Source organism: Rhizobium acidisoli (genome assembly GCF_002531755.2).
Lineage (GTDB): Bacteria > Pseudomonadota > Alphaproteobacteria > Rhizobiales > Rhizobiaceae > Rhizobium > Rhizobium acidisoli.
The window spans coordinates 1,920,953-2,147,654 of the sequence record NZ_CP034998.1 but is presented as its reverse complement, the minus strand read 5'-3'; the positions used below and the strand labels follow the sequence as shown (position 1 = coordinate 2,147,654).

General features: G+C 61.5%; 212 protein-coding genes, 4 pseudogenes and 1 riboswitch (2 of these 217 cut by a window edge). Of the genes and pseudogenes, 115 read left to right on the top strand and 101 right to left on the bottom strand.

Annotated features, from left to right (window positions below):
* The 6 genes from CO657_RS10655 to CO657_RS10625 form a co-directional block, all read left to right on the top strand.
* On the top strand, positions 1-84 hold the final stretch of the coding sequence (locus CO657_RS10655) for a Gfo/Idh/MocA family protein (protein WP_054184794.1). Its footprint begins 1,050 nt before the window's first position; 84 of the gene's 1,134 nt are visible here — the last part of the coding sequence; its start codon lies off the left edge, out of view; its stop codon occupies positions 82-84.
* Between the two features lie 229 nt (positions 85-313).
* A complete protein-coding gene (gene mgrA / locus CO657_RS10650; RefSeq protein ID WP_054184795.1) occupies positions 314-1,345 on the top strand; it encodes an L-glyceraldehyde 3-phosphate reductase in 1,032 nt (343 codons plus the stop codon).
* A 229-nt stretch (positions 1,346-1,574) separates the two neighbouring features.
* Positions 1,575-3,188, top strand: coding sequence for a glycoside hydrolase family 43 protein (locus CO657_RS10640; RefSeq protein ID WP_054184796.1), 1,614 nt, complete (start codon positions 1,575-1,577; stop codon positions 3,186-3,188).
* 459 nt (positions 3,189-3,647) lie between these two features.
* Positions 3,648-4,574 carry an ABC transporter ATP-binding protein gene (locus CO657_RS10635; protein ID WP_054184797.1) on the top strand — a complete coding sequence of 309 codons (927 nt, stop codon included), beginning with the start codon at positions 3,648-3,650 and terminating at the stop codon, positions 4,572-4,574.
* Positions 4,571-5,332, top strand: coding sequence for an ABC transporter permease (locus tag CO657_RS10630; protein ID WP_054184798.1), 762 nt, complete (start codon positions 4,571-4,573; stop codon positions 5,330-5,332). The genes CO657_RS10635 and CO657_RS10630 overlap by 4 nt, the downstream gene beginning before the upstream one ends.
* A gap of 110 nt (positions 5,333-5,442) precedes the next feature.
* A complete protein-coding gene (locus tag CO657_RS10625) occupies positions 5,443-6,180 on the top strand; it encodes an SDR family oxidoreductase (protein WP_054184799.1) in 738 nt (245 codons plus the stop codon).
* On the opposite strand, the gene CO657_RS10620 is transcribed toward CO657_RS10625, so the two are convergent.
* The 5 genes from CO657_RS10620 to CO657_RS10600 all read right to left on the bottom strand — a co-directional run bounded on the left by CO657_RS10620 (position 6,143) and on the right by CO657_RS10600 (position 9,626).
* Entirely contained in the window at positions 6,143-7,066 is a 924-nt protein-coding gene (locus tag CO657_RS10620) for a LysR family transcriptional regulator (protein ID WP_054184800.1), read from the bottom strand. The genes CO657_RS10625 and CO657_RS10620 overlap by 38 nt on opposite strands.
* 115 nt (positions 7,067-7,181) lie before the next feature.
* The gene (locus tag CO657_RS10615) at positions 7,182-7,619 is read right to left on the bottom strand and encodes an EamA family transporter (protein ID WP_054184801.1); all 438 of its coding nucleotides are present in this window, start codon (positions 7,617-7,619) and stop codon (positions 7,182-7,184) included.
* A 289-nt stretch (positions 7,620-7,908) separates the two neighbouring features.
* Positions 7,909-8,610, bottom strand: a complete 702-nt coding sequence (locus tag CO657_RS10610) for a TIGR02281 family clan AA aspartic protease (protein WP_054184802.1) — start codon at positions 8,608-8,610, stop codon at positions 7,909-7,911.
* Entirely contained in the window at positions 8,607-8,825 is a 219-nt protein-coding gene (locus tag CO657_RS10605; RefSeq protein ID WP_054184841.1) for a DUF1289 domain-containing protein, read from the bottom strand. The genes CO657_RS10610 and CO657_RS10605 overlap by 4 nt, the downstream gene beginning before the upstream one ends.
* A gap of 18 nt (positions 8,826-8,843) precedes the next feature.
* Entirely contained in the window at positions 8,844-9,626 is a 783-nt protein-coding gene (locus CO657_RS10600) for an adenosylcobinamide-GDP ribazoletransferase (protein WP_054184803.1), read from the bottom strand.
* A 188-nt stretch (positions 9,627-9,814) separates the two neighbouring features.
* Here CO657_RS10600 and cobT point away from each other — a divergent pair, with 188 nt between their 5' ends.
* Together cobT and CO657_RS10590 are read left to right on the top strand one after the other, a co-directional pair.
* A complete protein-coding gene (cobT, locus tag CO657_RS10595; RefSeq protein WP_054184804.1) occupies positions 9,815-10,831 on the top strand; it encodes a nicotinate-nucleotide--dimethylbenzimidazole phosphoribosyltransferase in 1,017 nt (338 codons plus the stop codon).
* 106 nt (positions 10,832-10,937) lie between these two features.
* Positions 10,938-11,321 (top strand): diacylglycerol kinase, encoded by a 384-nt coding sequence (locus CO657_RS10590; RefSeq protein WP_054184805.1) that lies wholly within the window; start codon positions 10,938-10,940, stop codon positions 11,319-11,321.
* Position 11,322: 1 nt separating this feature from the next.
* Here the strand turns inward: CO657_RS10590 and CO657_RS10585 are convergent, their stop codons facing one another.
* The gene (locus tag CO657_RS10585; RefSeq protein WP_003594078.1) at positions 11,323-12,858 is read right to left on the bottom strand and encodes a sensor histidine kinase; all 1,536 of its coding nucleotides are present in this window, start codon (positions 12,856-12,858) and stop codon (positions 11,323-11,325) included.
* Positions 12,859-12,964: 106 nt separating this feature from the next.
* Between CO657_RS10585 and CO657_RS10580 the strand changes: the two genes are divergently transcribed.
* The 5 genes and pseudogenes from CO657_RS10580 (at position 12,965) to CO657_RS10555 (ending at position 17,748) form a co-directional block, all read left to right on the top strand.
* The gene (locus CO657_RS10580) at positions 12,965-13,522 is read left to right on the top strand and encodes a thermonuclease family protein (RefSeq protein WP_054184806.1); all 558 of its coding nucleotides are present in this window, start codon (positions 12,965-12,967) and stop codon (positions 13,520-13,522) included.
* A complete protein-coding gene (locus CO657_RS10575) occupies positions 13,519-14,157 on the top strand; it encodes a uracil-DNA glycosylase family protein (RefSeq protein ID WP_054184807.1) in 639 nt (212 codons plus the stop codon). The genes CO657_RS10580 and CO657_RS10575 overlap by 4 nt, the downstream gene beginning before the upstream one ends.
* 69 nt (positions 14,158-14,226) lie before the next feature.
* A complete protein-coding gene (locus CO657_RS10570) occupies positions 14,227-14,715 on the top strand; it encodes an Lrp/AsnC family transcriptional regulator (protein WP_003540387.1) in 489 nt (162 codons plus the stop codon).
* A 671-nt stretch (positions 14,716-15,386) separates the two neighbouring features.
* Entirely contained in the window at positions 15,387-16,409 is a 1,023-nt protein-coding gene (locus CO657_RS10560; protein ID WP_054184808.1) for a porin, read from the top strand.
* Positions 16,410-16,853: 444 nt separating this feature from the next.
* Positions 16,854-17,748: pseudogene (locus CO657_RS10555) on the top strand (LysR substrate-binding domain-containing protein).
* Positions 17,749-17,796: 48 nt separating this feature from the next.
* Here CO657_RS10555 and CO657_RS10550 read toward each other — a convergent pair.
* Together CO657_RS10550 and CO657_RS10545 are read right to left on the bottom strand one after the other, a co-directional pair.
* On the bottom strand, positions 17,797-18,480 hold the full coding sequence (locus CO657_RS10550; protein ID WP_054184809.1) for a DNA alkylation repair protein: 684 nt from the start codon (positions 18,478-18,480) through the stop codon (positions 17,797-17,799).
* Positions 18,481-18,558: 78 nt separating this feature from the next.
* Complete coding sequence (locus tag CO657_RS10545; RefSeq protein ID WP_054184810.1) at positions 18,559-19,458, bottom strand: NAD(P)-dependent oxidoreductase; 900 nt, start codon at positions 19,456-19,458, stop codon at positions 18,559-18,561.
* A gap of 265 nt (positions 19,459-19,723) precedes the next feature.
* Between CO657_RS10545 and CO657_RS10540 the strand changes: the two genes are divergently transcribed.
* The 6 genes from CO657_RS10540 (at position 19,724) to CO657_RS10515 (ending at position 23,915) form a co-directional block, all read left to right on the top strand.
* Entirely contained in the window at positions 19,724-20,086 is a 363-nt protein-coding gene (locus tag CO657_RS10540) for a hypothetical protein (RefSeq protein ID WP_054184811.1), read from the top strand.
* Between the two features lie 352 nt (positions 20,087-20,438).
* Entirely contained in the window at positions 20,439-21,614 is a 1,176-nt protein-coding gene (gene ssuD / locus CO657_RS10535) for an FMNH2-dependent alkanesulfonate monooxygenase (RefSeq protein ID WP_054184812.1), read from the top strand.
* 353 nt (positions 21,615-21,967) lie between these two features.
* Positions 21,968-22,291, top strand: a complete 324-nt coding sequence (locus CO657_RS10530; protein ID WP_003594094.1) for an ArsR/SmtB family transcription factor — start codon at positions 21,968-21,970, stop codon at positions 22,289-22,291.
* Entirely contained in the window at positions 22,288-22,698 is a 411-nt protein-coding gene (locus CO657_RS10525; protein ID WP_054184813.1) for an SRPBCC family protein, read from the top strand. The genes CO657_RS10530 and CO657_RS10525 overlap by 4 nt, the downstream gene beginning before the upstream one ends.
* 258 nt (positions 22,699-22,956) lie before the next feature.
* Positions 22,957-23,427, top strand: coding sequence for a DUF1801 domain-containing protein (locus CO657_RS10520; protein ID WP_012557915.1), 471 nt, complete (start codon positions 22,957-22,959; stop codon positions 23,425-23,427).
* A gap of 35 nt (positions 23,428-23,462) precedes the next feature.
* Positions 23,463-23,915, top strand: coding sequence for a DUF1801 domain-containing protein (locus CO657_RS10515; RefSeq protein ID WP_054184814.1), 453 nt, complete (start codon positions 23,463-23,465; stop codon positions 23,913-23,915).
* Here CO657_RS10515 and CO657_RS10510 read toward each other — a convergent pair.
* From CO657_RS10510 to CO657_RS10495, 4 genes are all read right to left on the bottom strand, one after another.
* Entirely contained in the window at positions 23,912-24,388 is a 477-nt protein-coding gene (locus tag CO657_RS10510; RefSeq protein WP_012557913.1) for an SRPBCC family protein, read from the bottom strand. The two genes, CO657_RS10515 and CO657_RS10510, sit on opposite strands and share 4 nt — an antisense overlap.
* On the bottom strand, positions 24,385-24,726 hold the full coding sequence (locus CO657_RS10505) for an ArsR/SmtB family transcription factor (RefSeq protein WP_054184815.1): 342 nt from the start codon (positions 24,724-24,726) through the stop codon (positions 24,385-24,387). Before CO657_RS10505 ends, CO657_RS10510 begins: the two co-directional genes overlap by 4 nt.
* Positions 24,723-25,409 (bottom strand): glutathione S-transferase family protein, encoded by a 687-nt coding sequence (locus CO657_RS10500; protein WP_054184816.1) that lies wholly within the window; start codon positions 25,407-25,409, stop codon positions 24,723-24,725. Before CO657_RS10500 ends, CO657_RS10505 begins: the two co-directional genes overlap by 4 nt.
* 102 nt (positions 25,410-25,511) lie before the next feature.
* Entirely contained in the window at positions 25,512-26,330 is an 819-nt protein-coding gene (locus CO657_RS10495; protein ID WP_054184817.1) for a class I SAM-dependent DNA methyltransferase, read from the bottom strand.
* A gap of 114 nt (positions 26,331-26,444) precedes the next feature.
* Between CO657_RS10495 and CO657_RS10490 the strand changes: the two genes are divergently transcribed.
* The gene (locus tag CO657_RS10490) at positions 26,445-27,170 is read left to right on the top strand and encodes a DUF2270 domain-containing protein (protein WP_003594109.1); all 726 of its coding nucleotides are present in this window, start codon (positions 26,445-26,447) and stop codon (positions 27,168-27,170) included.
* Positions 27,171-27,186: 16 nt separating this feature from the next.
* On the opposite strand, the gene CO657_RS10485 is transcribed toward CO657_RS10490, so the two are convergent.
* The 4 genes from CO657_RS10485 to CO657_RS10470 form a co-directional block, all read right to left on the bottom strand.
* A complete protein-coding gene (locus CO657_RS10485) occupies positions 27,187-27,453 on the bottom strand; it encodes an usg protein (RefSeq protein WP_003594110.1) in 267 nt (88 codons plus the stop codon).
* A 173-nt stretch (positions 27,454-27,626) separates the two neighbouring features.
* Positions 27,627-28,457 (bottom strand): ABC transporter permease, encoded by an 831-nt coding sequence (locus CO657_RS10480; RefSeq protein WP_003594111.1) that lies wholly within the window; start codon positions 28,455-28,457, stop codon positions 27,627-27,629.
* Positions 28,454-29,260 carry an ABC transporter permease gene (locus CO657_RS10475; RefSeq protein WP_012557911.1) on the bottom strand — a complete coding sequence of 269 codons (807 nt, stop codon included), beginning with the start codon at positions 29,258-29,260 and terminating at the stop codon, positions 28,454-28,456. The genes CO657_RS10480 and CO657_RS10475 overlap by 4 nt, the downstream gene beginning before the upstream one ends.
* A 113-nt stretch (positions 29,261-29,373) precedes the next feature.
* Positions 29,374-30,147: a transporter substrate-binding domain-containing protein gene (locus CO657_RS10470; protein WP_054184818.1), complete on the bottom strand. Its 774-nt coding sequence runs from the start codon at positions 30,145-30,147 to the stop codon at positions 29,374-29,376.
* Between the two features lie 329 nt (positions 30,148-30,476).
* On the opposite strand from CO657_RS10470, the gene CO657_RS10465 reads away from it, so the two are divergent.
* Complete coding sequence (locus CO657_RS10465; protein ID WP_054184819.1) at positions 30,477-32,690, top strand: OmpA family protein; 2,214 nt, start codon at positions 30,477-30,479, stop codon at positions 32,688-32,690.
* A gap of 132 nt (positions 32,691-32,822) precedes the next feature.
* On the opposite strand, the gene CO657_RS10460 is transcribed toward CO657_RS10465, so the two are convergent.
* Positions 32,823-33,581 (bottom strand): alpha/beta fold hydrolase, encoded by a 759-nt coding sequence (locus CO657_RS10460; protein ID WP_054184820.1) that lies wholly within the window; start codon positions 33,579-33,581, stop codon positions 32,823-32,825.
* Positions 33,582-33,633: 52 nt separating this feature from the next.
* Entirely contained in the window at positions 33,634-35,403 is a 1,770-nt protein-coding gene (locus CO657_RS10455; protein ID WP_054184821.1) for a cytochrome c biogenesis protein DipZ, read from the bottom strand.
* Positions 35,404-35,730: 327 nt separating this feature from the next.
* Here CO657_RS10455 and CO657_RS10450 point away from each other — a divergent pair, with 327 nt between their 5' ends.
* The 7 genes from CO657_RS10450 to CO657_RS10425 all read left to right on the top strand — a co-directional run bounded on the left by CO657_RS10450 (position 35,731) and on the right by CO657_RS10425 (position 41,140).
* On the top strand, positions 35,731-36,765 hold the full coding sequence (locus CO657_RS10450) for an alpha/beta fold hydrolase (RefSeq protein WP_012557907.1): 1,035 nt from the start codon (positions 35,731-35,733) through the stop codon (positions 36,763-36,765).
* 122 nt (positions 36,766-36,887) lie between these two features.
* Positions 36,888-37,628: a response regulator gene (locus CO657_RS10445; protein ID WP_012557906.1), complete on the top strand. Its 741-nt coding sequence runs from the start codon at positions 36,888-36,890 to the stop codon at positions 37,626-37,628.
* Positions 37,625-38,944 (top strand): ATP-binding protein, encoded by a 1,320-nt coding sequence (locus tag CO657_RS10440; RefSeq protein ID WP_054184822.1) that lies wholly within the window; start codon positions 37,625-37,627, stop codon positions 38,942-38,944. The genes CO657_RS10445 and CO657_RS10440 overlap by 4 nt, the downstream gene beginning before the upstream one ends.
* Before the next feature lie 193 nt (positions 38,945-39,137).
* The gene (locus CO657_RS10435) at positions 39,138-39,554 is read left to right on the top strand and encodes an organic hydroperoxide resistance protein (protein WP_012557904.1); all 417 of its coding nucleotides are present in this window, start codon (positions 39,138-39,140) and stop codon (positions 39,552-39,554) included.
* A gap of 38 nt (positions 39,555-39,592) precedes the next feature.
* Complete coding sequence (locus CO657_RS36715) at positions 39,593-39,745, top strand: hypothetical protein (protein ID WP_003594126.1); 153 nt, start codon at positions 39,593-39,595, stop codon at positions 39,743-39,745.
* On the top strand, positions 39,742-40,377 hold the full coding sequence (gene maiA / locus CO657_RS10430; RefSeq protein ID WP_054184823.1) for a maleylacetoacetate isomerase: 636 nt from the start codon (positions 39,742-39,744) through the stop codon (positions 40,375-40,377). The genes CO657_RS36715 and maiA overlap by 4 nt, the downstream gene beginning before the upstream one ends.
* 289 nt (positions 40,378-40,666) lie before the next feature.
* Positions 40,667-41,140, top strand: a complete 474-nt coding sequence (locus tag CO657_RS10425) for a YciE/YciF ferroxidase family protein (RefSeq protein ID WP_245293007.1) — start codon at positions 40,667-40,669, stop codon at positions 41,138-41,140.
* A 305-nt stretch (positions 41,141-41,445) separates the two neighbouring features.
* On the opposite strand, the gene CO657_RS10420 is transcribed toward CO657_RS10425, so the two are convergent.
* Positions 41,446-42,867: a LuxR C-terminal-related transcriptional regulator gene (locus CO657_RS10420; RefSeq protein ID WP_054184825.1), complete on the bottom strand. Its 1,422-nt coding sequence runs from the start codon at positions 42,865-42,867 to the stop codon at positions 41,446-41,448.
* Between the two features lie 666 nt (positions 42,868-43,533).
* Here CO657_RS10420 and CO657_RS10415 point away from each other — a divergent pair.
* The 3 genes from CO657_RS10415 to trxC all read left to right on the top strand — a co-directional run bounded on the left by CO657_RS10415 (position 43,534) and on the right by trxC (position 45,898).
* A complete protein-coding gene (locus CO657_RS10415; RefSeq protein ID WP_054184826.1) occupies positions 43,534-44,250 on the top strand; it encodes a Crp/Fnr family transcriptional regulator in 717 nt (238 codons plus the stop codon).
* A 420-nt stretch (positions 44,251-44,670) separates the two neighbouring features.
* On the top strand, positions 44,671-45,294 hold the full coding sequence (locus CO657_RS10410; RefSeq protein WP_054184827.1) for a hypothetical protein: 624 nt from the start codon (positions 44,671-44,673) through the stop codon (positions 45,292-45,294).
* 163 nt (positions 45,295-45,457) lie between these two features.
* A complete protein-coding gene (gene trxC, locus CO657_RS10405) occupies positions 45,458-45,898 on the top strand; it encodes a thioredoxin TrxC (protein ID WP_054184842.1) in 441 nt (146 codons plus the stop codon).
* Between the two features lie 260 nt (positions 45,899-46,158).
* Here the strand turns inward: trxC and CO657_RS10400 are convergent, their stop codons facing one another.
* A complete protein-coding gene (locus CO657_RS10400; RefSeq protein ID WP_063856450.1) occupies positions 46,159-46,713 on the bottom strand; it encodes a BON domain-containing protein in 555 nt (184 codons plus the stop codon).
* A 340-nt stretch (positions 46,714-47,053) separates the two neighbouring features.
* Between CO657_RS10400 and dnaK the strand changes: the two genes are divergently transcribed.
* Both dnaK and CO657_RS10390 read left to right on the top strand, forming a co-directional pair.
* The gene (dnaK, locus tag CO657_RS10395; RefSeq protein WP_054184843.1) at positions 47,054-48,976 is read left to right on the top strand and encodes a molecular chaperone DnaK; all 1,923 of its coding nucleotides are present in this window, start codon (positions 47,054-47,056) and stop codon (positions 48,974-48,976) included.
* 29 nt (positions 48,977-49,005) lie between these two features.
* A complete protein-coding gene (locus CO657_RS10390) occupies positions 49,006-49,605 on the top strand; it encodes a nucleotide exchange factor GrpE (RefSeq protein ID WP_054184828.1) in 600 nt (199 codons plus the stop codon).
* 6 nt (positions 49,606-49,611) lie between these two features.
* Here CO657_RS10390 and CO657_RS38050 read toward each other — a convergent pair whose 3' ends face one another.
* Genes CO657_RS38050 through CO657_RS10375 form a run of 4 tightly spaced genes read right to left on the bottom strand, consistent with a single transcriptional unit; the run spans position 49,612 to position 51,353 of the window.
* Positions 49,612-49,791 (bottom strand): phosphate-starvation-inducible PsiE family protein, encoded by a 180-nt coding sequence (locus CO657_RS38050; protein WP_342585724.1) that lies wholly within the window; start codon positions 49,789-49,791, stop codon positions 49,612-49,614.
* The gene (locus CO657_RS38045) at positions 49,767-50,219 is read right to left on the bottom strand and encodes a phosphate-starvation-inducible PsiE family protein (protein WP_342585725.1); all 453 of its coding nucleotides are present in this window, start codon (positions 50,217-50,219) and stop codon (positions 49,767-49,769) included. Before CO657_RS38045 ends, CO657_RS38050 begins: the two co-directional genes overlap by 25 nt.
* Entirely contained in the window at positions 50,113-50,412 is a 300-nt protein-coding gene (locus CO657_RS10380; RefSeq protein WP_245293008.1) for a chaperone modulator CbpM, read from the bottom strand. The genes CO657_RS38045 and CO657_RS10380 overlap by 107 nt, the downstream gene beginning before the upstream one ends.
* A gap of 26 nt (positions 50,413-50,438) precedes the next feature.
* Positions 50,439-51,353, bottom strand: a complete 915-nt coding sequence (locus tag CO657_RS10375) for a DnaJ C-terminal domain-containing protein (protein ID WP_054184829.1) — start codon at positions 51,351-51,353, stop codon at positions 50,439-50,441.
* Positions 51,354-51,507: 154 nt separating this feature from the next.
* Here CO657_RS10375 and CO657_RS10370 point away from each other — a divergent pair, with 154 nt between their 5' ends.
* From CO657_RS10370 to CO657_RS10315, 11 genes are all read left to right on the top strand, one after another.
* Complete coding sequence (locus CO657_RS10370; RefSeq protein ID WP_245293009.1) at positions 51,508-51,963, top strand: Hsp20/alpha crystallin family protein; 456 nt, start codon at positions 51,508-51,510, stop codon at positions 51,961-51,963.
* A 27-nt stretch (positions 51,964-51,990) separates the two neighbouring features.
* The gene (locus tag CO657_RS10365; protein ID WP_054184830.1) at positions 51,991-52,374 is read left to right on the top strand and encodes an Hsp20/alpha crystallin family protein; all 384 of its coding nucleotides are present in this window, start codon (positions 51,991-51,993) and stop codon (positions 52,372-52,374) included.
* Positions 52,375-52,384: 10 nt separating this feature from the next.
* Positions 52,385-52,894: an Hsp20/alpha crystallin family protein gene (locus CO657_RS10360; RefSeq protein ID WP_054184831.1), complete on the top strand. Its 510-nt coding sequence runs from the start codon at positions 52,385-52,387 to the stop codon at positions 52,892-52,894.
* 213 nt (positions 52,895-53,107) lie between these two features.
* A complete protein-coding gene (locus CO657_RS10355) occupies positions 53,108-53,521 on the top strand; it encodes a hypothetical protein (protein ID WP_245293010.1) in 414 nt (137 codons plus the stop codon).
* A 142-nt stretch (positions 53,522-53,663) separates the two neighbouring features.
* Positions 53,664-54,317 (top strand): BON domain-containing protein, encoded by a 654-nt coding sequence (locus tag CO657_RS10350; protein WP_054184833.1) that lies wholly within the window; start codon positions 53,664-53,666, stop codon positions 54,315-54,317.
* A 487-nt stretch (positions 54,318-54,804) separates the two neighbouring features.
* Positions 54,805-56,511 (top strand): cation:proton antiporter domain-containing protein, encoded by a 1,707-nt coding sequence (locus CO657_RS10345; protein ID WP_054184835.1) that lies wholly within the window; start codon positions 54,805-54,807, stop codon positions 56,509-56,511.
* 115 nt (positions 56,512-56,626) lie between these two features.
* Complete coding sequence (locus CO657_RS10340) at positions 56,627-57,271, top strand: HdeD family acid-resistance protein (RefSeq protein WP_054184836.1); 645 nt, start codon at positions 56,627-56,629, stop codon at positions 57,269-57,271.
* On the top strand, positions 57,252-57,764 hold the full coding sequence (locus tag CO657_RS10335) for a redoxin domain-containing protein (protein ID WP_054184837.1): 513 nt from the start codon (positions 57,252-57,254) through the stop codon (positions 57,762-57,764). Before CO657_RS10340 ends, CO657_RS10335 begins: the two co-directional genes overlap by 20 nt.
* Positions 57,730-58,293, top strand: coding sequence for a DsbA family protein (locus CO657_RS10330; protein ID WP_054184845.1), 564 nt, complete (start codon positions 57,730-57,732; stop codon positions 58,291-58,293). The genes CO657_RS10335 and CO657_RS10330 overlap by 35 nt, the downstream gene beginning before the upstream one ends.
* 62 nt (positions 58,294-58,355) lie before the next feature.
* Positions 58,356-58,805: a PRC-barrel domain-containing protein gene (locus tag CO657_RS10325; RefSeq protein ID WP_097609964.1), complete on the top strand. Its 450-nt coding sequence runs from the start codon at positions 58,356-58,358 to the stop codon at positions 58,803-58,805.
* A gap of 135 nt (positions 58,806-58,940) precedes the next feature.
* Entirely contained in the window at positions 58,941-60,140 is a 1,200-nt protein-coding gene (locus tag CO657_RS10315) for an IS256 family transposase (protein WP_128715534.1), read from the top strand.
* A gap of 556 nt (positions 60,141-60,696) precedes the next feature.
* Here CO657_RS10315 and CO657_RS10310 read toward each other — a convergent pair.
* A complete protein-coding gene (locus CO657_RS10310; RefSeq protein ID WP_082366272.1) occupies positions 60,697-63,534 on the bottom strand; it encodes a hybrid sensor histidine kinase/response regulator in 2,838 nt (945 codons plus the stop codon).
* Positions 63,535-63,652: 118 nt separating this feature from the next.
* On the bottom strand, positions 63,653-64,009 hold the full coding sequence (locus tag CO657_RS10305) for a hypothetical protein (protein ID WP_054182976.1): 357 nt from the start codon (positions 64,007-64,009) through the stop codon (positions 63,653-63,655).
* 212 nt (positions 64,010-64,221) lie between these two features.
* Between CO657_RS10305 and CO657_RS10300 the strand changes: the two genes are divergently transcribed.
* Together CO657_RS10300 and CO657_RS10295 are read left to right on the top strand one after the other, a co-directional pair.
* Positions 64,222-64,917: a response regulator transcription factor gene (locus CO657_RS10300; RefSeq protein ID WP_164918670.1), complete on the top strand. Its 696-nt coding sequence runs from the start codon at positions 64,222-64,224 to the stop codon at positions 64,915-64,917.
* A gap of 15 nt (positions 64,918-64,932) precedes the next feature.
* Positions 64,933-66,288 (top strand): sensor domain-containing phosphodiesterase, encoded by a 1,356-nt coding sequence (locus CO657_RS10295; protein WP_082366273.1) that lies wholly within the window; start codon positions 64,933-64,935, stop codon positions 66,286-66,288.
* 228 nt (positions 66,289-66,516) lie between these two features.
* On the opposite strand, the gene CO657_RS10290 is transcribed toward CO657_RS10295, so the two are convergent.
* Together CO657_RS10290 and CO657_RS10285 are read right to left on the bottom strand one after the other, a co-directional pair.
* On the bottom strand, positions 66,517-67,506 hold the full coding sequence (locus CO657_RS10290; protein WP_054182979.1) for an aldo/keto reductase: 990 nt from the start codon (positions 67,504-67,506) through the stop codon (positions 66,517-66,519).
* Between the two features lie 13 nt (positions 67,507-67,519).
* On the bottom strand, positions 67,520-67,915 hold the full coding sequence (locus tag CO657_RS10285) for a (R)-mandelonitrile lyase (RefSeq protein ID WP_054182980.1): 396 nt from the start codon (positions 67,913-67,915) through the stop codon (positions 67,520-67,522).
* A 144-nt stretch (positions 67,916-68,059) separates the two neighbouring features.
* Here CO657_RS10285 and CO657_RS10280 point away from each other — a divergent pair.
* From CO657_RS10280 to CO657_RS10270, 3 genes and pseudogenes are all read left to right on the top strand, one after another.
* A pseudogene (locus tag CO657_RS10280) lies at positions 68,060-68,949 on the top strand (LysR family transcriptional regulator).
* Between the two features lie 160 nt (positions 68,950-69,109).
* The gene (locus CO657_RS10275) at positions 69,110-70,621 is read left to right on the top strand and encodes an ATPase domain-containing protein (protein ID WP_054182981.1); all 1,512 of its coding nucleotides are present in this window, start codon (positions 69,110-69,112) and stop codon (positions 70,619-70,621) included.
* A complete protein-coding gene (locus CO657_RS10270) occupies positions 70,614-72,761 on the top strand; it encodes an ATP-binding protein (protein ID WP_197283888.1) in 2,148 nt (715 codons plus the stop codon). Before CO657_RS10275 ends, CO657_RS10270 begins: the two co-directional genes overlap by 8 nt.
* On the opposite strand, the gene mobB is transcribed toward CO657_RS10270, so the two are convergent.
* Genes mobB through CO657_RS10255 form a run of 3 tightly spaced genes read right to left on the bottom strand, consistent with a single transcriptional unit; the run spans position 72,693 to position 74,758 of the window.
* The gene (gene mobB / locus CO657_RS10265; protein ID WP_012557897.1) at positions 72,693-73,214 is read right to left on the bottom strand and encodes a molybdopterin-guanine dinucleotide biosynthesis protein B; all 522 of its coding nucleotides are present in this window, start codon (positions 73,212-73,214) and stop codon (positions 72,693-72,695) included. The two genes, CO657_RS10270 and mobB, sit on opposite strands and share 69 nt — an antisense overlap.
* Positions 73,211-73,840, bottom strand: coding sequence for a molybdenum cofactor guanylyltransferase MobA (gene mobA / locus CO657_RS10260; RefSeq protein ID WP_012557896.1), 630 nt, complete (start codon positions 73,838-73,840; stop codon positions 73,211-73,213). Before mobA ends, mobB begins: the two co-directional genes overlap by 4 nt.
* A gap of 9 nt (positions 73,841-73,849) precedes the next feature.
* Positions 73,850-74,758 (bottom strand): DMT family transporter, encoded by a 909-nt coding sequence (locus CO657_RS10255; protein ID WP_012557895.1) that lies wholly within the window; start codon positions 74,756-74,758, stop codon positions 73,850-73,852.
* A gap of 339 nt (positions 74,759-75,097) precedes the next feature.
* Here CO657_RS10255 and CO657_RS10250 point away from each other — a divergent pair, with 339 nt between their 5' ends.
* A complete protein-coding gene (locus CO657_RS10250) occupies positions 75,098-75,865 on the top strand; it encodes an SDR family oxidoreductase (protein ID WP_012557894.1) in 768 nt (255 codons plus the stop codon).
* Positions 75,866-76,192: 327 nt separating this feature from the next.
* On the opposite strand, the gene CO657_RS10245 is transcribed toward CO657_RS10250, so the two are convergent.
* The 5 genes from CO657_RS10245 to CO657_RS10225 form a co-directional block, all read right to left on the bottom strand.
* A complete protein-coding gene (locus CO657_RS10245) occupies positions 76,193-76,975 on the bottom strand; it encodes a glucose 1-dehydrogenase (protein ID WP_054182982.1) in 783 nt (260 codons plus the stop codon).
* A 222-nt stretch (positions 76,976-77,197) separates the two neighbouring features.
* Complete coding sequence (locus tag CO657_RS10240; protein ID WP_003594163.1) at positions 77,198-77,986, bottom strand: SDR family oxidoreductase; 789 nt, start codon at positions 77,984-77,986, stop codon at positions 77,198-77,200.
* Between the two features lie 77 nt (positions 77,987-78,063).
* The gene (locus tag CO657_RS10235; protein ID WP_054182983.1) at positions 78,064-79,542 is read right to left on the bottom strand and encodes a sugar ABC transporter ATP-binding protein; all 1,479 of its coding nucleotides are present in this window, start codon (positions 79,540-79,542) and stop codon (positions 78,064-78,066) included.
* A gap of 132 nt (positions 79,543-79,674) precedes the next feature.
* The gene (locus tag CO657_RS10230; RefSeq protein WP_054182984.1) at positions 79,675-80,604 is read right to left on the bottom strand and encodes a sugar ABC transporter substrate-binding protein; all 930 of its coding nucleotides are present in this window, start codon (positions 80,602-80,604) and stop codon (positions 79,675-79,677) included.
* Between the two features lie 117 nt (positions 80,605-80,721).
* Positions 80,722-81,702: an ABC transporter permease gene (locus tag CO657_RS10225; protein WP_012557890.1), complete on the bottom strand. Its 981-nt coding sequence runs from the start codon at positions 81,700-81,702 to the stop codon at positions 80,722-80,724.
* A gap of 214 nt (positions 81,703-81,916) precedes the next feature.
* Between CO657_RS10225 and CO657_RS10220 the strand changes: the two genes are divergently transcribed.
* The 4 genes from CO657_RS10220 to CO657_RS10205 all read left to right on the top strand — a co-directional run bounded on the left by CO657_RS10220 (position 81,917) and on the right by CO657_RS10205 (position 86,190).
* Positions 81,917-82,726, top strand: coding sequence for a transketolase (locus tag CO657_RS10220; RefSeq protein WP_054182985.1), 810 nt, complete (start codon positions 81,917-81,919; stop codon positions 82,724-82,726).
* Entirely contained in the window at positions 82,727-83,683 is a 957-nt protein-coding gene (locus CO657_RS10215; protein ID WP_054182986.1) for a transketolase family protein, read from the top strand. It begins immediately after the preceding gene.
* 68 nt (positions 83,684-83,751) lie between these two features.
* Complete coding sequence (locus tag CO657_RS10210; RefSeq protein WP_054182987.1) at positions 83,752-85,218, top strand: FGGY family carbohydrate kinase; 1,467 nt, start codon at positions 83,752-83,754, stop codon at positions 85,216-85,218.
* Positions 85,219-85,239: 21 nt separating this feature from the next.
* On the top strand, positions 85,240-86,190 hold the full coding sequence (locus CO657_RS10205) for a sugar-binding transcriptional regulator (protein WP_054182988.1): 951 nt from the start codon (positions 85,240-85,242) through the stop codon (positions 86,188-86,190).
* Between the two features lie 274 nt (positions 86,191-86,464).
* Here the strand turns inward: CO657_RS10205 and CO657_RS10200 are convergent, their stop codons facing one another.
* The 3 genes from CO657_RS10200 to CO657_RS10190 are packed head-to-tail and all read right to left on the bottom strand — an operon-like array spanning position 86,465 to position 89,425.
* A complete protein-coding gene (locus CO657_RS10200; RefSeq protein ID WP_054182989.1) occupies positions 86,465-87,217 on the bottom strand; it encodes an ABC transporter ATP-binding protein in 753 nt (250 codons plus the stop codon).
* Entirely contained in the window at positions 87,211-88,281 is a 1,071-nt protein-coding gene (locus CO657_RS10195) for a FecCD family ABC transporter permease (RefSeq protein WP_054182990.1), read from the bottom strand. The genes CO657_RS10200 and CO657_RS10195 overlap by 7 nt, the downstream gene beginning before the upstream one ends.
* Positions 88,282-88,288: 7 nt before the next feature.
* Complete coding sequence (locus tag CO657_RS10190; RefSeq protein WP_054182991.1) at positions 88,289-89,425, bottom strand: ABC transporter substrate-binding protein; 1,137 nt, start codon at positions 89,423-89,425, stop codon at positions 88,289-88,291.
* Positions 89,426-89,540: 115 nt separating this feature from the next.
* Here CO657_RS10190 and CO657_RS10185 point away from each other — a divergent pair, with 115 nt between their 5' ends.
* The gene (locus tag CO657_RS10185; protein WP_054182992.1) at positions 89,541-90,326 is read left to right on the top strand and encodes a class I SAM-dependent methyltransferase; all 786 of its coding nucleotides are present in this window, start codon (positions 89,541-89,543) and stop codon (positions 90,324-90,326) included.
* A 283-nt stretch (positions 90,327-90,609) separates the two neighbouring features.
* On the opposite strand, the gene moaA is transcribed toward CO657_RS10185, so the two are convergent.
* A complete protein-coding gene (moaA, locus tag CO657_RS10180; protein WP_054182993.1) occupies positions 90,610-91,656 on the bottom strand; it encodes a GTP 3',8-cyclase MoaA in 1,047 nt (348 codons plus the stop codon).
* A gap of 182 nt (positions 91,657-91,838) precedes the next feature.
* Between moaA and CO657_RS10175 the strand changes: the two genes are divergently transcribed.
* From CO657_RS10175 to CO657_RS10165, 3 genes are read left to right on the top strand one after another with little or no spacing between them, the layout of a single operon-like run.
* Complete coding sequence (locus CO657_RS10175) at positions 91,839-92,213, top strand: gamma-butyrobetaine hydroxylase family protein (RefSeq protein ID WP_054182994.1); 375 nt, start codon at positions 91,839-91,841, stop codon at positions 92,211-92,213.
* A gap of 30 nt (positions 92,214-92,243) precedes the next feature.
* On the top strand, positions 92,244-93,434 hold the full coding sequence (locus tag CO657_RS10170) for a low temperature requirement protein A (protein WP_054182995.1): 1,191 nt from the start codon (positions 92,244-92,246) through the stop codon (positions 93,432-93,434).
* A 12-nt stretch (positions 93,435-93,446) separates the two neighbouring features.
* Positions 93,447-93,809, top strand: coding sequence for a pentapeptide repeat-containing protein (locus CO657_RS10165; protein WP_054182996.1), 363 nt, complete (start codon positions 93,447-93,449; stop codon positions 93,807-93,809).
* Positions 93,810-93,855: 46 nt separating this feature from the next.
* On the opposite strand, the gene CO657_RS10160 is transcribed toward CO657_RS10165, so the two are convergent.
* Positions 93,856-94,323, bottom strand: a complete 468-nt coding sequence (locus tag CO657_RS10160; RefSeq protein ID WP_054182997.1) for a MarR family winged helix-turn-helix transcriptional regulator — start codon at positions 94,321-94,323, stop codon at positions 93,856-93,858.
* Between the two features lie 47 nt (positions 94,324-94,370).
* Between CO657_RS10160 and CO657_RS10155 the strand changes: the two genes are divergently transcribed.
* Complete coding sequence (locus tag CO657_RS10155) at positions 94,371-95,351, top strand: alpha/beta hydrolase (RefSeq protein ID WP_054182998.1); 981 nt, start codon at positions 94,371-94,373, stop codon at positions 95,349-95,351.
* A 37-nt stretch (positions 95,352-95,388) separates the two neighbouring features.
* Complete coding sequence (locus CO657_RS10150; RefSeq protein ID WP_054183124.1) at positions 95,389-96,000, top strand: pyridoxamine 5'-phosphate oxidase family protein; 612 nt, start codon at positions 95,389-95,391, stop codon at positions 95,998-96,000.
* A gap of 24 nt (positions 96,001-96,024) precedes the next feature.
* On the opposite strand, the gene CO657_RS10145 is transcribed toward CO657_RS10150, so the two are convergent.
* Positions 96,025-97,092, bottom strand: coding sequence for a GGDEF domain-containing protein (locus tag CO657_RS10145; protein ID WP_054182999.1), 1,068 nt, complete (start codon positions 97,090-97,092; stop codon positions 96,025-96,027).
* A 250-nt stretch (positions 97,093-97,342) separates the two neighbouring features.
* Entirely contained in the window at positions 97,343-98,950 is a 1,608-nt protein-coding gene (locus tag CO657_RS10140) for a fumarate hydratase (protein WP_054183000.1), read from the bottom strand.
* Positions 98,951-99,192: 242 nt separating this feature from the next.
* On the opposite strand from CO657_RS10140, the gene CO657_RS10135 reads away from it, so the two are divergent.
* The gene (locus tag CO657_RS10135) at positions 99,193-100,020 is read left to right on the top strand and encodes a VCBS domain-containing protein (protein WP_054183001.1); all 828 of its coding nucleotides are present in this window, start codon (positions 99,193-99,195) and stop codon (positions 100,018-100,020) included.
* A gap of 191 nt (positions 100,021-100,211) precedes the next feature.
* Here CO657_RS10135 and fumC read toward each other — a convergent pair whose 3' ends face one another.
* Complete coding sequence (fumC, locus tag CO657_RS10130; protein WP_054183002.1) at positions 100,212-101,603, bottom strand: class II fumarate hydratase; 1,392 nt, start codon at positions 101,601-101,603, stop codon at positions 100,212-100,214.
* A gap of 396 nt (positions 101,604-101,999) precedes the next feature.
* Here fumC and CO657_RS10125 point away from each other — a divergent pair, with 396 nt between their 5' ends.
* On the top strand, positions 102,000-103,910 hold the full coding sequence (locus tag CO657_RS10125) for a L,D-transpeptidase family protein (protein WP_054183003.1): 1,911 nt from the start codon (positions 102,000-102,002) through the stop codon (positions 103,908-103,910).
* 309 nt (positions 103,911-104,219) lie between these two features.
* Here CO657_RS10125 and CO657_RS10115 read toward each other — a convergent pair whose 3' ends face one another.
* Positions 104,220-104,930, bottom strand: a complete 711-nt coding sequence (locus tag CO657_RS10115) for an HAD family hydrolase (protein WP_054183004.1) — start codon at positions 104,928-104,930, stop codon at positions 104,220-104,222.
* A gap of 273 nt (positions 104,931-105,203) precedes the next feature.
* Between CO657_RS10115 and rpiA the strand changes: the two genes are divergently transcribed.
* The 3 genes from rpiA to CO657_RS10100 all read left to right on the top strand — a co-directional run bounded on the left by rpiA (position 105,204) and on the right by CO657_RS10100 (position 106,866).
* The gene (rpiA, locus tag CO657_RS10110) at positions 105,204-105,902 is read left to right on the top strand and encodes a ribose-5-phosphate isomerase RpiA (protein ID WP_054183005.1); all 699 of its coding nucleotides are present in this window, start codon (positions 105,204-105,206) and stop codon (positions 105,900-105,902) included.
* 15 nt (positions 105,903-105,917) lie between these two features.
* Positions 105,918-106,487: a DUF2059 domain-containing protein gene (locus CO657_RS10105; protein WP_003579679.1), complete on the top strand. Its 570-nt coding sequence runs from the start codon at positions 105,918-105,920 to the stop codon at positions 106,485-106,487.
* Between the two features lie 94 nt (positions 106,488-106,581).
* Positions 106,582-106,866, top strand: a complete 285-nt coding sequence (locus CO657_RS10100) for an acylphosphatase (protein ID WP_054183125.1) — start codon at positions 106,582-106,584, stop codon at positions 106,864-106,866.
* A 45-nt stretch (positions 106,867-106,911) separates the two neighbouring features.
* On the opposite strand, the gene CO657_RS10095 is transcribed toward CO657_RS10100, so the two are convergent.
* Positions 106,912-107,130 (bottom strand): hypothetical protein, encoded by a 219-nt coding sequence (locus tag CO657_RS10095; protein ID WP_012557868.1) that lies wholly within the window; start codon positions 107,128-107,130, stop codon positions 106,912-106,914.
* Between the two features lie 181 nt (positions 107,131-107,311).
* Between CO657_RS10095 and gor the strand changes: the two genes are divergently transcribed.
* Positions 107,312-108,697 (top strand): glutathione-disulfide reductase, encoded by a 1,386-nt coding sequence (gor, locus tag CO657_RS10090; protein WP_054183006.1) that lies wholly within the window; start codon positions 107,312-107,314, stop codon positions 108,695-108,697.
* 117 nt (positions 108,698-108,814) lie between these two features.
* Here gor and CO657_RS10085 read toward each other — a convergent pair whose 3' ends face one another.
* Complete coding sequence (locus CO657_RS10085; protein WP_054183007.1) at positions 108,815-110,104, bottom strand: vWA domain-containing protein; 1,290 nt, start codon at positions 110,102-110,104, stop codon at positions 108,815-108,817.
* A 254-nt stretch (positions 110,105-110,358) separates the two neighbouring features.
* Here CO657_RS10085 and CO657_RS10080 point away from each other — a divergent pair, with 254 nt between their 5' ends.
* Positions 110,359-111,732 (top strand): class II 3-deoxy-7-phosphoheptulonate synthase, encoded by a 1,374-nt coding sequence (locus tag CO657_RS10080; protein ID WP_054183008.1) that lies wholly within the window; start codon positions 110,359-110,361, stop codon positions 111,730-111,732.
* A 57-nt stretch (positions 111,733-111,789) separates the two neighbouring features.
* Here the strand turns inward: CO657_RS10080 and CO657_RS10075 are convergent, their stop codons facing one another.
* Positions 111,790-113,625, bottom strand: a complete 1,836-nt coding sequence (locus CO657_RS10075; protein WP_054183009.1) for an ABC transporter ATP-binding protein — start codon at positions 113,623-113,625, stop codon at positions 111,790-111,792.
* A gap of 78 nt (positions 113,626-113,703) precedes the next feature.
* On the opposite strand from CO657_RS10075, the gene CO657_RS36710 reads away from it, so the two are divergent.
* Complete coding sequence (locus CO657_RS36710) at positions 113,704-113,907, top strand: hypothetical protein (RefSeq protein ID WP_164918661.1); 204 nt, start codon at positions 113,704-113,706, stop codon at positions 113,905-113,907.
* Positions 113,908-113,922: 15 nt separating this feature from the next.
* Positions 113,923-114,321, top strand: coding sequence for a GFA family protein (locus CO657_RS10070; RefSeq protein ID WP_012557863.1), 399 nt, complete (start codon positions 113,923-113,925; stop codon positions 114,319-114,321).
* 100 nt (positions 114,322-114,421) lie between these two features.
* On the opposite strand, the gene CO657_RS10065 is transcribed toward CO657_RS10070, so the two are convergent.
* Positions 114,422-114,952, bottom strand: coding sequence for a DUF1003 domain-containing protein (locus tag CO657_RS10065; RefSeq protein ID WP_012557862.1), 531 nt, complete (start codon positions 114,950-114,952; stop codon positions 114,422-114,424).
* A 190-nt stretch (positions 114,953-115,142) separates the two neighbouring features.
* Between CO657_RS10065 and CO657_RS10060 the strand changes: the two genes are divergently transcribed.
* The 4 genes from CO657_RS10060 (at position 115,143) to CO657_RS36705 (ending at position 118,728) form a co-directional block, all read left to right on the top strand.
* Positions 115,143-116,822 (top strand): NAD+ synthase, encoded by a 1,680-nt coding sequence (locus tag CO657_RS10060; protein WP_054183011.1) that lies wholly within the window; start codon positions 115,143-115,145, stop codon positions 116,820-116,822.
* 26 nt (positions 116,823-116,848) lie between these two features.
* On the top strand, positions 116,849-117,679 hold the full coding sequence (locus tag CO657_RS10055) for a TolB family protein (protein ID WP_054183012.1): 831 nt from the start codon (positions 116,849-116,851) through the stop codon (positions 117,677-117,679).
* Positions 117,680-118,272: 593 nt separating this feature from the next.
* The gene (locus CO657_RS37245) at positions 118,273-118,461 is read left to right on the top strand and encodes a hypothetical protein (RefSeq protein WP_245292965.1); all 189 of its coding nucleotides are present in this window, start codon (positions 118,273-118,275) and stop codon (positions 118,459-118,461) included.
* A 108-nt stretch (positions 118,462-118,569) separates the two neighbouring features.
* Positions 118,570-118,728: a hypothetical protein gene (locus CO657_RS36705; RefSeq protein WP_164918669.1), complete on the top strand. Its 159-nt coding sequence runs from the start codon at positions 118,570-118,572 to the stop codon at positions 118,726-118,728.
* A 97-nt stretch (positions 118,729-118,825) separates the two neighbouring features.
* Here the strand turns inward: CO657_RS36705 and CO657_RS10045 are convergent, their stop codons facing one another.
* From CO657_RS10045 to CO657_RS10030, 4 genes are all read right to left on the bottom strand, one after another.
* Complete coding sequence (locus CO657_RS10045) at positions 118,826-119,893, bottom strand: 3-deoxy-7-phosphoheptulonate synthase (protein WP_054183013.1); 1,068 nt, start codon at positions 119,891-119,893, stop codon at positions 118,826-118,828.
* Positions 119,894-120,205: 312 nt separating this feature from the next.
* Entirely contained in the window at positions 120,206-120,787 is a 582-nt protein-coding gene (locus CO657_RS10040) for a hypothetical protein (protein ID WP_012557857.1), read from the bottom strand.
* Positions 120,788-120,848: 61 nt separating this feature from the next.
* On the bottom strand, positions 120,849-122,723 hold the full coding sequence (locus tag CO657_RS10035; protein WP_054183014.1) for a methyl-accepting chemotaxis protein: 1,875 nt from the start codon (positions 122,721-122,723) through the stop codon (positions 120,849-120,851).
* Between the two features lie 231 nt (positions 122,724-122,954).
* Entirely contained in the window at positions 122,955-124,376 is a 1,422-nt protein-coding gene (locus CO657_RS10030; RefSeq protein WP_425349926.1) for a DHA2 family efflux MFS transporter permease subunit, read from the bottom strand.
* Between the two features lie 153 nt (positions 124,377-124,529).
* Positions 124,530-124,715, top strand: a riboswitch (cobalamin riboswitch).
* A gap of 42 nt (positions 124,716-124,757) precedes the next feature.
* On the opposite strand from CO657_RS10030, the gene bluB reads away from it, so the two are divergent.
* Entirely contained in the window at positions 124,758-125,447 is a 690-nt protein-coding gene (gene bluB / locus CO657_RS10025; RefSeq protein ID WP_041671443.1) for a 5,6-dimethylbenzimidazole synthase, read from the top strand.
* Positions 125,448-125,468: 21 nt separating this feature from the next.
* On the opposite strand, the gene CO657_RS10020 is transcribed toward bluB, so the two are convergent.
* Positions 125,469-126,560, bottom strand: coding sequence for a DUF2865 domain-containing protein (locus CO657_RS10020; protein WP_012557853.1), 1,092 nt, complete (start codon positions 126,558-126,560; stop codon positions 125,469-125,471).
* A 154-nt stretch (positions 126,561-126,714) separates the two neighbouring features.
* On the opposite strand from CO657_RS10020, the gene CO657_RS10015 reads away from it, so the two are divergent.
* A complete protein-coding gene (locus tag CO657_RS10015) occupies positions 126,715-127,248 on the top strand; it encodes a ribonuclease H family protein (protein ID WP_012557852.1) in 534 nt (177 codons plus the stop codon).
* Positions 127,249-127,299: 51 nt separating this feature from the next.
* On the opposite strand, the gene CO657_RS10010 is transcribed toward CO657_RS10015, so the two are convergent.
* On the bottom strand, positions 127,300-129,612 hold the full coding sequence (locus CO657_RS10010; protein WP_012557851.1) for an NADP-dependent malic enzyme: 2,313 nt from the start codon (positions 129,610-129,612) through the stop codon (positions 127,300-127,302).
* Positions 129,613-129,828: 216 nt separating this feature from the next.
* Between CO657_RS10010 and CO657_RS10005 the strand changes: the two genes are divergently transcribed.
* Positions 129,829-131,268 (top strand): FAD-binding oxidoreductase, encoded by a 1,440-nt coding sequence (locus tag CO657_RS10005; protein WP_012557850.1) that lies wholly within the window; start codon positions 129,829-129,831, stop codon positions 131,266-131,268.
* Between the two features lie 100 nt (positions 131,269-131,368).
* Here the strand turns inward: CO657_RS10005 and CO657_RS10000 are convergent, their stop codons facing one another.
* Positions 131,369-131,935 (bottom strand): TetR/AcrR family transcriptional regulator, encoded by a 567-nt coding sequence (locus CO657_RS10000; RefSeq protein WP_012557849.1) that lies wholly within the window; start codon positions 131,933-131,935, stop codon positions 131,369-131,371.
* Positions 131,936-132,168: 233 nt separating this feature from the next.
* On the opposite strand from CO657_RS10000, the gene CO657_RS09995 reads away from it, so the two are divergent.
* Together CO657_RS09995 and CO657_RS09990 are read left to right on the top strand one after the other, a co-directional pair.
* Positions 132,169-133,347 (top strand): efflux RND transporter periplasmic adaptor subunit, encoded by a 1,179-nt coding sequence (locus tag CO657_RS09995; protein WP_012557848.1) that lies wholly within the window; start codon positions 132,169-132,171, stop codon positions 133,345-133,347.
* A gap of 5 nt (positions 133,348-133,352) precedes the next feature.
* Positions 133,353-136,506: pseudogene (locus tag CO657_RS09990) on the top strand (multidrug efflux RND transporter permease subunit).
* Positions 136,507-136,548: 42 nt separating this feature from the next.
* On the opposite strand, the gene CO657_RS09985 reads toward CO657_RS09990, so the two are convergent.
* Entirely contained in the window at positions 136,549-137,298 is a 750-nt protein-coding gene (locus CO657_RS09985) for a histidine phosphatase family protein (protein WP_012557847.1), read from the bottom strand.
* Positions 137,299-137,485: 187 nt separating this feature from the next.
* On the opposite strand from CO657_RS09985, the gene CO657_RS09980 reads away from it, so the two are divergent.
* A complete protein-coding gene (locus CO657_RS09980; protein WP_003586159.1) occupies positions 137,486-138,328 on the top strand; it encodes a UDP-2,3-diacylglucosamine diphosphatase in 843 nt (280 codons plus the stop codon).
* A 212-nt stretch (positions 138,329-138,540) separates the two neighbouring features.
* On the top strand, positions 138,541-139,758 hold the full coding sequence (locus CO657_RS09975) for an MFS transporter (RefSeq protein WP_012557846.1): 1,218 nt from the start codon (positions 138,541-138,543) through the stop codon (positions 139,756-139,758).
* Here CO657_RS09975 and dgcA read toward each other — a convergent pair.
* Positions 139,710-140,693 (bottom strand): N-acetyl-D-Glu racemase DgcA, encoded by a 984-nt coding sequence (dgcA, locus tag CO657_RS09970; RefSeq protein WP_012557845.1) that lies wholly within the window; start codon positions 140,691-140,693, stop codon positions 139,710-139,712. The genes CO657_RS09975 and dgcA overlap by 49 nt on opposite strands.
* Before the next feature lie 99 nt (positions 140,694-140,792).
* Between dgcA and CO657_RS09965 the strand changes: the two genes are divergently transcribed.
* The 5 genes from CO657_RS09965 (at position 140,793) to CO657_RS09945 (ending at position 146,229) form a co-directional block, all read left to right on the top strand.
* Positions 140,793-141,962 (top strand): ABC transporter permease, encoded by a 1,170-nt coding sequence (locus tag CO657_RS09965; protein ID WP_174293571.1) that lies wholly within the window; start codon positions 140,793-140,795, stop codon positions 141,960-141,962.
* 1 nt (position 141,963) lies between these two features.
* Positions 141,964-142,812 (top strand): ABC transporter ATP-binding protein, encoded by an 849-nt coding sequence (locus CO657_RS09960; RefSeq protein WP_012557843.1) that lies wholly within the window; start codon positions 141,964-141,966, stop codon positions 142,810-142,812.
* An 8-nt stretch (positions 142,813-142,820) separates the two neighbouring features.
* On the top strand, positions 142,821-144,191 hold the full coding sequence (locus tag CO657_RS09955) for an MlaD family protein (RefSeq protein ID WP_012557842.1): 1,371 nt from the start codon (positions 142,821-142,823) through the stop codon (positions 144,189-144,191).
* Between the two features lie 24 nt (positions 144,192-144,215).
* Positions 144,216-144,827, top strand: a complete 612-nt coding sequence (locus CO657_RS09950; RefSeq protein WP_003586171.1) for an ABC-type transport auxiliary lipoprotein family protein — start codon at positions 144,216-144,218, stop codon at positions 144,825-144,827.
* A gap of 148 nt (positions 144,828-144,975) precedes the next feature.
* Entirely contained in the window at positions 144,976-146,229 is a 1,254-nt protein-coding gene (locus CO657_RS09945) for a sensor domain-containing diguanylate cyclase (protein ID WP_012557841.1), read from the top strand.
* A 114-nt stretch (positions 146,230-146,343) separates the two neighbouring features.
* On the opposite strand, the gene CO657_RS09940 is transcribed toward CO657_RS09945, so the two are convergent.
* Positions 146,344-147,219 (bottom strand): D-alanyl-D-alanine carboxypeptidase family protein, encoded by an 876-nt coding sequence (locus tag CO657_RS09940; protein WP_054183015.1) that lies wholly within the window; start codon positions 147,217-147,219, stop codon positions 146,344-146,346.
* A gap of 310 nt (positions 147,220-147,529) precedes the next feature.
* On the opposite strand from CO657_RS09940, the gene CO657_RS09935 reads away from it, so the two are divergent.
* Positions 147,530-148,192, top strand: coding sequence for a hypothetical protein (locus CO657_RS09935; RefSeq protein ID WP_003594395.1), 663 nt, complete (start codon positions 147,530-147,532; stop codon positions 148,190-148,192).
* Positions 148,193-148,299: 107 nt separating this feature from the next.
* A complete protein-coding gene (locus CO657_RS09930) occupies positions 148,300-148,821 on the top strand; it encodes a P-loop nucleotide/nucleoside kinase family protein (protein WP_054183016.1) in 522 nt (173 codons plus the stop codon).
* Positions 148,822-148,844: 23 nt separating this feature from the next.
* Here CO657_RS09930 and CO657_RS09925 read toward each other — a convergent pair whose 3' ends face one another.
* Both CO657_RS09925 and CO657_RS09920 read right to left on the bottom strand, forming a co-directional pair.
* A complete protein-coding gene (locus CO657_RS09925; RefSeq protein ID WP_054183017.1) occupies positions 148,845-149,405 on the bottom strand; it encodes a cysteine hydrolase family protein in 561 nt (186 codons plus the stop codon).
* A gap of 121 nt (positions 149,406-149,526) precedes the next feature.
* Positions 149,527-156,549, bottom strand: coding sequence for an apolipoprotein A-IV repeat region-like domain-containing protein (locus CO657_RS09920; RefSeq protein WP_054183018.1), 7,023 nt, complete (start codon positions 156,547-156,549; stop codon positions 149,527-149,529).
* 464 nt (positions 156,550-157,013) lie between these two features.
* Between CO657_RS09920 and CO657_RS09915 the strand changes: the two genes are divergently transcribed.
* The gene (locus CO657_RS09915) at positions 157,014-157,397 is read left to right on the top strand and encodes an Hpt domain-containing protein (RefSeq protein WP_003569019.1); all 384 of its coding nucleotides are present in this window, start codon (positions 157,014-157,016) and stop codon (positions 157,395-157,397) included.
* Positions 157,398-157,598: 201 nt separating this feature from the next.
* Positions 157,599-157,919, top strand: a complete 321-nt coding sequence (locus tag CO657_RS09910; protein ID WP_003569017.1) for a 2Fe-2S iron-sulfur cluster-binding protein — start codon at positions 157,599-157,601, stop codon at positions 157,917-157,919.
* A gap of 541 nt (positions 157,920-158,460) precedes the next feature.
* Here CO657_RS09910 and CO657_RS09905 read toward each other — a convergent pair.
* Complete coding sequence (locus CO657_RS09905; RefSeq protein WP_054183019.1) at positions 158,461-159,087, bottom strand: DUF922 domain-containing Zn-dependent protease; 627 nt, start codon at positions 159,085-159,087, stop codon at positions 158,461-158,463.
* A 101-nt stretch (positions 159,088-159,188) separates the two neighbouring features.
* Here CO657_RS09905 and folP point away from each other — a divergent pair, with 101 nt between their 5' ends.
* Genes folP through folK form a run of 3 tightly spaced genes read left to right on the top strand, consistent with a single transcriptional unit; the run spans position 159,189 to position 160,931 of the window.
* Positions 159,189-160,058: a dihydropteroate synthase gene (gene folP / locus CO657_RS09900; protein ID WP_054183020.1), complete on the top strand. Its 870-nt coding sequence runs from the start codon at positions 159,189-159,191 to the stop codon at positions 160,056-160,058.
* Complete coding sequence (folB, locus tag CO657_RS09895; RefSeq protein WP_054183021.1) at positions 160,055-160,420, top strand: dihydroneopterin aldolase; 366 nt, start codon at positions 160,055-160,057, stop codon at positions 160,418-160,420. Before folP ends, folB begins: the two co-directional genes overlap by 4 nt.
* 7 nt (positions 160,421-160,427) lie before the next feature.
* Positions 160,428-160,931 (top strand): 2-amino-4-hydroxy-6-hydroxymethyldihydropteridine diphosphokinase, encoded by a 504-nt coding sequence (folK, locus tag CO657_RS09890; RefSeq protein WP_054183022.1) that lies wholly within the window; start codon positions 160,428-160,430, stop codon positions 160,929-160,931.
* Positions 160,932-160,999: 68 nt separating this feature from the next.
* Here folK and CO657_RS09885 read toward each other — a convergent pair whose 3' ends face one another.
* The 4 genes from CO657_RS09885 to CO657_RS09870 form a co-directional block, all read right to left on the bottom strand.
* Positions 161,000-161,551 carry a hypothetical protein gene (locus tag CO657_RS09885; RefSeq protein ID WP_003579600.1) on the bottom strand — a complete coding sequence of 184 codons (552 nt, stop codon included), beginning with the start codon at positions 161,549-161,551 and terminating at the stop codon, positions 161,000-161,002.
* Between the two features lie 210 nt (positions 161,552-161,761).
* Positions 161,762-162,841 carry a YcjF family protein gene (locus tag CO657_RS09880; RefSeq protein ID WP_054183023.1) on the bottom strand — a complete coding sequence of 360 codons (1,080 nt, stop codon included), beginning with the start codon at positions 162,839-162,841 and terminating at the stop codon, positions 161,762-161,764.
* Positions 162,838-164,313, bottom strand: a complete 1,476-nt coding sequence (locus CO657_RS09875; RefSeq protein ID WP_054183024.1) for a YcjX family GTP-binding protein — start codon at positions 164,311-164,313, stop codon at positions 162,838-162,840. Before CO657_RS09875 ends, CO657_RS09880 begins: the two co-directional genes overlap by 4 nt.
* A 75-nt stretch (positions 164,314-164,388) precedes the next feature.
* On the bottom strand, positions 164,389-164,883 hold the full coding sequence (locus CO657_RS09870; RefSeq protein WP_003586189.1) for a SixA phosphatase family protein: 495 nt from the start codon (positions 164,881-164,883) through the stop codon (positions 164,389-164,391).
* Between the two features lie 276 nt (positions 164,884-165,159).
* On the opposite strand from CO657_RS09870, the gene dksA reads away from it, so the two are divergent.
* Positions 165,160-165,579 carry an RNA polymerase-binding protein DksA gene (gene dksA / locus CO657_RS09865; protein WP_003569003.1) on the top strand — a complete coding sequence of 140 codons (420 nt, stop codon included), beginning with the start codon at positions 165,160-165,162 and terminating at the stop codon, positions 165,577-165,579.
* A 65-nt stretch (positions 165,580-165,644) separates the two neighbouring features.
* On the opposite strand, the gene CO657_RS09860 is transcribed toward dksA, so the two are convergent.
* A complete protein-coding gene (locus CO657_RS09860; RefSeq protein ID WP_082366274.1) occupies positions 165,645-166,409 on the bottom strand; it encodes a DUF1062 domain-containing protein in 765 nt (254 codons plus the stop codon).
* A gap of 294 nt (positions 166,410-166,703) precedes the next feature.
* A complete protein-coding gene (locus CO657_RS09855; protein WP_054183026.1) occupies positions 166,704-167,771 on the bottom strand; it encodes a flagellar biosynthetic protein FliO in 1,068 nt (355 codons plus the stop codon).
* A 305-nt stretch (positions 167,772-168,076) separates the two neighbouring features.
* Between CO657_RS09855 and cckA the strand changes: the two genes are divergently transcribed.
* A complete protein-coding gene (cckA, locus tag CO657_RS09850) occupies positions 168,077-170,680 on the top strand; it encodes a cell cycle histidine kinase CckA (RefSeq protein WP_054183027.1) in 2,604 nt (867 codons plus the stop codon).
* A gap of 257 nt (positions 170,681-170,937) precedes the next feature.
* Here the strand turns inward: cckA and CO657_RS09840 are convergent, their stop codons facing one another.
* Positions 170,938-171,864, bottom strand: coding sequence for a pseudouridine-5'-phosphate glycosidase (locus CO657_RS09840; RefSeq protein WP_054183126.1), 927 nt, complete (start codon positions 171,862-171,864; stop codon positions 170,938-170,940).
* Between the two features lie 86 nt (positions 171,865-171,950).
* Entirely contained in the window at positions 171,951-172,895 is a 945-nt protein-coding gene (locus tag CO657_RS09835) for a carbohydrate kinase family protein (protein ID WP_054183028.1), read from the bottom strand.
* Between the two features lie 229 nt (positions 172,896-173,124).
* Here CO657_RS09835 and recA point away from each other — a divergent pair, with 229 nt between their 5' ends.
* The gene (recA, locus tag CO657_RS09830; RefSeq protein WP_003586201.1) at positions 173,125-174,213 is read left to right on the top strand and encodes a recombinase RecA; all 1,089 of its coding nucleotides are present in this window, start codon (positions 173,125-173,127) and stop codon (positions 174,211-174,213) included.
* A gap of 164 nt (positions 174,214-174,377) precedes the next feature.
* The gene (alaS, locus tag CO657_RS09825) at positions 174,378-177,032 is read left to right on the top strand and encodes an alanine--tRNA ligase (RefSeq protein WP_012557824.1); all 2,655 of its coding nucleotides are present in this window, start codon (positions 174,378-174,380) and stop codon (positions 177,030-177,032) included.
* Between the two features lie 87 nt (positions 177,033-177,119).
* Here alaS and CO657_RS09820 read toward each other — a convergent pair whose 3' ends face one another.
* Positions 177,120-177,752: a LysE family translocator gene (locus CO657_RS09820; RefSeq protein WP_054183029.1), complete on the bottom strand. Its 633-nt coding sequence runs from the start codon at positions 177,750-177,752 to the stop codon at positions 177,120-177,122.
* 127 nt (positions 177,753-177,879) lie between these two features.
* Between CO657_RS09820 and CO657_RS09815 the strand changes: the two genes are divergently transcribed.
* The gene (locus CO657_RS09815) at positions 177,880-178,731 is read left to right on the top strand and encodes an AraC family transcriptional regulator (RefSeq protein WP_054183030.1); all 852 of its coding nucleotides are present in this window, start codon (positions 177,880-177,882) and stop codon (positions 178,729-178,731) included.
* A 46-nt stretch (positions 178,732-178,777) separates the two neighbouring features.
* Here CO657_RS09815 and CO657_RS09810 read toward each other — a convergent pair whose 3' ends face one another.
* From CO657_RS09810 to CO657_RS09800, 3 genes and pseudogenes are all read right to left on the bottom strand, one after another.
* Complete coding sequence (locus CO657_RS09810; protein WP_054183031.1) at positions 178,778-179,404, bottom strand: glutathione S-transferase family protein; 627 nt, start codon at positions 179,402-179,404, stop codon at positions 178,778-178,780.
* Positions 179,405-179,472: 68 nt separating this feature from the next.
* Positions 179,473-179,917: pseudogene (locus CO657_RS09805) on the bottom strand (N-acetyltransferase family protein).
* Positions 179,918-179,985: 68 nt separating this feature from the next.
* Complete coding sequence (locus CO657_RS09800) at positions 179,986-181,197, bottom strand: NADP-dependent isocitrate dehydrogenase (protein WP_003586206.1); 1,212 nt, start codon at positions 181,195-181,197, stop codon at positions 179,986-179,988.
* A gap of 188 nt (positions 181,198-181,385) precedes the next feature.
* On the opposite strand from CO657_RS09800, the gene CO657_RS09795 reads away from it, so the two are divergent.
* The 10 genes from CO657_RS09795 to CO657_RS09750 all read left to right on the top strand — a co-directional run bounded on the left by CO657_RS09795 (position 181,386) and on the right by CO657_RS09750 (position 191,820).
* Positions 181,386-181,916, top strand: coding sequence for a hypothetical protein (locus CO657_RS09795; protein WP_054183032.1), 531 nt, complete (start codon positions 181,386-181,388; stop codon positions 181,914-181,916).
* Positions 181,917-182,011: 95 nt separating this feature from the next.
* Entirely contained in the window at positions 182,012-184,051 is a 2,040-nt protein-coding gene (locus CO657_RS09790; RefSeq protein ID WP_097609945.1) for an FUSC family protein, read from the top strand.
* Positions 184,052-184,055: 4 nt separating this feature from the next.
* Entirely contained in the window at positions 184,056-184,886 is an 831-nt protein-coding gene (locus CO657_RS09785; protein WP_054183034.1) for an RNA methyltransferase, read from the top strand.
* Positions 184,867-185,667 (top strand): glutamate racemase, encoded by an 801-nt coding sequence (gene murI, locus CO657_RS09780; protein WP_054183035.1) that lies wholly within the window; start codon positions 184,867-184,869, stop codon positions 185,665-185,667. The genes CO657_RS09785 and murI overlap by 20 nt, the downstream gene beginning before the upstream one ends.
* A 128-nt stretch (positions 185,668-185,795) precedes the next feature.
* On the top strand, positions 185,796-187,307 hold the full coding sequence (locus CO657_RS09775; RefSeq protein WP_054183036.1) for a helicase HerA domain-containing protein: 1,512 nt from the start codon (positions 185,796-185,798) through the stop codon (positions 187,305-187,307).
* Between the two features lie 224 nt (positions 187,308-187,531).
* A complete protein-coding gene (rpsD, locus tag CO657_RS09770; RefSeq protein ID WP_003586216.1) occupies positions 187,532-188,149 on the top strand; it encodes a 30S ribosomal protein S4 in 618 nt (205 codons plus the stop codon).
* A gap of 72 nt (positions 188,150-188,221) precedes the next feature.
* The gene (locus CO657_RS09765; RefSeq protein WP_054183037.1) at positions 188,222-189,151 is read left to right on the top strand and encodes a glutaminase; all 930 of its coding nucleotides are present in this window, start codon (positions 188,222-188,224) and stop codon (positions 189,149-189,151) included.
* 57 nt (positions 189,152-189,208) lie between these two features.
* Positions 189,209-190,081: a tRNA 2-thiocytidine(32) synthetase TtcA gene (gene ttcA, locus CO657_RS09760; RefSeq protein ID WP_054183038.1), complete on the top strand. Its 873-nt coding sequence runs from the start codon at positions 189,209-189,211 to the stop codon at positions 190,079-190,081.
* A gap of 46 nt (positions 190,082-190,127) precedes the next feature.
* Positions 190,128-190,955, top strand: coding sequence for an inositol monophosphatase family protein (locus CO657_RS09755; RefSeq protein ID WP_054183039.1), 828 nt, complete (start codon positions 190,128-190,130; stop codon positions 190,953-190,955).
* A gap of 40 nt (positions 190,956-190,995) precedes the next feature.
* The gene (locus CO657_RS09750; RefSeq protein ID WP_054183040.1) at positions 190,996-191,820 is read left to right on the top strand and encodes an inositol monophosphatase family protein; all 825 of its coding nucleotides are present in this window, start codon (positions 190,996-190,998) and stop codon (positions 191,818-191,820) included.
* Between the two features lie 124 nt (positions 191,821-191,944).
* Here the strand turns inward: CO657_RS09750 and CO657_RS09745 are convergent, their stop codons facing one another.
* The 5 genes from CO657_RS09745 to CO657_RS09725 all read right to left on the bottom strand — a co-directional run bounded on the left by CO657_RS09745 (position 191,945) and on the right by CO657_RS09725 (position 196,337).
* A complete protein-coding gene (locus CO657_RS09745; protein WP_054183041.1) occupies positions 191,945-193,225 on the bottom strand; it encodes a multidrug effflux MFS transporter in 1,281 nt (426 codons plus the stop codon).
* A 53-nt stretch (positions 193,226-193,278) separates the two neighbouring features.
* Positions 193,279-194,484: a multidrug effflux MFS transporter gene (locus tag CO657_RS09740; protein WP_054183042.1), complete on the bottom strand. Its 1,206-nt coding sequence runs from the start codon at positions 194,482-194,484 to the stop codon at positions 193,279-193,281.
* Positions 194,485-194,622: 138 nt separating this feature from the next.
* Complete coding sequence (gene grxD, locus CO657_RS09735; protein ID WP_054183043.1) at positions 194,623-194,958, bottom strand: Grx4 family monothiol glutaredoxin; 336 nt, start codon at positions 194,956-194,958, stop codon at positions 194,623-194,625.
* Positions 194,959-195,101: 143 nt separating this feature from the next.
* The gene (locus CO657_RS09730; protein ID WP_054183044.1) at positions 195,102-195,923 is read right to left on the bottom strand and encodes a c-type cytochrome; all 822 of its coding nucleotides are present in this window, start codon (positions 195,921-195,923) and stop codon (positions 195,102-195,104) included.
* 168 nt (positions 195,924-196,091) lie between these two features.
* Positions 196,092-196,337, bottom strand: coding sequence for a hypothetical protein (locus tag CO657_RS09725; RefSeq protein WP_003586234.1), 246 nt, complete (start codon positions 196,335-196,337; stop codon positions 196,092-196,094).
* A gap of 164 nt (positions 196,338-196,501) precedes the next feature.
* Here CO657_RS09725 and CO657_RS09720 point away from each other — a divergent pair, with 164 nt between their 5' ends.
* Entirely contained in the window at positions 196,502-197,677 is a 1,176-nt protein-coding gene (locus tag CO657_RS09720) for an alpha/beta fold hydrolase (RefSeq protein ID WP_054183045.1), read from the top strand.
* 337 nt (positions 197,678-198,014) lie between these two features.
* Here the strand turns inward: CO657_RS09720 and CO657_RS09715 are convergent, their stop codons facing one another.
* From CO657_RS09715 to CO657_RS09700, 4 genes are all read right to left on the bottom strand, one after another.
* A complete protein-coding gene (locus CO657_RS09715) occupies positions 198,015-198,248 on the bottom strand; it encodes a BolA/IbaG family iron-sulfur metabolism protein (RefSeq protein WP_003586236.1) in 234 nt (77 codons plus the stop codon).
* A gap of 19 nt (positions 198,249-198,267) precedes the next feature.
* On the bottom strand, positions 198,268-200,499 hold the full coding sequence (gene purL / locus CO657_RS09710) for a phosphoribosylformylglycinamidine synthase subunit PurL (RefSeq protein ID WP_054183046.1): 2,232 nt from the start codon (positions 200,497-200,499) through the stop codon (positions 198,268-198,270).
* Positions 200,500-200,669: 170 nt separating this feature from the next.
* A complete protein-coding gene (locus tag CO657_RS09705) occupies positions 200,670-201,248 on the bottom strand; it encodes an acyloxyacyl hydrolase (RefSeq protein ID WP_054183047.1) in 579 nt (192 codons plus the stop codon).
* A 123-nt stretch (positions 201,249-201,371) separates the two neighbouring features.
* Positions 201,372-202,790: an aminotransferase-like domain-containing protein gene (locus CO657_RS09700; RefSeq protein WP_012557804.1), complete on the bottom strand. Its 1,419-nt coding sequence runs from the start codon at positions 202,788-202,790 to the stop codon at positions 201,372-201,374.
* Positions 202,791-202,871: 81 nt separating this feature from the next.
* Here CO657_RS09700 and CO657_RS09695 point away from each other — a divergent pair, with 81 nt between their 5' ends.
* Complete coding sequence (locus CO657_RS09695; RefSeq protein WP_054183048.1) at positions 202,872-203,129, top strand: DUF1127 domain-containing protein; 258 nt, start codon at positions 202,872-202,874, stop codon at positions 203,127-203,129.
* A 24-nt stretch (positions 203,130-203,153) separates the two neighbouring features.
* On the opposite strand, the gene CO657_RS09690 is transcribed toward CO657_RS09695, so the two are convergent.
* The 7 genes from CO657_RS09690 to CO657_RS09660 form a co-directional block, all read right to left on the bottom strand.
* Entirely contained in the window at positions 203,154-203,552 is a 399-nt protein-coding gene (locus CO657_RS09690) for a hypothetical protein (RefSeq protein ID WP_003586241.1), read from the bottom strand.
* Positions 203,553-203,583: 31 nt separating this feature from the next.
* On the bottom strand, positions 203,584-204,255 hold the full coding sequence (purQ, locus tag CO657_RS09685; RefSeq protein WP_003586242.1) for a phosphoribosylformylglycinamidine synthase subunit PurQ: 672 nt from the start codon (positions 204,253-204,255) through the stop codon (positions 203,584-203,586).
* Positions 204,252-204,806, bottom strand: a complete 555-nt coding sequence (locus CO657_RS09680; RefSeq protein WP_054183049.1) for an RNA 2'-phosphotransferase — start codon at positions 204,804-204,806, stop codon at positions 204,252-204,254. Before CO657_RS09680 ends, purQ begins: the two co-directional genes overlap by 4 nt.
* 44 nt (positions 204,807-204,850) lie before the next feature.
* Positions 204,851-205,093 carry a phosphoribosylformylglycinamidine synthase subunit PurS gene (purS, locus tag CO657_RS09675; RefSeq protein WP_012557800.1) on the bottom strand — a complete coding sequence of 81 codons (243 nt, stop codon included), beginning with the start codon at positions 205,091-205,093 and terminating at the stop codon, positions 204,851-204,853.
* Positions 205,094-205,108: 15 nt separating this feature from the next.
* A complete protein-coding gene (gene purC, locus CO657_RS09670; protein ID WP_003568927.1) occupies positions 205,109-205,873 on the bottom strand; it encodes a phosphoribosylaminoimidazolesuccinocarboxamide synthase in 765 nt (254 codons plus the stop codon).
* Positions 205,874-206,102: 229 nt separating this feature from the next.
* Positions 206,103-208,388 (bottom strand): putative bifunctional diguanylate cyclase/phosphodiesterase, encoded by a 2,286-nt coding sequence (locus CO657_RS09665; RefSeq protein WP_054183050.1) that lies wholly within the window; start codon positions 208,386-208,388, stop codon positions 206,103-206,105.
* Positions 208,389-208,484: 96 nt separating this feature from the next.
* Positions 208,485-209,039, bottom strand: coding sequence for an RBBP9/YdeN family alpha/beta hydrolase (locus tag CO657_RS09660; RefSeq protein WP_054183051.1), 555 nt, complete (start codon positions 209,037-209,039; stop codon positions 208,485-208,487).
* 177 nt (positions 209,040-209,216) lie between these two features.
* Here CO657_RS09660 and CO657_RS09655 point away from each other — a divergent pair, with 177 nt between their 5' ends.
* Together CO657_RS09655 and CO657_RS09650 are read left to right on the top strand one after the other, a co-directional pair.
* A complete protein-coding gene (locus CO657_RS09655; RefSeq protein ID WP_054183052.1) occupies positions 209,217-210,020 on the top strand; it encodes a DUF2189 domain-containing protein in 804 nt (267 codons plus the stop codon).
* 118 nt (positions 210,021-210,138) lie between these two features.
* Complete coding sequence (locus CO657_RS09650; protein WP_054183053.1) at positions 210,139-210,618, top strand: low affinity iron permease family protein; 480 nt, start codon at positions 210,139-210,141, stop codon at positions 210,616-210,618.
* A gap of 102 nt (positions 210,619-210,720) precedes the next feature.
* Here the strand turns inward: CO657_RS09650 and purB are convergent, their stop codons facing one another.
* The 5 genes from purB to CO657_RS09625 form a co-directional block, all read right to left on the bottom strand.
* Positions 210,721-212,028: an adenylosuccinate lyase gene (purB, locus tag CO657_RS09645; protein ID WP_054183054.1), complete on the bottom strand. Its 1,308-nt coding sequence runs from the start codon at positions 212,026-212,028 to the stop codon at positions 210,721-210,723.
* 72 nt (positions 212,029-212,100) lie between these two features.
* Complete coding sequence (locus tag CO657_RS09640) at positions 212,101-212,631, bottom strand: hypothetical protein (protein WP_054183055.1); 531 nt, start codon at positions 212,629-212,631, stop codon at positions 212,101-212,103.
* Positions 212,632-212,648: 17 nt separating this feature from the next.
* Positions 212,649-213,365, bottom strand: a complete 717-nt coding sequence (locus CO657_RS09635; RefSeq protein ID WP_054183056.1) for a DUF2259 domain-containing protein — start codon at positions 213,363-213,365, stop codon at positions 212,649-212,651.
* The gene (rpe, locus tag CO657_RS09630; RefSeq protein ID WP_012557795.1) at positions 213,362-214,039 is read right to left on the bottom strand and encodes a ribulose-phosphate 3-epimerase; all 678 of its coding nucleotides are present in this window, start codon (positions 214,037-214,039) and stop codon (positions 213,362-213,364) included. The genes CO657_RS09635 and rpe overlap by 4 nt, the downstream gene beginning before the upstream one ends.
* Before the next feature lie 66 nt (positions 214,040-214,105).
* Positions 214,106-215,188 (bottom strand): ABC transporter substrate-binding protein, encoded by a 1,083-nt coding sequence (locus CO657_RS09625; protein ID WP_041671440.1) that lies wholly within the window; start codon positions 215,186-215,188, stop codon positions 214,106-214,108.
* 183 nt (positions 215,189-215,371) lie between these two features.
* Between CO657_RS09625 and CO657_RS09620 the strand changes: the two genes are divergently transcribed.
* Together CO657_RS09620 and CO657_RS09615 are read left to right on the top strand one after the other, a co-directional pair.
* The gene (locus tag CO657_RS09620; protein WP_003586256.1) at positions 215,372-215,866 is read left to right on the top strand and encodes a flavin reductase; all 495 of its coding nucleotides are present in this window, start codon (positions 215,372-215,374) and stop codon (positions 215,864-215,866) included.
* 35 nt (positions 215,867-215,901) lie between these two features.
* Complete coding sequence (locus CO657_RS09615) at positions 215,902-216,222, top strand: TfoX/Sxy family protein (protein ID WP_003586257.1); 321 nt, start codon at positions 215,902-215,904, stop codon at positions 216,220-216,222.
* Here CO657_RS09615 and CO657_RS09610 read toward each other — a convergent pair.
* From CO657_RS09610 to CO657_RS09590, 5 genes are all read right to left on the bottom strand, one after another.
* Positions 216,192-216,641, bottom strand: coding sequence for an NUDIX domain-containing protein (locus tag CO657_RS09610; RefSeq protein ID WP_054183057.1), 450 nt, complete (start codon positions 216,639-216,641; stop codon positions 216,192-216,194). The two genes, CO657_RS09615 and CO657_RS09610, sit on opposite strands and share 31 nt — an antisense overlap.
* A gap of 7 nt (positions 216,642-216,648) precedes the next feature.
* Positions 216,649-218,166, bottom strand: coding sequence for a DEAD/DEAH box helicase (locus tag CO657_RS09605; protein ID WP_003586261.1), 1,518 nt, complete (start codon positions 218,164-218,166; stop codon positions 216,649-216,651).
* 157 nt (positions 218,167-218,323) lie between these two features.
* The gene (locus CO657_RS09600) at positions 218,324-219,643 is read right to left on the bottom strand and encodes a peptidoglycan DD-metalloendopeptidase family protein (protein ID WP_054183058.1); all 1,320 of its coding nucleotides are present in this window, start codon (positions 219,641-219,643) and stop codon (positions 218,324-218,326) included.
* 106 nt (positions 219,644-219,749) lie between these two features.
* Positions 219,750-220,577 (bottom strand): ferritin-like domain-containing protein, encoded by an 828-nt coding sequence (locus CO657_RS09595; RefSeq protein WP_054183059.1) that lies wholly within the window; start codon positions 220,575-220,577, stop codon positions 219,750-219,752.
* On the bottom strand, positions 220,574-221,047 hold the full coding sequence (locus tag CO657_RS09590) for a peroxiredoxin (RefSeq protein ID WP_012557791.1): 474 nt from the start codon (positions 221,045-221,047) through the stop codon (positions 220,574-220,576). The genes CO657_RS09595 and CO657_RS09590 overlap by 4 nt, the downstream gene beginning before the upstream one ends.
* Before the next feature lie 124 nt (positions 221,048-221,171).
* On the opposite strand from CO657_RS09590, the gene CO657_RS09585 reads away from it, so the two are divergent.
* Positions 221,172-224,573, top strand: a complete 3,402-nt coding sequence (locus tag CO657_RS09585) for a YhdP family protein (RefSeq protein ID WP_054183060.1) — start codon at positions 221,172-221,174, stop codon at positions 224,571-224,573.
* Positions 224,574-224,689: 116 nt separating this feature from the next.
* On the opposite strand, the gene CO657_RS09580 is transcribed toward CO657_RS09585, so the two are convergent.
* The gene (locus CO657_RS09580) at positions 224,690-226,351 is read right to left on the bottom strand and encodes an alpha-amylase family protein (protein WP_054183061.1); all 1,662 of its coding nucleotides are present in this window, start codon (positions 226,349-226,351) and stop codon (positions 224,690-224,692) included.
* Positions 226,352-226,552: 201 nt separating this feature from the next.
* Between CO657_RS09580 and CO657_RS09575 the strand changes: the two genes are divergently transcribed.
* Positions 226,553-226,702, top strand: partial view of a hypothetical protein gene (locus tag CO657_RS09575; RefSeq protein WP_054183127.1) — the 5' portion only. 132 nt of this gene lie beyond the right edge of the window; only the first 150 of its 282 coding nucleotides appear in the window; the start codon lies at positions 226,553-226,555; the stop codon falls past the right edge of the window.

The following is a 226,702-nucleotide window of genomic DNA, read 5'->3' as shown; positions in this document are numbered from 1 at the left end:
GAGGGGCGTTTCATCGACCTGACTACGACCTGCACTCAGCCGGCGGCGCTCGGCATCGAGGAGGCGCAGGCGCTGTTGAAGTGATAGGATAGCGTTGGAATCGTTGTGCTGAGGATTGCCCCTCACCCTAACCCTCTCCCCGCAAAAACGGGGAGAGGGGACGTGCCAAACGCAGCGTCGAGATTTAAGGGAGCGGGTGCGGCATACCGCTTCTCCCCGTTTGCAAGGAGAAGGTGACGGCAGCCGGATGAGGGGCAGCTCCTGCCAGGCACTGGCGGGACATCAATAGAGATATTTTAGCAAGGAGAGTCTCATGAGCTGGCAACCAGCCGCAGACCGCTATTCGAAAATGAAATATAACCGCACGGGCCGGTCCGGCCTGAAGCTGCCGGCCGTTTCCCTTGGCCTCTGGCATAATTTCGGCGGCGACACACCGCATGACCGCAAGATCGACATGTGCCGCACGGCCTTCGATCTCGGCATCACCCATTTCGACCTCGCCAACAATTACGGCCCGCCTCCCGGCAGCGCCGAGACGGACTTCGGCGAGATCCTGCGCACCGAATTTTCCGGGCTTCGCGACGAGCTGATCATCTCCTCCAAGGCCGGCTACGACATGTGGCCGGGGCCCTATGGCGAGTGGGGCAGCCGAAAATACGTGATCGCCTCCTGCGACCAGAGCCTGAAGCGTATGGGCCTCGACTATGTCGACATCTTCTATTCGCACCGCTTCGACCCGGAAACGCCGCTTGAAGAGACCTGCGGCGCGCTCGACCATATCGTCCGCTCCGGCCGGGCGCTCTATGTCGGCATCTCCTCCTACAATTCGCAGCGTACGCGTGAGGCGGCTGCCATCCTCAAGGAGCTCGGCACGCCCTGTCTGATCCACCAGCCGAGTTATTCGATGCTCAACCGCTGGGTCGAGGATGACAAGCTGCTCGATGCGCTCGACGAGGTCGGCATGGGCTCGATCGTGTTCTCGCCGCTCGCCCAGGGCATGCTGACGACGAAGTATCTCGGCGGTATCCCGGACGACAGCCGCGCGGCGCAAAACCATTTTCTGAAGCGCGACTTCATCCGTCCCTCTATCATCGACAATATCAAGAAGCTCAACGACATCGCCGAGAAGCGCGGCCAGACGCTGGCGCAGATGGCAATCGCCTGGGTGCTGCGCGGCGGACGCGTGACCTCGGCGCTGATCGGCGCCAGCCGCTCATCGCAGATCGTCGATTGCGTCAAGGCGCTGGATAATCTGGAGTTCACGGCCGAGGAGCTTGCGGAGATCGACGTCTACGCCCGCGAGGCGGATATCAATCTCTGGGCGAAGTCGGCGGAGCGGGAATAGGTAGGTCGAGCCGGAGTTTGGGGCGGCACGCTGCAACACCGCCCTCATCTCTGTGCTCGTCACAGAGATCCAGCCAGCCCAAGTCCTTGGGCTGAATCGATTCTTTTCGCCGCGCGGACGCGCGGCGGCTGGGTTCCTGTGACGAGCACAGGAATGAGGGTGGGGAGGTGAAGTAACCGCCCACATTTGACGTACGTACCACAACAACAATCTCGGAGGAGGCCGCATCATGATCCGCAATCCCATCCTGCCCGGGTTCAACCCCGATCCGTCGATCTGCCGCGTGGGCGCGGACTATTATATCGCGACCTCGACCTTCGAATGGTATCCCGGCGTGCAGATCCACCATTCGCGCGACCTGGTGAACTGGACGCTGGTGCGCCGGCCGCTGGAACGCCGGTCGCAGCTCGACATGCGCGGCAATCCCGACAGCTGCGGCATCTGGGCGCCGTGTCTTTCCTATGCCGACGGGCAGTTCTGGCTTGTTTATACCGACGTCAAGCGCTTCGATGGCAGTTTCAAGGACGCGCCGAACTATATCGTCACCGCGCCTGCCATCGAGGCCGAATGGTCCGAGCCGGTGTACGTCAATTCCTCCGGCTTCGATCCCTCGCTGTTCCACGACGATGACGGCCGCAAGTGGTTCCTCAACATGCAGTGGAACCACCGCACCGAAAGCTATGGCGGCTCGCCGAAATCGCCGGCCTTCGACGGTATCCTGCTGCAGGAATGGGACCCGGTGACGAAGGCCCTGAAAGGCCCGCTCCGCAATATTTTCGCCGGCAGTCCGCTCGGCCTGGTCGAGGGCCCGCACCTCTTCAAGCGCAATGGCTGGTACTATCTGACGACCGCGGAAGGCGGTACCGGCTATGACCACGCCGTCACCATGGCGCGCTCGCGCCGCATCGAAGGCCCTTACGAGATGCATCCGAACATGCATCTCATCACCTCCAAGGATCATCCGGGCGCGGTGCTGCAGCGGGCAGGGCACGGCCAATATGTCGAGACGCCGGACGGTGAGGCCTATCACACCCATCTCTGCGGCCGGCCTCTACCGCCGAAGCGGCGCTGCACGCTGGGGCGAGAGACGAGCCTGCAGAAATGCGTCTGGCGCGACGATGACTGGCTCTATCTCGAAAATGGCACCTCGGTGCCCGATGTCGATGTGCCCGGCCTCTTCGGCGCCGTGCCTGCGGAAAAGCCGATGCGCAGCGAATACAGCTTCGATGGCGACACCCTGCCGGCCGATTTCCAATGGCTGCGCACGCCCGAGCCCGAGCGCATCTTCAACCTGACGGACCGCCCCGGCCATCTCAGGCTGATTGCGCGCGAAAGCATCGGCTCCTGGTTCGAGCAGGCTTTGGTTGCCCGCCGGCAGGAGCATCACAGCTTCCGCGCCGAGACCGTGGTCGAGTTCTCGCCCGACACTTATCAGCAGGTCGCGGGGCTGACGCATTATTACAACCGGCATAAATTCCATGCCGTTGCCGTGACGCTGCACGAAACACTCGGCCGGTGCGTGACGATCCTCTCCTGCAATGGCGATTATCCGAACGGACGCCTGAGCTTCCCCGCCGAAAGCGGTGTGGCGATCGCTGCTGAGGGCCGTGTCCAGCTCGCCATGGAAATTCGCGAGAACGATCTGCAATTCTTCTGGCAGACCGAAGGCAAGGGCGCCTGGCAGCCGATCGGCCCGATCCTCGACGCCGGCATGATTTCCGACGAGGGCGGGCGCGGCGAACACGGTTCCTTCACCGGCGCCTTCGCTGGCGTGTTTGCCTTCGATACGTCGGGACGCGGGAAGATTGCGGATTTCGACTGGTTCAACTATGACGAATTGTGAGGGAGCACTGCTCCCCGCCCGCTCACGCCTTTGAGGTTTCGACCTAGCAAAAAAGAAAGCCGGCGCAGTGGCCGGCTAAGACGAACGCGGCTGAACAGGGGATGCTGGCCGGTTCCAAGCACTTCGTGACTGAACAATAACTTTCACTACATGCCGAGGCAGCGGAAAAGGGGTGCAACGAGAACACCCGAAGACGGCTCCGCAAAGGGATGGGCGGCGGGGCGGATGCCGGTGCTGGCCTCGGCTCTTTTATCGGGCACGAAGATCACCGGATGATGACATCAAAAACCGGCGGCTATCTTTCTTTTCACCAAGACGAGCGGCTTTCGCAAATATCCGACGCCTGCGGGCCGTGTTAGCAAGGCGCGAATGCAGTGTTCACGTTCCCGAGGATGTCAAAGCGTCATGAAGGCATTATATAGCGGGCCGAAATACTTCGATAATCCTCAAGAGTAACGCATGACCCCCATCATTTCCGTTCAGAATCTTACCAAGACCTACGCCAGTGGGTTCGAGGCCCTGAAAGGCATCAACCTCGACGTCGAAAAGGGTGAGATCCTGGCGCTGCTCGGGCCGAACGGCGCGGGCAAGACGACGTTGATTTCGATCATCTGCGGCATTGCCAATCCGAGCGGCGGCAAGGTGCTGGTCGCCGGCCACGATGTCGTCAAGGATTTCCGCGCCACCCGTGGGATGATCGGCTTGGTGCCGCAGGAACTGACCACCGACCAGTTCGAGACTGTGTTTAATACGGTGAGCTTTTCGCGTGGGCTGCACGGCAAGAAAGCCAATCCCGCCCATATCGAGAAAGTGCTGCGCGCGCTTTCGCTCTGGGACAAGAAGGACAACATGCTGCGCCAGCTCTCCGGCGGCATGAAGCGACGTGTGCTGATCGCCAAGGCGCTTTCCCATGAGCCGGATATCCTTTTCCTCGATGAACCCACAGCCGGTGTCGACGTGACGCTGCGCAAGGACATGTGGAATGTCGTTCAGGAGCTTCGAGCCTCGGGTGTTACCATCATCCTGACCACCCATTATATCGAGGAGGCCGAGGAAATTGCCGACCGCGTCGGCGTGATCAATGGCGGGCAATTGCTGCTTGTCGAAGACAAGGCAGCTTTGATGGCCAAGCTCGGCCGCAAGCAGCTCATCCTCGATCTCACCGAGCCGCTCGAACGGCTTCCGGATTGTTTTACCGGCAACGGGTTGACGCTGGAAGCCGGTGGCAGCCGGCTGACTTATGATTTCGACGCCGACAATGAGCAGGAAAGCATTGCGGCGCTGCTGACCCGGCTGGGTGAAAACAATATCCATTTCAAAGATCTCTCGACGCGGCAGAGTTCGCTCGAAGACATCTTCGTGGCGCTGGTAGGAGCAGACAAATGAACGTCGAGGCGATCAAATCGATCTATTTCTTCGAGATGGCGCGCACGCGCCGCACGCTGCTGCAGAGCGTCATTTCGCCCGTCATCTCGACCTCGCTCTATTTCATCGTCTTCGGTGCGGCCGTGGGATCGCGTATCCAGGAGGTAGAGGGCGTGTCCTACGGCGCCTTCATCACGCCGGGCCTGATCATGCTGACGCTGCTTGGCCAGTGCATCAGCAACGGCTCCTTCGGCATCTATTTTCCGAAATTCACCGGCACGATCTACGAGGTCCTCTCCGCGCCGGTGGCGATGACCGAGATCCTGCTCGGTTACGTCGGGGCCGCCGCCACCAAGGGCATGATCATCGGCTTCATCATCCTGCTCACAGCCAATCTCTTCGTCGACGTCAGGATCGAGCATCCCTTCATGATGATCCTGTTCTTCCTGCTGACGGGCGTCACCTTCAGCCTGTTCGGCTTCATGATCGGCATCTGGGCAGGCAATTTCGAGCAGTTGAACCTCATTCCCATGCTGGTCGTACCGCCGCTGACCTTCCTCGGCGGCAGCTTCTATTCGGTCAATATGCTGCCGCCCTTCTGGCAGGCGGTCAGCCATCTCAATCCGGTGCTCTATCTCGTCAGTGGCTTCCGCTGGAGTTTTTACGGGATCGCCGACGTCAACCCGGCGATCAGCCTGGCGATGATCACCGTGTTCCTGGCGATATGCCTCGGCACACTCGGCTGGATCTTCAAGACCGGCTACCGGCTGCGCAATTGATCGGTTCGTAAACAGCACCATCGGGAAAGCCGATGATGCTATCGGTTTCTTCCGTTTTTCTTCCGCGCTGATCCGAGGCATCTGCTCTCCCATGCAAATGGAGATGTGAGATGACTGCAATCAAGATCGAAGGTGCGAAAGTGTTGATCGTCGGCGGCAGCTCGGGCATGGGTTTGGCGCTTGCCAGGCGCCTGCTCGATGAGGGGGCGTTTGTGACGATCGCGGGGCGCAGTCAAGAGAGGCTTGCGGCAGCGTGCCGCCAGCTCGACGACGATCCGAAACTTGGAATCTACGCTGTCGATATATCGCGGGAGGAGGAGGTCGCGGCACTCTTTCGCATCGTCGGATCGGTCGACCACATCGTCAGCACCGCCGCCGATATTGAAGGCGCCTATCAGTTGCTGCCGTCGATCGAGCTTGCCGCGGCGCAACGGGTGGTCGAGAGCAAGTTCTACGGCCCGCTGCTGCTGGCGAAATACGGCGCCGCCCATCTGCCGTCGTCAGGATCAATCACCTACACCTCGGGCGTCGCGGCCTATCGGCCGGCAGCGCGCGGATCGGTGGTCGCCGCCGTCAATGCGGCGCTTGAAGGCCTGGTCAGGGCGCTCGCCGTCGAATTGGCACCGATCCGTATCAATGCCGTGTCGCCGGGATGGGTGGATACGCCGATCTGGAGCTTCGTTGCCGGGGACGCCAAGCAGGCAACGCTTGACGCGATGGCGCAGCGCCTGCCGGCCGGACGTGTCGGCCAGCCGGAGGATATCGCCGATGCGATCCGCTTCCTGATCGGCAACGGTTTCACCACAGGCACTATCCTGCATGTCGAAGGCGGGCATCGGCTGGTCTGACCGGCGAGAGTTCGTCGCTTGCCGATTGCAACAGCAGGGCGAGCGCCGGCGGCTGCACGCGCCGGCGCCGCCACATCATCACCAGCGAAGCGGTGGGCGGTTCGCCCGGCCAAGACAATTCGACGACATCGCTGCGCGCAGCGGCCGGGTCGGCTGCAAGACGCGGGACGAGGCCGTAACCGGCGCCCGATGCAACGAGCCGGATGATCGTCGCGATGCTATCGACTTCCGTTACGATGGGCGGCGCAGTCACACCCGCCTCTGCAAAGGCTGTATCGAACAGGTGGCGATAGACGCAACCGGTTTCGGTCGCGACAAAGGGCGCCATGCTCAGCGCCGCAAGGCTTTCAAATGACGGGGCCTGCGAATCTCGGCCCGTGATCAACACCAGCGGTTCGATGGAGATGCGGCGCGTCGCGAAGCGCTCGTCCTGCTCGCCGCGATCGAAGGTGAAGGCGACGTCGATCGAACCATGCTGCAATTGTGCACGCAGCTCGCCGCTACCACCGACCTTGAGTTTGAGACCGAGGCCGGGATTCTGCCTGCGGAAGAGAGAGAGCCAGGGCGCCAACCTTTCGGCGGCGATGGTTTCGAGCGTACCCAGGATGATGGACTGCTCGCTTCTGCCGGCTGCAGCATAGACGGCGGCCTTTGCCTCGTCATTCAGCGCCAGGATTTCCTCCGCATAGGCCTTTAGCGCCGTACCCGCCGGCGTTAGGGCGACACCCTGGCGGGAGCGGAGAAAGAGTTCCACGCCAAGCTCTTCCTCCATGGCCTGTATCTGGTCGCTGAGGCTCGATTGGGCAAGGTTGACCTCAGCGGCGGCGCGGGTGAGATTTTTATGCCGGATCACCGCAAGGAATGTCTTCAACTGTCGTGGATTCATCTCAAGCTCCGCTGGGCGCGCAGGCGCCTTGACGCAGGATATCAACAAAGCGGAACCTGCTGCAACGCAGGAGCATTTTGGCGACGAAGGGGCCGTTTGTGTAGCGCCCTTTCCCTCAGGCGCCGCTGACGAGAAGTGCGCCTGAGATGATGAGGAGGGTGCCGGCGACGAGCTTCAAGATGTTGAGCTCGGCAGCTTCGCCGAGAAACACGGCACCGATTGCCAGCGTCACCAGCACGTTGCAGCTCCAGATCGGCGCGAGTTTCGAGACAGGGACGCTATAGGCGAAGAGCGCGAAGCTGATGAGGCCGGTACCGACGGCGAAGCAGGCGCCGGCGGTGGCGGCAAAACCAAGGCCTTCGGCGGTCCAGGGGGCAGGGCGCCAGATCAGCGCGGCAATCAGGCCGGCCAGCGCGCAGGCGGCGCCGAAGGCGATCAGGTAGACGGCGGAGCCGGTGGCGGCCGTGGCGCTCTGCTTCTGGAAGATGGCGGTGATGCCCCAGAAAATGGCGGGCAAAATGCCGCCGATGACGATCGGCCAGAGTGAATTCATCGCGAAACTCCTGTCGCACCGATGGGGCAGGGACTTAGCCGCAGGCGAAGGCCGGTCGAGCATGCGGGGTGCCACCAGACTACAGCGCCGCGCGTCTATTCAGACGCGCAAAGGACGCTGTAGCACTTTGAATTACTGCATAATTTCATCCTTAAATCGATTCCGATTTAAGGATGAAATTATGCAGTAGGAGTTTCTTTTTGCTCTTTGTGGTCTTGTTGTTGCGCCTGAAGGTGACAGATGCGAACGCTGCCGTAAAGCCGCGGCGACAGCGGATCGCCGCGGCGGCTCAGTCGCGCATGCGCAATTCGTCGGTCTGCATCTGCAGCGAGCCGAGCGTTTCCAGGAAGCTCATGCCGAGCAGGCTCTGGTCGAGCCGGCCGTCCTCGGCGACGCTGGCTGCGACATTATTGCGGACGATCGAGCCGATCGCCACCTGGTCGAGCGTGACGGGTGCTGCGCGCCCGCGGCCGTTGGCGGTCATGACGGTCATAGAATAGCTGAGGCGGGAGAGGTCGATGCCGATCCGCTCGGCATCTTCGTGGGACAGCGCCACCATGCTGGCGCCGGTGTCTACGAGCATCTCGATCGTCTTGCCGTTGACGGCGACATCGGCTTCGAAATGGCCGTTCAGCAGCTTGTGCAGGATGATCTCCTGTCCGCCTTCGCTTGTGGTGACGACGACGGCGCGGCCAGGAACGAGGCCGGCGAGCAGCCGGTTGCCGACGCCGAGCGCTTCCTGACGATAGAGATAGACGGTCACGAGCGCCAGGATGATCACCAGCCAGATCATCATCTGGCGCATCGTTTCACCGATGCTGCTCCGGCGCGCCCAGATGCCGGCCGACAGCATCAGTGCGATCGGCAGCAGATAGACGACGCGGACGAAGTCATCGCTCTGCAGGCCAAGGATCCGGCTGCTGTCATTGTTGACGATCAGCACCGCAAGGCCGATGCCAATCACGACGAGGAAGACGGTCAAACGGATCATAAAGGCCGCTCCGGCCCGCTGGCGTGGCCTGTTTTCATGTCGTTCGATAGCGCGGCGGCACCTACAAGCCTTGCAGGCAGCACGGCCATGACCCGTCTCCGCTCGATGTCGGAGTAGCTCACCCAGTTGCCGATTTCCTGAAGAGTCCGGCCGCATCCGGCGCAAAATCCGGTGGCGGGCTCGATCGAGCAGACATGAATGCAGGGTGTTTGCATGAGGGACATATCGGAGTTTCAAAGAGCTGTGGCAAGGGCGCAAAGCGCGGCGATCTCGCAAATTTGCTGCGTCGCGCCCAGCGTGTCGCCGGTATGGCCGGCAAGCTTGCGGCGGATGAAGGCGGTGAAGGCAAGCGCTGCGATGCCTGAGGCAAGCAGGCTTGCGACCAGCGGGCGCAGGCCGAAGGCAGGCCAGATCAGAAGCGCTGCGACGAGGCCGGCCGAGGCGAGGGCAAACTGCATCGCCCCCTCATCCGGCTGGCCGTTCGAGGCGGCGACGCCATCGGCCTTGGCCGGCGGCAGCCGCTGCCAGTGCCAGGCGATGGCGCCGCGGCTCAACGCTGCGACGGCGGGAATGGCAAGGACTGATGTAAGCGGCAGGGAATGGCGGGCGATGGCGGCAAGTGCTGCCGCGCGGATCGCGAAGGAGAGGATCAACGCGATCGCGCCATAGGTGCCGATCCGGCTGTCCTTCATGATCTCGAGGCTCTGCTCGCGGCTCTTGCCGCCGCCGATGCCGTCGGCAGTATCGGCCAGGCCGTCCTCGTGCAGTGCGCCGGTGACGACAACCTGGATGGAAAGCGCGATCAGGGCCGCCATCAGCGGATCGGCGCGCAGTCCCAGAGGCAGGAACAGGGCGAGCGCGGGAACAAAGCCGATGACGATGCCGGCGAAGGGAAAGGCGCGCACCAGCCGGCCGAGCCTGCCGTCATAGGTTTTGAACAGCGATTGCGGCATGGGAATGCGGCTGAGGAAGGCGACGGCGCGGGCGGTATCGACCGCATGGTCCTTGATCTTCATTCTGCTTCGTTCTGCCCAAGGTTTCGGCTTATCGCGCTGGCTTATAGTCGCGGCGGCGCTTTTGCTGTTGTTCGCCCCGTCAGCCCGCTTTAAGAGAGTTGCGACCCGCAAAGAAGCTGATTTGCTCGACGCAAACAAGTGGTTTGCGTGAAAACAAGAATACCCGGATTCATAGGAAAACCGCACAGATGAGCGTTTCAGGCCTGCCGTTCGACGATTTCCGTACCCTGCTCCGCGACCTGCCGGGCCCGGATGCCCGTGCGCTGGTGACCGCACGCGAACGTGATGCGCAACTGACCAAGCCGCCGGGCGCGCTCGGACGGCTTGAAGAAATCGCATTCTGGCTTGCCGCCTGGACGGGCCGCACCCCTGCCGTCAACCGGCCGCTGGTGGCGATCTTCGCCGGCAATCACGGCGTCACCAGGCAGGGAATCACGCCCTTTCCGCCGGCCGTGACACAGCAGATGGTCGAGAATTTTGCCGCCGGCGGCGCTGCGATCAATCAGATCTGCGTCGCTTATGATCTCGGGCTGAAGGTCTTCGATCTGGCGCTCGATTATCCCACCGGCGACATTACCGAGGAGGCAGCGCTTTCCGAGCGCGATTGTGCCGCGACCATGGCCTTCGGCATGGAGGCGATCGCCGGCGGCACCGACCTGCTCTGCATCGGGGAAATGGGCATCGGCAATACGACGATTGCCGCGGCGATCAACTATGCGCTCTATGGCGGTTCGGCGCGGGACTGGGTCGGACCAGGCACCGGTTCGGAAGGCGAGATGCTGGAGCGCAAGGTCGCGGCGGTGGAAAAGGCCGTGGAGCTCCACGGCGATCATCTCGACGATCCGCTGGAAATCATGCGCCGGCTCGGCGGCCGCGAGATTGCGGCGATGGCCGGCGCCATCCTTGCCGCCCGCATGGAGCGTATCCCGGTGCTGATCGACGGTTACGTCGCGACCGCTGCGGCGGCGATCCTCAAAGCCGCCAATCCATCCGCGCTTGACCATTGCCTGATTGGCCACGTTTCCGCCGAGCCCGGGCATCTGCGCGCGATCGAAATGCTCGGCAAGACGCCGCTTCTGGCACTTGGCATGCGGCTCGGCGAAGGCACCGGGGCAGCGCTCGCCGCCGGCATCGTCAAAGCCGCCGCCGCCTGCCATTCCGGCATGGCGACCTTTGCCCAGGCCGGCGTGAGCGGCAAAGACTGAGCCCGCGCGGCTTCGCTTGCGCCGCCCAGATGGATTCGGTATCTGCGTATTCGGTCATCAAGCGGGGCGGCAAAGCCTTTCCCGGTCTGCAAGAGGAGAGGGCGCCTTGACGAAGCCTGCGGTGACGAAAGAGACCGGATTTCGGCATTTCACCGCCGCCGCCAGCTATTCCTGGGCAGGCTTCCTGCGCGTTCTGAGAGAGGCAGCCTTCCGCCAGGAACTCGGTTTCTTCGTCGTTTCGATCGCAACGCTGGCGCTGGTCGGGGCGACCGCCGGCGAGATCGTCGTTGCGGTGGTTCTGTTTCTCGGGCTGTTTTCGATGGAGGCGATGAATACCGCCGTCGAGGAGGTCATCGACCGGATTTCGCCGGAGATTTCGATCGTCGGCAAACATGCCAAGGATCTCGGCTCCTTCGCGGTCAGCTGCATGATCGCCGCCTGCTGCCTCTATCTCGGCTTCGTCCTCGGCAAACACTTGTTTTTTGGCTGAATCAGGCAAAACTCTTACGCTTGCGCGCGACCGCCTGGGCCTCTTCCACGGCCGGCAGGCTCTGCAGCACGCGTTTGGCGGGCAGGATTGCGATGACCTCGGTGCCCTCGCGCAGCTTCGATTTCAGCAGGAATTGTCCGTCATGCTTGGCCAGGATCGCCTGGACGATCGGCAGGCCGAGGCCGGTGCCCTGTTCGGCGCTCTTGATGGCGATCGAACCCTGGCCGAAGGCCGACAGGACCACGGGAATTTCCTCTTCCGGAATGCCGGGGCCGTTGTCCTTGATGGAGATGTACTGTCCGCCGCCGGCCGTCCAGCCGACCTTGACATGGATTTCACCGCCCTGCGGCGTGAACTTGACCGCATTGGAGAGAAGGTTGAGCACCACCTGGCGCATCGACTTCTCATCCGCCCAGATGGCCGGCAACTGACGTTCGAATTGATCCGAAATGGCGATGTTCTTGGCGCGGGCGCGCAGCTGGACCATGCCGATGCAATCTTCGGTGATATCGAGAAGCGAGATCGCCTCCTCGCTCAGCTCGTATTTGCCGGCCTCGATGCGGGAGAGGTCGAGGATCTCGTTGATGAGATCGAGCAGATGCTGGCCGGAGCGGTGGATATCGCCGGCATATTCCTTGTAGGTCGGATTGGCGAGCGGCCCCATCACTTCTGCCGACATCACCTCGGAGAAGCCGAGGATGGCGTTGAGCGGGGTCCTGAGCTCGTGCGACATGGAGGCAAGGAAGCGGGACTTGGCGAGGTTTGCCTCTTCGGCGCGGCGGCGGGCCTCGTCCGACATGGATTTTGCCACTTCCAGCTCGGCGATCAGGTCGTCCTTCTCCGACTGGTAGGAAAGGATCCTGAGGTTCGACTTGAACAGCCGGTCGCTGATATAGTTGAAGAAGACGAGGGTGCTGGTGAAGAGCCCCGTCAGGCTGATTTCGAGGAGATCGCGGGACAGGCCGCTCTTGGCGGCAAGCGCCAGGATCGCCGGCGTGAAGGCGACGAGCACGGCAGGCGTCAGCATGAAATTCGACATTGCCGTGACGGAGAGCGCGATCAGCAGCGTCGCACCCTTATAAAGGATGAAGCTCGACGGTTCGCAGGTGTCGCAGCCCTGCAGCGCGAAGACCGCCCAGCAGCAGCCGAGCAGGAACTGGCCGAGCAGCAGCAGGCGGCGCCATTTGCGGGCGCTCTCCGGGGTGATTTCCTGCCGGCGGGCGCGTCGCGCAAGCAGGATATTGCCGGTTTGACAGGTGAGCGTCAGCAGCGCCCAGAAGAGCAACTGCGTATCTTCAGTGATATAGACGCCAAGCGCGGTGATGAGGACGATGAAGAGAGGCATGATCGTCGCGCCCTGCAGCATCGACGCCACATACATCTTGAGCACGTCACGATCGAAGGAGGAATTGGACGCATGGCCGGACTGAAGACGTTCGCGCGTTTGCCGCACGGCCTTGGAAACGGCCTTGTTGCGGTGGCTGCGCGACCTGTCGACGATGATCTTGTCGGTCGATGTGCTGACGCCGGTACTCATGTGCACGTTGAAACTTCATCCCAGGGTGGATAAGAGCTTAACCGGCAATTCTTAAGAAGATGTTTGCCATCTTTGCCAAGGATTTGTTTTTTAAGGAGGCGAAAGCGTGACACGGAGCCTGCGCCTGATTCGCGACGGCGTGACCGCTTTTGCCCTGCTGGCGCTCCTGGCGCTGATCGCCGCCAAGTTCAACGATGCAGCAAAAATTGAGCATGCGGGCGCTTTCCATGCTGCCGATGGCGACAGTCTGACTTTGGGAGACGCACGTTTGCGCCTTGAAGGCATCGATGCACCGGAGCTCCACCAGAGCTGCGAGCGGGCTGGACATGCCTGGGCCTGCGGGCGGGCGGCGCGCGAGGCGCTGCAGGGCATGGTCCTGGCATCGGGAACGCTTTGCCAGGGCAGCCGGCGCGACCGCTACGACAGGCTGCTCGTCATCTGCCGGAGCGGGACGGGCGGCGACATCAACGCCGCCATGGTGCGCCGGGGCATGGCCATCGCCTATGGCGGTTATGGCAGGGAGGAGGCCGAGGCGAGGGCTGCCAAAGCGGGCCTCTGGGCCGGAACTTTCGAGCGGCCGCGCGATGTGCGCGACCATGCGCGCCAGAGTTCCGATTTCCACGGCCCGCTGGGCTTCATCAGGCGGATCGTCGGATGGGAATGAAGCGAAGCGACGAAGCCACGCTGGAGATCCTGCGGCGGGAGATCGCCTCCTGCCGCATCTGTCGTGACGCGCCGGCGAAAGGCCTTGCATATCGGCTGCCGCACGAGCCGCGGCCTGTGGCCGTGATTTCGTCGAGCGCACGCATCCTGATCGCCGGGCAGGCGCCCGGGCTTCGGGTGCATGAGAGCGGCCTGCCGTTCGACGATGCTTCGGGCGACCGGCTGCGGTCATGGCTCGGCGTTGACAGGGCAAGCTTTTACGACCGCGACCGATTCGCCATCGTGCCGATGGGTTTCTGCTTTCCCGGCTATGACGACAAGGGTGCAGATCTGCCGCCGCGCCGCGAATGCGCGCCGTTCTGGCGGCAAAAGGTGATTGCGGCCATGCCGCAGATCGAACTGGTGCTGGTCATCGGCCAATATGCGCAGGCCTGGCACATGGAGGGTGAAAGGCGGGGCAATATGACCGAAACGGTGCGGGCATGGCGGGACGCTCTTTTGTCCAACCGGTCACCGGCGGTGCTGCCGCTGCCGCATCCGAGCTGGCGCAACAGCGGCTGGCTGAAGCGCAATCCGTGGTTCGAGCAGGAATTGCTCCCGGTCTTGCAGGATCGAACGAAAATGCTGATTTCCTGAAACAAAATTCTTTTCGTCGTGCGGAATCGCGCTATACAAAGAAAATAATTCGAAAGGACTGTTGCGCGCATGGACCGCCTCGACCGAAAAATACTGCGTCTGCTGCAAGAAGATTCGACCCTTGCCGTGGCCGATCTCGCCAAAAAAGTCGGTCTTTCGACGACGCCCTGCTGGCGGCGCATCCAGAAGATGGAAGAAGACGGCGTCATCAAGCGCCGGGTCGCCATCCTCGATCCGGAGAAGGTCAACACCAAGGTTACCGTCTTCGTGTCGATTCGCACGGCCACCCATTCGATCGAATGGCTGCGGCGCTTTTCCGAAGTGGTCGCCGAATTCCCCGAAGTGGTGGAATTTTACCGGATGAGCGGCGATGTCGACTATCTCTTGCGAGTCGTCGTGCCCGATATCGCCGCCTATGACGCATTTTATAAGCGGATGATCGCCAAGATCGAGATTCGCGACGTTTCCTCCGCCTTTGCGATGGAGCAGATCAAGTATTCGACGCAGCTGCCGCTCGATTACATGATTCTCGACAATGCCAAATCCAATGAGGATTGAAATCGCTGTGCGGCCTTGCAGCCGCACGGTTCAAAGACGCGAAGATTGTGCTGTCTCGGTCGATTCGGCCACATTCTGATTATACCGGTCCGGCAAGTGCGGAGCGGCGGAATGTTATCGCGACTGCAAAAAAGCCCAGGAAATAGCGAAAAAACGCTCGAATCCCACCAAGATTCGGAAAAATACATAGCCTGGTAAGGAATACGGCGCTATGTTAAGCGCAGCCAGCGAGCGCTATGTCATCATTTCGTCTCATTGGTATCGAATTCAGGACACCATGTTCTAAACCGCTGCCTTGTATGTGTTCATTAGCCGGCGGTAGAGTTTATGCACTTCACCAATAATGTTCGACGGGGGTCGAACGGTGAAGAATTTGACAAATGGGGTATAGCGTTTGCGGCTTGCGATGGAGGATATCCGTCGCGGAGCCGCTTGGTGTGTCTTCTGCCTAAATAATTGAAATTGTTGTATAAAAATCACGCCGTCGGGGAAAGTTGCTTTGCGGGACCCATCCGGTGTGTATCGAGAATTGCTTGATAAGGCCTGGTATGTGATGACGGTTTGGCGGTTCGATCGATCCGCACGCCGAGATGGCTGTTCAAACTGGGCCGGCTTCAAATCGACTACCCGATTGGAAGCCAGCCCCGATCGACAAAGGAATGGATTGGTAAATGAACATCAGAATGGTTTTGCTTGCATCAGCAGCAGCATTTGCTGCATCGACGCCGGTTCTTGCAGCTGACGCTATCGTTGCTGCTGAGCCGGAACCGGTTGAATATGTTCGCGTCTGCGACGCTTACGGCACCGGCTATTTCTACATCCCGGGCACCGAAACCTGCCTCAAGATCGAAGGCTACATCCGTTTCCAGGTCGACGTTGGTGATCAGCCGCTCAATGGCTCGGCCAGCAACGATTCGGATTGGGATGCCAAGACCCGCGGTCAGGTTCAGTTCACGGCCAAGAGCGACACCGAGTATGGTCCGCTGACCGGCGTCATCGTCATGCAGTTCAATGCTGACAACGCTTCGGATCAGGATGCCATCCTCGACTCCGCTTACCTTGACGTCGCGGGCTTCCGCGCCGGTCTCTTCTACAGCTGGTGGGACGATGGCCTCTCCGGCGAAACCGACGATATCGGTTCGATCGTAACGCTGCACAACTCCCTCCGCTATCAGTACGAAAGCGGCACCTTCTACGCCGGCATCAGCGTCGACGAACTGGAAGATGGCTTCTACAAGTCTGGCGAAGAGCCGAACAACGTTGGCGTTGCCTTCGGCGTTGGCGGCACTGCCGGCGCGTTCAGCTACCAGGTCACCGGCGGCTGGGACTTCGACAACGAAGACGGCGCAATCCGCGCTATGGGTACGGTTGAAATCGGTCCCGGTACGCTCGGCCTCGCTGCTGTGTACTCTTCCGGCCCGAACTCCTACTACTCCGCAGCTGAATGGGCTGTCGCTGCCGAATACGCAATCAAGGCAACCGACAAGCTCAAGATCACTCCTGGCGTCCAGTACTACGGCGACTACTATGCTGCCGGCGACGACTTCAGCGACAACGATGCCTGGAAGGTCGGTCTGACAGTCGATTACCAGATCGTCGACAACTTCTACGCCAAGGCTTCGGTTCAGTACCTCGATCCGGATGAAGGCGACGACTCCACTTCGGGCTACTTCCGCCTGCAGCGTTCGTTCTAATCTGCCTATTGGTGCTCCCGGTCTTCGCCGGGAGCATTTCAAATCAGTTTCTGATCCGAGTGACCTCCGATCAGCTACGGGGACGGGTCCGGTCTTCCCTGCCGGGCCGTCCTTGCAGCGTTTTTGACGCGCAGTCCTCTGGGCAACTTTCAAAAGCCTTTTTGAGGAGCCGAACCGCTTCGTTGCGTATCGCACACCGGCTTCTTTCCAGCTTTGTTCTAGAGAGACCCCATTTCAATTTTCAAGCGAGTTGGATCGGTCGATAGCGTCTACGCGCGAACGGAGCTGTGGGTCTCTTCTGCGTTGGCGCGTCGGCTGGTGTTGCCGCAACAGGCGCGCAAAGAAAATCCAATGCCGACAACGTGATTACAGCTTTTATGGAGAGGGGATACAACCTCTGCAGGGGGCCGGCATTCGTTTCCTTCTCGCGGGCAGCTTGTTCTGATGGACGATCTCAACGACTACTATTATTTCGCCGCTGTCGTCTCCAGCGGCGGCTTCGCTTCTGCAAGCCGCGATCTGAAGATACCGCGATCGAAGCTGAGCAGACGGGTCAGCCGCCTTGAAGACGGGCTTGGTGCAAGGCTGATAGAACGCTCGACTCGTCACTTCCGAGTGACGGAGATCGGTCAGGCTTTCTACGAAAGATGCCAGACCATATTGCAGGAGGCCGACCGCGCCAAGTCAATCGTCAGCGAGGCTCAATCCGATCCGCAAGGCGTGGTACGAATGGGCTGCCCGCTTGGCCTCGTCGATATCTCGGTCGGCGGAATCCTGCCTGAGTTCCTCGAGCGCTATCCGAAGATCAAGCTGCAGATCATCGGCTCCGACCGGCGCGCCGACCTCATCAACGAACGGATCGATCTTGAGGTGAGGGCGACCAACGAGCCCGAGACGCAGACGAGCCTGACGATGCGCAAGCTCGACCGGGCGCGGCATCCTGGTCGCAAGTCCCTCGCTGGTCGAGCGTACCGGCGGCTTGAATTGCGTGGACGAGCTCGCCGACCTTCCGACGCTGGCAATGACGTCATGGGTGTCTTTTCACAGTTGGGAATTGATCGGTCCCAATGACGCCAAACGAGTGATTCGGCATCAGCCGCGGCTCACCTGCCGCAGCATGACCGCCATCCTTGACGCGGCCCGGGCCGGTCTCGGCTTCGGGCTTTTGCTCGAGAGCGCCTGCGAAGCCGATCTCCAGGCCGGCAAGCTGGTGCGCGTGCTGCCGGAATGGCAGTCGGAGGAGAGCCAGTTCTATATCGTCTTCACGACCGCCAAGGGCATGCCGCCGGCAGTGCGGGTGCTGATCGATTTCCTGGTCGAAAAATCCCGGCAGCATTGATGAAGCGGCATTGACGAACAAGGGCTTCGCCTAGAAACCGGCATGCGCTTATTTCAGCCGTGCCAGCAGCTTTTCGCCCGCCAGTTCCTTGGCGGCATCCTTGCCGATCCAGCGGGCGGTTTTGTCAGGGCTTTCCGCCAGCGCCTTGGCAATGGCGAGCGCCGGTGCATGGCAGGTGAGATTGCGCTTGCCGATGCTGCGGAGTGCCCAATTGACGGCCTTGCGCACGAAGTTTCGAGGGTCGCCGGCATGAGCCTTGATCAGCGGCAGCCAGGCAAGGATGGTGGCGTCGGGCTCGTTCTTGCGATGGACGGCGGCGCCTGCGATCATGGCGAAGGCCGTGCGCCTGACGAATTCGCGATCGTCGTCGGCGAATTCTGAGATGAGTGCGTCCAGCCCGGCCTCGACGAAGAGATCGGCGGCGCAATCGACGATCTCCCAGGAATTGAAATCATTGGCCCAATTCCGGGCTTCTTCCGCCGTCAGCCGTTTCGACTCGGCGGTACAGAGGGCGAGCAGGCGGGCTTCACGGATATCGCTTCGCCAGAGCTCGATCGCTCTGGCGTGATTCTTCTTTGCCAGTCTGGCGACCGCTCTGATATCGGGATTGGAGATGCCGAGGGCGTGTGTGGTGAGGATGCCGAAACGCGCCATGCCGTCGACGTTCTCCTCCGAACGCAGCGTTTCGAGATGCGCGATCAAGTCGGCTGCGCTGGAGGAGGGGTCGATCATTTTTCCAGAGCATGATGCCGAAAAGTGTGAGCAGTTTTCGGACGACATCATGCTCTTCCTCTTAGTTTGGAACAGGATTCAGATTTTAGGCCGATCCGGCCTAAAATCTTCCTGTTCCAGACGCGCAAGCAATGAGGATGTATCCCAGCGATTGCCGCCCATCGCCTGGACGTCGCCGTAGAACTGGTCGACGACCGCGGTGACCGGCAGCTTGGCGCCATTGCGGCGGGCTTCGGTGAGCACGATGCCGAGATCCTTGCGCATCCAGTCGACCGCGAAGCCGAAATCATATTTGCCGGCGTTCATGGTCTTGTGGCGGTTTTCCATCTGCCAGGAGCCGGCCGCCCCCTTGGAGATCACCTCGACGACCTTTTCGATATCAAGGCCGGCGCGCTTGCCGAAATGCAGCCCTTCGGCAAGCCCCTGGACGAGGCCGGCGATGCAGATCTGGTTGACCATCTTGGTCAATTGGCCAGAGCCTGCCGGTCCCATCAGACCGACCATGCGGGCATAGGCGTCGATGACGGGCCTTGTACGATCGAAGACGGCCTCGTCGCCGCCGCACATCACGGTCAGGACGCCGTTTTCAGCGCCGGCCTGGCCGCCGGAAACGGGAGCGTCGATGAAATTCACGCCTTTTTCCTTTGCCGCGGCATAAAGTTCGCGGGCGACCTCGGCGCTGGCGGTGGTGTTGTCGATCAGCACCGACCCCGGCTTCATGCCGTGCAGGACGCCGTTTTCGCCAGATGTCACCGAGCGGAGATCTTCGTCATTGCCGACGCAGACGAAGACGAAATCGGCGCCCGCGGCAGCCTCGGCCGGGGTGGATGCGGATTTGCCGGAGAATTTTTCAGCCCAGGCGACGGCTTTTTCGACTGTGCGATTGTAGACGGTGACATCGTGGCCGCCCTTCGTCTTCAGATGACCGGCCATGGGAAAACCCATGACGCCGAGACCGATGAATGCGACTTTAGCCATATGTCCTGTCCTTATCCCGAGTGCGAGGCTCTGAGGATTAACCGAAACGGCCGGAGCAGAAAAGCCGTGAAGACGGAGTTCGTTGCGATAGACGGATATGAGGCTGGTTGCCGTTCGCCTCAGCCCTAAATGGAGACTAAAGCGCGTCGCGATCTTTCAAATTCGCTCTTTGCGCTTTAGCTCTTTGTTTTTACGCATGCCGTTATCGCAAAACTGCTGCACAGTTTTGCGCGACATGCTTTAGGCAAATGTTTCCGGGGGTGACATTCGCGAAACTCCGACGATCGAGCCGCGGCGCAAAGGCCGCAGTGGAATGCAGTCGATGCTTATTCCATCGCAGCAGATGGTTGCAGAACAGATTCGATCCGCACAGCAAGGTGTTTTCACCGAGCTTGGCGTCCTTCGCCGCCGCCTCGCTGCCGAATACGGGGCGGACGCCTGTTGTCCCGTCACCGTGCAGCGGCATCTGCGCGCGATTGCCGATCTGTCTTTCCTCGCGTTGCAAAAGGGCGAACCGGTTTCGCTGGTCACGCCCTATTGGCGCATGGTCGATCCCACGAGCCTCTTGGCGACGCGTCTTGCGGGTGGGGCCGGCTTTATCCGGGAGCGGCTGGCCGCCGAACGTTGAGGGAGATAGCGGCGGAACGCCGCCATCAGCAGGCTTGCCGGCAAGCGACGGAACGAGGAAAATTATTCCCCGAAGCGGACGACAATGGAAAATTGATATTGTCGATATAATTTATAGTCTATGGCAGTATTCCGGCGAACGATGGATCGAGGCATCCGGCCGCCGCCATCGATCGACAGGTATTCAGATGTTCACGCGCAGACAAGCCCCGGCATCCTCTTCCGCCGCACCGCCATCCTCGCAGGCTTCTGCGTGGCGGCACGCGCAGGCACGTTCTGCACCTCGTCGCCTGCCAAGGGCCAGTTAAATCGCGCGGGCCGATTTTCGAATTTCGCAGCAAAGGACCGTTTCCATGACCGCCACATCCGATCCCATCAATTTCCTCTGGTTCATCCCGACGTCGGGCGACGGCACCTATCTCGGTTCCGCCGATCTCAACCGCGCGCCCGAAATCGGCTATCTCACGCAGATCGCCCAGGCCGTCGATCGTCTCGGCTATTCCGGCGTGCTGCTGCCGACCGGGGTTGCCTGCGAGGAGTCCTTCGTGACGGCGGCGGCGCTCGCCGCCAAGACCGAGAAACTGCAGTTCCTGGTGGCGATCCGTCCCGGCACGGCGTCACCGGCCTATTACGCGCGTCTGGCAACGACGCTCGACCGTATTTCCAACGGCCGCCTGCTGCTTAACATCGTCGTCGGCGGCAGCCCGGCCGAGCTTGCCGGTGACGGCATCCATCTCGAGCATGACGAGCGTTATGCCCATGCCGAGGAGTTTTTCACCGTTTTCGAGGAACTGCTGGATAAGGGAACGGCGAGTTTCGACGGCAAATATATCAAGGCGACCAATGCGCGCCTCGGCTTTCCCTCGGTGCAGAACCCGCGGCCGCCGCTCTATTTCGGCGGCTCGTCGGATGCCGGCATCGACTTCTCGGTCGGTCGCGTCGACAAGTATCTGACCTGGGGCGAGCCGCCGGCGCAGGTGGCCGAAAAGGTCACTAAGGTGCGCAAGGCCGCCGCCGACCGCGGCCGCGAGGTGAGCTTCGGCATCCGCCTGCACTTCATCGTGCGCGAAACCGACGAGGAGGCATGGGAGGCGGCGGAACGGCTGATCCGTCATCTCGACGACGATACGATCCGCGAGGCGCAGGAGCGCTTCGTTCATGAGTCGGACTCGATCGGCCAGAAGCGAATGGCCGCCCTTCACGGCGGCCGCCGCGACAAACTCGAGGTCTCGCCGAATCTTTGGGCCGGTGTCGGCCTGGTGCGCGCCGGTGCCGGCACGGCGCTTGTGGGCTCGCCGAAGACGGTTGCCGCGCGCCTTGCTGAATATCAGGAGATCGGCATCGATACGGTCATCGGTTCCGGCTATCCGCACCTGGAAGAAGCCTATCGTGTCGCCGAGTTGCTCTTCCCCGAACTCGGTATCACCCGTGAGCAGCAGCGCCTGGCCTTCAACAACGAATTTGGCCGCAAGCAGGTTTTCGCAGGCGGCAGCCATGGCGGCAATCTGAAGGTCGTTTCCGGTTCCTGAGGTCGAACGAAGCGGGTAAGTCTGACATCGCCGGAAGCCGCCCGCGGCTTTCGGCGTTCTGTTGCCAGGTTGACGTGCAGGTGCGTACGGCCATGCCCATTTCGAAACGACTGCTCGCCTAATCCTCGCGGCAACCTAGCCAGAATCGTCCTGGGGCGCGTGACCCAGCCAAACGTATCGATGCATAGCCAATTAGCTATGTTGAAGTCGCTGGCCGTTTTCTTCAAGAGCGTGTTCGCTGCCTGATTCCCATCAACAGGCCTATTCATTCCTTCCTCTTCTCTTTACCTCTTGACGAACGAATACCTGCGTAGCTATACGTTAATCCATAGCTGAATAGGTATGGATTCCAAATGTCCGATGCTCAAGACGCGCTGTTCAAAACACTCGCTGATCCGACCCGGCGGGCTCTGTTCGAGCGGTTGTGCCGGGAAGGGGAGAAGACGGTCGGGGCTCTGACGGCTCGGGCCGGGGTCTCGCAGCCGGTCGTCTCAAAACATCTGGGCATATTGAAGCAGGCCGGATTGGTACGCGACCGCCATGAGGGCCGCCAGACGCATTATAGCGCGCAGCTCGGTGCGCTTGCTCCGCTGGTCGACTGGACGAGCGAGATGGCCGGGTTCTGGCAAAACCGCTTCAACGATCTCGAGGATTTGCTGAAAAGGATGGATCAATGACCGACATATCGACAGAAACGCGCTCCGTCGTCATAGAACGGGAAATCCCTTTTCCTTCGGAAAAGATCTGGCGGGCGCTCACGCAGCCGCACCTGATCCAGGAGTGGCTGATGAAGAGCGACTTCAAGCCGGCCGTTGATCATCGCTTCAGCTTCAACGCCGATTGGGGCTCGGTCGATTGCAAGGTTCTGGAGGTCGAGTCGAACAAGACCCTGTCCTATAGCTGGGATGCCTACGGTCTTGAAAGCATCGTCACCTGGACTCTCACTCCGACCGCCACGGGCACGCATCTGCGTATGGAGCAATCGGGTTTCCGGCCGGATCAGCGGCAGGCTTACGGCGGCGCCAGGAGCGGGTGGACGCAGTTCCTTGGAAATCTGGAGCAGGTGCTGGCGCGGACGGAGTGAGGCGGCCCGTCGCCTCGGCTGACGTAAACGGGGGAGGCCCTATTGAGCTGGAACTACTGGTTGCTGCAGATCCCCCGCTGGCTGTCCGTTGCCTTTACCGTAGCGGTCATTCTCAATATTATCGCTGTGGTACAGGAGAAATCGACCGTCTGGTGCGACGTCTTGGCAGTGCTGCCGCTTGGCCTGCTGTTGCTGGCCGGTCTTTGCCTCTTCCTGCTGCCCTATGCTGCCAGATGCGTGGGAGATAGGAGTGACACAATGGCCGGCAAGACGTCCAAGACCCAAGTGACGCTCACCGAGAAGACCGCCGCCAAGCGGGCCGCTGCAGAGCCGACCCTTCTCTCGGGCGGCAATCCGCAGATCGCCAAGGGTTACGGCGAAGCTCCGGTGCAGGCCTATATCGCCGCGATGCCGGGCTGGAAAAGTGACGTCGGGCGCCGCCTCGATGCACTGATCACGCGTATCGTGCCGAATGTGTATAAGGCAGTCAAATGGAACTCGCCCTTCTACGGCATCGAAGGGCAGGGCTGGTTCCTCGGCATTCATTGCTTCACGAAATACATCAAGGTGGCATTCTTCCGGGGTGCGTCGCTTCAGCCTCTGCCGCCCGGCCATTCCAAGCAGAAGGAAGTCCGCTATCTCGATATTCGCGAGGACGACGAAATCGATGAAGCCCAGCTTGCCGCCTGGGTGGAGCAGGCCAGCCAACTGCCCGGCGAACGGATGTAATCACCAATACCCCTCGCATGAGGGCGGGAGGAACTATGAAGAAAGCGACAGCAGCAATGAAGACGAGCGCTTCCGGGGACGCAAACGGGGGAGCCTCGCCGTCTCAACTGATCGACGCCAGGATCAAGGAACTCGGCGATTGGCGCGGCGAAATGCTCGCCCGGATCCGTGCGCTCATCAGGCAGGCCGAGCCCGAGGTGGTCGAGGAATGGAAGTGGCGAGGGGTTCCGGTGTGGGAGCGTTCCGGCATCATCTGCACCGGCGAGACCTACAAGAGCGCGGTGAAGCTGACCTTCGCCAAGGGCGCATCATTGCAGGACCCTTCAGGTCTCTTCAATTCCAGCCTCGACGGCAACACGCGGCGAGCCATCGATTTCCATGAGGGCGACGAGATCGACGAGGAGGCGTTGAAGGCGCTCTTTCGCGCCGCTGCGGCGTTGAATATGTCAGCAAAGGCTGCCGCCTCCCGGAAGAAATCAAGCGGCTAATGGATCGGGCTCGCCTCGCGCTCCAGAAAAAGTTCGAGATTGTCGAGACCGATTTGTGTGCCCTGGAGGCGTGCGCCGTTGTCGGCGTAGCCGTCGAGAAAGACCACCTGTTCAGTAAAGATCATCCTGGTGCCCTCGGGGTCGGCTTCGAAGGCGACGGTGGCGAGCGAGGCGGAAATGCGCCTTTCGCCGAGCTTCATCTCATAGGCATAGATAATGCGGGAATCAGGCACGATATCGATGTAATGGGCGTCAAAAGCATGTAAAAGCCCGTCGGTATCGGCGACATGGTTCCGCTCGGTACCGCCGGGACGGAAGTCGAGTCTGTATTCCAGCGGCGCCCATTCGCCATGGCAGGCGAACCATTGGCGCTTGGCCTCCGGTGTCGACCAGGCGCGGAAGACGCGGGCGACCGGCGCCTTCAGGCGCCGCTCGATGACGAGGGTGGTGTGTTCGGCGGATCGTGTCGTCATTCGGAAAAGGTCTCCGATTCTTCGGCGAGATATTGATCCAGCCTGTCGAAGGTAGCGTTCCAGCGGCTCTTTCGCTGTTCCACCCAGCGCTCGACGGCGGCAAGCGCGTCCTGCTGCAGGCGGTAGGTTCGCACCCGGCCGGATTTTTCGGAGAGTACGAGGCCGCTTTCCTCCAGCACCTGCAGATGTTTCATCACCGTCGGCAGGGCAACCGCAAGCGGCGCGGCCAGCTCGGTGACAGAAGCCGGGCCGCGGCCGAGGCGGTCGATCATGCCGCGACGGCTGCGATCGGAAAGCGCGTGGAACATGCGATCGAGTCCCGCCTGGCCGTCGATCATCCCGCCGCATCCCGGAAGCGGCTGGGCAGCCTGTCATGGTAGGGATAGAACTTGAAATAGGGGCGGGCCTCTTCCAGCGCCCTTGCAAAGGATGGGCGGGCGAGTAGCCGGTCGTAATAGGCGCGAAGCTTCTGCTGCTCCTCTGAAAACGGGACCAGCGTCTCGGCGTAGAAGAGGGCGGGGGCGGCGGCGCAATCGGCCATGGTAAAGGCCTCGCCCGAGATCCATGAGCTCTCGGAGAGCTGTTTTTCGATCATCGCATAGGCGGTGGCAAGTGTCGCCTTGCAGGCGGCCACCTCCGTCTCGTCCTCCTTGCCCTCGGGGCGCCGGCGATTGCTGACGATGGTCTGCATCGGCGCCTGGACATAGTGGTCGAAGAAGCGATCCCAGAGGCGGACCTGCAGCGCCCGGTCGATTTCCAGCGGCAGCAGGGAAACGGGGCCGGGATAATAATGATCGAGATATTCGATGATGATCGACGTCTCGGGAACCGTGCTGTCGCGCGCTTCGTCCCGCAGCAGCGGCATCTTGCCGATCGGCCAGAAGCGGAAAAGATCGGCACGCGAGGCCTCGTCGGAGAGATCGACGAGGCGGTTTTCGAAGGGCGTGCCGTTTTCGTAAAGCGCGACCAACACTTTGTGGCAGAAGGAGGCGAGCGGATGCCCATAGAACACGAGCGACATGCGGCGACCTTTCCTGTTAGGTGGAAAACTTTACCGACCGACTAAGTATCAGGTCGGAAAGGAATGCGCAACAGATAGTTCGTCGATCGTGTAACTATTGCCTCAGCCGATATATCTGGCGATCACCAGATGGCCGGGCGTCGGCTGGCCGTCTTCCATGCGCACATTGATATCCGATATCTCGACGAGCTCGAAGCCGGTGGCCGCCAGGCGTTCTTTCACATAGGCGTCAGCATGGGCGAAGCGCTGGTGCGGGCCGACCATGTAGGCGCGGCCGGCAAGGGTCTCCTCCGGCAGGGTTTCCGAGGAGAAGATGAACAGGCCGCCGGGCGTCAGGTTCTCGGCGGCGCCGAAGAACAGCGGTTCGAGCGCGCCGAGATAGGGCAGCACGTCGGTGGCGGTGATGATATCGAAGGCTTCCTCATCATTGTCGTCGAGGAAGTCCTCGACCTCGGCGACGAAGAGCGTCTCGTAGAGGTCCTTCTCATGGGCGACCTCGACCATCTTCTCCGAAAGGTCGAGGCCGGTCATATCGGCGCAGAGGTCGCGGAGCGCGCCGCCGGTGAGGCCCGTGCCGCAGCCGAGATCGAGCAGTCGCTTGAACGGCCCGAGCTTCAGCGCCTGCAGCCGCTGGCGCACCAGCATCGGCACGTGATAGCCGAGCTGCTCGACGAGCACGTCTTCGAAAACCTCGGCATGCTGGTCGAACAGGGTCTCGACATAGGCGTCCGGCGCCCTGACCGGCGTCTCGCCCCGGCCCATCGCGGCGATGCGCACGGCTGCACCGCCATGATCGTCGGGATCAATCGCCAGGACTTCCTCATAGGCTGCAACGGCCGCGTCGACATCGCCGGCCTTTTCCAGCGCCAGAGCGCGGTTATAGGCCTCGCCAAGGGCTTCTTCGTCGATCTTCTTTGCCATAGCAGTCCGCCGTCCTTTTGTTTCACGCATGCGTCTAAGGCGGCTTTCGATGTTTTGCAATGGCGTGGCTGTGGGCGCAGAATGGCCAAAAACAAGACGAAGGGAGGAAAAGTCATGAAATCGGAGCAAGAAAGGGTGTCATCGGTATTGGAAGGAGAGGCTGCGCGGGCGTTGCTGCTGCCTGGTACGCCGGGCGAGATTACCAATACGCTCAGCCATTATTACCGCGGCGAACTCGGACGGATGACGAGCTGGCGCGACCGCATCGACCGGACGTCGAACTGGGCAATCACTGTGGTGGCGGCGCTGCTTTCGGTGTCGCTGTCGACGCCGACCTCGCATCACGGCGTTCTGCTGTTCGGGATGATGCTGGTGACGCTGCTTCTGATCATCGAGGCGCGGCGCTACCGCTTCTTCGACATCTACCGCGCCCGCATCCGCCAGATCGAGCGCAGCTATTTTGCGCAGATCCTGGCGCCGGAGGCAGGGGCCGGGAGAGAATGGGCCGCGGTGGTTGCCAGCAGCTTGCGCAAACCGCGTTTCCTGCTCAGCTATCGGGACGCGATGCACCGCCGGCTCAGACGCAATTACGTCTGGATGTATTCCATCCTGTTTCTTGCCTGGTGCCTGAAAATCTCGACGCCGAAGTTGCAGACGGAGGGCATGCCGGCGCTGCAGGCGCAATCCTGGACCTATGTCATCGACAATGCCGTGCTGGGGCCTATTCCCGGCCTTGCGGTCATCGTCATCGTCGCCGTCTTCTACCTCGGCATCCTCTGTTTTGCGCTCAGCCCGGTCCGCGACCAAGGCGAATTCGGCCATGGCGAGGCACATGTCTGATTCTGCGCAAGCCGGATCAGTGCAGGATGAACTCTCCCTTCAGCGCCCGCCACTCGGTCGCGGAGATCAGCTTGCGGTGGATGTAGCGCACCGAATGCAGCGGTCCGTCGAGCTTTTCTTCCCAGAATTTCAGGAAGCCGCGCATTTCGGGGAAATCGGGGGCGAGATCATATTCCTGCCAGACATAAGTCTGCAGAATCGCCGGATGATCCGGCAGGTGGTAGAGGATCTGGGCGGTCGTCAGGCCATAGCCCTGCAGTTGTTTTTCCATGTCCTTGTGCATCGTGTTCACTTCTTCTCGTTCCCACTCGTGCGCTTATTAGCGCTACGTGATATGGAAACATGCGAGTGGTTAACGGAAGCTTTACAGATACTTCATAAAAGGACAATTTATTTTTGATATCAACGACTTGGCAGCATCGCGCCGAGAGTGCTGCCAGGCCGGAACCGCAGGCGTCAACGCTTGAGATGCCGGGTCAGGCGGCGCTCGATCCAGGCCCAGAGATGGCGCAGTGCCTCGACGATGACGAGGTAGAAGATCGCTGCCCAGAGATAGGTCTGGTAGTCGAAGGTGCGGGAGAAGGCATAGCGGGTCTCGCCCATCAGGTCGAGCACGGTGATGATGGCGACGACCGCCGAGCCCTTGATTAGCAGGATGATCTCGTTGCCGTAAGGGCGAAGCGCGACGATGAGGGCCTGCGGCAGAACGATCTTGCGGAAGGCGATGAACTTGTGGATGCCGAGGGCTGCAGCCGCTTCGTGCTGGCCGTGCGGTACGCTTTCGATAGCGCCGCGCAGGATTTCCGCCTGGTAGGCCGCGGTATTGATGGTCATGGCAAAAAGGCCGCAATACCAGGCTTCGCGGAAGAACCACCAGATGCCGACGGCCTCAAGCTGCGGCCGGAATACGCCAAGGCCGTAATAGACCAGGAACAGTTGGGCCAGCAGCGGTGTGCCGCGGAAGAAATAGATATAGCCGTAGGCGAGCGCATTCAGCACCCGGTTCTTCGACATGCGCGCCGCGGCAAGCGGCAGCGACAGAACTGCGCCGCAGATGACGGAAATGAAAACGAGGCTGAGCGTGACCCCGAGACCGTGGAGATAGCGCGGTCCGTAGCGGGTGAATTTTTCCGGATCCCAGCCGTTGACGACGGAGATCACCAGCAGCGCGCCGAATACAGCCCAGGCGGCGACGAAAATATAGCCGGCCATACGCGCCGGCGTCATCGGCTTCATCACTTCGCGAGGTGCGGGTTGCGGCGGGATCAGCGTTTCGGCGTAGCTCATCGGCGGATCTCCGAACGCTTGGCCCAGCGCTCGACATAGACGAGCAGAAAGGAGGAGAGAATGGCCAGCACCAGATAAAGGCAGCAGGCCAGGCCATAAAAGAAGAAGGGTTCCTTGGTGACCCGCACGGCGACGCTCGTCTGGCGCAGGATATCGGCAAGGCTGATGATCGAGACGTAAGAGGTGTCCTTCAGGAGCACCATCCAGAGGTTCGTCAGGCCCGGCAAGGCGATGCGCACCAGCTGCGGCAAGATGATCAGACGCAGCGTGCGGCCGTGATGCAGGCCAAGCGAGTCGCCGGCCTCATATTGCCCCTTGGGAATGGCGCGAAAGGCCGAGAGCAGCACTTCCGAACAATAGGCTGAAAAAACCACCGAAAGCGCGATGACGCCGGCGAGGAAGGCATTGATCTCGACCGGAGGTCCGTCATAACCGACGAAGGTCAGCAGAGACTGGATCAGCATCTGCATGCCGTAATAGATGATGAAGAGCGTCAGGAGCTCCGGCAGGCCGCGGAAGATGGTCGTGTAGATGCCGGCCGCCAGCCGCAGCGATTTTTCTTCCGACTGCTGGCCGAGCGCCACCAGGAAGCCGATGGCGAGGCCGATCGGCAGGGTGACGATTGCCACCGAAACGGTGACCTGCAGGCCAAGTGCGATCTCGTCGCCCCAGCCGGTGTCGCCACAGGCAAGGATCGTCGACTGACCCAGCCAGGTGAAGATGCCGACGGGTCCGCACAGCGGATCCAGAATGTGCACAAGTGCGCTCCAGAAGGAGCCGAGCGCGGAAAATAATCCGCCCATGCGTGAATTCCCCTCACGGCTTTTGCCGTTTTGATCTTGCCATCTTTGTCAAACAAAAATGGCGGAAGAGCAAGCCTTCCGCCATTACCTTGACTGGCCAGATAGCGAATTTCTTATTCGCCGTAAACGTCGAAGTCGAAGTACTTGTCCTGGATCTTCTTGTATTCACCGCTGGCGCGGATCGCAGCGATTGCCGTGTTCAGCTTTTCCTTGAGCGGATCGCCTTTACGGATGGCAATGCCTGCGCCGTTGCCGTTGATTTCCTTGTCGACCGGCAGGGTGGTCAGGATCTTGCAGCAGGCGCCGGCGTCGGATTTGACCCATTCGGAGAGAACGACGACGTCGTCGATGACGGCGTCGACACGGCCGCTGGAGACGTCGAGCTTGTATTCGTCAGCCGTCGGATAGAGCTTCAGTTCGGTGTCGGCCAGGTGCTTCTCGGCGTAGTTGGCGTGCGTTGTCGAGGTCTGTGCGCCGATCACCTTGCCTTTGAGGCCGGCAACGTCGGTGATCTTCGAATCCTTCGGCACGGCGATGGCCGGCGGGGTGTTGTAGTACTTGTTGGAGAAGTCGACGAGCTTCAGGCGCTCCGGCGTGATCGACATGGAGGAAACGATCATGTCGAACTTCTTGGCGTTGAGCGCCGGGATGATGCCGTCCCAGTCGGTGCTGACGAAGGAGCATTCAGCCTTCATCTCGGCACAAAGCGCCTTCGTGATGTCGATGTCGAAGCCCTGGATCGTGCCGCTGGCATCGACGAACTCGAAGGGCGGATAGGTCGAATCGGTGCCGATCACATACTTCTCGCCATCGGCCATGGCCGAGCCGGCGAAAAGGGACATCGCCGCGATCGAGACTGCCGCGAAAATACGGGTGGAGATATGCATGAGGATCCTCTCTGTTGGTAGCCGCCGCTCTTTTTCTCGCGGGCTGACGGCTGCAGTTCAACGGTCCGAGACCGCCTTGCGGCGATAATCAGACTTTTTTTCATGGAATTGCAACACAAATCCCATCGCAATTGGGCGGTGCAAATAGCAGTCGAGATGAACGTCGGCAGACTGCAACATTCACGCGAGGTTAATCTGCGGCTTCCTAGAACCGGAACAAATCGGCGGCTCGGCAATTGCCATTTCGCTGTTTCGCCTCATTGCGACGCTAGGGGCGGAAGCAGGGCCTATCGGCCTTCAGGAAGCTCAAACAGGATCGAGGAAACCCGATGGGCATGAAATCAAGATTGTTCGCAAGCGCGGCTTTTCCGCTGCTTTCCCTCTCGCTGGCATTCCAGCCGGCATCGGCAATGGCTGCCGTGCGCGACGTCGCGACGCAGGCACAGGCCGTGCGGCAAGTCGAACAAGGCAGTTTCGAAGTGGCGCAGGACGCGCCTCAGGATGCGCCTTCCGATGAGGAATTGCTGAAGAAGAAGCGCAAGCAGAAGGAAGAGGCTCCGGCCGAAAAGGCACCGGCCGCCGAGCAGCCGAAGGAGGCGCCCGCCGAAAAGCCGAAGGCCGAGCGCAAGGAGGCGCCGGCGCCCGAACCCAAGGCAGAGCCGGAACCGCCGAAGGCCGAAGCGCCGAAGGAAAAACCCGCCCCGCAGGCCGAAAGCAAGCCCGAGCGGAAGGCTAAGCAGGAGGCTCAGCCCGAGGCCAAGCCGGAGGCCGCGCCGCAGCAGGAGCAGCCGATAACGCAGGAGAAGCCGAGGAAGCCGAAGAAGCAGGCCGAGCCCGAGGCTCAGCCGCAGCCCGAACAGCAGCCGGCGGCAAAGGAGGCGCAGCCGGAGACGGAGCAGGCGCAGCCGGAAGCCAAGCCGGAGGGCGGCAAGCGCGCCAAAGGGCAGGACAAGGCCCAGGGCAAGGATAAAGGCAAGGAAAAGACCGAGACTGCCGCTCCCGAGGCCGTGACGCCGGCCGAGGAACAGGCCAAGCCCGAAGTCAAGCCGGAGGCAAAACCCGCCGCCGAAGCACCGGCAGAGAAGAAGCCCGTAAAGGGCGAAGCCGCAGCACCCGCGGAGAAGCCGGCCGAAGGCAAGGCAACTGAAGATAAGGCAACTGAAGGCAAGACGACCGAAGATAAAGCCGCGGCACCAGAAGCCGTACCCGCCGAAGAGCCGAAGGACGGCACCGCCGCAAAGCCTGCCGGCGAACAGCCCGCCGGCGCGCAGCCGACCGCGCCGGCGACCGACACAGCTCAGCCATTGCCGGATGCCAGCGGCGGCAAGCAGGTCGAGCAGGCCATTCCGGCGCCGGAAAAGGCTTCGCCCGAAGAGCTCGAGCGCCGCAAGAAGATTGCCGCGGATCCGGCCAAGAGCAACGAGACCGTCGTGTTGCCAGTCGAGAACGGTGCGGCTGTGCTCGACAGCGACAAGGATGCCGACCGCAGCAAGGGCCGCGAAGGCCGCCGCGACCGCGACAAGATGCGCGCCGAGACCCAGGAGGTGAAGGTGCCGACCTCGGATGCCGATGCGCAGGCCTCCAGCGGCGCCAAGGCGGCGCCGACGATCAAGCTTGAAGCGGTGACCAGCGAGAAGGGCAGAAAGCTCGATGCGCGGCCGCAATTCGTTCGTCCCGACGGCGCGCGCGTCGACGACAGCACCGACGATAATCGTGTGATCATCCAATACGACAATCGGGTGATCGTGCGTGGCGACGACGACAGGCGGTTCCTGCGCGACGGCGAACGGCCGAGTTACGAGGAGCTGTCGGGTGATCGCTACCGCGAGACAATCACGCGGCCGGAGGGTTACCGAATCGTGACAATCCGGAACCGCTATGGCGATATCATTCAGCGGTCGCGCGTCGACGCCCGCGGGCGCGAGCATGTGCTCTATTATTCGCAGGACCTCTACGACGATCCGGACCGTGACTATTTCGAGGATCCGGGTGCCGACTTGCCGCCGATGCGGCTGCGCGTACCGCTCAACGATTACATCATCGATACTCGCAGTGACCCGGACCGGGATTATTACGAGTTCCTGAGCGAGCCGCCCGTCGAGCCGGTAGAGCGTGTCTACTCGCTTGACGAGGTGAAGTATTCGGCCCGTATCCGCGATAAGGTGCGCCGCATCGACCTCGACACGATCACCTTCGCGACCGGCAGCGCCGATATCCCGATGACGCAGGCGCGCACCCTGCGCAAGGTTGCCGACGCGATCAGCCAGGTGCTGAAGAAGGATCCGAGCGAAACCTTCCTGATTGAGGGTCATACGGATGCCGTCGGAACCGATCAGAGCAACCTGGTCCTCTCCGACCAGCGGGCGGAATCGGTCGCGAACGTGCTCTCCGACGTCTACGGCATCCCGCCGGAGAACTTGGCGACACAGGGCTATGGCGAGCAATATCTGAAGGTCAACACGTCAGGCCCCGAACAGGAAAACCGCCGCGTCACCGTCCGCCGCGTGACGGCGCTGGTTCGGCCGGTGGCTGCCAACCAGTAAATATCGTTGCCCCTCTCCATTGTGGGGAGGGGCATTTTATGGCCTTTTCCTTCTTCTCAGCAGGTCGAAGGACGGGATCCGCGAGTTGGATGAGGGCGGCCGTCGATGATCTGCTGCCCCATCCCGCCGGTTCTACTGGTCGGCTTTCCTGGCCGCCTTTTCGATGATGTCGGCGACCTTCTCTGCTTGGGATGCGAAGACGGCGTGGCTTGCCTTGATCTCGGTCACGTCGCTGCCGGCCCGTTTTGCCATGTCGCGTTCCAGGTCGGGGTTGATGGCGCGATCCTCCGTAGCGACGATCGACCAGCTCGGTTTTGTCCGCCATGCCGGCTCGGCAATTTTGGCGGAGAACGCCTGCTTCGAGGCGAAGACCTGTGATCTTGCCAGGAAGTCAGCTTCGGCTTTCGGCAGGTCGGCCGCGAAATCCGCGGCGAAGGCTGCGGGGTCAAGATAGAGATACTTCCCGTCCTTGGTTTCCTTGATATCCATGCTGCCGGCGGGCTTGGAGCTCGCAAGGCTCAGCAGGCTTTCGCCCTTGTCGGGCTGGAAGGCCGCGACATAGACGAGGCCTGCGACATTAGGGGCGTTGCCGGCTTCGGTAATGACCATGCCGCCATAGCTGTGGCCGACGAGCAGGCTCGGTCCGTCCTGGAGGTCGAGAACCCGCTTCGTCGCCGCCACATCGTCGTCGAGCGAGGTGATGGGTTCCTGGACGATGGTGACGTTGAAGCCGCGTTTCTGGAGAATCTCCGTCGCCTTGCGCCATCCTGAGCCGTCGGCGAGCGCGCCGTGGACGATTACGATGTTCTTCACCGCCGCAGCCTCTGCTGCGAAGGCGATGGCGGTGGTGGCGAAGGCAAGGGCTGCGGTGAAGAGAAGACGTCGGTTCATGGGTATCACTCCTTTGGTCGTTGTCGAGGATCGGAATTAATCAGTCTGCGGGTCAGCCGAAGGTGAAGGCGTAGGCCTCCACCCCGGGATCGAGGAAGCGGATCTGGAAGTTGCGGGCGCCGACCGTGCCGGACTGGCGCACCAGCTGGTAAAGCCTAGTCGCCGTCACCGTGCCGTTGCCGTCGGCATCGATGTCTGAGCCGTGATCCGGTCCCGGCGCCTTGCCGTCGACCGTCACCTGGAAGCGGATCGGTTTGCCGTCCGTGCCCGGGCCGAGAACAAGATGCAGGTCGCGGGCGCTGAAGCGATAGGTGATACCGCCACCGGCCTGATCAAGCCTCGCCTGATCCTTGCCGACAGTCCAGGTTCCGGACAGACCCCAGCCGTTGAGGCCGGGTTCTGCGATCGAATACTCATGCGGCGCGTCGGCCTGCAGTCCTTCGGGCGAGGCAAAATTCGCCGCCTGTTCGTAGCCGAGATAGGTTTCGCCGGAGCGGATATTGCCAAGGTCCGGAGAGGCTTCCACGCCCTTGGCATCCGGTGCGACCGGCGCACTTGACGTCATCTGGCTGCCGGCTTCGCGCAGCAGGTCCTGAATGGCTTTTTCGGTCCTGCCATAGTTGCCTTCGCCGAAATGGTGGTAGCGGATCTGGCCCTCGGCATCGATGAGATAGCCGGCCGGCCAGTAGCTGTTTTCGAAGGCGCGCCAGATTTTGTAGTCATTGTCGATCGCGACGGGATAGCCGATCTCGAAATCGCCGACCGCCTTCTTGACGTTGTCGAGCTTCTTCTCGAAGGCGAATTCCGGGGCGTGGACGCCGATCACCACGAGGCCCTGATCAGCGTATTTTTCCGCCCAGGCTTTGACATAGGGGATCGTGCGAATGCAGTTGATGCAGGAATAGGTCCAGAAGTCGACGAGCACCACTTTGCCCCGCAGCTGCTCGGTGGCCAGAGGCTTGGAGTTCAGCCATTCGACGGCGCCGTCGAGCGAAGGCGCATACCCTTCGACCGGCAGATCGCTGCGAAAGGGCTTCTTGGCGTCTGCGATCATCACGCCGTTGCTGGCGACCTCGGCGGGGGCGCCGGCTGCGGGCTTGGCATGCAACCTGTCGAGCACTGCCTGTTCCAGTGATGCGGTGCTCGCATAGGAAAGCCGCGACAGCAGGCTGGTGTCGAGGCCGAGGGCGATGACGGCGACACCCGCGAGTACCGCAGCACCGAGACCCTGGCGAATCCGGTCGCCGAGGCCGAGCGAGCGTTTCATCGCGGCGAATATCCTGCCGCCGACAAGCAGGGCGACCGCGAGCGAGGTTGCAGCACCGGCGGCATAGGCGGCGAGCAGGAAGGTGGTCTGCAGGTTAGCGCCCTGCAGGGCGGCACCTGTGAGAACAAGGCCGAGGATCGGCCCGGCACAGGGCGCCCAGAGCAGGCCGGTAGCGACGCCGAGGATGAGGGCGCTCTTCACCGTCGGCGCAGTGCGTCCACCGCCGTTGGCGTTCAGGAGATTGTTGCCGAGATCGACGATCGGCCGGGCGAGGGTGCTGGCGAAGCGCGGCGAAAGCAGGCTGGCGCCGAAGAGCGCCAGCAGGACGATCGCGGCAAGACGGCCATATTCATTGGCGCGGATGGCCCAGCTGCCGCCGACCGCGGCCAGTGTCGCGACGAGAGCGAAGGTGGCGGCCATGCCCGCCAGCATCGGCAGCGTGCTGCGGACGAAGGGCTGCCCGGCACGGGCGAAGACGAAGGGGAGGATCGGCAGGATGCACGGGCTGAGGATCGTCAGCGCACCTCCGAGATAGGCAATGATCAGCAGTGTCATCATCGTTTCCTTTGAAACCGATTGATCGGGCTCTGGACGGCGATGGGCCTGAACCAGCAACGGCGAGGATATGGCCGGGCGGACGTATCCCGGATGTGTCGGGTTTCGCCGGAAAATGTACCGAAGTGTTGCTGATGGGCGATCGCGATACAGAGCGACACAAACCGGCGTCGCAGATACCGCGAGCGATGAAAACGGCGCGATTGTATCGGAATGTATCCTGGCGGCCGGAAGCTACATCAGCATTCAATAATGATTGCTCATGACATATCGCTGATACAAGTGGAACGTCTTTTGAGGACGTGATTCATTCGACAGGAGAGACCGATGTCAGAGCAAATCAACCATCACCGCCGCCGCTTCTTCGGCATGACGGCAATCGCCCTTGCGGCCGTCGAATTCGGCGTGGCCGGGACAGCCGTCGCCCAGTCGGCGCTGCCCGCCGTAAAGGCCGGAACCAATACGTCTTTCGAAGCGCTGAAGCAGGTGAAGGCGGGCGTGCTCGATATTGGTTATGCCGAGGCCGGCAGCGCGGATGGTCCCGTTGTTCTGCTGCTGCATGGCTGGCCCTACGATATTTATAGTTTCGTCGATGTTGCGCCGCTGCTGGCCTCGGCGGGTTACAGGGTGATCGTCCCCTATCTGCGTGGTTACGGCACGACCCGCTTCCTGGACGACCAGACACCGCGCAACGGTCAGCCGTCGGCGCTGGCTGCCGATATGATCGCGCTGCTCGATGCGCTCGATATCGAGAAGGCAGTGATTGCCGGCTATGACTGGGGCGGGAGGACGGCCAACATTATGGCGGCGCTATGGCCGGAGCGCTGCAAGGCGATGGTCTCGGTGAGCGGCTACCTGATCGGCAGCCAGGAGGCTAATTTGAAGCCGCTGCCGCCGAAGGCGGAACTGGCCTGGTGGTATCAGTTCTATTTTGCAACCGAACGTGGGCGGCTGGGTTATGAGAGCAATACGCATGATTTCGCAAAGCTCATCTGGCAGACGGCTTCGCCGAAGTGGAATTTCGACGATGCGACTTTCGACAGGTCGGCGGCTGCCTTCGACAATCCCGACCATGTCGCGATCGTCATTCACAATTATCGCTGGCGCCTGGGGCTTGTCGAAGGCGAGGCCAAGTACGATGCCTATGAGAAGACGCTTGCCGCATTGCCGATGATCTCCGTGCCGACGATCACCATGGAGGGGGATGCAAACGGTGCGCCGCATCCGGAGCCATCCGCCTATGCCGGAAAATTCTCCGGCAAATACGAGCATCGCACGATTAATGGCGGCATAGGCCACAACCTGCCGCAGGAAGCGCCGCAGGCCTTTGCGCAGGCGGTCATCGACGTCGACCGCTTCTGATCGATGAGACCGGCCGCAGAGCCTCGTTGCCTGGGCCGGCGGAATATGCGTAGGTCGCATCAGCCGCCTCGATATCGAGGAGGAGGGCGCGGCCGCTTCTATCGGTAAGGGAACAGGAACATATGGATCATGTCGATCACATCCTGGTCGTCGACGACGATCGCGAAATCCGCGAGCTGGTTTCGGGCTATCTGCAGAAGAATGGTTTGAGGACCAGCACTGCCGCGGACGGGCGCCAGATGCGCAGCTTTCTCGAAGCCAACGCCGTCGATCTGATCGTGCTCGATGTGATGATGCCCGGCGACGACGGGCTGGTGCTGTGCCGCGAACTGCGCGCCGGCCGGCACAAGGCGATCCCGATCCTGATGCTGACGGCCCGCACCGATGAGATGGACCGGATCCTCGGGCTGGAGATGGGCGCCGACGACTATCTCGCCAAGCCCTTTGCCGCACGCGAGCTGCTTGCCCGGATCAAGGCAGTGCTGAGGCGCACGCGCATGCTGCCGCCGAACCTGCAGATCAGCGAGGCCGGGCAGTTGCTGAGCTTCGGCGACTGGCGGCTCGATACGGTCGCCCGGCATCTTCTCGACAAGGAGGGGACCGCGATCGCACTCAGCGGCGCCGAGTACCGGCTGCTTCGCGTCTTCATCGATCACCCGCAGCGGGTGCTCACTCGCGACCAGCTTCTGAGCCTGACGCAGGGCCGTGATGCCGATCTTTTCGATCGTTCGATCGATCTCCTGGTCAGCCGCCTGCGGCAGCGGCTGGGAGACGATGCGCGCGAACCGACCTACATCAAGACGGTGCGCAGTGAAGGCTATGTATTTTCCGTTCCGGTCGAAATCATGGAGCTGCGCCAATGAGGGCGATCCCCTGGTTCTCGGGTTTGATGTGGCCGAGGACGTTGCGGTCGCGGATCTTCCTCATCCTGCTCATCGGTCTCGCCCTTGCCTACGGGCTGTCCTTCAGTGTGCTCTATATGGAGCGCACCATGTCGGCCAAGGCGGTGATGCTCGGCACGCTGGAGAATGACGTCGCAACGTCGATCGCCGTTCTCGACCGGCTTCCACCAGGCGAGCGCGGCGTTCTCCTCGACCGGCTGAGCCGCGGCAATTACCGCTTCGTGCTCGGGACCGGCCTTCCAGGCGTGCCCGACACGTCAAGCAAGGGGGCGGAGATATCAGGCAAGATCGAGGAGGCGATCGGACATCGCTTTCCGATCAGCATCGAACGGATTCCAGGTGAGGTGAACCGATTGCAGGCGCATCTGACGCTGAGCGATGGAAGCCCGCTGACGATCGACGTCACGCCGAAGGGCGTCATGCCGATCGCCGCATGGCTGCCCTATGTCTTCGTCATCCAGATGCTGCTGCTCATCTCCTGCACCTGGTTTGCGGTTCGCCAGGCAATCCGGCCGCTCGGTGCGCTTGCTGCCGCAGCCGATGCCCTCGACCCCAACAAGGACGGTCCCGCTTTGAGCGAGGCCGGTCCGAGCGAGGTTGCGCATGCGGTGAGGGCATTCAATGCGATGCGGGAGCGGATCGCCCATTACCTCGAAGAGCGTGTGCAGATACTGGCGGCCATCTCGCACGATCTGCAGACGCCGATCACCCGCATGCGGCTGCGCGCCGATATGGCGGAGGATTCGCCTGAAAAGGACAAGCTGGTGCATGATCTCGGGGAGATCCAGCGCCTCGTCCAGGACGGTATAGCCTATGCGCGCAGCGCCCACGGCAGCGGCGAGAAGAATGCCCGTATCGATCTCGCCTCATTCATCGACAGCATATCCTACGACTATCAGGACACCGGAAAGGCGGTGACGGTCGTCGGGCTGGTTCAGGGCGCTGCCTTGACCAAGCCACACGCTCTTCGCCGCATCCTGTCGAACTTCATCGACAATGCGTTGAAGTTTGCGGATGCCGCCGAAATCAGCGTCGAGCACAATGCGGAAAACAATGTCGTCATCACCGTGATGGATCGGGGGCCTGGTATCCCTCACGATATGCTCGAAGCCGCCATGCAGCCCTTCTTCCGGCTGGAGCAATCCCGCAACCGGGAGACCGGCGGCACCGGTCTTGGTCTTGCGATCGCCCAGCAGCTGACGGCCAAGATCGGCGGTTCGCTCCGGCTCTACAATCGCGCCGGCGGCGGACTGGCGGCGGAAGTCACCCTTCGGTGATGATGGGGATCGCCGGAAAATTTCCGGCGATTTGTATGGGACCGTGTCCTGGATGCCGGATGCTACGTTTTGTGACATTTCGGCCGATTTCGGAAACATGCCGGATATATCACCCGATCAAACCACACTCCGTTCAACCCGATCGCCTGAGGCGATCCGATCGCGAATAGCGACCCAGACAAGGAGTGTTTCCATGACCAAGATCGACAAGGTTCTTTACACCGGCAAGACCCGCACCACCGGCGGGCGCGACGGCGCTTCGCAGAGCGACGACGGAGAGCTCAATATCAAGCTCTCGCCTCCCGGCAGCGCGCGGCCGGGCACCAATCCCGAACAGCTTTTCGCCGCCGGCTGGTCGGCCTGCTTCATCGGCGCGATCGGCATTGCCGCAGGCAAGCTGAAGGTCAGGCTTCCCACGGAGACCGCGGTGAATGCCGAGGTCGACCTCGGAACGACCGACGGCGGCTATTTCCTGCAGGCACGCCTTAAGGTCAGCCTGCCCGGCATCGAAGTGGATGTCGCGAAGGCGCTGGTGGATGAGGCGCACCGGACCTGCCCCTATTCAAAGGCCACGCGCGGCAATATCGATGTCGAATTGATCGTTGTCTGACGGATAACGACCGATCGGCCTCGCCGATGGAGGATTTGATGCGATTGGTGATCATCTGCATTCTGGGCGCGACGGTCTTCGCCGCGCCCTGCATTTACGACGTAAGCTCGCGGGAGCCTTCGCCGCTCGCCGGCCTTGTGACGGCGGCGTCCACGGTTTCCTCTTCAGGCCATCAGGGAGAAAGACAGTGAAACTTTATCAGAACGAAATTTCCTCGGCGACCTCAAGAGTCCGGATCGCGCTTGCGCTGAAGGGGCTGACGGCCGAGGCGCTGCCGGTCACCATTCTCGGCGAAGAGGCCGAGAGCCGGCAGGCCGGATATCGCAGCGTCAATCCGCAAGGGCTGGTGCCGGCCTTGCTGACGGATGACGGCGTTCTCATCACCCAGTCGCTGGCGATCGTCGAATATCTCGACGAGATCCAGCCGCAACCGTCGCTGCTGCCGGAGACGGCAGAGGGCAGGGCGCTGGCGCGGTCGATCGCGCTGGCGATCGCAGCCGAGATCCATGCGCTGCTGCCGCCGCGGATCGGCCTGCATCTCAAAGCGGCCTTCCAGGCCGATGCCGATGCCGTTGCGGCCTGGAGCCGCCATTGGGTCGGTGAGGGAATGGCCGCTGTGGAGACGATGATTGCCGACCGCCGGCAGGGCGCCTTCGCCGTCGGCGGCCGGCCTGGTGTTGCCGATATCTTTCTCTTCCCGCAGGCGATCAGCGCCCGGCGCATGGGCTTTGATCTCGCGCCATGGCCGAATATCGCGGAGATCGTCGGCAGGCTCGAGGCGATCCCGGCTTTCCAGGTAAACGCGCCGGCGCCGAGACGGTGATCAATGGAGAAGCGGCCGCACATGATGGCGGCCGCTTCTGTTCTCAGCGTTTAACCCTTGCCTGCAGATGCGCGGGCTACTGACGGCGCTAAGAAGAAGGATTGCGGGGCGCCAATTCAATCTTATGGCGGCTATCATTAAACTTGCGTCCCATCCGTCAAAACCTTGATGCAGCCTGTTTTTCGTGGACAATTCGTCGAATTTATCAAACGGAACTATTCGTGCTTGTTCACGTTTCCGCGTCACTTTGAACGAAGATCGGAGTGATAAAAGACGAGGGGAGGAGACATTGGAGAAATTGTTTCATGAAACGTTGAAAGGTGTCTACTATGCCGAACACAATATTCTCAAAGCCTTGCCCAAGATGGCAAAGGGCGCAGCCTCTTCTGAACTGAAAGAGGCACTTGAAAAGCATCGTGACGAGACAGAAACGCATATCAAGCGTTTGCAGCAGGTTTTCGAAATTTTTGGCGCGCCTCCCCAGGGCAGTACTCGTGAGGCGATTGGAGCGATAATTGCTGAAGGTGAAAAAGTATTGCGTGAGTTAAAGGGCCAACTGTCACTCGACGCAGCTCTGATATCGTGGGCGCGGACGGTCGAGCATTATGAGATTGCCCAGTATGGATCATTGGCCCGTTGGGCCGTAGAGCTTCGCCTCAAAGAGGCCCTACCGTTGCTTCTCGAAACGTTGGAGGAAGAAGTTGCAACTGACTACGCCCTCACCAAACTCACCGAACGAGGCATCAACAGCAGAGCCAAATAAGCACGATCTCGAAGTACGCGGGCTCGCCCGACGGACAAACCATTAACGCTGAAGGGTCGACCCCAGGGTTTGCGCATTGACGAGGCTCGGGACTGTTACTTCGATCAGACCCGTGGTCAGGAAAGGCGCGAACTGGGAGATCACGTTTCGTCGTGTCCCCGTAAAGGCGGGCCACGCCGATAAACGCAACGACGCCCGTCAGGCACATATAGTTGTGGCCGCAGCATGTGCTTGCGCAGGCCTTTACTCAAACATCTTACTGGATCGACCCCGGGCTGAAAGAATGGAAGCAAATGATGAACCTTCTAGATGTCAGGCTTGCCGGGGCGCTCGTCTGGCTGAGGTTTAAGGCCTGCTGAGGCAGCCAGGAATACAGCCTCTGACAGGGTCCGAGCGCCTAGCCGTTCCATAACACGGGCGCGGTGAAGCTCTACAGTGCGCGGGCTAATGCCGAGGCGTCGCGCGATCAGCTTGCCAGTTTCACCAGCGACCAGGCCGAGCAACACTTCGCGCTCACGCGGCGTCATCTCGGCAATATGGATCCTGGCAAGTTCCGATGCTTGGTCGGCAATAATCGCGTCTTGGACACCCGCCAATGCTGACGCGATAGCGGCAAGAAGCTCGGTCAATTTGTGTGGAGCCTCAAGCCAGTCGGTTACGCCTGCCTTCATCGCCTTGACTACTAAGCTAACTTCCCCCAGGCCATTACCAAGCACAATGACAGGTAGGTCGATGCGCCTCGCCCTTAGCTCACTTACGATGCGCAAAACCTTGGCTTCAGCACTTTCCCCCACAAGAATAACGCAGCCGGGCACGAGAACAGGAGCGACCCCAAGAAAGTTGGCTGTGGACGTAAACAATGTCACGCCATAGCCATTCCTCTGTAACATGTGTGACAGGCGCCTCCTTGAAGAAGTGTCAGTGTTAAGGACATAAACCTGCATGTTGGCCGGCTTCGTAACATCCTCTGCCGCACCGCCCACGTGCTGAATGCGTCCTTGGGCGTCACGGATCGGAAAAAGCGTTTGTCGGATCCTCCTTATCACCAGGTCCGGACGAACAATGCGATAGTGCTGAACGACGACCTCTCCGCTCAGCACGGAATCGAGCGCGGCTAGTGCACCAACGCGATCGTCTGGATGAATTGTATCAATCCAACGGCCCATCTCCCCGAGCACTGCTGCGGGTGCCTGTCCCCAGATCCGTGCGAAAGCGGGACTGAGATATTCCATCTGCATCACGTTCGCATCGAGGATCCATAGAACATCGGCCGAATGTTCTGCGAACTGCCATAAACGCTTATCTTTTTCGCGTCCACGCCAGTCCTGCAGAGCGATGGCAATTTGACTGGCGCAGTTGGAGAGGATGACGAACTCAGAATCTTTTGGAAACTGCGCGTCCGTTGAGCATGCAAAGAGCCATCCGTCATTGTTCAGGCCAATGGGAATTCGAGCAATTCGCGTCGTTGAGCCGCCTGCCGAACTCTGCCAGTCCGCCACCCCGCTTATTGGCCAGGGATAGTTCATTTGAGGGAGGGATTCGAGAAATATCGCGCTCGACTTGCCTTTTAGCAAGCTGTGCCTGAACGTAACTTGCCCGGATGAGCGACTGAGCTTAACTGCTGCAAACTCTAGGTTCAATATGCCCGCCAGCGCAGTGACGGCATCAGTGGCAATGCGCTCCCAGTCCTTGTCCATCCATGAAGACGAGAGCGCCGACAGCGTCATCAAGTCCTGAACGGACGCTAATGCGTTCTCCCCCCAACGGGTCAGAAGAGGGACTACTCGCTTTTGAGTATCCGAAGTGATCATGATGGGATAGGGCCGCTCGTAGAGAAATTGGTCCAGGGCGACGCGGTAACAAATGCTACCGCCGAAAGCCTACAGATAATCTGAAAGCCCTTGACGAAATATGAGCGCCGAATCGGACTTGGATTCACCGGCGGCGTCATGCCCACCGACATATCTCTGAGGCGCGCTCCATGTTCGATAGGTCCTTGATATTCTGAAAAGCTCGGGGCCCACTCCTTCCTGATTTTACCATAGCATCGCTATACGTCAAACGTACGGCAAGGAGATCCGGCGGGGGCAAAATTTTGCCGTGTCTACGATCCATGTTCCACACTTCGAGAAAGTCCCTGTCGCGATATAAATGTGATCCTATTGCTATCTTGCAGGTGCGTTGGGCCACTCCCAACCATACCCTCAATCTGACCTCGGTCGATGTCGGCCGTACCCGGGCTGAAGAATTCTCGCCCGTGAAACCCGTGATGTGTGTGCAGATCGCCGGAATACCAGCCTAGGGATTATACGTAGGCTATCCACGGATACCCGCAATTGCTCCTTTGGCAATGTTTTACATCCAATGGATTAATCGCTGCTGGAGGAACGGGTATGAATAGAATCAACCTTGGTAAAATTTCCTTCCCTCCAGACGATGCCACTGGACAAGCTCCTCATTTGCCACGCGATGACAATGTGATGGCCTTCACGCATGAGCTTGGCGGTGTTGTGACCTTGGCGCGTTGGGAGCGTGCGGATTGCTGTGACTCTATCGTCGCCAATGGTGGGATCTGTTGGGTTTTGTCTGGGATCATTCGGAAGTGCCTCATCCTTGAAAGTGGACAGCGGCGCATCATCGACGTGATGATGCCCGGTGATTTCTTCTGTCTTCAGAAAGATGACGCCCGGCCATTTTCCTTCGAGGTATCGACAAATGAAACGGTGACAGCAAGAATTGCGCGTCGGGAGTTCGATTCGCTAGCGACGCTGCAGCCCTCGCTTTATCGGTTCTTCCATGAGCGAATCTGTCAGACTATTTTCCGACTTGAGGATCATATATTGGTTCAGGGCCGCACTACCTCGACGCAGAAGGTCGGGAGCTACCTTTCGTTATTGTGCAGCCGCCTAACGGAGCAACCAGGTACCGCAGTCGTCTTGCCGATGTCGCGCTATGACATTGCAGATCATGTCGGGATTGCGGTCGAGACGGTTAGCCGCGCCATCACCGAGCTGCGGCGTCAGGGGGTTATACAACTCGAAACTCCACGGTGTTTGGTGGTACGCGACGCCGGGAAGCTGGCCGACGGAATTCTGTCGGATATCGCCTGAACCGCGATATCGTTCGTTCAGGGAACGAAAAGCAGTGGTAGCCAGTAGATCAAAGGTGATCGGATAGTCGCCGATGTGGGTGGGTAGTGGCCACCCAAGTTATGATGACTCCTCTCTTAGCTCATTGGCGTCGCCAGCCCTGGGAGCTGGACTGCAGCTTTCGATGTTCCGATCGAATCTCAATTGCAAAAATCGAATACTAATAGGTTCTGCAGCAATGCTGCCAGACTGGGTCGCCGGTTAGGCCATGGGACCCTATGAGCGCGGAGGCGACCGGATGGTGACCGCGTTTTCGGCCACATTCGTACCGTCGACGCCAAACAGATGTTATTCGCCAGTTCGGCGCCCCCTGACGATCGTCAATGCGCGGCACGAATTCCCGAGGCATAAAGGGCGTCATCCTTTTACGAGCGGACGACAATGAAGCCCGAAGTCGATGAAATCCTCGAACAGAGTGTTGTCCGCGAAGTTGCCGGCATCGTCCGGATTCCAAAGATTCTGGATAATGTGGTGGAGGCTCTCGAACACGTTGGCTTCGATCGCTCGGACATCGACGTCATGGCGGATTGCGAAACCATTCGAGACCGCTTCGGAACCATTTTCATTCCAGTGGAAGAACTCGCCGATGTCCCGAATGCTCCCCGCCGCGCCTTCATCCAACGGGACGACGTCTCGGCGGTACGCGTTGGCGCGACTGGCGTGCTGTTTTATGTCGGTGCCACCGTCGCGGCTCTAAGCATCGTCGCATCCGGCGGCAGCCTGGCCGCCGCTCTCGCCGCAGCCACTGCAGCTGGCGCGGCAAGCGGCGGCCTCGGGGCCTTTGCCACACGGTTCCTCACCCGTGAGCGCGCCAACATGATTGAAACCATGATGATGGAAGGTGGTCTTGTTCTCTGGGTGCGAGTGCGATCGGAGGAAGCTGAAAGACAGGCGGAGGAGACCATGCGCGAGCAAGGTGTCGAGCAGGTCCGTGTCCACGAAATCGTGATCGACAAGCGTTTGGAGGATCTTCCGCTTGCGGATGTCATCGCGCGCCGAAAATAGCGCCGCCAGCAAGGCAATGAAAAATGGAGGCAGGATCTATGATACGCAGACGTTCACGTCGCAGATCGGCGCTGGCCTATGCAGTCTCGCTCGTCCTGTTGGTGCCGGGTGGCACATCGGCCCAGGGTGGTTGGCCTCGTCGCACGCAGATGGAACAGTCCTGATGCCTTCAACAATGAAAATTGTCTGCCCTCACTGCTTGAGCGTCAACAGACTCGGCGCCGACCGTGACGCCAGACGAGCGAAATGTGGCAAGTGCAGCGAGCACCTCTTTGACGGCCGCCCACACGCCGTCAACGAGGCAGCGTTCGATAGGCACATCACGCGCAATGACATTCCGGTGGTAGCGGATTTTTGGGCCGAATGGTGTGGCCCATGCAAGATGATGACGCCAATTTTCGAGGCCGTCACTACGGAAATGGAGCCTGCGCTGCGCTTTTTGAAGGTTGACACGGAAGCGGTGCCCGCATTGGCGGCGCGCTTTCAGCTCAGGAGCATTCCCATGTTGATGGTATTCCGCAATGGAAATCTCCTCGCACATCGTGCTGGTGCGCTTGAACGAGACAAGCTGCGCGCATGGCTCGCCTCCCTTCCCGCGGGATAGGTGTGTCTGTGGCTGGGCGAGGCGAGGGGCGTGGCCCGGCCTTGAATTGCTGCCTGACGACAATCATCGATGAGGCAAAAGGCGGCATCAGATCTTCGCAACCTCCAGCCGCACTTGGGCCTGCATAGGGTGTGCAGCCGGGTTTCCATGAGTTCGTAAGGCTGAGTGATCAGATTTTCAACGCGGGGGACGCCCGTCACTTGGCAGGCACCCGTTCAGCCTCCCGCGCTCAGCCCAAGATCGATGAGACCCGCTCGATGTCACGGTTCCGCCGTGGTCTCAACGGTTGTTCGATTGGAATCGACCTCGGCGCTGCGACCGAACGACTCTTCGATCCTGCGCTTGACCTCCGCAGGCGGTACTCGCGGCCTGATCTGGATGAGGTTGAAGATTCCTTTGACACCACGAACGCGCCGAACGGCTCGTTCTGCCCGCTCCTTCGAATAATACCAATCGACCTGACCCTCGAGCGTCAGCCAGCCGTTGCGGACGTCCACGCGGATATGCTCGAATGAATATGGCAGTTCGGCCTGAATGGCGGAGACGGCGTCGCAGGGGATCTCCGGATCTGGTCGCTGGTTGAAAACGGGCAAGCGCACTTCGATGTCGTTGGCTACAGCGGTAAAGCCACTGACACGCTTGACGGCGCCTTCCGCTTCCCAACTCTGGTTGTAACTGCGCACGAAGCCGCTCAAAGTGACGACACCGCCTTCAACGGCAATGGCGATATAGGCAGCATCGATGTCGAGATTCGATCGTAGTTGGTTCTCAACGTCGTCCTTGATATCGATGTCGGATCGGGTATCGGATTTCATGGCTGCGCTCCTCGTTTCAATTCCTCACGGGTTTGGTGCCAACTCCTATGGAGGGTTCTCTTGGCAGATTGCCTGCAGTATGAGGGATTGCCTCCCCGTTTGCGCTGACCACCGTCAATTTTAGCGTCGTGTCGATCGGGCACCTACAAAGCCGTCGATGCTTCAGTTTCCTCCCGCTTGCCGGACCACTTGCGACCGGTCCCGGTCCTCCTCGCGAGGGTTGGCTGTGTTGACGGTTGTCAAGGCGGCCAGCTGGCGAACGGTGTTAAGTGCCTCTCTTGAGCGTTGCGGTGGGCCAACATCCTGTCGCTGCAGTGAAGAGCCCGCGATGGAGGCGGATATGGCCACCAAGGTAATCGGTATTGATCTGGGAACGACCAATTCCTGCGTTGCTGTGATGGAAGGCAAACAGGGAAAGGTGATCGAAAATTCTGAAGGAGCGCGGACGACACCGTCCATGGTCGCGTTCGGCAAGGAAGGCGAGGTGCTCGTGGGTCAGCCGGCGAAGCGCCAGTCCGTAACCAATCCAGAGAATACCATCTTCGCTATCAAGCGACTTATTGGCCGCCGTTTTGATGATCCCATCGTTGAGAAAGATAAGGGGCTTGTATCCTACAAGATTGTTCGCGGCGATAATGGCGATGCATGGGTCGAGGCCAATGGAAAAAAATACTCCCCCTCGCAGATCTCCGCTTTTATCCTGCAAAAAATGAAAGAGACGGCGGAACGTTATCTCGGCGAAACGGTCGAAAAGGCCATCATCACTGTCCCCGCGTATTTCAACGACGCCCAGCGCCAGGCAACCAAAGATGCCGGCAAGATCGCCGGCCTGGAAGTGCTGCGCATCATCAACGAGCCAACGGCGGCGGCCCTCGCATACGGTCTTGAGAAAGAGGGACATGGGACGATCGCTGTCTACGATCTCGGCGGCGGTACATTCGATATCTCGATCCTTGATATCGGAGAAGGCGTCTTTGAGGTGAAGGCGACCAATGGCGACACCTTCCTCGGGGGTGAAGATTTCGACAAACGCATCATGGATTTCCTCGCCGACGAGTTCAAGAAGCAGCAAGGCATCGATCTACGCAACGATCGTCTGGCCTTGCAGCGTCTGCGCGAGGCCGCGGAGAAGGCGAAGATCGAACTTTCCTCGACGACGGAAACGACCATCAACCTGCCGTTCATCACCGCCGATCAGAACGGGCCCAAGCATCTCGATATCAAGCTCTCTCGCGCAAAATTCGAAGCCCTCGTCGACGATCTCGTGCAGCGTACGATGGGACCGTGCATGGCCGCTCTCAAGGATGCAGGCGTAGACGCCAAGAATATCGACGAAGTCGTCCTTGTCGGTGGCATGACCCGCATGCCTAAAATTCAGGAGATTGTGAAGCACTACTTCGGCAAGGATCCGCACCAGGGCGTGAACCCGGACGAGGTCGTCGCCATCGGTGCCGCAATCCAAGCCGGTGTGCTGCAAGGCGATGTCAAGGATGTTTTGCTGCTCGACGTGACACCGCTGTCGCTCGGCATCGAGACCCTCGGCGGCGTGTTCACGCGCCTGATAGACCGCAACACTACAATTCCGGCCAAGAAGAGCCAGGTGTTTTCGACCGCCGAAGACAACCAGCAGGCAGTGACGATCCGGGTCTTCCAAGGTGAGCGCGAGATGGCGGCCGACAACAAGCTGCTTGGCCAGTTCGATCTCGTTGGCATTCCGCCGGCGCCTCGCGGCGTGCCGCAGATCGAAGTCACATTCGACATCGATGCCAATGGCATTGTCAATGTTTCGGCGAAGGACAGGGGCACCGGCAAGGAGCAGAAGATCCGGATCCAGGCATCGGGTGGGTTATCCGAGGCCGACATCGAAAAGATGGTGAAGGAGGCCGAGGCGCATGCGGAAGAAGACAAAAAACGCCGCGCCCTTGTCGAAGCGCGCAATCAGGCGGAGAGTTTAATTCACTCAACGGAAAAGAGCTTGACGGAGCATGGCGAAAAGCTCGAAGCGGGAGACAAGACCAAAATCGAGACGGCGCTGTCCGGCCTCAAATCAGCGGTTTCAAGCGACGATCTCGGGCAGATCGAGGCAAAGACGCGTGATTTGACTCAAGCTTCCACCAAACTTGGAGAGGCGATCTATAAAGCCAGTCAGACCACGACAGAGAGCGCTGGTGATCAAAGCTCAACAACGGGGGGCGCGACAGGCGATGACGAAGTCGTGGATGCCGAATACGAAGAAGTCAACGACCAAAAGCGCTCCCAATAGTAGGAGAAAAAGACAGGGGAGGCGGATCCATGCCCGAGAAAGACGCCGAGAAGGAGCCCCGTGCCGGTTCCGAGCATGACACCGCCTCGGCACTACCCCTTCATGGGCAGGAACAATCGGTTGCGGATATCGCTAAAGAGCTAGCGGTGACGAAGGACCGCTTGCTGCGCTCGCTTGCCGAACAGGAAAACATTCGCAATCAGGCCCGACGCGATCGGGACGAAGCCGTCAAATATGCGGCTGCTGGCTTTGCCAGCGATTTGCTGTCGGTGGTCGACAATCTGGAACGTGCCATTGCCAGTGCGCCGAAGGACAAGGAATCCGACCCGGTAATCGCGGGTCTTCTGACCGGGGTCGAAGCGACGCGGCGCTCCCTTGTCGACGCCTTCACAAAACACGGTATCAAGCGACTGGACCCGATCGGTGAGCCGTTTGACCCCCACAAGCACGAGGCGAGCTTCGCAGCAGCCGATCCAAGATACTCGCCAGGAACGGTGACGAACGTCATTCAGCCCGGTTACGTACACCATGATCGCCTTTTGCGACCGGCGCTCGTTGGCGTCAACACGACCTCCGGGGACGCGCCTGCCAAGCCTGTCGAGAGCCGCTCGAAGAGCGATCCATCGTAGCCTCTCTCAATCGGAGGCTTTATCGGCTTGATTACGATCGCGGACGAGCCAGTAGACGCCGCCGAGCGCGAGAATTGCCGCTGCGAGCGAGACGATGTGCAACGCGTCGGTCTCAGTCAGATCAAGAATAATCACCTTGCGGCAAATGGCGAGAAGCGCGATCACCACGACCGTTTGTATCTGCACGACGCTATCCTTGCGCGCGCCGCGACGACCAATAGTGTTTTCTTGAATTCGAGAGCAATGATCACGGTGAAGATCGTGCCGAACACAGCCTGGAAGGCCGAATAGTCCGATGGATCAAAGCTCCTTGAAAAGATTGAGCCGAGCGGGATCTTTAAAATGAGATTCCAGACGGCGGCGACAACGACGATCGCAATAAGGCCCGTCAGGATCAGGATGACAGCATGCTCGAAACGTTGGTAAAACGAAAGAAGCTTGAACTGTGCCTTGGTTGACTCTAGCTCTTCCCGGATTCTCATAGGGAGCTCCTTCAACATTTTCTGCTTATTCGGCTGCGCGGCGCGTTCGCGGTCGAGTTGCCCGCAGCGGCGAATTGGAGACACCCCGCACCGTGGCCGAAGCGGTGCCGCGCAGCGCACGGCGAAGACCATGGATCTGATCCACCAAATGCAGGATAACGCCGATGCCCTCATCATTGACGCCCATCTGATCGTGAAGATCAAGAATTAGCTTTGCGCGCATAAGGTCTATCACCGAGAATCGCCAGCCGTTCCGCGTTTGCCTCGGGCGAAGCCATTCCGCCTCGATCCAATCCAGGAGTGCTTTTTGCTGGAGACCAGACATTCGGCAAAACTCTGTCGAATCTAACATCACAGCCCCATCTTACGTCGCGGATTATGGGAGCGTCCCGCTGGCCATTGAGAGACGAACGCTTCAAGCTCGGCATCGGGTGCATCGGGAAGCATCACCTGCAGGGTAAGATATTCCTCGCCGCGCCTGCCGTCCCTCCCTGGAACGCCCTTGCCTTTCAGCCGTAGCGTCTTGCCGGTGTTCGACCCCTTAGGGATCGTCGCCGTGACCGGCCCAGTGGGTGTCGGGACGGTCACCTTGCCACCGAGGACGGCCTCGGTTAGCGAGATAGGCAGATCGAGACGGATATCCCTGCCGTCACGGTTGAAGAACGGATGTGGCCTGACAGTGATCTCGATCAAAGCGTCACCAGCCTTGCCGCCATCCGGCGCCGGGTCGCCCTTTCCGGCCAGACGAAGCGTTTGCCCATCGCGCGTGCCGGGCGGAATGACCACGTCAATCGTGGCCCCTTCTGGCAGGGTGATGCGCCGGGACGCGCCGTTGACGGCATCCAGAAAATCCACTTCCAGGCGATAGCGCCTGTCTCCGCCGCGCGAACGGGAATTGCGGCGGCCGCCTTGGGAGAAAAAGGTCGAGAAAATGTCGCTGGCGTCCTCGAAATCAGCAAAACCGGATGAATTTTCATAGCGTTGGGAACCGGCACCAGCCTGGGCGAAGTCGCGATAGTATCGCTGTTGCGGACGCTCGGTCCCAGATTCATCTATCTCACCGCGATCGAAGCGTGCTCGCTTGGTCTCATCGCTCAGGATGTCGTAGGCGGCAGATAGATCCTGGAATTTGCGCTGCGCCTCCTTATCTCCGGGATTGAGGTCCGGATGAAGTTTTTTGGCGAGCCGGCGATAGGCTTTCTGGATATCCTTCGGCGAAGCGTCGCGTGCCACACCTAAAATTTCATAGGGATCGGCGCTGGCCATCGCGTCAATTCTCCGTTTCCGATCAGCCGAGGGCGCTGATCCTTGCAACGATAGTCCTTGGTCACCGGACATGAATTGACGGTCGTCAACGACGGCGACGGCCGAACAGCGCATTGTTTTTCACGATTCCATGATTTCGGAAAGGAGAGGAGCTATGCGCGGTGAGATGACGTTCGGACAATTGCCGCCTGCCGGCCGACGGTTCGATCCCGTCCGCCAGATGCAAAGGGCACGGGTCGACCTAAACAGACTTTTCGGGGGCCTGCGTTTCTATCCCGCGACCGAATTCCCGTTGCTGAGCCTCTGGACAGGCCCCAATGGCGCCATTCTCGCCGCGGAAATCCCAGGGGTTGCGCCCGAGAATCTCGACATTACGATCCGGCGCGACGCCGTCACCGTGCGGGGGAACCGGCCGTCAGAGACAGTCGACGACGCTACCGCCGTGCAACGGCAGGAGCGGACGCACGGCCCCTTCGCACGCACCATCGTCCTTCCATTTCGGGTCGACGCCGATAAGGCGTCGGCCAAGTTCGAGCGAGGCGTCGTCACCCTGACCTTGCCCCGCCCCGAGGACGACAAACCCCACCAGATAAAGGTGATGCGGTCGTGACGCCAACCAACCGAACAGGAGTCCGCGATGAACCAGATCATACCAAACGGAAGTCCGGCGTCGAGCGAGCCTACGAGTGCAGGCCCGATTTTCGCACCTCCGGCCGACATTCTTGAAAAGGGAGACACGGTCGTCATGCTTCTGGATATTCCGGGAGCAGATCCCGAGAGCCTCGATATCACGCTCGATGAGCGCATCCTGACAATCATGGCCCGTGTGACGTCGGCAGAACCGGAGGATTACACGCCCACCTATATCGAATTCCGAGACGGCACCTATGAGCGCCGCTTCGTATTTTCGGAACAGATGGACGGTGAACACATCAACGCCGTCCTAAAAGACGGCGTTCTCCGACTGACCGTCCCGAAGGCGGCCAACACGGCCAAGAGGATCAACGTCAAAGCAGAGTAAGGAGGACGACATGCGAGTGACCGATCTTATCCCCTGGAAGTCTGCACGCGGGTTGGAACCTGCAGCGCGCAGTGAACGTGATCCCATCGCGGCCCTACAGAACGACGTCAACCGTGCTTTCGATGAGTTCCTGGGTCTGTTCGAAATGCCGTTTTCTGGTTTTCCTGCATCGTTCCTGGACAACGGCTCCGGCATCCAGGTCGACATCGCCGAAACAGACAAGGAGGTGAAGGTCTCGGCGGAATTGCCGGGAACGGATGACGCCGACATCGATGTCAAGGTCAGCGACGGCGCACTGATCATCAGCAGCGAGAAAAAGACCGACCGCGAGATCGATGAGAATGGCTATATTCTGCGCGAACGAGGTTTCGGTCGCGTGGAGCGAGTTTTGCCCCTGCCGGACGGTATCGACGCTGATGCGGCAAAGGCGAGTTTCAAGACGGGCGTCTTGACCGTGACGATCCCCAAGGTTGCTGAGGCGCAGAGCGGCGCAAAACGTATCCCAGTGCAATCCAATTGACGAGCACCGGCGCCGACCTTCACCGCATTGCACCAAGATCGATCCTCCACAACTGCATACGGCGCCGTCGCATGGCGCCGCATATTTGTTTCTAGCCCCTTCATAGGTACGTTCGCGAAGAAGGAACGGCAAATGAGTATCTTGCCACGTGTGACGGAACTGACCAGGGAGCGAATTTCGCGGGAATTCGACGACCTCGGACCAGACGCCTGCATGGCGGAGATCAAGGCGGACCTGCACCAGCACAATCCCGAATTGCTCGACATGGCGGTTCGCTGGGTCGGGAATGGAGCCGAAGCGGCCGGCCTCATGGCAGCTTTCGGCATGTTCTATAGGCTCCTGGCGTCGGAGGCCGATGCACTAATGGGCTCTAGTGCCCTCAACCCGCTTCCTCGCGTGTCGATTGAAGTCCGCGAGGCCATCGTCAAACGGATCGATCAAACTGACGGCGAGACCTTCACGCGCGAAGCGATCGACAATCTTGAAGTCGTCAATCCCGAACTCCTGCAGATGGCGCACGGATATGCATCGCGACGCTCGGATTATGGCCGGACGATGCAAGGTTTCGCACTTCTCCATGAGGCGTTGCTTATCCAGTCCCGGCGCGATCAAGCCGGCCGCCACTGAATGGCTGTTGAATCAGATCCACCGAATCTGACGACCGTCAAGGCGGGCAGGATGCCCCCGTCCTAGTATTCTGCTCGCTGCACCTGCACGACGCTTCAAATCGGCTGTTGCAGGTGAAACCGCATCAAACAAGGAGAGTGAGATGAGGACGGATAGTGACATCAAGCGCGACGTCGAAACGGAATTGAAATGGGACCCTGACATCGATGCGACGGACATTGCTGTTGCCGTAAAGAGCGGCGTCGTGACCCTAACCGGTTTCGTGCGGAGCTACGTGCATAAATATCAGGCCGAACGGGATGTGAAGCGTGTCGCCGGCGTCGCCGGCGTCGCCAACGACATTGAAGTCCGGCTTCCGTCCGGTAGTGAACGGCCGGACCCCGAAATCGCACGCGATGCGGTCGCCGCCCTCAAGGCGGAACTGCCCTATTCCTCCCAAAACATGAAAGTGGTCGTCAAGAGCGGCTGGGTAGAGCTCGAGGGTAGTGCCGAGTGGAATTATCAGCGCACCCGCGCGGAGGAGGCGGTGCGGCGGGTCAAGGGCATTGTAGGGGTGAGGAATTTGATCGTCCTCAAGCCGAGCGTGGCCCCTTCGCAGATCAAGAGCAAGATAGAGGAAGCCTTTCGTCGCAATGCAGAGATCGACGCCAACCACATCACCGTTGAAGCTAGCGGCAGCGAGGTGATCTTGAAGGGCTCGGTACGATCTTGGGCCGAGAGACAAGAGGCCGAACGTGCCGCCTGGCGGGCGCCGGGAGTTACTAAGGTCGATAACCGTATCATCATCAGCGTCTGAGGCACCTGCGGCGGCGCCGGCTTGGCCCGACCAGCCCCGGAATGATGCGCTGGACCCGTTGCGGGACGTAGCGGCCGGCGCATTATCTCGGCTTCGATGGGGCGGGCGGAATGCTCGTGAGATCTCACGGCGGCAGGATGGCCGCTTGCCGATTTGAAGAGGAACGTTGTGCATTGCCCGTCGCACAAACCCTCCACGCCACTTAGCGAAAATCGAACAGATCCTCGATGTTTTTGCCAAGAAACAGTCACTCGAATAAGGGCGCTATGATGCCTGCTGGACGGGAAAAAGGAGCCGATCCCGAGTTGCACATTGGGGACGGCCATTCCGGCCTCGCCGACGGGTCGCATTGGGTCTACGAAAACTGCCTCGACTCGTTCTCCGTACGCGATCTGCTCGCCCGGGTATTCGCGGGAAAGGTTGAGCCCGACACGTTGCAAGTCCAACCGGTCTGCCTCCTCGTGGCGACGTACCGTCGGCGCGCGCGATGACCGAACACCTGCTGACTCAAAGTCTGTCGATGATCATGGTCTCGGCCATTGCCGTGTGGCTCTTCGCTGCGCTGCGAATGCCTGCCGCCATGGGCTACCTCCTGGCAGGTCTTGCGATTGGTCCCTATGGCCTGAATCTCGTGGCAATCAGCGACGATACCCTGTTCCTCGCCGAACTAGGCCTGATCTTCCTTATGTTCATGGTCGGGCTCGAGTTCTCGCTGACCACGCTGCTGGCAGCGCGCACCGACGTCCTCCTCGCAGGCAGCCTGCAAGTAGGAGGGACACTTGTAGCGATCGCCGCCGCGCTCTGGTCGCTCGGGCTTGACCCGCGCATCGCCATTCTGCTGGGTGGTGCTGTGGCGATGTCATCAACGGCCGTTGCTATGAGCCAGCTCGCCGAGCAGGGCGAGATTTCGAGTCAACATGGACGCTTTGCTATCGGCATTCTGTTATTTCAGGATATCGCGACGATCCCCCTTCTCGTCGCCGTGGACAGCTGGTCCAGGCAGGCACCTGTCGATCCGGTCCATCTCCTGGGGCGTCTGGGGCTTGCGGCTATTGCAATCGTCGCAGTCTCCATCATCGCCCGCCCGCTCGTCCGGAATGTTCTTGCCAATGCCTCCAGGTCCCGCTCAAACGACTCGTTTCTCCTGGCGGCGCTTTTCGTCGCGCTGGGGGCCGCCTACCTCGCCCATCTCGCTGGTCTGGCTTTGCCGATTGGCGCCTTCATAGCCGGCATGGTGATCGGTGGGAGCGATTTTAAACACCGCGTCGAAGACGATCTACGCCCGTTCCGTGACGTCCTCGTCGGTCTATTTTTCGTCACAGTGGGCATGCAGATAGATCTCGGACTGATCCTGGTGTCTCCTTACGCGATCTTCGCTTGGTGCACGCTCTTCCTATTCGGCAAAGCGCTCATTACCTTCATTGTTGGGCTCATGCTGCGCAGGACCGCCGCGATCGCTCTCCGCGTCGCAGTCATACTTGCGCACGGCGGAGAATTCGGCCTGCTATTGTTGACCCTGGCCATGAACACCGGCCTGCTGCCATCCGAGATCGGTCAACCGGTCCTGATTGCCCTTGCGCTGACCATGGGCTTGGCCCCACTGCTCATTCAGCGCGGGGCGCTTGTCGAGCATATCGTCGGTAATCGGCGCGCCCGCGTAGCCGCAACCGAGACGGCGATTCGCACAACAAGCGCGTCGCTCAACCAACATGTCGTGCTGTGTGGATGCGGACGCGTCGGCCGCCTCGTTGCGACCGCGTTTGAGGCGGCAAAGATACCGCACATCGCGATTGAGTCCGATCTGGCGCGTTTCAAAGAAGCCCAACGACAAGGCCACGCGATCGTCCACGGCGATGCAGCACATCGCCGGATATTGTCCGCGGCAGGCCTCGCAAAGGCCAGGCTGATCGTCATCACTTTTGACAGACACTCCGCCGTCGAACGAATCCTGAAGTTTGCGGGCGAGCAGCAAACGGCCATTCCCTGTTTCGTCAGTACGGCCGATAATCAGGATATCACGTCTCTTGTCAAAGCCGGCGCGAAAGTTGTGTTCCCGGAAAATCTTGCGGCCGGTCTTGCGCTCGCTGACCAATCGCTTCTGCTGTGCGGGCTCACTCGGGAAGAGGCAGGGCGGATCATTACCAGCCTTCGCGCCGAGCTCAATCCGGATCTTCGGGAACGGGTCGGCGTCTGATGACGTGCAAACACGACGATCTTGCCGTCGTTGACGATCGTCAAGGCGATAGCTTGCGCCCGCCATTACAGTGGGTGTTGTAGTTACCAAAGCGTACAGACGTGCGAGGTGCCCCATGACCTGGTTCCAGTCCTATAATCCAGCCCTAGAGGGCGCACGAAATGCAATGCTCGCGGATAACTGGTGGATCGTTGCACTGCGGGGCGCATTGGCGATCCTGTTTGGCATCGCTGCCTTTGTGACGCCCGTTGCGACGATGCTCGCATTTGTAATCGTCTTTGCCGCCTATAGCTTCGTCGACGGGATTTTCAGTATTGCACTGTCAGTGCGAGGCGCTCGGAAGGGCGAACGTTGGGGGTTGCTTCTGCTCAACGGCCTATTCGGGATCGCGATTGGCGTCGCAACGGTGCTCCTTCCAGGCATTACGGTGCTCGCCTTCGTCTTCATGGTTGCTGCGTGGGCGCTCGTGTCCGGCGGCTTGATGCTGGGCGCCGCCCTTCGCCTTCGAATCAGTCACGGACGCTGGCTGCTTGTCTTCGGCGCGATAGCGTCCTTACTCTACGGCTTGCTTCTGTTCGCCAGTCCTTTCATCGGCGCCCTCACGCTCACATGGTGGATGGGGGCTCATGCATTGATCTTCGGCATGACCCTGGTTGTGCTCGCATTCAACCTGCGCAAGCATCGAGGCGAGCATACGCCGAACGCCGCGGTCGCATCTGGATTAAGCTATGGAGATGGTCATGGCCGGCATTCTCGCTAAAGGAACACGGGCGCCCGGGTTCACGTTGCACGTCACGCCGGATCAAAAACTGTCCCTGGACGAGTTCGCCGGCAGACGCGTGATTCTCGCCTTCTATCCCGCCGATTGGAGCCCTGTGTGTGGCGATCAGATGAGTCTTTACAACCATGTCCTGCCGGAGTTTCGCAGGCACGGCGCCGACCTTCTCGGCATTTCGGTCGACGGGGCCTGGTGTCACCAGTCGTTCGCGCGCGACCGCAAGTTGCACTTTGCACTTTTGTCTGATTTCGAGCCGAAAGGCGACGTGGCCAAATCTTATGGCGCCTATCGGAGTGCGGATGGGGTGGCCGAGAGGGCGCTGTTCGTCATCGACGAAAAAGGGATGATTGTGTGGAGCTATTGCTCGCCGATTGCGGTCAATCCAGGCGCAGACGGTATCATGGATGTGCTCGAAACCCTTCCTCCGTTGGAGAAGAAACATGGCCCAGCTAAGAGTGCCCATAACGTCGCTTGACCACATCATGGGTGACCGCACCGCGATTGTGACGATTGTCGAATATGGCGACTATGAGTGCCCACATTGCGCCGCTGCGCAGCCGATTCTGGCGCAGATCCTTGCGCATTTTGGCAGCCAGGTTTGCCTTGTCTACCGTCATTTCCCGTTGGTGGAGGTCCATCCCCATGCCGCCGCCGCGGCTGAGGCGGCGGAATTTGCTGGCGCTCAGGGACTCTTCTGGCAGATGCACCAGGCTATCTTCGCTCACCAGCAACAGTTGAACGTGCCGCTTCTTATTTCACTTGCTGCGAACCTAAAGCTCTCGCCAATTGATCTGCGTGATGCCCTTGCATCAGATAGGTTTGAGGCGAAGGTCCAAGGCGACTTCATCGGCGGTGTGAGAAGCGGCGTTAACGGAACGCCGACGTTCTTCGTGAATGGCATGCGCCATGACAGCCCCTATGGCGTGGCCACGCTCTCGTCAGCAATCGATCAGGCGATCCTTGGCGCCGCCGCTAGAAGTGATGATCGTCAAGGCGAGCGATAGGAATTGAGACCATCATTTTAATACGCATCACAAACCGGTGCGTTTCCACAAGGAGATTTACTATGCCTGCGCTCGAGCTTGCCCCGTATCCAGACGGCCAGACCACACGGCGACTGTGTTCTCATCATGTGACCCGCCGCACCCTATCAGGCGTCATGCTGTCAATCGCCGTGCTTTTTGGATCCGCAGCACCCCAGACCTTGGCAGAGGCGGCGGTGGCGCTCGTAAAAGTCGATGTTAAGGAGGTGGGACAAGGTCTTCAAACTTCGGAACTGGTCGGAACAGCAATCCAGAACGATAAGGATGAGAAAATTGGCACCCTTGACGATCTCGTCATTACAAAGGATCGCAGCCTCTTTGCAGTTCTCCAGGTTGGCGGCTTCCTAGGGCTCGGCGGCTATTTGGTCGCTATCCCCTATGAGAGCCTGAACATCACTGATAACGGGCACAAGATTACGCTTCCGGGAGCCTCGAAAGATGCACTGCAGATCGTGTCCCGGCAAGTGGTGTAGCTGACGGGAGGTAGCAAAGCCGAGTGCCCGCGCGCTTCTCGCTGCGCTGTAGCGGGTGATCGGCTTTGCGGGCGGCCATCAGTGTTTTCCGCTAGGGTCGGGTTGTTCAAGACCAACCTGACGGAAAGACCACCGATGACCAATGACATGATGAACGTGCGCTCCCTCGTTGAGAAGAGCGCGGATGCAGATTTATTGCGTGAGATGATTGGCTTTGCCGCCGAGCGGCTGATGGAGTTGGAAGTCGGCTCGGCCACGGGTGCTGACTTCGGTGAGAAGAACCCGATGCGGCTCGCTCAACGCAATGGCTACCGTGACCGCGATTGGGAGACGCGCGCCGGAACCGTCGAGCTTCGCATTCCGAAGCTGCGCAAGGGCAGCTACTTCCCGAGCTTTCTCGAACCGCGTCGGATGGCGGAAAAGGCCCTGACGGCGGTTATCCAGGAAGCGTATATTCAAGGGATATCAACACGCTCTGTCGACGACTTGGTCAAGGCCATGGGCATGTCTGGCATCTCCAAAAGCCAGGTGAGCCGTCTATGCGAAGAGATCGACGTCAAGGTCAAAGCGTTCCTCGACAGGCCAATTGAAGGCGAGTGGCCGTATGTATGGGTGGATGCGACCTACCTCAAAGTCCGGCGCGGCGGCCGCATCGTTTCCGTTGCTGTTATCATCGCCGTCGGCGTCAACAGCGATGGTCGACGCGAGGTCCTGGGAATGGAAGTCGGCACGTCGGAAGCCGAGCCGATCTGGACGGAATTCCTGCGCAGGCTGACACGTCGAGGATTACGTGGTGTGAAGCTTGTTGTCTCCGATGCGCATGAAGGGCTCAAGGCCGCCGTCACCAAGGTTCTCAACGCCACCTGGCAACGGTGCCGGGTTCACTTCATGAGGAACGTACTGGCGCATGCTGGAAAGAGTGGCAGGCGGGTCGTCTCGGCCTTCATCGCCACCGCCTTTGCCCAGGAGACGCCGGAGGCCGCCAGCGCTCAATGGCGCAGCGTCGCTGATCAGATCAGACCGAAAGTGCCGAAGCTCGCCACCATCCTGGACGACGCTGAAGAGGACGTGCTCGCCTACATGACCTTCCCGAAAGAGCACCGGGCGAAGCTTCACTCAACGAATCCAATCGAACGTCTCAACGGCGAAATCAAGCGACGAACGGAGGTCGTCGGCATCTTTCCCAACGACGAAGCCATCGTCCGTCTCGTCGGTGCACTGCTGCTCGAACAGAATGATGAATGGGCCGTCCAGCGCGCCAGGTACATGACGCTTGAGACCATGGCACAAATGAGCGATGATCCCCAAATCAGTCTGCCCGCTGTGGCACGCTGAAATCCCCTCCGACCCAACGTCGGAAAGCACGGCAATCAGCCGTCAGCTACACCACTCCCATGGACACGATCTGCACTGCAAAACCTACCCGAGTTTGAATTCAAGAAATAGCTGTGTAGCTGACGGCATCGCTATCGCCCAACACTTCATTATCGCGGACGCGATATTCGACCGATGGTGGCTGTCGATTGAGTAGACATCGTCAAGGCTCAAGAAGGCAGCCGTGCTTTAATCACCGGCAAGGCAAATATCTGGAAAATTGCCGGCGCTGGAAAGGGTCCGATCCCGTGGAATATAGCTGGTCGCGGCTTCCAGTTGGTTTAAGACCAATATAATGCGAACCTGCAGATGTCGTCCGCCAGCGGAGCGTCTGGTTGCAGTCCCTCATGGTCCTTTCTGGGCGGCTTTCGCACCGACAGCGCCGCGCCGACCGTGCATGACCTCGGCGAATCGCGGGGCAGTTGTCTTTCTATTGAAAGCGCCTTTTACATTGCGATTTGCGCCCCAGCTGGCTGTCTAAATGTCGAGTTTTGGGATCCAGCAACGCCCCCCCATCTCATCGATTGTCACGTGAGGCGTCAATCGCGTCTCGCAAGGCCTTGCCAAGGCCTCTCCGCGAGTAAGGTTTGGGAAGTGGCTTAGCACTCGACGCAGCGCCGATGCGTTCGATATCAGCGTAACCGGTCGTCAGGACGACCGGCAGGTTTGGATACTGCGCCGTGATCTTGCTCGCCATGGCCCGGCCGTCAATGGGGCCTGGCATGACCACGTCCGAGAAAACCAAATCGAAGGGACCGTCGGTCTTCAACATCCGCAATGCTTCAGTTGCGTCTGCGGCACATGTGATGGAATAGCCGAGAGAAATGAGTGTTTCGGCGGCAAACCCGCGCACCATCGGGTCATCCTCGACGACGAGAATACACTCATTGCCACCATCCAACGCCCGATTTGAGAAGGTCTCAGCAGGTATCTCCGTTGGCGTCAGCCGAGGAAAATATAGTGAGACCGTCGTTCCCTTGCCGGGCTCCGATTCTATTTCGATCCGGCCCTCCGATTGCCGCACGAAACCGTACACCGTACTGAGGCCCAAGCCACTGCCCTTGCCAAAGGGTTTTGTCGTGAAGAACGGTTCAAAAGCCTTTGCGCGGGTGTCGGCGTCCATTCCAAAGCCGTTGTCGGAGATCTGGATCAACGCATCGTCGCCGCTTGGCGCCGTCGAAATTGTTACGCTGCCGCCATCTGGCATCGCATCACGGGCGTTGATGCAAAGGTTTATGAGAGACGCTTCCAATTGCGCCGCGTCCGCTCGCACGTAACCTGCTGCCGGATCGATCTGCAGGTGCAGGACAATTGCTTCGCCGAGTGCGCTGGTCAGCAATCCCTCTATGGCCAGTACAGGGCTGTTGATGTTCAAAGCTGCCGGTTCGAGAGGCTGACGTCCCGCGAAGGTTAAAAGTTGACGAGTGAGGGCGGCGCCTTGCCGCGCGGCCTTGTGATTGAGTTGAGCAACGGCCGAAAGTCTCGGCTCGCCGATTTCGTCGACCAACGTTTCCGCGGTCCCGATGAGGACCGTCAATAGGTTGTTGAAATCATGGGCGATCCCGCCCGTCAGTTGGCCGATGGCTTCAAGCCGCTGCGCCTGCAGCCGTTTTGCCTCGTTCAACCGTATCTCGGTGATGTCGCGCAGGCCACCTACCATCCGGGTGGCCTTGGCCTTGGCATTGCGAATGATGTGGCCTTGATCGAGGACCTCGGCATAGGTGCCCGTGCCGCGGCGGAAGCGGAACTCTTCAACCCAGGTTTCGGCCTTCCCATCAATGGCGGCAAGCACGCTTGATACCACACGTGCGCGGTCTTCGGGGTGGATTTTGGCTTCCCATTCCCGAAAGCCATCCTCGACCGGTACGTCGTCATGCCCAAAGACGGAGGCGATGTTGCTATTCCATTGCACATCGCCGGTTGCAATGTCCCAGTCCCAGATCGCGTCGGTCGTCATCATAGCGACGATTGAGAAACGTTCCTCACTTTCGGCAAGCCTTTCCTCCGCCCTCTTTTTGCCGGTGATGTCGCGACCCGTCGCAACAAAATGGGTCGCGCGTCCATCCGGGCCGACAATGGGTGCGATGCTCGTTTCCGCCCAGTATTCTCGGCCATCCCTGGCATAGTTGAGAATTTCGACCTGGATCGCCTTTGACTGGGAGACGGCGCTGCTGATCTCCTCGATGGTGGCGGCGTCGGTACGGTGGCCTTGGAGAAAACTGGGGGAGCGACCGAGCGCGTCGTCCGATGAATAACCAGTGATCCTAACGAAGGCGTCATTTACATAAACGATCGTTAGTCCGTTTTCGGGCGGCGATGCAGCCTGCGCTATTATGACGAAGTCGTCGATCCTCGAGATCGCCATTTCCAACAGCCGCAAGTGCTGATCGGCTGCGTATCGTTTCGTCACGTCCCGGAAATAGACCGTCAGCCCGCCCGAGCCAGGATAGGCGGTGACAGAGAACCACACGCCGAGGGATTCATAAAATACTTCGAAGTCAGCCGTCTTGCGCTCGCGAACGGCGCGCTCGTAGTGCGGTCGGATGATACCCGAGGAGGCTTCCGGAAATTCCTGCCAGATCAGGCGGCCCAGAAGCATCGAGCGCGGACGTTCAAGCAGGCGTTCGGCCTGATGGTTGAGGTAGGTGAAGCGCCAATCGGTGTCGAGCTGGAAAAAGGCATCGCTAATGTTTTCCATGGACTCGGCGAAACGCCGCTTGAGATCCCTGGCCGTATTCTCCAGTCGTTTGCGCTCATCGATATCCTGGAGGGACCCCTGGATGCGCGAGATACGGCCCATGTCATCGCGAATGGCCACGCCGATGGCGCGAACCCATTTTCGCCGGCTCGCGCCTGCAATGATCTCCACCTCCGTATCGTAGGGCAGACCGGTTGCGACGCAGGCTTCGAAGTGTCGGGTGATCGAATCCCGCCATTCGGGCGCAAAATAGCCGAGCCCCTGCTCGAACGTGACCGTTTCGCCCCTGGGCCTCTCGTGGATCGCCCAGGTCTCATCCGACCATTCAAGTCTCCGGTCTGGCAGATGTACCATCCAGCCGCCAAGCTTCGCGGTCTTGCCGGCGATTTCGAGAAGAGACTGGTTCCCATAGATATCAAGCGCTTGGTGGCCGGTCTCCGAGAGTAGGCCCCTATTTTGTCGGAACCGCCAACCGATGAGCAGCGTGACTCCAACGGCCCATGGCCAGGCATTTTGCGTGGGCCAGGCGAGAACAAAACCGGAGATGCCGCCAACGACCAAACCAGCAGAAAACTGATCCAATGCGCGCCGCAGGCCGGTAACGAGAGTACGAAAGCCTTTTCCAGCGACTACGTTTCCACGTTGCATTTCCTGCATCGTCCTCAGCGTGATGACTTCAACTTCGATAATCGCCGGGAGCGCCGAAATCCATGAGAGATCGCTCCATTTTAACTTTTTTAAATTTGGCGCGGCGGTCGCTTAAGGGTGGGCCGGTCTAATCCGATGCAATCAACTGCGGGATCCCAGGCCCAGAGGAGGGGATCTCTGCAAGCATCGAGGTCAGCCTGTGAATTCCACAAAGAGAACGACCTATCTCAGCCGCGTCGAATCCGACTATTTTAGCCGCAAATGGTACCGCCGCAGCGTAACGCTCTTCTGCAGTCTGCTCTTCGCCGGAAAGTGGATGCGCAAGGCCCAGATCATTCGGTGCCTCCTTGTTGAGATCAGTGAAGGTGGCGCAACGGTGCGCATAGGAAAGTCGCTCGTGCCGGATCACCTTTATCTCGTTCTTGGCCGGTTTGATATGGTCGTGGGCAGTATTGTCGTTCAGCGTGAGCCGGGACTCCTGCATCTTTGCTTCGTAAAACCATTGAGCCCGGACGTTGTCAATCGGCTGGCCCGCATGAGTTACCCGTTTTCGACCTTGGAAAGCCTTAGTCCAAGGACCATATCGGCGAGAGAAAGCGTGCAGCCCACGCTGCGGCCAATGCCACCTCCGCCCCATGGCGCTCAGGAAGGAGGCTTGGGCCAAAACACCAAGCACTCGAAGAGACCATGAACATAATGATCATCGAAGATCAGCGAGACGTCGTTGAAATGTTGCGGCTGAGCTGGTCGGATTCCCGCGACAGGCTCGATTGTCTTGCAACCGTAAAGCAAGCTAACCGTTTCATTCATTCAAACGAGCTTGCAGCCTATGATTGCATCCTCATCGATATCAATCTGACTGATGGGAGCGGGCTGGAACTGCTTCGTGAGGCCCGCTCACGATCTGACGTCCCTATCATCATGATCTCTGGCGCAGGCGACGCTGATAGTCGCGCGGATGCCATCAGCGTCGGTGCAGACGACTATGTCATGAAACCATTCAGCGTGAAGGAACTTCGGGCCCGCGTCCATCGCCTGCACGAGGCGCGGCTCGGCCGCAGTGCTCCTCGGCAGAACCTTGCTTTCAAGATAGGCAATATCGATTGCGACATCGGACAGTTGTCACTGGACTTTGGCGGCGCCAGTCGGCCGTTGACCGCACTCGAAGGACGGATACTGCAAGTCCTCTACGACGGTGCGGGTAAAGATTGTCCCAAGTCATGCATCGCGCGGCAGGCGCTCTTTCGCGAGCACGACCCGCGCGACAAGACGATCGACGTCTACATCAACCGGCTGCGCGGCAAGCTTACGGAACTCGATGCGGCGAGTAGCGACGCCATAAAGACGATCCGTGGTGTGGGCTATCGGCTGAGCGATACCCATCAACAGTGAGAGTAGAACCGCCACATGCTGCCATCTGTAGACCGTGACGTGACATCTGCGGAAGCAGCCGGTCGCCGAGGATTTTTGCCCGACGAAGCGGCTCGCCTCAAACGTCTGAGAGAGCTGGCGAGCGTTTCAGCCGGCCCGGATCCGGTGCTTGATGCGCTGGTCAATGCTGCCTGCCTCGCAGCCGGCACGCCCATTGGCCTCATCACGCTGCTTGATAGCGAACGCCAATGGTTCAAGTCAAAACAGGGCATCGAAGGGGATGGATCCCTGAGGGCGGATGCCTTCTGCGATCATACAATCCGGTCGTCGAGGCCTTTCGTCGTGCCAGATGCCCTTCGAGACGTTCGCTTTGCCGACAACCCCTTCGTGACCGGAAGCGAGGGGATCCGCTTCTATGCGGGCGTTCCATTGGAGATTGAGCCGGGGCTTCGGCTCGGCTCGCTCTGCGTTCTCGACCGGGTGCCGAGACGCCTCGGGATCGGGGTGCGTGGCTTGCTCGATCGGCTGGCGCGCTGCGCCGTGGAACGTCTTCTGCAATCGGAAGACCGGTACTTGTTGTCACGGATCGACGCTGGCCGGTTGGTTCGCGCAAAAGCCGACAAAGCGGCATTGGCGCTTGCGGAAGAGGCGCTTGTGCAAGGTTTCTTCATGCTCCATTATCAGCCGAAGCTGGCGCTCTATACAGGCAGGCGCATTGGTTTCGAGGCTCTGCTGAGGCTCAGGAAGCCCGATGGGTCTATACTCGGTCCCTCGGCTTTTTCTGCGGCGTTCGACGAGCCGCGTCTCTCCAGGCGCATCGGCAGCCATGTTCTACAGTGCGCCGTCGCACAAGCCAAGGCGTGGGAGGCGGACCGTTTCGACTTCGGGCATATCGCAATCAACGTATCATCGTCACAGTTTATGAAGGTGCCCGGCAACCCTTGCCTCGTCGATGAGATCCTCGCCGCAACCCAGTCGGCGGGCCTGTCTCCCGGTCGTTTTCAGATCGAAGTCACGGAAGGGGTCATGCTGTCGGAGCAGGGTAATGATATCGCAACGCAGCTTGCGGCGCTTCGTGCGGCCGGCTTCATCGTTGCCTTTGACGATTTCGGTACCGGCTTTGCTTCGCTCGTGCATTTGAAGGAGCTAGCCTACGATGAAATCAAGATCGACGGTTCTTTTGTGCGGGCAATGATCGGCTCGAGCGCCGATCATGCCATTGTAAAGGCCATGATTGATATGGCAAAGGCATTGGGAAAGGAGGTGGTCGCCGAGGGGGTGGAAACCATGGCAGAACTTCAGGCACTGAAAGCGCTAGGCTGTCACTATGGTCAGGGGTTCCTGTTTGGCCGGCCGATCAGTGCCTCTTATATGGAATTTCCTGCCGACTAACGGGGTGATCTTAAACCCATTCATATTCGGCTTCCTTGAAGTCGCGCGGCCGCGTTCGACAAGCCATTCCCGGTGGCCGCCGCAGATCTTCGATCTCGCCGCGGGCCTTATATTACGGAGATTGTCGGCAGACCTGAGACAATTCCGGCTTTCCAGAACGCGCCGGCGCCGAGACGGTGATGGGATCAATGAAGAAGCGACCGTTCATGGTTACGGCCGCATCTATTCTCAGCGATTAACCCTTGCCTGCAGATGCGCGGGATATCGATCGCCTTCCACCTTGATGGTGGCGAGCGCGCTTTCGATATTGCCGAGATCCTCCGCGGTCAGTTCAACCTCGGCGGCCCGGATGTTCTGCTCCAGGCGATGCAGCTTTGTGGTCCCGGGGATCGGCACGATCCAGGGCTTTTGCGCCAGCAGCCAGGCGAGCGCCACTTGGGCGGAGGTCGCCTGCTTGCGTGCGGCGATCTCCGCGAGGCGATCGACGAGCGCTTGGTTGGCCTTTCGCGCTTCTGGCGAAAAGCGCGGCACGATGTTGCGGAAGTCTTTGCTGTCGAAGCTGGTCGTCTCGTTAATCGCGCCGGTCAGGAAGCCCTTGCCGAGCGGGCTGAACGGCACGAAGCCGATGCCGAGTTCTTCGAGCACCGGCAGGATATCCTGCTCGGGCTCGCGCCACCAGAGCGAATATTCGCTCTGCAGCGCCGCCACCGGCTGAACGGCATGGGCGCGGCGGATCGTCTTGGCGCCGGCTTCCGAGAGGCCGAAATGCTTCACCTTGCCTTCTGAAATCAGCGCCTTGACCGTGCCAGCGACGTCCTCGATCGGAACATCCGGATCGACGCGATGCTGGTAGAACAGATCGATGACATCGGTCTTCAAGCGCTTCAACGCCTGGTCGGCAACTGCCCGGATCTGCTCGGGCCGGCTGTTCATGCCACTCTGGCCGCCATTGGCATCGAAGTTGAAGCCGAATTTGGTGGCGATCACTACCTCGCTGCGAAAGGGAGCAAGTGCTTCTCCCAAAAGCTCTTCGTTTCTATAGGGGCCGTAGGCCTCGGCGGTGTCGAAGAAGGTCACACCACGTTCGACCGCCTGCCGGATCAGCGCGACGGCTTCCTGGATATCTGTCGCTGGGCCATATCCATAACTTAGCCCCATGCAGCCGAGACCGATGGCCGAGACTTCGAGACCGCTCTTTCCGAGTTCACGCTTATGCATCGCCTTTTCCTTTCTAAGCTTGGTACTCGCTGTCAGTGACATGCTCCATCCAGTCGACCACCTTGCCGTCGAGCTGTTCCTGGATGGCGATATGGGTCATTGCCGTCGTCGGCGATGCGCCATGCCAATGGCGTTCACCGGGGGAGAACCAGACGACGTCGCCAGCGCGGATCTCCTCGACAGGCCCAGCTTCGCGCTGCACCCGGCCGCAACCGGATGTGACGATCAGCGTCTGGCCGAGCGGATGGGTGTGCCAGGCGGTTCGGGCGCCGGGCTCGAAAGTGACGCTGGCGCCAGCCGCGCGGGCCGGGTCGGTCACCTGAAAAAGAGGATCGACGCGCACCGCGCCGGTGAACCAGTCTGCCGGTCCTTTGGCCGAGGGCTGCGAGCCGCTTCGCTTGATTTCCATGATCGTTCTTTCCTGTCGGAGAGTTGAGGGCGTTCGTCCGCGCGCGGCGGATGTCTTCGTCCTCAGATGACAGGATATTTAGCGCGTGCCTTTGGCCGTGATTAGATGGTAGTTCTGGCACGAACTTATGAGAAAGTTTCATAAATGCCGCGTCCTGCCGTCAATGACCTGATCGCCTTCCTTGCCGTTGCCCGTGCAAAAAACTTCACGAAGGCGGCGGCGAAGCTCGGTGTGTCGCAATCGGCGCTCAGCCATACGATCCACGGGCTCGAGGAGCGGCTCGGGTTGCGATTGCTGACGCGCACGACGCGGAGCGTCTCGCCGACGGAGGCGGGTGAACGCCTGCTTCTCACCATCGGCCCGCGGCTCGATGAGATCGAGACTGAGCTCGTCGCCTTGAGCGCGTTTCGGGAAAAGCCGGCCGGCAGCATTCGCATCAATGCCGGCGAGCATGCGATGCCATCCTCTGGCCCGCCTTGGAAAAGCTCCTGCCTGATTATCCCGATATCAATGTCGAGATCATCGTCGATTACGGCCTGACCGACATCGTCGCCGAACGCTACGATGCGGGTGTGCGACTGGGGGAGCAGGTGGCCAAGGATATGATTGCGGTCCGTATCGGCCCCGACATGCGCATGGCTGTGGTCGCCGCTCCCGGCTATTTCGAAAGACGGACGAAGCCGCTGACGCCGCAGGATCTCACCGATCACAACTGCATCAACTTGCGCCTGCCGACTTATGGCGGCGTCTACGCCTGGGAGTTTGAGCGGGATGGGCACGAGTTGAAGGTGCGTGTCGAGGGACAATTGATCTTCAACAATATTGCACTCAGGCTGAACGCGGCGCTCGCCGGGGCGGGGCTGGCGTATCTGCCTGAAGATGTCGTACAGGCGCATCTTGCCGAGGGACGGCTGGTGCGCGTGCTCGAAGACTGGTGCCCGGCGTTTCCGGGCTATCATCTCTACTATCCGAGCCGCCGGCACGCCTCGGCGGCCTTCGTCCTCGTCGTCGATGCGCTTCGCTATCGAGAATAGCGGCCGATATTCCCAGATCGCGTCAACGAGCGGGCATCCACGCCAGCACTTGTTAAAATACTCCGGCAGACACTTGGCTGGAGTGAAAACATGCTGCGCCGGCGATTTGACATTCCATCATTCGCCACTAATTCACACCTGAAACTGAAGGAAACAATGAATGAATACTGCACTGCCTGCCACGAAAGCCCGGACCGGAGTGTCCGGTTTGGACACAATTCTGGCGGGGGGACTTTCCACGGGCCACGTCTTTCTGCTGGAGGGAAATCCGGGGGCGGGGAAGACCACGATTGCGTTGCAGTTCCTGATTGAAGGTGCGCGGCTCGGCGAACGGGGACTCTATATCACCCTTTCGGAGACCGAAAGTGAACTGCGCGCCGGGGCCGCCTCACACGGAATGGTGATCGACGGCAATATCGAGGTGTTCGAGGTCGTGCCTCCGGAAAGTCTGCTGGACGCCGAGCAGCAGCAGAGTTTGCTTTACTCGTCGGATCTCGAACTCGGAGAGACCACAAAGGAAATTTTCGCAGCTTTCGAGCGGATCAGGCCGAGCCGGGTCGTTCTCGACAGCCTGTCCGAAATAAGGCTGCTCGCGCAAAGCTCGCTACGCTACCGCCGGCAGATCCTTGCGCTCAAACATTATTTTGCCCGACAAGGTGCAACCGTCCTTCTGCTCGACGATCTGACATCTGACACCCTCGACAAGACGGTGCATAGCGTCGTGCACGGAGTCATCCATCTCGACGAGCTGGCGCCGAGTTACGGCGCCGAACGCCGACGCTTGAGGGTGACGAAATTTCGCGGACAGGCTTTCCGCGGCGGATACCATGATTTCACCATCCAAACCGGCGGTGTCGTCGTGTTTCCGCGCCTCGTCGCCGCCGAACACAGGTCGAGTTATGTCCGCGACCAGCTTGCCAGCGGCATTGCCGGGCTGGACTTGCTTCTGGGCGGCGGGCTTGAACGAGGGTCGAGTACGCTGATCCTCGGTCCTGCCGGCACAGGCAAGAGCACCTTTTCTTTTCAATTTGTGATGGCGGCCGTCGCACGCGGCGAAAAGGTGGCGGTTTTTATTTTTGACGAAGAGCTCGGCTTGTTGTTCACACGCCTGAAACAGCTCGGCATGGATATCGAGGCTCTGAGGGATGAAGGTTTGGTGCACATCGAGCAGCTTGATGCCGCCGAGCTGTCACCCGGTGAATTTGCCCATCGCGTCTGTACTTCCGTCGACAGATCGGGGGCGAAGACCGTGATTATCGACAGCATCAACGGCTACCAGGCTTCAATGCCGGACGAGAATTCGTTGGTCTTGCATATGCACGAACTGCTGCAATATCTGAACAGGCAAGGAGCCAACACCTTTCTCACCGTTGCCCAGCACGGACTGGTCGGTGACATGAAGGCGCCCGTCGACGTCACCTATCTCGCCGATACCGTCATTCTGCTGCGCTACTTCGAAGCTGCGGGAAAGGTGCGGCGGGCGGTCTCGGTGATCAAGAAGAGGACCGGCTTCCACGAGGACACGATACGAGAGTATCGTATCGATGCGACCGGCTTGCGGTTCGGAGATCCTCTCGTCGGGTTCCAGGGGGTGCTCCGCGGGGTTCCCGAATTCATCGCAGCATCCGCGCCGCTTTTGCCAACCGACAACAAGGACGGCGGCAATTCCTAATTTCCCGAACCCGAAGGCTTTGATCTACGCACCGGCCGGACGCGACGCACAGGTCGCCGCATCATTGACCGATCAGACCGGATTACCTTCGATGGCCGTTGCCGATCTGAGGCAGTTCGCCGCGTCACTCGATGAGGAAATCGCGGTCGGCGTCCTGACCGAAGAGGCCGTCCGCGGAAATGACCTAAGACCGATTGCTGCCTGGGTTGCCGCCCAACCGAGTTGGTCCGACCTGCCATTCATCGTCCTGACCCAGCGCGGCGGGGGACCTGAACGAAACCCTGCCGCCGCCAAGCTTTCCGAAATCCTTGGCAATGTGACCTTTCTAGAGAGGCCCTTCCATGCGACGTCCTTCATCAGCGTTGCGCGGACTGCATTAAGGGGGCGCCTGCGCCAGTATGAAGCGCGCGCCCGGCTGGAGGCTTTGGGCGAGGGAGAGCGGCGGTTGCAGACAGCACTTGCGGCCGGCCGTCTCGGGGCGTGGGAGCTGGAACTATCCTCGATGGCCTTGTCTGCATCGGCGACCTGCAAAGCTGTCTTCGGTCGAGAGCCGGACGTTGAGGTGACGCGTGATGATCTGATCGCCAGCATCCACCCTGACGATCGCGACCTTGTGCTGACACGCCTTCGCCAGACGATCGATACGGGACGCGATTATTCGATCGAGCATAGAACGATCTGGCCGGATGGATCAGAGCATTGGACCGAGGTTCATGCCCAGCTTTATGCCGACAGATATGGCTCTGCGCGGAAGCTTGTCGGGGTCTGCTCCGATACCACTGTTCGCAAGACCATTGAGGAGAATCTGAGACGGCTCAACGAGAATCTCGAGGAGCGCGTCAGGGAAAGGACCAGGGAAGTCAACGCTGCCCACCAGACGTTGCTTGAAGAGGTCGCCCAGCGTGAGAGAGCCGAAGAGCAGCTCCGCCAATCCCAGAAAATGGAAGCGATCGGTCAACTTACGGGCGGCGTTGCCCACGACTTCAACAATCTGTTGATGGTGGTTCTCGGAAATCTGGAGCTGCTCGGCAAACATTTTGCCGGAGATGGCAAGGCGATGCGGCTGGTCGACGGGGCGCTTCAGGGCGCGCGCCGAGGGGCGGCGCTGACACAGCGTTTGCTTGCCTTTGCCAGACAGCAGGATCTGCAGGTCAAGCCCGTCGATCTGGCCGATCTGGTCTCCGGGATGAACGACTTGCTGCGGCGCTCGGTCGGATCCTCGATCAGTATCGAGACCACCTTGCCGGCGAAATTGCCGCCGGCGCTGGTCGATGCGAACCAGCTCGAACTGGCGCTGCTCAACCTTGCGGTCAATGCCCGCGATGCGATGCCGGATGGCGGAATGTTGTCGATTTCGCTACGCGAGGAGCAGGTTGTCGGCAATGACGGCGATCTCGGTGAGGGAGCCTATCTCGTGTTGGCGGTGGCCGACAGCGGCACGGGCATGGATGCCGAGACGCTGAAGAAGGCCGTCGATCCGTTTTTCTCGACCAAGGAACTCGGAAAGGGTACTGGCCTCGGCCTTTCGATGATCCATGGACTTGCCGTTCAGCTCAATGGCGCGCTTGTTCTGACAAGCGAACTTGGCGTAGGGACGACCGCCGAATTGTGGCTTCCGGCGACCGAACAGCGCGCCGAGCGGCCGGCTGAGGCTGTGCTCTCCACACCGCAGGCTGCATCCCGACTGAAGATCCTTCTGGTCGACGACGACGCCTTGATCGCCATGAGTTCGGTCGACATGCTCGAAGATCTCGGCCACGAGGTCGTCGAGGCAAATTCCGGCGCGCAGGCGCTCGAGCTGATCGGGAGCGGCCAGCATTTCGATCTGATGATCACCGACTATTCGATGCCCGGCATGACAGGCGCACAGCTCGCCGAGGCGGCGCGGGCCATTCATCCGGCGCTGCCGATCGTGCTGGCGACCGGCTATGCCGATCTTCCCGCCGGCACCGACATCGATCTACCGAGACTGGCGAAACCCTATAACCAGGACCAGCTTGCCAGGGAAATCGCTAAGGCGGTGGCAGGCGAAGCGAATCCGCCTCTCAGGTTCGATAGCCGGATAAGCGGCTCAGGGGCGGGGCGTCTCGAGACCGACGATGCCGGCGATGAAATCGGCGATGGCGCCTGTGTCGTCTAGATCGAAGACCGGCAGGGCCGTATCCGTCACGGCGTGGTCGGCGGCGATGGCGCAGATATGGGGATCGCTCGGCGCCAGCGGCTGGCGGTTGGCGGCCTCCAGGCGGCGGGCCTCGATCTTCGGGATCGGCTCGCGCTTGTAGCCTTCGATCAGCACGAGATCGCAGGGGGCAAGGCGCGCAAGGATCTCCTCGAATTCAGGTTCGGGCGCCCCGCGCAACTCATGCATGATGGCGTAGCGGGTGCCGGAGACGATGGTGACCTCATGGGCGCCGGCCTCGCGGTGGCGGTAGCTGTCGGCGCCGACCTTGTCGATATCGAAATCATGATGGGCATGCTTGATCGTCGAGATCCTATAGCCGCGGCGGGTGAACTCCGTCACCAGCCGGACGGCGAGCCCGGTTTTGCCCGAGTTCTTCCAGCCGGCGATGCCGAAGATTTTGGGTGCGGTCATGCGCGAAGGGCCTCCAGCCAGCGTTCGGCTTCGGCGAGATCATCCGGCGTATTGATGTTGAAAAAAGGATCGAGCAGGCTGGCGCGAGTCGGATGCAGCGGAAACGTTACTTCCGTAACGTCATGCCGCAACAGGAAGTCGCGCACGCGGCGCTTTTCGTCGGTGACCATCCAAGCTTCGAGATCGGCGGCGAGTGTCACCGGCCAGAGACCGAAGACGGGATGGCTGCGGCCTTCGGAGGCGGCGATGGCGATCTGCGACTGGCGTTCGAGCGCTGCCGCCAGCCGGGCGACGAGATCGGCCGGGAAGAACGGGCAATCCACCGAGACGGTGACGACATGGGTGATCCCAGGAAGGCCGGCAGCATAGACCATCGCCGCATGGATGCCGGCCAATGGCCCGGCCTTGCCGCGAAAACGGTCGGGGATCACCGGCACATCCTCGGCGGCGGCATCGGCATTGACGGCAACGGGAAGGACTTGCTGCGAGAGGCGAGTCAGCACATGGCGGAGCAGGCTTTCGGCCCCGAGCATTGCGCCCGCCTTGTCGCGGCCCATGCGCTGCGAGCGGCCTCCGGCCAGTACGACCCCTGCTATTTCGGATCTGCCGATAGAGAATTCAGTCATCATCCTGCCTCAAACCGGTGAGCGCGGCGCAGATTCCTGCGCGATCGGCGGCACACGGCGCTTGGCCTCACGATAGAACGTATAGAGGCCGGAAGCGATGACGATCGCAGCGCCCACGAGCATCCAGCTGTCCGGCACTTCGGCAAAGAAGAAAAAACCGAGCAGCGAGGAAAAGATCAGGCTGGTATAGCGGAAAGGCGCGACGAAGGAAATTTCGCCGGTGCGCATGGCGAGGATGACCGACTGGTAGCCGACGAGCACCAGCACCGAGGCAAGCAGGAGATGGCCGAGCGACGTGGCGCTGACCGGCTGCCAGCCGCCGAGCACCGGAATGAGCAAAGCGCCGAAAAAGGAGATGGAGATGGCGGTGATGACGGTGATCATCAGCGAGGGAATCTCCGGATCGATCGAGCGGGTGGCGAGATCGCGGCCGGCCGTCGTCAGCACCGCGGCGACGCAGAGCAGGGCGGCGGCGGTGAACCCTTCCGGCCCGGGGCGAATGATGATCATCACGCCGACCAGGCCGACGAGGATCGCCGACCAGCGCCGCCAGCCGACCGGCTCGTTGAAGAACAGCGCAGCGCCGAAGGTGACGACCAGCGGCAGCGACTGCAGGATCGCCGAGGCATTGGCGATCGGCATCATGCCGAGCGCGGTGATATAGGTGACGGCGGAAAACATCTCGCAGACGATGCGGAGGATGATGATCGGCTTCAGCACCACGCGCCAGGAGCGCAGAGCGCCCATTTTCCAGGCGATCAGATAGACGAGCAGGCTGGTGAAGAGGCCGCGCAGGCACATGATTTCGCCGGCGTTCATGTAGGCGATCACCGATTTGGAGAGAGCGTCGCTCGCGGAAAACCCGGCCATCGCCATGCTCATATAGATGGCGCCCTCAGTATTGCGTGACCGTGGCATGAAGAGATTCCCTTACCTGTGCGTCCCTTCTTAGTCGGGAAGATACATGAAGGGAATCGGATGAATGTCACACCCGGGATAAATCGATGATGCAGCGCACAATGGTCCTGACGCAGCGGCAGGTGCGGATGTGGCAGATCCGGCAAGGTGGCGTTTTGCAACGCGAATTTCGCTATTTCCGATGCGGCGATCGAGGTTTTTGCCCCCCGCTGCTGGGGGCTGATCGTTGGTCGAAAACATCGGCTGTCGGCGGTATTCGTTTGCCCGCGCGGGAAACGGGTGGCTGCAGCGCCCGATGTTTGAGATTCCGGATGCCTCGACAACTGAGGAGAAACGGACATGACACTTCTGAACGATAAGGTCGCGATCATCACCGGCGCAAGCTCCGGCATCGGCCGCGCCGCGGCGAAACTCTTTGCACGGGAGGGCGCCAAACTCGTGGTCACCGGGAGGCGACAAGAGGCGCTCGACGCCGTCGTTGCCGAAATCGAGGCGGAGGGCGGGCAGGCCGTCGCCCTATCGGGCGACGTCAGGGACGAGGCGTTGCAGGCAAGGCTTTGTGAAACGGCTGTCTCACGCTTCGGCGGGCTCGACATCGGCTTCAACAATGCCGGCATTCTCGGCGAGATGGGGCCGGTGGCGGAGATGTCGCCGGAGGGCTGGCGCGAGACGATCGAGACCAATCTGACCGCCGCCTTCCTCGGCGCCAAACATCAGTCGGCAGCGATGAAAAACGGCGGCGGGTCGCTGATCTTCACCTCCACCTTCGTCGGCCACACCGCCGGCATGCCGGGCATGGCCGCCTATGCTGCGAGTAAGGCGGGGCTGATCGGCTTCGTGCAGGTGCTCGCCGCCGAACTGGGGCGGCAGAATATCCGCGTCAACGCCCTGCTGCCGGGCGGCACCGACACGCCGGCCAGCATCACCAATGCGCCGGATGCGACGGCAGAAGTGCTCGCCTTCGTCGAGGGACTGCATGCGCTGAAGCGCATGGCCCAGCCGGAGGAGATCGCCAATGCGGCGCTGTTCCTGGCGTCGGATATGGCGAGCTTCGTGACGGGGACGGCGATGCTGGCGGATGGCGGGGTTTCGATCAGCCGGACGTAGGGTTGGTGAGAGGGCATTTTGCCCAGGCAATGAAAGATGTGCCGTGCGGGCCCCTCATCTGCCTGCCGGCATCGACCGGGGTCGAGCCACGGGTCTCGACCCGTCCTTCGGACCCCCGCTGGGGAGAAGCGGAATCGCGGCGGCGCCTCGCTCCATCTGAGACGTTGCGATAGGTGTGGCCACCGTGCGTCTTGCTCCCCCTTCGCCCCAGCGGGGAGAAGATGCCCGTAGGGCAGATGAGGGGGTGAGGAGCGGCAGCGACGAGCGGCAAGCGAAAGGCAAATGACGTCAGGGTTTCGTCCAATTTCAGTGCCATCCCAAGCCCGCCTACGACATAATCAACCCACCATCGACATTGATCGTCTGGCCGGTGATGTAGGCGGCGTCGTCGCTGGCGAGGAAGGTGACCAGGCCGGCGACGTCTTCGCCGGAGCCGGCGCGTTTCATCGGGATGCCTTCGACCCATTCCTTCATCAGCTCGCCGGGGGCGTAGTTGCCCAGCAGTTTGCCCCAGGCCTGGTCGTTATAGGCCCACATGTCGGTTTCGATGATGCCGGGGCAGAAGGCGTTGACGGTGATCTTCTCGGTCGCGACTTCCTTGGCAAGGCTCTGGGTAATGCCGACCACGCCCATTTTCGAGGCGGCATAATGCGGCGTGAAAATGAAGCCGTCGCGGGCCTGGCCGGAGGCAGTGTTGATGATGCGGCCGCCGCGCTTGTGCTTGCGCATGCGCGATATCGCCTCCTGGGCGCAGAGGAATACGCCCTTGGTGTTGACGGCCATGACCTTGTCCCACTCGTTCTCGGTCAGGTCCTCGACACGGGCGATGGTGATGACGCCGGCATTCTGGATTGAGACGTCGACAGCGCCGAATTCCTTCTCGGCAGCATCATAGAGGGCGATGACACTCGCCTTGTCGGTGACGTCGCCGATGAAAGAGATCGCCTTGCCGCCTTCGGCCCGGATTTGTTCGGCAACGGCGTGGACCAGGTCCTCGTTGGCGGAGACGACGAGGTTGGCGCCTTCTTTCGCAAACCGCCTGGCGATCGCCGCCCCGATGCCGCGGCTAGCCCCGGTAATGACGACAGTCTTTTGCTCAAAGCGTTTCATGCTCTTTCCTTCCGGTATCCATCGGTAAGCAGCAAATCCGGGCGAGACCTGCCCTGCGATCATTATTCGAGTTCAAGCGACAGCTTGTCCGATCGGCGTGAAGGGCGGGCAGACGACGATATCGCACGCCGTCTGGCCCGTTGCTCCCTTCAGCCTCGATCTCAGCCAGGGAGGAAGCGAGACCGTTCATTTCGACTTGTCCGCGGTGAACGCCTCATCGGCTCACCAGCAGCAGAAACCACCGTCGACGAGAAGATCGACGCCGGTCACGAAGCTTGCTGCATTCGACAGCAGGAACACCGCCGGACCGACCATCTCGTCGACATCAGCCATGCGCTGCATCGGCGTTTGCTCTTCGAAGAGCTTGGTCTGGTGGACCATCTCCGGACGGGTATTCATGGGCGTCGCCGTGTAGCCGGGGGAAATGGTGTTGACGCGAATGCCGCGGCCGACCCATTCCATGGCCAACGACTTCGACATATGGATGACGCCCGCCTTGGAGGCGTTGTAATGCGCCTGGTTCAGCCCCCGGTTGACGATCACGCCCGACATGGAAGCAATGTTGACGATGGAGCCGCGTCCGTTCTTAAGCATGGCGCGAGCCTCGGCCTGGCAGGAAAGGAAGATGCCTTTCAGGTTGATATCCATCAACGTCTGATATTGGTCCTCCTCCATCTCCTCCGCCGGGTTCGCGTTCGCGATGCCTGCAGCGTTGACGGCAAGCGTCAAGGCGCCGAGATCGGCTTCGGTGCGTGCGACCGCATCGCCAAGCGAAGATTTGTTCGTAACGTCAGCCGCGATCTGGATCGAGCGGCGGCCGGCGGCGCTGATATGTTCGGCCGTCCTGGCCAATCCGTCGTCGGTTCGACGGTCGAGCAGGGCCACGTCGGCGCCGCATTGGGCAAGGCCGATGGCAATGCGCTGCCCGATGCCGCTTCCGGCCCCGGTGACGATGGCAACCTGGCCGCTGAGATCGAAAAGCTTTGGGGCGTTCAGAGTGATGTCGGACACCGCTCTTCCTTTCTCTTTCTGTTTTCTTTCACGCAATTCCTGGCGCAAAACCGCTGCACACTTTTGCTGGAATTGCTTTAGATGGTAGCTAGCTCCATGACCGAGACGTCATTTGCCTGGTCACGATTGAGGATTCCCGCCTGCTTGCCTTGGGCAAGCACGAGAATGCGGTTGGAGACTCCGAGAACTTCCTCGAGGTCCGAGCTTACGACGATGACCGCCACGCCCTGTTTGGCAAGATTGACGATGATGTCGTAGATGCCTGCGCGAGCGCCGACATCGATGCCTCTCGTCGGTTCGTCGAGCACGACGACCTTGGGATCACGCATGAGCCACTTTGCGATCACGACCTTCTGCTGGTTGCCGCCAGAAAGGTCGGAAGCATACTGCTCGGCACGGCCCTTGACGCCGAACTTGGCAACTGCCTTTTGCGCAAACGAGCGCTTGACGCTCGGCGTAATCCAACCGCCGCCCAGTTTGTCGAGATTAGCGTAGATAATGTTCTCGCTGATCCGGTGCCCGACGACCAGGCCCTGTTCCTTGCGGTCTTCCGGAACCATCACAATGCCCTTGGCGATCGCGTCCGCCGGATCGCGCAGCCTGAGTTCCTCGCCTTCCAGCGTGATCGAACCGGCACTGATCGGATCGGCGCCCGAAATCGCGCGCACCAGTTCGGTGCGGCCGGCGCCGACCAAACCGGCGATCCCGAGAATTTCTCCGGCCCGCACCTCGAAGGTTACGTCCCGGAACGAATTGTCCGGCGAACTCAGCCCGGACACCTGGAGGACCGGACGGTCTGTCGGAACGGGCAGGGTGGGGAACAAGCGGTCGAGCGGGCGTCCAACCATGCTCTCGACAATCGTTCGCACCGGGGTCGCGCTGTCCGAGAATTCCTGCACCCGTTCCCCGTCGCGAAGAACGACGATCCGGTTGGTTATCTGTTTGATCTCTTCCATGCGGTGGGAAATGTAGACGATGCCCACGCCCTCCGAGCGGAGCTTGCGAACCTGTTCGAAGAGAGCTTCGGTCTCCGCGCCGCCAAGGGCGGCTGTCGGCTCATCGAGGATCAGGAGCTTTGCGTTGAGAGCCAGCGCCTTGGCGATTTCGATGAGCTGCTGATTTGCTGTGGAAAGGCCGGCGACCGTTCGCGTTGCCGGGATATGAAGGTTCAAGCGCGCGAGCTGGTCCTGGGCCCGACGAACCATCTGGGCACGGTCGACGACACCGTTCTTCATCGGCCAGCGTCCGATGAAGACGTTTTCCGCGATCGATAGCTGCGGCAGAAGCTGAAGCTCCTGATGGATCAGGACAACGCCCTTGTCGATGGCTTCCCTTGGGGTGGCCGGGGCATAAGGCTGCCCCAGCCATGTCATTGATCCTTCGGAGGGCGTGCGTGACCCGGCAATGATGCCCGACAGCGTCGACTTGCCCGCTCCGTTTTCACCGAGAAGTGCAACCACTTCGCCCGGATAAACGTCCAAGCTGACATCCTTCAGCACCTGGAGCGGCCCATACCACTTGGATATGCCCCTCAGGGAAAGAACTGGATCAGTCATCGCACACCTCCTCAAGACGTCGGTTTCGTTAGAGCGCCGTGCGTCCTTTCGGACGCACAAAGGACGCTTTAACACTTTGAATCTACGCATGTCGTTGCCGCAAAACCGCGGCACACTTTTGCGCGACATGCTTTAGGGATGGTTGGCGATGAAGCCTGCGACGTTTTCCTTGGTTGTCAGCGTGGCATCCAGGAGCTGGACCGGGGGCACCTTTTCTCCGGCGACAAGCTTGGCGGCATTTTCAACCGCGTCGCGGCCCATTTTCTGCGTCTGCTGCGTCGCAGTGACGTTGAAGACACCCTTGCTGAGGGCTTCAAGCGCCGCGGTATCGCCATCGAAGCCGCCAACGACGATCTTCTGCGACGGATTGGCGACCTTGATCGCCTGCGCGGCGCCGAGTGCGAGACCGTCGGCCTGTGCGAAGACGATCGAAACATCCGGGTTTGCCTGCAGCATGTTCTGCATGATCTGGAAGCCTTCGTCCTGGCTCCAGATGTTGGAGAACTGCTCGGCGACAACCTTCACATCAGGATATGCCTTCAGGGATTCAGCGCAGCCCTTCGAGCGATCGACTTCCGGCGTCGTGCCCTTCTGGCCGTGGATGATCACCATCTTACCCTTGCCGCCGGCTTCCTTGAGGATGTAGTCGCATACCGCCTTGGCAGAGGCGACGGAATCGGTCGCAAGGAATGTATCGCCCGGTGCTCCGTCGGCGTTGCGGTCGACGTTTACGACCGGGATGCCGGCGCTCTTTGCGAGCTTGACGGGAACGGTCGCAGCGGCCGCACCGGCCGGAATGTAGATCAGCGCGTCGATTTTCTGGGTCAGCAGATCCTGGATCTGGTTGACCTGGGTCGGCCCGTCGCCCTTTGCGTCGACCGTGACGACTTCGATGCCGCGCTTCTTGGCTTCGGCTTCGACCGATTGCTTGATCTGGTTGAAGAAGTTTGCCTGAAGGTTGGCAACGGCCAAGCCGAGCTTCTTCAGTTCGGCTGCGTGTACGGGGCCGAGCGTGAGGCCGAGCAGGGCAGCAGACGCGAGCATGGTGCGCGCAATTTTCATTGTATTTCCTCCGTTGTTGATGGGACCCTCGGGTATGTCCTCCCCCTCGGGGTATTGATCCGCCCCAAACCCTTGGAGCGGAATTTTCGGGCCCGCCGACGCGGCGGACCCCGTTCGTCAAGCGCGACGCCGACGAATAGTCTCCGCGCCGACCGCGAGCACGATGACGATGCCGATGATCACCTGCTGCAGGAACGGCGAGACGTTGAGAAGGTTGAGACCGTTGCGAAGCACACCGATGATGAGAACGCCGATCAGCGTTCCTCCGATGCCGCCCGCGCCGCCGGAGAGCGACGTGCCGCCGATAACGACCGCGGCGATGGTGTCCAGCTCATAGCCGAGACCACTGGATGGTTGGACGGAATCCAGCCTGGCGGCGAGTACAATGCCTGCGAGGCCGGCAAGGACTGAACTTACGACGTAGACGCCAATCGTCACGAGCGGGACGTTGATACCCGCAAGGCGCGCGACTTCCGGATTTCCTCCGACCGCGTAGAGCATGCGACCTTCGGAGCGGAAGTGCAGGAAAAGCCATGCCGCAAGAACGACCGCAAGCATGAGAAACACAGTGGCGGTCAACACGCCGAAATGGCGATCGATTGCCAGCATCATGAACCAGTCGGGGAATCCGACGATCTGCTGGCCGTCGGTGATCATATTGGCCACGCCGCGAGCGGCGGACATCATCGCAAGAGTGGCAATAAAGGCCGGGACCCTGAACTGTGTCACCAGAAGTCCGACGATCAGGCCCGAAACTCCCGATGCGACCAGAGCAAAAGCGATCGCGACCGGCAGCGGCAGGCCGGCGACATTGGCGGTCCAGCCCATGACCATCATCGCCAGGGCAAGCGCCGAGCCGACCGAGAGATCGATGCCGCCGATCAGGATGACGAAGGTCATTCCAACCGCCATGATGCCGAGAACGGTGATCTGATCGAGGATGTTGAGGCCGTTTCGAACCGAAAGAAACGTGTCGGTGCTCAGGCTCAGAAAGACGCACAGCGCGAGCAGTCCGACGAGCGGGCCGGTTGCTCCCTTGAGCTTGCTCAGCCAGGCTCCGGACGAAAGCCTGTGTTCATTGATGTCGAGCGCCACCATTGCTCCTCCCTATGCCTAGGCTTGTATCCGATATTCGTGCAAGCTAGAATAATTATTCACACCTGTTGGAAAATTCATTAACAAGTTGCTTTCTGGCTGTCAACAAGATTTACTCAGGGCGTTCGCTGTTGTCGGATTGTATAAGGGGCTTGACTAATCGGCTTCTTGTGCAAAAATATTGATAAGTGAATATTTATGCACACATGAGGAACCCATGGATACGATAGAACTCGAGCGCATCGCCCGCGAGATCCGATTGCGCGATCTCCAGGCGGTCTTTGAAGCGGGCGCCGGCCATATTGGCGGGGAGATGTCGGTCATCGACATTTTGACGGCGCTCTATTTTCGTGTCCTGAAAATCTGGCCGGATCAGCCCAAGCATCCCGACCGCGACAGGTTCGTCCTTTCAAAGGGACATACGGCCTGTGCTCTCTATGTGACGCTCGCAAAACGCGGCTTTATCCCGGAGGAGGAGGTTTCTACCTTCTTGCAGCCGCATTCGAGGCTGAACGGGCATCCGAATTGCAACAAGGTTCCCGGCGTCGAAACGAATACCGGTCCGCTGGGCCACGGTCTTCCGGTCGCAGTCGGAATGGCGAAAGCCGCCAAGCTCTCGGGCGCGAAATTTCACACCTACGTCGTCACCGGCGACGGTGAGATGCAGGAGGGTTCCAACTGGGAAGCGATCATGGCGGCCGCTCAGTTCAAACTCGACAACTTGACCCTGGTCATCGATCACAACAGGTTCCAGCAGGGTGCGGCGCTTGCCGAAACCAATGATCTCGCTCCGCTTCGCCCGAAGCTCGAGGCCTTCGACTGGGAGGTCACCGAGATCAACGGGAACGTCATGAGCGAAGTTGTTCCGGCTCTCGAACACCGGGGAGCAAAACCGCATTGCATCGTCGCCCATACCAACAAGGGCCATGGAATCTCGTTCATGCAGGACCGGGTCGACTGGCACCACAAGGTGCCGAACAAGGAACAATACGAAATCGCATTGGCAGAACTGTCGGAGGCACTCTAAATGAACGCGTCAGTAAACCCACCCAAGCTCTATGATTGCCGCGACGCATTCGCCTCTACGCTCGAGCGATTGGCAGCCGAAAACGACACGATCGTTGCCGTCTGCAACGACTCCGTCGGCTCCTCCAAGCTCGGCGGCTTCAAGGCGAAGTTCGGAGAGCGCCTGGTCAATGTCGGCATAGCCGAGCAGAACATGGTTGGCGTTGCAGCAGGCCTTGCCAACGGCGGACGCCTTCCCTTCGTATGCGCCGCTGCTCCGTTTCTCACGGGGCGGTCGCTGGAGCAGATCAAGGCCGATATTTCCTACTCGAATGCCAACGTCAAGCTGGTGGGCATTTCTTCCGGAATGGCATATGGCGAACTCGGTCCGACACATCACTCGATCGAAGACTTCGCCTGGACGCGGGTCCTGCCCAACCTTCCGGTGATTGCACCATGTGACCGCATCGAAACCGCCGCTGCCGTTGCGTGGGCCGCGACCTATGACGGGCCCTGTTTCCTGCGTCTGTCTCGCGTTGGCGTGCCTGATCTGCTTCCGGAGGGTCACAGGTTCGAGCTCGGCAAGGCAAATCTCCTTCGCCAGGGTTCCGACGTCACCCTTATTGCCAACGGCACTTTGACGCATCGCATCGTGAAAGCGGCCGAAATCCTCGCGGGCCGCGGCATCAATGCCAGGGTTCTAAACCTTGCGACGGTTCGTCCAATCGACGAAGAGGCTATCATCGCCGCGGCTAGGGAAACCGGAGCGATCGTCACAGCCGAAGAGCATTCGATCTTCGGCGGGCTGGGTTCCGCGGTCGCCGAAGTGGTGGTCGACAATGCTCCAGTGCCGATGAAGCGTCTCGGCGTTCCCGGCATCTATGCCCCCACAGGTTCGGCAGAGTTCCTGCTCGACGAGTTCGGGATGGCGCCGTCGGCAATCGCCGACGCTGCACAGGCGCTGATCAAGCGCAAGTAACTGGGGATCGCGTGAAGCGGCCGGAGCGCATTTGTCGCCCGGCAGCCACCTGATCCGGGGAGGATAGAATGCGGGCAATTCTGGCGATCGACCAGGGCACGACCAATTCAAAGGCAGTTCTCGTTTCTGAAAAGGGAGAGATCGTCGGCAGAGGTTCGGCTCCGGTCGGCATCTCCTATCCGAAGCCGGGCTGGGTTGAACAGGACCCGCGCCGGCTTTACGCCTCGGTCCGCGAAGCGGTCGACGCCTGCCTGAAGGCCAGCTCGGCTGTCACCATCGAGGCCGTGGCGATTTCCAACCAGCGTGAATCCGTCACTGCCTGGGACGCCGAAACGGGAGAAGCGCTTGGACCGTTGGTCAGCTGGCAGTGCCGCCGAACGGCGCCGGATTGCGAGCGTCTCATTGCCAAGGGCCACCTCGGCCGGGTGCAGGCGCTCACCGGCCTGCCCTTGGATCCGATGTTTCCGGGTTCCAAGTTCCGATGGCTGCTCGACCGTGTTCCGGCCGGGCGATCGGTGCGGCTGGGAACGGTCGACAGCTGGCTGGTCCACTGCCTGACCGGCGGGCGCCGGCATGCTTGCGATGCATCGAATGCCGCCAGGAGCCAATTGTTCGATCTCCGGGAGCAGAGATGGAGCGAGGAGCTTGGCGAGATCTTCGGCGTGGATATCGCGCTCCTTCCCGAGGTGCTCGACAGTTCTGCCGATTTCGGCAGAACGCAGGGATTGCCGGGGGTGGCGGATGGCACGCCCATCATGGCCGCGATCGGCGACAGCCACGCTGCCCTATTCGGTCACGGCGCCTTCACGCCGGGCGACGGCAAGGTGACCTTCGGAACCGGCTCTTCCGTCATGACGACGCTTGCGCAATACATTGCCCCGCGCAACGGCGTCACAACCACGGTCGCATGGCGTATCGGGGGAAAGCCGACCTTCGCTTTCGAAGGCAATATTCTCGTCTGCGCCGCCAGTCTTCCCTGGATGGCTGATATTCTCGGCCTTGCGGATGTGGCGGCGCTTGTCGAACTTGCGGAAAGTGCCGAGCCGGGCGGACCCGGCTTCGTGCCGGCATTCGTGGGGCTGGGAGCACCTTACTGGAATGCCGATGCCCGCGCCCTGTTCTCTCAGATCAACTTCAATACGACGCGGGCGCAAATGGCGCGGTCGGTTACCGATTCCATCGCCTTGCAGGTGCATGACGTGATTGCGGCCATGCGGGCACAAAGCGGCGGTGCGCTCGGCGCGCTCTATGTGGATGGCGGACCGAGCCAGAACCGCTTCCTGATGCAGTGTGTCTCCGACCTCATCAACCATCCGGTGATCCAATGCGAAGCACCCGAGGCATCGGCTTTGGGCGCTGCTTATCTGGCGGGCCTGTCACTTGGCTTGTGGAGCGATCTCGACATGGTCGCGGGGCTGCCTCGAAAGTCGCAAACCATCCAGCCGCAACCCGTGGATCGAGCGGGGCTTCTCGATAGCTGGAATGATGCGCTCGCCCGCTCGACGGCCCGCGAAACAAAGGCTAAAGGTGAATAAAAATTCACTCTGGGATTAGCGATGACTCGCCTCAACGAACTCCGCCTCATTTCAAGGGTCGCCCAGATGTACCATATCGAGGGGCGGCGGCAGGCGGAGATCGCACAGCACCTTCGGCTGTCGCAGGCGACGGTGTCGCGCATGCTCAAGCGCGCCGAGGCTGAAGATATCGTGCGAACCAGCGTGATCCCTCCCGTCGGCACCTATAGCGAACTCGAGAGCGCGCTTCGCGAGAAATACGATCTGCCGGAGGCGATCGTCGTCGAGTGCACGGAAGATCGGGACGGCGCCATCATGGCCCGCATCGGCGAGGCAGCGGCGCATCTCCTGGAGGTGACGCTTGCGCCGGGGGAGATCATCGGCGTTTCGAGCTGGAGCCAGACCATTTTCAAGATGGTCGAGAACATTCATCCGCAGAAGAGTGCGCAGGTGAAATATGTCGTCCAGACCCTTGGAGGCATGGGCGATCCTTCGGTGCAGACGCATGCGACGCAGCTGACCACGCGGCTTGCGCGGTTGACCGGCGCCGAGCCGAAGCTGCTCCCCGTGCAGGGCGTGACGTCATCCAGAGAAGCAAAACTTCTGATGCAGGCCGATCCGTACGTCCGCGAAACGATGGACCTGTTCGGCAGCATAACGCTGGCGATCGTCGGTATAGGCGCCGTCGAACCGTCCGAACTTCTCGCACGGTCCGGCAACATCTTTTCGTCCCGCGAATTGTCCGATCTCGCGGAAGCCGGCGCCGTCGGCGATATCTCGCTGCGCTTCTTCGATAAAAACGGCAAGCCGGTGAAGACGCCCCTTGATGATCGGGTCATAGGGCTTCCACTTGAGGATCTCGAGCGGGTGGAGCGGGTTATCGCTCTTGCTGGCGGGTCGAAAAAGACTGACGCTATTGCCGGCGCGTTGCGGGTGGGGGTCATCGACATGCTGGTTACGGACAAGTTTACGGCGCAGCGATTGATCGACTGATGAGGTAGGCGGCTGCCGCGGCGGTGGCTGGAGTGGGAGCCCCGCCTCGTCCTTCGAGGCTTCGCCCTTTGGGCTACGCACCTCAGGATGAGGCTCTCTTGGGCGTTGGCATCTCTAGCTGAGGCGTTCTCGGGCGTTGGAATCTCAGGCTGAAACGTGCTCGGGTGTTGGCACTTCAGGTTGAGGCTTTCTTGGGTGTTGACGTCTCAGAATGCGGCTTTCCTGGGCAATGGCGCTTCAGGGTGCGCAGTCTTTCGCGTTGGTTCTGCCAGCCTCAATGCGCCGTTCCATCCACGATCACATGATCATGGTCCAGCGAGCATTTCTCTACACGGGCTTCCACCCGGTAGATTTCCCGCAGCATCTCGGTGGTGACCACGTCGCTGGGGGCGCCGCAGGCGCGCATGCGGCCGTTGGCGATGAGGAGGACTTTGTCGGCGAAGCGGAGCGCCTGGTTGAGGTCGTGGATGGCGATCAGCACCAGCATGCCTTTGGCGCGGGCCTGGCGGCGCATGAAATCCAGGACCTCGACCTGGCGGTGGAGGTCGAGCGCGCTTGTGGGTTCGTCCATCAGCATGATCTCCGGCTCGCGGACGAGCGCCTGGGCGATCGAGACGAGCTGGCGCTGGCCGCCGGACAGCGCGCCGAGATCGCGGAAGGCCAGCGCGGTGATATCGAGTGCTGTCATGATCTCGTCGATGAAGCGTAGGTCGCTATCGCCGACGGCCCAGGACTGGCCTTGTTTACGGGCGAGCAGGATGGATTCGTAGACGGTCAGCACCGCATTGGCCGAGCTATCCTGCGGCATGTAGCCGATGGCGTTTTTTGCCTTCGAGCCTTCGACGACGACATTGCCCGGGCCCTTGAGCAGGCCGGTGATGCGCTTGAACAGCGTCGACTTGCCGGCGGCATTCGGGCCGATGACGGCGACGATCTCGCCCGATTTCATCACCGGCGTCGTCACGTTCTCGACGAAGAGCTTGCGGCCGTGATAGGCGCCGACCGATTGCAACTGAAGCGCTACCATGACCGGCTCCTGTTCGAGAGGATGAGCGAGAAGAAGAAGGGCACGCCGACCAGCGCGGTGATGATGCCGATCGGGAAGACGACGCCGGGGATGATCGACTTCGAGACGATCGAGGTCAGCGACAGCAATAGCGCGCCCGACAGGATCGAGCCCGGCAGGAAGAAGCGCTGATCCTCGCCGAGAATCATGCGGGCGATATGCGGCCCGACCAGGCCGACGAAACCGATGGTGCCGACGAAGCTGACGGGGACTGCGGCAAGCAGCGAGACAACCAGCATGGTTTCCAGGCGGATGCGGCGGACATTGACGCCGAAGCTCGCGGCCTTGTCCTCGCCGAGGCGGATGGCGGTCAGCGCCCAGGCATTGCGGGCAAAGAGCGGCAACGCAATCAGCAAGACGGCGAGCGTCACCCAGATTTTCGGCCATGTCGCCTTGGTCAGGCTGCCCATCGTCCAGAAGACGACGGCCGAAAGCGCCTGTTCGGAGGCGAGATATTGCAGGAAGGCGAGGGCCGCATTGAAGGTGAAGACCAGGGCGATGCCGAGCAGCACCACGGTCTGCACCGAGACGCCGCGGGCCTGCGAGACGAAATGGATGAAGAGCGTGGCAATCAGCGCCATGACGAAGGCGTTGACTGGCACCAGCAGACCGGCGGCCACCGGCAGAAGCGGAACGCTGGTGACGATCGCCAGAGCCGCGCCGAAGCTTGCCGCCGCCGAAATGCCAAGCGTGAAAGGGCTGGCGAGCGGATTGGCGAGGATCGTCTGCATCTGCGCGCCGGCAACGGAGAGCGAGGCGCCGACGACGATCGCCATGACGGCGACCGGCATGCGGATGTTCCAGACGACGGCGCGGACCTGATCCGAAACGGAGGAGGGGTCGAGGAGGGCGGCCACGACCTCACTGAGGCTATAGCGGGCCGGGCCCCAGGCGAGATCGACGGCAAAGGACAGACAGAGCGCTGCCGTCATGGCAGCGAGGATCAACAGCTTGCGCCGGGCGAGCGCGCGGTAGCGCTCCCTCCCGGCTTCGGCTTCCATCGATATGGCGGCGATCTCGGCCATGTCTGTTTTACTCAGCTGCCTTGGCGTCGACCCAGTAGCCTGGCTGATAGGCGACCGGCAGGAATTTTTCGTGGAATTCCTTGAAGGTGGCATCCGGATCGAGATCGGCAAAGAGGTTCGGGTGGAACCACTTGGCGAGCTTCTGGACGGCGACGAACTGATAGGGGCTGGTATAGAACTGATGCCAGATCGCATGGACATTGCCGCCGGCAACCGCCCTGGAGCCGGTGAAGGCCGGATTTTCCATCAGCATGTTCAGCGCCTTGCGGCTGTCGCCGAAGGTGGAAGCGGCATTCGGGCCGACATTGACGTAGTCCTTGGCGTCCTTGGTCTGGCTCCAGTTGGAGCCGGTGACGACGATGACATCGGGGTTGGAAGCGACGACCTGCTCGGCATTGATCGAGCCGGTGTAGCCGGGCAGGAAATCGGAGCCGAGATTGTGGCCGCCGGCCCAATCGACCATCAGGCCGAAATTATCGGGACCGAAAGTGCCGCAGCATTCCACCAGGCCGGCGGCACGGTACATGAAGACATTCGGTTTCGGCGGATTGGCGGCCTTCAGCCTGTCGGTCACCCGCGCCATCTGCTCTTTCCAGTAGGCTGCGACGGCTTCGGCGCGGTCCTCATGGCCGAAGAGCTGGCCGAGGATCTTCAGGCTCGGCTCGGTGTTGGCGAGAATATGCTCGCGAAAATCGATGTAAACGATCTTCACGCCGATGCCGGCGAGCATGTCCTCGAGCTTCACTTCGTCGGCCGCCGTCTTGTTGCCGATCGGCAGCAGAAGCACGTCGGGATGAAGCTTGACAACGGTCTCGGTCTGCAGCGTGCCGTCCGTCAGATTTCCGAGAAAGGGCAGGTCCTTGCCCTTGGGGAATTTCTCGACATAGGCGTTGAAGCTGTCCTTGTCGGTGGTCCAGAGATCGTTGCGCCAGCCGACGATCTTGGCGAAGGGATCTTCCTTCTCGATCGGCGCGACGGCGTAGAGCATGCGGCCTTCCCCAAGGATCACACGCTCGACCGGCTTGTCGAAGCTGACTTCGCGGCCCGCGACATCCTTGATGGTGAAGGACTGCGCCCAAGCCGAAAGCGGCATCAAGCCGGCAATCGCAGCTGCGGAAACTGCGAGCATTTTCACGAAATTCATCTGGAAATTCCCCTGACGTCTGAATAATGTCCGCAGGCATAAGAAATATGACTTTGTGAATCAAGTTATATGTTTTAGAGCATTTCCAAACTGATCCGATGCCGGGGCTCTCAAGATGAATTCGATGAATACAAATTACTCCATCCGCGACGAAATCCGCGATTTCTGGTCGGAGAGGGCGGCAACCTTCGACCAGAGCGTCGGCCATGAAATCTTTTCTGAAGGCGAGCGGAAGGGCTGGCAGCGGCTGATCCGTAAGCATCTCGGCGCGGGGCAGGGACGGGCAGCGCTCGATCTTGCCTGCGGCACCGCCGTGATCTCGCATCTCATGAACGATGTCGGCTTCAAAGTCACCGGGCTCGATTGGTCGGATGCGATGCTGGCGCAGGCGCGCGCCAAGGCGAAGAAGCGCGGGACCGATATCCGCTTCGTTTCCGGCGACGCCGAGAATACCATGGAGCCGCGGGGGAGCTACGACGTTATCACCAACCGGCATCTCGTCTGGACGCTGGTGGATCCGGCGTCGGCCTTCAAAGAATGGTTCGCGGTGCTGAAGCCGGGCGGCAGGGTGCTGATCGTCGACGGCAATATGGGTCGGGAGACCTGGGTCAAAGGCCTGCAGAAGCTTTGGACGAAGCTCACGGGCAAGCCGGCGGCGAGCCACATGTCGCCTGAGATGATGGCGCGGCACCAGAAGATCCGCTCCCGCGTGCATTTCTCCCATGAGATGCCGGCCGAAGCGATCGTCGAGCTTCTGCGCAAGGCCGGTTTTGTCGACATCGTGGTCGACCGCAAGCTCGGCGACATTCATTGGGCGCAGGCGCGCAAGATGCCGTTCCTGCGCGGGCTCGAGCGGATGGTGCAGGAGCGGTTTGCGATTTGTGCGCGCAAGCCGGGGTGAGGGGGCTGCGGCTTCTCCCTCTTCTCCCCAGCGGGGAGAAGGTGGCCCGAAGGGTCGGATGAGGGGGCGGCACGGCACGCCATTTACTATTGCCCTTCGCTTGCGCTCAGCGCATGCGCTCCTGTCGTCGCGCCCCCCTCATCTGCCCTGAAGGGCATCTTCTCCCCGCTGGGGAGAAGAGGGAGCCTGCCGCACTGTATCCCGGCCCTTCGCTTGGGCTCAGGGCGTTCGACGCTGCGATCGATTCACTGGATCGATCGCTCCCGCTTTGCGGGACCGCGTCTCACCCACCAGTGACACTCATATGCCGGGCCACCGCCGGCCTGTTGTGCGTGCGGTCGATGATGAAGTCGTGGCCCTTCGGTTTGCGGGTGATGGCTTCGTCGATGGCGGCGTGGAGGAGGGCGTCGTCTTCGGTGGCGCGCAGTGCGGCGCGCAGATCGGCGGCGTCGTTCTGGCCGAGGCACATATAGAGCGTGCCGGTGCAGGTGAGGCGGACGCGGTTGCAGCTCTCGCAGAAATTATGGGTCATCGGCGTGATGAAGCCAAGGCGGCCGCCGGTCTCTGTGACCCTGACGTAACGGGCCGGGCCGCCGGTCTGGTAGTCGATATCGGTTAACGTGAACTGACGTTCGAGATCGGCGCGAAGCTCGGAGAGCGGCAGGTACTGGTCGGTGCGGTCCTCGTCGATCTCGCCCATCGGCATGGTTTCGATGACGGTGAGATCCATGCCGCGGCCATGGGCGAAGCGCAGGATTTCGGGCATCTCGGCGTCGTTGAAATCCTTGAGCGCCACGGCGTTGAGCTTGATCTTGATGCCGGCTTTCTGAGCGGCGTCGATGCCTTCCATGACCTTGACAAAATCGCCCCAGCGGGTGATCTTGCGGAATTTGTCGGGGTCGAGCGTATCGAGCGAGACGTTGATGCGGCGCACGCCGCAATCATAAAGCTCCTCGGCATGGCGGGAGAGCTGCGAGCCATTGGTCGTCAGCGTCACCTCGTCGAGGCCGGCGCCGATCTTTTCGCCGAGCCGGCGGACGAGATACATGATGTTCTTGCGCACCAGGGGTTCGCCGCCGGTGAGCCGGATCTTCTTCACGCCCTTGGCGACGAAGGCGGAACAGAGACGGTCGAGTTCCTCAAGCGTCAACAGGTCCTTTTTCGGCAGGAAGGTCATATTCTCCGCCATGCAATAGGTGCAGCGGAAATCGCAGCGATCGGTGACGGAGACGCGGAGATAGGTGACTGCCCGGCCGAAAGGGTCGATCATCTTATGTGCATCCGCCGTGAGCGGCGATGCGTTGCCTATCGTTCCGACTCTCGTATTCACCAATTCCTCCGCGGGCGGATCTGAAGCGCGCCAGACCAGATGCCTGCCTGTTTTCAAGCGATATCTTTCTATGTGTGCATATGTGATTGCGCCGTCAAGGGAAACGGATTTCGCACACGCTAATTTGCGCTTGCCTCGAAAAAGGCGAACGCCTACTGCTCCAGAGGAAAGAGGTGACAGAGATGAGCGATATCTGGCCGAGCGAACTTCGTGTTTCGAAAGACCGGCAGAGGCTGGCGATAACCTTCGACGACGGCCAGAGCTTCGACCTTTCGGCGGAACTCTTGCGCGTGCTGTCGCCGTCGGCCGAGGTGCAAGGCCACGGGCCGGGACAGCGGGTGACGGTGCCGGGCAAGCGCAACGTCGCGATCATCTCGATGACGCCGACCGGCAATTATGCCGTCAGGATCGGCTTCGACGACATGCACGATACCGGCATCTACACCTGGACCTATCTGCGCGAACTCGGCGAACGGGGCGCCGAGCTGTTTTCGGCCTATGAGGACGAGCTCAGGGAAAAGGGCATGAACCGCGACACGGCGGAAAAGCCGCGCTGAATTTCACATAACCAGCCATCGGGGGGCCATATGGCGAAAACGAACGGAAAGAACTGGCTGCGCGCCAAGGGGAGCGCGGCCGGCAGCAAGGTGACCTTTCTCGAACTGTTCTTCGACCTGGTCTTCGTCTTTTCGATCTCGCAGCTTTCGCATGCGCTTGCCGCCCATTATACGCCGCTCGGTGCCGCCGAAGCGGCGCTGATGACCTTTGCCGTCTGGTGGGTTTGGATTTTCACCGCCTGGGTGACAAACTGGCTCGATCCCGACAAGATGCCGGTGCGCGGCATGCTGGTGGCGCTGATGATGCTCGGGGTGCTGCTGTCAGCCTCCATTCCCGAGGCCTTCGGCGACAAGGGGCTGCTGTTTGCCGGCGCCTATGTGGCGATGCAGGTCGGGCGCTCGCTGTTTACCACTTATGCGATGACACGCGTCGACCGCGCCAATACGCTGAATTTCGTCCGCATCACCAGCTGGCTCGTGGTGGCCGCCGTCTTCTGGATTGCCGGTGGGCTGCTCGAGCATGAAGCCCGATTGATCGCCTGGGTGATCGCGCTGGCGATCGAATATGCCGGCCCGGCCGCGGGCTTTGCCGTGCCCGGGCTCGGCCGTTCGAAGCCGAGCGACTGGGACGTTTCCGGCGCCCATATGGCCGAGCGCTGCGCGCTCTTCGTTATCATCTGCCTCGGCGAGGCGATCCTGGTTTCCGGCCGCACCTTTTCGGAGCTGCCGGTTTCGGGGCTGACCGGCATCGTCTTCATCACCGGTTTCATCGGAACGGTCGCCATGTGGTGGCTTTATTTCCGTTTTGGCCACGGGCGCGCCGCCCACCGCATCGAGCATGAGGCGACCCCGGGGGCCTTGGCGCGGCAGGCTTTCACCTATGGGCACATCCCGATCCTTGCCGGCATCATCGTCCATGCGGTGGCCGTCGAGTTCATGTTCTCGCATCCGCATGAGATGGGCGATCTCGGCATTGCTGCCGCGGTGCTCGGCGGCTCCGGCCTGTTCCTGATCGGTAATCTCTGGTTCAAGGGCGCGACCAGCGGGCAGCTGCCGCTGTCGCACCTTGCCGGCCTCGTGTTGCTGATCCTGCTTGCCTTCGCGGCACCCTTCATCGAGATCTATCTGCTGGGCATTCTGGCGACGCTGGTGCTGATCATCGTTGCCGCCTGGGAATACCGCTCGCTGAGCGGTACATCGCCGGCGCCGACGCTGCATTGAGGACCTGCCGGTATGAGCCGTGACATCACATCCGAAAAAATTCTGGCCCGCTATGCAGCAGGAGAACGCAATTTTCGGGGGCTGGAACTCGACGATGGAGCTTGCGATTTTAGCCATGCCGATCTTCGCGGGGCGGTCTTCGCCGGAAGTTTCATTGTTGCGAGCTTCGCAAGCGCGAACCTTGAAGGCGCAGACTTTTCCGATTGCAATGTAAAAACCTGCGACTTTTCGGGCGCAAGGTTGGCATCGGCAACCTTCCTCGGATCGGCAATCGATGCGGCCGTCTTCAATGGCGCGGATCTGACGGGCGCTATCTTCGAAAAGGCCGGTGCCTTCGGGCATATTTTCGGCAAGGGCGAATTGCCGTCACACTGAGGGTGGCTGGCGACAATTCCTACGAAACCGATCTGCTGAACGAGATTTAGTCCTCGTCCCTGAGATCCTGTAGCAACGCGCCGATGATGCGCTCCATAGAATCTGCGGTCGCCATGCATTGCTCGATCGGCTCGTCGGAGAGCGTGCGTTCGATGAGGTCGGTCTGGATCGCCATCGCCGCCTCGGTCAACCTTCGGCCTTCGCCGGTGAGGTGGAGGCGCAGCACGCGCTTGTCTCGTTCGTCGCCGCGCCGCTCGATCAGCCCGCGCTTTTCCATCTGCGGTAAGAGCATGCTCATATTGGAGCGGCCGACGAGCAGCTTGCGCGCCAGTTCCTGCTGCGAGATGCCTTCGAAACGATAGAGATTGACCAGAATGTCGAGGTGCGGCGGCTTGATGTCGAGATCGGCAAGCGAGCGCGTCAGCGACTGCTGCATCAGCTGACAGGCCCGCGCCACCGCGATCCAGCTGCGAAAACGCGGATGATCCCAGGGAAGGGATTGATTTTTGTTCATCGTTGTACTTTATTGTTCAGTGTTGAACAGTATTTTGGATTCTCACTATGGCAAATTTTGCGCTTGAGGTCACCCGTCTGGGGTTTTCGGCTCTGCAGGCGATTTCGCCCCATCTGGCGGGCAGGGCAGCGTTCCGGCTGTTCTGCCGCACACCGTCGTCGCGGCCGAAGGGAGCAAGGGCGAAGGCGGCGCATGCTGCGGGTGCGGCCCGGCTGGCCGGCGCCGAACGCTTCATCCTCAACCTTGCCGGCGGGGCGAAAGCGCATGCCTATCGGCTGAATGGCGGGGCGCGGGGAAAACGCCAGCGTTTGCTGGTGACGCATGGATGGGGCTCGAGCGCCGAATATATGGCCGAGTTGGTTTCGATGCTTGCGGCAACGGGCGCGGAGGTGGTGGCGCTCGATTTTCCCGGCCACGGGCGCGCTGGCGGGCGCTTCCTGCACATGGGTCTTGCGGTCGAGGCGATCGCCGCGGCCGAGGTGCGCTTCGGCGGCTTCGATGCGGTTATCGGCCATTCCTTCGGCGGTGCGGCGCTGATGGTCTCAGCGGCAGGCCTGCTGCCGGGCGTGGCGCCGGTCGCTTGCCAGCGGCTGGTGCTGATCGGCGCGCCAAGCGAGATGGCCTGGCTGTTTACCGATTTCGGCCGGATGATCGGCCTTCGCCCGGCTGCGCAAGCGGCGCTGGAGACTAAAGTCCAGCGCGTCACCGGCCGGAGACTTGACGAGTTCGATGCCGGCAATGCCGCGAGTGGCATCGGCCGGCCGGTGCTCGTCATCCATGCCGAGGACGACAAGGAGGTGCCGCCGGCCCATGCCAGGCGCTATCAGGCCGCCGGGAAGGACGTGCGGCTGCACTGGGCGAACGGCTTCGGCCATCGGCGCATCGTCGGCGCGGCGCCCGTCCTTGCCGCGATCGCAGCATTTCTCGAAGGCGATCGGGGCGAAGAGGGTGTTTCCGAGGAAAGCATCAAAAAAGATGCGGAGATCATTCCGTTTTTTGAGCTTCCGGCGCGGCGCGCGGCATTATAGCGTCCGTCGCAACGATCAAGCCGCGGCGGGACGCCTCATGAAAATCATCAGCAGCATCGAAGAGCTCAATAGGATCTACGGCGCAGGTCTGTCACAGGCCTCGGTCGACAAGGTGACCAAGCGGCTGACGCCGCTCTATCGGGAGATGATCGATATCTCGCCCTTCGCAGCACTTGCGACCGTCGGTCCGGAAGGGCTCGACTGTTCGCCGCGCGGCGATCTCGGCGGCGTGGTGCGCGTCGTCGATGACGAGACACTGCACCTACCGGATTGGCGCGGCAACAACCGCGTCGACTCCCTCTCCAATATCGTGCGTGATCCCAGGCTTGCGCTGATGTTCCTGATCCCAGGCTCGAACACGACGATGCGCATCAACGGCCGCGGCGTCGTCTCGGATGACGAGGCGCTGCTTGCAAGCTTCGAGATGGACGGCAAACATCCGCGCACGGTCGTCGTCATCTCGATCGACGAGGTCTATTTCCAGTGCGCACGCGCCGTGATGCGGGCCGAACTGTGGAACGCCGAGCGTTTCGCCGACCCCGCAAACCTGCCCACGCCCGGCCAGATGCTGAAGGCCGCGGTCAACGATTTCGACCAGGAAACCTACGACCGGGAATGGCCGGGACGCGCAGCGAAGACGATGTGGTAAAACCGCCCTGGCGCGGAACGGCCGTCAGGTCTTGTAGATCAGCCAGCTCTTGGTGAAATCCTTCTGCATGCCGTCCTGATAGAGGATGGTGCAGTTGCGGCCGGCATTCTTGGCGCCGTAAAGGGCGATGTCGGTCTTGCTGTAGAGCTCGCCGGCATCCTCGGCGCTGGAGGCCATGCAGATGCCGATCGAGACGGTGATCGGGCCATAATTGACCCGCGTGCGGGAATTCTTGAACGGGGTCGTTTCCAGGGTGCGGCGGATGCGCTCGGCGATTGCCGTGATTTCCTCGGGCGTATTGCCATCGATAATCAGCGCGAATTCCTCGCCGCCGGCACGGGCGACGAATATGTCGCGCCGGACGTTGCTGCGGATGACCGAGGCGACGGTGGCAAGGATCTTGTCGCCGACGGGATGGCCATAGGTGTCGTTGATCTTCTTGAAATTGTCGATGTCGGCGAGCAGCAGGGCCGTCACCGGCCGCATGCCCGGATTGTTGAAGACGGCGGCGAGGCGCTCGTCAAAGGCGCGGCGGTTGGACAGGCGCGTCAGCGAATCGGTGTTGGCGATGCGTTTGTATTCGTCCAGTTCCTTGCGGACCTGGTCCATCTCCTGCGAGCGCTGGACGACGTCCTCGACGGTGCGTTCGCCATGCGCCATGGTGTCGCCGGTCGCCTGGCTCAAAAGTTCGATGGCGTTTTCGATCAGCTCGACGCTGGCATTGCTCTTGGAAGTGATGCGCTTATGGGTCTCGCCGAGCAGCCTTGTATAGCTTTCGAGCGAACTCTGCTCCTGCCTCAGGATCCGCAGCAGGCCATCGAGTTCGCCTGATATGCGGGTATGGGCGTCATCGACGACGCGGGCCGGGCTGCTGGTGAAATATTGCGCGCCGAGCGCGTCGAGTTCGGCCTGCGTCGCCTGGCTGCCGAGCGCTGAAAGCTCCCGGGTGAGCGCCGGATTGGAGCCGATATAGGCCTCGTAGAAGAGTTCGTAATTGCGCGGTATCGGCGCAACGCCCATCGAGCGCATGGCATAGGTGATCTGGCCCGCGACATCGGGAACCTGCACCTTGGGCGCGACAGCCGTATTCATCCGGCGAACTCCTCATATATTCAAAGGCAATATTCTATTTGGTAGCTTAAATTTCTTGGGAAAAGATTAAAGCGATATATACCAAATACTACATACGACAATCGCCCTATGCGTCAATACTTCCTGCAGGCCCATGATTCTGCACGGAAAAACGGATCTTTGGCGAGACAGTGCATACTCTCTGTATAGGAGTGGCGTCTGAAAAACTTACAGTTCTTCTCTTCAGGAGATCGTATTCGACTTGTCGATATCACCCCAGGTTCAATTCCTGGAAGAAATCATTGCCCTTGTCGTCGATGACGATAAAGGCGGGGAAGTTTTCGACCTCGATCTTCCACACCGCTTCCATGCCGAGTTCGGGATATTCGAAGACTTCGACCTTGCGGATGCAGTCCTGGGCGAGGCGGGCGGCGGGGCCGCCGATCGAGCCGAGGTAGAAGCCGCCGTGTTTCTTGCAGGCCTCGCGCACCGCCCGTGACCGGTTGCCCTTGGCGAGCATCACCATCGAGCCGCCGAAGGACTGGAACTGGTCGACGTAACTGTCCATGCGGCCGGCCGTCGTCGGGCCGAAGGAGCCGGAGGCGTAACCGGCCGGCGTCTTGGCGGGGCCGGCGTAATAGACCGGGTGGTTTTTCAGGTAATCGGGCATGCCTTCGCCCTTTTCCAGACGCTCGCGGATCTTGGCATGCGCCAGGTCGCGGGCGACGATGATCGTGCCGGTCAGGGACAGGCGCGTTTTGACGGGATGTCGCGACAGCTCGGCAAGCACGTCGGCCATCGGGCGGTTGAGGTCGATATGCACAGTCGATTCCGACAGTTTCGCCTCATCGATCTCCGGCATGTATTTCGACGGATCGCTTTCGAGCTGTTCTATGAAGATGCCGTCGCGGGTGATTTTGCCTTTGGCTTGGCGGTCTGCGGAACAGGAGACGCCGAGGCCGATCGGCAGCGAAGCGCCGTGGCGGGGCAGGCGGATGACACGCACGTCGTGACAGAAATATTTGCCGCCGAACTGGGCGCCGACGCCCATCTGCTGTGTCAGTCTGTGGATTTCTTTCTCCATCTCGAGATCGCGGAAGGCGTGGCCGCTTTCGGACCCTTCAGTCGGCAGCTTGTCGAGATAGCGGGTCGAGGCGAGCTTGACAGTTTTCAGGTTCATCTCGGCCGAGGTGCCGCCGATGACGATCGCCAGATGGTAGGGGGGACAGGCTGCCGTCCCTAGCGTCAGGATCTTCTCCTTAAGGAAGTCGATCATCCGATCATGCGTCAGCAGCGAGGGCGTGCCCTGGTAGAGAAAGGTCTTGTTGGCCGAGCCGCCGCCCTTGGCGACGAAGAGGAATTCATAGGCGTCGGTGCCTTCCTCGTAGATGTCGATCTGGGCCGGCAGGTTATTTCGGGTGTTCTTCTCCTCGAACATTTTCACCGGCGCGAGCTGCGAATAACGCAGGTTCTTCTTCTCATAGGCATCCATGACGCCGCGGGCGAGTGCGGCGGTATCGCCGCCCTCGGTCCAGACCCGGCGGCCCTTCTTGCCCATGATGATCGCCGTGCCGGTATCCTGGCACATGGGCAGCACGCCGCCAGCGGCGATATTGGCATTCTTCAACAGGTCGTAGGCGACGAAGCGGTCATTGTCCGTCGCCTCCGGGTCATCGAGGATCGAGGCGAGCTGCTTCAGGTGGCCGGGGCGCAGCAGATGGTTGATGTCGGCAAAGGCGGTTTCGGCAAGCAGGCGGATGCCTTCCGGCTCGACGGTCAGGATCTCCTGGCCCTTGAAGCTGTCGACCGAGACATAGTCGCCGCTGATCTTGCGATAGGGGGTGGTGTCCTTGCCGAGCGGGAAAAGATCGTCAGCCATCGAAGTGACCTTTCTGGTGTGCGTCGCTAATTTGGAACCGGTCTAAATCCGCCGCGGGGCAAAAGCAATCTGGATGCGGGCGGACTCTGGAGGGGAACCATGTTGTGCCGCGGTATGCAGTCGGCATGATGCACGCGGTAGGCGAGTTGGGGAAAAGGTGAAATAGAAGCCGACGACTTCAGGTTGCTTTCCGTTTGGGGCCAGTTCATATTCCCGGCAGCGTTAACCTGCCGGGGCTTCCAATGACAAATGCAAAGCCAACTGCTGTCGACGACCTTCTCGTTTTTTTCGAAAACAATTGGATCCGCGGAGATCTGCTGCGCCTCGCGAGCGATCCCGAGGGAGCGGAGATGTATGCCCGCTTCGTCAACGGCGCGCGTATCGACGCCAAACATGGGCCTGACCATGAAACGATCATTGAGGGCAAGTACGGAACCTTCAAGATGAAACCTGACGGTCACTTCACATATGAGCTGGACTACACGCTCGACGTGGTGAAGAATTTAGGGAAATACGATCAGCTCATCGAGACGCTGAGCTACAAGATGTCCGATGGCTCAGGGGGCACGGACCTCGGCGTGCTGACGCTGGCGATCGACGGCGTCAACGAAGGCGAAAAATACCACGAGGTCCTGGATTTCGACGACATGGGCGTCACGTCGAGGGCGGATAATTTCTTCCTTCCCGACTATCGGGGCTTTGCGCTCTCCGTGAATGGCAGTCAGGAACTGACGCTTCTGAACGGTATCGTCTACGACACCATCCCGGGCGTCGACGCCATCACCGAGGACGGCTTCAGCGATACCGTCCTATCTCCCGGTTCGGCGCCGGTGACGTTGAAAATGGTCGAAGGCCGAGACTTCACCTTTCAGGGTGTTTCGATTGCCGAACTGTCCGCATCGCCCTTTCACCTGACGCTCACTGCCCTGAACGACGGCCAGATCGTCTATCAGCAGGAGCTTGAGGTCACCGATCCCAATCTTATGGTCGAAATCGAAGACATCGATGAAATCAGCTTCGACTTCATGGGCAATTCGGTGGTGATGGACAATATCTCGCTGTTGGTTTGACGCTGGCTCGCTTGCTTGCTGTGTGTGCGGCATGATGCCCCTCACCCTAACCCTCTCCCCGTAAAACGGGGAGAGGGGACGTGCCCTGCGAGAAGTGGGCGGGGGACAGATGGGGGCGCGGCGTGTCCCCTTCGCCCCGTTTTTACGGGGAGAAGGTGGCGGCAGCCGGATGAAGGGCAGCCCCTCGTCTTTTATTTCGGCCCGATCATCGTTTCCGGGCGGACGATCGCATCGTAATCCTCCGCCGAGACCAGCCCACTCGCAAGCGCCTCTTCCTTCAGCGTCGTGCCGTTCTTGTGCGCGGTCTTGGCGATCGTGGCGGCTGCGTCGTAGCCGATCTTCGGGGCAAGCGCAGTCACCAGCATCAGCGAGCGGTCGAGGCCGGCCTTGATGTTGTCTTCGCGTGCCTCGATGCCGACGACGCAATTGTCGGTGAAGGAGACGGCGGCGTCGGCCAGCAGCTGCACCGACTGCAGGAAATTATAGGCCATCATCGGATTGTAGACGTTGAGCTCGAAATGGCCCTGGCTGTCGGCGAAGGTCAGCGCGGCGTGATTGCCGAAGATGTGGATGCAGACCTGCGTCAGCGCCTCGCACTGGGTCGGGTTGACCTTGCCGGGCATTATCGAGGAGCCGGGCTCGTTTTCCGGCAGCGCCAGTTCGCCGAGGCCGGCGCGCGGGCCGGAGCCGAGCAGGCGGATGTCGTTGGCGATCTTGAAGAGGGCGGCCGCCGCCGCATTGATGGCGCCGTGGGAAAAGACCATGCTGTCATGCGAGGCGAGCGCCTCGAACTTGTTGGGGGCGGTGACGAAGGGCATGGCCGTTATGGCGGCAATCTCTTCGGCGACCTTTTCGGCAAAGCCCACAGGCGCATTGAGGCCGGTGCCGACGGCGGTGCCGCCCTGGGCGAGTTCGCACAGGCCGGGCAGGGTCAATTCAATGCGCTTGATGGCGGAGCCGACCTGGGCGGCATAACCCGAAAATTCCTGGCCGAGCGTCAGCGGTGTGGCATCCTGGGTGTGGGTGCGGCCGATCTTGATGATGTGGCTGAATTCGGTGACCTTCATGTCGAGGGCGGCATGCAGGTGCTTCAGGGATGGCAGCAGGTGATGGGCGATCCGTTCGGCGCAGGCGATATGCATCGCCGTCGGGTAGGTGTCGTTCGACGACTGGCTCATATTGACGTGATCGTTCGGATGCACCGGCTTCTTGGAACCCATGACGCCGCCAAGCATTTCTATGGCACGATTGGAGATCACCTCATTGGCATTCATGTTGGACTGCGTCCCCGAACCGGTCTGCCAGACGACAAGCGGAAAATGCTCGTCGAGTTTGCCGTCGATCACTTCCTGGGCGGCATCGACGATGGCTTGGCCAAGCGCGGGGTCGAGTTGGCCGAGCGACATGTTGGCGCGGGCGGCCGCCTGTTTGACGATGCCGAGCGCACGCACGATCGACAGCGGCTGCTTTTCCCAGCCGATCTTGAAATTGCCGAGCGAACGCTCGGCCTGGGCGCCCCAATATCGGTCGGCGGCGACGTCGATCGGGCCAAAAGTATCGGTTTCGGTTCGGGTTGCGGTCATCGGCCTTGCCTTCCCTTTACATGCTGTTTTCGGTCATCCGAGCAAGATGAGGTCTTATAGGTGGGAACGCCCGACAAGAAAACCGGAGCCTATGCGAAATATTGAAATTGAAGTCATGTTTGGGTGGGTTGTAGGGCGTGCTTTTTCGGCCACTTTGAAAATTTTATGCGTCCAGGCGATTTCGTCCCACTGGTCCGGATGCGAAAATTCGGTAAAAAATTAACTAATAATTTCATAATTTTGTGTGAACTTCTGCGCGGCGCCGCCAGGATCTCCGTCACACAAAATTGAGTCCGCCGGCGCTGGCGGCGCAGGCCGGTTTCTGATCAATGAGCCGGACGCTGAGTTTCGCGGGATTTGAGCTGAGAACAGCATGACACCGGGACTGGAAGATATATGACGTTCGTTTTGAAAAGCGCGGCATCCGCATTGGCAATTTCCTGCGGCGTGGCGGTTATGAGTGCCGCACCCGCGCATGCTTATACATTGATGGACATGCTGCGCGGCGACAAGCAGCGGACCCAGAGCACCATCTTCATGGATCAGGCGCCCGGCCGGCCGGTGCCGCGCGGCGCGGTTGGCGGCTCGCTCGGTGGGCTCGATCCGGAGGCGCCGCTGCCGAAGGTGAGCGGCCCGCGTTATTACACCTACAAAGCCGAGACGTTGCAATTCGTCGATACCGGCAAGTTCGCCGATCCCGTCGTTACCGGCGCGGTCGCTGATGTGTCGGCGAGCGGCGATGCCAGCGCCGAACCCGCAGTCCAGCGCCGTTTCCTGGCGCAGGCCAAGGTGCGCGCCAATGCGGACGTCGCAAAGGTGCTCGAAGCCTATTACGGCGACAGCCGCAATCCGCTCGTCTGGGTCGATGGCAACCAGATCAACGACCGCGCCAAGTCGGCGATGGCGACACTTGCGGATGCGGCCTCCGTCGGTCTCGACCCTACCGATTACACGGTCCAGGCGCCGGCGATTGACCCGGCCAATCCCGATCCCGCCTTCCGCGACCGGGCGCTGACGCAGTTTGAACTCGAACTCTCCGCCAAGGTGCTGGCTTTCGTGCAGGACACCGTGCGTGGCCGTATCGATCCGAACAAGATCTCCGGCTATCATGACTTTCAGCGCAAGGCGGTGAATCTGACGTCGGTGCTGAAGCTTGCCCGCATGAGCCCCGATGTCGGCGCCTACATCGCCAGCCGCTCGCCCGATGGTGCTCAGTTCGAGGCACTGAAGGCGGAGCTTGCCAAGCTTCGCGCCGCCGACGGCGGCAACGAGGAGCGAATCGTCGTTTCGCTCGACAAGTCGCTGAAGCCTGGCGACAGCTCGCCCGAGATTGCCAATATCGTCAAGGCGATCGGCAAGCATGGGTCCGAAACGCTGAAGACCGATCACGCGGCAACGCTTGCCGCTTACGCAGGCAGCAGCGACTATTCGCCCGATATCGTCTCGCTGGTCGAGGACTTCCAGAAAGAGCGCGGACTGAAGGCCGATGGCGTCATCGGCCAGGCGACCGTGCGCGCCATGACCGGCGGCGATACCAATGCCTCGAAGATCGACAAGCTCGTCGTTGCCATGGAGCAGGCGCGCTGGCTGCCCGAGGATCTCGGTTCCCGCTATGTGATGATCAACCAGCCGGCCTTCATGGTCTATTACCACAATGACGGCAAGGAACAGCTGTCGATGCGGGTGGTTGTCGGCGGCAAGAACAATCAGACCTATTTCTTCGACGACGAGATCGAGACGGTGGAGTTCAACCCGTTCTGGGGCGTGCCGCAGTCGATCATCATCAACGAGATGCTGCCGAAGCTGCGTTCGGATCCGAACTATCTCGACCAGCTCGGCTATGAAGTCGAGGTGAACGGCCATGCCGTCGCCTCGTCGAGCGTCGATTGGTACGGCTCGACCAATAACGTCTCGGTGCGCCAGCCGCCAAGCAGCGACAATGCGCTCGGTGAACTGAAGATCCTGTTCCCGAATAGCCACGCGATCTACATGCACGACACCCCGTCGAAGAGCTTCTTCAAGCGCGACATGCGGGCTTTGAGCCACGGCTGCGTGCGCCTTGCCAATCCGCGTGCGATGGCAGCCGCCGTGCTCGGCACGACGGTCGACGACGTCGCCAAGCAGATCGCCAGCGGGCAGAACCATGCCGTGAAGGTGCCGCAGAAGATCCCGGTCTACGTTTCCTACTTCACCGCCTGGCCGAACAAGGACGGCGTGGTGGAATATTTCGACGACGTCTATGGCCGCGACGGTTATGTCGACAAGGCCTTCGACGCGACGACAAAGGCGCGTGGCGCGCAGATCTGACGTAAGGTTTATTGGATTATGGAGCGGGCGGCCTTTGGGCCGCCCGTTTTGTTTTGGGCAGGATACCGACGGCGTCGTTCTGGGCTTAAGTCTAAGCTAGGAATTACGAAGGAGCGGGCGTGCCGTGCCGGCCCCCCTCTGCCCTGCCGGGCATCTCCCCCACAGGTGGGGAGAACACAAGTGGCCAAACCTTCGCACCCATCTACCGTTTCGTCGGGCTGCGACGTCAGTTGTTTGGGGAAGCCAGCGCTCCCAGCCAATCTCCCCACCTGTGGGGGAGATGCCCGGCAGGGCAGAGGGGGGCTCGCCTCAGACCGCGACCTTCACCGCATATTCCCGTAACAGACGCTCCACCAGTTCCGGCGTCAGCTCATCGTAATGGGTGATGATCATATCCGGATCCAGGTTGGAAACCGGCACGTCCGAATAACCAAAAGGCACGGCGATCGACGGCACGCCGGCATTCCTGGCCACGGCGATATCGTTGATGCTGTCGCCGATCATCACGCTGCGGGTGATGTCGCCGCCGGCGCGTTCGATGGTGCCGGTGAGGTGGCGGGCGTCGGGCTTGCGCACGGCGAAGCTGTCGCCGCCGGTGATGGCGTCGAAATAGCCGACGAGGTCGAGCTTCTCTAGCAGGCCGAGCGCCAGGCTTTCCATCTTGTTGGTGCAGACGGCGAGGCGGTAACCGGCAGATTTAAGCCGGTCCATCGCGGCGACGAGGCCGGGATAGGGTTCGGTACGGCCGGGCATGTTGCCGGCATAATGGGCGACGAAGCGCTCGACGAGGGCCGGCAGGGCGTCGCTTTCCAGCGGATGGCCGCGCAGGCGGCAGGCGCGCTCGATCATCACGCGCGCGCCGTGGCCGACGAGATGGGTGAGGTCGTCATAGCTGACCGGGTCGAGGCCAAGGGCTGCGATCGTATGATTGAGGCTCTCGACCAGATCCGTATGGGTATCGAGAAGGGTACCGTCGAGATCGAAGACGATAAGTGCCGGGCGGGCGTGGGAAGGGGTCAAGGGTTTGTCTCTTTGCGCAATGGGTCGTTCTGGAGAACGACACGTCGTCCTGAGGCACGACAGGTTTCCCCTGGGAACGACAGGTCGTCCCCGGAACGGTGGATCATCCCTGAGGTAGGCGATCGCGCGGCGGAAAGCAACGTCTGGATGCGGGCCGGGAAGGCCGCAGGCATTTGTTTCGGCTTTTCATTTTCCGTGATGATTTTGACTTTCGTTTGCCAAGCGAGCCGTGTAAACAGCACATCCAACGCAATAATTCGGAGCTGGCGGCGCATGGATGCCCGCGAAATGAAGATCACGGCCGCCGCGGCCGCACTTGCCCATGTCGAAGACGGAATGCGCCTCGGCATCGGCACGGGCAGCACCGCGGAAGAATTCGTTCGTCTGTTGGCGGAGAAAGTCGCCAGCGGCTTCAAGGTCGAAGGCGTTCCGACGTCTGAAAGAACGGCGCGGCTTTGCGTCGAACTCGGCGTGCCGCTGAAGTCGCTCGATGAACTGCCGGCACTCGACCTGACGATCGACGGCGCCGACGAGGTCGATCCGGCGCTGAGATTGATCAAGGGCGGCGGCGGCGCATTGCTGCGCGAAAAGATCGTCGCGGCCGCTTCCGAGCGGATGATCGTCATTGCCGACGAGAGCAAGCTGGTCGATACGCTCGGCGCCTACGCGCTGCCGATCGAGGTCAATCCGTTCGGGCTCGTCTCGACACGGATCGCGATCGAGAAGGTCGCGGCCCGGCTCGGCCTTGCCGGCGAACTCAGCCTGCGCCAATCCGGTGACGGAGAGTTTACCACGGATGGCGGCCATCACATTATCGATGCATCTTTTGGCCGCATTCCTGATGCAGAGGCGCTTTCGAGCGAGCTGAATTCCATACCCGGCGTCGTCGAACACGGGCTCTTTATCAATATGGCGGCACTTGCGATCATTGCCGGTCCTGCGGGTGCGCGCACGCTGCAGGCAAACAGATAACAGGAGCGTACACACATGATGAACATTGCAGGTCTTGGCCGTTTTGCCGCTGCGACCATCGTTCTTTCCGGGCTTGCCTTCGGCTCTGCCGTCAAGGCGCAGGAGGTCTCCGAGGAGCAGCTGAAGGCCTCTCGCGCGGCGATCGACGCCATCGGCGCCACCGCCCAGTTCGACAACATCCTGCCCGGCCTTGCCGAGCGCCTGAAGGCTGGCCTGATCCAGGATTCGCCGAACTACCAGGACATCATTTCGTCGACGGTCGACGCGCAGGCGCTGGCGCTGGCGCCCCGCCGCGGCGATCTGGAGAAGGAGGCGGCGCTCACCTATGCCAAGACCTTCACCGCCGACGAACTGAAGGCGATCGCCGACTTCTATAATTCCGACGTCGGCAAGAAGCTGCTGCGCGACGGCCCGGTCGCCTCGCGCGAAACGGCGAAGGCTGCCGACATCTGGGCGCAGGGCATTTCCCGCGACCTGGAAAAGCAGAGCAATGCCGAACTCTCCAAGGTCATCAAGGCGCCGCCGCCGGCAACCGACAGCCCGGTGGCACCCGCTCCGGCTCCGGCCCCGGCAGCCCAGAAGTAAGGGCTGCCTCCACAGATTTGCAAAAGCCCGGCATCGTCCGGGCTTTTTTGCTATGATGGATGCGGCAATACCAATGAGGCTTTGGCGAGGCATCATGTCTGCTCATTACGAGGGCTTGCGCGTGCGGGTATCAGGCAGGGTCCAAGGGGTCGGATTCCGCATGTGGGCGCGCGAGGAGGCGTTGCGGCTCGGGCTCACGGGCTGGGTTCGCAATGAAGCGGACGGATCGGTCGCCGCTTTGATCGCAGGATCCGATACCGCCATCTCGACAATGATCGCGCGTTTCGGCCGCGGACCTGCGGGAGCATCGGTTTCCGGCGTCGAGACGGAAGCGACCCAGCTTGCGGAAATGCCGACGGATTTCCGCATCACTGATTGAAAGCGGCAAACCGCCAGGAGATCGCGCGCTCTGAGCGCCGGACCCTCAGCCCCAATCCTTCGAGCTCTTGGCCAATTGCCATACGCCCGTTTCATCCGGCTCGACGCGCTTGTTGCCGCGGTAGAAGATCGGCAGTCCTGATTTCTTGTCCATTGCGAAGCGGCTCGGCGCGTATTTTTCGTTCTCGTGGCCTTGGATGGCGAGGCCGAGCGCTTCCTTGAATTTGCCAGCCTTGCACAGGTTGGCGAAGAGAGTTTGATCCATCTTTTGCTCCGGCTTCTTTTTTACTGTGTGGATTTGCCTGCCAGCCTCAGGCGACCGGGTCAACCGTTTGCCGGGAAGATTCGGGCGAGGGGCGGGATGATGCAGGAGCGGGCTTTTGTTTTGAGGGCAATCGCCCCTATATCAGGGACATCCTTCCTGCGATTCCCTTCCGGAGCTCCTCATGTCTTCCTACGACTACGACCTTTTCGTCATTGGTGGCGGTTCCGGAGGCGTGCGTGGCGCGCGTGTCGCCGCCTCGCTCGGCAAAAAGGTGGCGATCGCCGAGGAATACCGCTACGGCGGCACATGCGTTATCCGCGGCTGCGTGCCGAAGAAGCTTTTCGTCTATGCCTCGCAGTTCCATGAGCATTTCGAGGATGCGGCGGGCTTCGGCTGGACGGTCGGGGAAAGCAGCTTCGACTGGAAGAAGCTGGTGGCGGCCAAGGATACCGAGATCGCCCGGCTGGAAGGCCTCTACAAGAAGGGCCTTGCCGGCGCCAATGCCGAGATCCTGGAAACGCGCGCCGAGCTCGTCGACGCCCATACGGTGCGGCTTGTGAAAACAGGCCAGACGGTGACGGCAAAGACGATCGTGATCGCCACAGGCGGGCGGCCGAACCCGCATGCAGCCCTTCCCGGCCACGAGTTCTGCATCTCCTCCAATGAGGCCTTTCATCTCGAAGAGCTGCCGAAATCGATCGTCATATCAGGCGGCGGTTATATCGCCGTCGAGTTCGCCAATATTTTTCATGGCCTCGGCGTCGAGACGACGCTGATCTACCGTGGCGCCGAGATCCTGTCGCGCTTCGACGAGGATCTGAGGCGCGGGCTGCACGAGGCGATGGTCGCCAAGGGCATCCGCATCCTCTGCCACGACACACTGCAGAAGGTTTCCAAGGGCGAGGGCGGGCTCGTTCTGGATACGCTGAACAGCGGCACGCTGCAGGCTGACGTCGTCATGCTAGCGCTGGGGCGCGACCCGAACACCGAAGGCCTCGGCCTCGAGGCGGCTGGCGTCGCGGTCGACGAGCGCGGCGCAATTATCGTCGACGACTATTCCCGCACCAATGTCGAGAACATCTACGCGCTCGGCGATGTCACCAACCGGGTACAGCTGACGCCGGTGGCGATCCATGAGGCGATGTGCTTCATCGAAACCGAATACAAGAACAATCCGACCCGGCCGGACTACGAGCTGATCCCGACGGCCGTCTTCTCGCAGCCGGAGATCGGCACTGTCGGTCTTTCGGAAGAAGAGGCGGGCAAGCGTTACGGTGAGCTCGAGGTGTATCGGGCTCAGTTCCGGCCGCTGAAGGCGACACTTTCCGGCCGCGCCGAGCGGATGATCATGAAGCTGATCGTCGATGCGGCAAGCCGCAAGGTGGTGGGCGCCCATATCCTCGGTCACGATGCCGGCGAGATGGCACAGCTGCTCGGCGTTACGCTCAAGGCCGGCTGCACCAAGGACGATTTCGACCAGACCATGGCGCTGCACCCGACGGCGGCCGAAGAGCTCGTCACCATGTATGCGCCGAGCTATCGGGTCCGTGACGGGCAGCGCGTCTGAGTTATCCGTGTGGGCATAAAGCGCGTCGCATCGAACTTGATTCATCCGACGCGCTAGCTCTTTGTTTTTATGCATGTCGTTATCCCGGAACCGCTGGACACTTCCGAGTGACATGCACTAGCTGGTAATGCGCGGCGCGCGAATAGCCTTGAGGAAGAGAGCCTTCATCGCATCGGCGATACCTTCCGTCGGCGTCACCTCGAAATAGAGGCCGGGCGAGGCGCATTCCTGCATCTTCGTCGGGATCTGGCTCTGGAAGGGGCTGATCCAGGTATTGTACCAGCTGTTCTTCGGCAGAGGCAGATATGTGGTGTAGAGCACCGCAATCCTGATGCCCTTGTCCTTTAGCGGTTTACAGAAAGAGGTGTCGATCGGCTCCTGGCAACGGTTGCCGGTCAGTTTCTTGGTGCAGCCCTTCGGCTTTTCGCTGTCGCCGACGCCGTCCGAGACGAAGAACAGGATCTTCTGCGGCGTCGTGGCGGTGCTGCCGTCGCCGGGCGTGGTGATAATGTCTTTCATCTGCGTCAGTGCGTTGTCGAAGCTCGTCTGCTGGTCGTTATTGTAGCCCTGCTTCGGTATGGTCATCAGATCGACTGCGTCAGTGTAGGTGCCTACCTTATCGAGGTCGTCCGTCGGGTCCGATATGGTGGTCAGATTGGCGTCTTCGGCTTTGGTGCCGAAGGTATAGACGCCCATGCGGAACTGATTGGTGGAAACGCGCGTCGACTTCGCGGTCAACGTCAGCTCCTTGGTTGCCTGGCGCACGACGTCGATGCGCATGCTGACGCCGAGCTTCTTGGCAAGGTTGTAGTAGTTATTTTTGTTTTCCGTTTCGTGGCAGGCGAAAGCGCAGCTATCGCTGGTGTTCTTTTCCATCGTCGCGACGTCTTTCGCGGTAGCGCCGACGCCCATGGAGGGGGTGTTGTCGAGCAGGATGTAGAAATCCATGAACGACGCGGTCAGATATTCGGCCGTTGCCGTGCCGGAGATGGTGATCGAATCCTTGCCGAGAACGCGCATGAAGGTGGTCGGCACGACCGCCGTGAACGAAACCTGCGAGTTCAGTTTGTTGGCGGTCTTGGTAACATCTATGCCGAGATCGACATTAACATCCGCCAGTTCTCCCGATACTTGCGACAGGAAGATGCTGCGGGCGTCGGTCTTGCCGAGAGAGATCGTGCCGTTGCCGCTCATGGTCATGGCGGCGGCGACCGCGCCGGATTTCTCGGCGATCGAGCCGACGGCGGCAGCATCGGCGGCGGCAAAGAGCTGCGTGCGCAGGCTCATGGCGTGGGCGAAATCCACCGCCATGCCCGCCATGCCGAGGAGCGGCACCATCAGCAACGCCGTCATGATGCCGAAATTGCCCGAACGATCCGATATGAATCCCGGTGGAAGGATCGCCATGATGTGTCCCCGATGTTGAAACTCTTTCCGGTTCTACATTCAAAGTCTAAAATATGGGGAAACCGACGTGGTATATGCCGGTTTAACGATGGAAACGGGGATTTTTGCCACCTATATGCGAGCTTTAGCCGATGGCGGCGGCACGGCCCGGAGCTTCGGGCGATTGGCCTTTGCAAGCCCGATCTAAAGGTCTATAAGCCGCCGCAATCAAGGATAGGTGCATCCCAGGGACGGATGTGAATGAGGTGAGTGAGATGGCAGAGAATTGGACCCCGAGCAGCTGGCGGCAAAAGCCCATCCTGCAGGTTCCCGAATATCCGGATGCGGCCGCATTGGCAGCAACGGAGGCTCAGCTCGCCAGCTATCCGCCGCTCGTTTTTGCTGGCGAGGCGCGCCGTCTGAAGAAGCATCTCGCCAATGTCGCAGACGGCAACGGCTTCCTGCTGCAGGGCGGCGATTGCGCCGAGAGCTTTGCCGAACACGGCGCCGACAATATCCGCGACTTCTTCCGCGCCTTCCTGCAGATGGCCGTCGTGCTGACCTTCGGCGCGCAGCTGCCGGTCGTCAAGGTCGGCCGCATCGCCGGCCAGTTCGCCAAGCCGCGTTCGTCGAATGTCGAGAAGCAGGGCGACGTGACGCTGCCGGCCTATCGCGGCGACATCATCAACGGCATCGAGTTCACCGAAGAGTCGCGCATTCCGAACCCGGAACGCCAGGCGATGGCCTATCGCCAGTCGGCCGCGACGCTGAACCTTCTGCGCGCCTTCGCGATGGGCGGTTACGCCAATCTCGAAAACGTGCATCAGTGGATGCTCGGCTTCGTCAAGGACAGCCCGCAGGGCGAGCGTTACCGCAAGCTTGCCGACCGCATCAGCGAAACCATGGATTTCATGACGGCGATCGGCATCACTTCGGAAAACCACCCGAGCCTGCGCGAGACCGATTTCTTCACCAGCCATGAGGCGCTGCTGCTCGGCTACGAGGAGGCGCTGACCCGCGTCGATTCCACTTCCGGCGACTGGTATGCAACATCAGGCCACATGATCTGGATCGGCGACCGCACACGCCAGGCCGACCATGCGCATATCGAATATTGCCGCGGCATCAAGAACCCGATCGGCCTGAAATGCGGCCCGTCACTGCAGGCCGACGATCTCTTGCAGCTGATCGACATCCTGAACCCGGCGAACGAAGCCGGGCGCCTGACGCTGATCTGCCGCTTCGGCCATGAGAAGGTCGCCGAAAACCTGCCGCGTCTGATCCGCGCCGTCGAGCGCGAGGGCCGCAAGGTCGTCTGGTCCTGCGACCCGATGCACGGCAACACGATCACGCTCAACAACTACAAGACCCGGCCTTTCGAGCGGATCCTGTCGGAAGTCGAAAGATTCTTCCAGATCCACCGCGCCGAAGGCACACATCCCGGCGGCATTCATGTCGAAATGACCGGCAAGGACGTGACGGAATGCACCGGTGGCGCCCGTGCCGTCACCGCCGACGATCTGCAGGACCGCTACCACACTCATTGCGATCCGCGCCTCAACTCCGACCAGGCGCTCGAGCTTGCCTTCCTGCTTGCCGAGCGCATGAAGGGCGGCCGCGACGAGAAGCGCATGGTCGCCCACGGCTGAGGCCAGCCCGATACGAATGAAGAAAAACCCGGCGTGATGCCGGGTTTTTTATTGCCTTCAAATGCTGGCTTGGACGCTGTGGAGATTGGCATAGACGCCGTCCTGCACCATGAGCTGGTCATGGGTGCCCTGTTCGACGATGCCGTCTGCCGTCAGAACCAGGATGCGGTCGGCATGGCGGACGGTCGACAGGCGATGGGCGATGACCAGGGTGGTTCTGCCATTCGCCAGGCTCAGCAGCGCCTGCTGCACCGCCCGTTCGCTCTCATTGTCGAGCGCGCTGGTCGCCTCGTCGAAGATCAGAATCTCCGGATCCTTGAGGAAGGCGCGGGCGATTGTCAGGCGCTGGCGCTGGCCGCCGGAGAGCTTGACGCCGCGCTGGCCGATATCGGTGTCATAGCCCTCCGGCAGGGCCATGATGAAGTCGTGTGCATTGGCGGCGCGGGCGGCCGCCTCCAGCTCCGCATCGCCGGCATCGGGCCTGCCGTAGCGAAGGTTCTCCGCCACGGTGCCGGCAAAGAGGTAGACATCCTGCTGCACCACCCCGACATGGCGCCGCAGCGAGGCCAGCGTCACATCGCGGATATCGGTACCGTCGATGCGGATCGCCCCGGCCTCGACATCATAGAAGCGCGGGATGAGCGCACAAAGCGTGCTCTTGCCGACCCCTGAAGGACCGACGAGGGCAACGAACTCGCCGGGCGCGATGGTGAGGGAAAGCCGCTCCAGCACGCGCGGGCCATCGGCCTCGTAACCGAAGCCGACGTTCGAGAAGCTGATCTCTCCCCTTGGCGCCGGCATCGGCCGGGCGGCGGGCCGATCGGTGATATCGGGGTCGATCTCCAGGATTTCCATCGCCCGAATAAAACCGGTATAGCCTTCCTGCCAGAGACGCACGAAATTCGCGAGCCGCTGGACGGGATCGACAAGCACGGCAACGCAAAGCAGGAAGGTCAGCATATCCGGGACGGTCAGTTCCGCTGTCAGGATACGCAGGCCTCCAACGACAATCACCAATATGGTGACGAGCTGGGCGAAGGTTTCTGTGCCCACCGAAAACCACGCCTCGCTGCGGTAGCCGTCGGCGCGGCTTTGCAGGAAGCGGCGGTTCTGCTCGGCGAAGCGTTCCCTTTCCAGCGCCTCGTTGGCGAAGGACTGAACGACGCGGATGCCGGCGAGCGCATCCTCCACCCGCTCGTTGACGGCGGCGATCTGATGCTTGCTGGCTTCGAGTGCGCGGTTCATGCGCCGGTTGAAATACAGCGCATAGATCACCGCGACCGGGGTCAGCATCAGGATGAGGCCGGCCAGCGGCGGATCGATGAAGAACAGCACCAGCATGGCGCCGCCATATTTCAGCACGGCGATGGAAAGGTCCTCGGGGCCGTGGTGGAAGAGTTCGCCCAACCAGAGTGAGTCATTGGTGATACGGCTCATCAGCTGGCCGGTGCGCTGGCGATCGTAGAAGCTGAAGGAGAGCTTCTGGCAGTGTTCGAAGAGTTCCTGCCGCACCGTCGCTTCGATACGGGCGCCCATGACGTGGCCGCGATAATCGACGAAGAAGATGGCGGCGATCTGGACTGCCAGGACGGCCAGCATGACACCGCCCATCCCGAGGATCTGGGCGAAGGCCTCCGGGGCGTTAGGCAGAGACAGAAGACGGCTGGTGACGATATTGGCGCAGAGCGGCAAGGCGAGCGCCGTGCCGGCGACGAGGATGGCGCACAGCAGATCCGCCAGCAGCAAAGGCAGATGGGGGCGATAATAAGAGAGAAATTTTCGCATGCGCGACCAGCGCCGGCCGCGGTCGACGGCTGAATCGTCCAGGAAGAATTTCAGGAAGGCGTTATGGCGTCGCGAGCTTTTCCTCGCGCGAGAGAACCGAATATTCATGAGGCAGAATGTCCCTCTGGGCGATGTTTCCTTTCTGTTTGGACAGGGTCGCTCTCATGTTAGTCTCCCGGAGGTTGAATGAAATTGGAGCTGCAGTATCGCCGACTACAGCGAGTAATTCAATGCCGGGAGGGGACGGGATGGGCGGTGTTGTCGACAAGCAACAGCGGCGACGCAGCAGCCAAGCATCGGCAAGGCCTGCAGCCTTCAAGATTTCTGATGATTTTGTTGAGCGGAATGGATTTGACGGCAAGCGCGATCGGCGGCAATTTTCTTTCATAAAAGGGGAGAGCGATCATGACCGAACGGCATACAGGCGGCTGTCTTTGCGGCGCCGTGCGATTTTCGATTGGGGCGAAGCCCGGACCCGTCGTCGGCTGCCATTGTTCGCAATGCCGCCGGCAGACCGGGTTCTATTATGCCGCGGTCAATGTGCCGCGCACCGCCCTTTCGGTGGAAGATGCCGGCGCGGTCCGCTGGTATCGCTCGAGTGCGGAAGCCCAGCGCGGCTTCTGCTCGAATTGCGGCTCGGCGCTGTTCTGGCAGGGGGACCAATCGCCGGAGGTTTCCGTTATGGCCGGCGCCTTCGACGAACCAAGCGGTCTTGCCTTCAGCCACCATATCTACTGCGCCGACAAGGGCGATTTTTACGAGATATCGGATGGCCTGCCGCAATATGACAGGTTTCCTGTCTAAATCCCTCGCGCTTTAGATCTTTGTTTTTACGCACGTCGTTGTGGCAAAGGCGCTTCGCGCTTTGCTTGGGAAAACCGCTGCGCACTTCTGCACGACACGCTTAGCCCCTGGCGGAAAGCTCGGCGCTGAGGCGGGCGACGTCCTCGCGCAGCGCCGTCAGCTCGGTCAGCACGCGCATGTCGATCTTCTGGTGCAGGGAGAGCACTTCGAGTTCGGCCTTGAGATTGACTTCGTAATCCTTGGCGGCCTCGAAGCGGTCGCGTTCGGCCTGACGGTTCTGCGACATCATAATGATCGGCGCCTGGATGGCGGCCAGCATCGACAGGATCAGGTTGAGGAAGACAAAGGGGTAGGGGTCGAAAGCGCCGGTCGCCAGGATGATGGTGTTGATCAGCGTCCAGACGACGAGGAACGCCAGAAAGGCGAGGATGAAAGACCAGGAGCCGCCGACACGGGCGATTCCATCGGCGACACGCTCGCCGAACGAAGCCTCGGCGGAAAGAGCGGCGTTGACGTCGGTCGAGATGACCTTGCGCTCGTGCGCCTTCGCCAGCACGCGTTTTTCGATGTCGCCGAGTTCGTCGGCCGGCTTGTCGAAATGATGGTGCATGAAGTTCGAAAGATTAGACATGGCCTGTTTCCGGTGCCCGTTATCGATGCAGTCGCTTTTGGGGGCAGTATTCCGCTCCTGCAACAAATTGCAATGCGTGTCTATGCCGCGAGGCCGTGGCGCGTCCGTTCACAAAAATTTCGTCATCGCAGGGCGCGGCTTTCGCCGCGGACATGTTGCCGTTGCGGAAGCTGCAAGCTAAATAAATGACATGACACAGGAAAACGCTCTCTCTGATATCTTCCGCATCGCTATCGGCCAGCTCAACCCGACGGTCGGCGATGTCGCCGGCAATCTCGCCAAGGCACGGGAAGCGCGCGTCGATGCTGCGCGCGAAGGCGCGCATCTGCTCGTTCTGACCGAGCTCTTCATCTCCGGCTATCCGCCTGAAGATCTGGTGCTGAAGCCGGCTTTCATCCGCGCCTGCTGGAAAGCTGTGGAGAGTCTTGCCGCCGACACCTCAGATGGCGGGCCGGGCGTTCTCATCGGTTTTCCCCGGCAGGACGAGACCGGGCGTTACAATTCCGTCGCCGTGCTCGACGGCGGCAAGGTGATCGCGGTGCGTGACAAGATCGATCTGCCGAACTACGGCGAATTCGACGAGAAGCGTGTCTTCGATCAGGGCGCCATGCCGGGGCCGGTGAATTTCCGCGGCGTGCGCATCGGTATTCCGATCTGCGAGGATATCTGGGGCGAGCTCGGCGTCTGCGAAACGCTGGCCGAAAGCGGAGCGGAAATCCTGCTGTCGCCGAACGGTTCGCCCTATTATCGCGGCAAGGTCGATATCCGCCATCAGGTGGTGCTGAAGCAGGTGATTGAGACCGGTCTACCGCTGGTCTATGCCGCACAGCTCGGCGGCCAGGACGAACTGGTGTTTGACGGCGCCAGTTTCGCCTTCAACGCCGACAGGTCGCTGGCCTTCCAGATGAGCCAGTTCGAGACGGCGCTGGCGGTGACGACATGGAAACGCGGCGAAGCCGGCTGGCACTGCGCCGAAGGGCCGATGGCGCATATTCCTGAAGGCGAGGAGGCCGACTACCGTGCCTGCCTGCTCGGCTTTCGTGACTACGTCAACAAGAACGGCTTCAAGACGGTGGTGCTTGGCCTTTCCGGCGGCATCGACTCGGCAATCTGCACGGCAATCGCCGTCGATGCGCTGGGCGAGGAGCGGGTGCGCACCGTCATGCTGCCGTACCGCTACACATCGGAGGATTCGCTGAAGGACGCGGCCGACTGCGCCAAGGCGCTCGGCTGCCGCTACGACATCGTGCCGATCGAGCAACCGGTGACGGGCTTCAGCAGTGCGCTCTCCGATCTCTTCGCCGGCACGGACAGCGGCATCACCGAGGAAAACCTGCAGAGCCGGGCGCGAGGCGTCATCCTGATGGCGATCTCCAACAAGTTCGGCTCGATGGTGGTGACGACTGGTAATAAGTCGGAAATGTCGGTCGGCTACGCGACGCTTTACGGCGATATGAACGGCGGCTTCAATCCGATCAAGGACCTCTACAAGATGCAGGTCTATGCGCTGGCACGCTGGCGCAACGAGAATGTCCCGCCGAGTGCGCTGGGACCGTCGGGCGAGGTGATTCCGAAAAATATCATCGACAAGGCGCCGTCGGCCGAACTGCGTCCCGACCAGAAGGATCAGGATTCGCTGCCGCCCTATCCCATTCTCGACGATATTCTCGAATGCCTGGTGGAAAAGGAGATGGCGGTCGAAGAAATCGTCGCGCGCGGCCATGACGTTACGACCGTCCATCGCATCGAGCACCTGCTCTATCTCGCCGAGTATAAGCGCCGGCAGTCGGCGCCGGGCGTGAAGATCACCAAGAAGAATTTCGGCCGCGATCGGCGTTATCCCATCACCAACCGGTTCCGGGATCGCTGACGCGACTGAGATTCAAGGGAGGAAACATGCGCAGCTCGGTCGAGATCTACAATGTCAGGACGGGCAGAGCCCGCGAGGTTTGGCAGACGGATAAGCTGGTAGAGGCGCCGAACTTCTCGCCCGACGGTTCCTATCTGCTCTTGAACGGCGACGGGTTGCTCTATCGGATGCCGCTCGATGGCGGCGAAGTCGTCAAGGTCGATACCGGCTTTGCCGTCAACTGCAACAATGATCACGGCATTTCGCCTGATGGCACCGAGATCGTCATCTCTGATAAGACCGAATTCGGCAAGTCGAGGATCTATATCCTGCCGATCGAGGGCGGCACGCCGCGGCTTGTCACCGAGAACCAGCCTTCCTATTGGCACGGCTGGTCGCCCGATGGCCGCCAGCTTGCCTATTGCGGCATCCGCGACGATCTCTTCGACATATATACGATCTCCGTCGACGGCGGCGCCGAGACGCGGCTGACGCATGGCGAGGGCCGCAACGACGGGCCGGATTACTCCGCCGACGGACAATGGATCTATTTCAATTCCAGCCGCACCGGGCTGATGCAGATCTGGCGCATCCACCCCGATGGCAGCGGGCTGGAGCAGGTGACGTCGGACAATCAGGGCAACTGGTTCGCCCACCCATCGCCCAAGAATGACAAGGTACTGATTCTATCCTACGACCCCTCGGTTTTCGACCACCCGCGCGACCTCGACGTGCGGCTGCGGCTGATGGACATGGATGGCGGCAATCTGAGGACGCTGTTCGAGCTGTTCGGCGGGCAGGGCACGATCAACGTGCCCTGCTGGTCACCAAATGGTGACGAGTTTGCCTATGTGCGCTATTTCCCGGCGAGATCTTGAGAGCGGCGCATCGCCATTTTTTATGGGGTGGTGGCCGCCTTAAGCCTGACGCAACCCTTTCGGAATAAGCATTGGCCGCGCCCTGGAGAGACGCGAAGATGCCTTCAACATTAGCCACCCGGCTGCGCCTGCAGATAATTTTTGTCCTGATCCTTTGCTTCCCAGGCATGGCAGCGGCAAGGCTCCGTGCCGTGACAACACGTTGGCGAAAGCCAAGGTCGTGGTCGAGGCACGTGTGAAATCGCTCTCGCCAGCATGCCACAAGGCGCCAGATAATGATGGGGCGGTGGGGACAGTATGTTCTCTATAGGGCTTCGCCATCTGATATGGTAATGGGCCTAGATAGGTCCCGCCAATGAGGTTAAAGGAAGTCAATCGATCGTGCGCGCCGTGTTGTTCGGGACATTAGCCATCATAACCTGCTGCCCTATTTTATTCTTTGCCGCGTTTCCGGTGGAGTATCTGCGGTTGTTCGGAAAATACCAAGAGTCTCAGGCTTTAAATCAGATGGCGATTCCCATCGCCAAATTCTATATTCAGCACGATATGAGATATGCTTGCGGTAACGAGCGTACTTCAGGAACTATAATGCCATGAGCTTTTTCGATGACCTGCCGCTTTCGCCGGAAGAGGAGCTTATGCTCCAGTCACAGGACAAGATTGCGCTCCTGTTTTTAGGTGACGTCGTTTATGACGAGAATGAATATCTCGACTCTATTCGAACCGTGACCGCTTATAATATGGTCGTCGCCTCTAAGTGCCTGCACCGGCGCACGTCGTGAAAAGCCCTCACCGCGATCGAGCCAACATTGATGACGGGGTGGTGGGTGGCGAGATTGTATTAACAATCACCGTCTCAAGTTTTGACCGAGCAGGGAAGCTTAATTTCAATGACACCTGAAGAAAGAGCGATCCTTAAAGCTCTGGCCTCCAAGTGTCTTCAGTATATGGATGATGGACGAAACGGGCTGGTTCACAAGTCCATGAGTGCCGGCGAAGACGCGGTCGAAGTGCTGGCTTCCTTTGGTCTGGTCAAACCGGAGCCATAGGGCGGCTTCTGGACCGATGAGGGCCTGCGTCTTTTGGACGAAGATTGACCTGTGAATGGGCGGCGGGATATCTGCCCGCCGCGCTTGATAGTGCTGCTCAGGCTGCGACGGCTGCCTTGCGCCGGGCGCGGGCAGACTGCGCCAGGTCTTCCAGGGTCGCCACCGACATGTCCCAGTCGATGCAGCCGTCGGTGATGGACTGGCCGTAGACCAGCGGTTTGCCGGGCACGAGATCCTGGCGGCCGGCGACGAGGTTGCTCTCGATCATCATGCCCTTGATGTGATGGTTTCCGGCGGCGATCTGCGCGGCCACGGATTTGACGACGCGCGGCTGGTTCATCGGATCCTTGCCGCTATTGGCATGGCTGGCGTCGATGAGGATGCGCGGGGTCAGGCCGAGCTTGACGGCCTCGGCCGTGACCGCTTCGACATCGGCCGCTTCGTAGTTCGGCTGTTTGCCGCCGCGCAGAATGATGTGGCAGTCCTCATTGCCGGTCGTCGAGGCGATGCCAGCCTGTCCGTCCTTGGTGACGGCCGGGAAGTGATGCGGCTGCGAGGCGGCAAGGATGGCGTCGAGTGCCACGCGTGCGCCGCCGTCGGTGCCGTTCTTGAAACCGATCGGGCAGGAAAGGCCGGAGGCGAGCTGCCGGTGGATCTGGCTTTCGGTTGTGCGCGCGCCGATCGCGCCCCAGCTCACCAGATCGGCAATGTATTGCGGCGTGATCGTGTCGAGGAATTCGACGCCGGCGGGCAGGCCCATCGCATTGACGTCGAGCAGCAGGCGCCTGGCAATCCGAAGCCCTTCCTCGATGCGGTAGCTGCCATCGAGATGCGGGTCGTTCATCAAGCCCTTCCAGCCGACCGTGGTGCGGGGCTTTTCGAAATAGACGCGCATGACGATTTCGAGATCGCTGGAGAAACGCTGCCGCTGTTCCGCCAACCGCTCGGCATATTCGCGTGCCGCAGCAGGATCATGGATGGAGCAAGGGCCGATGACGACGATCAGGCGGTCGTCTTCTTCCTCGAGAATCTTATGGATCGCATGGCGGTTGCTGGTCACCGTCTCGCTGACGGCAACAGTTCGGGGGATTTCCGCAATGATATCGGCGGGTTTGGTCAGCGGGATGATCTCAAGGATACGGAGATCGTCAATGGTATCGGACACGGTATGGCTCCTGTTTGGTCATACCGTGCGGAACAAAAACGCCGCCAGGTAGACTAGCGGCTGTTCGGGTTGTCGTCGCGTCAACTTCAGTTACGCATAGACCCGCATCCGCTGGGAGCAGCGGTACCAATAAAATCGCGAGGCGTAGATCGAAGTGGTCGACATCGGGCGTGTGTAGCGTCGCGGCTGCATTTTGTCACGCAGAATTTGCGGTTTAAAAGCCAGGCGCTCGGGCGTGGCACTCTTCCGGCAGGGCCACAAAGCATATCGCCCAAAAGCGCGCGGCTTCTGGGCGATATAAGCAGGCTGAGATCAGAGAGCGTCGACGTTCACACCGACGGTGATGGCGCCGATCGGCGTTCCCTTGTCGTCGGAAATCGTGACGCTTGCCTGCGACTGCAGCGCCTGGGTCGATTCGTCCTTTTCAATCTCATCGACGAAGACGGCGTCCTTGCCGGCACCAAAGGATTTCTGGAACTTGCCTTCGTCGCCCTGCCAGTAGTCGGAGGTGGGGTCGCTTTGGCCGACATTCAGCCCCTTTGCATCCATGACGAAGATCTCGGCAATCTTGCCATTGGAGGCAGCCTTCTTTTCCTGAAGGAATTTCGACAGTGCATTGCCGAGCACGCCGTCGATCATCGAATGGTCGGAACCATCGACCTCGGCGCGCCACTTCTTGTCGAGGGCGTCGATATCGGCCTGGCCCAGATTGGCGTTTGCGGCATTCTGCGCCTTGATGGCTTCGATGATGACCGGATCGTTCAGCCAGGGCTTTATGTCGCTTGTCACGTAGTCGGAGATCGGGGCGAGCTTCGCATCCTGTGCCATGGATACGCCCATGGGCACGGCGACTGCGGTGCAGGCCAAAAGAAATGCGGTCACGACTTTCTTCATAATTGTTCCCTTCCCGATTTTGGGGTGTTGAGGATTGAAAGCTTATCGAGTGAAGTTGGCGTCAGAACTCTTCCCAGGCATCGGGAGAAGCGGCGATGGCGGTGTTGCCCGCATGGCGCTGCGAAAATACTCTCTGTTCCGGGCGAGATTGACGAACGGGTTGAGTAGCTTTGGGCTGGCTGGCGGCGGAGGCTGCGACAGTGAACCTGCCGGCCGAATCCTGCAGAAGGCGTCCCTGTGTGCGCAGCTCCTGGCATGCCGCGTTGGTCTCTTCGACCATGGCAGCGTTCTGCTGTGTGGCCTGATCCATCTGATTGATGGCGCCATTGATTTCCTGCAGGCCGGTCGCCTGTTCGCGATAAGAATGGACAATCGAGGCGATGCTGTCGCTGATGCGGTTGATCTGCTCCTCGATCTTCAAGAGGGCATCGCCGGTTTCGTTCACCAGCCCGACGCCGGCTGCCACTTCCTGGCCGGAGACGCTGATCAGGTTCTTGATTTCCTTTGCCGCATTGGCGGACCGTTGCGCGAGTTCGCGCACTTCCTGCGCGACGACCGCAAAACCCTTGCCGGCTTCGCCGGCACGCGCCGCCTCGACACCGGCGTTCAGCGCAAGCAGGTTCGTCTGGAACGCGATTTCATCGATGACACCGATGATGCGGCCGATCTGGCTCGACGAGGTCTGGATCCGGTCCATCGCCCCGATCGCGTCGCGTACCACCGTCGCCGAGACATGGGCGCTGCGCTTCGTTTCCTCGACCAGCTTTCCGGCACTCTCGGCCCGCTGTGACGACGTTCTGACTGTGGTGGTCACCTCGTCCAGTGCTGCTGCGGTCTGTTCCAAGGCTGCCGCCTGCTGCTCTGTCCGCTTGGCGAGCTGATCGGCGGAGGAGGCAAGCTCGCTCGACCCGCCTTCAACCGCGACGGAAGCGATCTTGATCTCGGTCAATGCGGCGGCAACCGCTTCGACCATGCGGTTGAAATCCTGCCGCAGTTTATCGAATTCGGGGCCGAGATCGGCGAGGTGGATCGAGAAGTCGCCGGCGGCGAGCTTTTCCAATTCATTTGCGAGCGCTGTCATGACCAGCCGCTGAGCGTTGCTGGCTTCCTCCGTCAAGGAGGCGTTACGCGCCCGTTCGGCATCGAATGAGGCGCTCTGCTCGGCCGCGGCCTGCTCTCTTTCAACCTTGGCAATCGCCTCGTTGCGGAAAACTTCCAAGGCACGTGCGAGAAAACCGATCTCGTCGCCATTTTCCCTGTAGGTGACGGGAGAGGCCAGATCACCCTTCTGCAACGCGCTGATCCGTTCGCTGAGAACCCGGAGGGGGCGGCCGACGAGGCTACGCATGGCTAGAAGGAAGGCGACAACGGCGAGGGCGGTGATGACGAACTGCGTCAGCAGCGAAATCAGGACCTTCTGCTTGACTTCGGCCGCGATTTTTTCGACCGACCAATTGGTTACGACGTAACCGGTCGCCTTGCCCGATTTATCCAGCGGAAGCGGCGCAATGATCGTCACAACGCCGGCAGATATTCCGCTGTCATCGATCGTCGTTTTCTCAGGCTTGGCGCTGAGGCTCTTTGCCAGATCGGCAGGTGCCGGCAAACCGCTGATGCCGTCGCGTGTCCATGTATCAACGGCGGCAGGTTCGGCGTTGAAGGCGGCAAACTGCACAAGATCAAGCGAGGGGTCGTCGCGATAGAGCGAATAGGCCTCGCGCACAGCATTCGCCTTGCCCCATTTCACGCCGCCGGCGGCCAGAGACGCAAACTGCTCCGCATCTTTGGACCAGTTGGCCTTGGCGCCATCGATCAACGCCTTGGTTTCGTACATCCAGGTGTAAGTGGCAAAGGCGGAGATGCCGCAAAGGTTGACGGTCACGATAATCGCCGCCAGCTTGGCTGTCAGAGGCATCGTTTTCAAAAATTGGAACATTCCGCGGGGCCTGGAATTGCGGCTCAGTCGGATCTGTTCCCGACCGGCGTATCAACACGGGCATCCACGCTGACGGTCACATCACGAGCGCTCATGCCCATGTCCTGATAGCGACCCAAAACGCGCAGACGCAGTGTGTCTTTGATGTGTGAATAAATCATAAAGTAGAATGGGATGCCGGAGCACACGCGCCTGATTTCGCCGCCGTCCCGGCCGGGCGATTTGGCTTGATCAGCTGTTTTCCGCGATCGCCTCTTCGGGCTCGGGCTGGTGGCGTTTGCGGCGGCGCGTGGTCAATTCGGCGCCGGCATCGCGCGGCAGGCGCAGGAAGGTGATGCAGGCGAGCGCCGAAATCGCCGAGACGCTGAAGAAGGCGGTGTGAAAATCCGAGACCAGCAGCCTGCCTCCGTGAAAGCTGCTCGAAATTTCGAGGATGCCGCCGGCGATCGCCACGCCCATCGCCATGGAGATACGCTGGGCAACGGCGTTGATCGCGGTCGCCTGGCTGCTGTCGGCATCATCGACATCGCCGAAGGCCATGGCGTTGACGCCCGAAAAGGCCATTGAGCGGAAAAGGCCGCCGATCAGCAGGCAGGCCATGATCAGCGGCAGCGGCGTTTCAGCGGTGAAGAAGCCGTTGATGCCGAGGCAGATTGCCGCCAGCAAGGTGGTGATCGATATGACGGTACGGAAGCCGAAGGCATTGAAGGTGCGCGAGGCGGCAAATTTCGACCCCATGGAGCCGAGCGCGCTGACGAAGGTGACTGAGCCCGATTGCAGCGGCGTCAGGCCGAAGCCGAGCTGGAGCATCAGCGGCATCAGAAAGGGCAGGGCGCCGAGCCCCATGCGGAAATTCGAGGCGCCGAGGATCGCCGCCCGGAACATCGGGTAACGGAACATTTTCGGATCGAGCAGCGGATAGGGCGTGCGGCGGGCATGCAGGAGATAGAGGAGGCCGGCAAGGATGCCGACGGCCACCGTGACATAGCCGTAGATGACGGGCACGGCCGGCAGGCTGATCACCGACAGGCCGAAAACGAAGCCGGAAAAGCCGATGCCGCAAAGGAAGAAGCCCGGAAAATCCATCGGCCGCGGACTGCGCGGCTCGACCGCCGGCAGGAAACGCGTGACGAGGAAGATGCCGAGCACGCCGATCGGGACATTGATCCAGAAGATCCAGTGCCAGCTGAGATAGGTGGTGAGGAAACCGCCGATCGGCGGCCCCATGATCGGGCCGATCAGTGCGGGAATGGTGAGCCAGGCCATGGCATCGACGAGTTCGTGGCGCGGCGTTCCCCGGACCAGCAGCAGGCGGCTGACCGGCGTCATCATCGAGCCGCCGGCGCCCTGGATCAGGCGCGAGACGACGAAGGCCGCGATCGAATTGGAAAAGGCGCAGGCGACCGAGCCGATCATGAAGACGAAGATCGCCAAACGGAAGATGTTGCGCGCGCCGAAACGATCGGACATCCAGCCGCTGATCGGGATGAAGATCGCCAGCGCCACGAGATAGCTGGTGACAGCAAGCTTCAGCGCGATCGGCGAGGTGCCGATATCGGCGGCGATCGCCGGCAGGCTGGTGGCGATGACGGTCGAATCCATCTGTTCCATGAACAGGGCGACCGCAAGGATCATGGGTGTCAGGCGGGGCACGGGCAACCGGGGTGCAAAGAGGAAAGTTGCGGCGCCACGGGCGTCGGTTGGGATCTGTTCGTTTCTACGGCAGCGATGCGCAGCTGTCCACGCGATCGATGTCACATACGGGTGAATGCGGCATGAGGCCGCTTGCCGCAGGGCCGGTTTGCTGAAATAGATGCGCCGTCAGGTGCCCGCTTTTCAAGCGGGAGAATCGGGAATCCGGTGCAAGACCGGAACGTGCCCAACGCTGTAAGGCTGACGTCTGCCGCTCATCATGCCACTGGTTTTCGCCGGGAAGGCTGCGGCAGACGGGTGACGCCGAGTCAGAAGACCGGCCTGGCAAGATAGACCCAACCCGCGCGGACGGCGGGCGGTTGCGTTGTTGGGGATTTGACGATGCGACCCTTTGATGAGGATGCCATGTCAGTGGCGTCCGGTTTTTCTTTGGCCGAACGCGAGGCTGTCTATCATGCGATCATGACGCGACGCGATGTTCGCAGCCAGTTCCTGCCCGAGCCCTTGCCCGACGACGTGGTGGAACGGCTGCTGACGGCCGCCCATCACGCACCCTCCGTCGGCTTCATGCAGCCGTGGAATTTCATTCTGGTGAAAAGTCCAACTGTGCGAGCCCGAATCCGCGATGCCTTTGCCAAGGCCAACGAGGAAGCGGCACTGATGTTTGAGGGCGAGCGGCGGCAGGCCTATCGCTCCCTCAAGCTCGAAGGCATAACAGAGGCGCCGCTCGGCATCTGCGTGACCTGCGATCCCACCCGCAGCGGCAGCGTGGTGCTGGGGCGCACGCACAATCCGCGGATGGACAGCTATTCCACAGTCTGCGCCATTCAGAATCTCTGGCTGGCGGCCCGCGCCGAAGGGGTCGGCATTGGCTGGGTCAGCATCTTTCACGAAGCCGACTTGAAGACCATTCTCGGCATCCCTGAGCATATCGAGGTGGTTGCCTGGCTCTGCGCCGGTTTCGTCGACCGGCTCTACGACCAGCCGGAACTCTCGGTCAAAGGCTGGCGGCAGCGGCTGCCGCTCGAGGAACTCGTCTTCCATGATGGCTGGGGAAGGAGCGAGAGGTAGCGATCACTGCTGCTGCGGCTGCTACTGCTGCGGTTGGGGGCCAGGTGCGGCAGGATTGGCAAGGTCGATCGAGCCCTGGTCGCCGGCGAGGAATTGCGGGCCGACCTGGCGGACCTTATTCTGCGTGGGGTCGTAGGGACGCTCCGGAACCGATGGCTGCGGCGCGGCGGCTGCCGCTGTATCCTTCACCGGCGGATTGGTCCGGATGGTGGTGATCGATCCCTGCTGCGGCGGCTGGCTGATCGCCTGCTTGCCGCGCATCTCGTCGTAATAGGCGGTGAGATTGCAGGCGCAGGCGTTTTTCTCGCCGGGCGCGCGGCTTTTGTAGGCGAAGGCGTTCTTCATGGCGCTGTAGGGCGTGCCGGTTGCGACCGAGATCATGTTCGAGGCTTCCGTGCTCGTCACGTCGCGATAGAAAAGCTGGGTCTCGATGCCGGGGCACATCTTGGCGCAAGTCTGGGCATCGCGGCCGAAATCGACCGACGTGGCGTTCGAGCTGATCGGGAAGAAACCGCCGTCGCAGCTGCGCACGCAGATGGTGCTGACCGGCGAGAGCATATCGGCCCGTGGCAGACCGTAACGCGGATCAACGTCTTGGCCGCCGCCGAGCGGTATGAAGGTATCGGAGCGCATCGCCTGTTCCTCGATGCTCGGGGCGGGGTCGTTGGCGCTGCGCTCGGAGGGGGCGTAGAAATTGTCGCTGTTGCAGCCGTTCTGGTCGAGCGCGGCCATCAGTTCGCGGCGGGCGTCATCGGCGCCGTTCCGGCCGGCTAGTTCGTTGCGGCGGTCCTGGAGATAGCCGATATTGTCGATCATCCGGGTTTCGGCCTGCGAGAGCTCGGCGCAATAATCGGCATTTTCGCCGCCGATCACCACCATGCTGCCTGAGGTGCAGCCGTAACTGCGCAGGTCGTTGCGAACCTTGCGCAGCTCGAGGTTCTGCTCGGCCATGGCGTTGGAATATTGCCGGGCTTCCGGGCCGTTGCCATTGCCGATCAATCGCGGCAGGTCGGCGAGACGGCCGCGCAGGTCCTCGCAGATGGCGCTGGTCTGCGCAGCGGCGGGCGCTGCGAAGGCGAGGAGAAGGGCAAGAGACAGGTTTCGGCGTTTCACGGCGTCGTCCCGGAATGAGCAAACGGTCGGTGGGGCGAATGCGACATCACCTCGCCGCGCGCTTCCTCTTAATCTATTTCTCTTAATAAGCTCAAAGAAAATCCTAGCGTATTTTCGCGATCTTATCCAGCAATCGCCCGAGACCCCGGTAAAAATGACAGGCATTCCCGATGACATCCGACCCTCCGCACCGGCATCAGGCGTACCAGAATCCCAACTGGGGCTGCACCTCTTCGCGGACGGTTGTTATGAGCCCGGTTCCGGGCATGGAGGCTGGTCGTTTGTCGCTTATCGCGATGCGGTGGAAATCGCCTCCGGCTTCGGTGGCGCTGAAGATTCCAGCAATAATTCCATGGAATTGACCGCCGTTCTCAGGGCAGCCATGTGGATCAATAGCCAAACAGCGGGCGAAGCCGCGATCATCTGGTCCGATTCCATCTATGCCGTCAAAGGCTGCAACAGCCGGCGACATATCTGGAAGAATAACGGCTGGAAGAAGAGCAGCCCGAATGGACAGGGCCGAAGGCGAACGATCGACAATGCGGAGCTCTGGAAAGCGGTCGATCTTCAGCTATCACAAAACGCCCTGGTGACCATTGCCTGGTGCAAGGGGCATTCGGGGGTTGTCGGCAACGAGCGCGCGGACGCGCTCGCCGATAGAGGACGGCTGTCGATAGCCGGCGGCTGATACGGTGCTGGCCGGTTTCAGGCGCATGTCGTTGCTCGGCCGGCAACCGGCTTACGCCGGCTGCGATGCCTCGACCACGGCGAGGGCGGCCATGTTGACGACGCCGCGGGAGGTGACCGAAGGCGCCAGGATGTGGGCGGGCAGGGCGGTGCCGAGCAGGATCGGGCCGACATGCAGGCCGTCGGTCATCGACTTGACGACGCCGAGCGTGATGTTGGCGGCGTCGAGGTTCGGGAAGACCAGCAGGTTCGCCTCGTCGTGCAGCGTCGTATCCGGCATGACGCGCTTGCGCAGTGCCTCGGTGATGGCGCTTTCGCCATGCATTTCGCCGTCGACCTCGAGATCTGGGGCGGTCTCGCGCACCAGCTGCAGGGCGTTGCGCATCTTCGTGGCGCTTTCGGATTCGCGAGAGCCGAAGTTGGAGTGCGAGACGAGGGCAGCGCGCGGGGTGATGCCGAAACGGCGGATTTCTTCGGCCGCCAGCACCGTTGCCTCGGCAACTTCCTCGGCGCTGGGATTGAAGGTGACGTAGGTGTCGGTGAAGAAGGTGGCGCCGCGCTGCGAGATCATCAGGCTGAGGGCTGAGAAATCGCGGACATTCTTGCGCTTGCCGATGATCTGGCGGACATCGCGCAGATGCTTTTCATAGCGGCCTTCCAGACCGCAGATCAGCGCATCGGCCTCGCCGCGCCTCAGCGCCAGCGCGCCGATGACGGTGGTATTGGTACGCACGATGGTGCGGGCGGCCTCCGGGATGACGCCGCGGCGGCCGACGAGGGAGAAATAGAGATCGACATATTCGCGGAAGCGCGGATCGTCTTCCGGATTGATGACCTCGAAATCCTGCAGCGGCCGGATGCGCAGGCCGTAGCGCTTCAGGCGCGTCTCGATGACCTGCGGGCGGCCAATCAGGATGGGATCGGCAAGGCCTTCCTCAAGCAGTACCTGGGCGGCGCGCAGCACGCGTTCGTCCTCGCCTTCGGAGAAGATGACGCGCTTACGCTCGGCGGCCTTGGCCGCGGTGAAGATCGGCTTCATGACGAAGCCGGAGCGGAAGACGAAGCGGTTCAACTGATCGAGATAGGCGTCGAAATCCTGGATCGGGCGGCGCGCCACGCCGCTCTGTTCGGCGGCCTTGGCGACTGCAGGCGCGATGCGCAGGATGAGGCGCGGATCGAAGGGCGAGGGGATCAGGTAATCCGGGCCGAAGACCGGGGTTTCGCCGGAATAGGCGCGGGCGGCGACATCGGACGGCTCTTCGCGGGCAAGGGCGGCGATGGCGCGCACGGCCGCCATCTTCATTTCCTCGTTGATCGTCTCGGCGCCGCAATCGAGCGCGCCGCGGAAGATATAGGGGAAGCAGAGGACGTTGTTGACCTGGTTGGCGAAATCCGAGCGGCCGGTGCAGATCATCGCGTCGGGGCGGGCGGCACGTGCGAGATCGGGCATGATTTCGGGCGTCGGATTGGCGAGCGCCATGATCAGCGGCTTGTCGGCCATCTGCGCCAGCAGTTCGGGCTTGAGTACGCCGGCGGCTGACAGGCCGAGGAAGACGTCGGCGCCGCCGATATTTTCGGCGAGCGTGCGCGTGTCGCTCTTCTGGGCATAGACGGATTTCCATTCGTCCATCAGCTCGGTGCGGCCCTCATAGACGAGGCCTTCGAGATCGTGGACCCAGATGTTTTCGCGTTTTGCACCGAGAATGACAAGCAGGTTGAGGCAGGCAAGGGCGGCGGCCCCGGCGCCTGAGGCGACGATCTTAACGTTCTCGATCGCCTTGCCGGCGAGTTCCAGTCCGTTCAGGATCGCGGCGGCGACGATGATCGCCGTGCCGTGCTGGTCGTCGTGGAAGACCGGGATCTTCATCTTTTCGCGCAGGCGCCGCTCGACTTCGAAGCATTCGGGCGCCTTGATGTCCTCGAGGTTGATGCCGCCGAAGGTCGGCTCCAGCGAGGAGACGGTCGAGACCATCTGCTCGACGCTTGCCGCGTCGATTTCGATATCGAAGACATCGATGCCGGCGAATTTCTTGAAGAGCACGGCCTTGCCCTCCATCACCGGCTTCGAGGCCAGCGGGCCGATATTGCCGAGGCCGAGCACGGCGGTGCCGTTCGAGATGACGGCGACGAGATTGGCGCGCGAGGTATATTCGGCCGCCATCTCAGGATTGTCGCGGATGGCAAGGCAAGGGGCGGCGACGCCGGGCGAATAGGCGAGCGCCAGATCGCGCTGGTTGCCGAGCGGCTTGGTTGCCTGGATTTCCAGCTTGCCGGGGCGGGGATAGCGGTGGAAGAACAGCGCCTGCTCGTCGAGATCGCCGCTTGTCAGGTTCTTTTCCGTCTTGGATTTTTCCTGGTGATCCATTGCCGCCTCCGTGCACGTCTTTTTTGAAGTTCCTCCATACATCAATCGGATACGGGCGACAGTATGGAAATGGGGGATGGGAGAAGTTTTCGCGAGGCGGGCTTCCGGTGGCTGCAGCGGCAATTAGCTAATCCTTTTGGAAAACTTGTTTGGTGATCACCGCAGGCGCAATATGCCGCCGCGACGGTGCGGGGCGCCGGTCGCATGGAGGAAATCATGGACAATTTGAACCTGACGACCCTGCAAAAGGGGCAGACGATGGTCAATGATGTGGCCATCGATGCGTTTGCCGCCGGTTTTCGCGGCAAGCTCCTGACAAGCAAGGATATGGATTACAACGAGGCCCGGGCGATCTGGAATGCGATGATCGACCGGCGGCCCGGGCTTATCGGGCGTTGCGCCGGTGCTGCCGATGTCGTGCGCGCGGTAAAGTTTGCTCGCGACAACGATCTGCTCGTTTCGGTGCGCGGCGGTGGGCACGGCATTGCCGGCAACGCCGTCTGCGAGGGCGGCGTCGTCATCGACCTGTCGGCGATGAAATCGGTGCGGGTCGACCCTGAGACGCGCCGCGCCCGGATCGAGCCCGGTGCAACGCTTGCCGATGTCGACCAGGAAACGCTGACCTTCGGGCTGGTGCTGCCGACCGGGATCAATTCCACCACCGGCATCGCCGGCCTGACGCTTGGCGGCGGCTTTGGCTGGCTGACCCGCAAATTCGGGCTGACGATCGACAATCTGGTCTCGGTCGATGTAGTGACGGCCGATGGCGAGCTGGTCAAGGCGAGCGAGACGGAAAGGCCGGACCTCTTCTGGGCCTTGCGCGGCGGCGGCGGCAATTTCGGCGTCGTCACCTCCTTTGAGTTCCAGCTCAACCCGCTGCATTCCGATGTTCTTGCCGGACTGGTCGTACATCCCTTCGCTGACGCGGAGAGAGTGCTGAGGGAATATCGGCAGGCGCTGGAAGCCGCACCCGATGAACTGACCTGCTGGGTTGTGATGCGCCAGGCGCCGCCGCTGCCGTTCCTTCCGGCCGAATGGCACGGCAAGGAGGTCGTGGTGCTCGCCATGTGCTATTGTGGAGATATCGCGGCGGGAGAAAAAGCGACGGAAAGATTGCGAGCGATCGGAAAACCGATTGCCGATGTCGTTGGTCCGGTGCCGTTCACCGGCTGGCAGCAGGCATTTGATCCGTTGCTAACGCCAGGTGCGCGCAATTACTGGAAGAGCCAGGATTTTGCCTCGCTTTCGGATGCGACGATCGAGGTGCTGCTCAACGCCGTGCGCAAGCTGCCGGGACCGGAATGCGAGGTATTCGTCGGCCATGTCGGCGGTGCGGCCGGCCGTATTGCCACCGAAGCCACCGCATTTCCGCAGCGCAGTTCGCACTTCGTCATGAATGTGCATGCGCGCTGGCGGGAGGCCGGGATGGATGCAAGCTGCACCGGCTGGGCGCGCGAACTCTTCGAGGCAACCAAGCCGCATGCTGTGGGTACCGCCTATATCAACTTCATGCCCGAGGACGAGGCCGATAGGGTGGAAATGGCCTACGGCGCCAACTACGCCCGGCTTGCCGAAATCAAGCGGCGTTACGATCCGAATAACCTGTTCCGCATGAACCAGAATGTGAAGCCGCTGGCGGCTGTGCGGGCTGCCTGAGGGGCAGCGCCACCGACAGATCGAAATCTCCGCCGCACGTTGGCCTTAAACGCGCGGCGCCATCATTATCCGCCGATGTCTCCAGCCGGTGATAAGTCGGCTACTTGTCGCGTCTCGTGAGTTCGATCAGTTCCTTCAGTACAGCGGTATCGCCGGAATCTGTGTGGTCGTCCGGCCCGAGGACGTGGGCCAGCCAGGCCCCGTCCGCCGCCAGGCGAACGATCTCGAGCCGCGTTCCGGCGTCGGTTCCTGCGTGCCTGACAAGTCGGTCATTGATCCATTTGTGCCAGAGGTTCTTGGAGTAGGGGTCGGCAAGCACGGTCATGGTCTGCGCCGACCACGGGCTGCTGTTGAGGGCGCGGTCGGCAAACAGGGTGCGGACATAGGCGCGGGTGAATGTGCCGTGGCCGCCGCTATCCCTTTCCAGTTCTTCATCGATCTCGCGGTCGAAGCTTTCCATCATGCCGTCGAAGACGGCCTTCACGAGCGCCTGTTTATTCGGGAAATGGTGAAACAGACCTCCCTTGGTGACGCCGGCGGCACTGGCGACCGCCTGCAGGCTGACGGCGGCCAGACCATGCTCCAGCGCCAGCCGGGTGGCGCAATCGAGGAGAGCCTGCCGCACGACATCCGGCTGTTTCTTTCTGTTGCGGGGGCTATCTACCAATGCATGACCTGTATTCGGGATGAGATTCGTGACGGGGAGACCGGAGGGAATGAGTATCACTCCCGGGACCGCGGGGCTACGTCGCCTCGAAAGGTGAGGTCACTATCATACCAACCGGTAGGTATCTTGCAAAGCGAAAAAAGATCGACTATCTCAGGGCTCAGGAGGCCCGCCGAACGTCATTTCGGCGGGCTGTGCTTTTTTGGACCTCAGCGGGACCATCAGGAAGGCTTATGAACATGCTTTTTCATACGAAATCATTGCGTTGCGCGCTAATGCTGGCGCTGCTGCTCTTCGCCGGCCTGCCGGCTTACGCGCAGGAAGGCGGCGCCATGCCGCCCGCTGCCGTCAGCGTGCTGACGCTCGACGCGCGTCCGGTTCCCGTTGTCAGCGAATTGCCCGGGCGCATTGCCGCGACGCGGGTTTCGGAGGTGCGGGCCAGGGTTTCCGGCATCCTGCAGGAACGGGTCTTCGAGCAGGGCAGTCTGGTTCAGCAGGGCGACGTGCTCTATCGGATCGATCCGGCTCTGTTTCGGGTTCGCGTCGCAAGCGCCGAAGCAAGCCTCGAGCGTGCCAAGGCGACGCAGTTGAATGCCCGCCAGCAGCTGGAGCGCCAGAAATCGCTGCGTGACCGCGATGTCGCAAGCGGGGTCGAATATGATGCGGCAGCCGTCGCCCTTGCCCAGGCCGATGCCGATGTCGCGCTGGCGCAGGCCGCACTCGACGAAGCGAAAATCAATCTCGGCTATACCGAAGTCCGGGCACCGATATCAGGCATCATCGGCGGTGCGCTGGTCACCGAGGGCGCGCTGGTGACGGCTGATGCCGGCGATGCGCTGGCGATGATCCAGCAGATCGACCCCGTCTATGCCGATTTCACGCAATCCTCCGGCGACTTGCTGGCGCTGAAGCGGGCGGTCGAGAACGGCAGCCTCGCCTCGACGGAAGCCGGGAAGGCCGACATCAAGCTGGTCTTCGACGACGGCACGGTCTATGGCCAATCCGGAAAGCTGCTATTCCGCAGCGCCAGTGTCGATACGACCACCGGCCAGGTCACACTGCGCGGCGAATTCCCCAATCCCAAAGGCGATCTGCTGCCGGGTCTCTACGTCAGGGTCCGCATCGAGCAGGCCGTCCGCGAGAAGGCGATCCTCATCCCGCAACGCGCCGTTATCCGCGCGGCCGATGGCAAGGCGCAGGTCTATGTCGTCGAGCAGGGAGACGTGGCGCAACCGCGCGATGTCGAGCTCAGTCAATCCTCCGGCAATGAATGGGTGGTCGAAAGCGGCTTGTCCGCAGGCGAACGCCTGGTCGTCGACGGCGTGCAGAAACTGCAGCCGGGCGCCAAGGTCGCGCCTGAGGAGTGGCGCAGTGGCGAAGTCGCGTCCGGTGACGCCAAGGAGCCGGAGTAGGATCGATGGCACGTTTCTTTATCGATCGCCCGATCTTGGCCTGGGTCTTTGCGATCTTCATCTCCATCGCCGGCCTGATCGCGCTGCCGTTCCTGCCGGTCGCCCAATATCCGAAGGTCGCGCCGCCGCAACTCAGCATCACCACCAGCTATCCCGGCGCATCGCCGCAAGACATCTATCAGGGCGTCACCCGCCAGATCGAGGAAGAGCTGAACGGGGTCGAGCACCTTTCCTATTTCGAATCGACCTCCGACACCTCGGGCGCGATGACGATCACCGCGACCTTCGCGGCGGGCACGGATATCGACCAGGCGTCCGTCGACGTTCAGAATGCCATCCGCCGTGTCGAGCCGCGGCTGCCGCAATCCGTCAAGGATCAGGGCATCACGGTCGAGGAGGCGTCGTCCGGCTTCCTGATGTTCATCTCGCTGACGTCGACGGACGGGAAGACCGACGAGGTGGCGCTCGGCGATTATCTCAACAGAAACGTCATCGGGGAATTGCGCCGTCTTGACGGCGTCGGCCGCGCGCAGCTGTTTGCCTCGCAGCGGGCGATGCGTATCTGGATCGATCCCGACAAGATGGTAGGCCTGAATCTGACGGCATCCGACATCAGCGCGGCGATTTCGGCGCAGAATGCCCAGGTGGCGGCGGGCCAGATCGGCGCAGCACCCAATCCGATCTCGCAGGACCTGACGGCGACGGTGCTTGTCAAGGGGCAGTTGACCGACAGCAAGGAGTTCGGCGACATCGTGCTGCGCGCCAATGCCGACGGGTCGAATGTCCGGCTGCGCGACGTCGCACGGATCGAGGAGGGTAGCGAGAGCTACAGCTTCTCCACCCGGCTGAACGGACAACCGAGCGCGGCCATCGCCATCCAGCTGTCGTCGACCGGCAATGCCGTCAACACGTCCAATCTGGTCAAGGCGAAGATGGAGGAGCTGTCGCGCTTCTTCCCCGACGGCGTCGAATATTCCGTTCCCTACGACACCAGCCCGTTCGTCTCGGCATCGATCGAAAAGGTGGCGCATACGCTCGCAGAAGCCGTCGCACTCGTCTTCATCGTCATGCTCGTCTTCCTGCAGAGCTTCCGCTACACCATCATTCCGACACTAGTCGTGCCCGTCGCGCTGCTCGGCACGCTTGCGGTGATGTTTGCCGCCGGCTTCTCGATCAACGTGCTGACGATGTTTGCGATGGTGCTTGCCATCGGCATTCTGGTCGATGACGCCATCGTCGTGGTCGAAAACGTCGAGCGGCTGATGGCGGTGGAAGGGCTGTCGCCGAAGGAGGCGACCAAGAAGGCGATGCGGCAGATCACCGGCGCAATCCTCGGCATCACGCTGGTGCTTTCCTGCGTCTTCGTGCCGATGGCATTCTTCCCGGGCTCGACCGGCATCATCTACCGCCAGTTCAGCCTGACGATGGTCGTCTCCATCCTGTTTTCCGCCTTCCTGGCGCTGTCGCTGACGCCGGCGCTCTGCGCCACCTTCCTGAAGCCGATCAAGGGCCATCACGAGAAGAAGGGCATCGCCGGCTGGTTCAACCGCAACTTCGACCGACTGACCAGCCGTTATGCCCGCACGGTCGAGGGACTGGCCAAGCGTTCCTGGCGGGTCATGGCGGTCTATATCGCGCTCGTCGTCGGCCTCGGCTATCTCTTCGTCAACCTGCCGAGCAGCTTCGTGCCGGATGAAGACCAGGGCTTCCTGATCGTCGACGTGCAGGGGCCGCCTGAGGCGAGCCGCAACCGCACGGTCGCCTCGCTCGAAAGCATCGAGGCGATCTTCAAGAATGAGCCGGCGGTTGCCAACGTCGTCGCGATCCAGGGCTTCAGCTTTTCGGGGCAGGGGCCGAATGCCGCCCTGGTCTTCGTCACCCTCAAGGACTGGGCCGAACGCGGCGCCGGCAATTCGGTGCAGGAGATCTCCAATCGCGTCAACATGCAGCTGTTCGCGTTGAAGGACGCGACCTCCTTCGCGCTGTCGCCGCCGCCGATCGAAGGCTTCGGCACCACCAACGGCTTCACCTTCCGCCTGCAGGATCGTGGGGGCAAGGACCAGGCGGCACTGACCGAGGCGGCGGGAATGCTGCTCGGCAAGGCATCCGGGAACCCCATCATCGCCGGGATCCGGCCGGAAGGCATGCCGGATTCGGCCCAGCTGGTGCTCGTCATCGATCGCGAAAAGGCCAATACTTTCGGCGTCGCCTTCGCCGACATCAACAGCACGATCACCGCCAATCTCGGCTCGAGTTACGTCAACGACTTCCCGAACTCCGGCCGCATGCAGCGCGTCATCGTGCAGGCGCAGGACAAGAGCAGGCTTCAGGCCGAAGACCTGATGAAGCTTAAACGTCCGCAATGCGAGCGGCGGCATGGTGCCGCTCTCATCCTTCGCGGTCGCCGAGTGGCAGAAGGGGCCGGCACAGATCGTCGGTTACAACGGCTATCCCTCCGTTCGCATTTCGGGCGCTCCGGCGCCGGGATATTCATCGGGCGCGGCGATTGTCGAAATGGAACGGCTGGCCTCCGAGCTTCCCGACGGTTTCGGCTTCGAATGGACCGGCCAGTCGCTGGAGGAGCTCAAATCGGGATCGCAGGCACCGTTCCTCTTCGGCCTCAGCATCCTTTTCGTCTTCCTGCTGCTGTCGGGGCTATACGAGAGCTGGTCGATCCCGCTGTCGGTGATGCTGGTCGTGCCGCTCGGGGTCATCGGCTGCGTGCTCGCGGTGATGAGCCGCGACATGTCCAACGACATCTACTTCAAGGTCGGCCTGATCGCGATCATCGGTCTCTCGGCGAAGAACGCCATCCTGATCGTCGAATTCGCCAAGGACGGCTTTGCCGAGGGCAAATCGCTGATGGATGCCGCGATCGAAGGCGCTCGCCTGCGCTTTCGGCCGATCATCATGACCTCGCTCGCCTTCACCTTGGGCGTGGTGCCTCTGGCGATTGCCACCGGGCCAAGTGCTGCCAGCCAGAATGCGATCGGCACCGGCGTGCTCGGCGGCATGATCTCGGCGACGGTGCTGGCGATCTTCTTCGTTCCCGTCTTCTTCGTCTTCGTGCTGCGTCTGTTGAGGACGAAGCGGCCGGAGACCGTGAACGAGGAGGCGCCGGCCGGGCAGGAACCGGCAACGGCGACGTCGCCGACCTAAGATGAAGAGTTGGCGGGTTGCCTCGCGTGATCCGCCGGAGACCTACCCGCCAGGTTTTGGCGTGATCGTCACGTCGGCGCCATAGGCGTCGCGCAGTTCATTTTCCTGTCCGGGCTGCCGGTCGGCGGCCTGGTGCAGCAGGATCGACGCGTATCCTTGCAGGCGAGTCCCCTCGATCAGGGTGATATCGGCATTTCCCGGGTTGTCGGAACGCTCGAACCACTCGACGGGGCGGTGCAGAAAATTCATTTCGACGGCCCGGTTGGTGACGCCATGGCCGACGATCACCACGTTGTGGCTGCTGTTTTCGGCGTCGCGCATGACGGTCTGGAGGAAGAGGCGCACGCGCTGGGCTACATCCGCCCGGCTCTCGCCGTCCGGCGGCCGGGCGTAGAACTTGCCGCTGTTGCTGCGCAGCCTCGCCCATTTTTCGAATTCTTCGGGAAATTTCTGCTTCTGTTCGGCGTGGTCATAGATTTCGGTGAAAAGACCGAAATCCTGCTCGCGCAGCAGGTAATCCTCCCGGATCTCGCCGACGAAGCTTTCCGGCAAGGCTGTGAGCAAGGCATCCTTGCTCTGTCGCGTCCTGAGGAATGGCGAGTACCAGATCTGCAGCTTGCCGAAATCCGCACCCGGCAATGCCTTCAAATAGGAGGCGATGGCGCTGCCGGCTTCCACCGCCTGGCGATGGCCCCACTCAGTCAGCGGCACGTTGTGATCGCCGAATTGGCGATAGGCCTGTTCGTTGAGGTTGCCGAGAGATTCGCCGTGGCGAACGAGAAAGAGACGCATCAGCCATCCCGCATTGTCGGATATGGAATCGCCGTCATCATGAACGCGCTTGATGGAGAGAGCAATATTGCCGCGAGGGTGCAGCCAGGGCACGCAACCTGCCTGCGTAACACCGGCTTTGCGGGGCTTTTCCCCAACTTGTCATCTTCCTGAAACACGAGTCTGGTTTTGGAAGGCTAGATGAAAGATGGGGCATGAGCGACAGCTCGTGATAGACATGATGGAACCCAGACATTTCCGCACGCTCTTCATTTCCGATGTCCATCTCGGCTCGAAGGCCGCGAAGGCTGATTTCCTCCTGGATTTCCTGCGCCACCACGAGGCCGATACGATCGTGCTTGTCGGCGACATCGTCGACGGCTGGCGCCTGAAGCGCAGCTGGTACTGGCCGCAGGTCTGCAACGACGTCGTCCAGAAGCTGTTGCGCAAGGCGCGCAAGGGCACGCGCGTCGTCTATATTCCCGGCAATCACGACGAATTTCTGCGCGACTTCCCGGGCATGCATTTCGGCGGCATCGAGGTGGTCGAGCGGATGATGCATGACGGCGCCGACGGCAAGAAATATCTGATCCTGCACGGCGACGAATTCGACGTCGTCGTCCGCAACGCCCGTCTGCTCGCCTATCTCGGCGACTGGGCCTACGATACGGCGATCCGCATCAACCTCCTGCTGGCGGCCGTGCGCCGCCGTCTCGGCATGCCCTACTGGTCGTTTTCGGCCTGGGCGAAGCTGCAGGTCAAACATGCCGTCAACTTCATCGGCGAGTTCGAGCGTGTCGTGGCGGAGGAAGCCCGCAAAAACGGTGCCGACGGCGTCATCTGCGGACACATCCATCATGCCATCATCCAGGACATGGACGGCATCCGCTACATCAATACGGGCGATTGGGTGGAAAGCTGCACGGCTGTTGCCGAGCATGAGGATGGCACTTTCGAACTGATCACCTGGCGGGCGCTCGCCAGCAGCGTGCCGGCGCTTGCCGCCATTGAAATGCACGACGAAGGCGAACTGGCCCCGCAAGCGGCATGATTTTAGGGCCGCATAATTTTACAGCCGCCTGATTTAGGGCGGCTTGATTTTGGCGCCGGCGCATCTGCGTTCGCGCTCCCAGTGATTTAGCCGTTACCGTCAGGCGACAGGCCCTATTTATTTTCTAAAACGTTTCAGTGTGGCTATTTCTCGCAATAGTCGCCTCCTGGGTGGTGTGTTAGGACAACGACCAGTTTCCTTCAGGTCCACCAATGATTCCCGCTCAACATTCCCCGGGTGAGGGAGCGCCGCCGCGCTTCCGGCTGCTCAGCGCGCTTTCCTATTGCGCACCGCTGCTCGTCAACGGCATCGTTCTGCCGTTCTTTCCGGTCTGGCTCGCGACCCACAGCTTCAGCGACCACGAGATCGGCATCATCCTTGCCATACCGATGGTGGTGCGCGTGCTGGTGGCGCCCGTCGTTGCGATGATCGCCGACCGTCTGAAGGAGCGCGCCGACGTGCTGCTCTGGTCAGGCAGCCTGTCGCTGCTGACGGCGATCGCGCTTTTCTGGACCACGAGCTTCTGGCCGGTGACGATCGTCTATGCGCTGCAGGGCGCCACCTTCGCGCCCTATGTGCCCGTCGTCGAATCGATCGTCATTTCGGGCGTGCGCCGCTGGGGGCTCGATTACGGGTCGATGCGCGTCTGGGGCTCGATTGCCTTCATCGTCTCGACACTGGTCGGTGGCCAGCTGATCAGCCGTTGGGGCGGTGGATTGGTGCTCGACGTCATGGTGTTCGGCTTTGCCATGACCGTTGTCATGGCGATCTTCTGTCCGCGCATCGGGCCGACGCGGCGGCGCGGTCAGCCGATCAACATTCCGGCCGCCACCGGCAGCGGACTGCGCGAGCCGCATTTGCTGCTGCTGTTGATCGGTGTCGCCATCCAGCAGTCGAGCCATGCGGTGCTCAACGCGTTTTCGTCGATCTACTGGCATCATCTCGGCTTTTCCGGCACGGAGGTCGGCCTGCTCTGGAGCGCCGGCGTTGCTTCCGAAGTGACGGTGTTCTTCCTGTCGAAGCGTCTCAACCGGCGCTTCGACGCCTGGACGCTGATCCGCTTCGGCTGTGCCGTCAGCGTCTGCCGCTGGATCCTGTTTCCCATGAATGCGGGTTTTGCCGGGTTTTTCCTGCTGCAGTGTTTCCATGGCTTCACTTATGCCTTCGTTCATACCGGCGTGCAGCGGCGGATCATGGCGACGGTGCAGGAGACGCAGGAATCCTCGGCGCAAGGCGCCTACTTCTTCTATGTCGGCATGGCGATGGCGCTGATGACGCTGGCGTCGGGTTATCTCTATGCCTGGCTCGGCGTCGTCAGCTATTACGTCATGGCGCTGGTCGCATTCTCCGGCCTCGGTCTGGTCATCTCGGCCTACTACCTTCAGCCCCAGAGCGTGCTTTCGGGCGGAAAGACCAGGGAGGCGGCGTAGCGCAAGCCGGGTTCGCGGTCGCGGGCAAGCAGCAGCGGGCCGTCGAGATCGACGAAATCGGCATTCTGGGCGAGCAGCACCGCCGGCGCCATGGCAAGCGAGGTGCCGACCATGCAGCCGATCATGATGCTGAAACCAAGCCGCTCGGCTTCCGCCTTCATCGCCAGGGCTTCCGTCAGGCCGCCGGTCTTGTCGAGCTTGATGTTGATCGCGTCATAGCGGTCGGCAATGCTTGCAAGATCGCCGGTATGGTGGACACTTTCGTCGGCGCAGACGAGGAGCGGGCGGCGGATTTCGGCAAGCAGTGCGTCGCGGCCGGCCGGCAGCGGCTGCTCGACGAGAGCCACACCGGCTTGCGCCGCGATATCGAGATGACGTTCCAGCACCGCTTCCGGCCAGCCCTCATTGGCATCGAGGATGATTGTTGCATCGGGCGCGGCGGCGCAGACGGCGCGGATGCGGCTTTCATCGTTGCCGGTGCCGACCTTGACCTTGAGCAGCGCGCGACCGGCATGTTCGCGCGCCTTTGCGGCCATCACCTCCGGTTCACCGAGCGAAATGGTATAGGCGGTGGTGAGCGGCTTCAAATCGGCAAGGCCGAGGCGGGCCGCAACGGTTTCACCCGTTCGTTTGGCCTCGAGGTCCCAAAGGGCGCAATCGACGGCATTGCGGGCAGCGCCCGGCGGCATCGCCGACAACAGGTCGCGGCGCGAGATCCCGGCCTCGACCAGCGGACGCGCGGCTTCGATCTGGGCGAACACGCTCTCCATGGTCTCGCCGTAGCGGCGATAGGGCACGCATTCGCCAAGCCCCCGCACACCGTCTTCGGCAAGCGTGCAGGTAATCACCTCGGCCTCGGTCTTGGCGCCGCGCGAGATGGTAAAGGCTCCGGCAATCGGAAAGGAATTCATCTGGATATTGAGGGTGCGCGGCATTATTGCTGTCCTGTGAGCATGGAAATCGCACGTTGCTTCTGTATATTGACGCGCCGGGCGGCGAAGGATCCGCCGAGTCGGCGATGTCGCCCTTAAGCCTTGAAAGACATAAGTATCTTGAACGCCGAGAATCGCAACGTTGCCTCACTTGACGTGGACGACCAATCCGGTGGTTCGGGGCAGCATGTGCGTCTTAAAGGCAACTGGCGCAGCGCCTATGTGCATTTCGTGCTGCGCGACTTCGAGAAGCTGTTGCACCAGAAGGCCGGCGACCTGACGGTCGATCTCTCCGACATTACCGATATCGATACCGCCGGGATCTGGCTTCTGTGCCGGCTGAAGAAGGAAGAGGAGGCCGCCGGCCGAACCGTCCGCTTCGAAGGCACCAATCCGCATATCGATGAAATGCTGGAGATGTTTTCCGAGGAGCCGGCCAAACCGGAGCCGGAGCTGAAAGAGAAGGTCTCGCTTGCCGCGCGCATCCTCGCGCCGATCGGCAGGATGACCTACGACATCTGGGACAATTTCGCCGCCGCCATGTATATCCTCGGCTCGGCGGTGCGCGGCGCGCAGATGAAGTTCGGCCGCGGCAGCGGCGTTTCACCGGCCTCGATCGTCAACCAGATCGACCACATGGGCGTTCGCGCCGTTCCAATCATCCTTCTGATGTCGTTTCTGATCGGGGCGATCATTGCCCAGCAGGGCGCCTTCCAGCTGCGCTACTTCGGCGCCGAGGTCTTCGTCGTCGATCTCGTCGGCATCCTGCAATTGCGCGAAATCGGCGTGCTGTTGACCTCGATCATGATCGCCGGCCGTTCGGGCAGCGCGATCACCGCTGAAATCGGCTCGATGAAGATGCGCGAGGAAATCGACGCGCTGAAGGTGATGGGGCTGAACCCGATCGGCGTGCTGATCTTCCCGCGGCTGGTGGCGCTGACCATCGCGTTGCCGCTGTTGACGGTGCTGGCGAATTTCGCCTCGCTTGCCGGTGCGGCCGCCGTCGCCTGGGGTTATTCCGGCATCACCTTCGCCAACTTCCTGTCGCGCCTGCACGAGGCGGTCACGCTGTCGACGGTGCTCTCCGGCATGATCAAGGCGCCGTTCATGGCGCTGGTCATCGGCATCGTCGCCGCCGTCGAAGGGCTCAAGGTCGGCGGCAGCGCGGAATCGCTCGGCCAGCATGTGACGGCCGCGGTGGTAAAGGCGATTTTCGTGGTCATCCTGATGGACGGGCTTTTTGCGATGTTCTATGCAGCGATCGACTTCTAGCATGGCGAATCGCGTGGAAAAACCGATCGATACGGAAGACAGGGACGACAAGAACGAGAGGGACATCGTGCTCTCGGCGCGCGACGTTACCGTCGCCTTCGGCTCCAAAGTGGTGCTCGACAATCTCAACCTCAATATCTATCGCGGCGAGATCCTCGGCTTCGTCGGCGCGTCGGGCACCGGCAAATCGGTGCTGATGCGCACCGTGCTCCGGCTGCTGCCGCGCCGTTCCGGCACGATCAAGATCCTCGGCCAGGATTTCGACGAACTCGACGAGCCGCAGCGCAACGCGCTCGACATGCGGCTCGGCGTGCTGTTTCAGCAGGGCGCGCTGTTTTCGTCGCTGACGGTCAAGGAAAACATCCAGGTGCCGATGCGCGAATATCTCGACCTGCCGCGCTCGCTGATGGACGAACTGGCGCATCTGAAAATCCGCATGGTCGGGCTCGCGGCCGATGCCGCCGACAAATACCCGTCCGAACTGTCCGGCGGCATGATCAAGCGCGCCGCCCTTGCCCGGGCGCTGGCACTCGATCCCGAACTCGTCTTCCTGGATGAGCCGACCTCGGGTCTCGACCCGATCGGCGCTGCCGAATTCGACGAGCTGATCGCCAACCTGCGCGATAGTCTGGGACTGACCGTGTATATGGTGACGCATGACCTCGACAGCCTGTTTTCGGTCTGCGACCGTATTGCCGTGCTCGGAAAGAAACAGGTAATGGTTGAAGGCACGATCGACGACATGCTGGCCTATGACGATCCCTGGGTGCAGGCCTATTTCAAGGGTAAACGGGCGCGGGCGATCGTGCCGCAGGATGATGGCGCGCGGCACGGCGGCAGCGGGAAGTGATCGGATAAATGGAAACCAAAGCCAATTACACGATTGTCGGTTTTTTCACGGTGCTGGTGATCGCGGCGGCCTTCGGCTTCGTCTACTGGATGGCCGAATATGGCCGCGGCGGCCCGATGACCGAGCTGATCGTGCGTATTCCGGGTTCGGCCAACGGCCTCAGCGTCGGCTCGCCGGTGCGCTTCAACGGCATTCAGATCGGCTCGGTGCAGACCCTGTCGATCGATGCCGACGATCCGCAATATTCACTGGCGTTCACCCAGGTGCGCACCGATGCGCCGATCTATCCGTCGACCAAGGCCGCTCTTGAAATCCAGGGCCTCACGGGGGCCGCCTATATCGAACTGTCGGGCGGCCGCAAGGGCGAGGAAAGCATCCTCCAGCATGCGATCGACAACGGCAAACGCGCCGTCATCGTCGCCGATCAATCGAGCGTCACCAATCTTCTGGCGACAGCCGACAAGATCCTCGATCGCGCCAACGACGCGGTCGGTGAACTTCAGGGTTTCATCGAGGATTCACGCGCGCCCCTGACCCAGACGTTCAAGAATGCCGAGACGTTCTCGGATGCGCTTGCCAAGAATTCCGGCAATATCGACGCCTTCCTGCAGAGCGTGGGTGAGCTTTCCAATACGGTGAAGGCGGTCTCCGGTCGTGTCGATTCGACGCTTCAAGCTGTGGAATCGCTGGTCAAAGCGGTTGACGCGAAGAAGATCGACAACATCGTTTCCAACGCCGACAAGATCACCGCCAATGTCGCCGATGCCTCGGGCGACCTTAAGGGGGCGATCCAGAAGTTCGACCAGACGGCCACCACCTTCAACGATTTCGGCAAACAGGCACAGGCGACGCTCGACCGCGTCGACACGCTTGTCGCCCAGATCGACCCCGCCAAGGTGAAGGGCTCGGTCGACGACATCGCGCAGGCGACCAAGGATGCGCGTGCCGCCGTTGCCTCGATCCGCGACGTCGCCAATACGGTTTCGGGGCGTCAGAAAGATATCGACCAGACCATCCAGGACGTCTCGCAGCTTGCCAACAAGCTGAATTCGGCCTCGACCCGGATCGACGGCATTCTCATCAAAGTCGATGCCTTGCTGGGAACCGACAACACGCAATCGCTGTTTACCGAGGCGCGCGATACGCTGGAATCCTTCAAGAAGGTCGCCGACAACCTGAATGCGCGCATCGGGCCGATCGCCGACAATCTGCAGAAATTCTCAAGCGGCGGTTTGCGCGACGTGCAGACGCTCGTCAACGACATGCGGGGAACCGTCAACAATCTGAACGACACGATCACCAACTTCGACCGCAATCCGCAACGCCTGATCTTCGGCGGGGACACGGTCAAGCAATATGACGGCCGGACGCGGCGTTAACTGGGAAGTCAGGGGTAGCCTAATATGGTCGCATCGCATCTGTTGTCGCGCCGTTCATGGATCAGGGGAACGGTGATCGCGCTGCCGCTGACGGCGCTGATCCTTTCGGGGTGCGGCACCGCGGCCAAGAACGATACCTATGATCTATCCGCTGCCGTTGACGGTGACGGACCCGCGGCCAAATCTCGCCAGATCCTGATCGCTTCGCCAACGGCGCTGAATGCGGTCGGCAGCGAGCAGATCGTCATCCGCGTTTCGCCATCGGAAATTCAGTATCTCTCTCGGGCGCAATGGGGCGACAAGCTGCCGCGCATGGTGCAGTCGAAGCTGGTCGAAGCCTTCGAGAACTCCGGCAAACTCGGTGGCGTCGGCATACCGGGGCAGGGACTGGCGATCGACTATCAGGTCGTCACCGATATTCGCTCCTTCGAGATCGACGCTTCGAACGGCAACCAGGCGGTGGTCGAAATCTCCGCCAAGATCCTCAACGACCGCAACGGCTCGGTGCGCGCCCAGAAGGTGTTCCGTGCCGTGGCGCCGGCCGGCGGCGATAACGCTGGCTTCGTGAAGGGTCTGGACCGCGCCTTCTCCACGGTTGTCTCCGAGATCGTCAACTGGACGCTTCGTTCAATCTGAGATGGCGTTTGGCGATCGCCGCGTCGACATCGAGGGTTGCCGATTTCGAAAAATATGCGGCCCCATGGCGGCAGGGCTGCCATCGTATTCAATTTCTTCATGAATTTGTGGAACGCATCATGTTATCGCTGTCAGGAGGCATGCTTGCATGGGGGTCGCACGAGTATTCGGAAAGTCGTCGTCTGAGGCGATCCAGCGCGATAACGACCGACTGGCTGCGCTGCAGCAGCTTGATCTTCTCGACACGCCGCGGGACGAAGGATTTGAGCGGATCGTCCGCCTGATAAAGCAGATCTTTTCCATCGACATAGGCATCGTCTCCCTGATCGATGCGCACCGGCAATGGTACAAGGCCTGCTCCGGCCTCGCCGCCGACGAAGTGTCGCTCGACGACACGTTCTGCCGCTGCGTGGTGGACTGCGACGAGCCCGTTATCGTGCAGGATGCGACCAAGGACGCGCGCTTTTCAAAACATTCTGCGGTGACCGGCGAGGACCATATCCGCTTTTATGCCGGCGTTCCGTTGCGAACGAAGGCCGGGCATATGATCGGAACGGTCTGCGCGATCGACCGCCGGCCGAGATCGTTCGGCAGCAGAGATCTCGATATTCTTCAGGAGCTGGCGGGGGCGGCGATGGACCGCATCGAACTCGTGCAGTCGGCCGCCACCGACAGCCTGACCGAGGCGATGACGCGGCGCGCTTTCAAGCAGGAAGCCGATCAGCTGATTTCGCTCGCTTTGCGGCATCAGCATGATCTGTCCTGCATCGCCTTCGATATCGACCATTTCAAGAAGGTGAACGATACCTATGGGCATGCCGCGGGAGATGCGGTTCTCAAGGCGGTTGCCTCGATTTGCAAGGCGACCCTTCGCGCCGGCGATCTGTTCGGGCGTATCGGAGGCGAGGAATTTGCCGTCATCCTGCCGCATGTCGACCGGGAAGGGGCTTTCGCCGTCGCCGAAAAGCTCAGAGCCGCCATCGCCGCGCAGCCCATTCGCGGCGATCACGGCTCCTTGAATGTCACGGCGAGCTTCGGAACGTCGGCGCTCTCGATCGTCAGCAAGGAGATCGAGACGCTGTTGGCTCAGGCGGATGCCGCGATGTACCAGGCCAAACATGCGGGACGAAATCGTTGTGTGTCATGGAGTTCCATCCACGCCGATCACGCTATCGGCGCGCGGCGGCGAGTGCTGAAGGCGGGATCGATCCTGTTCAACGATCGACGCTCGACCATCGACTGCACCGTCAAATCCATCGGCTCGGAAAGCGCCGGTATTTCGGTTTCCAGTTCGGCCGGCATTCCTTCCGAGTTCATTCTTGCCATTAAGGGAGAAGGATTCGAAACGAATTGCCGGGTGATCGCTCAGGACCGGCAGCACCTGGAAGTGGCCTTCAGATAGCTGGAGCAATGCCAGGAAAAGTGCAAAGCGGTTTTCCGTCCGGAATTGCGTAGAAACAAAAACGAGGGCGGTTCTGCGCTTCTGTCAAAAGCTGAACCGTTCTCGGACAGCAGCCTATTTCGTCGGCTGCGCATCCGTCATCGTCGCTCCGGGCTGTTTGCCTGGCATCGTGGAGGCCGTGGCGGTCGAGGACGACGGCAGCGTGCTGTCCAGCAGGCCGGCCATCTTGTCGTCGCGCAGGCTCGCTGTCTTTTCGCCCATGACGACGCCGACAACGCGGCGACCGTCCTTCAGCGCCGATGTCACGACATTATAGCCCGATGCATCGGTATAGCCGGTCTTGATGCCGTCGACGCCGTCATAACGATACATGAGGTTGTTGTGACCGCGCAGCTTCATGCCGCGGAACTGGAAGCCGCGCATGGAGAAGAGCTTGAACTCCTCGGGAAAGTCCCGCATCAGCGAAATGCCGAGGGTCGCCATATCTCGTGCCGAGGTGACCTGCTCGGGATCGGGAAGGCCTGAGGGGTTCCTGAAGACCGTATTCGTCATGCCGAGCTGGCGCGCCTTGTCGGTCATCGCTTTGGCAAAAGCCTGTTCGGAGCCGCCGAGCTGTTCGGCGATCGCCACGGCCGAGTCGTTGGCGGACAAGACGACGATGCTTTCGACCGCTTCGCGCAGCGTCACCTGGCGGCCGGCGCCGACGGCGAGCTTGAACGGCTCCTTGCTCTCGGCATTTTCCGACATGGTCAGCTTCTGGTCCCAGTTGAGGCGTCCCTCATGCAGGGCCTCGAAGGCGAGGTAGAGCGTCATCATCTTGGTCAGCGACGCCGGATAGTTCAGATCGTCCTGATTGGAGGCTTCGAGAACCTGACCGGACTGCACATCGACGACGAAGCTTGCCTGGCCGGCCTCGGCCAGGGTGAACGCGCCCAGCAGAACGGCGGAAGAGAGCGCGGTGGCAAGGAGCCGGGAGGTCGTCTTGGTCATCGATGTTACTGTCTCTGTCATTGAAAGGTCGGGCGTTGGAAGGTCGGGCGTTGGAAGGTCGGGTCAGCCGTTGGCTAAACGCAAGCGGATCGAGAAAGTTTGTGACGAAATGAAGGACAGGCGGCAATAAAAAAGCCCAATCCACAGCTGATTCATTTTGTCTCACCGTCGTGGCTTTTGACAAAGGCGCGGGCGGCACGCCCCTGCCGCTGTTCACGGATTTTCCGCAGCCCTTTGAATTGCTGCATAATTCCGATTTAAGAGATTATACAGTAGGAGACAGCGTTATGCTGCGAGGGGTGGGATTTCTATGATGCGTTCGGCAATGGTTTTGGTCGTTGGCATATGTGTGCTTGTTTTCTCAACTTTTTCCGTCTTTGCAGGTCGCTCCGTCCCGCGTTCGCTGGTTCCTCAAATGTTTCTGTATGAAGAGAAACCGGAGATGGCACAGCCGACGACTGTTCCCGGTTCTGTTACTTGGTCAATCGATATGCGCACCGACGCCAACGGGCGCTCCGATCCTGTTGTCCAAGCGCACATTGCTGTGCCGACGCGTCGCCTCACTGCAGTGCTGACACTGGAACGGAATGCAGATCCCTCCGTTTCCGCAAGCCACCTCATCGAATTGTCGTTTCAGATTGCGCCAGGATTTAAGGGAGGCGGAATTTACAGTCTTCAGCGCATGTCAATGAAGGCGACGGAGAGCGATCGCGGCGAGGCATTGATTGCCGTGCCCGCCAAGGTCACAGACAATCTTTACATGCTGGCGCTCAATGATCTGCCTGAAGCTCGTGCCAGGAACCTTGAACTGCTTGAACGCCAATGGATCGATTTGCCGATTTTCTATCAGAACGGCAAACGAGCACTGCTGACGCTTGAGAAGGGTGCCGATGGGGAACGTATATTCAATCAGGCCATCCAGGCTTGGACCGCTAAGGATCTTGCCGCGGCTGCAGCCGGTAATGCACAATAGAAGACATTAGCAGTAAATCTGGTCGGCAAACCGCTGCCGGCCTCCACGGCTAAAACTGTCGTATCCCCTTGCCTGACATGCATTTATTGAACAATGGGTGAGAAGCCATGCTGATTATCTTTGGCGGTTTGCCGGGTAGCGGGAAAACGACTGTTGCCCGCGCGCTCGCGAAACGGCTGGGGGCCGTATACGTGCGGGTGGACACGATCGAGCAGGCGATCAGAGTGTCGGGTGGTGACCCTGTAGGAGACGTCGGTCCGGCAGGGTATGTCGTCGCCTATGGGGTTGCCGAGGACAATCTCACCCTCGGCCGCGTGGTGATTGCCGACTCGGTCAATCCGCTTGACATAACCCGCGGCGCCTGGCTGGCGGTCGCGGCGCGGTCCGGTGTGATCGCGGTCGAAGTGGAAGTGATCTGTTCCGACAAGATCGAGCACCGCCGCCGGGCCGAGACGCGGAAAACGGATGTGGAAGGTCTGGTGAAACCGACGTGGCAGGAAACCGTCGAGCGAGAATATGACGATTGGGGGCAAAGGCCGATCATTGTCGATACGGCTGTAAGGGATGTGCCGGAGGTCGTCGAGGCGCTGATCGTCAAGTTGAGGAGCGATCGCCTGCTTCCGATTTGATGTCGGCTGTTGCTCCCGGAGCCTTATGAAAAGTGAATGTCGGCGGCGGGACGGATATCGACGATCGCCTTGCCGGCGTCGAAACCGTCGAGCGTTTCATTGTGGTGGGCGACAATCTCGGAGAAGGTGAGGGTCGCCGTATCGCCCGTCGTGTGACCGTCGGCTATCAGCGTCACGTCATATCCGAGTGACACGGCGCGCCTGACCGTCGTGTCGACGCAGAATTGCGACATGCAGCCGCCGATGACGAGATGGGTGACTGAGCGTTCGTCCAGGCGTTCGGCAAGGTCTGTCTCGAAGAAGGAGTCGGCGCTTTTCTTGCGCACGACGACCTCGCCTGGTTCCGGGGCAATCTCCTGGCGCAGCGCCCACCCCGGCGTGCCGACGGCCAGTCGATGGCCGCTATCGCCGTCATGTTGGATCAGCACGACCGGCGCGCCCGCCTGCCTGGCTTTTTCTTGCAGCGTGGCCAGCCGCGCGACGGTCTCGTCGAGTGCGGCATCAATCCGAGGCTGCCGCTCCGGTGATGCTTTTCCGGAGACGATCGCATTCTGCACGTCGATGATCAGAAGGGCCTGGGTCATTCGGGGGAAGTTTTCCTTGCTTCTCGGCAGAGAGATCCTAGTCGCACCGGCATCTTACGAGAAAAGCCGCCTGACACATGTTCAAGCGGCTTTTCCTCAACGTCAATTCAGATCGGCGAACTCAGCTGAGCCTGCCTGCGGCATGGGCGAGCATAGTGTAGACCTTGCCGGTATCCGAGGTGAGGTAGGACTGCGAGACGATCTGGTTCGGGTCGGTGCGGGCGACGTCGGCGAGCAGCTTTTCGAAATCACCGATATAGCGATCGACGGCGGTGCGGAATTCCGGTTCGCGGTCGTATTTGCGCTTGATCTCGTCAAAGGTCTGCTGGCCTTTCAGCGTGTAAAGGCGGCGGGTGAAGACGTCACGCTCGCCGCGCTGATAGCGGCGCCAGAGATCGACCGAGGCGTCGTGATCGATGGCGCGGGCGATATCGACCGACAGCGAGTTCAGCGATTCGACGACGTGGCGCGGATTGCGGATGTCACTGCTGCGCGCGGCCGGTGCGGCGGTCTCCGCCGAGCGGGCCGGGGCACGGGCAGGCGCCTCGTCGGCGGCCTCCTCACGCGATGCGCCGCGCAGGAGATCGCTGATCCAGCCGCCGCTTTCGGCGCGAGCCGGTTCCTGGCGGCTTGGTTCCTGACGGCTTGGTTCCTGACGGGCAGGGGCAGGCTGCGGAGCGGCGCGCTGGGGAGCGGCAGCCGGTGCCGTCGGGGCGATCGTTCCGCGCAGGCCCGTCGCTTCGATCGGCGCGGGCGCTGCCGGCTGCGGCGGCGGGGGTGCCACCGGCTGACTTGCGATCGGCTGACTTGCAATCGGCTGGGCGGCACGCGGGGCCGGCTGCGCCTGGGCGAGCGTGCGGGCGACGGGTTCGGAGATTTCGAGCTGCTGGCTGGAACGGCCGACGAGCTGGGAGATATCCTGCAGCGCCTTGATCTGCTCGGCGACGGCCCGGCGCATGGCCGAGGCGCTTTCCTTGGCTTCCTCGGGAAGGTCGAAGGCGCCGCGCTTCAGTTCGGCGCGGGTGGCGTCGAGCTCGTTGCGGATGTCGGCGGCAGAACGGCGGATATCGTCGGTGGCGCCGGAGAAGCGGCCGACGGCATCATCGATCGCCTCGCGCAATGCTTCGCGCATATGCTGGGCGGCACCGTCGGAGGCGCGGCCGGCTTCGCCGAGCATGCGCTCGACTTCCGACAGCGATGCCGTCAGGCCACCGCGAATGCGGTTGGAGAGATCGCCGGAGCGACGCTCGACATTGGCGAAGGTGCCGTCGATCGTCGTATTGGCCTCGTCGCCGGCGCGGGTGATCGCCTCGCGCATCGTCTCGGCAGCTTCCTGGGCGCGTTTCTCGGTTTCGGTGAGAATGCGGCCGATATCGGCGAAGGAGGACTGCACGCCCTGGCGCAGATTGCCGGTGACTTGGCTGGAGCGCTGTTCGGCTCGCTCGAAGACGGTCTCGATCATGCCGCCGAGGCCGCGCATGGTCTTTTCGATCTCGTCGGAGCGCTGAACCAGGCTGACGGAGAGCGTCTGCAGCGCGCCTTCGCGTTCCTCGAGCGTCGAGGCAAGGTTGGACTGGGCGGCGCCGAGAAGCTGCGAGGCCTGTGTCAGGACCTTGGAGTGTTCGTCGAAACGGCCGATGATGCCGCCGACCTGCGACAGCGTCTGGCCCGAAATGTCGGAGAGGCGGTCGACCTTGCCTTCGAGAAGCCGGGTCGAGGCGTTGACCATCTCGGCGGCTTTGGTGGTGGAGTCGGCAAAGCGCGTCGTGGTTTCGCCGAGACGGCTGTCGACGCTGGTCAGCTGCTCGACGGCGCGGTTCATCATCATCGCCATCGCCGCGCTGCTTTCCGACATGCGCTCGACGAGGCCGTTGACGTTGCCGACCAGGCTGTTTTCGATGGCGCTGACGGCGTTGGCGACATTCTCGGTGCGGGCGGCAACGGCGCTGGCGAGCGCTTCGTTTTCGGCGCGCAGACGGTCGGCGCTGAGGTTGGCTGCCGCGGTGATGCGGGCGGCCGCCTGTTCGCCGGCATCGGTATATCGGTCGATGATCGGACGGGCGGTTTCGTCGAGGATGCGGGTCAATTCGACCGAACGGCCAGCGAGCATCGAGTTGAGGTCGCGGGTGCGCTCGTCGAGTGTTGCGCGGATCGAATTGCCGCGCGCTTCGAGCGCCCGGTCGATGCCGGAGAAGGTCGTATCGATCTCGCGAGCGCGCTCCTCGAGATTGGAGCGGATAGCGTTGCTGCGGGCTTCGAGCGCCCGATCGACATCCGCCATGGTGGCGGAAATCTCGCTGCCGGCCCCCGACAGCGTCGAGCGGATGGCATCGCCGCGCGTCTCCAGAGACTGGCCGGCATCCGACAGCGCCTTGGAGATGGCATTGACCTGCGTACCGACGATGGTCTCGGCCTCGGCAACCTTGTTGACGATGGCGTTGCCGGCTTCCGAGAAGGTCTGGGCGACGGCTGCGGCCTGGCTTGCCAGCCGGCTCTGGGCCTCGGCGACGCGGGCGACGATCTGCGACGAGCGCTCATCCATGGTGCGGGTGAATTCGTCGCTTTTCGCATTGAGATCGACGGCGAATTGCTGGCCGGTCTTGCCGAGCAGCTCGGTGGTTCTCGTCGCTTCGCCTTCCATTCCCTGGGCCGCCTCGGCTACCGCGCTGCGCAGCGTCGAGGCGAGGCCGGCGGCCTTGCCTTCGATGGTGCGGTTGACGGCATCGAGGCCGACGGTCAGCGCACGATCCATCGTGGAGAGGCGTTCCTCGATGCGTTCATTGCCGCGGTCGAGGGTTTCGCCAAGGCTTACGGTGCGGCCGTCGATGGCGCCGGTCAGGGTTGTGGCACGGCTGTCGAGCGTCTCGGCCAGATTGGCGGCGCGGCTGTCGATCGCCTGGGTGAGGCTTGCAGCGCTGCCTTCGAGCGTCGCCGTGATGCGCCGGTTGGCGTCGTCGCTAAGCGCGCCGATACGGGAGATGCCGTCGGCAAGCACGCCGGAGAGCTGGCCGCTGGCGGCTTCGACCTTTTCGGCGACACCGCCGACGCCGTTGCTGATGCGGGTCTCGATGGCCGCAAGGCCGGATTCCACGCGCGATCCGGTTTCTTCAAAACGGCCCGTCAGGCTTTCCACCGACTGATCGAGTTGGGCGGAGAAATTCTGCGTGGAGGTCGAAATCGCATTTGCCGCCTCCTGGAAGCGGCCGGCGATCTGGCCGGCGCCGGCATGCATGCGCTCTTCCAACGTCTGGGCGCTGGCATCGATGGCCTGGCGGATCGAGGCTTCCCGGTCCTCCAACGACATTTCGAGCATGCTGACGCTCGTCGCCACCGAGGTGCCGATGCTGGTCGCGTGTTCGGTCAGCGTATCGTTGATCAGCGCATGGGCCTGGTTCAGCGACAGGTCGATGGCATTGGCGCGATCTTCAAGCGTCGTACGGATGCGCTCATGGGCAGAGGTGAGCCCGCCTTCGATACGCGCCGCGGCCTCGTCGGCGAGGCCTCCGAGCCGTGCATGGGCATCGCTCAGACGACCTTCGATGCGGCCGGTCAGGCCGCCGACCAGGTCCTCGAAGCGGGAGCCGCCGGCATCGAGAACGCCGGAAAGGGCGGCACTATGCTCGGAAAGCGCATTTTCGAGCCGCTGCTGATTGTCGGTGTAGGCGGCGCGGATAGCATCGGTCTTGTCGGTGAAGGCGCCGGCGACGCGTGACTCGGCGCCGGAGACGGCCTCCATGATGGCGTTGCTGCGCGCTTCGAGCACACTGTCGAAGCGGCTCTGGTTGTCGTCGAGCGAAATGGCGAGCGCCATGGTCTTTTCGTCGAGCGTGTCGGTCAGCCTGTCGTGCGTTGCCGTTACGGCGCCGATGATCGCGGCGGTGCGGTGCACCAGGGCTTCCTCGAGGCGGGCCTGGCCTTCGTTCAGCGAGGAGGCGATGGCCGCGGCCTTCCGGTCGAGCACGCCGTTCAGGCCGTCATGCGTGCCGGACACCGCCTGGGTGATCGCATCGGCGCCCGATGTCAGGGCTTCCTCGAGGCGGCTCTGGCTCTCGTTCAGCGAAATGGCAAGCGCCATTGCCCGGTCGTCGAGTGTCTCGGACAGGCGGTCGTGGGTGGTGGAGACCGCACTGAGGAAGGATTCCGAGCGGCTATCAAGGGTGTCCTGCAAGCGGCTCTGACCCTCGTTGAGGGCGGCGGCGAGGGCTGCCGACTTTTCATCGAGCGTTTCCGAAAGCCGCTCATGCGTGCCGGACACGGCCTTGAGGAAGGCTTCGGAGCGCGCTTCCAGCGTGTCTTCGATCCGCGACTGGCTCTCATTCAGCGAGATGGCGAGGGTCATCGCCTTTTCGTCCAGCGTTTCGGACAGGCGCTCATGGGTGCCGGAGACCGCATTCAACAGGGCCGCGGAGCGGCTTTCGAGCGTCTCGTCGATGCGGGCCTGGCCTTCGCTGAGCGAGGTGGCAAAAGCTTCCACCTTGCCTTCCAGCGTTTCGGACAGGCGGTCATGCGTGCTGGAGACAGCATTCAGCAGAGCCGCCGAGCGGGTCTGGAGCGTCTCTTCGATGCGGGCTTGGCTCTCGTTCAAGGAGATGGCGAAGGCCGCCGCCTTTTCGTCGAGGGTCTCGGCGAGACGGTCGCGTGTGCCGGACACGGTGTTCAGCAACGCCTCGGCACGTGTTCCCAACGCATTGTCGATGCGGGCATGGCGCTCGTCGAGCGAGGTGGTCAGGGCGGTTGCCTTGCTGTCCAGCGTTTCGGACAGGCGGTCATGGGTGCCGGAGACGGCGTTCAGCAGGGCCGCGGAGCGGGTCTCGAGCGTATCTTCAATGCGGGCCTGGTTTTCGTTGAGCGAAATGGCAAGCGCCATTGCCTTTTCATCGAGCGTCTCGGAGAGGCGGTCATGCGTGCCCGATACCGCGCTCAGCAGCGCTTCGGAGCGGGTCTCGAGCGTATCCTCGATGCGGGCCTGGCTCTCGTTCAGGGAGATGGCGAGCGCCATCGCCTTTTCGTCGAGCGTCTCGGCCAGACGGTCGTGGGTGCCGGAGACGGCATCGATGATGGCATCGGCGCGTGATGTCAGCGCTTCTTCGAAGCGGCCGTGATGGGTGGTGAGCGCATCGACCAACGCACCGCCGCGCTCGGCCATGACGCTGTCGATGCGGCCGTGGGCCGTGCCGAGCGCCTCGCTGATTTCGGCAGCGCGGGCAGTCAGCATGCCGCTCAGTTCCTCGCCGCGGCCGCCGAAGGCTGCGGTGACCTGCTCGGTGCCGGCGGCAACGGCGGTGGTCAGATCGCTGGTGGTGGTGCGCAGCGTGTCGCGGAATTCGGCCGAGCGGGCCTGAAGATTGTTCTGGAGATCGGAGGTGCCGGATGCAAGCGTCAGCGCGATTTCCGAGGTGGCGCTCTGCAGCGCCGAAGTCAGTTCGCCGGTGCGGCTGGTGAGCGCCGCGGTGATTTCGTCCGCCCGGGTGCCGATCGCGCCTTCCAGCACTTCGTGGCCGGTGGAGAGTGCTGTGGCGAGTGCCAGCGACTGGTCGGTCATCGACGAGCTCAGCCGCTCGATGCCGGAACTCAGGATGCCGTCGATCGAATCCGAGCCGCCGGTCAGCGTCTCGTTGATGCGGGCGAGGCTCTCCATCAGCTTGGTGTCGAGCGAGCCGGTGCGTTTGTCGAAGGCGCTGGTGAATTCGGCGACGCGTTCGTCGAAGGCGGTGGACAGCTGGGCAACGGTCGTCTGCAGCCGCTCTTCGAAGAAGCCGGAGCGGACGTCGAGATCCATAACGGCGTCGTCGGCGGTGCTCTGCAGGCTCTGGCGGAAGCTCGCGCCCTTTTCGTCGAGGGCGCTGTTCAGCTTCGACAGCACGTCGTCGAGCGTGCCGCCGATGGTGCGTTCGCCTGATGTCAGGCTCTCATTGATCTCACGGGTGCGGGCGATCAGGATCTCGCTGAGCTGCTGCGTGCGCTCGTGCAGCGCGGCATTCAGCTTCTCGGTGCTGCTGTCCATGGTCGAGGCGCGCGTCTCGAACTGGCTGAGCAGTTTTTCGCCATGGTCATTGAGGTTGACGGAGAGCGCTTCGAGGCGGTTGTCGAATTCGGTGGCGAGCGCGAAACCCGATGCGTTCAGTGTCTGCAGCAGGCTATCGGTCTTGGCGGCGAGCAGGCTGCCGATCGACTGCAGGGCGTTGTCCGATTTTTCCAGAATCGTCGCGGCGCGCGTATCGATCAGCGAGGCAAAGGCTTCGCCCGATGTGGAAAGCCGCACGGCGATCTCTTCGGTCGCAAGCGACAGCTCTTCCTTCAGCTGGTCGTGGACGCTGCCAATCGAGGTGCGGATGCGGTCGGCATGGTTGACGATCGCCTCGCGCTCGGAGCCGAGTTCGTGGACGAGCCCGCGGACGCGCAACTCGTTGTCGGCATAGGAACGTTCAAGCGCATTGACTTCGGAATGGACGAGCGTTTCCAGCTCGGAGGCACGTGCGATGGTGCGCTCGATGCCTTCATTCATGGCCGAGACCTCACGGCGCACGGCCTGGCCAACGGTCATGATACGCTCGGAGGCGATGGTTTCCGGCTCCGCCAGGCGCAATGCGACCTCCGCCATGGAACGGGCGGCGTTGCGCATGTCCTGGGCGCGGGCGATCATGATGGCGAAAGCATAGAACATCATGACGGGGATGATGATGCCGACGAGGCCGGCGATGACGCCGGGCAGGGCGACGAGATCGGCGAGTGAACGGATCTGCCAGATCTGCGGCGCATAAAGCAGCGACATCAGGCCGAGGCCGCCCATCACCCAAAGCACTGAAAACAGCGTGGCGGTGCGCACCGCCGAGCGGCTGGAGGCGCCGTCGAAGGATTTCAGGATCGAGGCGGGCGTGTTTCGGCTGGCATCGTTGGCGGGCGTGAAAGCCGGCCCCCTGGAAGCCTGCTCGCCGGTGGCACCGCGGCGGTTGCGGCGCTGCGCTTCTTCCTGGGCCTGCTGGTTACGCGCATTCGATGGATCAGACACATTAGCCTCCGGGGCCTCAGGCGCATCGCCGCGGCGAGACGGCACGTTATCTTTGCCGAAGTCGATCTGGAGCGCCTCGTCCAATGCCTTGAACGCCTTGTCCTCAATCGACTCGTTATATTTGTTGTTCGCCATTGGTAATGCCTCGTTACTGTCGGCCGGTCCGGCAGCGCAATCCCGGGCTTCCGCCTCACCCGGGAAACAACTTTGCCGTTCCAGCCTTCCATCCCAACGACGGACGGATAAGCATGTCATTTCAGAGTAGATAGCCGCTTTTTCAAACGGAAGGTATCAAAACACTACCATTATCCACTCGCTCGGCAAAGGCGCGTACCATAAACCCGCTCCACCAGTATCGTAGTGACACATCTGGGCTCTTCACACAATTAATGAAGGCTTGAGATTCCAGGCTCGTTAACCCGTTGTTAACATCTTTAAATCCCTGGCACCGCTTAAAAACCAATAATTTAGCGATATTTAACGGATGTTAACCATATGGCGAGATTTCCGCCCCGCATGTGCCGGAATTTAACGTGATGGCCACCCTCCTGTCGCAGAACTGTTGCAACTGCGGACGACACGAGACGGGAGAACTGGCAATGGCAGCTCAGATGGCAGCTTTGAACATCGTATTCGAGGCGCCGGATAATGCAAAGGGACCCTGTCCCTCGAAGGTCCGGCCGATCGATCTCGTCCATCTCGCCAAGCAGACAATGGGCGACAAGTCGCTGGAAATCGAAGTCCTTCAGATGTTTGCGCGCCAGGCTCGCGCATGTCTGCAGGATATTGCGAGCGGCGAAACCATCCGCGTCGGCGCGGCCGCACACCGCCTGAAGGGCGCGGCAAGCTCGGTCGGCGCGTTCCGCGTGTCGCAGACGGCCGAAGCCGTCGAGGAAACCGGCGGTGACGCCGGGGCGACGGCAGCGCTGGGTGCCGCCGTCATCGACGCCGAGAATTTCATCCTCAAGCTCTGCCGCGGCTGATCCTGTTTGAGAATGCGTTCGAATGAGGCCCGTTGTTCCATTGCGGAACCGCGGGTCTTTTTGCGACGTCTTCCATGACGCTTTGAAGACGGCGGGCGAAGGCCTGATCTGCGAGGTTATGGCGACTTTCCCGATGTTGACTGAAGCGTCGAATTGTCGGAAGAAAATCCGCCCATCATTTGAAGACCGGAAATAGTCCTGATGCCAAAACTTACCATCGTCGCGTTCGACGGCACGCGCTTCGACCTCGATGTCGACCAAGGCTCCACCGTCATGGAAAATGCCGTGCGCAATTCGGTGCCCGGCATCGAGGCCGAATGCGGCGGCGCCTGCGCCTGCGCGACCTGTCATGTCTATGTCGACGAGGCATGGACCGAGCAGGTTGGCCAGCCGGAAGCGATGGAAGAGGATATGCTCGACTTCGCCTTCGATGTGCGCCCGACCTCGCGGCTGTCCTGTCAGATCCGCATGAAGGCTGTCTATGACGGCCTCGTGGTGCACGTGCCGGAACGCCAGGCTTAAAGTGCGTCGCGATCTTTCAGATCCGCTCCTTGCGCTTTAGCTCTTTGTTTTATGCATGTCGTTGCGGCAAAACCGCTTCGCGCTTTGCCCGGCAAAACCGCTTCGCGCTTTGCCCGGCAAAACCGCTTCGCGCTTTGCCCGGCAAAACCGCTTCGCGCTTTGCCCGGCAAAACCGCTTCGCGCTTTGCCTGGGAAAATCGCTGCACACTTTGCGCGACATGCTTTAAGCGCGCTGCGCTTCAACCTTCACCGGAATAGGATCCACAAAAAAGACGCCTCGCGCGCTGGTGCGAGCGAGGCGAGGCGGGCGCATTACCTACGGATGAGGGAGGAACATCCGCGGCTTCGGAACGCGCCAGGAGAACCCAGCGATGAAAGGGCAGATGCCGTAGCTGCACTTTCGAATGTGTTCATATTAACGCGTTCCGGTTGAGTCTGCCAGGATGAAAAATGACCATTCAATCACTGGGGAGGGTGCAAGTTTCGCACAAGTTTCGTTGTGCAGCTAAGGTTTTCCGCTCGCAACCAGACCCAAAAAGCCTTATTTTGCGCCGGCTCGGCCGTTGATTCGATTGTTCAGCAATCTCAGCATGCGCTTCTGAAAATTGACCGCTTCGACCCGGTCGAATCGCGCCTGCAGCCGATCGTGCTCCTCTATACCGCGAGCTGATTCGCCTGAGACGAGTTCCTGCATGGCCTCGCAGCTGCGCTGCTGCGGCAAGGTGCGGATGGCGCGCTCCATGGCGCGGGCCTGATCGCGGGCGATTTCGGCATGGCGCTCCTCGTGGCGCTTGATATCGCTCGACAGCGCGTCCCAGATCACCGACAGCTCCTTGCTGGCGCCCTTGCGGCTGGTCCAGCGCGGCAGGATGATCTGGGTGTGGACCGTGACCTTGACGTTGCCGACGCGGCAACGGCCGTTATCCTGGATATAGGTGGCCTCACCGCCGAAGCGGATCTTCGTTGCGCCGGGGTGGCGCGCCGAGGAGCCGCTCGAGGTCGGGCCGCGCCGGCTGAGTTCGCGGTCGAGCTCATCCGCGGTTTTGCCGCGGATGTCGAAATAGGAATAGCTTTTCGATGCGATCACTTCTGCTGCCACTGGGCTGCAGACGGAAAGAGCAATGGAAAAGGCGATCGGAAGGACCATATAACGCACTGCAAGCGGCATTCTGAACGCAACCCGTGTTGAAATCGACCGGAGCTTGGGGCATAGCCACCGCAAGCGCAATATCGGATGGCGCTTTTTTCGTGATCGATGGGATAAGTCTGGTGACAGGGTTCGAAGGCAGTTTATGGCGTGTGGGCCATGGCCGGGAGATCGAACTCGGCCGTCGTTCTATCATCATGGCGATCATCAATGTGACACCGGACTCCTTTTCCGACGGCGGACGCTTCGAAACCGTCGATGCTGCTGTCGAACACGCGCTTCGGGCGGTTAGCGAGGGAGCCGGGATTGTCGACATCGGCGGCGAATCCACCCGGCCGAACGCCGCTGCCGTCAGCCCTTCCGAGGAACAGGCGCGCGTGCTGCCGGTGATCGAGGCGCTGCGCGGGCGCACCCAGGCGCTGATCTCGATCGATACCTATCGCGCCGAAACGGCGCGGCTGGCGGTCAGTGCCGGCGCCCATATCGTCAATGATGTGTTCGGGCTGCAGAAGGAGCCGGATATCGCCGACATCGCCGCGGCGACCGGGGCCGGGCTTTGCATCATGCATACCGGCCGCGACAGGGCGAAGCTTCCCGACGTGATCGCCGACCAGGTGCACTTTCTCAAACGGTCGCTTGAGATCGCTCGGGCCGCCGGCGTCAACAGCGACCGCATCGTACTCGATCCGGGCTTCGGCTTCGCCAAGGAGACGGCGGAGGAGAACCTCGAACTGATGGCGCGGTTTTCCGAACTGTCCCGCTTCGGCCTGCCGCTGCTTGCCGGGACGTCGCGCAAGCGCTTCCTTGGCGCGGTGACGGGACGTGAGGCTGCCGACCGGGATGCGGCGACGGCCGTCACCAGCGCCCTGCTCAGGCTTCAGGGGGCTGCGGTTTTCCGGGTGCACAATGTCGCAATCAACAGGGATGCGCTTGTTATTGCCGATGCTATGCTGAATGCGCGCCAGGAATTCGAGAGGAAGCGGCCGACATGACCACCTACACGATCACGCTGCAGAACTGCGCCTTCTTTGCGCGCCACGGCGTGCATGACGAGGAGGAATTCCTCGGCCAGCGCTTCTTCGTCGATGCCGAGCTGGATGTCGTTGCCGGCGAGGCGCTGAAAAGCGACTCGATCGACGATACCGTCAATTACGGCATCGCCTTCACGGTGATCGAGGGGATCGTCACCGGCAAGCGCCGTTACCTGATCGAGGCGCTGGCGCTCGATATCGCCAAGGGGCTCTGCGAGAAATTTCCGCAGGTCCGGCGGGCAAAGATCACGGTGCGCAAGCCGAATGCGCCGGTGCCCGGCGTGCTCGATTTCGTGCAGGTGAGCGTTGAACACTTTGCCTGAGACCGCAATGCGATCGGCCACACTCGGCCTCGGCGGTAATATCGGCGATCCCGTCAAGGCGATGGCCGCCGCGCTGCAGCGGCTGGACGGACGAGATGACTGCCGGGTTACGGCGGTTTCGCGGCTCTATCGCACGCCGCCCTGGGGCAAGACCGACCAATCCTTCTTCTTCAACGCCTGCGCCGCGGTCGAAACCCGGCTGGAGCCCGAGGCTTTGCTCGATGTCTGCCTGTCGATCGAGCGGGAGATGAAACGCGAGCGTATCGAGCGCTGGGGTCCGCGCACACTCGATATCGACGTGCTGACCTATGAAGACGTTATCCAGGAGGCGCCGCGGCTGGAACTGCCGCATCCGCGCATGACCGATCGCGGTTTCGTGCTGATGCCGCTTGCCGATATCGCGCCGGGTCTGCTCGTCAGGGGCAGGGCGGTCAGCGACTGGCTTGAAGATGCCGAGGTGGCGGGCATCGAGGTTCCCGACAGTAGCCGCGACTGGTGGCTCCAAACCTGAGGCGGAGATTCTGAAACGGAAAACGGCGGGAAACCCGCCGCTTCAGGAAAATCCGGGGTGCGATTGATCTACTGGATGGAACCGACGGCCATCTCGTCGACCTGCCGGGTCAGTGTCAGGCCGATGACCGGGATCATCTGGCTTTCGACCTTGACCGAAACGGTGACGTTCATCGTCTTGTCATCACGCACGCGGGCGATCATCGCGCCGTTCAGCTTGGCGCGGTTGATGCCGACGACGACGGTATCCTCGCTGACGGCGCCGGAGACGACGTCAAGACCCTTGCCGGCGGCGCCGTCCAGGAACTTGCCCTTGTAGGTCGAGCCCGACTGCGAGATGACGGCGGTCATCGGCTGCTTGAAGACGCCGACGCGGCAGGTGCCGTCGAGCTTGATGCCGGCGCCGCTGTCGCCCGTGGGCTCGCCGATCAGGTTGCAGGTGAATTTGGTACCCTTGTACTTGCCGGCGACGATTTCGCCCGGGCCCTTCCAGGAGCCGGCGACGGAATCGAAGAAGGCCTTGTCACGGGTTGCGGCGGTGGCTGCCGGAGCGACATCTGCGACGGGAGACAATGCCGCGGCGGCCAGACCGCATATAATGAGAAACTTGCGCGAATACATGGATTTTCCTTGGCAAACACCACTCACGAACTGGCTGCAAGTTTTGCCTGGGAATGGTTAATCCTTCCTTTCGATTGTGCCGAAATGCAAGGCAATACAGGGGGTTCACGCAATTCCGATTTCAGTATATCGGCGTTATAGTCTTGAATTTGCTGTAATTTCGCCAACGTTCCGTTAGGGACGGCGAAGGCTGCGGAATTGTTCCGTCTCTCAAGGAGTGTTGCCGCGCGGCGACATGGAGGGCGTGAGATCGCCGATAAAATCGCCGATTCCCGGCCGCTTCAGGGCATGGAAGGCGAGTGGGCGGCAAAGATCCATCGCCGCGATTCCAATGCGGGCGGTCATCAGGCCGTTGATGACGCCTTCGCCGAGCCGGGCCGAGAGCTTGGAGGCCAGGCCATGACCGAGCACCTGCTGGACGAGGCTGTCGCCGACGGCGATCGAGCCGGTGACGGCCAGATGCGCCAGCACGTCGCGCAGCAGACGGAACATGCCGAGGGTGCCGGGACGGCCGCCGTAAAGCTCGGCCATGGCGCGGATGAGGCGCACGGCCTCATAGAGCACATAGAGCAGGTCGACCACGGCGCGCGGGCTGACGGCGGTGACGATCGACACGCGCTTGGAGGCGTTGACGATCAGGGCGCGGGCCTTGCGGTCGAGCGGCGTCAGCAATTCGCGTTCGGCGAGCGCAATCAGATGCGGGGGATCGATGACCTCGCCTTCCGTCGCCTTCAGCGTGGCGCGGCCCTTCGACGTCTCGGGATTGGCCGAAAGCAGCGTGACGAGGCGGGCGACGACGGCGCGCGCCTTCGCCGGCCGGGTTTCGACCATCGCGGCTTCCGCCTCGGCCTTGATCGCCTGGACGGCGGCAAGGCGCATCATGCCTGACGTCTCGCGGACGACGAGGGCAAGCACGGCGAGGATGCCGACCGCGAGCACGGCAAGGGCCACATAACCCAACCAGTCGGCGCGGGTGAAGAGATCGCGGATCAGGCTATCGGTCCAGAGGCCGATGCCAAGCGACAGCAGGATGCCGAAGGCGCCGGCGGCGATCTTGCCGAAGGAGGTTCGGCGTCTCAGCGGCGTTGCCACGGGCACTGCGCTCAGATCCTTGTCGGGATTGAGGAAGGGATCGTCCTCATCCGCCGTCACGACGATGTTTTCGGAGAAGCTTTCCGGCTTGCGCCGAGGCTCTGCCTGGCGGCCGTTGTCATGGCGCTCGGTGGCCTCGTCCTCATAGGTGAAAGCTGCGGGCGGGCGACGTGGCGGATCGGAGGGGGGCTTGCTCATGCGAGACGATCTCCGAACAGGAACTGCATGGCGCGGTCGAGGCGGATATGCGGCACCGACAGCTTGATGCCGCCGCCGGTTTCCTCGAGCTGCGGCGGACGGAACCTGACGACATTGACATCGGGCAGCCGCAGGCCGCTCTCGCCCGCGGCGATGCGGTCGAACAGGCTTTCGGGATCCGCCGGCAGGTCGCCGGGAAAGATCGCGGTCTTTCTCTGGCCGTCGAAACGCTCGCCGGCGATGGTTTCGCCTTCCATGGGCGTGCCGACGATGACAGGCAGGTCATGGCCGTCGCGCTTGACCGATGCCTCGCGGGTGGCGCGCACGGAGGCCAGCGCCATGACATCGATTCCCGCACCCGCCATGCCGATGCGGTCGATGGCGCGATCGACCAGGCGGCGGGTCAGCGCGTCGAGCCGGTCGTGGCTTTCATGGTGGAGATGATCGGCCTTGGTGGCGGCGACCAGCACGCGGTCGATGCGCCGCCCGAGCAGCGAGGAGAGCAGCGAATTGGTGCCGGGGCGGAAACAGGCGAGCACATCGGTCAGCGCGCGTTCCAGATCCTGGACGGCTTCGGGGCCGCGGTTCATCGCCTGCAGCGCATCGACGAGCACGATCTGGCGGTCGAGCCGGGCGAAATGCTCGCGGAAGAAGGGTTTGACGACGACGGATTTATAGGCCTCGTAGCGCCGCTCCATCATCGTCCAGAGCGAACTGCGCCCGGGACGGCCGTCCGCCGGCAAGGCCAGCGGCGCGAAGGTCAGCGCCGGCGAGCCGTCGAGATCGCCGGGCAGCAGCAGGCGGCCGGGCGGCAGGGTGGAGAGCGAGCGTTCGTCGGCCTTGCAGGCCTTAAGATATTCGGCAAAGGCGGTGGCAAGGTCGCGGGCGATCATCTCGTCGGCGCCGGCCTGGATATCGGCGGCATGCGTCAGCGCCAGCCATCCGCGCGACAGTTCGGATCGGACGCCGGTTTTCGCCAGTGCGATCGTTTCCTCACTGAAGGTGCGGTAATCCTTGCCGAGCAGCGGCAGGTCGAGCAGCCATTCGCCGGGATAATCGACGATATCGATCGACAGGCGGCCGGGCGAAAACAGCCGGTTCCAGCCGCTGGCGCTCTGATAATCCAGCGTGATGCGCAGCTCTGAGATGGCGCGGGTCGAATCCGGCCAGATGCGATCCTTCACCAGTGCGCGGATATGATCCTCGTACTGGAAGCGCGGCACGGCATCGTCGGGCTGCGGTTCCAGCCGCACCGCCGAGACACGGCCGGACTGCACCGGCTCGAACAGCGGCAGGCGACCGCCATGCAGGAGATTGTGCACCAGCGATGAAATGAAGACCGTCTTGCCGGAACGGGAGAGACCGGTAACACCGAGCCGCACGGTCGGATTGACGAGGCCGCTTGCCCGATCGGCGAGATTGTCGAAGGCGATGCGGGCGTCGTCGGCAAAGGATGTGAGGCGTGGCGGCAAGGCGCAATTCCGGTTGGTGACTGCCGGCAATATAGGAAGGACGCGCCGCCTGAAAAAGACGCGGCGCGAAAGCTTTCAGACGACCACGAAGTCGGTGAGACGCCAGCCGCCGGCAGCAGCGTCGTAATCGACGACGGCAAGGCCCGCCGTCGGGAAGCCGCCGGGAAGGGCGCTGACCATCGCTTCGTGGCCGATCAGCACTTCCAGCGTCTGCTCCATGGTTGGATTGTGGCCGACCAGCATGACGGCCGCCTCTTCCTGCGAATCGACGATTTCGAGATAGTTATCGACCGTGGCGTTGTAGAGCGCATCGACATAACGTAGGTCGAGCGTGAGGCCCATCGCCCGATGAACCGCATCGGCAGTGCCGCGGCAGCGCAGCGCCGTCGAACTGATCAGTAGATTGGGACGGTAGCCCTTGTCGGCGGCTTTGTCGGCAATGATCTCGGCATCGCCGAAGCCTTTTTCATTGAGCGGCCGGTCGAAATCGCGCTGTCCGGGTTCGGCCCAGGCCGCCTCGGCATGACGCAGGAGATAGATGCGGTTCGGCGGAGGCAGCGGTACGGTCATGGGCAAATCCAGGATCGGGCGGGTCTTTTCAGTAGCGGTTGCGCTTGGCCGCCGTCAATCGCCAGCCATGCCGCAACGGCGCAAAACGTGGCTGACAACACGGCGTTTTGAAGGCGAAGAAGAAAACGGTAGCCGGAATAACCATGACAAAATAGATCGTTAGCCTAAAATTGTAACAGATTTAAAAATCTGTTTACCTGTCGTATTTGGCTTGAATCGCGGCTAGCGCTTGGGATATACACCCGCCCAGATGAGATGTTCTTCAGGAGAATCGCGTTGAGTGAGAAGATCGATCTTAGCAATTACGTTCCCTCGGAAGAGGAAGAGTTCATGAACGTAAACCAGCGTGCCTACTTCAGGACCAAGCTGGTTGCATGGAGAAATGATATCCTTCGAGAAGCGCGCGAAACCCTCGACCACCTGGCCGAGGAAAGCGCAAACCATCCCGACCTCGCCGACCGGGCGTCGTCGGAAACCGACCGGGCGATCGAACTTCGCGCCCGTGATCGGCAGAGAAAGCTGATTTCCAAGATCGACGCGGCACTGCAGCGCATCGAAGACGGTACTTACGGCTATTGCGAGGAAACCGGCGAACCGATCGGCCTCAAGCGTCTCGACGCCCGCCCGATCGCGACGCTGTCGATCGAGGCGCAGGAGCGCCACGAACGCCGCGAAAAAGTCTATCGCGACGAATAACGGTTTTCATGCAGAGATGAGAGCAGAACAAGCGCCGCGATCGGATCGCGGCGCTTGTTCGTTTATCACTGCTCCGCTGCAGAATCGCCTGTCGCCAGAGCTTTCCACGATTGCTCTCGCTCGGCCTCCATGGAGAGATCGATCGTCACAAGCGTGCCGTTCCTCAGTCGGCGTCGCAGGATGTCCGCTTTCTCAGGATCCGTCCGAACCATGCCTTCAGCGTGAAGAGCCTGCAGCCTTGAGCGTGAAAGCTTCAGTTCCGAGGCCAGCAAACGGTCGAGGCGGGTGCTCGTTGGGACCGGGACCGCCAGTTCGATTGCCAATGTCGTCCAATTTGCGGTTTCGTGCCGCATCTCCTTGGCGATTTCAAACTCGGCAAACTCGTCCACCCGCAGCGATTTGCGTCGGAGAGCATCGAGGTTGAAGGTCTCGGCCCGGATCCAGTCCGGATCGTTGGACTGCAGTGCGTCAAGGATCGCAGGATCGATGTCGCGGACATTGCGGCGCTCGAAGATCGGCCGGTTCCATGTCCTTTCACAGGTCAGGCATTTGTAGATAAGCCAGGCATCCAGCTTGCGGCCATTGGCGTTCAGCCGAATCTTGCCGCTGCATGCGAAGGCTCTCAGGCCTCCGCATCCGCCACATGCGATCCAGGGCTGGGCAGCTGTCTTTGGAATAATAGTCCATCGGACCCGAAGCGTCTTGCACATATCGTCTTGGTCTTCCGTTCGGAAGTCCATCGAGATGGTGCATGAGAAAACCCTTGCGGGCGCGGTGTGGCGATGTTGTGGGCGGCTGAAGAGCTGAGACAGCGGAGCTGCACATGGCACATTGGAACAATGCCAAACCGGTCTCTCGCCACCACCCGATGAACATGGTCGCATGCCGCCAGCATGTCGCTAGGCGGCAGTACGGGTGAAACTGGAGTGAGACCGGTGTTTACTTAGGCAAAATGCAACCTCGGATGCGCCAACGCTCTTCACCCCCATCGATAGCAAATCATCGGCATGATGGGGAGGCCCGAGACATTAGGACACTGAAAAAGCCGCGATATGCGGCTTTTGTGCAACTTCATGGTGAAGGAGAAGGCGCGGCAACCCGGCGTGACGCGGGCGTCTTTACCCTCATTTGTCGCGATTGACGCTCATTTCGCCGAAGATGCGGGCAACTTCCTTCTGCAATTCGGTATCGGCGCCGGTGATCGGGGCGAGGTCGGGATCGCGGCGCGGCAGGTTGCTCGGTTGCGGCTGCGGTATGGCTTGGCGCGGGGCCTGGTTTGCCGGCGCCGGCACGATGCGTTCAGCCGTCAGATTGTTCGACATTTCCTCTTCCAGCACCCGCTGGAAATCATGGCGGGTCGCCGCTGCCGATTGCGCAGCCGCATCGTCCTCGGCTGGGCCGGGGGCTGCGCGGGCGGCGGCCGGCATGTCGTGGGCAGGCGGGGCGGAGATCTCGGGTTCGATGCGCTGCTGCGGCAGCACGCGCTGGCGGGCGGCATCGAGGATCTCGGCCGCACTTGCGGTATCGTGGAATGCTGCGGGCGCGACCGGGGGAGCAACGGGACGCTCCGGCGGGCGCGGCTGGGGCGGGGCAGGCGGAGGAATGTCGCGTTCGGCCGACAGGGGCACTGTTACCGGGTTTGCCGGAAGAGGGCTTGTTGCCACCGGCGGTGCCACGGCCGGCTGGGCCTGCGGTTCGGGGCGCGGGCGCGGCTCCGGCGAAACCGGTGCGGAGAAGGAAGGCTCGGCGGCCGGCTCGACGCGGGCGGGGGCAGGCGGTGCGACCGGAGCCGCAACTGCGGCGCGGGGCGGAGAAACCGGTGGCGTTTCCGGGCGCGCCAGGGGTGATACTGGACGCTGTTCGACCGGTTGCGGACGGTCGGCGGTTTCCGGCTGTCCGGCGGCAGCGGGCAGGATACGGCTTTCGATGACGATATCGCTCGGGCCGCCGATCATGATCAGATGCTCGACGTCGTCGCGGCGCACCAGCACCAGCCGGCGGCGGGCATCGACAGCGGCGGCATCCAGAACCTGCAGACGGGGCTGGCGGTTGCGGCCGCCGCGCACGAAGGGCGAGGGCGCCCGGCTGCGGATCACCCAGAGCACGAGGATGAGCAGGAGAAGCGCCAGACCGACGCCACCGGCGGCAAGCAGAAAACGGCTGCCATAAGCTCCGACAACATCATCCAACATAATCACTTACTCCATTTCATATTCGGCACATATTGACGACTTTTCCGTTCCTTAGGCAAGGGCCGCCGGTGCTGTCCAGTCACGGGAGAACGCGATTTCGTGTTTCGATGCTTGGGTGCTCGGCGATCTTTCGCAGGGTGGCCGCGACAGGGTTCAGGGGCAGATGGCGCTGTTGCCTGTGAATTCAAGCAGTCTTGCCGGCCGCCGGTGTTTTTGCCGACGCGGCAAATTGCTAAGAAGGAAAGAGTGCCTGATTCCCGCTTCGTGTTCGTGCTACGAAGCTGGAGGGCTTATGTGAGGAATACATGACGAAACCGCGTCAGGCCGACGATTATAACGCACCGCTTGTGGATCGTGGGGGGCGTTCTGGCACGGTTTTGCGCATTCTTCTGCTGGCCCTTGTGCTGATTGCAGCCGCCGGCGGCTTCGTCGTCTTCAAGAGATCGCTCGACAATGAGATCGTGCTCGGCGGTCTCGGCGTGCTTGCCATGGTCGGCATCTTCTTCCTGGTATCCTCGGTCATCGGCTTCATCGAGGTGATGCCGCAGCGCCAGTCCGACAGCCTGGCGCGCGCCTTCCTCAACAGCCATCCCGACGGCACGCTGATCACCGACGAAAAGGGCAGGATCATCTATGCCAATGCCGCCTATGGCGCGCTGACCGGCGCACGCAAGGCGACCGAGGTGCAGACGCTGGAAACCCTGCTGTCGCGCCACCGCGAATCGAACGAGGCGCTCTATCGACTGGTCAACGGCCTGCGCGAGGGCAAGGAAGGCCGGGAGGAATTCCGCCTGTTGCGCGCCGTCGGGCCTGGCAGCAACAGCTCCGGCGCCCATTGGTATCGGCTGAAGGCGCGGCTGCTGCAGCCGGAGGAAAACGGCGGCAAGCCGCTGCAGATCTGGCAGATCACCGATATCACCACCGAGCGCGACGATCAGGAGCGCTTTTTCAAGGAATTGCAGAACGCGATCGACTATCTCGATCATGCGCCGGCCGGCTTCTTCTCAGCCGGCAGGAAGGGCGAGATTTTCTATCTCAATGCCACGCTTGCCGAGTGGCTGGGCCTCGATCTCACCAAATTCGTGCCGGGCTCGATGACGATCGGCGACGTGGTGGCGGGCGAGGGGCTGGCGCTGATCCAGTCGGTGCAGGCCGAACCCGGCCTGAAGAAGACGGTGACGCTCGATCTCGACCTGCGCAAGACCAATGGCCAGAGCCTGCCGGTGCAGATCATCCACAGCGTCACCTCGATGCGCGACGGCGCGCCTGGCGAGAGCCGGACGATCGTGCTGGGGCGTGAAAAGAGCGAGGCCGGCGGCCAGTCCGCGTCGGCCGCCGCCATGCGTTTCACCCGCTTCTTCAACAACACGCCGATGGCGATCGCCTCGGTGGACGGCGAAGGGCGGATCCTGCGGACCAACGCGCCGTTCCTGAAGCTGTTCTCCGGCGTCGTCTCGCGCGACGACCTCGAAAAGGCGCCGCATCTCGAAACCATCGTCCAGGAAAGCGACCGGCCGCAGCTCGCCGAGGCGCTGGCGGCGGCCAAGGACCGGCAGGGCGACATCGCGCCGCTCGATACCCGCACGCCGACCGACGAGGCGCGCTATTTCCGTTTCTACGTCAATGCCGTCATCGACCAGAGCGACGAGGCGCCCGAGGAGGCGGCGATCGTCTATGCCGTCGAGGTGACCGAGCAGAAGGCGCTGGAAGCACAGATGGCGCAGACCCAGAAGATGAATGCCGTCGGCACGCTTGCCGGCGGCATCGCGCATGATTTCAACAATGTGCTGACGGCGATCCTGCTTTCCTCCGACCATCTGCTGCTGCAGGCGCGGCCGGCCGATGCGAGCTTTGCCGACCTGATGGAAATCAAGCGCAACGCCAACCGCGCCGCGGTGCTGGTGCGCCAGCTGCTCGCCTTCTCGCGCAAGCAGACGATGCGGCCCTCGGTGCTCAACCTCACCGATGTCGTCGGCGACCTGCGCATGCTGGTCGACCGGCTGCTCTCCGGCACCAACGTCAAGCTGGACGTGCAATATGGCCGCGACCTCTGGCCCGTCAAAACCGATCTTTCGCAATTCGAACAGGTGCTGATCAATCTCTGCGTCAATGCGCGCGATGCGATGCCCGAGGGTGGCACGCTGACGCTGCGCACCCGAAACCTGACGGCTGCCGAAGTCTCGGCCTTCAACTATTCCTACATGCCGGCCGAGGACATGGTGCTGATCGAAGTCGCCGATAACGGCACTGGTATCGCGCCTGAGATCATGGACAAGATCTTCGAGCCCTTCTTCACCACCAAGGATGTCGGCAAGGGCACGGGACTTGGCCTTGCCATGGTCTACGGCATCGTCAAGCAATCGGGTGGTTACATCCAGCCGGAATCCGAAGTCGGCAAGGGCACGACCTTCCGGGTCTTCCTGCCGCGCCATATCCCGGAGCCGGCGGTTGCCGCCGAAGCCGGTGCGATCGACAGCGCCGTCGCCGAGATCGGCATGCGGCCGGAGGCGCCGACGGCGCAGCAGCCGGAGGACCTGACGGGATCGGCGGTCATCCTTCTCGTCGAAGACGAGGAGGCGGTGCGCCGTGGCGGCAAGCGCATGCTGGAAACGCGCGGTTATACCGTGCATGAGGCGGGCTCGGGCGTCGAGGCGCTCAGCATCATGGAGGAGCTCGACGGCAAGGTCGACATCGTCGTTTCCGACGTGGTCATGCCTGAGATGGACGGCCCGACACTGCTGCGCGAGCTGCGCAAGACCTATCCCGACATGAAATTCATCTTCGTCTCCGGCTATGCCGAAGATGCCTTTGCCCGCAACCTGCCGCCCGAGTCAAAATTCGGGTTTTTGCCGAAGCCGTTTTCGCTGAAGCAGTTGGCTGTGGTGGTGAAGGAGACGCTGGACGGATGAAGGGGGCCGTCGGAGAGGTCGCGCCGTGTGGTACCCCCCTCTGCCCTGCCGGGCATCTCCCCCACAGGTGGGGAGATCGACAAGAGGCGTGCTCCTCCCGCCTCTCTGCCGTTTCGCCGGATTGCAACGCTGATTGTTGAGGAAAGCCGGTGCGCCCAGCCCATCTCCCCACCTGTGGGGGAGATGCCCGGCAGGGCAGAGGGGGGCTTGCACGGCACGCCCGATCTGCTAGGGCATTCTTGCCCTCCTACTATCCCTTACTCGCCAAGCGCCACGGCAATCTCGGCCGCCAGCCGCGCATTGTTCTCCACCAGCGCGATATTGGTCTTGAGGCTCTGGCCGTCCGTCAGGTCGAAGATGGTCGAGAGCAGATAGGGCGTTACCGCCTTGCCGGTGATTTCGTCGCGCTCGGCGCTGTCGAGTGCGCGTTCGATATAGATTTCCATCTCCTCGCGGGCGATCTCGTCGGCCTCGGGCACCGGGTTGGCGATGAGCATGCCGCCGTCGATGCCGAGCTGTTCGCGTACCGTCTGGAAATTGGCGATGGCGGCCGGGCTGTTCAGCGACAGCGGGCTGCGGATGCCCGAGGCGCGTGACCAGAAGGCGGGGAATTCTTCGCTCTCATAGGTGACCACGGGAACGCCGCGGGTTTCCAACACTTCCAGCGTCTTCGGAATGTCGAGGATCGCCTTGGCGCCGGCGCAGACGACGATGACGCCGGTGCGGGCCAGTTCCTCGAGATCGGCTGATATGTCGAAGCTTTCCTCGGCGCCGCGGTGCACGCCGCCGATGCCGCCTGTGGCAAAAACGCGGATGCCGGCGCGGGCGGCGGCGATCATCGTCGCGGCGACCGTGGTGGCGCCGGTGCGGCGCTCGGCGATCGCAAAGGCGAGATCGGCGCGCGACACCTTCATCACTTCGGTCGCCTTGGCAAGCTGCTCCAGTTCGCCGGCTTCAAGGCCGATATGCAGCGTGCCATGAATGACGGCGATGGTTGCCGGCACCGCGCCCTGTTCGCGAATGATCGTCTCAACGCTGCGGGCCATCTCGATATTGCCGGGATAGGGCATGCCATGGGTGATGATGGTCGATTCCAGCGCCACCAGCGGCGCGCCGCGCTGCTTGGCGCTGGCGACCTCCTTCGAATAGGCGATCGGCAGAAGAGGCGAAATGGGCTTGGTCATGATCTTGTCCTGTCGTCGATAGAGCATGATGCCGAAAGTCTCAGCGGTTTTCGGACGACATCATGGTGAACTTCAATTTAGCCGCTTCAATGCAGAATTCTGACCTTGGGAACAAGGGCAAGCGCCGCATTCAAGAGATCCGGCGTCAGATTTTCGTTGACGGCGTGCCGCGACTGCACGGTCAGCGTGGCGGCTGCCGTGCCGTGACGAACCGCCTCTTCGAGCGGCAGGCCGAGCATCAGGGCTGCAAGGGTGCCGGCTGCAAGCGAATCGCCGGCTCCGGTGACGTCGGCGACGGTGTCGGCGATCGGCGGCTGCAGCGTCACGGCGCGGCCCTCGCAAAGGGCCACGAGCTCGCGGCGGCCGCGGGTGACGACGGCGTTCCTGATGCCGAGCTCGTTCAGAAGCGGCGGCCAGCCGGCGGCGTCTTCCGGCTGTTCACCAGCAAGGGCTGAGGCCTCGGCCTCATTCAGGAACAGGTAGTCGATATCCGCGATGCAGGGTTTCAGCCTGACGACCTTGGCAGGCGAGATGGCAATCGCTGCGACCGGCTTTGCCAGGGAATGCGCCTTGGCGACGATCGCCGCAATCGTTTCTTCCGGCAGGTTGGCGTCGAAAAGAATGAGATCGTGGGCGGCGAAGGCCTCCCGTACCCAGCGGATGGAGAGGCGCCGCGGCACGAAGAAGCGGTAGAGATCCATGTCGGCAAGGGCGATGACCAGATTGCCGTCCTTCTCGATAATCGCCGTATAGCTCGGGGTCTTGCGGTCGAGGAAGACGAAAGGCCGGTCGTCGATGCCGGCGAAATCGGCGGCGTCGCCGACCATCTCGCCCATCGGATCGCCGCCCCGCGGCGAGATCATCGTCACCTGAAAACCAAGCCTTGCCAGATTACGCGCCGCATTGAAGCCGCCGCCGCCCGGCTCCTCGAACCAGGTGCCGGGATTGCTGGCGCCAGGCGCCGTCTCGCCGGAGATGCGGCCGCGTCTATCGATATGGGCACCGCCGAGCACGAGAATCTTTCCGCTCATTGCAGCCACTCTCTTGATGCCCGAAACGCGAATCGATGCGATGGGTTCTCTTGCGCGGGTATCGGCATTTCAGGCCTAAGCCGTTGCTTTGCATCGATAAAACAAAAATAGAACACGGGGCGTTTTACCTTTTTCTTTCAATCGTTTGATCGCCTATTGCGAGAATAGAACAAATAGGGTACAAACTCGACATTGCTTGGGCGGCTTCAATAACCTAAAGGTGGATCGAATGTCTCAGAATTCATTGCGGCTGGTAGAGGACAAATCGGTGGACAAAAGCAAAGCGCTTGAAGCGGCACTCTCACAGATAGAGCGGTCGTTCGGCAAGGGCTCGATCATGAAACTCGGCTCCAACGAGAATGTTGTCGAGATCGAGACGATTTCGACCGGCTCGCTTGGCCTCGATATCGCACTTGGCGTCGGTGGTCTGCCGAGGGGCCGAATCATTGAAATTTACGGGCCGGAAAGCTCGGGTAAGACAACGCTTGCGCTGCAGACCATTGCCGAAGCGCAGAAGAAGGGCGGCATCTGCGCCTTCGTCGATGCCGAACATGCGCTCGATCCCGTCTATGCCCGCAAGCTTGGCGTCGATCTGCAGAACCTTCTGATCTCGCAGCCCGATACCGGCGAGCAGGCGCTGGAAATCACCGATACGCTGGTGCGGTCCGGTGCCGTCGATGTTCTCGTGGTCGACTCGGTCGCCGCACTGACGCCGCGCGCCGAAATCGAAGGCGAGATGGGCGACAGCCTGCCCGGCCTGCAGGCGCGCCTGATGAGCCAGGCGCTGCGCAAGCTCACCGCTTCGATTTCCAAGTCGAACACCATGGTGATCTTCATCAACCAGATCCGCATGAAGATCGGCGTCATGTTCGGTTCGCCTGAGACAACGACCGGCGGCAATGCGCTGAAATTCTATGCCTCCGTGCGCCTCGACATCCGCCGCATCGGCGCAGTCAAGGAGCGTGAAGAGGTGATCGGCAACCAGACCCGCGTGAAGGTCGTCAAGAACAAGATGGCGCCGCCCTTCAAGCAGGTCGAATTCGACATCATGTATGGCGAGGGTGTTTCCAAGACCGGCGAACTGGTTGATCTCGGCGTCAAGGCCGGCATCGTCGAGAAATCCGGTGCCTGGTTCTCCTATAACAGCCAGCGTCTCGGCCAAGGCCGCGAAAACGCCAAGACCTTCCTGCGCGACAATCCGGATCTTGCCCGCGAGATCGAACTGTCGCTGCGCCAGAATGCCGGCCTGATCGCCGACCGCTTCCTGCAGAACGGCGGACCGGACCCCGATGACGGTGATGCTGCCGCGGAAATGTGATTTCGCGATCGGTTTTCTGCCAGTCTCTTTGAAAATCCAAGCCGGCTGCATTCCCTGATCAGAATGCGGCCGGTTTTGTTTGTCCGCTGGACAGTGGCGGAGGCGAACGTTAAAAGCCGATGGATTTAGATTTACCTGCCTCCGGCAGCATTGAAGGGCATAGCATGAGCGGTGTGAACGATATCCGGTCGACATTCCTCGACTATTTCAAGAAGAACGGTCATGAGATCGTCTCGTCGAGCCCGCTCGTGCCGCGCAACGACCCGACGCTGATGTTCACCAATGCCGGCATGGTGCAGTTCAAGAACGTCTTCACCGGCCTGGAGAAACGCCCCTATTCGACGGCGACGACCTCGCAGAAATGCGTGCGCGCCGGCGGCAAGCATAACGATCTCGACAATGTCGGCTATACCGCCCGCCACCTGACCTTCTTCGAAATGCTCGGCAACTTCTCGTTCGGCGATTATTTCAAGGAGAATGCGATCGAGCTTGCCTGGAAGCTCGTCACCGAGGGTTTCGATCTGCCGAAGCATCGCCTGCTGGTCACCGTCTATTCCGAAGACGAGGAAGCTGCGACGCTCTGGAAGAAGATCGCCGGCTTCTCCGACGACAAGATCATCCGCATCCCGACCTCGGACAATTTCTGGCAGATGGGCGATACCGGCCCCTGCGGTCCATGCTCTGAAATCTTCATCGACCAGGGTGAGAACGTCTGGGGCGGCCCTCCCGGTTCGCCTGAGGAAGATGGCGACCGGTTCCTGGAATTCTGGAACCTCGTCTTCATGCAGTTCGAGCAAACGGAGCCTGGCGTTCGCAACCCGTTGCCGCGTCCGTCGATCGATACCGGCATGGGCCTGGAGCGCATGGCGTGCATTCTGCAAGGCGTTCAGAGCGTTTTCGACACAGACCTGTTCCGCACACTGATCGGCGCCATCGAAGAGACGATGGGCGCCAAGGCCAAGGGCAGCGCCAGCCACCGCGTCATCGCCGACCATCTGCGCTCTTCGGCCTTCCTGATCGCCGACGGCGTGCTGCCGTCGAATGAAGGCCGCGGCTATGTGCTGCGCCGTATCATGCGCCGCGCCATGCGGCACGCCCAGCTTCTCGGCGCCAAGGAGCCGCTGATGTACAAGCTGCTGCCGACGCTGGTGCAGGAGATGGGCCGCGCTTATCCGGAACTCGTGCGCGCCGAAGCACTGATCTCGGAGACGCTGAAACTCGAAGAAGGCCGCTTCCGCAAGACGCTGGAGCGTGGCCTGTCGCTGCTGTCGGATGCGACCACCGATCTCGGCAAGGGCGACATGCTGGATGGCGAGACCGCCTTCAAGCTCTACGACACCTATGGCTTCCCGCTCGACCTGACGCAGGATGCGCTGCGTGCCCGTGAGATCGGCGTCGATATCTCCGGCTTCACCGATGCCATGCAGCGCCAGAAGGCCGAAGCTCGTTCGCACTGGGCCGGTTCCGGCGAGAAGGCAACCGAAACCATCTGGTTCGAGCTTAGAGAAAAGCACGGCGCAACCGAATTCCTGGGTTACGACACCGAGACCGCTGAGGGCGTCGTGCAGGCGATCGTCAGGGAAGGCGCCGCTGCCGAAGAGGTCAAGGCCGGCGACAAGGTGCAGATCGTCGTCAACCAGACGCCGTTCTACGGCGAGTCCGGCGGCCAGATGGGCGATACCGGCGTCATCTCGTCCGACCACGGCAGAATAGAGATCTCGGACACGCAGAAGAAGGGTGAAGGCCTCTTCGTGCATTCCGGCGTCGTTGTCGAAGGTGCATTCAAGGCTGGCGATGCGGTTGTCCTGACCGTCGATCACGCCCGCCGTTCGCGCCTGCGCGCCAACCACTCGGCAACACACCTGCTGCATGAAGCGCTGCGCGAGGTGCTCGGCACCCATGTTGCCCAGAAGGGTTCTCTGGTTGCGCCCGAACGGCTGCGTTTCGACGTGTCTCACCCGAAGCCGATGTCGGCCGAGGAGTTGAAGATCGTCGAAGATATGGCCAACGAGATCGTGCTGCAGAATTCGGCCGTCACCACCCGCCTGATGAGCGTCGACGATGCCATCGAGGAAGGCGCGATGGCACTCTTCGGCGAGAAGTACGGCGATGAAGTGCGTGTGGTCTCGATGGGCACAGGCGTTCATGGCGCAAAGAGCAACAAGCCTTACTCGGTCGAGCTTTGTGGCGGCACGCATGTGTCGGCCACCGGTCAGATCGGCCTGATCCGCGTTCTCGGCGAAAGTGCTGTCGGCGCCGGGGTTCGCCGTATCGAAGCGGTGACCGGTGAATCGGCGCGCGAATATCTGGCCGAGCAGGACGATCGCGTGAAGACGCTGGCTGCCTCGCTGAAGGTTCAGCCTTCGGAAGTTCTGTCGCGCGTCGAGGCGCTGATGGACGAGCGCCGCAAACTGGAGAAAGAACTGGCCGATGCCAAGCGCAAGCTCGCCATGGGTGGCGGGCAGGGCGGTTCTGCCGATGCCGTGCGCGAGGTCGCCGGCGTCAAGTTCCTTGGCAAGTCGATATCGGGGGTCGATCCCAAGGACCTCAAGGGGCTTGCCGATGACGGCAAGACCAGCATCGGCTCCGGCGTCGTCACGCTGATCGGCGTGTCCGACGATGGCAAGGCGAGCGCCGTCGTCGCGGTGACGCCGGATCTCGTCGATCGTTTCAGTGCTGTCGATCTGGTGCGCGTCGCCTCGGCCGCCCTCGGCGGCAAGGGCGGCGGCGGCCGCCCCGACATGGCCCAGGCCGGCGGCCCGGATGGCGCCAAGGCTGATGAGGCGCTTGAGGCTGTTGCAGCGGCACTCGCCGGCTGATCGCCAAGCCTGAGACCTGTTTGAAATGGCAACCGGCTGCGAGATCTTAGATTTCGCAGCCGCTTTGTTTTCGGCCCGTTGCGGTGGTCAGTTTCTCGTTTGCAGCGCGAGACGGCAGGCAAGCCCGGTAAAGACCGTCGCGAGCATATATTGCGGCAGTTTCGGGAAACTGCGCATCGAGCTAAGCCGTGACCTGATCTGGCTTCCGAGAAGGATGACGGCTCCATTCACAACGAAGCCGATCAGGTTCAGGATGGTGGCTAGCACCAGCATTTGCACCACCATCGAGCCGCTCTCCGCATTCACGAATTGTGGGAAGAGCGCTATGACGAAGAGCGCCATTTTCGGATTGAGCAGGTTGGTGGCGAGGCCGGCGAAGAAGATGCGCCGACCCGAGAGCCTCTTCAACGTGGAAGCAGGCGCGAAGACGGTGCCTTCCGAACGAATAGTCTTGTATGCGAGGTAGAGCAGATAGCCGCAGCCGGTCCAGCGCACGGCCTCATAGGCGACAGGTACGGTCAAGAAGAGCTGCGAGAGCCCGAAAGCGGCAGCAAGGGCGTGGCAATAAGTGCCGAGCGCAATACCCGCATAGGTCAAAAATCCGGCAGTGCGTCCCTGGCTGATGCTGCGCGAGGCAATCAGCAGCATGTCGGGACCGGGCGTGGCTGTCAGGACCAGCGCTGCGGCGGCAAAGAGTATCAATGTTGAAAAGTCCGGCATCAATCTTCCTCTTGGGTTCGAGCCGGAATTCCGGTTTATGCGGGATTCGCCGCCAGTTCAAGTCCGCAGGATTTGTCAAATCGGGATATGGTTCTCTGCAACCGATCGATTTGCATGAGGTTTGACAATGAACGGCGAAACGGCATGGGCACTTTATGAAAGCCGTCTGAGACGGGTTTCGGCCTATATTCACGACCACCTCGACGAGGAGCTGGATATGGCGCGTATTGCCGAGATCGCCTGCCTGTCGAGCTATCACTGGCACAGGATCTACCGGGCGATTTACGGCGAGACGCTGGCGGCCACCGTCAAGCGGCTGCGGCTGCATCGCGCAGCGGGCGAGATCGTCGGCACGGAGCTTGCCGTCGGCGAGATTGCAAAGCGATCAGGCTATCCCAATCTCCAATCCTTCACGCGCATTTTCAAGTCGGTCTACGGCATGCCGCCAGGTCGCTACCGGAAAGAGGGAAGCCACACAGCCTTCCAACCCTTACCTAACGGAAAGACCAACGCCATGTTCGACGTGACCATACGTGAGATCGCACCGACCGAACTGATCGGTGTCGCCCATACCGGCTCCTATATGGAGATCGGCAAAGCCTTCGAAACATTGTTCGGCACGCTTTACGCCCGCGGCCTCGCCAGGCCCGAGATGCGGATGATCGGCGTCTATCTCGACGATCCCGACATCGTGTCGGCCGAAAAGCTGCGCTCGATCGCTTGCGTCACCGGCTCTGCCAATGTTCCGGCCGAAGCGCCGTTCGAGAAGCGCACGATCGACGGCGGCGACTATGCGGTGCTGCGCCACAAAGGCCCCTATGCCGACATGCACAAGGCCTATCAGTGGCTTTATGCGGAATGGCTGCCCAGATCGGGACGGCAGCTGAAGGACAGAGTCATGTTCGAGGAATATCTCAACAATCCGCGCGACGTGCCGCCGACCGAGTTGATGACGGATATCCATATGCCGCTCGCCTGAGGGCTGACATCCCGGCGCGGCCACATTGGAGCCGCGCCGGCGGCGATCAGGCCGCCTGCATCGTCTTGCCGGCCTCGTCATCCAGCGCATTGGCGCGCTTATAGGCCTCTCGTTCGCTGATGCGGCCGAAATAATCGACGAAGGCCTGGCGTTTTTCGATGCTGCCGAAGCCGAGGCCCCAGCCGATATGCGAGCCGACATAGACGTCGGCGGCGGTGAAGCGCTCGCCGGCAACATAAATCGAGCCGGAAACGGCCATTTCGAGCGTGTTCATGACGTCGCTGAAACCGCCGCAGCCGGCCATGCGCAACTTCTCCGTCGGAATGTCGAAGCCCAGAGCCCTCATTGTCATTGCCGATTCCAGCGGACCGGCGGCAAAGAACATCCAGCGGTAATAGGCGGCGCGCTCCTGCGGTTTGGGGGCCAGCCCCTTTTCCGGGAAGGTTTCGGCGAGATAGGCGCAGATCGCCGCGCATTCGGTGACGACGGTGTTGCCATGGCGGATCGCCGGCACCTTGCCCATCGGGTTGACCCGCAGATATTCCGGCGCCTTCATGGTTTCGCCGAAGGTCAGGAGTTCGGTACGATAGGGCTGACCGATTTCCTCCAGCATCCAGCGCGCGATGCGGCCGCGTGACATCGGGTTCGTGTAGAATACCAATTCTTCGGTCATGACATCCTCCTCCTGTTGCGTTGCTCGGAATCAATAGCGCGGCAAGGTCTTTGTGCAACCCCCGATCTTTAGAGAGCCTTGCGGTACTGGATGAAGCCCGAACGTTCGGCGATCTTGTCGTAAAGCCGCCGGGCCGTTGCATTCGTTTCGTGCGTCATCCAGTAGAGCCTGCCGGCGCCGTTTGTGCGCGCCAGATCGGCGACGGCATCGATCAGAGCGGCACCTGCCGAGGCCGCGTTGGCTGTTTTCGACATAGAGATCCTGCAGGTAGCAGGTCCATTGCGGCAGCCAGCAGGAGCGGTGAAAGATGGCATGGACGATGCCGACGAGGCGGCCGTCTTCGCCGAAGGCGCCGAGCGCATGCATCGGTTCGTCGGGATCGTGAAAGCGAGCCCAGGTGAGATCCGTGGTTTCGGGCGGGATGACCACCTCGTAGAAGCGCTGATACGCTTCCCATAGGGGGGCCCAGGCGGTGCGGTCGGAGGGTTCAAGCGGTCGCAGGATGGCGGTCATCGGTTCGTTCCCAAATAAAAACGGCGGGGAAATCCCCGCCGTTTCAATGCTATCGCGAAAGGGGAGGCTTACGCCATCGCCTTCTGCAGGTTCTGGTCGATCTTGTCGAGGAAGGCGGTGGTCGAGAGCCACGGCTGATCCGGGCCGATCAAGAGCGCCAGGTCCTTGGTCATGAAGCCGGATTCGACGGTATCGACGCAGACCTTTTCGAGCGTCGAGGCGAAGCGGGCCAGTTCGGCGTTGTCGTCGAGCTTGGCGCGGTGAGCGAGGCCGCGGGTCCAGGCGAAGATCGAGGCGATCGAGTTCGTCGAGGTTTCCTGGCCCTTCTGGTGCTGGCGGTAGTGGCGGGTGACCGTGCCGTGAGCGGCTTCGGCTTCGACCGTCTTGCCGTCCGGCGTGAGCAGGACCGAGGTCATCAGGCCGAGCGAGCCGAAGCCCTGGGCGACCGTATCGGACTGGACGTCCCCGTCATAGTTCTTGCAGGCCCAGACGTAACCGCCCGACCACTTGAGCGCCGAGGCGACCATGTCGTCGATCAGGCGGTGTTCGTAGGTGATGCCGGCTTCCTTGAACTGATCCTTGAATTCGGTCTCGTAGACTTCCTCGAAGATGTCCTTGAAGCGGCCGTCATAGGCCTTGAGGATGGTGTTCTTGGTCGACAGATAGACCGGCCACTTGCGCATCAGGCCGTACATCATCGAGGCGCGGGCGAATTCGCGGATCGATTCGTCGAGGTTGTACATGGCCATGGCGACGCCGGCGCCCGGCGCGTTGAAGACTTCCTTTTCGATCACGGTGCCGTCTTCGCCGACGAACTTGATCGTCAGCTTGCCCTTGCCGGGGAATTTGAAGTCGGTCGCGCGGTACTGGTCGCCGAAAGCGTGACGGCCGACAACGATCGGCTGCGTCCAGCCGGGAACCAGGCGCGGCACGTTTTTGCAAATGATCGGCTCGCGGAAGATGACGCCGCCCAGGATGTTGCGGATCGTGCCGTTCGGGCTCTTCCACATTTCCTTGAGGTTGAATTCCTTGACGCGGGCTTCGTCCGGGGTGATCGTCGCGCACTTGATGCCGACGCCGTATTTCTTGATGGCGTTGGCGGCATCGACCGTTACCTGGTCGTTGGTGGCGTCGCGGTTTTCAACGGAGAGGTCGAAATAGTCGATATCGAGGTCGAGATACGGATGGATCAGCTTATCCTTGATGAGCTGCCAGATGATGCGCGTCATTTCATCGCCGTCGAGATCGGCGACGGGATTGGCGACCTTGATCTTGTTCATGTATCTGCCTCGTTCGAGCTTGAAGGGGACAAGCGTCCCGGGTGGGTGACGTGATGAGGAGCGCTATAGCATTGTGAACCGGGAACGCAAAGCTGCAACGGGTTTCACAATGCGTTTTTGCCGGCATTGCCAAGCGCCGAAATCTGGCTAGTGTCCGCCTTGATTTGCCCGCCCCGGAACATTCGATCATGAAGACAATCGCCGTTGTTATCGCAAGCCTTATCGCCTTTTCAGGGGCCGCCCATGCGGCCGATGCCACCGCTCCGGTGAAGGAGATCATGGAGGCAACCAAGAACAACTGGGCCGACAACAACAGCGATTGGACAGACATCTTCGATGCGAGCCGGCTCGACCATCTCTACAGCAAGGACTTCGTCGCGAAATACCAGGCGGCCGCGCAATTTCCCGCCGGCGACGACGACGACGGCATATCGCCCTTCGATTACGACGTCATCGTCAACGGCCAGGATGCATGCCCGCTGGAGGATCTGACGATGGCGGCGGCGCCACCGGCCAACGGGACGACCGAGGTCACGGTACGCTTCATGAAATCCGCCTGCGCGGACGCTCCTGACGCTAAGGACTACACGACCGTTCGCTTCGAGGTGGTCGAGGAGGCTGGCCAGGCCGTCATCGATGATATCGTCACCGAGAATATCGAAACGCAGGGCCGCGATTCCTTGAAGGCGACGATGACGCTGATTGCCAAGGGCCAATAGGCGCGCGACAGTCGCGACCGTCGAGATTCGATCTCGGGCGATTTGCTTCGCCCGGCATGGCATTATCTGTCGATCCTTCCGCGGCATGAGGGGGCCTGCATTTGTTTTCCGGTTTTCAGGCTCGCGACTGGCTGCTTGCCAATGATCCGGCGCTTTCGCGTCTGCGCATGGCCCTGCGGGTGACGCTGACGATCGTTTTCTCCTTTTTGGTCCTTCTTGCCATCCACACGTTCATCCTGCCGTTGCCGACTGCGGCATTCGGCCTCGGCATCGTGCTGTCGATCGAAGGTGGAGTGGCGGTGCGCGACAAGGGCAATTCCCGCCAGTTGGTGACGCGGCTCTTCGGCTGTGTGGCAAGCCTTGCCGTCGTCGGCATCGCGGCGGGGCTCGAGGATCGCCGTCTTCTCTCCGATCTCGTCTTCCTGGTGGTGATCGCGCTCGCATCGGCGGGACGGGTGTTCGGGCCGCGCGGTTTTGCCATCGGCATGTTCGCCTTCACCTCCTATTTCATGGGCGCTTATTTCCGGCCGCCGCTTGCCGAGCTGCCGGAAGTCGCGATCGGCCCTGTCGTCGCTGTGCTTATCGGCCATCTGGTGAGGGCGGTGCTGTTGCCCGACGATTGGCGGCGCGACCTGTTGCGTTCGCTCGAAAGCGTCAGGGGCCGGATCAACCAGATCCTTTTCAAGCTCGCCGCCATCGCCGGCGGCGCCGAGATCGGCGAAGCCGACCGGCAGGAACTGCGGCAGCTGGAAGACCGGCTGAAGGAAGTGGTGCTGATGGCGGAAACCTTCATCCCGCGCCCGCCGGCCGGCGTTTTCGACGCTGCCGCCGACCCCGCCGCCGAACTGGCGATCCGGCTTTTCGACGCCCATCTTGCCGCCGAGAGTGCGATCGTGCTGAGCTTCCAGAGCCCGCCGCCTTTTGCGCTCGTCCATGCGGTCATCGAGGCGGATGCGGCGGAACTTGCAAGATTTGAAGGGATGGCCGATGCCATCAGGGATCAGCCGCAGGGCGAAACCGTGCGGGCGCTCCTCTGGCTTGGCGAGGCGCGACAGCAGTTGACGCAGGCGATCGGCGAGGGGCAGGCCTCCGGTTTCTCCGAGATCGATGCGATCAAGGATACGGCGCAATCCCAGGCGATCGATTTTTCGCTCGCCAATCCTCTGCTGCGGTCGGCGCTGCAGATCACCATCGCGTCGGCGATCGCCATGAGCTTCGGCCTGCTCTTGTCGCGCGAACGCTGGTTCTGGGCGGTGCTTGCCTCCTTCCTGGTGTTCACCAACACCAATTCGCGCGGCGACACGGCGATGAGGGCGCTGTCGCGCTCGCTCGGGACCGTGTCCGGGATCGCTATCGGCCTTGTGCTGGCAACGCTGATTTCAGGCGAGCCCGCGATCGCCATTCCGGTTGCCGCAGTCTGTATCTTCCTCGCCTTCTATTTTCTGCAGGTTTCCTATGCGACCATGACCTTCTTCATCTCGATCGTGCTCTGCCTGGTCTACGGCATGACCGGCGTGCTGACGCTCGATCTGTTGAAGCTGCGGATCGGGGAGACCATGATCGGGGCGGCGGCCGGAACGGCGGTCGCCTTTATCGTCTTCCCCACACGCACGCGCGGCGCGCTTGATTCCGCGCTTGCCCGTTGGTTCCAGGCGCTGCGCGACCTGCTTGGCGCGTTGGGCGAAGGCAAGAGCGGTTTCGAACTGATGGCGCTGTCGCAGAAGATCGATGCCTGCTACCGCGACGTGACGGTCGCAGCGCGGCCGCTCGGCTCTTCCTGGTCGGTGGTGACGCGACCGGGCCAGATCCGCCAGACGCTGGCGATCTTCCTGTCCTGCACCTACTGGGCGCGTATCCTCGCGAAGAATTACGAAGTGCCGGCCGCCGCCGACATTCTGAATAGGCTGATCGCGGCGGATCTGGCGCTGATCGACAATGCCGCCCAGCGCGGCTCGAGCTGTTTCCTGATCAAGCGCAAGGCCTCGCGGACGACAGGGCGACACCTGCCGCTGTCGCGCGAGGGCGCCAGGCTGGGGCTCGAAATGATCGGTTCGGCGCTGGAAAGGCTCTATCCGCAGGCCGACGTCTTGCCGTTTGCGACGGGCGAGGCTATTGCGCGCTCGAAACAAGGATAAGACTATGGCAGGCACGAACAGCGAGCGTCAACTTCTGGCCGAAGGGCCGGCCATCATTCTGGTCGAGCCGCAGATGGGCGAGAATATCGGCATGGTGGCGCGCGCCATGGCGAATTTCGGTCTTGCCGAACTGCGCCTTGTCAATCCACGTGACGGCTGGCCGAACGAAAAGGCGCTGGCGACCGCTTCCAAGGCCGATCACGTGATCGCGGCAACGAAGGTCTACGACACGCTGGAGCAGGCGGTCGCCGATCTCAACTTCGTCTATGCGACGACGGCGCGCGAGCGTGACGGTTATAAGCCGGTGCGCTCCCCCGTGATCGCCGCCGAGACCCTGAGGGCAAAATTCCGTGCAGGCGAGGGCACCGGCATCCTCTTCGGACGCGAGCGCTGGGGGCTGACCAATGAGGAAGTGGCGCTTGCCGACGAGATCGTCACCTTTCCCGTCAACCCAGCCTTTGCTTCGCTTAATATCGCCCAGGCCGTGCTGCTGATGTCCTATGAATGGATGAAGTCCGGCATGGAAGATGTCGGCGCTGTGCCGTTCCAGGCGATGGGGCAGACGCCCTCGACCAAGGAACAGCTGTTCGGCCTGTTCGACCAGCTGGAAGAGGCGCTGGATGCGCGCGGATATTTCCACCCTGCCGGGAAAAAGCCGAAAATGGTCGACAATCTGCGTGCCGTTCTATCCCGCCGGGCTTTCACGGAGCAGGAAATCAGCGTGCTGCGCGGCGTCATCTCTTCCCTCGACCGCTTCTCGCGCAAGAGCCCGCGCGGTGGCAGGTTCCCGACATCGGCCAAGGAAACACCGCCAGATGACAGCGACGACGCGTGAGCTGAAACCTATCCTTCTCTTCGATTCCGGCATCGGCGGGCTGACCGTCTTGCGCGAGGCGCGCGTCTTGATGCCTGAACGCGGCTTCATCTATGTCGCCGACGATGCCGGTTTTCCCTATGGCGGCTGGGAGGAACAGGCGCTGAAGGAGCGGGTTATCGGGCTCTTCGCCAAGCTGCTGGCGGATTATGACCCTGAAGTCTGCATCATCGCCTGCAACACCGCCTTCACTCTGGTCGGCGCCGACCTGCGCGCCGCCTTTCCCCGGATGACCTTTGTCGGCACCGTGCCGGCGATCAAGCCGGCGGCGGAGCGCACGCGCTCGGGTCTGGTCTCGGTGCTCGCCACCCCCGGCACGGTGAGGCGGGCCTATACGCGCGATCTCATCCAATCCTTTGCGCAGCAATGCCATGTCCGCCTCGTCGGCTCTGAGAACCTGGCGCGCATGGCCGAAGCCTATATTCGCGGCGACGCCGTCTCCGACGAAGCCGTGCTTGCCGAAATCGACCAGTGTTTTGTCGAGAAGGATGGTCAAAAGACCGATATCGTCGTGCTGGCCTGCACCCACTATCCTTTCATGGCCAATCTTTTCCGGCGGCTTGCGCCTTGGCCGGTCGACTGGCTTGATCCGGCCGAAGCAATCGCGCGGCGCGCCCGCACGCTGGTGCCGGCGGCGGCCGATGCGGTGCATCCCGATAATTTCGACTTCGCGGTCTTCACGTCCGGCCACCAGGATTTCGCGACACGACGGCTGATGCAGGGTTTCGGCCTGAGAGCATGAAGGGAATTGTCCTGTGGGTTTGCGAAATCCGGCCCTGAAAATCAGCAGATTCTTTGATAGACGGGGCGTTGCCGTTTCGGAAGAATGGCGCTTCACTCATGTGAGTCTCTTCGTCGCGAGGATCAGCATTGCAAGTTGGCATCGATATGGGGTTGGCGTCCGGCAGCCCGGCGACGCTCGATATCGAGGAGCTGCTGGCGACCCGTCTGCTCGTCCAGGGCAATTCCGGATCGGGCAAGTCGCATCTTTTGCGCCGCCTGCTCGAGCAATCCGCGCAATGGGTGCAGCAGGTCATCATCGATCCCGAGGGTGATTTCGTCACCCTCAGCGACAGGTTCGGCCATGTCGTCGTCGATGGCGAGCGCACCGAGGCGGAGCTGGCTGGTATCGCCAACCGCATCCGCCAGCATCGCGTTTCCTGCGTGCTGACGCTCGAAGGCCTCGATATCGAGCAGCAGATGCGTGCGGCTGCCGCCTTCCTCAACGGCATGTTCGATGCCGATCGCGAATACTGGTATCCGGTTCTCGTCGTCGTCGACGAGGCGCAGATGTTTGCCCCCTCCGTCGGCGGTGACGTCTCGGAAGATGCGCGCAAGATGTCGCTCGGAGCGATGACCAACCTGATGTGCCGCGGGCGCAAGCGCGGGCTTGCCGGGGTGATTGCCACGCAGCGGCTTGCCAAGCTCGCCAAGAACGTCGCGGCCGAGGCCTCGAACTTCCTGATGGGCCGCACCTTTCTTGATATCGACATGGCGCGCGCTGCCGACCTGCTCGGCATGGACCGCCGCCAGGCCGAAATGTTCCGCGATCTGAAGCGCGGCAATTTCGTCGCCCTCGGACCGGCGCTGTCGCGCCGGCCGCTGCCGATTCAGATCGGCGCGGTGGAAACCTCGGCGCGCTCCTCCAGCCCGAAGCTGATGCCGCTGCCGGATGCGCCGCAGGATGTCGAGGATCTCATCTTCACGCCCGATCCGGAGGAATTCCAGCGTCCGCTGGTGCGCCGTGCGCCGCCGGCGCCGCGGCCGACCACCGATATCCTGGCGGAGCTCTCACGCTCGACGCCGGCGGCGTCACCCGCGCCTGTCGAGGCGAGGGCGAGCCAGGTGGAAATCTCAGCCGAAGAGCGGGAGGAACGCCTCGCCGGCGTGCTTGCCGAAATACTCGACGATCCCACCTCCGCCTTCCGCACCGATTCCGTGCTCTACCAGGATTTTCTCGTGCGGCTGCGCATGCGCCGCGTGCCGGGACCGCCGGTCGCGCTACCGGATTTCCGCCGGCGCGTGGCGATCTCCCGCTCCGGCGTCGATGCCGCGACAGCCGCGAGCGACGAATGGGCGACGGCGCTGTCACTGTCGTCAGGTGTCACCGACGACCTGCAGGGTGTCTTCCTGATGCTCGCCAAGGCCGCCGTCTGCGGCGAACCGTGCCCGTCGGACGCCCGCATTGCCCGCGCCTACGGCACCCATTCGGCGCGGCGCGCCCGCCGCCTGCTCGGTTATTTCGAGGAGCAGGGGATTGTCGTCGTGCACACGGATTTCTCCGGTAAACGCATCGTGGCTTTCCCAGACATGAATTGCCAGACCGCGCCGGGCGACGCGAATGCGCCCGATACGGGCGATCGGCCGCTGGCTGCGGAATAGTGGCGCTTTCGGCTTTGCCGCTGTTGACATTTTCATGACGGCCTTCTAAAGACCGCCCCAAGCACCGGGCAGCAATGTCCGGTGTTTCATTTGACATGTCCCGTGGATCGTTTCTGTTCGCGTAACCGAAACATCCTGTCAGATCTCGGCAGAGATCAGAGGAGGGCGTGTTTCCTTTGCGCGGTTTGGCAACAAACCGGCATAAACCTTTGAAAGGAAATGCGATGAGCAAGCGCGAATCGTCCAAGTACAAAATTGACCGCCGTATGGGCGAAAACATCTGGGGCCGTCCGAAGTCCCCGGTGAACCGCCGCGAATACGGCCCGGGCCAGCACGGCCAGCGCCGCAAGGGCAAGCTTTCGGACTTCGGTGTGCAGCTGCGCGCCAAGCAGAAGCTCAAGGGCTACTACGGCGACCTGCGCGAAAAGCAGTTCCGCGCGATCTTCGCTGAAGCCGACCGCCGCAAGGGCGACACTTCGGAAAACCTGATCGGCCTGCTGGAATCGCGCCTCGACGCGATCGTCTATCGCGCCAAGTTCGTTCCGACGGTCTTTGCTGCCCGTCAGTTCGTCAACCATGGCCACGTCACCGTCAACGGTGTGCGCGTCAATATCGGTTCGTACCGCTGCAAGGCCGGCGACGTCATCGAAGTTCGCGAGAAGTCGAAGCAGCTGGTGATCGTTCTGGAAGCCGTCAGCCTCGCCGAGCGCGACGTTCCTGATTATATCGAAGTCGATCACAACAAGATGGTCGCCACCTTCGGCCGCGTTCCGACGCTCAGCGACGTTCCGTTCCCGGTCGTCATGGAACCGCATCTGGTCGTCGAATTCTATTCGCGTTAAGAAAAACCAGGCGTTTTCGCTTATGGAAAAGCCGCTCTTTCGGGCGGCTTTTTTGTTATCCGGAGAGAAGCGATGGCGGATCTGCAGGCAATCCTCGATAGTATCCATACCGATATCCTGCCGCGCATCGGCGAGGGCAAGGTCGCCGACTATATTCCAGAGCTTGCCAAGGTCGATCCACGGCAGTTCGGCATGGCGATCGTTACCGTCGACGGCAAGGTCTACCGTGTCGGCGATGCCGACATTGCCTTCTCGATCCAGAGCATCTCCAAGGTCTTCATGCTGACCTTGGCGCTCGGCAAGGTCGGCGAGAGCCTCTGGAAGCGCGTCGGGCGAGAACCGTCGGGATCGGCGTTCAATTCCATCGTCCAGCTCGAGCACGAGAGCGGCATCCCGCGCAATCCCTTCATCAATGCCGGCGCGATCGCCGTCAGCGATGTCGTCATGGCCGGCCATGCGCCGCGCGAGGCGATCGGCGAATTGCTGCGCTTCGTGCGTTATCTCGCCGATGACGAATCGATCACCATTGACGACAAGGTGGCGCGCTCGGAAACGCAGACGGGATATCGCAATGTCGCGCTTGCCAACTTCATGCGCGCCTACCGCAATCTCGATCACCCCGTCGACCACGTGCTCGGCGTCTATTTCCATCAATGCGCGCTGTCGATGAGCTGCGAGCAGCTGGCCCGCGCCGGGTTGTTCCTGGCGGCGCGCGGCAGCAATCCGATGACCGGCCATTCAGTGGTCTCGCCGAAGCGGGCGCGGCGCATCAATGCGCTGATGCTGACCTGCGGCCATTACGACGGCTCCGGCGACTTTGCCTATCATGTCGGCCTGCCCGGCAAAAGCGGTGTGGGCGGCGGCATCTTCGCGGTTGCGCCCGGCATCGCCTCGATCGCCGTCTGGTCGCCGGGGCTGAACAAGGTCGGCAATTCGCAGCTCGGCGCCGTGGCGCTGGAAATGCTGGCAGCACGCACGGGCTGGTCGGTTTTCGGCGATTGACGCTGTGTTGGCGAACTCGTTTCTGCTAAGGCAGACAGACCTCGATAGGACGACGCAATGAATATCGCAGCCAATATTGCGGATGATCTGGAAAACGGCGACGCCAACGGCAGCGTCGGCCATGCGCTTTTTGCGGATGCTCCGCGTTCGGTCTCCTTCAACAAGCTGCGCAAACGGCTGCTCAGGCAGGTGCGCCAGGCCTTCGACGATTTCGATATGCTGAAGGGGCAGAAGCGCTGGCTGGTCGGCCTTTCCGGCGGCAAGGATTCCTACGGGCTGCTGGCGCTGCTGCTCGATCTGCAATGGCGCGGGCTGCTACCGGTCGAGCTGATTGCCTGCAATCTCGACCAGGGGCAGCCGAACTTTCCAAAACATGTATTGCCGGATTATCTGACCAAAATCGGCGTGCAGCATCGGATCGAATACCGGGATACCTATTCGATCGTGAAGGAGAAGGTGCCGGAAGGGGCGACCTATTGCTCGCTCTGTTCGCGGCTGCGGCGTGGCAATCTTTACCGCGTCGCCCGGGAAGAGGGCTGCGATGCGCTGGTGCTCGGCCACCACCGCGAGGACATTCTCGAAACCTTCTTCATGAATTTCTTCCACGGCGGGCGGCTTGCCTCCATGCCGGCGAAGCTTCTGAACGACGAGGGCGACCTGATGGTGCTGCGGCCGCTTGCCTATGCCGCCGAGGACGACCTCGCAAAGTTTGCCGCCGCCATGCAGTTCCCGATCATCCCCTGCGATCTCTGCGGCTCGCAGGACGGGCTGCAGCGCAATGCGATGAAGGATATGCTAGCCGATATCGAGCGGCGCATGCCGGGCCGCAAGGACACGATGCTGCGGGCGCTTTCGCATGTGAACCCGTCGCATCTGCTCGATCCGAAACTCTTCGACTTTTCCACCCTTGGTGTCACCGATCCTTCATGAAAGTCCGGCTAAGCAGCTGGCTATTGTATGAAGCGCAGGAATTCGCATGACCATTTCAGATCAGGATATTCTCTTTCTCGGCGATTGCGTGAAGGAGGCGGCACGCGCGGAAATCATGCCGCGGTTCCGCAATCTCGGCGCCGCCGACGTTTCAGAAAAGACCTCGGCAATCGACGTGGTGACGCAGGCCGATCTGCTCGCCGAACACCGGATCACCGCGGCGCTGAAAGAGCGCTTTCCCGCAGCCCTCGTCGTGGGTGAGGAAGCCTATGACGCCGACCGGTCCGTCGTGCCGGCCCTTGCCGATGCCGAACTTGCCTTCGTCATCGACCCTGTCGACGGCACCTTCAATTTCGCCGCCGGGCTTCCCGTCTTCGGGACGATGCTCGCGGTCACCGTCAGGGGCGAGACGGTCGCCGGCATCATTTACGATCCCGTTCTCGGCGACACCGTGACGGCGATCAAAGGGGCGGGCGCCTTCCTGACGCGGCAGGACGGGCAATCGAGCAGATTGAGGGTCGCTGAGCCTGCCGCCTTGAACCAGATGGTCGGCGGCATCTCTTGGGGCCATATGGACGACCCGGACCGCTCGCGCATTGCAGCCAACATGGCGAAGATCAGGATGACCTTCGCCTTCAACTGCTCGGCCTATGAATATTGGATGGTCGCCTCCGGCAAACTGCATTTCATCGGCCATGCGAAGCTGATGCCCTGGGATCATCTGGCCGGCGTGCTCGCGCATCAGGAGGCCGGCGGCTATACGGCGAAATTCGACGGCACGCCCTATCGCCCCGGCGAGACGACGGGCGGCATCATCTCCGCACCCGATAGGGAAAGCTGGCAACTGATCCGGCGGGAGATAATCGGCATCTGATTTGGGCCCTTAGCGAGAGGCCGGACCGAAAGGATTTGACATGACTGCGACTGTCGACGTGACCGTTCTTGCCGATCTCTTGCGCCGTGCGGCGAAGGCGGAGATCCTGCCGCGCTTCCGCCGGCTTGGCGAGAATGACGTGCGCGCCAAGAGCGAAGCGACCGATCTCGTCACCGAGGCCGACGAGCAGGCCGAGCGGATGATCAAGGCGGAAGCGGAGCGGCTCTGGCCGGCCGCGCTGTTTGTCGGCGAAGAAACGGTGGCAGCTGAGCCGGCATTGCTCGGCAGGATTGCAGATGCCGATCTCGCCATCGTCGTCGACCCGGTCGACGGCACGTTCAATTTCGCCGCCGGCATCCCGGCCTTCGGTGTCATGGCCTCGGTCATTTCAGGCGGCGAGACCATTGCCGGCATCATCTACGATCCGATGGGCGATGACTGGGTGATGGCGGAAAAGGGAGCCGGCGCCTGGCTGCGGCGGCCGGATGGCGAAGCACGGCGGCTGCGCGCGGCCGAGCCTGTCGCGCTCGACCAGATGGTCGGCATGGCCTCGACAGGCTACTTGCCTCAGGACAAGCGGGCCGAGATCCTCGGCAATCTCGCCAAGGTCCGCTTCCTCACCAACTACCGCTGTGCGGCCCATGAATACCGCACCCTTGCGGGCGGCCATGTGCATTACCTGATCTACAACAAGCTGATGCCCTGGGATCATCTGGCCGGTACGCTGATCTCGCAGGAAGCCGGCGCTTATGCCGCCCGCTTCGACGGCTCGCCCTACCTGCCGCATCATCTCGATGGCGGGCTGCTGGTTGCGCCCGACAAGGCCTCGTGGGACGTGCTGCGCCGTGAGGTCGTCACGGTCTAAGTCAGATTCCGCTTACGGGGCTCTCGTGCCCGCCCTCGTGGTTCGAGACGGCCCTTCGGGCCTCCTCACCATGAGGGCTCTCTTTGCCGTAGCACCTCTTCTCACGCAGGCGCGACGTTCAGTATCAAAAATGGGCGGCGCCCGGATCGAGCTGCGGGCTGTCGCCGGGATGGGTGAAGAGCTTGCCGTTCTCAGCCCAAAGAGTGGCTGCGATCGTCACCAGACCGAAGAGTGCAAAGCCGCCGAAGAGCGGCTGCACCGTGCCGTTGAACATCTGGCCGACCAGGCCGCCGAGAATGGCGCCTGCTGTCGTCGAGACGAAGCCGGTGACGGCGGTTGCTGTGCCGGCGAGATTGCCCATCGGCTCGAGGCTGATTGCGGTAAAATTGGTGGCGATGACGGCAAACATCATCAGCACGATGGTGAAGATGCTGTAAGCGACGGTGAAATCCGGCTTGCCGGCCATTGCGATGACGAAACCCAGAGCCGACAGCGCGGTGAAGATCAGCAAAGCGGCGTGCGAAATACGGCGCATGCCGAATTTTCGGACGAAGAAACCGTTGGCGAAATTGGCGACGGCGATGCCGCCGGCAGTGGCGGCAAAGGCGATCGGCAGCCAATCGCCAAGGCCATAGACCTCGCCGAAGACCTGCTGCACCGAGATCACATAGGCGCTGATGACGCCGGTGAACATGGTGAGGCCGATCATGTAGCCGCAGGTGATGCGGTTGGTAAGCACGGTCTTGAAGCCATCCACGACGGAGCCGACCGACAGCGGCAGGCGCTCTTCCGGCGGCAGCGATTCCTTCAGCCGCAGAAGCGCCCAGACGAACAGGATGGTGGCGGTGACGCCGAGCAGGATGAAGATCCAGTGCCAATTGGCATAAAGGATGATCAGCTGGCCGACGGACGGGGCGACGATCGGCACGATCATGAAGACGATCATGACATAGGACATGACACGGGCCATCTCGCGGCCGCCGAAGCAGTCGCGGACGATGGCCATGGTGGTGATGCGCACGGCGGCACCGCCTACGCCCTGAACGAAACGCATGATGAGCAGCATTTCGAAGCTGCCGGTTGCTGCGGCGGCAAACATGCCGATCACGTAGCAAACCAGGCCACCGAGCAGGATGTTGCGGCGGCCAAACGTATCCGACAGGCTGCCGAAGAATATCTGCGAGACGCCGAAGCCCAGAAAAAACACGCCGATGATCAGCTGCGCATCATTGGTATTGGTGACGCCAAGGGAATGGCCGATATTGGGCAATGCCGGCAGCATGCTGTCGATGGCCATGGCGATGCTGGCGGTCATGATGGCGATGGTGACGACGAACTCGCCGAAACCCATGCCGATGCGACGGGAGCCCTGGTTTTCCTGGTGCGGTTTATGCGGCGGCGTCATGTGGTGAAATCCTGGATGCGGAGGAGGTAGGCCGTTCAGAGGAGGTGGGCCGTTCAGACGGCCGGGTTCTGCTGTTGGAAGAGGCGGCCCTTTTCGGCGATCAGCACGAAGATCAGCCCGATGATCGACACGATGAAATAACCGGCGACCATCGGCAGCGCAGTGCCGTCGAAAGCTTGGCCGATGCCGGCGCCGATGAGGGCGCCGCCGACCGTGCTCATGAAGCCGAGGACGGAGGAGGCGGTGCCGGCGACGTGGCCGAGCGGCTCCATGGCGAGCGAGTTGAAGTTCGAGCCGATCCAGCCGAACTGGAACATGGCAAGGCCGAAGAAGGAGATGAACAGAGCGAAAGGCATCGGCTCGGAACTCGCCATCTGGACGATCAGCCAGATGGTGTTGATGGTGATGAAACCGATGAGCGAGCCGTGCGACAGGCGGCGCATGCCGAGCTTGCCGACGAAGCGTGAGTTGAAGAAGGACGACAGCGACATGAAGATCGCCACGCCGGCAAAGGCGAAGGGGAAATAGACGCCGAGATCGTAAATGCCGACATAGATCTGCTGGGCCGAATTGATGAAGCCGAACAGCGCGCCGAAGATGAAGGTGCTGGCGATGGTATAGCAAAGCGCGATGCGATTGGTCAGCACCAGCTTGAAGGCGCCGAAGATCGAGCGGGCGGTGAAGGGGCGGACATTCTGTGGATGCAGGGTTTCCGGCAGACGGATGTAAGCCCAGACGGCGATTGCAATCGCCATGGCGGCGATGAAGAGGAAGATCAGGTGCCAGTTGCCGAAGAACATGACGATCTGGCCGGTGCCTGGTGCAATCACCGGCACGATCATGAAGACCATCATGATCAGCGACATGACTTCGGCCATCTGCCTGCCGCCATAGATGTCGCGGACAATGGAGACGGTGATGACGCGGGTTGCCGCCGAACCGATGCCCTGGACAAAGCGCAGGGCAAGCAAGCCTGCGAAGGTGGGGACGAAGACGATACTGATGGCGGAGAGAATGTAGATGACGAGACCGATCAAAAGCGGCGTGCGGCGGCCGAAGCGGTCAGACAGCGGCCCGTAGAACAACTGCGCACAACCGAAGCCGAGCAGATAGGTGGAAACGACGAACTGGCGATGATTTTCGCTCTCGACGCCGAGGCTCGCGCCGATCTGCTGCAACGCCGGCAGCATGATGTCGATCGCCAGAGAGTTGACGGCCATCAGGAAGGCGGCGAGCGCGATAAATTCTCGCTTGCCCATGGGCAGGCGGCCCGCGGACACGGCTTGTGATGAATCTGTCACAATGAAATTCCCATAAACAGGCTAAGGCGCTGCTAGCCGCAGCGCCTCGGTCTCAAGATTACAGATTTGGAAACCGGGCGGACGCCCGGTGACCGGTCAGGCGGCGCCGCGCACGGTGATGCCGTTTTCCTGGAGATGCTGCTGCAGCTCACCGGCCTGGAACATTTCCCGGACGATATCGCAGCCGCCGACAAACTCACCCTTGATGTAGAGCTGCGGGATCGTCGGCCAGTTGGAATATTCCTTGATCCCTTGGCGGATATCCGAATCGGCGAGCACGTTGACGCCTTTGTAGTCGACACCGATATAATCGAGAATCTGCACGACCTGTCCGGAGAAACCGCACTGCGGAAACTGCGGCGTGCCCTTCATGAAGAGGACGACGTCGTTGCTCTTGATTTCGTTGTCGATGAATTCGTGAATGCCGCTCATAGGACCTGATCCTTTCAACAGGCGGGTTAAAGGCCCGCCGTTTCAATCGTTGCCTTTAGATAGCATGCGACGGCAGGAATTCCAGCCGCCCCAACCAAAAAAAGACAATTTGGTCAGACCACTCCGGCATTGTTGCCGTCGTGTTACGGTTGCCGAGTGAGATAGGCCTGAATCTGTTCGATTTCGATATCCGTAAAATAGCGGAAATCCCATTGCGAAACCTGCGTCATCACGCCGAGATCACGGCCTCCGACACCCTTGCCGGTCCGCAGCAGCGTCTTGAAATCCGCAGCCGAATAGGATTGCGCCAGGGGCTTCAGCGCCGGGGCGAAAAAAGCTTCGGACTGCTTTGCCGTATCGAGATTGTGACAATGGCTGCAGTCGGTTATGAAGGCATATTCGCCGATATCGGCCGGGCGCGTGGCGGCGGGGGTGATGGCGGTCGGCACCAGATCGGCCTCGAAGGGAATCTTGTCGAGCGCCAGCCCCACTCGGCCGAGCGGTCCCCATTGCGTCCCTCCGGCTACGGCGTCGGGAAGCTGCTTCAGGCTGCGCAGCCAGGCGATGAGTGCTGCCATGTCGTCGTCGGTGATATTGGCGAAATTGCCGGCCGGCATGATGACGGCGCCGGTGCCGTCCTTCTTGACGCCATGCCGGATGAGACGCACGAGCTCTGCGTCGTTGTACATGGGCACCAAGCGGGTCAGGTTCGGCGCGACGATGCGACCGACGCCCGGCTCGTCGAGCAGGATGTTGCCGGCATCGTGATGACAGCCGCCGCACATCAGCGTGCGGGCGCGGCGTTCGGCTTCCTCAGGGGGCAGCGTTGTCTTGACGGCAAAATCGGCGGCCGCGACCTCATAGGTCCTGGAAAGGCGCATCTCCGACAAGGCGTAGATGCCGACAATGGCGACAAGACAGATCGCAACCAGCGCCGCGAGGACGATTTTTAGAATGCGTTTCATCGGTCCAGGCCCCCAAAAAACCTTGTGGAGGCAGTGGTGCCGCGCTCCATCCTGACAATCCGTTTGACATCGGCATAGGCGGGCGCCGGCTTTTGTTGCCGCGGCATCGAGCCGGTCCGGGATATGGAAATCTGCAAGGTCGGCGCCGGCAAAGGCACCAACTGTCGGCTAGCTGCGGCGCTGGCGGCTGCGGCCGGCGGCGGTGCGGCGCTTGCTGACCTGTTTGCGGGCGGGCTTGCCCGCAGCCGTCTTGCGGGCGGTCGAGGCTGGCTTGCGCGCTGCAGCCGTTGTCGACGAACTGCGCGTTTTACGCTTCTTGCGCTTCGTCGTGGCGCGGCCGGTGGTCTTCTTCAGGATTTCCTTCAGCACGCTGTCGACGACGCCTGATATCAGTTCTTTGACGAGATCGGCCACAAAACCCCTCCGTTCGTGGTGGAAACGACATGCCTGCTATTGAATTCCGGAAGAGTTCGGTTAGCAAGACGGCTTCGAGACCAGGACTGCTTTTTTGCCGATATTTGCGGCGGAGCAGTAGGATCGCAGCAACATGCCGGCCATTTGCCCGGCTGGAAGGTGGAATGAAACTGATCGATACGCGGGTCGTCGTGCATTTCCCCGGCTTCGAACCGCTCGATGGCGCCGCCCACAGGGCGCGCTACGAGCGTTCCGCCAAACAGAGCGCTGCCGTCTGGGGCTATTCGGTTGCGATCGGAGCGCCTGCTGCAGGAAGCGACCCGCTCAGTTTCGAGGTCACGACGGGCGGCGACACGGCGCCCGCGGCAACCGGTTCCCTCGGCTGGCAGACGAAGAGCCGGATCCACATGGTCGATCACGACGTGCTGGTAAGCCGGCTGCGCAGCGGCAATACGCTGAGCCAGATCATTGCGGGCTTCCGCAGTTGCGCCCAGATCATGCTGGACGGCGGCATGCGCGGATATTTCCGCCACGCCTGGCGCTTTGGCCTGTTTTTCCTCTTCCCGTTCCTGCTGACGGCGCTGGCGATCGCGCTGACGGCGCAGATCGCCATCTTGCCCTATAGTCTCGGCTTGGCGCCCTGGCACATGCTCTGGAGTGGACCGCTGGCGCTTTGCTTCTTCATCTTCGCCTTCCTGCCGTTTTCCGAACGCTTTCATACGCTGCATCTTTTTGCCGATTGGAAAATGGCGGTGGCGCTCGGCCGCATGGACCGGGCCGATTTCAGCGACTGGCTGGAAGATCGGGCCGCTGCCGTGCGTAAGGCGCTGGCTCAAGAGGCGGACGAATATGTGATCTCCTCGCACAGCATGGGATCGAGCGTTGCCGCCCATGTCATCGGCATATTGCTGGAAAGGGAGCCGGAGATCTTCAAGGGCAAACGCGTGGTGTTCGCCACCCTCGGCAGCGCCATCCTGCAATGCGCGCTGCTGTCATCGGCAACGCAGCTGCGTGCCCGCGTCGGCTTGATCGCGCGTTGTCCGGAGATTTCCTGGCTCGACGTGCAGTGCCTGACGGATTCGATCAATTTCTACAAGGTTCCGGTCGTCGCCGTTGCCGGCCATGCGGATGCACCTGCGGCAAAGATGATCCTGATCCGCGTCAAGCAGATGCTGACGCGCGAGCGCTACCGCCGGATCCGCAAAGACCAGCTGCGCGTTCACCGGCAATATGTGCTAGGCCCCGATCTCAAGGCGCCCTTCGATTTCACGCTGATGACGTCGGGTCCGATGCCAGCCTTGGTGTTTGCGAGTGCGGATGAGAAGAGGATGCCGGGGTGAGGGGCGGGGTTATCTGCGGGGCTTGCTCTGCTAACTGCGTGGCATCCGCGGATAGCGGGATGGATCCTCGGCTCAAGGCCGAGGATGACGGAGAGCGGGGTTGGCGCGCCGCCAAACTCGCTGTCGGCACACTGGGACAATGCGTCGGATATTAGTCAGGGCGGATAGTTTACCTGTGCGCCAAGCTCCGTATGCGGGAGGCTTCTTTGCGTTTGGCGGAGCACTAACCCCGCACTCCGTCATCCTCGGCCTTGAGCCGAGGATCCACGCCCGGTCGATGGGCGTGCGATGGCCCGCCGTCTCGCGGCCGGTGGAGCATTCCAATACCGACAAAACCCTATTCCGGCGCCGAGGTCTGCAGCGCCAGCGCGTGCAGGACGCCGCCCATATTGCCCTTCAGCGCCTCGTAGACCATCTGGTGCTGCTGCACGCGGCTCTTGCCGCGGAAGACTTCGGCGACGACTTCGGCGGCGTAGTGGTCGCCATCGCCCGCCAGATCGCGGATCGTCACCTTGGCACCGGGAATCCCAGCCTTGATCATGTCTTCGATATCGCCGGGTTTCATGGCCATGATCGTTACTCCTTGCGCATCATTCCGCAGCCAGTTCGCCGCGGCCTTCCATGAAATCAGGGAACCACGATTCATGGGCATCGCGCAATTGCTGAATCGGCAGCGAGATGAGATCGCCAACGGTAAGCGCCGTCCCCCCGACCGTGCCGAGACGCCGGAAGGGAACGCCCGCACCTTCGGCATTGGCGCAGAGGAAATCGGCGACATCGGCCGGGACCGTCAGCACGTAGCGCGCCTGATCCTCACCGAAGAGCAGTGCATGCGGCGCACCCTTGCCTTCGCCGAGATCGATCGCCAGACCCTTGTCCGATGCCATGACCATTTCGGCAAGCGCGACGGCAAGGCCGCCCGAGGAAATATCGTGGCAGGCGGTCGCCTGGCCGTTGCGGATGACGGAACGGACGAAATCGCCGTTGCGGCGCTCGGCAAACAGATCCACCTCGGGGGCGGGGCCTTCGCGGCTGTCGAGCACATCGCGCAGATAGACCGACTGGCCGAGATGGCTGCCGTCGACGCCGATCATGATCACCTTGTCGCCGTCGTTGGCAGCACCGATGCGGGCCATCTTGCGCCAATCCGGCAGCAGGCCGACGCCTGCAATCGTCGGGGTCGGCAGGATGGCGACGCCGTTGGTCTCGTTGTAGAGCGAGACGTTGCCTGAGACGATCGGGAAGTCGAGCGCCCGGCAGGCCTCGCCGATGCCCTTCACCGCCTGGACGAACTGGCCCATGATCTCGGGCTTTTCGGGATTGCCGAAGTTCAGATTGTCGGTGGCGGCGAGCGGCTCGGCGCCGGTTGCGGTGATGTTACGCCAGCATTCGGCGACCGCCTGCTTGCCGCCTTCGAACGGATCGGCCTCGACATAACGCGGCGTCACGTCGGAGGAGAAGGCGAGCGCCTTGCTCGGATGGCCGTCGACGCGCACGACGCCGGCATCGCCGCCCGGAAGTTGCAGCGAATTGCCCTGGATCAGCGTGTCATATTGCTCATAGACCCAGCGGCGGCTCGACTGGTTGGCGGAGCCGACGAGTTGCAGCAGCGCCTGGCCGTAATCCTTGGGGGCGGCGACTAGATTGGCGGGGAGCGGAGCCTGTTTGCCCGACTCGCGCCAGGGGCGATCATATTCCGGCGCCTGGTCGCCGAGATCCTTGATAGGCAGGTTGGCGACTTCCTCGCCCTGATGCATCACGCGGAAGCGCAGGTCATCCGTGGTCTTGCCGACGATGGCGAAATCGAGGCCCCATTTGACGAAGATCGCCTTGGCTTCCTGTTCCTTCTCCGGCTGCAGCACCATGAGCATGCGCTCCTGGCTTTCCGACAGCATCATTTCATAGGCGGTCATGCGCTCTTCACGCACCGGCACCTTGTCGAGTTCGAGCAGGATGCCCAGATCGCCCTTGGCGCCCATTTCGACGGCTGAGCAGGTGAGGCCGGCCGCACCCATATCCTGGATGGCGATGACGGCGCCGGTCTGCATCAACTCGAGGCAGGCTTCGAGCAGGCATTTTTCGGTGAAGGGGTCGCCGACCTGAACGGTCGGGCGCTTTTCCTCGATTGATTCGTCGAATTCGGCCGAAGCCATCGTCGCACCGCCGACGCCGTCGCGGCCGGTCTTGGCGCCGAGATAAACGACCGGAAGGCCGACGCCCTTGGCCTCGGAGAGGAAGATGGCATTGGATTTGGCGATGCCGGCGGCAAAGGCGTTGACGAGGATGTTGCCGTTGTAGCGTGCATCGAACTCGACTTCGCCGCCGACCGTCGGCACGCCGAAGGAATTGCCGTAGCCGCCGACGCCGGAGACGACGCCGGAGACGAGGTGGCGGGTCTTCGGATGATCAGGGTCGCCGAAGCGCAGCGCGTTCATCGCGGCAATCGGACGCGCACCCATGGTGAAGACGTCGCGCAGGATGCCACCGACGCCGGTCGCAGCCCCCTGGTAAGGCTCGATATAGGAGGGATGGTTGTGGCTCTCCATCTTGAAGACGACGCAATCGCCGTCATCGATATCGACCACGCCGGCATTTTCGCCCGGGCCCTGGATGACGCGCGGCCCCTTGGTCGGCAGCGTGCGCAGCCATTTCTTCGAGGATTTATAGGAGCAGTGCTCGTTCCACATGGCCGAGAAGATGCCGAGCTCGGTAAAAGTCGGTTCGCGGCCGATCAGATCCAGAATGCGCTGATACTCGTCCGGCTTCAGGCCATGGCCCGCAATGAGTTCCGGCGTGATCGGGATGGTGTTTGGAATGGTCATGAGCGGAAAGTCCCTGGCGCGTTTTGCGCTGTCTTTAGCTTATGTAGCGGCCGCGCGCGACAGAAAAAAGCCAGCCATCAACACAGTGAACTGACCCCCGAAAGTTGGACACCCAACTTCGGGGTCAGTTCACAGGGGCAGGCAGGTTCTTTTCTCAAAGCGGCAATCGGTCAGAACTTGTAGCCGACCTGCAGCCCGGCGCGTGTCATGCCGTCGTTCGGGCCGTCGCAGAGATTGGCATGCGAAGAGTGGGCGATCTGAGCCATCACGTTCCAATGCGCGGTAAAACGGTAGCCGGCCCCGGCATATTCGTGGAAGAGGACCCGGCAGCCGAGTTCCGGGCCGTCATCATCGCCTTCGAGGTCGCCGGTATGGATGACGCCGCCGAAGCCGGCTTCGGCAAAGAGCTTCTCGTTGAAATTGACCGTCCAGGTGAAGCCTGTGAAGAATTGACTGGCCTCGCCCGAGGTACCGATCGAGGTGCCGAGATGAACACGGGGGTGCAACAACTGCTGCTGCCAGCCGACTGAAGACTCGTAGCCGAAAGGATCGAAAAGAGCGGTGATCTCGGGAAAGACGCCGTCTTCTCTGGAATGGCCGGATTGCACCGAGGTCGAGAGGCCGAAACGCAGTTCGTCGAATATCTGCTCGCCGGCATTGGCCGAACCTGCCGCCAAGGTGCCGGCTACCACTGCCACTGAAGCCCTACTCAAAAAACGCAACGCGATTCTTCCGAAGTCGACCCTCATCTGCTGTCCTTTTGATTCGCGTCAGGCGGGAATAACAAAGAGGTAGCATGGAGGTTCGGTCGGTAAAGCACCGCGAATAGGCCCCGGCGGTTTTTCGGATCTATGACGTGTATTTGCAACACCTCATATTTCACCGTCATAGGCGGAGCCGCCGTTTTCCAGCAGCCGGCGCAGGATCATCAGGCCGGAGACCAGTTCCTGTTCCGACTTCGGCGAGGAGAAGCCGATGCGAACGCGGTGATAGATTTTCTCGCCACGCGCCGCCTTGAACTCGTCCTCGTCATCGACCAGCACGCCATCGCGGTAAGCGGCGTTCTTGAACGTGCCGGACATCCATGGCTCCGGCAGTTTCAGCCAGAGGAACGGCGCGTGCGGGTGCGATTGGAAATCGAAGCCTTGCAGTTGTTCGCGGGCAAGCCGGACGCGCCGGGAGAGTTCTTCGACACTCTGCTTGCGGATCGCGTGCGCCGTGCCGCTTTCGACCAGGCGCGCGCAGGTTTCCGCCAGGATGAAGGGCAGGCCACCGGTGATCATCCTGTGCGTCACCCTGATGCGCTGGGCAAAATGCGGCGGGCAGGCGACCCAGCCGCCGCGCACGCCGGCGGCGACGGATTTCGACAGGCCGCTGACGAGGAAGGTGCGATCGGGTGCAAGCGAGGCGATGAGCGGTGTGTCATCGTCGGCCATGCCGCCGTAGAGATCGTCCTCGATCAGCCAGACGCCGTGCTTCCTGGCGATTGCAGCAATTGCCGCACGCCGTTCATAGGGCATGATCGTCACGGTGGGATTGTGGATGGTCGGCATCAGGAAGGCAAGCTTCGGATGCTGCTGCTGACAGAGCCGCTCGAAATCCTCCGGGATCATGCCGTGTTCATCGGAATCGACCGTCAGCGTGCGGCGGCCGAGCAGGCGGGCGCTGCGGCTGACCTGCGTGTAGGTGAGGTCCTCGAAGACGATCTTGTCGCCCGGGGCCGAGACGGCGGCGATGACGGCGACCGCGGCCGCGTGGGCGCCGAGTGTCGGCACGATGTTTTCGGCTTCCGGCGTCCAGCCGCTGCGAGCAAGCCAACGGCGGCCCGCCTCGAACCAGTTGCCCGGAAAACTCCGGGAATAGGAGGAGATTTCGGCAAGATGCTCCTCACCGATCTCGGACAGGATGCCCGCTATGATCTTGCCCTGGCCGAGGTCGGGAGCGGCGGTGGTGTCGAAACGGATCTTATTTGCCGGCGCATCGCGGAGGCGGGTGCTTCCAAGCGAAACGGTCAACGGGTCGGCCTGTTCACCGGGCGGCGTCTCCGAGCGGTTCAGCACATAGGTGCCGCGCCCGACTTCGCCGGCGACCAGGCCGCGCTCGTGCACCAGCGCATAGGCGCGGCCGATCGTGCCGATTGTCACCCCGATATCGTAAGCGAGATTGCGTTGCGGCGGCAATTTGCTGCCGGCGGGCAGGGCGCCGCTCGATATGGCGGATTCGATGCTGTCGGCAAGCCGGAGATAGACCGGCCCGGAGCCGCGGGAAAGATCAGGAAGCCAATTTGTCATGGTGACAATTGACTATATTGTCACATTGTCCTTGTCAAGATTAAGAGTCAATTCCAACGGATAACCGAGAGGATTCCTGGAATGTCTGCCTTGCCTGAGATCAAAATGCCGATTGTACCTATTGTCTCCTACGAGGATCGGAGACAAATTGTCCTTCCCCATGCACCTGCCGAGGCGACGACGCGCTTGGGCCGGGTCTGGGCGGCGGTGCTTCTCTGGCATCAGAAGCGAGAAGGCCGGCGGGCACTGAGAAACCTGACGGCGAGCGAACTCAAGGATATCGGGGTGTCGCAGTCCGATGCCGCGCGCGAAGTCGGCAAGTCGTTCTTCTGGGACTGACGGCGCGGAAAGCGATTGGCGCGATCAGCTGCAGGCCTTGCTGCCGCCGGACCAGCGATTGACGTCGGCGGCGATGCGGCCGGCGACCGGATCCGACATCATCGGACCGAAGGCCTGGACATGCGACGGGCTTCCCTCGGCCTGCACGACGAGCAGCGGCCGGCTTTCCGGGCTACCCTTGTGGACGAGCAGGATGCGCGGGCGGCCGGAGAAGGAGTTGAGCTCCGGCGCAAGCTTATAGGCGGCAAAAGCCGGATCACCCGACTTGAACCAGCAGGCATTGGCGCCGAGCGCAACGCGCTCCATCGTCGGCAGCGCGGCGCGGTTCGGACCTGTCGGCGCCGGCGTGGACTGGCAGGCCGCGACCATGGCTGCGAGAGCGGCAAGCAGGGCGGCATTTGCTAGGGAAAGGCGAGGGCGCATCGATCTTGCTCCAGATCCGGATGAGAGGATTTCAGGCGGCAATGACATCGAGCGCCGAGGCGAACAGGCCGCGGCCGTCCGAGCCGCCATGGGCGGCTTCGATCAGGTTTTCGGGATGCGGCATCATGCCGAGCACGTTGCCCTTTTCATTCATAACAGCGGCGATGTCGTTGACCGAGCCGTTCGGGTTGGTGCCCTCGGCATAGCGGAACACCACCTGGCCATTGCCTTCGATTGCCGCCAGCGTTGCTTCATCGGCGAAATAATTGCCGTCGTGATGGGCAACCGGGCTGCGGATGATCTGGCCCTGCGCGTAGGCGCGTGTGAAATCCGTCTCGGCATTGACGACTTCGAGTTTGATTTCGCGGCAGACGAATTTCAGCGAAGCATTGCGCATCAGCGCGCCAGGCAGCAGGCCGGCCTCGACGAGGATCTGGAAGCCGTTGCAGACGCCGAGCACCTTCACGCCTTTTTCAGCCTTGTCGATGATCGCCTGCATGACCGGCATGCGGGCGGCGATCGCGCCGCAGCGCAGGTAATCGCCATAGGAGAAGCCGCCGGGGATGACGATCAGGTCGACATCGGGGATCTCGGTTTCCGTCTGCCAGATCGTCACCGGCGGCTTGCCGGAAATCTTCGTCAGGGCGGCGATCATATCGCGGTCGCGGTTGAGGCCCGGAAGTTGAACGACGGCTGATTTCATGGGGTCCCCGCGTCTGGCGAAAGATATTGAACTGGAACGCTTTCGGCGAGCCATACTCCATTGTCGGAGACAAAGAAAGAATGGCCCTCTGAAAACATGCGGGCCGCATCGACACGCAGGATGAGATATTCACCCTTGCGGCGCGTTGCGACGATTTTTGCGGTTTCGACATCCGCCGAGAGATGAACGTGATGACGCTGCATCTTCTTTAAGCCTTCGCACTCGATCGAATGCCAGTTGGCAGAAGACGTGCCGTGATAAAGAGCCGCTGGCGGTTCCACCGGGGTCAATGCGAGATCGACGTCGACGCTATGACCCTGATTGGCGCGAATTCTGTTGTCGGCAAGAGTAAAGCGCTTCTTCGGATTGTTTTCGATGATCTCGATAATGTCGGCTCGGGAAACGTCGTATTTCGACGTCAGCGCCTTTTCGAGTTCATCGAACGACACCCAGCCCTCGGCATCGAGCGTCAAACCGGCGGCTTCAGGCGCGTGACGCAGAACATAGCTCATATATTTCGAGACTTCCGTCTCCAGCTTTGCCTGCGTCATGACGCCAAATCCTAAAAGTCCGCCGGACGACGGGTCGGTGATCGTCAGTCGATCGCGATCGCGTAGTTCTCGATGACCGTGTTGGCGAGGAGCTTCTCGCACATGGCCTTGAGGTCGGCCTCGGCCTGGGCCTTGTCGGCGCTTTCCAGTTCCAGGTCGAAGACCTTGCCCTGTCTGATGTGGCCGACGCCCGAGAAGCCGAGGGCGCCGAGCGCGCCTTCGATAGCCTTGCCCTGCGGATCGAGAACGCCGTTTTTCAGCGTGACGGTGACACGAGCCTTGATCACTTTGTCTTTCCTGCCTTACTTGACCAGAACCGGGCCGGTGCCGCGCACAGGCTCGTTTTCATTGATGATGCCGAGACGGCGCGCAACTTCGGAATAGGCTTCGAGCAACCCGCCGAGATCGCGGCGGAAACGATCCTTGTCCATCTTCTCGTGGGTCTCGATATCCCAGAGCCGGCAGCTGTCCGGTGAGATTTCGTCGGCGAGGATGATGCGCATCAGATCGCCTTCGAAGAGGCGGCCGCATTCGATCTTGAAGTCGACGAGCTGGATGCCGACGCCGAGGAAGAGGCCGGTCATGAAGTCGTTGACGCGGATGGCGAGCGCCATGATGTCGTCGAGCTCGGCCGGATTGGCCCAGCCGAAGGCGGTGATGTGCTCTTCGGAGACCATCGGATCGTCGAGCGCGTCTGACTTGTAGTAAAATTCGATGATGGAGCGCGGCAGGACCACGCCTTCATCGATCCCCAGACGCTTGGCAAGCGAACCGGCGGCGACGTTGCGCACGACGATCTCCAGCGGGATCATCTCCACTTCCTTGATCAGCTGCTCGCGCATGTTGAGCCGGCGGATGAAATGGGTGGGGATGCCGATCTTGTTCAGATGGCTGAAGATATATTCGGAAATGCGGTTGTTGAGGACGCCCTTGCCGTCGATGACTTCGTGTTTCTTCTTGTTGAAGGCAGTGGCATCGTCCTTGAAGAACTGGATCAAAGTGCCCGGTTCCGGGCCCTCATACAGAATCTTTGCCTTGCCCTCGTAGATACGGCGGCGACGGTTCATCGTGGTCATTCTCTGTTGTTGGCGCTCTTGGGATAGCGCGAGTGGATCGATCTCGTGGCGTCCCCTTAAAGGAAAAGAGTGAGTTTCACAATCCGCCTATCCTTCCTTCCCCGGTTTCCAGATTTTACGGAATACCGCCAAGAGAATCGAATGAATTCGCAAGACGAGTCTAGCGCCTTTTCCGATACGGTGAAATGACGGCGAAATGGCGGGCTGCTTGTGCAGGTCTTTATTTGGCGGCTCTGCTTCCAAGCTCGCGGCGAAGCTGCGTCTGCAGAGCGCGCGCGGCGACTTGGCCGTGGCGCCAGCTGCCAGCGCGGATGAAGGAGGGGATCTGCATCGCCGGCATCGGCCGGGCGAGCGCGTAACCCTGCAGCGTGTCGCAGTCGAGCTCTTCGAGAATGCGGATATGATCTGAAGTCTCGACACCCTCGGCGATGACAAGGATGTTCAGCGAGCGGCCGATATCGATGATCGAGCCGACGAGTTTGCGCTGCTCGGCCGATTGCGGCAGCAGCCGGATCAGCTCGCGGTCGATCTTCAGCGTCTTCGGGCTCAAGCGCAACAGGCTGACGATCGATGCATGGCCGGTGCCGAAATCATCGATTTGAATGTCGATGCCGAGCTTGCGCAGCTTTTTCAGATTGGCGGCGACCGCCTCGTCGCAATCGTCGAGCGAGATCGATTCCAGCAATTCGAAGGCGAAGGTGCCGGGCGCAATCTTCAGGGCGCGGAGCTTCTTGCCGAGATCGGGATCGGCAAGCCGCCGGGCGGAAACGTTGACCGATATCTTCGGAACGGTCAGCCCGTCCTTGATCCAGGCGCGGCGATCGGCGATGGCGCGCTCCAGGATCAGGGCGTCGATGGTCGAGACGACGTCGAGATCCTCGGCGATATCCAGAAAGCGGTCTGGTGCCAGCAGCCCGTGCACGGGGTGCTGCCAGCGGGCAAGCGTTTCGACGCCGACGACATCCAGCGTGCGGGCATCGAATTGCAGCTGATAGAAGGGCACGAATTCGTTGCGCTCGAGGCCGATCAGGATCTCGTCGGCAAGGTGCTTGGCCGAGATGACGTCGCGGCGGTCGGATGCGGAGAAAAATTCGAAACGATTGCGGCCCAGGCCCTTGGCGCGATAGAGCGCGATATCGGCATCGAGCAGCATCTGCTTGGCGTCGAGCGTCGGCCCGCTGTCGACGGCGATGCCGATGCTGGCCCCGAAACGGCAGTCGTGCCCCTCATATCGGACCGGTTTGCGCAATTCGCGAATGATCCGTTCGGCAAGGCTGGCGATCTTCTTCGACGCGGGATCGACGGTGCAGAGGATGACGAATTCGTCACCGCCGATGCGGGCCACGAAATCGGCGGCGCGGACGGAGTTTCTGAGCACGCTTGCGGCATGCTGCAGCATGGCGTCGCCGGCCCGGTGGCCGAGCGTGTCGTTGATCTGCTTGAAGCGGTCGAGATCGATATGCAGGATCGCCAGCCCCAAGCCCTTGGCCCGGCATTCGGCCGAGCGCTCGTCCAGCATCTTGTCGAGATAGCGTCGGTTCGGCAGGCTGGTGAGATAATCGTGCAGCGCCAGGCGCTCGATGCTCTCCTTGGCGGCCTCGAGTTCGCGGTTATGCGCCTCGGCCAGATCCTTGGCGCGCTGCAGCTCGTTGCGGAGCGCGACCTCCTCGGTGACGTCCCAATTGGCGCCGATCAGCTTGCGGTGGCCGTTGCCGTCGACGAAGAAGGCCGAGCGGGCGCGGATGACGCGTTCGGCGCCGTCGCCGCGGATGATGCGGTATTCCTGCTGAAAATCACTGCCGCTTTCGACGCTGCGGTCGGACAAGCCGAGCACGCGCTCGCGATCGTCGGGATGCAGGCTTTTTGCCCAGACATCGCTGGCAATTGGCCGCGAGGCGCCCTTCAGCCCGTAAATGGCGATGAGGCGCTCGTCCCATTCGACGGTATCATTCTCGATATCCGCTTCGAAGACGCCGATGCGGGAAATCTCCAGCGCCAGGTCGAGCCGGCGCGACAGGCGCGACAGCGTATCCTCGGCCTCCTTGCGGGCGGTAATATCCGTATCCGTGCCGACGATGCGCGTCGGCACGCCGCTCTCGTCCCATTCCACGCAGGCGCCGCGGCAGTCGATCCACATCCAGTGGCCGTCCCTGTGGCGCTCGCGATATTCGAAGATCTGGTAATCCGGATCGCCGGCATTTTGCCGGTCGATGGCATGGACGACAAAATCGCGGTCATCGGGATGGACGAGGGCCAGCCAGGCATCGTAATCGCCGGCAGCCTCCTCGTCGGGCGCCATGCCGCGCATGGTCTTCCAGGTCTGCGAATAATATTTCCGGTCGAGACGGTAGTTGTGATCCCAGACGCCGAGGCCGGAGCCGACGAGCGCATGGTTCCACCGGCTCTCCCGTTCTGCCAGGTCGGAATCGTCATCGGCCACGCTGCCGACGCCTGCCTCAGCCGCCGTGGAATCATCGGCCTCTGGATGGGCTTTCTTCACGGGCATTCTCGCTTATTTCATCTCGGCGCAGTTTGCTGTCATTCCATTAAGAAAGACTTAGAAAGCACTTGCTGAATTATCGAGAAGGGCCGGTTTCCTCTATCAGGCGGAGAGCCGGCTGAGGAACTGAGCGAAGACCATGGTGCCCTCGGGCCAGGGGCCGTGACCGGAATCGGCATTGATATGTCCTGCCTCGCCGGCATCGACGAGGAAGGAGCCCCAACTGCTGGCGATATCGTCGGCGTGTTCGTAGCTGCCGAACGGATCGTTGCGGCTCGCCACCGTGATCGACGGGAAGGGCAGCGGATCGCGCGGGTAGGGGCCGAAGGTCATCAGGTGCTTCGGGCGAATATCGGGATTGGCAACATCGGGCGGGGCGACGAAGAAGGCGCCGGCCACCGGCTTGCGGAAATGCGGGATGGCGTGGATTGCCGAGGTCACGCCGAGCGAATGGGCGACGAGGATGACCGGGCGGGTCGAGGCGTTCACTTCCTCGGCGATCCGGGCGATCCAGTCCTCGCGGACCGGCTTTGTCCATTCATTCTGTTCGACGCGCCGCGCCGTGCTGAGCTTTGCCTCCCAGCGGCTTTGCCAGTGGCTCGGGCCGGAATTGGTGTAGCCGGGGATGATGAGGATATCTGCGTCTGAGGCTTTCATAGTGCCGCCGATGTGAGAAGGCCCGCCCAAGATGTCAAGAGGGGATGTGAAGGGAGAGAGCGACACGGCCGTTTTGGTTTGCTATATTGCTCCAGTGCCGGTTGCGGATTTCGTGTCGGCTTGCCCGCCGATTGCGTGTCCGCCGCCGACCAGGTCTCGGCTGAGGAGGAGAAAGCCATGGCGGCATTTCATGTCATGACGGGTTCTAGCGAAAGCTTCGCACGGCCCGTTGTCAATCGCATCGGTATCGCCGACGTCTTCGACGCGCTGAAGCGCGGTTACGACGATTTCATGGAGAAACCGTCCCACTACGTGTTCCTGTGCCTGATGTACCCGATTGCCGGCGTCTTCCTGACGTTATGGACGTCGGGCGCCAACCTTTTGCCGATGGTCTTTCCGCTGATGGCAGGTTTCGTGCTGATCGGCCCGATCGCCGCGATCGGCCTCTACGAGATCAGCCGCCGGCGCGAAGCCGGCCTCGATAGCTCCTGGACGCATGCGCTCGAGGTACGCCATTCGCCGGCGCTGCCGTCGATCGTCGCAGTCGGGCTGATGCTTTGCGGCATTTTCGTCGTCTGGCTGGTGACGGCGCAGACGCTCTACAGCAATCTGCTTGGCGAAGTGTTTCCGCGCAGCATGGCGGATTTCTTCCGCCAGGTCTTCGGCACGCCCGAAGGCATGCAGCTGATCATCTGGGGCAATCTGATCGGCTTCGTCTTCGCGCTCGTCGTGCTGGCGATCTCCGTGATCACCTTTCCGCTGTTGCTCGACCGCGATGTCGGAGCGGTGGCTGCCGTCGTCGCTTCGATCCGCGCGACGATCGCCAATCCGGTGCCGGTGCTGCTGTGGGGCCTGATCGTCGCTGCACTGCTCGTCATCGGCACGATCCCGGTCTTTGCCGGGCTTGCGCTTGTCATTCCCATCGTCGGCCATGCGACCTGGCATCTTTATCGCAAGCTGATTGCGCGGGAGCCCGCGTAATCGAAGGTTTCCGGGGATCGCGAACTCTCGCGATCCTCGGAGGTTAAAGCTTCGCCGATCCCCGGAACCTCGGGACCTCTCGCCGCGTTATTCAGCACCGGCTTGTGGGAGGATTTCGATGAAGCATCTGTTCGCCCGCTTCGCAACCAAGATCTCGGAATGGGCGGGCAAGCCCGTCATCTTCATCCTGGCGCTGACCGCCGTCATTATCTGGGCGGCACTCGGCCCCTTCTTCGATTATTCGGAAACCTGGCAGCTGGTCATCAACACCGGCACGACCATCATCACCTTCCTGATGGTCTTCGTGTTGCAGAACGCCCAGACGCGCGACACCAGGGCGATCCAGGCCAAGCTCAACGAAATGATCCTGACGAGCCACGCCGAGAACCGCTTCATCGGCATCGAAAACCTCGACGAGGAGGAACTGAAACATCTCGACCAGCTGGTCGCCAAGGCTGCCAAGGGCAGGGGCGAAACCGAGGCTTGCAGGACGACGGAGGCCGCGGAAGCTGTTGCGCCGAAAAAGACGGAGACGCGCAAGCGCGCTATGGCTGGCAAAGCGCCGAAGCAAAAACAACGGCCGCTTGTGAGGAGATAGAGAAATATAGGCGAGCGCTGGCGCGACAACTGCGATAACAGAATGGAAGCAGACATGAAAACGGCGCCGTAAAGGCGCCGCAATAGTGTCGATTTGGAGAACTCACAGCTTCCCAAACACTCGGTGGAAAATCGTATCGACATGCTTGGTGTGATACCCAAGATCGAACTTCTCGCGAATATCCTCTTCGGAAAGCGCGGCCCGAACCTCAGCATCCGCAAGCAGCTCTTCCAGAAAGTCCTTACCCTGCTCCCAGACCTTCATGGCGTTGCGCTGCACCAGGCGGTAGGCGTCTTCGCGGGAAGTGCCGGCTTGGGTGAGCGCCAGGAGGACGCGCTGGGAGTGGACGAGGCCGCGGAATTTGTTGAGGTTCTTCTCCATGTTCTCAGGGTAGACCAGCAGCTTTTCGATGACGCCGGCGAGACGCGAGAGGGCGAAATCGAGGGTGACGGTGGCGTCGGGGCCGATCATGCGTTCGACGGAGGAGTGGGAAATATCGCGCTCGTGCCAGAGGGCGACGTTTTCCATGGCGGGCAAGGCGTAGGAGCGGACCATGCGGGCGAGGCCGGTGAGGTTTTCGGTGAGCACCGGGTTGCGCTTGTGGGGCATGGCCGAAGAGCCCTTCTGGCCGGGCGAGAAATATTCCTCCGCTTCCAGAACCTCGGTGCGCTGCAGGTGGCGAATTTCGGTTGCGAGGCGCTCGATCGACGAGGCGACGACGCCGAGTGTGGCGAAATACATGGCGTGGCGGTCGCGCGGGATGACCTGGGTCGAGACCGGCTCGGCCTTCAGGCCGAGAGCCTCGGCGACATGCTCCTCGACGCGCGGGTCGATGTTGGCGAAGGTGCCGACGGCGCCCGAGATGGCGCAGGTCGCGACTTCCTCACGGGCGGCGACGAGGCGCTGGCGGCAGCGCTCGAATTCGGCATAGGCGAGCGCCAGCTTGACGCCGAAGGTGGTGGGCTCGGCGTGGATGCCATGCGAACGGCCGATGGTGACAGTGTCCTTATGTTCGAAGGCGCGGGTTTTCAGCGCCGCCAGCAGGCGGTCAATATCGGCGATGAGAATATCGGTGGCGCGCACCAGCTGGACGTTGAAGCAGGTGTCGAGCACGTCCGATGAGGTCATGCCCTGGTGGACGAAACGAGCATCCGGGCCGACGATCTCGGCAAGGTGGGTCAGGAAGGCGATGACGTCATGCTTGGTGACCGCCTCGATCTCGTCGATGCGAGCGACGTCGAAGGTGGCCGCACCGCCCTTTTCCCAGATGGTCTTTGCCGCCGATTTCGGGATGACGCCGAGTTCGGCCAGCGCGTCGCAGGCATGCGCCTCGATCTCGAACCAGATGCGGAACTTGGTTTCGGGAGACCAGATGGCGACCATTTCGGGCCGGGAATAACGCGGGATCATGGGCGGCTGCCTTCACTTCAAGAGGTTCATGCGTGAATGTCTGCGCCCCTGTAGCAAAGACGGGCGGCAATCTCAACGCATGCGTTTGGCAAGATAATAACTGCTGCCGACAAGGCAGACGAGACCGAGCGGCAGGAAAAGGCGCAGGCCGATCACCAGGAACTGGTAGACGGCGCTGATGCTGGTGAAGACGAACTGAAAAGCCCAGACGACGCTGCCGAAAGGCGCGTGCCAGCGCGAATAGAAGAGCCGGTATTCCATGGCGAAGAGGAAGGCGGTCATTGCGATCGTTGCCGCCGTCAGCGTCACGAAAAAGGCGGCGAAACGCGCTTCCGGCGGCCTGTCATAGGCAAAGAAGCGGGCGACCGGCAGGGCGAAAGGCCAGGCGAACAGGCCGCCGGCGAAATAGAGCACGGCGACTTCGGCAAGCCGGCTCGTCTGCAGGCCGTTGCGGAGGTACAGACCGAGCATGGCAGAGGCGAGCATCTGCGTGCCCCAGAACAATGCGCCGGCAATCAGATCGGGGTAGGGCGGCCGCGCGGCTCTCAGACGATCCCTACTGGAGCGATTTGTCCTGGGTCGATCCGGGCTCGGGCCATCCATCCTTCGGCGATCCGGCTTCAGGGATGAACCGGAACGGCGATCCAGCGTCCGTTCCTGTCGGCGTCGAAGGCCAGGACAAGGGCGATGTGAACCTGGTTTCCGGCCTCCGGCTGATAGACGACCGCGCCGCCGATCCGGTATTCCACAGAACAGGCGCGCTCGGCCGGAATCGCCGTCGCCTGGCGCGCCGCCTGGCGGTTCGGAGCGCCTTGTTTCTCGATCATCTGCAGGCTGAAACCGAGGACCCGCTTGTCGACTGCTGCGCAATCTTTCGGTGTCGGCACCGGCATCTCACCGAGCGACAGCGTATAAGGCGATTTCGGCGGGCCATCGGTCGCAAGCGTGGTGTAACGGATGGTCTTTGCGGGAGAGCCGAGTTCGGTCGGCGGATTGAAGGCGGCGATCAGGCCCGGATTTGTCAGCAGATCGTATTTGTCCATCTGGCTGCGAGCCGCCGTCAGGTTCTGCCGCCGCGCCTTGGAAAGATTGGCGTCCTTGTCGGCCATCTCAGTGCGGAAGGGCGTGCCTTCGAGATACTGGCCGTTTTCGGTATCGATGAAATAGGTGTTGGAGTAAGGAGCGCCGCCTTCCTCCTTGATGCCGAATTCCTGAAATCCGAACACCTTGCCGTCGGCGGAAAAGCCGATCGGCTGGATATTGGCGATGTCTCCGGCCAGTGACAGACCGGGCGATGCGGCGGCAAGCATGCCGCCGATGAGTAGACGCTTCATCATGATCGTGCCCCTTCGGCTGCCTGACGCAGATCGGCGATGGTCCGGCGATAATCCTCGACTGTCGCGCCCTTGAAAATCGCCGAACCGGCGACGAGGACGTTGCCGCCGGCGCGCGTGATTGCCGACACTGTTTCCACCGTGACGCCGCCATCGACCTCGAGTTCGATCGGCCGGTCACCGATCAGCGACTTGGCGGCGGCGATCTTGGCAGCCATGGCCGGAATGAACTTCTGCCCGCCAAAGCCGGGATTGACCGACATGATCAGGATGAGATCGACATCGTCGAGCACGTTTTCGATGGCGCTCAGCGGCGTTGCCGGATTGAGCGTCACACCGACCTTCTTGCCGAGATTGCGGATGGTCTGCAGCGAGCGGTGCAGATGCGGCCCGGCTTCGGCGTGGACAGTGATGCGGTCGCAGCCCGCCTTGGCGAAGGCTTCGAGATAGTCGTCGACCGGCGAGATCATCAGATGGCAGTCGAAGGTGGCTGAAGTATAGGAGCGCAGCGACTTGATGACATCGGGACCGAAAGAGATGTTCGGCACGAAATGCCCGTCCATCACGTCGAGATGGATCCAGTCGGCGCCGGCGGCCGTGACGTTGCGCACCTCCTCGCCGAGCCTGGCGAAATCCGCCGCGAGGATCGAGGGGGCAATGCGAATGGGCAGCGTCATCAAGTTTTACTCCCTGTGGGCCGCCGTTTGAGCGCGGCGCCCGATTTCAAGACGGGCGGCCGCCGCTCATTGCGTCGGCGCGCGAGGTGGAAAAAAGCCATTGCCCCGCCATTCGAGCAGGCGGTAGGGGTTTTGGGCAAGTTCGTGCCCAGCAGTGAAGGCGATGGCGCCGACCGGCGTCTGGAATGTCGTGCCGAGGAGCGTCTCCTGCAGCGGCTTGCCGGCGGCGGCCGCAGCTTCCGCCGCCTGGCCGGCGATCAGCGCTGCGGCGAGCGACGGCAGGACATAACCTTCCGGCTCGATGCCTTTGGCGCTGAGCGCCTCGGCTGCCGCCGTGCCTTCCGGCAGTACGGCATATTCGGGCAGGGCGACGGCGCGCACGCCGGGGTCAAGCGGCAGCGGCTGGTCGGCGGCGCGCATGGCATCGCCGCCGAGAATGGAGAGCGGAATATTTTCCGCCTTGGCGTCGCGGGCGATGACGGCGACATCGTTGCGGTCGCCGCCGATGAAGACCCGGGTGGCGCCGGCGCGCTTCAGACGGCGGACCAGGGCAATCTGCTGCTCCTGTCCCGGCCGGTAGGTATCGGTAAAGACCGGCTTCAGGCCGTTCTGTTCCAGGGCGTTGCGCACCGCTTCGGTCAGTTCGCGGCCATGGATGGTGCCGTCTTCGATCAGGGCGATCGGATCGGCGGCCCAGTCCTTCAGGATCACTTCGTTGATCTTTGCCGCCTCAGTGCCGTCGGCGGGCGCCAGACGAAAGAGCGGCCAGCCGTTCTTCAGCGCATCCTCCATCAGGATGCGGGAGCGCGCCGAGATGGTCATGGCGGGAATGCCCGCGTCTTTCAGCTTCGGCAGCGCGCCTTCCAGCGTCTCGCTGCAGAGAAAGCCGACCGCGACCTGCACCTTGGCAGCGACCAGCGCATCCGCAACCGCAGCGCCGCTATTGTCCTCGCAGGTCTCGTTGATGGCGACGAGGGTGTTTCCGGATTGCTGGATCTCGAAACCGGCGCCGGCGGCAATCTGAGCGCCAAGCAAGGCGAGCGCGCCGTTCTGAGGGGCGACGACGCCGATCGTCACGCCGGCCGCATGGCCTTGCGCCGCCGCTCCCAGCAGCACCAGAGAAGCTGCTATGCCACGCAGGTTGATCATGAAAGGCGGAGATCCCCTAGCCATCGTCCATGCCCTTTTATCCGCAAGCCTGCGATCGTCAAAGAAAAACAAGCGTGAAGCAGTGCTTTTCACTGGTCCTATTGTAGAAAAGGTAACCGATGCTCGCCATATTGGCGCGATAACAAGTCGAACCATGGATCAAAGCGCGTACGGGAGAAGCAGGTGTTGAACAGGCAGCATATCGACCCCGGCCTTTATCGAGACGCCATGAGCCGTTATGCCGGCCATGTGCAGCTCGTGACGACGGCGATGGGCGAGTTGCGCCGCGGTGTCACCATCACCGCCGCTTGCTCGGTCTCTGACAATCCGGCCTCGGTGCTGATCTGCCTCAACAACAATAATCCGAAGAACGAAATCTTTTTCCGCAGCGGCGTCTTCGTGCTGAACACGCTCGGCGCTCATCATCAGGGCGTTGCCGACGCCTTTTCCGGACGGACGGCGCTTGCCGATAGCGAGCGTTTCGCCAGCGCCCGTTTCGAGACGCTGGTCACCGGCGCGCCTGTGCTCGCCGATGCGCTGGCTGCCTTCGATTGCCGGGTGACCGACATCAAGGAAATGCCGACGCACAATGTCATCTTCGGCGAGGTCGCGGCCGTGCGGTTCAGCGAAAAGCATCCGGCGCTCATCTATATGAACCGGGATTATCACGCGCTGTGATGGCCGCTACGGCCGGGATTTCGAGGGAATAGCGAATGGACAATGCCGGCATCGAGGAAATGTTTCAGGGTCTCGGCCCGGTCACGGTCAAGCGCATGTTCGGCGGCAAGGGCATCTATCATCTCGGGCGCATCATCGCGCTCGAAGTGCGCGACGAGATGCTGCTGAAGGCCGATGAGACGAGCGCCCCGGAATTTGCCGCCGCCGGCGCGACGCAATGGACCTACGAGGGCAAGAAGGGCAAACCGGTGAAGATGCCCTACTGGTCGATCCCCGACGAGGCTTACGACGATCCAGATCTGATGGCAAAATGGGTGCGGCTTGCCTATGAGGCGTCGCTGAGGGCCGATCGCTGACTGCATTCGGCTGAGGGCAGGGCTGCTATCGCCGCCTTGGTGAAGGCCGAAAGCGGCTCCGGCAAATCCGTCAGCGGAAACCAGCCGAAATCGGAAAGCTTCTCCGGTTCGGTCAGTTGCGGCTCGCCATCGACGTCGCGGGCGAGATAGAGAAGCGAAATCCAGTGCTGGCGGTCGGTATCGATGATCTGTTCGGTCACGGCGATACGCTCGATCCGGCCGATCTTGAGGCCGGTTTCTTCCTCGGCCTCGCGGCGCGCGGCTTGCTCGGCCGGCTCCATATGATCGACCTTGCCGCCGACGATATTCCAGTAGCCGGCTTCCGGTGGGCGCAGGCGTTTATAAAGAAGAATTTTGGCGTCGCGCAGAATGACCAGGCCAACGCCGAAGCCCGGAAAATCGAGACCGGGCTTACTCATTGGCTGTTCAGACCTTGGCGCTGCCGGCGATCAGCATGAAGGCGGGGATATCGTCGCCGAAGCCGACCGGGGTCGGGCCGTCATCATGGTCGCGATGGCGGCGGCGGTCGCGGCTGTCATCGTTTGCCGGATAAGGCCGGCTGTTGCGCGCATTGTTTTGCGGCTTCTGCTCTGCTTTGCGCTCGTTTTTCACGATGTCGGCCTTTACTGGTGCTGCCTGAATCACTTGGACGTCATTATCCTGTATGTCGTTATCAGATTTATGACCTGGGGCGCTGCGATTGCCACGTCCGCGACCACGGTCTCGCTCGCCGCGTTCACCCTTGGCGCCACGCTCGCGGCTGTTGCGCCGCGGGCGTTCGCTGTCGGCGCTTTCTTCTGCCGGCGGCAGGGAGTTCACATCGCCGCTCAGCCATTCCACTTTCTCGCCGATCAGCTTTTCGATCGCATCGACGAATTTGCTGTCGCGCTTGGTGACGAGCGTGAAGGAGGCACCCGAGCGGCCAGCGCGGCCGGTGCGGCCGATGCGGTGGACGTAATCCTCGGAATGGATCGGCACGTCGAAATTGAAGACGTGGCTGACATCGGGAATGTCGAGGCCGCGGGCGGCGACGTCCGAGGCAACCAGCAGCTGGAGATTGCCGTCACGGAAGCTCTGCAGCGTCATCGTGCGGGAGCGCTGGTCCATGTCGCCATGCAGCGCGCCGACGGAGAAGCCGTGGCGTTCCAGCGATCGGAAGAGATCGGCAACATCCTTCTTGCGGTTGCAGAAGATGATGGCGTTCTTGAGTTCCGTCTGGGCGCGGACGAGTTCACGCAGAACGGCGCGCTTCTCGTAGTCCTTGCTGTGGGAAGCGACGAAGCGCTGCGTCACCGTCTTTGCGGCCGATGCCGGCTTTGCCACTTCGATGCGTTCCGGATTCTGCAGGAAGCGGTCGGCGAGCTTCTGAATCTCCGGCGGCATGGTGGCCGAGAAGAACAGCGTCTGGCGGGTGAACGGGATCATCTTGGCGATGCGCTCGATGTCAGGGATGAAGCCCATGTCAAGCATGCGGTCGGCCTCGTCGATGACGAGAATCTCGACGCCGCTCATCAACAGCTTGCCGCGCTCGAAATGGTCGAGCAGACGGCCGGGCGTGCAGATCAGCACGTCGGCGCCGCGCTCAAGCTTGCGATCCTGGTCTTCAAAGGAAACGCCGCCGATCAGAAGGGCGACGTTGAGACGGTGGTTCTTACCGTATTTTTCAAAATTCTCGGCGACCTGGGCGGCGAGTTCGCGCGTCGGCTCGAGAATCAGCGTGCGGGGCATGCGGGCGCGGGCCCGGCCCTTTTCCAGAAGCGACAGCATCGGCAGAACGAAGGATGCCGTCTTGCCGGTGCCCGTCTGCGCGATGCCGCAAATATCGCGACGCTCGAGCGCAAACGGAATGGCTCCCGCCTGAATAGGCGTGGGTATCGTGTAGCCCGCGTCGGTAACAGCGGATAGCACTTTTTGGCTCAAGCCAAGGTCAGCGAATGTCGTCAAAGGGAAAACTGTTTCCGTTCCGGTTCGGCCGAGCTCTGAACGAGTCGGCGGGATTGCATGCCGCAATGCAGCGCGACATAGCCCCGAATGGCCGGCAAGTCAAGAAATAGAGAGGCCGCACCCGGTACAGAGTGAAGCGATGGTTACCTCAGCGCTGTTACTTGATATAGGTGGCGAGTTTAAGGCCGGCATTCATGAAATATACTGGATCGACCGCGTGGCCGTCCTGGCGCACTTCATAGTGCAGATGCGTGCCGGTCGAGCGGCCGGTGCTGCCGGCAAGGCCGATGACGTCGCTGCGGCCGACCGTGTCGCCGACCTTGACCAGCACCTGGGACATATGGCCGTAGCGCGTCGAGATGCCGTTGCCGTGATCGACTTCGACCATATTGCCGTAACCACCGGTCCAGCCGGCTGATATGACTTTGCCCGGCGCCGACGGGCGGATCTTTTCGCCCGGCGAAAAGCGGAAATCGATGCCGGAATGCAGCGCGAGGCGGCCGAGGAAAGGGTCGCGGCGATTGCCGAACGGGCTGGTCACGTCCTTGCCGATAGCGGGATTGCGGAAGGGCAGGGATTCGGCGGTGCTGCGCACGGCCTCCAGCCGGGTCAGCGCGCCGTCGAGCGCTGCCAGTGAATTGTTGAAATCGTCGTTGCTTTCAGGCTCGACATAGGGGCCGCCGACGGCATCGTCGTCCTGCCGCGCCGCAGTCTCCTCAGGCACCGGAATTTTAAAGCGGGTCAGCACGTTGCCGATAGCATTGGCGGCAGTGCCGGCGTCGCTCGTCAGCTGTTCGACGCGATTGCGCTGGTCCTGTTCGACACCCTTCAGCGACAGCGTCACATTCGAGAAGATGCGGTCGGCGCGGTCGCCGACCGTCTCGGCGGACGGCACATAGGCAAGTGTCGAATTATCGGGCGTCGCATCGGCGGGCGCGCCGTTCGCCAGCTGTTTTTCGATCGCCTCGATGCCGCCGCCGGTCAGCGAAGCGCGTTTATCCTTGATATCGGGGGCATAGGACTGGGCGGGCGAAGACGGCGCGGGCAGGGCGCCGTCCCTATCCGTCAGCCCGGAGCTTTCGGCCCGGTCGAGCAGATTGTCGAGCTTGCCATGGCGCGACGTGAGCGCCATCTGCTGTTCCATCAGCTTGTCGACCTTATCCTCGACCACCTGCTGGTCGAGAAGCTGGCGGGAGGTGATGCGATCGACCTGGGCGCGAAGGGCGGCGATGCGATCTTCGTAGTCGTGCTGCATGCGGGCTTGCCGCGCCATGGTGGCGCCGATCAAGTCGTCGCGCAGCACGAGATAGGAGGTGGCCAGCAGATAGCCGATCGAGAAGACGCCGATGAAGCAGAAGGCGAGAGCGGCCATCCATGGCCGCACCGTCATGTGGCGGACCTTGTCGCCGCTTGCGAGGATCAGGATATGTTCCTGCGCCCGCCTGCCGAATACCCGGTGCTGATGTCCGCTGTTCACGCAGGCTCTCCCGACTGATGCACCACGCCTCTTTCGGAAAATTAGACACGTTTATGGTTAACGAATGCTTTCTTTGTCGCTGTCCGTGTAGAAAATACCAGCGATTTCAGGCATGGCTGATCGATGCCAGCGAGCGATAGAAGGACGGCGTCAGCCCGGCCTCGGCGCGCGCGAGATCGTTGAAGGGCGGTTTCAGCGGCCCGCGGAAATTGGCGCGCACCAGCTCCTGAAACGCCTTTGCCGGATCGCGCTTCTCCCGGGCGCAGAGGAAGCGGAACCATTTGGCGCCGACGGCGACATGGCCTTTCTCATCGTTGTAGATGACGTCGAGAACCGCGGCACTTTCGAGGTCGCCGGTCTGGCGCATCTTCGCCTGCAGCGACGGCGTGACGTCGAGGCCGCGGGCTTCGAGAATCAGCGGCACGACGGCAAGCCTTGCCGTCAGGTCGTTGCGTGTCGAATGGGCCGCCTGCCAGAGCCCGTCATGGGCGGGGAGATCGCCGTAATCGGCGCCGAGATCGTTGAGACGGGCGCGCACCATGCGAAAATGCTTGGCCTCCTCGAAGGCAACCTGCATCCAGCCGTCGAAGAAGGAATTCGGCACCTGTTCCGTGGCGAATCGCGCAACGATATCAAGCGCCAGATCGACGGCATTGAGCTCGATATGGGCGATGGCATGGAGCAGGGCGATGCGGCCTTTCAGCGTATGCAGCGAGCGTTTTTCCACCTGGGTCGGCGGCGTCAGCAGCGGCCTGTCGGGACGGCCCGGCCTCTCCGGCAGGGCCGCATCGAGCGGCGAGCGCAGCGACACCCGGCGGGCGAACCAGCGGGTGGCGCTTTCCTGCGCAAGCGCCGTCTTGCGGTCGAGATCGGCGGAGCAGATGGCATCGATGGCGCCGCCGCGCAGCGAGGTGATCGCGAGGTCGCCGGTCACGCAGCCAGATTCCGCACGGCCTCGAGCACGGTTTCGGCGTGGCCCTGCACTTTCACCTTCTGCCAGATGGTGGCGATCGTGCCGTCCTGGCGGATGAGGAAGGTGGTGCGCTCGACGCCCATGAAATTGCGGCCGTACATGCTCTTTTCCTTCCAGACGCCGTAGGCCTGCAGCGTCGTCTTTTCCTCATCCGAGGCGAGCGCTACCGAAAGACGGTGCTTCCTGATGAACTTGTCATGGCAGGCGGCCGAATCGGGCGACATGCCGATGACGGCCGCACCCGCCGCTTCGAACTCGCTTGCCAGCGCGGTGAAAGCCAGCGATTCGGCGGTGCAGCCTGTCGTATCGTCCTTGGGATAGAAGAACAGAACGAGCGGCCGACCCTGGAATTCGGCCAGCGAGATGCGGCCGCCGCCGTCGCGGGGAAGGTTGAAATCAGGAGCCGTGGCGCCGATGCCGGGAACCGCCATTGGGAAAACCTTTCTTTTGCCGGGTTTGTGGATGACACTTTCTCTCCCCGAATTATATAGTGGACGGAAACCCGTCCAGCATGCCGGGTTCAATTCTTCACTTAAAGGGAGAGCCCGAAGGCGCATGTCAGCCATCCGCGGCGAAAAGGTCACGTTTCGCAAGAAGGATATCGTTGCGCTGGACCGCTTGCCGTCCGCCCAGGCCGAGGATCCGATCATCGTCTATTGCCCGCCGCCGCGTTCGCCTATGCGGCGCACTGCGAAGCTGACGGCCGGATTTCTGGGGGTGATTCTGCTTATCCTCGCCGCAATAGTCTTCACCGTCGAGAGCGGCATGTTCGACAAGCCGCTGTCGCAGCAGGCGCAGGCGGCCTTGAACGGCGTGGCCGGACCGCGCTACCGCGCCGAGGTCGGCTCCACCGTCATCCGCTTCACCTCGGATTTCCGGCTGGCGCTGGAAGCGCGCAACGTCAACATGATCGACGAGCAGAGCGGCCAGCACCTGTCGACGACGGGTTCGGTGCGGCTGGGGCTCGATCCGCTGCAGCTTTTCCGCGGCCGCATCGCCGTCACAGACATCGAAGCCGACGATATCGCCCTCGATACCGCGCTGCTGCCCTCCGGCAATCCTTTGACGCTCGACGATCTGCGCATCGACGCCATGCCGGCAGCGATGGAGAAGATCTTCTCGCAGTTCGACATGTTCGACAGTGTCGTCACGCGCGGCTCGACCAGTTCCGTGCGCATCTCCGGCATCAACATCAAGCTTGCCGACACCGCCAACGGTCCGCTGTCGCTGGTCGTCGACGATCTCGTCTTTGCCCATGCCGGCCCATCCTCGCTGCAGTTGACCGGCGAAGTGGCGCTGAACGGCGAGGTGGCCGAGCTCGAGGTGCTGGCCGAGAAGGAAGCCGGCCACGTGTCGAAGGTGGTGGCGACGCTCAAGCATGCCGACCTCACGCCCTTTGCGCTGAAACGCAACGATCAGGGCGCGATCCGGCAGGGGCTCAGCGCCTTTGCCGATTTGACGGTATCGGCCACCAGGGAACGCGATGGCGTGCAGCCGGCACTTGCGGCGACCGTCGACATCGATCCGGGCCAGATCTATGCCGACGGCGATCCGCAGGAACTGTCGGGCGGGCAGATCAACCTCGTTTATGATTTCGCCAAGCTGACGCTCGAAATCGCCCGGTCGAACGCCCGCTTCGGCGCGACCATGGTTCCGATCAACGGCGCGCTGATCGATCTCGACAAGCTCGACCCGCAGGCCGGCAAGGGCTTCGGCATCGATCTTCTGGTCAGCGGCGGCTCGGCAGCGCCCGGCGGCTCCGGCGAGCAGCCGCTTTCTTTCGACATCCAGGCGACGGGCCGCTACCTGGTCGCCGGGCGGGAATTCCTGTTTCCCAACATGACCGTCTCCAGCCCGCTCGGCGCGCTATATGGGGCACTGCACGTCAAGCTCGGGAGCAAATCACCGGAGATCAGCTTTGCCGGCCAGTCGGCACAGTTGCAGACGACGGCGATCAAGCAGCTCTGGCCGTTCTGGATGGCGCCCAAGGTGCGCACCTGGGTGCACGGCAACCTCTTCGGCGGCACCGTCACCAACGCCGCCATCTCGGTCTTCATTCCCTTCGGCAGGCTGGACGAGGCGGCCGGCGGCAAGGGATTGAAGCTCGACGCCAACCAGATTCGCATCGGCTTCGACATCGCGGATGCGCGGATGAACATCGCCGGCGACATTCCGCCGGTTCGCGACATGGCCGCCCATTTCGACCTGACCGGCCCGGTTGCGACGATCGCGATCAAGAGCGGCACGTCGTTTTTCCCCTCCGGCCGGTCCGTCGGCCTCGGGCAGGGGACGTTCACCCTACCCGCCACCTACGACAAGCCGCTGATGGCCGATATCGATCTGGCGATTTCCGGGACAGCCGATGCCGTCGGCGAGCTTCTGACCTACCGGCCGATCCGGGTGCTGCAGCGCGCCGGCTTTACGCCAGACGATCTCAAGGGGCGGATCGAGGCGAATGTGAAGGCGCATTTCGGCCTGCTCTCCTCGCAAAATCCGCCGCCGGCCGAATGGACGGCGGCGATGAAGCTCACCGATATCGATCTTGCCAAGCCGTTTTCCGGCCGCACGATCAGCAATCTCGACGGGACGCTGAACGGCAATCCGAAACAGATCACCCTCGACGCCAAGGCCCAGATCGACGGCGTGCCGGCCGATATCGATCTTACTGAGCCGGTCGAGGCGTCCGACAGCGCGAAGCGGCAGCGGGTGATCACCGCGACGCTTTCCGAGGAGCAGCGCAACAAGCTGATACCCGGCCTTTCCGGCATCATCGGCGGCAGCGTCAAGATGGTGCTGACGCGGATCGACGACGACCGGCAGGATGTGCAGCTCGATCTCACCAAGTCGCAGCTCGACCTGCCGTGGATCGGCTGGTCGAAGGGCAGCGGCATTGCAGCTTCGGCCGAATTCGAAACATCGGGCCCGGCCGACAATACCCAGATCAAGAATTTCCGGCTGAAGGGCGACGGTTTCGGCGCCAACGGCTCGATGAACATCGGCAAAGGAGGGCTGATCTCGGCCGATTTCGACAGCGTCAAACTCTCCTCGCTTGACGATTTTGCCCTGTCGGTGAAGCGCAGCAAGGGCAATTTCGACGTTTCGGTCTCCGGCGACAGCGCCGATGCGCGGCCTGTCATCGCGCGGTTGAAATCCGGCTCGGGCGATGGCGATGATGACGGGGATGCCGGCGACACCGGCGTATCGGTGCGCGCCAGGCTGAAAAACGTCATCGGCTTCAACGACGAGAAGATCGGCAATTTCCAGGCGCAGGTGTCACTGCGCGGCGACAAACTGCAGGCGCTGAACTTTTCGGCCGTGACCGACAGTGGCGAGGCCGTGGTCAGCCAGATGAAGGACGGCGGCGTCATCAACATCACCAGCGGCGATGCCGGCGCAGTCTCGCGTTTCGCCGACCTCTACCAGCACATGCAGGGCGGCCTGCTCAATCTGGCGATCCGCCTTTCGGCGCAGGGCGGCTGGGACGGTTCGCTCGATGTGCGCCGTTTCTCGATCGTCAACGAACAACGGCTGCAATCGATCGTCTCGACGCCTGTCGGAAATGAACAGCGCAGCCTGAACGAAGCCGTCAAGCGCGACATCGACACCTCGTCGCAGCGCTTCCAGCGTGGCTTTGCCCGGGTCGTTTCGCGGGGTGGCATGATCGGCATCGAAAACGGCGTGTTGCGCGGCGACCAGATCGGCGCGACATTCCAGGGCATAGTGCGCGACGGCAAGGGCAACATGGACATGACCGGCACCTTCATGCCGGCCTACGGTCTCAACCGGCTGTTTGCCGAACTGCCGCTGATCGGCATCATCCTCGGCAATGGCAGCGACCGCGGCCTGATCGGCATCACCTTCAAGCTGACAGGCAAGTTCGACCATCCGAACCTGCAGATCAATCCGCTGTCGATCATCGCGCCGGGTGTCTTCCGGCAAATCTTCGAATTCCAATAGGCGGCCGAGAAGCTAAAGCGCGTCGCATCAAACTTGATTCATGCGACGCGCTTTAGTTTTTTGTTTTGATGCATGTCGTTATCCCGGAACCGCTGCACACTTGCGGGTGACATGCATTAAATCTCCTTGCGCCTGAGGAGATAGTCGAGGCCGCCGACGCGATACCAGCGGTAGCCGTAGGCATCGAGCCTGACGGTGTGAAAGCCTTTCTCGTCCGCATCGCTGCTCGCACCATCGGCGATGTCGATCAGCTGTCGTCCGTCTTCGCCGACATCGGGATCGAAGGTCACTTCTGCCGGCTGCGCATGCAGATTGTGCAGGATCAGCACGGAATTACCCCGCCAGTCGTAACGAAGCGCCAGCACGCCGTCGTCACCCGTGTCGACCACGGAGAAATCGCCCCAGCCGATCTCCGGGGCTTCCTTGCGCATCCGGATCATTCGTTCGGTCCAGTTCAGCAGCGAGTTTGGATCGCGCCGCTGTTCGGCGACGTTGACATGCTGGAAACCGTAGGGGCCGTCCTTGATGACAGGCGAGACAGGCTTTCCACTCTTGGTGAAACCGCCTTCCGGTTCCGTCGACCACTGCATCGGCGTGCGGGCGCAATTGCGTTCCGGCAAGGCCAGATTGTCGCCCATGCCGATCTCGTCGCCGTAGCGGATGACAGGTGTTCCGGGCAGCGAGAACAGCAGGCTGTAAGCCATCTCGATCCTGCGGCGGTCGCCGCCGAGCATCGGCGCCAGCCGACGGCGAATGCCCCTGTCGTAAAGCTGCATGTCCTTTTCAGGTCCGAAAGCGGCAAAGACCGCGCCGCACTGCTTTTCCGACAGCCGGCCGAGATCCAGTTCGTCGTGATTGCGCAGAAAAAGACCCCATTGGGCGGTGGCCGGGCGCGGTTTCGTCGTCTCCATCGCCTTCTTCAGCGGCCGCGTATCGGCGCTGGCGAGAGCATAAAACAGTGCCTGATTGACCTGGAAATTGAACATCATCTGCATGCGGTCGCCGTCGTCGCCGAAATATTCGAAATTGTCCTTCGGCAGGATATTGGCCTCGGCGAGGATAATGGAATCGCCCAGGCGCCATTGCAGGAATTCGCGAAACTTCCTCAGCATGTCGAACTGCTCGACGAGCTTGGAAACGTCTGCGCCTTTCGTCGCGATGATGAAGGGGGCGGCATCCATCCGGAAGCCGGAGACGCCGAGCTGGATCCAGAAGCCCATGATCTTGAGGATCTCGGCCTGCACCTCGGGATTGGAGGTGTTGAGATCGGGCTGGTGGTCGTAGAAGCGGTGAAAATAATAGGCCCTGGCCTTTTCGTCATGGGTCCAGGTGGTCTTCTGGACGCCGGGGAAGACCATGCCCTGATCGGCATTCGCAGGTTTTTTCTCAGACCAGACGTACCAGTCGCGATAGCGTGAGTGCGGGTCGCTTCTGGCGTCTTGAAACCAGGGATGGTCCTTGGAGGTGTGGTTGATCACCAGGTCGATCAGCACGCGGATACCGCGCTGCTTGGCGCCATGGGTGAACTCGACGAAATCGCCGAGCGAACCGTAGCGCGGGTCGACATTGTAATAGTCGGAAACATCATAGCCGTCGTCGCGGCCGGGCGACGTCTGGAAGGGCATCAGCCAGATCGCCGTCACGCCAAGGCCGGAGAGATAATCGAGGCGCCGCATCAGCCCCTGAAAGTCACCGACGCCGTCACCGTTCGCATCCATGAAGGTCTCGACCGAGAGACAGTAGATGACGGCGTTCTTATACCAGAGGTCGTTGATCATGCCGGCGCTCCAATTCAATCTGGTCGCAAATCCCGGCGGGCGGAAAAGGTTCCGATAAAGCGGTCATTGTCGTGCGGCTTATCCGCTGATTCAGACCTATACTGTCCAGTCAGGCAATGATGCTTTGCCTATTTTAGGTAATTCTGATGTAATGCGGCTTCCGGCCAGCAAATAATGGTCGGGGCGATGTCGGAGGATGCCATGCAGTGCGCTCGGACAGTCTCTTTCCTATCGGTCGCGGTGATCGCCGTCGCAGCTGGCGAGGCTTCGCATTCTGCAGAAAAGAGCGACCGGCTGAGGCCAACCGAGCTCATTCGTTCCGCCCATGTGCTGACGGTTCCTCTCGACGCG

What these genes read in the sequence shown, in the direction of transcription:
- CO657_RS10445 (WP_012557906.1), top strand. Translation starts at nt 36,888, where the DNA reads ATGGATCATGTCGATCACATCCTGGTCGTCGACGACGATCGCGAAATC.
- rpsD (WP_003586216.1), top strand. Translation starts at nt 187,532, where the DNA reads ATGAGCAAGCGCGAATCGTCCAAGTACAAAATTGACCGCCGTATGGGC.
- CO657_RS10605 (WP_054184841.1), bottom strand. Translation starts at nt 8,825, where the DNA reads ATGCAAACACCCTGCATTCATGTCTGCTCGATCGAGCCCGCCACCGGA.
- CO657_RS10615 (WP_054184801.1), bottom strand. Translation starts at nt 7,619, where the DNA reads ATGAATTCACTCTGGCCGATCGTCATCGGCGGCATTTTGCCCGCCATT.
- trxC (WP_054184842.1), top strand. Translation starts at nt 45,458, where the DNA reads ATGCCTTCAACAATGAAAATTGTCTGCCCTCACTGCTTGAGCGTCAAC.
- CO657_RS10375 (WP_054184829.1), bottom strand. Translation starts at nt 51,353, where the DNA reads ATGGCCAGCGCCGATCCCTATGAAATTTTAGGTGTGGCACGCGACGCT.
- CO657_RS10040 (WP_012557857.1), bottom strand. Translation starts at nt 120,787, where the DNA reads ATGAAGAAAGTCGTGACCGCATTTCTTTTGGCCTGCACCGCAGTCGCC.
- CO657_RS10400 (WP_063856450.1), bottom strand. Translation starts at nt 46,713, where the DNA reads ATGAAATCCGATACCCGATCCGACATCGATATCAAGGACGACGTTGAG.
- CO657_RS10140 (WP_054183000.1), bottom strand. Translation starts at nt 98,950, where the DNA reads ATGGCTGACGATCTTTTCCCGCTCGGCAAGGACACCACCCCCTATCGC.
- CO657_RS10245 (WP_054182982.1), bottom strand. Translation starts at nt 76,975, where the DNA reads ATGAAACGCTTTGAGCAAAAGACTGTCGTCATTACCGGGGCTAGCCGC.
- recA (WP_003586201.1), top strand. Translation starts at nt 173,125, where the DNA reads ATGTCTCAGAATTCATTGCGGCTGGTAGAGGACAAATCGGTGGACAAA.
- CO657_RS10220 (WP_054182985.1), top strand. Translation starts at nt 81,917, where the DNA reads ATGGATACGATAGAACTCGAGCGCATCGCCCGCGAGATCCGATTGCGC.
- CO657_RS09785 (WP_054183034.1), top strand. Translation starts at nt 184,056, where the DNA reads ATGGCAGGCACGAACAGCGAGCGTCAACTTCTGGCCGAAGGGCCGGCC.
- CO657_RS10435 (WP_012557904.1), top strand. Translation starts at nt 39,138, where the DNA reads ATGACCAAGATCGACAAGGTTCTTTACACCGGCAAGACCCGCACCACC.
- CO657_RS10510 (WP_012557913.1), bottom strand. Translation starts at nt 24,388, where the DNA reads ATGACGACACGATCCGCCGAACACACCACCCTCGTCATCGAGCGGCGC.
- CO657_RS10410 (WP_054184827.1), top strand. Translation starts at nt 44,671, where the DNA reads ATGAAGCCCGAAGTCGATGAAATCCTCGAACAGAGTGTTGTCCGCGAA.
- CO657_RS09755 (WP_054183039.1), top strand. Translation starts at nt 190,128, where the DNA reads ATGACCATTTCAGATCAGGATATTCTCTTTCTCGGCGATTGCGTGAAG.
- CO657_RS09980 (WP_003586159.1), top strand. Translation starts at nt 137,486, where the DNA reads ATGGGGCATGAGCGACAGCTCGTGATAGACATGATGGAACCCAGACAT.
- CO657_RS10060 (WP_054183011.1), top strand. Translation starts at nt 115,143, where the DNA reads ATGACACAGGAAAACGCTCTCTCTGATATCTTCCGCATCGCTATCGGC.
- CO657_RS09640 (WP_054183055.1), bottom strand. Translation starts at nt 212,631, where the DNA reads ATGGATGGCCCGAGCCCGGATCGACCCAGGACAAATCGCTCCAGTAGG.
- CO657_RS10470 (WP_054184818.1), bottom strand. Translation starts at nt 30,147, where the DNA reads ATGCATATCTCCACCCGTATTTTCGCGGCAGTCTCGATCGCGGCGATG.
- CO657_RS10035 (WP_054183014.1), bottom strand. Translation starts at nt 122,723, where the DNA reads ATGTTCCAATTTTTGAAAACGATGCCTCTGACAGCCAAGCTGGCGGCG.
- CO657_RS09635 (WP_054183056.1), bottom strand. Translation starts at nt 213,365, where the DNA reads ATGATGAAGCGTCTACTCATCGGCGGCATGCTTGCCGCCGCATCGCCC.
- CO657_RS09885 (WP_003579600.1), bottom strand. Translation starts at nt 161,551, where the DNA reads ATGTATTCGCGCAAGTTTCTCATTATATGCGGTCTGGCCGCCGCGGCA.
- CO657_RS10080 (WP_054183008.1), top strand. Translation starts at nt 110,359, where the DNA reads ATGGCAGAGAATTGGACCCCGAGCAGCTGGCGGCAAAAGCCCATCCTG.
- CO657_RS09615 (WP_003586257.1), top strand. Translation starts at nt 215,902, where the DNA reads ATGGACAATGCCGGCATCGAGGAAATGTTTCAGGGTCTCGGCCCGGTC.
- CO657_RS10475 (WP_012557911.1), bottom strand. Translation starts at nt 29,260, where the DNA reads ATGGGCGGATTATTTTCCGCGCTCGGCTCCTTCTGGAGCGCACTTGTG.
- CO657_RS10525 (WP_054184813.1), top strand. Translation starts at nt 22,288, where the DNA reads ATGACCGACATATCGACAGAAACGCGCTCCGTCGTCATAGAACGGGAA.
- CO657_RS10505 (WP_054184815.1), bottom strand. Translation starts at nt 24,726, where the DNA reads ATGATCGACGGCCAGGCGGGACTCGATCGCATGTTCCACGCGCTTTCC.
- CO657_RS09800 (WP_003586206.1), bottom strand. Translation starts at nt 181,197, where the DNA reads ATGAACAAGATCAAGGTCGCCAATCCCGTCGCCGATCTCGACGGCGAT.
- CO657_RS10185 (WP_054182992.1), top strand. Translation starts at nt 89,541, where the DNA reads ATGAATTCGATGAATACAAATTACTCCATCCGCGACGAAATCCGCGAT.
- CO657_RS09880 (WP_054183023.1), bottom strand. Translation starts at nt 162,841, where the DNA reads ATGAGCAAGCCCCCCTCCGATCCGCCACGTCGCCCGCCCGCAGCTTTC.
- CO657_RS10490 (WP_003594109.1), top strand. Translation starts at nt 26,445, where the DNA reads ATGAAATCGGAGCAAGAAAGGGTGTCATCGGTATTGGAAGGAGAGGCT.
- CO657_RS09920 (WP_054183018.1), bottom strand. Translation starts at nt 156,549, where the DNA reads ATGGCGAACAACAAATATAACGAGTCGATTGAGGACAAGGCGTTCAAG.
- murI (WP_054183035.1), top strand. Translation starts at nt 184,867, where the DNA reads ATGACAGCGACGACGCGTGAGCTGAAACCTATCCTTCTCTTCGATTCC.
- CO657_RS10625 (WP_054184799.1), top strand. Translation starts at nt 5,443, where the DNA reads ATGACTGCAATCAAGATCGAAGGTGCGAAAGTGTTGATCGTCGGCGGC.
- purB (WP_054183054.1), bottom strand. Translation starts at nt 212,028, where the DNA reads ATGATCCCGCGTTATTCCCGGCCCGAAATGGTCGCCATCTGGTCTCCC.
- CO657_RS09905 (WP_054183019.1), bottom strand. Translation starts at nt 159,087, where the DNA reads ATGCCGCTTGCAGTGCGTTATATGGTCCTTCCGATCGCCTTTTCCATT.
- mgrA (WP_054184795.1), top strand. Translation starts at nt 314, where the DNA reads ATGAGCTGGCAACCAGCCGCAGACCGCTATTCGAAAATGAAATATAAC.
- CO657_RS09820 (WP_054183029.1), bottom strand. Translation starts at nt 177,752, where the DNA reads ATGCCGGACTTTTCAACATTGATACTCTTTGCCGCCGCAGCGCTGGTC.
- dgcA (WP_012557845.1), bottom strand. Translation starts at nt 140,693, where the DNA reads ATGCCGCGCACCCTCAATATCCAGATGAATTCCTTTCCGATTGCCGGA.
- grxD (WP_054183043.1), bottom strand. Translation starts at nt 194,958, where the DNA reads ATGAGCGGCATTCACGAATTCATCGACAACGAAATCAAGAGCAACGAC.
- folB (WP_054183021.1), top strand. Translation starts at nt 160,055, where the DNA reads ATGACCACCTACACGATCACGCTGCAGAACTGCGCCTTCTTTGCGCGC.
- CO657_RS10460 (WP_054184820.1), bottom strand. Translation starts at nt 33,581, where the DNA reads ATGAACCGACGTCTTCTCTTCACCGCAGCCCTTGCCTTCGCCACCACC.
- CO657_RS10290 (WP_054182979.1), bottom strand. Translation starts at nt 67,506, where the DNA reads ATGCATAAGCGTGAACTCGGAAAGAGCGGTCTCGAAGTCTCGGCCATC.
- CO657_RS10235 (WP_054182983.1), bottom strand. Translation starts at nt 79,542, where the DNA reads ATGACTGATCCAGTTCTTTCCCTGAGGGGCATATCCAAGTGGTATGGG.
- CO657_RS10600 (WP_054184803.1), bottom strand. Translation starts at nt 9,626, where the DNA reads ATGAAGATCAAGGACCATGCGGTCGATACCGCCCGCGCCGTCGCCTTC.
- dnaK (WP_054184843.1), top strand. Translation starts at nt 47,054, where the DNA reads ATGGCCACCAAGGTAATCGGTATTGATCTGGGAACGACCAATTCCTGC.
- CO657_RS10360 (WP_054184831.1), top strand. Translation starts at nt 52,385, where the DNA reads ATGCGAGTGACCGATCTTATCCCCTGGAAGTCTGCACGCGGGTTGGAA.
- CO657_RS10075 (WP_054183009.1), bottom strand. Translation starts at nt 113,625, where the DNA reads ATGAATATTCGGTTCTCTCGCGCGAGGAAAAGCTCGCGACGCCATAAC.
- CO657_RS10335 (WP_054184837.1), top strand. Translation starts at nt 57,252, where the DNA reads ATGGCCGGCATTCTCGCTAAAGGAACACGGGCGCCCGGGTTCACGTTG.
- CO657_RS10530 (WP_003594094.1), top strand. Translation starts at nt 21,968, where the DNA reads ATGTCCGATGCTCAAGACGCGCTGTTCAAAACACTCGCTGATCCGACC.
- mobA (WP_012557896.1), bottom strand. Translation starts at nt 73,840, where the DNA reads ATGACTGAATTCTCTATCGGCAGATCCGAAATAGCAGGGGTCGTACTG.
- CO657_RS10285 (WP_054182980.1), bottom strand. Translation starts at nt 67,915, where the DNA reads ATGGAAATCAAGCGAAGCGGCTCGCAGCCCTCGGCCAAAGGACCGGCA.
- CO657_RS09750 (WP_054183040.1), top strand. Translation starts at nt 190,996, where the DNA reads ATGACTGCGACTGTCGACGTGACCGTTCTTGCCGATCTCTTGCGCCGT.
- CO657_RS10275 (WP_054182981.1), top strand. Translation starts at nt 69,110, where the DNA reads ATGAATACTGCACTGCCTGCCACGAAAGCCCGGACCGGAGTGTCCGGT.
- CO657_RS37245 (WP_245292965.1), top strand. Translation starts at nt 118,273, where the DNA reads ATGAGCTTTTTCGATGACCTGCCGCTTTCGCCGGAAGAGGAGCTTATG.
- CO657_RS09655 (WP_054183052.1), top strand. Translation starts at nt 209,217, where the DNA reads ATGGCGGCATTTCATGTCATGACGGGTTCTAGCGAAAGCTTCGCACGG.
- CO657_RS09915 (WP_003569019.1), top strand. Translation starts at nt 157,014, where the DNA reads ATGGCAGCTCAGATGGCAGCTTTGAACATCGTATTCGAGGCGCCGGAT.
- CO657_RS09715 (WP_003586236.1), bottom strand. Translation starts at nt 198,248, where the DNA reads ATGGCCATGAAACCCGGCGATATCGAAGACATGATCAAGGCTGGGATT.
- CO657_RS09580 (WP_054183061.1), bottom strand. Translation starts at nt 226,351, where the DNA reads ATGATCAACGACCTCTGGTATAAGAACGCCGTCATCTACTGTCTCTCG.
- CO657_RS10190 (WP_054182991.1), bottom strand. Translation starts at nt 89,425, where the DNA reads ATGAATTTCGTGAAAATGCTCGCAGTTTCCGCAGCTGCGATTGCCGGC.
- mobB (WP_012557897.1), bottom strand. Translation starts at nt 73,214, where the DNA reads ATGACCGCACCCAAAATCTTCGGCATCGCCGGCTGGAAGAACTCGGGC.
- CO657_RS09795 (WP_054183032.1), top strand. Translation starts at nt 181,386, where the DNA reads ATGAAGACAATCGCCGTTGTTATCGCAAGCCTTATCGCCTTTTCAGGG.
- CO657_RS09995 (WP_012557848.1), top strand. Translation starts at nt 132,169, where the DNA reads ATGAACATGCTTTTTCATACGAAATCATTGCGTTGCGCGCTAATGCTG.
- CO657_RS09730 (WP_054183044.1), bottom strand. Translation starts at nt 195,923, where the DNA reads ATGAAACGCATTCTAAAAATCGTCCTCGCGGCGCTGGTTGCGATCTGT.
- CO657_RS10515 (WP_054184814.1), top strand. Translation starts at nt 23,463, where the DNA reads ATGAAGAAAGCGACAGCAGCAATGAAGACGAGCGCTTCCGGGGACGCA.
- bluB (WP_041671443.1), top strand. Translation starts at nt 124,758, where the DNA reads ATGCGACCCTTTGATGAGGATGCCATGTCAGTGGCGTCCGGTTTTTCT.
- ttcA (WP_054183038.1), top strand. Translation starts at nt 189,209, where the DNA reads ATGAATATCGCAGCCAATATTGCGGATGATCTGGAAAACGGCGACGCC.
- CO657_RS09810 (WP_054183031.1), bottom strand. Translation starts at nt 179,404, where the DNA reads ATGACCGAAGAATTGGTATTCTACACGAACCCGATGTCACGCGGCCGC.
- cobT (WP_054184804.1), top strand. Translation starts at nt 9,815, where the DNA reads ATGAGCGTTTCAGGCCTGCCGTTCGACGATTTCCGTACCCTGCTCCGC.
- CO657_RS10575 (WP_054184807.1), top strand. Translation starts at nt 13,519, where the DNA reads ATGAAGCGAAGCGACGAAGCCACGCTGGAGATCCTGCGGCGGGAGATC.
- CO657_RS10640 (WP_054184796.1), top strand. Translation starts at nt 1,575, where the DNA reads ATGATCCGCAATCCCATCCTGCCCGGGTTCAACCCCGATCCGTCGATC.
- CO657_RS09585 (WP_054183060.1), top strand. Translation starts at nt 221,172, where the DNA reads ATGTCAGCCATCCGCGGCGAAAAGGTCACGTTTCGCAAGAAGGATATC.
- purQ (WP_003586242.1), bottom strand. Translation starts at nt 204,255, where the DNA reads ATGAAATCAGCCGTCGTTCAACTTCCGGGCCTCAACCGCGACCGCGAT.
- CO657_RS38045 (WP_342585725.1), bottom strand. Translation starts at nt 50,219, where the DNA reads ATGGTCTTCGCCGTGCGCTGCGCGGCACCGCTTCGGCCACGGTGCGGG.
- CO657_RS09940 (WP_054183015.1), bottom strand. Translation starts at nt 147,219, where the DNA reads ATGACCAAGACGACCTCCCGGCTCCTTGCCACCGCGCTCTCTTCCGCC.
- CO657_RS10370 (WP_245293009.1), top strand. Translation starts at nt 51,508, where the DNA reads ATGCGCGGTGAGATGACGTTCGGACAATTGCCGCCTGCCGGCCGACGG.
- CO657_RS10485 (WP_003594110.1), bottom strand. Translation starts at nt 27,453, where the DNA reads ATGCACAAGGACATGGAAAAACAACTGCAGGGCTATGGCCTGACGACC.
- rpiA (WP_054183005.1), top strand. Translation starts at nt 105,204, where the DNA reads ATGGATGCCCGCGAAATGAAGATCACGGCCGCCGCGGCCGCACTTGCC.
- CO657_RS10380 (WP_245293008.1), bottom strand. Translation starts at nt 50,412, where the DNA reads ATGTCTGGTCTCCAGCAAAAAGCACTCCTGGATTGGATCGAGGCGGAA.
- CO657_RS10010 (WP_012557851.1), bottom strand. Translation starts at nt 129,612, where the DNA reads ATGGATCACCAGGAAAAATCCAAGACGGAAAAGAACCTGACAAGCGGC.
- CO657_RS09930 (WP_054183016.1), top strand. Translation starts at nt 148,300, where the DNA reads ATGCTGATTATCTTTGGCGGTTTGCCGGGTAGCGGGAAAACGACTGTT.
- CO657_RS09960 (WP_012557843.1), top strand. Translation starts at nt 141,964, where the DNA reads ATGGCGAATCGCGTGGAAAAACCGATCGATACGGAAGACAGGGACGAC.
- CO657_RS09610 (WP_054183057.1), bottom strand. Translation starts at nt 216,641, where the DNA reads ATGAGTAAGCCCGGTCTCGATTTTCCGGGCTTCGGCGTTGGCCTGGTC.
- CO657_RS09935 (WP_003594395.1), top strand. Translation starts at nt 147,530, where the DNA reads ATGATGCGTTCGGCAATGGTTTTGGTCGTTGGCATATGTGTGCTTGTT.
- CO657_RS10310 (WP_082366272.1), bottom strand. Translation starts at nt 63,534, where the DNA reads ATGCAGGAAATGCAACGTGGAAACGTAGTCGCTGGAAAAGGCTTTCGT.
- CO657_RS10440 (WP_054184822.1), top strand. Translation starts at nt 37,625, where the DNA reads ATGAGGGCGATCCCCTGGTTCTCGGGTTTGATGTGGCCGAGGACGTTG.
- purC (WP_003568927.1), bottom strand. Translation starts at nt 205,873, where the DNA reads ATGAACCGTCGCCGCCGTATCTACGAGGGCAAGGCAAAGATTCTGTAT.
- cckA (WP_054183027.1), top strand. Translation starts at nt 168,077, where the DNA reads ATGACGAAACCGCGTCAGGCCGACGATTATAACGCACCGCTTGTGGAT.
- CO657_RS10150 (WP_054183124.1), top strand. Translation starts at nt 95,389, where the DNA reads ATGAAAATCATCAGCAGCATCGAAGAGCTCAATAGGATCTACGGCGCA.
- ssuD (WP_054184812.1), top strand. Translation starts at nt 20,439, where the DNA reads ATGACCGCCACATCCGATCCCATCAATTTCCTCTGGTTCATCCCGACG.
- CO657_RS10170 (WP_054182995.1), top strand. Translation starts at nt 92,244, where the DNA reads ATGGCGAAAACGAACGGAAAGAACTGGCTGCGCGCCAAGGGGAGCGCG.
- CO657_RS10305 (WP_054182976.1), bottom strand. Translation starts at nt 64,009, where the DNA reads ATGCAGGAGTCCCGGCTCACGCTGAACGACAATACTGCCCACGACCAT.
- CO657_RS10210 (WP_054182987.1), top strand. Translation starts at nt 83,752, where the DNA reads ATGCGGGCAATTCTGGCGATCGACCAGGGCACGACCAATTCAAAGGCA.
- CO657_RS10230 (WP_054182984.1), bottom strand. Translation starts at nt 80,604, where the DNA reads ATGAAAATTGCGCGCACCATGCTCGCGTCTGCTGCCCTGCTCGGCCTC.
- CO657_RS09700 (WP_012557804.1), bottom strand. Translation starts at nt 202,790, where the DNA reads ATGACAAATTGGCTTCCTGATCTTTCCCGCGGCTCCGGGCCGGTCTAT.
- CO657_RS09745 (WP_054183041.1), bottom strand. Translation starts at nt 193,225, where the DNA reads ATGACGCCGCCGCATAAACCGCACCAGGAAAACCAGGGCTCCCGTCGC.
- rpe (WP_012557795.1), bottom strand. Translation starts at nt 214,039, where the DNA reads ATGACGCTGCCCATTCGCATTGCCCCCTCGATCCTCGCGGCGGATTTC.
- CO657_RS10415 (WP_054184826.1), top strand. Translation starts at nt 43,534, where the DNA reads ATGAATAGAATCAACCTTGGTAAAATTTCCTTCCCTCCAGACGATGCC.
- CO657_RS10155 (WP_054182998.1), top strand. Translation starts at nt 94,371, where the DNA reads ATGGCAAATTTTGCGCTTGAGGTCACCCGTCTGGGGTTTTCGGCTCTG.
- CO657_RS09985 (WP_012557847.1), bottom strand. Translation starts at nt 137,298, where the DNA reads ATGCGTCTCTTTCTCGTTCGCCACGGCGAATCTCTCGGCAACCTCAAC.
- CO657_RS09720 (WP_054183045.1), top strand. Translation starts at nt 196,502, where the DNA reads ATGAAACTGATCGATACGCGGGTCGTCGTGCATTTCCCCGGCTTCGAA.
- CO657_RS09840 (WP_054183126.1), bottom strand. Translation starts at nt 171,864, where the DNA reads ATGACCAAGCCCATTTCGCCTCTTCTGCCGATCGCCTATTCGAAGGAG.
- CO657_RS10480 (WP_003594111.1), bottom strand. Translation starts at nt 28,457, where the DNA reads ATGAGCTACGCCGAAACGCTGATCCCGCCGCAACCCGCACCTCGCGAA.
- CO657_RS09705 (WP_054183047.1), bottom strand. Translation starts at nt 201,248, where the DNA reads ATGAGGGTCGACTTCGGAAGAATCGCGTTGCGTTTTTTGAGTAGGGCT.
- CO657_RS10095 (WP_012557868.1), bottom strand. Translation starts at nt 107,130, where the DNA reads ATGGATCAAACTCTCTTCGCCAACCTGTGCAAGGCTGGCAAATTCAAG.
- CO657_RS10355 (WP_245293010.1), top strand. Translation starts at nt 53,108, where the DNA reads ATGGCGGAGATCAAGGCGGACCTGCACCAGCACAATCCCGAATTGCTC.
- CO657_RS36715 (WP_003594126.1), top strand. Translation starts at nt 39,593, where the DNA reads ATGCGATTGGTGATCATCTGCATTCTGGGCGCGACGGTCTTCGCCGCG.
- CO657_RS10145 (WP_054182999.1), bottom strand. Translation starts at nt 97,092, where the DNA reads ATGAATACGGCTGTCGCGCCCAAGGTGCAGGTTCCCGATGTCGCGGGC.
- CO657_RS09945 (WP_012557841.1), top strand. Translation starts at nt 144,976, where the DNA reads ATGGGGGTCGCACGAGTATTCGGAAAGTCGTCGTCTGAGGCGATCCAG.
- CO657_RS10390 (WP_054184828.1), top strand. Translation starts at nt 49,006, where the DNA reads ATGCCCGAGAAAGACGCCGAGAAGGAGCCCCGTGCCGGTTCCGAGCAT.
- CO657_RS09835 (WP_054183028.1), bottom strand. Translation starts at nt 172,895, where the DNA reads ATGAGCGGAAAGATTCTCGTGCTCGGCGGTGCCCATATCGATAGACGC.
- CO657_RS10070 (WP_012557863.1), top strand. Translation starts at nt 113,923, where the DNA reads ATGACCGAACGGCATACAGGCGGCTGTCTTTGCGGCGCCGTGCGATTT.
- CO657_RS10205 (WP_054182988.1), top strand. Translation starts at nt 85,240, where the DNA reads ATGACTCGCCTCAACGAACTCCGCCTCATTTCAAGGGTCGCCCAGATG.
- CO657_RS09695 (WP_054183048.1), top strand. Translation starts at nt 202,872, where the DNA reads ATGTCTGCCTTGCCTGAGATCAAAATGCCGATTGTACCTATTGTCTCC.
- CO657_RS09680 (WP_054183049.1), bottom strand. Translation starts at nt 204,806, where the DNA reads ATGACGCAGGCAAAGCTGGAGACGGAAGTCTCGAAATATATGAGCTAT.
- CO657_RS10520 (WP_012557915.1), top strand. Translation starts at nt 22,957, where the DNA reads ATGGCCGGCAAGACGTCCAAGACCCAAGTGACGCTCACCGAGAAGACC.
- CO657_RS10255 (WP_012557895.1), bottom strand. Translation starts at nt 74,758, where the DNA reads ATGCCACGGTCACGCAATACTGAGGGCGCCATCTATATGAGCATGGCG.
- CO657_RS10135 (WP_054183001.1), top strand. Translation starts at nt 99,193, where the DNA reads ATGACAAATGCAAAGCCAACTGCTGTCGACGACCTTCTCGTTTTTTTC.
- CO657_RS10195 (WP_054182990.1), bottom strand. Translation starts at nt 88,281, where the DNA reads ATGGCCGAGATCGCCGCCATATCGATGGAAGCCGAAGCCGGGAGGGAG.
- CO657_RS10450 (WP_012557907.1), top strand. Translation starts at nt 35,731, where the DNA reads ATGTCAGAGCAAATCAACCATCACCGCCGCCGCTTCTTCGGCATGACG.
- CO657_RS09650 (WP_054183053.1), top strand. Translation starts at nt 210,139, where the DNA reads ATGAAGCATCTGTTCGCCCGCTTCGCAACCAAGATCTCGGAATGGGCG.
- CO657_RS36710 (WP_164918661.1), top strand. Translation starts at nt 113,704, where the DNA reads ATGAAATTGGAGCTGCAGTATCGCCGACTACAGCGAGTAATTCAATGC.
- CO657_RS09740 (WP_054183042.1), bottom strand. Translation starts at nt 194,484, where the DNA reads ATGGGCAAGCGAGAATTTATCGCGCTCGCCGCCTTCCTGATGGCCGTC.
- CO657_RS10585 (WP_003594078.1), bottom strand. Translation starts at nt 12,858, where the DNA reads ATGAGTACCGGCGTCAGCACATCGACCGACAAGATCATCGTCGACAGG.
- CO657_RS10610 (WP_054184802.1), bottom strand. Translation starts at nt 8,610, where the DNA reads ATGATCCGTTTGACCGTCTTCCTCGTCGTGATTGGCATCGGCCTTGCG.
- gor (WP_054183006.1), top strand. Translation starts at nt 107,312, where the DNA reads ATGTCTTCCTACGACTACGACCTTTTCGTCATTGGTGGCGGTTCCGGA.
- CO657_RS10340 (WP_054184836.1), top strand. Translation starts at nt 56,627, where the DNA reads ATGACCTGGTTCCAGTCCTATAATCCAGCCCTAGAGGGCGCACGAAAT.
- CO657_RS10215 (WP_054182986.1), top strand. Translation starts at nt 82,727, where the DNA reads ATGAACGCGTCAGTAAACCCACCCAAGCTCTATGATTGCCGCGACGCA.
- CO657_RS10620 (WP_054184800.1), bottom strand. Translation starts at nt 7,066, where the DNA reads ATGAATCCACGACAGTTGAAGACATTCCTTGCGGTGATCCGGCATAAA.
- CO657_RS09690 (WP_003586241.1), bottom strand. Translation starts at nt 203,552, where the DNA reads ATGCGCCCTCGCCTTTCCCTAGCAAATGCCGCCCTGCTTGCCGCTCTC.
- CO657_RS09665 (WP_054183050.1), bottom strand. Translation starts at nt 208,388, where the DNA reads ATGCCCGTGAAGAAAGCCCATCCAGAGGCCGATGATTCCACGGCGGCT.
- CO657_RS10550 (WP_054184809.1), bottom strand. Translation starts at nt 18,480, where the DNA reads ATGATCGACCCCTCCTCCAGCGCAGCCGACTTGATCGCGCATCTCGAA.
- CO657_RS09925 (WP_054183017.1), bottom strand. Translation starts at nt 149,405, where the DNA reads ATGACCCAGGCCCTTCTGATCATCGACGTGCAGAATGCGATCGTCTCC.
- CO657_RS10420 (WP_054184825.1), bottom strand. Translation starts at nt 42,867, where the DNA reads ATGACGCTGTCGGCGCTCTCGTCTTCATGGATGGACAAGGACTGGGAG.
- CO657_RS10365 (WP_054184830.1), top strand. Translation starts at nt 51,991, where the DNA reads ATGAACCAGATCATACCAAACGGAAGTCCGGCGTCGAGCGAGCCTACG.
- CO657_RS09815 (WP_054183030.1), top strand. Translation starts at nt 177,880, where the DNA reads ATGAACGGCGAAACGGCATGGGCACTTTATGAAAGCCGTCTGAGACGG.
- CO657_RS10160 (WP_054182997.1), bottom strand. Translation starts at nt 94,323, where the DNA reads ATGAACAAAAATCAATCCCTTCCCTGGGATCATCCGCGTTTTCGCAGC.
- CO657_RS10325 (WP_097609964.1), top strand. Translation starts at nt 58,356, where the DNA reads ATGCCTGCGCTCGAGCTTGCCCCGTATCCAGACGGCCAGACCACACGG.
- CO657_RS10465 (WP_054184819.1), top strand. Translation starts at nt 30,477, where the DNA reads ATGGGCATGAAATCAAGATTGTTCGCAAGCGCGGCTTTTCCGCTGCTT.
- CO657_RS10225 (WP_012557890.1), bottom strand. Translation starts at nt 81,702, where the DNA reads ATGGTGGCGCTCGACATCAATGAACACAGGCTTTCGTCCGGAGCCTGG.
- CO657_RS09910 (WP_003569017.1), top strand. Translation starts at nt 157,599, where the DNA reads ATGCCAAAACTTACCATCGTCGCGTTCGACGGCACGCGCTTCGACCTC.
- CO657_RS10630 (WP_054184798.1), top strand. Translation starts at nt 4,571, where the DNA reads ATGAACGTCGAGGCGATCAAATCGATCTATTTCTTCGAGATGGCGCGC.
- CO657_RS10105 (WP_003579679.1), top strand. Translation starts at nt 105,918, where the DNA reads ATGATGAACATTGCAGGTCTTGGCCGTTTTGCCGCTGCGACCATCGTT.
- CO657_RS10165 (WP_054182996.1), top strand. Translation starts at nt 93,447, where the DNA reads ATGAGCCGTGACATCACATCCGAAAAAATTCTGGCCCGCTATGCAGCA.
- CO657_RS10200 (WP_054182989.1), bottom strand. Translation starts at nt 87,217, where the DNA reads ATGGTAGCGCTTCAGTTGCAATCGGTCGGCGCCTATCACGGCCGCAAG.
- CO657_RS09590 (WP_012557791.1), bottom strand. Translation starts at nt 221,047, where the DNA reads ATGGCGGTTCCCGGCATCGGCGCCACGGCTCCTGATTTCAACCTTCCC.
- CO657_RS10015 (WP_012557852.1), top strand. Translation starts at nt 126,715, where the DNA reads ATGACAGGCATTCCCGATGACATCCGACCCTCCGCACCGGCATCAGGC.
- CO657_RS10295 (WP_082366273.1), top strand. Translation starts at nt 64,933, where the DNA reads ATGCTGCCATCTGTAGACCGTGACGTGACATCTGCGGAAGCAGCCGGT.
- CO657_RS10350 (WP_054184833.1), top strand. Translation starts at nt 53,664, where the DNA reads ATGAGGACGGATAGTGACATCAAGCGCGACGTCGAAACGGAATTGAAA.
- CO657_RS10100 (WP_054183125.1), top strand. Translation starts at nt 106,582, where the DNA reads ATGTCTGCTCATTACGAGGGCTTGCGCGTGCGGGTATCAGGCAGGGTC.
- CO657_RS10345 (WP_054184835.1), top strand. Translation starts at nt 54,805, where the DNA reads ATGACCGAACACCTGCTGACTCAAAGTCTGTCGATGATCATGGTCTCG.
- CO657_RS09870 (WP_003586189.1), bottom strand. Translation starts at nt 164,883, where the DNA reads ATGACCGTACCGCTGCCTCCGCCGAACCGCATCTATCTCCTGCGTCAT.
- CO657_RS10495 (WP_054184817.1), bottom strand. Translation starts at nt 26,330, where the DNA reads ATGGCAAAGAAGATCGACGAAGAAGCCCTTGGCGAGGCCTATAACCGC.
- CO657_RS10005 (WP_012557850.1), top strand. Translation starts at nt 129,829, where the DNA reads ATGGACAATTTGAACCTGACGACCCTGCAAAAGGGGCAGACGATGGTC.
- CO657_RS09660 (WP_054183051.1), bottom strand. Translation starts at nt 209,039, where the DNA reads ATGAAAGCCTCAGACGCAGATATCCTCATCATCCCCGGCTACACCAAT.
- CO657_RS10330 (WP_054184845.1), top strand. Translation starts at nt 57,730, where the DNA reads ATGGCCCAGCTAAGAGTGCCCATAACGTCGCTTGACCACATCATGGGT.
- alaS (WP_012557824.1), top strand. Translation starts at nt 174,378, where the DNA reads ATGAGCGGTGTGAACGATATCCGGTCGACATTCCTCGACTATTTCAAG.
- CO657_RS09975 (WP_012557846.1), top strand. Translation starts at nt 138,541, where the DNA reads ATGATTCCCGCTCAACATTCCCCGGGTGAGGGAGCGCCGCCGCGCTTC.
- CO657_RS10500 (WP_054184816.1), bottom strand. Translation starts at nt 25,409, where the DNA reads ATGTCGCTCGTGTTCTATGGGCATCCGCTCGCCTCCTTCTGCCACAAA.
- CO657_RS09955 (WP_012557842.1), top strand. Translation starts at nt 142,821, where the DNA reads ATGGAAACCAAAGCCAATTACACGATTGTCGGTTTTTTCACGGTGCTG.
- CO657_RS10635 (WP_054184797.1), top strand. Translation starts at nt 3,648, where the DNA reads ATGACCCCCATCATTTCCGTTCAGAATCTTACCAAGACCTACGCCAGT.
- CO657_RS10315 (WP_128715534.1), top strand. Translation starts at nt 58,941, where the DNA reads ATGACCAATGACATGATGAACGTGCGCTCCCTCGTTGAGAAGAGCGCG.
- CO657_RS10055 (WP_054183012.1), top strand. Translation starts at nt 116,849, where the DNA reads ATGCGCAGCTCGGTCGAGATCTACAATGTCAGGACGGGCAGAGCCCGC.
- CO657_RS10560 (WP_054184808.1), top strand. Translation starts at nt 15,387, where the DNA reads ATGAACATCAGAATGGTTTTGCTTGCATCAGCAGCAGCATTTGCTGCA.
- purL (WP_054183046.1), bottom strand. Translation starts at nt 200,499, where the DNA reads ATGACCATTCCAAACACCATCCCGATCACGCCGGAACTCATTGCGGGC.
- CO657_RS09950 (WP_003586171.1), top strand. Translation starts at nt 144,216, where the DNA reads ATGGTCGCATCGCATCTGTTGTCGCGCCGTTCATGGATCAGGGGAACG.
- CO657_RS36705 (WP_164918669.1), top strand. Translation starts at nt 118,570, where the DNA reads ATGACACCTGAAGAAAGAGCGATCCTTAAAGCTCTGGCCTCCAAGTGT.
- CO657_RS10175 (WP_054182994.1), top strand. Translation starts at nt 91,839, where the DNA reads ATGAGCGATATCTGGCCGAGCGAACTTCGTGTTTCGAAAGACCGGCAG.
- CO657_RS09855 (WP_054183026.1), bottom strand. Translation starts at nt 167,771, where the DNA reads ATGTTGGATGATGTTGTCGGAGCTTATGGCAGCCGTTTTCTGCTTGCC.
- folK (WP_054183022.1), top strand. Translation starts at nt 160,428, where the DNA reads ATGCGATCGGCCACACTCGGCCTCGGCGGTAATATCGGCGATCCCGTC.
- CO657_RS10545 (WP_054184810.1), bottom strand. Translation starts at nt 19,458, where the DNA reads ATGGCTAAAGTCGCATTCATCGGTCTCGGCGTCATGGGTTTTCCCATG.
- CO657_RS10570 (WP_003540387.1), top strand. Translation starts at nt 14,227, where the DNA reads ATGGACCGCCTCGACCGAAAAATACTGCGTCTGCTGCAAGAAGATTCG.
- CO657_RS10065 (WP_012557862.1), bottom strand. Translation starts at nt 114,952, where the DNA reads ATGTCTAATCTTTCGAACTTCATGCACCATCATTTCGACAAGCCGGCC.
- CO657_RS10250 (WP_012557894.1), top strand. Translation starts at nt 75,098, where the DNA reads ATGACACTTCTGAACGATAAGGTCGCGATCATCACCGGCGCAAGCTCC.
- CO657_RS10085 (WP_054183007.1), bottom strand. Translation starts at nt 110,104, where the DNA reads ATGGCGATCCTTCCACCGGGATTCATATCGGATCGTTCGGGCAATTTC.
- CO657_RS10125 (WP_054183003.1), top strand. Translation starts at nt 102,000, where the DNA reads ATGACGTTCGTTTTGAAAAGCGCGGCATCCGCATTGGCAATTTCCTGC.
- CO657_RS09625 (WP_041671440.1), bottom strand. Translation starts at nt 215,188, where the DNA reads ATGATCAACCTGCGTGGCATAGCAGCTTCTCTGGTGCTGCTGGGAGCG.
- fumC (WP_054183002.1), bottom strand. Translation starts at nt 101,603, where the DNA reads ATGACCGCAACCCGAACCGAAACCGATACTTTTGGCCCGATCGACGTC.
- CO657_RS09765 (WP_054183037.1), top strand. Translation starts at nt 188,222, where the DNA reads ATGGCGGATCTGCAGGCAATCCTCGATAGTATCCATACCGATATCCTG.
- CO657_RS10455 (WP_054184821.1), bottom strand. Translation starts at nt 35,403, where the DNA reads ATGACACTGCTGATCATTGCCTATCTCGGAGGTGCGCTGACGATCCTC.
- CO657_RS10300 (WP_164918670.1), top strand. Translation starts at nt 64,222, where the DNA reads ATGATCATCGAAGATCAGCGAGACGTCGTTGAAATGTTGCGGCTGAGC.